At 67.4% G+C, this 224,503-nt stretch carries 206 protein-coding genes, 2 tRNA genes, 1 pseudogene and 2 riboswitches (1 of these 211 only partly in view); of the genes and pseudogenes, 100 read left to right on the top strand and 109 right to left on the bottom strand.

The features are described from left to right. Positions 1-351 precede the first annotated feature (351 nt). Positions 352-1,539: a GGDEF domain-containing protein gene (locus SBI20_RS10415; RefSeq protein WP_317974973.1), complete on the bottom strand. Its 1,188-nt coding sequence runs from the start codon at positions 1,537-1,539 to the stop codon at positions 352-354. A gap of 755 nt (positions 1,540-2,294) precedes the next feature. Here SBI20_RS10415 and rpoB point away from each other — a divergent pair. From rpoB to SBI20_RS10360, 11 genes are all read left to right on the top strand, one after another. Further along, on the top strand, positions 2,295-6,458 hold the full coding sequence (rpoB, locus tag SBI20_RS10410; protein WP_317974972.1) for a DNA-directed RNA polymerase subunit beta: 4,164 nt from the start codon (positions 2,295-2,297) through the stop codon (positions 6,456-6,458). 90 nt (positions 6,459-6,548) lie between these two features. Continuing rightward, positions 6,549-10,832 (top strand): DNA-directed RNA polymerase subunit beta', encoded by a 4,284-nt coding sequence (gene rpoC, locus SBI20_RS10405; protein ID WP_317974971.1) that lies wholly within the window; start codon positions 6,549-6,551, stop codon positions 10,830-10,832. 130 nt (positions 10,833-10,962) lie between these two features. After that, positions 10,963-12,255 (top strand): glutamate-5-semialdehyde dehydrogenase, encoded by a 1,293-nt coding sequence (locus SBI20_RS10400; RefSeq protein WP_317974970.1) that lies wholly within the window; start codon positions 10,963-10,965, stop codon positions 12,253-12,255. A 29-nt stretch (positions 12,256-12,284) separates the two neighbouring features. Beyond that, the gene (locus SBI20_RS10395) at positions 12,285-13,070 is read left to right on the top strand and encodes a nicotinate-nucleotide adenylyltransferase (RefSeq protein ID WP_317974969.1); all 786 of its coding nucleotides are present in this window, start codon (positions 12,285-12,287) and stop codon (positions 13,068-13,070) included. 157 nt (positions 13,071-13,227) lie between these two features. After that, positions 13,228-13,626 (top strand): ribosome silencing factor, encoded by a 399-nt coding sequence (gene rsfS, locus SBI20_RS10390; RefSeq protein WP_317974968.1) that lies wholly within the window; start codon positions 13,228-13,230, stop codon positions 13,624-13,626. Between the two features lie 70 nt (positions 13,627-13,696). Continuing rightward, positions 13,697-14,122 (top strand): 23S rRNA (pseudouridine(1915)-N(3))-methyltransferase RlmH, encoded by a 426-nt coding sequence (locus SBI20_RS10385; RefSeq protein ID WP_317974967.1) that lies wholly within the window; start codon positions 13,697-13,699, stop codon positions 14,120-14,122. Beyond that, complete coding sequence (locus SBI20_RS10380; RefSeq protein WP_317974966.1) at positions 14,119-15,366, top strand: murein hydrolase activator EnvC family protein; 1,248 nt, start codon at positions 14,119-14,121, stop codon at positions 15,364-15,366. The genes SBI20_RS10385 and SBI20_RS10380 overlap by 4 nt, the downstream gene beginning before the upstream one ends. Before the next feature lie 160 nt (positions 15,367-15,526). After that, a complete protein-coding gene (locus SBI20_RS10375) occupies positions 15,527-16,876 on the top strand; it encodes a S41 family peptidase (RefSeq protein WP_317974965.1) in 1,350 nt (449 codons plus the stop codon). Between the two features lie 11 nt (positions 16,877-16,887). Then, a complete protein-coding gene (locus tag SBI20_RS10370) occupies positions 16,888-17,388 on the top strand; it encodes a disulfide bond formation protein B (RefSeq protein WP_317974964.1) in 501 nt (166 codons plus the stop codon). Between the two features lie 16 nt (positions 17,389-17,404). Beyond that, the gene (locus tag SBI20_RS10365; protein WP_317974963.1) at positions 17,405-17,920 is read left to right on the top strand and encodes a demethoxyubiquinone hydroxylase family protein; all 516 of its coding nucleotides are present in this window, start codon (positions 17,405-17,407) and stop codon (positions 17,918-17,920) included. Between the two features lie 152 nt (positions 17,921-18,072). Beyond that, positions 18,073-18,699, top strand: a complete 627-nt coding sequence (locus tag SBI20_RS10360) for a hypothetical protein (protein ID WP_317974962.1) — start codon at positions 18,073-18,075, stop codon at positions 18,697-18,699. An 80-nt stretch (positions 18,700-18,779) separates the two neighbouring features. Here SBI20_RS10360 and SBI20_RS10355 read toward each other — a convergent pair whose 3' ends face one another. Beyond that, positions 18,780-19,367, bottom strand: a complete 588-nt coding sequence (locus SBI20_RS10355; RefSeq protein ID WP_317974961.1) for a TMEM165/GDT1 family protein — start codon at positions 19,365-19,367, stop codon at positions 18,780-18,782. A 20-nt stretch (positions 19,368-19,387) separates the two neighbouring features. Then, a riboswitch (yybP-ykoY riboswitch) is annotated at positions 19,388-19,593 on the bottom strand. Between the two features lie 352 nt (positions 19,594-19,945). On the opposite strand from SBI20_RS10355, the gene SBI20_RS10350 reads away from it, so the two are divergent. From SBI20_RS10350 to SBI20_RS10330, 5 genes are all read left to right on the top strand, one after another. After that, positions 19,946-21,475, top strand: a complete 1,530-nt coding sequence (locus tag SBI20_RS10350; RefSeq protein ID WP_317974960.1) for a DEAD/DEAH box helicase — start codon at positions 19,946-19,948, stop codon at positions 21,473-21,475. A 168-nt stretch (positions 21,476-21,643) separates the two neighbouring features. Continuing rightward, positions 21,644-23,167 carry a sensor histidine kinase gene (locus SBI20_RS10345; RefSeq protein ID WP_317974959.1) on the top strand — a complete coding sequence of 508 codons (1,524 nt, stop codon included), beginning with the start codon at positions 21,644-21,646 and terminating at the stop codon, positions 23,165-23,167. Further along, positions 23,160-23,606, top strand: a complete 447-nt coding sequence (locus SBI20_RS10340) for a response regulator (protein ID WP_317974958.1) — start codon at positions 23,160-23,162, stop codon at positions 23,604-23,606. The genes SBI20_RS10345 and SBI20_RS10340 overlap by 8 nt, the downstream gene beginning before the upstream one ends. After that, complete coding sequence (locus SBI20_RS10335; RefSeq protein WP_317974957.1) at positions 23,603-24,706, top strand: sensor histidine kinase; 1,104 nt, start codon at positions 23,603-23,605, stop codon at positions 24,704-24,706. Before SBI20_RS10340 ends, SBI20_RS10335 begins: the two co-directional genes overlap by 4 nt. Before the next feature lie 62 nt (positions 24,707-24,768). Then, a complete protein-coding gene (locus SBI20_RS10330; protein ID WP_317974956.1) occupies positions 24,769-25,143 on the top strand; it encodes a hypothetical protein in 375 nt (124 codons plus the stop codon). A gap of 7 nt (positions 25,144-25,150) precedes the next feature. Here SBI20_RS10330 and SBI20_RS10325 read toward each other — a convergent pair whose 3' ends face one another. From SBI20_RS10325 to SBI20_RS10305, 5 genes are all read right to left on the bottom strand, one after another. Continuing rightward, on the bottom strand, positions 25,151-26,365 hold the full coding sequence (locus tag SBI20_RS10325) for a DUF445 domain-containing protein (RefSeq protein ID WP_317974955.1): 1,215 nt from the start codon (positions 26,363-26,365) through the stop codon (positions 25,151-25,153). Positions 26,366-26,469: 104 nt separating this feature from the next. Continuing rightward, on the bottom strand, positions 26,470-29,661 hold the full coding sequence (locus tag SBI20_RS10320) for an efflux RND transporter permease subunit (protein ID WP_317974954.1): 3,192 nt from the start codon (positions 29,659-29,661) through the stop codon (positions 26,470-26,472). A gap of 55 nt (positions 29,662-29,716) precedes the next feature. Then, the gene (locus SBI20_RS10315) at positions 29,717-30,847 is read right to left on the bottom strand and encodes an efflux RND transporter periplasmic adaptor subunit (RefSeq protein WP_317976101.1); all 1,131 of its coding nucleotides are present in this window, start codon (positions 30,845-30,847) and stop codon (positions 29,717-29,719) included. 571 nt (positions 30,848-31,418) lie between these two features. Continuing rightward, complete coding sequence (sciP, locus tag SBI20_RS10310) at positions 31,419-31,718, bottom strand: CtrA inhibitor SciP (protein ID WP_317974953.1); 300 nt, start codon at positions 31,716-31,718, stop codon at positions 31,419-31,421. Next, the gene (locus SBI20_RS10305; protein WP_317974952.1) at positions 31,715-32,044 is read right to left on the bottom strand and encodes a hypothetical protein; all 330 of its coding nucleotides are present in this window, start codon (positions 32,042-32,044) and stop codon (positions 31,715-31,717) included. Before SBI20_RS10305 ends, sciP begins: the two co-directional genes overlap by 4 nt. A gap of 144 nt (positions 32,045-32,188) precedes the next feature. Here SBI20_RS10305 and mnmA point away from each other — a divergent pair, with 144 nt between their 5' ends. Next, entirely contained in the window at positions 32,189-33,415 is a 1,227-nt protein-coding gene (mnmA, locus tag SBI20_RS10300) for a tRNA 2-thiouridine(34) synthase MnmA (RefSeq protein WP_317974951.1), read from the top strand. A gap of 211 nt (positions 33,416-33,626) precedes the next feature. On the opposite strand, the gene SBI20_RS10295 is transcribed toward mnmA, so the two are convergent. Beyond that, complete coding sequence (locus SBI20_RS10295) at positions 33,627-33,968, bottom strand: hypothetical protein (RefSeq protein ID WP_317974950.1); 342 nt, start codon at positions 33,966-33,968, stop codon at positions 33,627-33,629. A 108-nt stretch (positions 33,969-34,076) separates the two neighbouring features. On the opposite strand from SBI20_RS10295, the gene SBI20_RS10290 reads away from it, so the two are divergent. Continuing rightward, positions 34,077-35,315, top strand: a complete 1,239-nt coding sequence (locus tag SBI20_RS10290) for a serine hydrolase domain-containing protein (protein ID WP_317974949.1) — start codon at positions 34,077-34,079, stop codon at positions 35,313-35,315. 116 nt (positions 35,316-35,431) lie between these two features. Next, the gene (locus SBI20_RS10285) at positions 35,432-37,696 is read left to right on the top strand and encodes an NADP-dependent malic enzyme (RefSeq protein WP_317974948.1); all 2,265 of its coding nucleotides are present in this window, start codon (positions 35,432-35,434) and stop codon (positions 37,694-37,696) included. 108 nt (positions 37,697-37,804) lie between these two features. Here SBI20_RS10285 and SBI20_RS10280 read toward each other — a convergent pair whose 3' ends face one another. From SBI20_RS10280 to SBI20_RS10260, 5 genes are all read right to left on the bottom strand, one after another. Continuing rightward, positions 37,805-39,055, bottom strand: a complete 1,251-nt coding sequence (locus tag SBI20_RS10280; RefSeq protein ID WP_317974947.1) for an NAD(P)/FAD-dependent oxidoreductase — start codon at positions 39,053-39,055, stop codon at positions 37,805-37,807. A 124-nt stretch (positions 39,056-39,179) separates the two neighbouring features. Beyond that, the gene (locus SBI20_RS10275; RefSeq protein WP_317974946.1) at positions 39,180-43,916 is read right to left on the bottom strand and encodes an NAD-glutamate dehydrogenase domain-containing protein; all 4,737 of its coding nucleotides are present in this window, start codon (positions 43,914-43,916) and stop codon (positions 39,180-39,182) included. A 253-nt stretch (positions 43,917-44,169) separates the two neighbouring features. Continuing rightward, positions 44,170-45,204, bottom strand: coding sequence for an LLM class flavin-dependent oxidoreductase (locus tag SBI20_RS10270; RefSeq protein ID WP_317974945.1), 1,035 nt, complete (start codon positions 45,202-45,204; stop codon positions 44,170-44,172). Then, positions 45,201-46,154 (bottom strand): tetratricopeptide repeat protein, encoded by a 954-nt coding sequence (locus tag SBI20_RS10265; protein WP_317974944.1) that lies wholly within the window; start codon positions 46,152-46,154, stop codon positions 45,201-45,203. The genes SBI20_RS10270 and SBI20_RS10265 overlap by 4 nt, the downstream gene beginning before the upstream one ends. Positions 46,155-46,186: 32 nt before the next feature. Next, positions 46,187-46,990 (bottom strand): alpha/beta hydrolase, encoded by an 804-nt coding sequence (locus SBI20_RS10260; RefSeq protein WP_317974943.1) that lies wholly within the window; start codon positions 46,988-46,990, stop codon positions 46,187-46,189. Positions 46,991-47,160: 170 nt separating this feature from the next. Here SBI20_RS10260 and erpA point away from each other — a divergent pair, with 170 nt between their 5' ends. The 4 genes from erpA (at position 47,161) to SBI20_RS10240 (ending at position 49,217) form a co-directional block, all read left to right on the top strand. After that, a complete protein-coding gene (erpA, locus tag SBI20_RS10255; RefSeq protein WP_317974942.1) occupies positions 47,161-47,496 on the top strand; it encodes an iron-sulfur cluster insertion protein ErpA in 336 nt (111 codons plus the stop codon). After that, on the top strand, positions 47,493-48,284 hold the full coding sequence (xth, locus tag SBI20_RS10250; RefSeq protein ID WP_317974941.1) for an exodeoxyribonuclease III: 792 nt from the start codon (positions 47,493-47,495) through the stop codon (positions 48,282-48,284). Before erpA ends, xth begins: the two co-directional genes overlap by 4 nt. A gap of 165 nt (positions 48,285-48,449) precedes the next feature. Then, positions 48,450-48,647 carry a hypothetical protein gene (locus SBI20_RS10245; RefSeq protein ID WP_317974940.1) on the top strand — a complete coding sequence of 66 codons (198 nt, stop codon included), beginning with the start codon at positions 48,450-48,452 and terminating at the stop codon, positions 48,645-48,647. 96 nt (positions 48,648-48,743) lie between these two features. Further along, the gene (locus SBI20_RS10240; RefSeq protein WP_317974939.1) at positions 48,744-49,217 is read left to right on the top strand and encodes a Fur family transcriptional regulator; all 474 of its coding nucleotides are present in this window, start codon (positions 48,744-48,746) and stop codon (positions 49,215-49,217) included. A 171-nt stretch (positions 49,218-49,388) separates the two neighbouring features. Here the strand turns inward: SBI20_RS10240 and SBI20_RS10235 are convergent, their stop codons facing one another. From SBI20_RS10235 to SBI20_RS10220, 4 genes are read right to left on the bottom strand one after another with little or no spacing between them, the layout of a single operon-like run. After that, the gene (locus tag SBI20_RS10235) at positions 49,389-50,795 is read right to left on the bottom strand and encodes an amidase (protein ID WP_317974938.1); all 1,407 of its coding nucleotides are present in this window, start codon (positions 50,793-50,795) and stop codon (positions 49,389-49,391) included. 42 nt (positions 50,796-50,837) lie between these two features. Then, positions 50,838-52,247, bottom strand: coding sequence for a sodium:solute symporter family protein (locus tag SBI20_RS10230; protein WP_317974937.1), 1,410 nt, complete (start codon positions 52,245-52,247; stop codon positions 50,838-50,840). Then, entirely contained in the window at positions 52,244-52,495 is a 252-nt protein-coding gene (locus SBI20_RS10225; RefSeq protein ID WP_317974936.1) for a hypothetical protein, read from the bottom strand. The genes SBI20_RS10230 and SBI20_RS10225 overlap by 4 nt, the downstream gene beginning before the upstream one ends. 40 nt (positions 52,496-52,535) lie before the next feature. Further along, entirely contained in the window at positions 52,536-53,669 is a 1,134-nt protein-coding gene (locus SBI20_RS10220; protein WP_317974935.1) for a P1 family peptidase, read from the bottom strand. A gap of 497 nt (positions 53,670-54,166) precedes the next feature. On the opposite strand from SBI20_RS10220, the gene SBI20_RS10215 reads away from it, so the two are divergent. Then, positions 54,167-56,392 carry a TonB-dependent receptor gene (locus tag SBI20_RS10215; RefSeq protein ID WP_317974934.1) on the top strand — a complete coding sequence of 742 codons (2,226 nt, stop codon included), beginning with the start codon at positions 54,167-54,169 and terminating at the stop codon, positions 56,390-56,392. Between the two features lie 194 nt (positions 56,393-56,586). After that, positions 56,587-57,018: a CBS domain-containing protein gene (locus tag SBI20_RS10210; RefSeq protein ID WP_317974933.1), complete on the top strand. Its 432-nt coding sequence runs from the start codon at positions 56,587-56,589 to the stop codon at positions 57,016-57,018. Positions 57,019-57,211: 193 nt separating this feature from the next. Here the strand turns inward: SBI20_RS10210 and SBI20_RS10205 are convergent, their stop codons facing one another. Together SBI20_RS10205 and SBI20_RS10200 are read right to left on the bottom strand one after the other, a co-directional pair. Beyond that, positions 57,212-57,922, bottom strand: a complete 711-nt coding sequence (locus SBI20_RS10205) for a DUF1013 domain-containing protein (protein ID WP_317974932.1) — start codon at positions 57,920-57,922, stop codon at positions 57,212-57,214. Between the two features lie 200 nt (positions 57,923-58,122). After that, the gene (locus SBI20_RS10200; RefSeq protein ID WP_317974931.1) at positions 58,123-59,124 is read right to left on the bottom strand and encodes an NAD(P)H-quinone oxidoreductase; all 1,002 of its coding nucleotides are present in this window, start codon (positions 59,122-59,124) and stop codon (positions 58,123-58,125) included. A gap of 100 nt (positions 59,125-59,224) precedes the next feature. Between SBI20_RS10200 and SBI20_RS10195 the strand changes: the two genes are divergently transcribed. Both SBI20_RS10195 and clpA read left to right on the top strand, forming a co-directional pair. Then, entirely contained in the window at positions 59,225-59,485 is a 261-nt protein-coding gene (locus SBI20_RS10195) for a DUF1192 domain-containing protein (RefSeq protein ID WP_317974930.1), read from the top strand. A 240-nt stretch (positions 59,486-59,725) separates the two neighbouring features. Next, on the top strand, positions 59,726-62,092 hold the full coding sequence (gene clpA, locus SBI20_RS10190; RefSeq protein WP_317974929.1) for an ATP-dependent Clp protease ATP-binding subunit ClpA: 2,367 nt from the start codon (positions 59,726-59,728) through the stop codon (positions 62,090-62,092). A gap of 90 nt (positions 62,093-62,182) precedes the next feature. On the opposite strand, the gene SBI20_RS10185 is transcribed toward clpA, so the two are convergent. Continuing rightward, on the bottom strand, positions 62,183-63,139 hold the full coding sequence (locus SBI20_RS10185) for a helix-turn-helix domain-containing protein (RefSeq protein ID WP_317974928.1): 957 nt from the start codon (positions 63,137-63,139) through the stop codon (positions 62,183-62,185). A 132-nt stretch (positions 63,140-63,271) separates the two neighbouring features. Here SBI20_RS10185 and SBI20_RS10180 point away from each other — a divergent pair, with 132 nt between their 5' ends. The 7 genes from SBI20_RS10180 to pheT all read left to right on the top strand — a co-directional run bounded on the left by SBI20_RS10180 (position 63,272) and on the right by pheT (position 70,807). Beyond that, positions 63,272-64,063, top strand: a complete 792-nt coding sequence (locus SBI20_RS10180; RefSeq protein WP_317974927.1) for an inositol monophosphatase family protein — start codon at positions 63,272-63,274, stop codon at positions 64,061-64,063. Positions 64,064-64,207: 144 nt separating this feature from the next. Then, positions 64,208-64,324: riboswitch (SAM-I-IV-variant riboswitch) on the top strand. 55 nt (positions 64,325-64,379) lie between these two features. Then, a complete protein-coding gene (locus tag SBI20_RS10175) occupies positions 64,380-65,291 on the top strand; it encodes a homoserine O-succinyltransferase (protein ID WP_317974926.1) in 912 nt (303 codons plus the stop codon). A gap of 322 nt (positions 65,292-65,613) precedes the next feature. After that, complete coding sequence (gene rpmI, locus SBI20_RS10170; protein ID WP_022676503.1) at positions 65,614-65,817, top strand: 50S ribosomal protein L35; 204 nt, start codon at positions 65,614-65,616, stop codon at positions 65,815-65,817. Between the two features lie 12 nt (positions 65,818-65,829). Then, positions 65,830-66,192 carry a 50S ribosomal protein L20 gene (rplT, locus tag SBI20_RS10165; RefSeq protein ID WP_022676504.1) on the top strand — a complete coding sequence of 121 codons (363 nt, stop codon included), beginning with the start codon at positions 65,830-65,832 and terminating at the stop codon, positions 66,190-66,192. A gap of 156 nt (positions 66,193-66,348) precedes the next feature. Beyond that, the gene (locus SBI20_RS10160) at positions 66,349-67,212 is read left to right on the top strand and encodes a helix-turn-helix domain-containing protein (protein ID WP_317974925.1); all 864 of its coding nucleotides are present in this window, start codon (positions 66,349-66,351) and stop codon (positions 67,210-67,212) included. Positions 67,213-67,313: 101 nt separating this feature from the next. Continuing rightward, entirely contained in the window at positions 67,314-68,414 is a 1,101-nt protein-coding gene (gene pheS, locus SBI20_RS10155) for a phenylalanine--tRNA ligase subunit alpha (RefSeq protein ID WP_317974924.1), read from the top strand. Further along, positions 68,411-70,807: a phenylalanine--tRNA ligase subunit beta gene (gene pheT / locus SBI20_RS10150; protein WP_317974923.1), complete on the top strand. Its 2,397-nt coding sequence runs from the start codon at positions 68,411-68,413 to the stop codon at positions 70,805-70,807. The genes pheS and pheT overlap by 4 nt, the downstream gene beginning before the upstream one ends. Positions 70,808-70,876: 69 nt before the next feature. On the opposite strand, the gene SBI20_RS10145 is transcribed toward pheT, so the two are convergent. Together SBI20_RS10145 and SBI20_RS10140 are read right to left on the bottom strand one after the other, a co-directional pair. Then, positions 70,877-71,725 carry a DODA-type extradiol aromatic ring-opening family dioxygenase gene (locus SBI20_RS10145; RefSeq protein ID WP_317974922.1) on the bottom strand — a complete coding sequence of 283 codons (849 nt, stop codon included), beginning with the start codon at positions 71,723-71,725 and terminating at the stop codon, positions 70,877-70,879. Positions 71,726-71,831: 106 nt separating this feature from the next. Then, positions 71,832-73,973: an EAL domain-containing protein gene (locus SBI20_RS10140; protein ID WP_317974921.1), complete on the bottom strand. Its 2,142-nt coding sequence runs from the start codon at positions 73,971-73,973 to the stop codon at positions 71,832-71,834. Positions 73,974-73,982: 9 nt separating this feature from the next. On the opposite strand from SBI20_RS10140, the gene SBI20_RS10135 reads away from it, so the two are divergent. Further along, the gene (locus tag SBI20_RS10135; RefSeq protein ID WP_317974920.1) at positions 73,983-74,156 is read left to right on the top strand and encodes a hypothetical protein; all 174 of its coding nucleotides are present in this window, start codon (positions 73,983-73,985) and stop codon (positions 74,154-74,156) included. Between the two features lie 178 nt (positions 74,157-74,334). On the opposite strand, the gene SBI20_RS10130 is transcribed toward SBI20_RS10135, so the two are convergent. The 20 genes from SBI20_RS10130 to SBI20_RS10035 all read right to left on the bottom strand — a co-directional run bounded on the left by SBI20_RS10130 (position 74,335) and on the right by SBI20_RS10035 (position 95,418). Next, complete coding sequence (locus SBI20_RS10130; protein ID WP_317974919.1) at positions 74,335-75,747, bottom strand: ammonium transporter; 1,413 nt, start codon at positions 75,745-75,747, stop codon at positions 74,335-74,337. 23 nt (positions 75,748-75,770) lie between these two features. After that, positions 75,771-76,109: a P-II family nitrogen regulator gene (locus SBI20_RS10125; protein WP_317974918.1), complete on the bottom strand. Its 339-nt coding sequence runs from the start codon at positions 76,107-76,109 to the stop codon at positions 75,771-75,773. 177 nt (positions 76,110-76,286) lie between these two features. Then, entirely contained in the window at positions 76,287-77,084 is a 798-nt protein-coding gene (locus tag SBI20_RS10120; RefSeq protein WP_317974917.1) for an endonuclease/exonuclease/phosphatase family protein, read from the bottom strand. Between the two features lie 17 nt (positions 77,085-77,101). After that, on the bottom strand, positions 77,102-77,971 hold the full coding sequence (locus SBI20_RS10115) for an alpha/beta fold hydrolase (RefSeq protein WP_317974916.1): 870 nt from the start codon (positions 77,969-77,971) through the stop codon (positions 77,102-77,104). 78 nt (positions 77,972-78,049) lie between these two features. Beyond that, a complete protein-coding gene (locus SBI20_RS10110; protein ID WP_317974915.1) occupies positions 78,050-79,573 on the bottom strand; it encodes a peptide chain release factor 3 in 1,524 nt (507 codons plus the stop codon). A gap of 11 nt (positions 79,574-79,584) precedes the next feature. Continuing rightward, a complete protein-coding gene (locus tag SBI20_RS10105) occupies positions 79,585-80,466 on the bottom strand; it encodes an aldose 1-epimerase family protein (protein WP_317974914.1) in 882 nt (293 codons plus the stop codon). 110 nt (positions 80,467-80,576) lie between these two features. Next, positions 80,577-81,017, bottom strand: coding sequence for a GNAT family acetyltransferase (locus SBI20_RS10100; protein WP_317974913.1), 441 nt, complete (start codon positions 81,015-81,017; stop codon positions 80,577-80,579). 18 nt (positions 81,018-81,035) lie between these two features. Further along, positions 81,036-81,830, bottom strand: coding sequence for a siderophore-interacting protein (locus SBI20_RS10095; protein WP_317974912.1), 795 nt, complete (start codon positions 81,828-81,830; stop codon positions 81,036-81,038). 78 nt (positions 81,831-81,908) lie between these two features. Then, the gene (locus tag SBI20_RS10090; protein WP_317974911.1) at positions 81,909-83,336 is read right to left on the bottom strand and encodes an alpha,alpha-trehalose-phosphate synthase (UDP-forming); all 1,428 of its coding nucleotides are present in this window, start codon (positions 83,334-83,336) and stop codon (positions 81,909-81,911) included. Then, positions 83,333-85,177, bottom strand: coding sequence for a glycoside hydrolase family 15 protein (locus tag SBI20_RS10085; RefSeq protein ID WP_317974910.1), 1,845 nt, complete (start codon positions 85,175-85,177; stop codon positions 83,333-83,335). Before SBI20_RS10085 ends, SBI20_RS10090 begins: the two co-directional genes overlap by 4 nt. Next, positions 85,174-85,965, bottom strand: coding sequence for a trehalose-phosphatase (otsB, locus tag SBI20_RS10080; protein WP_317974909.1), 792 nt, complete (start codon positions 85,963-85,965; stop codon positions 85,174-85,176). Before otsB ends, SBI20_RS10085 begins: the two co-directional genes overlap by 4 nt. 204 nt (positions 85,966-86,169) lie before the next feature. Further along, positions 86,170-87,495 carry a glutamate--tRNA ligase gene (gene gltX, locus SBI20_RS10075; RefSeq protein ID WP_317974908.1) on the bottom strand — a complete coding sequence of 442 codons (1,326 nt, stop codon included), beginning with the start codon at positions 87,493-87,495 and terminating at the stop codon, positions 86,170-86,172. A gap of 52 nt (positions 87,496-87,547) precedes the next feature. Next, positions 87,548-88,645 (bottom strand): alpha-hydroxy acid oxidase, encoded by a 1,098-nt coding sequence (locus tag SBI20_RS10070; RefSeq protein ID WP_317974907.1) that lies wholly within the window; start codon positions 88,643-88,645, stop codon positions 87,548-87,550. After that, the gene (locus SBI20_RS10065; protein ID WP_317974906.1) at positions 88,642-89,322 is read right to left on the bottom strand and encodes a Fe2+-dependent dioxygenase; all 681 of its coding nucleotides are present in this window, start codon (positions 89,320-89,322) and stop codon (positions 88,642-88,644) included. The genes SBI20_RS10070 and SBI20_RS10065 overlap by 4 nt, the downstream gene beginning before the upstream one ends. 9 nt (positions 89,323-89,331) lie before the next feature. Beyond that, positions 89,332-90,174: an energy transducer TonB gene (locus SBI20_RS10060; RefSeq protein ID WP_317974905.1), complete on the bottom strand. Its 843-nt coding sequence runs from the start codon at positions 90,172-90,174 to the stop codon at positions 89,332-89,334. 215 nt (positions 90,175-90,389) lie between these two features. Then, on the bottom strand, positions 90,390-92,237 hold the full coding sequence (locus SBI20_RS10055; protein WP_317974904.1) for a bifunctional metallophosphatase/5'-nucleotidase: 1,848 nt from the start codon (positions 92,235-92,237) through the stop codon (positions 90,390-90,392). Positions 92,238-92,357: 120 nt separating this feature from the next. Then, complete coding sequence (locus SBI20_RS10050; protein WP_317974903.1) at positions 92,358-92,495, bottom strand: hypothetical protein; 138 nt, start codon at positions 92,493-92,495, stop codon at positions 92,358-92,360. Between the two features lie 68 nt (positions 92,496-92,563). After that, entirely contained in the window at positions 92,564-93,727 is a 1,164-nt protein-coding gene (locus SBI20_RS10045) for a M14 family metallopeptidase (RefSeq protein ID WP_317974902.1), read from the bottom strand. Beyond that, positions 93,724-94,353 carry a DUF4136 domain-containing protein gene (locus tag SBI20_RS10040; RefSeq protein ID WP_317974901.1) on the bottom strand — a complete coding sequence of 210 codons (630 nt, stop codon included), beginning with the start codon at positions 94,351-94,353 and terminating at the stop codon, positions 93,724-93,726. Before SBI20_RS10040 ends, SBI20_RS10045 begins: the two co-directional genes overlap by 4 nt. Before the next feature lie 63 nt (positions 94,354-94,416). Next, positions 94,417-95,418: a DUF4136 domain-containing protein gene (locus tag SBI20_RS10035; protein WP_317974900.1), complete on the bottom strand. Its 1,002-nt coding sequence runs from the start codon at positions 95,416-95,418 to the stop codon at positions 94,417-94,419. 210 nt (positions 95,419-95,628) lie between these two features. Between SBI20_RS10035 and galE the strand changes: the two genes are divergently transcribed. The 3 genes from galE (at position 95,629) to SBI20_RS10020 (ending at position 97,661) form a co-directional block, all read left to right on the top strand. Next, complete coding sequence (gene galE / locus SBI20_RS10030; RefSeq protein ID WP_317974899.1) at positions 95,629-96,648, top strand: UDP-glucose 4-epimerase GalE; 1,020 nt, start codon at positions 95,629-95,631, stop codon at positions 96,646-96,648. Between the two features lie 74 nt (positions 96,649-96,722). Further along, positions 96,723-96,848, top strand: a complete 126-nt coding sequence (ykgO, locus tag SBI20_RS10025; RefSeq protein WP_008069451.1) for a type B 50S ribosomal protein L36 — start codon at positions 96,723-96,725, stop codon at positions 96,846-96,848. A gap of 168 nt (positions 96,849-97,016) precedes the next feature. Then, entirely contained in the window at positions 97,017-97,661 is a 645-nt protein-coding gene (locus SBI20_RS10020) for an HAD family hydrolase (RefSeq protein WP_317974898.1), read from the top strand. Between the two features lie 48 nt (positions 97,662-97,709). On the opposite strand, the gene pgeF is transcribed toward SBI20_RS10020, so the two are convergent. Together pgeF and pepN are read right to left on the bottom strand one after the other, a co-directional pair. Beyond that, positions 97,710-98,489 carry a peptidoglycan editing factor PgeF gene (gene pgeF, locus SBI20_RS10015; protein WP_317974897.1) on the bottom strand — a complete coding sequence of 260 codons (780 nt, stop codon included), beginning with the start codon at positions 98,487-98,489 and terminating at the stop codon, positions 97,710-97,712. Between the two features lie 8 nt (positions 98,490-98,497). Next, positions 98,498-101,125 carry an aminopeptidase N gene (pepN, locus tag SBI20_RS10010; protein WP_317974896.1) on the bottom strand — a complete coding sequence of 876 codons (2,628 nt, stop codon included), beginning with the start codon at positions 101,123-101,125 and terminating at the stop codon, positions 98,498-98,500. A gap of 92 nt (positions 101,126-101,217) precedes the next feature. On the opposite strand from pepN, the gene SBI20_RS10005 reads away from it, so the two are divergent. Further along, the gene (locus SBI20_RS10005) at positions 101,218-102,060 is read left to right on the top strand and encodes a Rossmann-fold NAD(P)-binding domain-containing protein (protein WP_317974895.1); all 843 of its coding nucleotides are present in this window, start codon (positions 101,218-101,220) and stop codon (positions 102,058-102,060) included. Here the strand turns inward: SBI20_RS10005 and SBI20_RS10000 are convergent. The 4 genes from SBI20_RS10000 to SBI20_RS09985 form a co-directional block, all read right to left on the bottom strand. Continuing rightward, the gene (locus SBI20_RS10000) at positions 102,055-103,071 is read right to left on the bottom strand and encodes a threonine aldolase family protein (RefSeq protein WP_317974894.1); all 1,017 of its coding nucleotides are present in this window, start codon (positions 103,069-103,071) and stop codon (positions 102,055-102,057) included. The two genes, SBI20_RS10005 and SBI20_RS10000, sit on opposite strands and share 6 nt — an antisense overlap. Before the next feature lie 40 nt (positions 103,072-103,111). Then, entirely contained in the window at positions 103,112-103,936 is an 825-nt protein-coding gene (locus SBI20_RS09995) for a metallophosphoesterase family protein (protein ID WP_317974893.1), read from the bottom strand. A gap of 56 nt (positions 103,937-103,992) precedes the next feature. Next, positions 103,993-104,937 carry a diacylglycerol kinase family protein gene (locus SBI20_RS09990; RefSeq protein WP_317974892.1) on the bottom strand — a complete coding sequence of 315 codons (945 nt, stop codon included), beginning with the start codon at positions 104,935-104,937 and terminating at the stop codon, positions 103,993-103,995. A gap of 89 nt (positions 104,938-105,026) precedes the next feature. Then, a complete protein-coding gene (locus SBI20_RS09985; RefSeq protein ID WP_317974891.1) occupies positions 105,027-105,293 on the bottom strand; it encodes a hypothetical protein in 267 nt (88 codons plus the stop codon). 355 nt (positions 105,294-105,648) lie between these two features. On the opposite strand from SBI20_RS09985, the gene SBI20_RS09980 reads away from it, so the two are divergent. After that, a complete protein-coding gene (locus tag SBI20_RS09980; protein ID WP_317974890.1) occupies positions 105,649-106,026 on the top strand; it encodes a UrcA family protein in 378 nt (125 codons plus the stop codon). Positions 106,027-106,298: 272 nt separating this feature from the next. Here the strand turns inward: SBI20_RS09980 and SBI20_RS09975 are convergent, their stop codons facing one another. Next, positions 106,299-106,838 carry a winged helix-turn-helix transcriptional regulator gene (locus SBI20_RS09975; RefSeq protein ID WP_317974889.1) on the bottom strand — a complete coding sequence of 180 codons (540 nt, stop codon included), beginning with the start codon at positions 106,836-106,838 and terminating at the stop codon, positions 106,299-106,301. Positions 106,839-107,029: 191 nt separating this feature from the next. On the opposite strand from SBI20_RS09975, the gene msrB reads away from it, so the two are divergent. Together msrB and SBI20_RS09965 are read left to right on the top strand one after the other, a co-directional pair. Continuing rightward, complete coding sequence (msrB, locus tag SBI20_RS09970; RefSeq protein WP_317974888.1) at positions 107,030-107,428, top strand: peptide-methionine (R)-S-oxide reductase MsrB; 399 nt, start codon at positions 107,030-107,032, stop codon at positions 107,426-107,428. Between the two features lie 187 nt (positions 107,429-107,615). Continuing rightward, positions 107,616-109,874: a transglycosylase domain-containing protein gene (locus SBI20_RS09965; protein ID WP_317974887.1), complete on the top strand. Its 2,259-nt coding sequence runs from the start codon at positions 107,616-107,618 to the stop codon at positions 109,872-109,874. A gap of 36 nt (positions 109,875-109,910) precedes the next feature. Here SBI20_RS09965 and SBI20_RS09960 read toward each other — a convergent pair whose 3' ends face one another. The 4 genes from SBI20_RS09960 to hflK all read right to left on the bottom strand — a co-directional run bounded on the left by SBI20_RS09960 (position 109,911) and on the right by hflK (position 114,269). After that, positions 109,911-110,303: a hypothetical protein gene (locus SBI20_RS09960; protein WP_317974886.1), complete on the bottom strand. Its 393-nt coding sequence runs from the start codon at positions 110,301-110,303 to the stop codon at positions 109,911-109,913. A 208-nt stretch (positions 110,304-110,511) separates the two neighbouring features. Then, entirely contained in the window at positions 110,512-112,065 is a 1,554-nt protein-coding gene (locus tag SBI20_RS09955) for a Do family serine endopeptidase (RefSeq protein ID WP_317974885.1), read from the bottom strand. A 162-nt stretch (positions 112,066-112,227) separates the two neighbouring features. Next, positions 112,228-113,070: a protease modulator HflC gene (hflC, locus tag SBI20_RS09950; protein ID WP_317974884.1), complete on the bottom strand. Its 843-nt coding sequence runs from the start codon at positions 113,068-113,070 to the stop codon at positions 112,228-112,230. Next, positions 113,070-114,269, bottom strand: a complete 1,200-nt coding sequence (hflK, locus tag SBI20_RS09945; RefSeq protein WP_317974883.1) for a protease modulator HflK — start codon at positions 114,267-114,269, stop codon at positions 113,070-113,072. Before hflK ends, hflC begins: the two co-directional genes overlap by 1 nt. A 341-nt stretch (positions 114,270-114,610) precedes the next feature. Between hflK and SBI20_RS09940 the strand changes: the two genes are divergently transcribed. The 5 genes from SBI20_RS09940 to dnaA all read left to right on the top strand — a co-directional run bounded on the left by SBI20_RS09940 (position 114,611) and on the right by dnaA (position 121,641). After that, positions 114,611-115,585: an Mrp/NBP35 family ATP-binding protein gene (locus SBI20_RS09940; RefSeq protein ID WP_411911514.1), complete on the top strand. Its 975-nt coding sequence runs from the start codon at positions 114,611-114,613 to the stop codon at positions 115,583-115,585. A 172-nt stretch (positions 115,586-115,757) separates the two neighbouring features. Beyond that, positions 115,758-118,052, top strand: coding sequence for a molybdopterin cofactor-binding domain-containing protein (locus SBI20_RS09935; protein ID WP_317974882.1), 2,295 nt, complete (start codon positions 115,758-115,760; stop codon positions 118,050-118,052). Then, positions 118,052-119,104, top strand: coding sequence for a ferrochelatase (gene hemH / locus SBI20_RS09930; RefSeq protein ID WP_317974881.1), 1,053 nt, complete (start codon positions 118,052-118,054; stop codon positions 119,102-119,104). Before SBI20_RS09935 ends, hemH begins: the two co-directional genes overlap by 1 nt. A gap of 175 nt (positions 119,105-119,279) precedes the next feature. After that, positions 119,280-119,540 (top strand): 30S ribosomal protein S20, encoded by a 261-nt coding sequence (rpsT, locus tag SBI20_RS09925; protein ID WP_317974880.1) that lies wholly within the window; start codon positions 119,280-119,282, stop codon positions 119,538-119,540. A gap of 640 nt (positions 119,541-120,180) precedes the next feature. Further along, the gene (gene dnaA, locus SBI20_RS09920) at positions 120,181-121,641 is read left to right on the top strand and encodes a chromosomal replication initiator protein DnaA (protein WP_317974879.1); all 1,461 of its coding nucleotides are present in this window, start codon (positions 120,181-120,183) and stop codon (positions 121,639-121,641) included. A 421-nt stretch (positions 121,642-122,062) separates the two neighbouring features. On the opposite strand, the gene SBI20_RS09915 is transcribed toward dnaA, so the two are convergent. Further along, positions 122,063-122,230, bottom strand: a complete 168-nt coding sequence (locus tag SBI20_RS09915) for a hypothetical protein (RefSeq protein ID WP_317974878.1) — start codon at positions 122,228-122,230, stop codon at positions 122,063-122,065. A gap of 47 nt (positions 122,231-122,277) precedes the next feature. Here SBI20_RS09915 and SBI20_RS09910 point away from each other — a divergent pair, with 47 nt between their 5' ends. Continuing rightward, the gene (locus SBI20_RS09910; protein ID WP_317974877.1) at positions 122,278-123,063 is read left to right on the top strand and encodes a HesA/MoeB/ThiF family protein; all 786 of its coding nucleotides are present in this window, start codon (positions 122,278-122,280) and stop codon (positions 123,061-123,063) included. A gap of 137 nt (positions 123,064-123,200) precedes the next feature. Here SBI20_RS09910 and SBI20_RS09905 read toward each other — a convergent pair whose 3' ends face one another. Beyond that, the gene (locus SBI20_RS09905; RefSeq protein ID WP_317974876.1) at positions 123,201-123,923 is read right to left on the bottom strand and encodes an NAD-dependent deacylase; all 723 of its coding nucleotides are present in this window, start codon (positions 123,921-123,923) and stop codon (positions 123,201-123,203) included. Between the two features lie 130 nt (positions 123,924-124,053). Between SBI20_RS09905 and dapB the strand changes: the two genes are divergently transcribed. Further along, complete coding sequence (gene dapB, locus SBI20_RS09900; RefSeq protein ID WP_317974875.1) at positions 124,054-124,788, top strand: 4-hydroxy-tetrahydrodipicolinate reductase; 735 nt, start codon at positions 124,054-124,056, stop codon at positions 124,786-124,788. 4 nt (positions 124,789-124,792) lie between these two features. Next, positions 124,793-125,449, top strand: coding sequence for an endonuclease III (gene nth / locus SBI20_RS09895; protein ID WP_317974874.1), 657 nt, complete (start codon positions 124,793-124,795; stop codon positions 125,447-125,449). Positions 125,450-125,570: 121 nt separating this feature from the next. On the opposite strand, the gene SBI20_RS09890 is transcribed toward nth, so the two are convergent. The 8 genes from SBI20_RS09890 to wecC form a co-directional block, all read right to left on the bottom strand. Continuing rightward, entirely contained in the window at positions 125,571-126,881 is a 1,311-nt protein-coding gene (locus SBI20_RS09890) for a dicarboxylate/amino acid:cation symporter (protein WP_317974873.1), read from the bottom strand. Positions 126,882-126,983: 102 nt separating this feature from the next. Then, complete coding sequence (locus SBI20_RS09885; RefSeq protein ID WP_317974872.1) at positions 126,984-128,027, bottom strand: CgeB family protein; 1,044 nt, start codon at positions 128,025-128,027, stop codon at positions 126,984-126,986. 33 nt (positions 128,028-128,060) lie between these two features. After that, positions 128,061-129,113 carry a right-handed parallel beta-helix repeat-containing protein gene (locus tag SBI20_RS09880; protein ID WP_317974871.1) on the bottom strand — a complete coding sequence of 351 codons (1,053 nt, stop codon included), beginning with the start codon at positions 129,111-129,113 and terminating at the stop codon, positions 128,061-128,063. Further along, complete coding sequence (locus tag SBI20_RS09875; protein ID WP_317974870.1) at positions 129,110-130,126, bottom strand: hypothetical protein; 1,017 nt, start codon at positions 130,124-130,126, stop codon at positions 129,110-129,112. The genes SBI20_RS09880 and SBI20_RS09875 overlap by 4 nt, the downstream gene beginning before the upstream one ends. Positions 130,127-130,145: 19 nt before the next feature. Further along, positions 130,146-131,201, bottom strand: coding sequence for a GSCFA domain-containing protein (locus SBI20_RS09870; protein WP_317974869.1), 1,056 nt, complete (start codon positions 131,199-131,201; stop codon positions 130,146-130,148). Next, entirely contained in the window at positions 131,201-132,208 is a 1,008-nt protein-coding gene (locus tag SBI20_RS09865) for a hypothetical protein (protein ID WP_317974868.1), read from the bottom strand. Before SBI20_RS09865 ends, SBI20_RS09870 begins: the two co-directional genes overlap by 1 nt. After that, complete coding sequence (locus SBI20_RS09860; RefSeq protein WP_317974867.1) at positions 132,205-136,644, bottom strand: glycosyltransferase; 4,440 nt, start codon at positions 136,642-136,644, stop codon at positions 132,205-132,207. The genes SBI20_RS09865 and SBI20_RS09860 overlap by 4 nt, the downstream gene beginning before the upstream one ends. Before the next feature lie 46 nt (positions 136,645-136,690). After that, positions 136,691-137,974, bottom strand: a complete 1,284-nt coding sequence (wecC, locus tag SBI20_RS09855; protein WP_317974866.1) for a UDP-N-acetyl-D-mannosamine dehydrogenase — start codon at positions 137,972-137,974, stop codon at positions 136,691-136,693. 637 nt (positions 137,975-138,611) lie between these two features. Here wecC and SBI20_RS09850 point away from each other — a divergent pair. Beyond that, the gene (locus SBI20_RS09850; RefSeq protein WP_317974865.1) at positions 138,612-139,103 is read left to right on the top strand and encodes a hypothetical protein; all 492 of its coding nucleotides are present in this window, start codon (positions 138,612-138,614) and stop codon (positions 139,101-139,103) included. Between the two features lie 107 nt (positions 139,104-139,210). On the opposite strand, the gene SBI20_RS09845 is transcribed toward SBI20_RS09850, so the two are convergent. The 6 genes from SBI20_RS09845 to SBI20_RS09820 all read right to left on the bottom strand — a co-directional run bounded on the left by SBI20_RS09845 (position 139,211) and on the right by SBI20_RS09820 (position 144,470). After that, on the bottom strand, positions 139,211-139,561 hold the full coding sequence (locus SBI20_RS09845; RefSeq protein WP_317974864.1) for a hypothetical protein: 351 nt from the start codon (positions 139,559-139,561) through the stop codon (positions 139,211-139,213). A 157-nt stretch (positions 139,562-139,718) separates the two neighbouring features. Beyond that, entirely contained in the window at positions 139,719-141,554 is a 1,836-nt protein-coding gene (locus SBI20_RS09840; protein ID WP_317974863.1) for a polysaccharide biosynthesis/export family protein, read from the bottom strand. Between the two features lie 45 nt (positions 141,555-141,599). Beyond that, positions 141,600-142,841 (bottom strand): hypothetical protein, encoded by a 1,242-nt coding sequence (locus SBI20_RS09835; protein WP_317974862.1) that lies wholly within the window; start codon positions 142,839-142,841, stop codon positions 141,600-141,602. Then, complete coding sequence (locus SBI20_RS09830; RefSeq protein ID WP_317974861.1) at positions 142,838-143,503, bottom strand: ABC transporter ATP-binding protein; 666 nt, start codon at positions 143,501-143,503, stop codon at positions 142,838-142,840. Before SBI20_RS09830 ends, SBI20_RS09835 begins: the two co-directional genes overlap by 4 nt. Then, the gene (locus SBI20_RS09825) at positions 143,500-144,309 is read right to left on the bottom strand and encodes an ABC transporter permease (RefSeq protein WP_317974860.1); all 810 of its coding nucleotides are present in this window, start codon (positions 144,307-144,309) and stop codon (positions 143,500-143,502) included. The genes SBI20_RS09830 and SBI20_RS09825 overlap by 4 nt, the downstream gene beginning before the upstream one ends. Continuing rightward, positions 144,309-144,470, bottom strand: coding sequence for a CBS domain-containing protein (locus tag SBI20_RS09820; RefSeq protein WP_317974859.1), 162 nt, complete (start codon positions 144,468-144,470; stop codon positions 144,309-144,311). Before SBI20_RS09820 ends, SBI20_RS09825 begins: the two co-directional genes overlap by 1 nt. Before the next feature lie 292 nt (positions 144,471-144,762). On the opposite strand from SBI20_RS09820, the gene SBI20_RS09815 reads away from it, so the two are divergent. The 3 genes from SBI20_RS09815 (at position 144,763) to fdhD (ending at position 147,139) form a co-directional block, all read left to right on the top strand. Further along, positions 144,763-145,656 (top strand): LysR family transcriptional regulator, encoded by an 894-nt coding sequence (locus tag SBI20_RS09815; protein WP_317974858.1) that lies wholly within the window; start codon positions 144,763-144,765, stop codon positions 145,654-145,656. Positions 145,657-145,760: 104 nt separating this feature from the next. Then, positions 145,761-146,333 (top strand): molybdenum cofactor guanylyltransferase, encoded by a 573-nt coding sequence (gene mobA, locus SBI20_RS09810; protein WP_317974857.1) that lies wholly within the window; start codon positions 145,761-145,763, stop codon positions 146,331-146,333. Positions 146,334-146,344: 11 nt separating this feature from the next. After that, positions 146,345-147,139: a formate dehydrogenase accessory sulfurtransferase FdhD gene (gene fdhD / locus SBI20_RS09805; RefSeq protein ID WP_317974856.1), complete on the top strand. Its 795-nt coding sequence runs from the start codon at positions 146,345-146,347 to the stop codon at positions 147,137-147,139. Positions 147,140-147,146: 7 nt separating this feature from the next. Here fdhD and SBI20_RS09800 read toward each other — a convergent pair whose 3' ends face one another. Continuing rightward, on the bottom strand, positions 147,147-147,494 hold the full coding sequence (locus SBI20_RS09800) for a response regulator (protein WP_317974855.1): 348 nt from the start codon (positions 147,492-147,494) through the stop codon (positions 147,147-147,149). A 237-nt stretch (positions 147,495-147,731) separates the two neighbouring features. On the opposite strand from SBI20_RS09800, the gene SBI20_RS09795 reads away from it, so the two are divergent. Then, on the top strand, positions 147,732-148,493 hold the full coding sequence (locus tag SBI20_RS09795) for an energy transducer TonB (RefSeq protein WP_317974854.1): 762 nt from the start codon (positions 147,732-147,734) through the stop codon (positions 148,491-148,493). Positions 148,494-148,596: 103 nt separating this feature from the next. Here SBI20_RS09795 and SBI20_RS09790 read toward each other — a convergent pair whose 3' ends face one another. Both SBI20_RS09790 and SBI20_RS09785 read right to left on the bottom strand, forming a co-directional pair. Beyond that, on the bottom strand, positions 148,597-149,160 hold the full coding sequence (locus SBI20_RS09790; RefSeq protein ID WP_317974853.1) for a superoxide dismutase family protein: 564 nt from the start codon (positions 149,158-149,160) through the stop codon (positions 148,597-148,599). 146 nt (positions 149,161-149,306) lie between these two features. Next, the gene (locus tag SBI20_RS09785) at positions 149,307-150,413 is read right to left on the bottom strand and encodes an OmpA family protein (RefSeq protein WP_317974852.1); all 1,107 of its coding nucleotides are present in this window, start codon (positions 150,411-150,413) and stop codon (positions 149,307-149,309) included. A gap of 459 nt (positions 150,414-150,872) precedes the next feature. Here SBI20_RS09785 and SBI20_RS09780 point away from each other — a divergent pair, with 459 nt between their 5' ends. Continuing rightward, positions 150,873-151,511: a YqaA family protein gene (locus SBI20_RS09780; protein WP_317974851.1), complete on the top strand. Its 639-nt coding sequence runs from the start codon at positions 150,873-150,875 to the stop codon at positions 151,509-151,511. A gap of 15 nt (positions 151,512-151,526) precedes the next feature. On the opposite strand, the gene SBI20_RS09775 is transcribed toward SBI20_RS09780, so the two are convergent. Both SBI20_RS09775 and SBI20_RS09770 read right to left on the bottom strand, forming a co-directional pair. Continuing rightward, the gene (locus SBI20_RS09775) at positions 151,527-152,507 is read right to left on the bottom strand and encodes a quinoprotein relay system zinc metallohydrolase 1 (protein WP_317974850.1); all 981 of its coding nucleotides are present in this window, start codon (positions 152,505-152,507) and stop codon (positions 151,527-151,529) included. Then, a complete protein-coding gene (locus SBI20_RS09770; protein WP_317976099.1) occupies positions 152,504-153,229 on the bottom strand; it encodes a quinoprotein dehydrogenase-associated SoxYZ-like carrier in 726 nt (241 codons plus the stop codon). The genes SBI20_RS09775 and SBI20_RS09770 overlap by 4 nt, the downstream gene beginning before the upstream one ends. A gap of 144 nt (positions 153,230-153,373) precedes the next feature. Here SBI20_RS09770 and SBI20_RS09765 point away from each other — a divergent pair, with 144 nt between their 5' ends. Both SBI20_RS09765 and SBI20_RS09760 read left to right on the top strand, forming a co-directional pair. Continuing rightward, on the top strand, positions 153,374-153,937 hold the full coding sequence (locus tag SBI20_RS09765) for a rhodanese-like domain-containing protein (protein WP_317974849.1): 564 nt from the start codon (positions 153,374-153,376) through the stop codon (positions 153,935-153,937). A 74-nt stretch (positions 153,938-154,011) separates the two neighbouring features. Then, positions 154,012-154,305, top strand: coding sequence for an EthD family reductase (locus SBI20_RS09760; RefSeq protein WP_317974848.1), 294 nt, complete (start codon positions 154,012-154,014; stop codon positions 154,303-154,305). Here the strand turns inward: SBI20_RS09760 and SBI20_RS09755 are convergent. The 4 genes from SBI20_RS09755 to SBI20_RS09740 all read right to left on the bottom strand — a co-directional run bounded on the left by SBI20_RS09755 (position 154,287) and on the right by SBI20_RS09740 (position 157,184). Further along, on the bottom strand, positions 154,287-155,123 hold the full coding sequence (locus SBI20_RS09755) for an SGNH/GDSL hydrolase family protein (protein WP_317974847.1): 837 nt from the start codon (positions 155,121-155,123) through the stop codon (positions 154,287-154,289). The two genes, SBI20_RS09760 and SBI20_RS09755, sit on opposite strands and share 19 nt — an antisense overlap. Continuing rightward, positions 155,123-156,322 carry a serine palmitoyltransferase gene (gene spt, locus SBI20_RS09750; protein ID WP_317974846.1) on the bottom strand — a complete coding sequence of 400 codons (1,200 nt, stop codon included), beginning with the start codon at positions 156,320-156,322 and terminating at the stop codon, positions 155,123-155,125. Before spt ends, SBI20_RS09755 begins: the two co-directional genes overlap by 1 nt. 7 nt (positions 156,323-156,329) lie before the next feature. Continuing rightward, positions 156,330-156,569: an acyl carrier protein gene (locus tag SBI20_RS09745; protein WP_317974845.1), complete on the bottom strand. Its 240-nt coding sequence runs from the start codon at positions 156,567-156,569 to the stop codon at positions 156,330-156,332. Positions 156,570-156,821: 252 nt separating this feature from the next. After that, the gene (locus SBI20_RS09740; RefSeq protein WP_317974844.1) at positions 156,822-157,184 is read right to left on the bottom strand and encodes a response regulator; all 363 of its coding nucleotides are present in this window, start codon (positions 157,182-157,184) and stop codon (positions 156,822-156,824) included. A 142-nt stretch (positions 157,185-157,326) separates the two neighbouring features. On the opposite strand from SBI20_RS09740, the gene SBI20_RS09735 reads away from it, so the two are divergent. The 5 genes from SBI20_RS09735 to SBI20_RS09715 all read left to right on the top strand — a co-directional run bounded on the left by SBI20_RS09735 (position 157,327) and on the right by SBI20_RS09715 (position 160,714). Beyond that, positions 157,327-157,590 carry a DUF3572 domain-containing protein gene (locus SBI20_RS09735; RefSeq protein ID WP_317974843.1) on the top strand — a complete coding sequence of 88 codons (264 nt, stop codon included), beginning with the start codon at positions 157,327-157,329 and terminating at the stop codon, positions 157,588-157,590. Next, positions 157,587-158,222: an HAD family hydrolase gene (locus SBI20_RS09730; RefSeq protein WP_317974842.1), complete on the top strand. Its 636-nt coding sequence runs from the start codon at positions 157,587-157,589 to the stop codon at positions 158,220-158,222. The genes SBI20_RS09735 and SBI20_RS09730 overlap by 4 nt, the downstream gene beginning before the upstream one ends. Positions 158,223-158,287: 65 nt before the next feature. Continuing rightward, positions 158,288-158,755, top strand: coding sequence for a RidA family protein (locus SBI20_RS09725; protein WP_317974841.1), 468 nt, complete (start codon positions 158,288-158,290; stop codon positions 158,753-158,755). Next, positions 158,727-159,581 carry a glycerophosphodiester phosphodiesterase family protein gene (locus SBI20_RS09720; protein ID WP_317974840.1) on the top strand — a complete coding sequence of 285 codons (855 nt, stop codon included), beginning with the start codon at positions 158,727-158,729 and terminating at the stop codon, positions 159,579-159,581. The genes SBI20_RS09725 and SBI20_RS09720 overlap by 29 nt, the downstream gene beginning before the upstream one ends. Beyond that, a complete protein-coding gene (locus SBI20_RS09715) occupies positions 159,578-160,714 on the top strand; it encodes a GNAT family N-acetyltransferase (RefSeq protein ID WP_317974839.1) in 1,137 nt (378 codons plus the stop codon). The genes SBI20_RS09720 and SBI20_RS09715 overlap by 4 nt, the downstream gene beginning before the upstream one ends. A 15-nt stretch (positions 160,715-160,729) precedes the next feature. Here the strand turns inward: SBI20_RS09715 and SBI20_RS09710 are convergent, their stop codons facing one another. Next, a complete protein-coding gene (locus SBI20_RS09710; RefSeq protein WP_317974838.1) occupies positions 160,730-161,086 on the bottom strand; it encodes a hypothetical protein in 357 nt (118 codons plus the stop codon). A gap of 368 nt (positions 161,087-161,454) precedes the next feature. On the opposite strand from SBI20_RS09710, the gene dksA reads away from it, so the two are divergent. The 4 genes from dksA to SBI20_RS09690 all read left to right on the top strand — a co-directional run bounded on the left by dksA (position 161,455) and on the right by SBI20_RS09690 (position 166,225). Next, positions 161,455-161,913 carry an RNA polymerase-binding protein DksA gene (dksA, locus tag SBI20_RS09705; RefSeq protein ID WP_317974837.1) on the top strand — a complete coding sequence of 153 codons (459 nt, stop codon included), beginning with the start codon at positions 161,455-161,457 and terminating at the stop codon, positions 161,911-161,913. Positions 161,914-162,168: 255 nt separating this feature from the next. Beyond that, the gene (locus SBI20_RS09700) at positions 162,169-162,555 is read left to right on the top strand and encodes a PilZ domain-containing protein (protein ID WP_317974836.1); all 387 of its coding nucleotides are present in this window, start codon (positions 162,169-162,171) and stop codon (positions 162,553-162,555) included. A 120-nt stretch (positions 162,556-162,675) separates the two neighbouring features. Further along, positions 162,676-164,241 (top strand): ABC transporter substrate-binding protein, encoded by a 1,566-nt coding sequence (locus tag SBI20_RS09695; protein ID WP_317974835.1) that lies wholly within the window; start codon positions 162,676-162,678, stop codon positions 164,239-164,241. Between the two features lie 217 nt (positions 164,242-164,458). Next, positions 164,459-166,225, top strand: a complete 1,767-nt coding sequence (locus tag SBI20_RS09690) for a DEAD/DEAH box helicase (RefSeq protein WP_317974834.1) — start codon at positions 164,459-164,461, stop codon at positions 166,223-166,225. Between the two features lie 74 nt (positions 166,226-166,299). On the opposite strand, the gene wecB is transcribed toward SBI20_RS09690, so the two are convergent. From wecB to SBI20_RS09675, 3 genes are all read right to left on the bottom strand, one after another. Further along, the gene (gene wecB, locus SBI20_RS09685) at positions 166,300-167,415 is read right to left on the bottom strand and encodes a non-hydrolyzing UDP-N-acetylglucosamine 2-epimerase (protein ID WP_317974833.1); all 1,116 of its coding nucleotides are present in this window, start codon (positions 167,413-167,415) and stop codon (positions 166,300-166,302) included. A gap of 151 nt (positions 167,416-167,566) precedes the next feature. After that, positions 167,567-168,577, bottom strand: a complete 1,011-nt coding sequence (locus SBI20_RS09680) for an agmatine deiminase family protein (protein WP_317974832.1) — start codon at positions 168,575-168,577, stop codon at positions 167,567-167,569. Positions 168,578-168,589: 12 nt separating this feature from the next. After that, positions 168,590-170,278 (bottom strand): M28 family peptidase, encoded by a 1,689-nt coding sequence (locus SBI20_RS09675; protein ID WP_317974831.1) that lies wholly within the window; start codon positions 170,276-170,278, stop codon positions 168,590-168,592. Between the two features lie 199 nt (positions 170,279-170,477). Between SBI20_RS09675 and SBI20_RS09670 the strand changes: the two genes are divergently transcribed. The 4 genes from SBI20_RS09670 to SBI20_RS09655 all read left to right on the top strand — a co-directional run bounded on the left by SBI20_RS09670 (position 170,478) and on the right by SBI20_RS09655 (position 175,469). Beyond that, the gene (locus tag SBI20_RS09670) at positions 170,478-173,231 is read left to right on the top strand and encodes a bifunctional [glutamine synthetase] adenylyltransferase/[glutamine synthetase]-adenylyl-L-tyrosine phosphorylase (protein WP_317974830.1); all 2,754 of its coding nucleotides are present in this window, start codon (positions 170,478-170,480) and stop codon (positions 173,229-173,231) included. Then, positions 173,228-173,701: a peroxiredoxin gene (locus tag SBI20_RS09665; protein ID WP_317974829.1), complete on the top strand. Its 474-nt coding sequence runs from the start codon at positions 173,228-173,230 to the stop codon at positions 173,699-173,701. The genes SBI20_RS09670 and SBI20_RS09665 overlap by 4 nt, the downstream gene beginning before the upstream one ends. A gap of 1 nt (position 173,702) precedes the next feature. After that, entirely contained in the window at positions 173,703-174,503 is an 801-nt protein-coding gene (locus SBI20_RS09660; RefSeq protein ID WP_317974828.1) for a ferritin-like domain-containing protein, read from the top strand. Positions 174,504-174,716: 213 nt separating this feature from the next. After that, on the top strand, positions 174,717-175,469 hold the full coding sequence (locus SBI20_RS09655) for a M23 family metallopeptidase (RefSeq protein ID WP_317974827.1): 753 nt from the start codon (positions 174,717-174,719) through the stop codon (positions 175,467-175,469). Positions 175,470-175,644: 175 nt separating this feature from the next. On the opposite strand, the gene galU is transcribed toward SBI20_RS09655, so the two are convergent. Continuing rightward, on the bottom strand, positions 175,645-176,535 hold the full coding sequence (gene galU / locus SBI20_RS09650; protein WP_317974826.1) for a UTP--glucose-1-phosphate uridylyltransferase GalU: 891 nt from the start codon (positions 176,533-176,535) through the stop codon (positions 175,645-175,647). 214 nt (positions 176,536-176,749) lie between these two features. Between galU and murA the strand changes: the two genes are divergently transcribed. Then, positions 176,750-178,033: a UDP-N-acetylglucosamine 1-carboxyvinyltransferase gene (gene murA, locus SBI20_RS09645; RefSeq protein ID WP_317974825.1), complete on the top strand. Its 1,284-nt coding sequence runs from the start codon at positions 176,750-176,752 to the stop codon at positions 178,031-178,033. Between the two features lie 78 nt (positions 178,034-178,111). Here murA and SBI20_RS09640 read toward each other — a convergent pair whose 3' ends face one another. Continuing rightward, positions 178,112-179,218, bottom strand: a complete 1,107-nt coding sequence (locus SBI20_RS09640) for a choice-of-anchor A family protein (protein ID WP_317974824.1) — start codon at positions 179,216-179,218, stop codon at positions 178,112-178,114. A gap of 212 nt (positions 179,219-179,430) precedes the next feature. Then, complete coding sequence (locus SBI20_RS09635; RefSeq protein WP_317974823.1) at positions 179,431-179,871, bottom strand: protein tyrosine phosphatase family protein; 441 nt, start codon at positions 179,869-179,871, stop codon at positions 179,431-179,433. Between the two features lie 587 nt (positions 179,872-180,458). Here SBI20_RS09635 and SBI20_RS09630 point away from each other — a divergent pair. The 6 genes from SBI20_RS09630 to queC all read left to right on the top strand — a co-directional run bounded on the left by SBI20_RS09630 (position 180,459) and on the right by queC (position 186,048). Beyond that, complete coding sequence (locus tag SBI20_RS09630) at positions 180,459-181,232, top strand: cold-shock protein (RefSeq protein WP_317974822.1); 774 nt, start codon at positions 180,459-180,461, stop codon at positions 181,230-181,232. Between the two features lie 168 nt (positions 181,233-181,400). Then, entirely contained in the window at positions 181,401-182,597 is a 1,197-nt protein-coding gene (locus tag SBI20_RS09625) for an aspartate aminotransferase family protein (RefSeq protein ID WP_317974821.1), read from the top strand. Between the two features lie 16 nt (positions 182,598-182,613). Then, on the top strand, positions 182,614-183,561 hold the full coding sequence (gene argF / locus SBI20_RS09620; RefSeq protein ID WP_317976098.1) for an ornithine carbamoyltransferase: 948 nt from the start codon (positions 182,614-182,616) through the stop codon (positions 183,559-183,561). A 216-nt stretch (positions 183,562-183,777) separates the two neighbouring features. Then, complete coding sequence (gene hslO / locus SBI20_RS09615) at positions 183,778-184,671, top strand: Hsp33 family molecular chaperone HslO (protein WP_317974820.1); 894 nt, start codon at positions 183,778-183,780, stop codon at positions 184,669-184,671. Positions 184,672-184,872: 201 nt separating this feature from the next. After that, entirely contained in the window at positions 184,873-185,295 is a 423-nt protein-coding gene (locus tag SBI20_RS09610) for a hypothetical protein (RefSeq protein ID WP_317974819.1), read from the top strand. A gap of 51 nt (positions 185,296-185,346) precedes the next feature. Beyond that, complete coding sequence (gene queC / locus SBI20_RS09605) at positions 185,347-186,048, top strand: 7-cyano-7-deazaguanine synthase QueC (protein ID WP_317974818.1); 702 nt, start codon at positions 185,347-185,349, stop codon at positions 186,046-186,048. A gap of 92 nt (positions 186,049-186,140) precedes the next feature. Here queC and SBI20_RS09600 read toward each other — a convergent pair whose 3' ends face one another. The 4 genes from SBI20_RS09600 to SBI20_RS09585 all read right to left on the bottom strand — a co-directional run bounded on the left by SBI20_RS09600 (position 186,141) and on the right by SBI20_RS09585 (position 190,432). Beyond that, positions 186,141-186,446 carry a polyhydroxyalkanoic acid system family protein gene (locus SBI20_RS09600; protein ID WP_317974817.1) on the bottom strand — a complete coding sequence of 102 codons (306 nt, stop codon included), beginning with the start codon at positions 186,444-186,446 and terminating at the stop codon, positions 186,141-186,143. 18 nt (positions 186,447-186,464) lie between these two features. After that, entirely contained in the window at positions 186,465-187,238 is a 774-nt protein-coding gene (locus SBI20_RS09595; RefSeq protein ID WP_317974816.1) for a hypothetical protein, read from the bottom strand. 7 nt (positions 187,239-187,245) lie between these two features. After that, on the bottom strand, positions 187,246-188,448 hold the full coding sequence (locus SBI20_RS09590) for a toxic anion resistance protein (RefSeq protein ID WP_317974815.1): 1,203 nt from the start codon (positions 188,446-188,448) through the stop codon (positions 187,246-187,248). A gap of 226 nt (positions 188,449-188,674) precedes the next feature. Beyond that, the gene (locus SBI20_RS09585) at positions 188,675-190,432 is read right to left on the bottom strand and encodes a fatty acyl-AMP ligase (RefSeq protein ID WP_317974814.1); all 1,758 of its coding nucleotides are present in this window, start codon (positions 190,430-190,432) and stop codon (positions 188,675-188,677) included. A 218-nt stretch (positions 190,433-190,650) separates the two neighbouring features. Between SBI20_RS09585 and SBI20_RS09580 the strand changes: the two genes are divergently transcribed. The 4 genes and pseudogenes from SBI20_RS09580 to SBI20_RS09565 all read left to right on the top strand — a co-directional run. Next, positions 190,651-191,259 (top strand): regulatory protein RecX, encoded by a 609-nt coding sequence (locus tag SBI20_RS09580; RefSeq protein WP_317974813.1) that lies wholly within the window; start codon positions 190,651-190,653, stop codon positions 191,257-191,259. Then, the gene (locus tag SBI20_RS09575) at positions 191,243-191,767 is read left to right on the top strand and encodes a DUF192 domain-containing protein (RefSeq protein WP_317974812.1); all 525 of its coding nucleotides are present in this window, start codon (positions 191,243-191,245) and stop codon (positions 191,765-191,767) included. Before SBI20_RS09580 ends, SBI20_RS09575 begins: the two co-directional genes overlap by 17 nt. A gap of 308 nt (positions 191,768-192,075) precedes the next feature. Further along, the gene (locus tag SBI20_RS09570) at positions 192,076-192,480 is read left to right on the top strand and encodes an NADH:ubiquinone oxidoreductase subunit NDUFA12 (RefSeq protein WP_317974811.1); all 405 of its coding nucleotides are present in this window, start codon (positions 192,076-192,078) and stop codon (positions 192,478-192,480) included. Then, a pseudogene (locus SBI20_RS09565) lies at positions 192,480-192,911 on the top strand (DUF2155 domain-containing protein); the annotation flags it as partial. The gene SBI20_RS09570 and the pseudogene SBI20_RS09565, both read left to right, overlap by 1 nt. A gap of 35 nt (positions 192,912-192,946) precedes the next feature. Here SBI20_RS09565 and aat read toward each other — a convergent pair. Beyond that, the gene (aat, locus tag SBI20_RS09560; RefSeq protein ID WP_317974810.1) at positions 192,947-193,762 is read right to left on the bottom strand and encodes a leucyl/phenylalanyl-tRNA--protein transferase; all 816 of its coding nucleotides are present in this window, start codon (positions 193,760-193,762) and stop codon (positions 192,947-192,949) included. 69 nt (positions 193,763-193,831) lie between these two features. On the opposite strand from aat, the gene SBI20_RS09555 reads away from it, so the two are divergent. From SBI20_RS09555 to SBI20_RS09525, 7 genes are all read left to right on the top strand, one after another. Then, positions 193,832-193,907: transfer RNA gene (locus tag SBI20_RS09555), tRNA-Trp, on the top strand. A gap of 220 nt (positions 193,908-194,127) precedes the next feature. Then, positions 194,128-194,322 (top strand): hypothetical protein, encoded by a 195-nt coding sequence (locus tag SBI20_RS09550; RefSeq protein ID WP_317974809.1) that lies wholly within the window; start codon positions 194,128-194,130, stop codon positions 194,320-194,322. Positions 194,323-194,553: 231 nt separating this feature from the next. Next, positions 194,554-194,748, top strand: coding sequence for a preprotein translocase subunit SecE (gene secE, locus SBI20_RS09545; RefSeq protein ID WP_317976097.1), 195 nt, complete (start codon positions 194,554-194,556; stop codon positions 194,746-194,748). Between the two features lie 28 nt (positions 194,749-194,776). Further along, on the top strand, positions 194,777-195,313 hold the full coding sequence (gene nusG / locus SBI20_RS09540; RefSeq protein WP_317974808.1) for a transcription termination/antitermination protein NusG: 537 nt from the start codon (positions 194,777-194,779) through the stop codon (positions 195,311-195,313). A 351-nt stretch (positions 195,314-195,664) separates the two neighbouring features. Next, positions 195,665-196,096, top strand: a complete 432-nt coding sequence (rplK, locus tag SBI20_RS09535; protein ID WP_317974807.1) for a 50S ribosomal protein L11 — start codon at positions 195,665-195,667, stop codon at positions 196,094-196,096. A gap of 5 nt (positions 196,097-196,101) precedes the next feature. Then, entirely contained in the window at positions 196,102-196,803 is a 702-nt protein-coding gene (gene rplA, locus SBI20_RS09530; RefSeq protein WP_317974806.1) for a 50S ribosomal protein L1, read from the top strand. Positions 196,804-196,906: 103 nt separating this feature from the next. Further along, the gene (locus tag SBI20_RS09525; protein ID WP_317974805.1) at positions 196,907-198,010 is read left to right on the top strand and encodes an FUSC family protein; all 1,104 of its coding nucleotides are present in this window, start codon (positions 196,907-196,909) and stop codon (positions 198,008-198,010) included. Here the strand turns inward: SBI20_RS09525 and SBI20_RS09520 are convergent. Genes SBI20_RS09520 through SBI20_RS09510 form a run of 3 tightly spaced genes read right to left on the bottom strand, consistent with a single transcriptional unit; the run spans position 198,007 to position 200,929 of the window. After that, entirely contained in the window at positions 198,007-198,582 is a 576-nt protein-coding gene (locus tag SBI20_RS09520) for a hypothetical protein (protein WP_317974804.1), read from the bottom strand. The genes SBI20_RS09525 and SBI20_RS09520 overlap by 4 nt on opposite strands. A gap of 5 nt (positions 198,583-198,587) precedes the next feature. Continuing rightward, on the bottom strand, positions 198,588-199,376 hold the full coding sequence (locus SBI20_RS09515; protein ID WP_317974803.1) for a competence/damage-inducible protein A: 789 nt from the start codon (positions 199,374-199,376) through the stop codon (positions 198,588-198,590). Between the two features lie 47 nt (positions 199,377-199,423). After that, entirely contained in the window at positions 199,424-200,929 is a 1,506-nt protein-coding gene (locus SBI20_RS09510; protein ID WP_317974802.1) for a flavin-containing monooxygenase, read from the bottom strand. Between the two features lie 80 nt (positions 200,930-201,009). Here SBI20_RS09510 and SBI20_RS09505 point away from each other — a divergent pair, with 80 nt between their 5' ends. From SBI20_RS09505 to SBI20_RS09495, 3 genes are all read left to right on the top strand, one after another. Next, complete coding sequence (locus SBI20_RS09505) at positions 201,010-202,014, top strand: magnesium and cobalt transport protein CorA (RefSeq protein ID WP_317974801.1); 1,005 nt, start codon at positions 201,010-201,012, stop codon at positions 202,012-202,014. 122 nt (positions 202,015-202,136) lie between these two features. Next, complete coding sequence (locus SBI20_RS09500; RefSeq protein WP_317974800.1) at positions 202,137-203,915, top strand: methyl-accepting chemotaxis protein; 1,779 nt, start codon at positions 202,137-202,139, stop codon at positions 203,913-203,915. 241 nt (positions 203,916-204,156) lie between these two features. Beyond that, on the top strand, positions 204,157-205,080 hold the full coding sequence (locus SBI20_RS09495; RefSeq protein ID WP_317974799.1) for a cation diffusion facilitator family transporter: 924 nt from the start codon (positions 204,157-204,159) through the stop codon (positions 205,078-205,080). A gap of 132 nt (positions 205,081-205,212) precedes the next feature. Here SBI20_RS09495 and rimO read toward each other — a convergent pair whose 3' ends face one another. Continuing rightward, complete coding sequence (gene rimO / locus SBI20_RS09490) at positions 205,213-206,625, bottom strand: 30S ribosomal protein S12 methylthiotransferase RimO (RefSeq protein ID WP_317974798.1); 1,413 nt, start codon at positions 206,623-206,625, stop codon at positions 205,213-205,215. A gap of 259 nt (positions 206,626-206,884) precedes the next feature. Between rimO and SBI20_RS09485 the strand changes: the two genes are divergently transcribed. Further along, positions 206,885-207,259 carry a DUF1761 domain-containing protein gene (locus SBI20_RS09485; RefSeq protein WP_411911557.1) on the top strand — a complete coding sequence of 125 codons (375 nt, stop codon included), beginning with the start codon at positions 206,885-206,887 and terminating at the stop codon, positions 207,257-207,259. A gap of 30 nt (positions 207,260-207,289) precedes the next feature. Here SBI20_RS09485 and SBI20_RS09480 read toward each other — a convergent pair whose 3' ends face one another. Both SBI20_RS09480 and serS read right to left on the bottom strand, forming a co-directional pair. Continuing rightward, positions 207,290-208,195 carry a M23 family metallopeptidase gene (locus SBI20_RS09480; protein WP_317974797.1) on the bottom strand — a complete coding sequence of 302 codons (906 nt, stop codon included), beginning with the start codon at positions 208,193-208,195 and terminating at the stop codon, positions 207,290-207,292. 18 nt (positions 208,196-208,213) lie between these two features. Further along, on the bottom strand, positions 208,214-209,494 hold the full coding sequence (gene serS / locus SBI20_RS09475; protein ID WP_317974796.1) for a serine--tRNA ligase: 1,281 nt from the start codon (positions 209,492-209,494) through the stop codon (positions 208,214-208,216). Between the two features lie 144 nt (positions 209,495-209,638). Between serS and SBI20_RS09470 the strand changes: the two genes are divergently transcribed. Beyond that, a tRNA-Val gene (locus SBI20_RS09470) sits at positions 209,639-209,714 on the top strand. A gap of 45 nt (positions 209,715-209,759) precedes the next feature. Here the strand turns inward: SBI20_RS09470 and SBI20_RS09465 are convergent. The 4 genes from SBI20_RS09465 to SBI20_RS09450 are packed head-to-tail and all read right to left on the bottom strand — an operon-like array spanning position 209,760 to position 211,197. Then, positions 209,760-209,996 carry a hypothetical protein gene (locus SBI20_RS09465; RefSeq protein ID WP_317974795.1) on the bottom strand — a complete coding sequence of 79 codons (237 nt, stop codon included), beginning with the start codon at positions 209,994-209,996 and terminating at the stop codon, positions 209,760-209,762. Between the two features lie 23 nt (positions 209,997-210,019). Further along, positions 210,020-210,379, bottom strand: a complete 360-nt coding sequence (locus tag SBI20_RS09460; RefSeq protein WP_317974794.1) for a hypothetical protein — start codon at positions 210,377-210,379, stop codon at positions 210,020-210,022. A gap of 25 nt (positions 210,380-210,404) precedes the next feature. Further along, a complete protein-coding gene (locus SBI20_RS09455; RefSeq protein WP_411911513.1) occupies positions 210,405-210,725 on the bottom strand; it encodes a hypothetical protein in 321 nt (106 codons plus the stop codon). Between the two features lie 46 nt (positions 210,726-210,771). Continuing rightward, positions 210,772-211,197, bottom strand: coding sequence for a TlpA family protein disulfide reductase (locus tag SBI20_RS09450; protein WP_317974792.1), 426 nt, complete (start codon positions 211,195-211,197; stop codon positions 210,772-210,774). A gap of 226 nt (positions 211,198-211,423) precedes the next feature. Here SBI20_RS09450 and argH point away from each other — a divergent pair, with 226 nt between their 5' ends. The 4 genes from argH to SBI20_RS09430 are packed head-to-tail and all read left to right on the top strand — an operon-like array spanning position 211,424 to position 215,174. Continuing rightward, positions 211,424-212,815, top strand: coding sequence for an argininosuccinate lyase (gene argH / locus SBI20_RS09445; RefSeq protein WP_317976095.1), 1,392 nt, complete (start codon positions 211,424-211,426; stop codon positions 212,813-212,815). Between the two features lie 4 nt (positions 212,816-212,819). Then, positions 212,820-213,071 carry a hypothetical protein gene (locus SBI20_RS09440; protein WP_411911512.1) on the top strand — a complete coding sequence of 84 codons (252 nt, stop codon included), beginning with the start codon at positions 212,820-212,822 and terminating at the stop codon, positions 213,069-213,071. Between the two features lie 31 nt (positions 213,072-213,102). Continuing rightward, positions 213,103-214,362 (top strand): diaminopimelate decarboxylase, encoded by a 1,260-nt coding sequence (lysA, locus tag SBI20_RS09435; protein ID WP_317974791.1) that lies wholly within the window; start codon positions 213,103-213,105, stop codon positions 214,360-214,362. Positions 214,363-214,385: 23 nt separating this feature from the next. Then, positions 214,386-215,174 (top strand): precorrin-2 dehydrogenase/sirohydrochlorin ferrochelatase family protein, encoded by a 789-nt coding sequence (locus SBI20_RS09430; RefSeq protein ID WP_317974790.1) that lies wholly within the window; start codon positions 214,386-214,388, stop codon positions 215,172-215,174. A gap of 6 nt (positions 215,175-215,180) precedes the next feature. Here SBI20_RS09430 and SBI20_RS09425 read toward each other — a convergent pair whose 3' ends face one another. The 9 genes from SBI20_RS09425 to pyrE are packed head-to-tail and all read right to left on the bottom strand — an operon-like array spanning position 215,181 to position 221,783. Then, entirely contained in the window at positions 215,181-215,618 is a 438-nt protein-coding gene (locus SBI20_RS09425; protein WP_317974789.1) for a PaaI family thioesterase, read from the bottom strand. Beyond that, positions 215,615-216,106, bottom strand: coding sequence for a PaaI family thioesterase (locus tag SBI20_RS09420; RefSeq protein WP_317974788.1), 492 nt, complete (start codon positions 216,104-216,106; stop codon positions 215,615-215,617). Before SBI20_RS09420 ends, SBI20_RS09425 begins: the two co-directional genes overlap by 4 nt. A 20-nt stretch (positions 216,107-216,126) precedes the next feature. Next, positions 216,127-216,594 (bottom strand): Holliday junction resolvase RuvX, encoded by a 468-nt coding sequence (ruvX, locus tag SBI20_RS09415; protein ID WP_317974787.1) that lies wholly within the window; start codon positions 216,592-216,594, stop codon positions 216,127-216,129. Between the two features lie 41 nt (positions 216,595-216,635). Continuing rightward, positions 216,636-217,808: a DUF3089 domain-containing protein gene (locus SBI20_RS09410; RefSeq protein ID WP_317974786.1), complete on the bottom strand. Its 1,173-nt coding sequence runs from the start codon at positions 217,806-217,808 to the stop codon at positions 216,636-216,638. A gap of 22 nt (positions 217,809-217,830) precedes the next feature. After that, positions 217,831-218,970, bottom strand: a complete 1,140-nt coding sequence (locus tag SBI20_RS09405; protein WP_317974785.1) for an AI-2E family transporter — start codon at positions 218,968-218,970, stop codon at positions 217,831-217,833. A 50-nt stretch (positions 218,971-219,020) separates the two neighbouring features. Continuing rightward, a complete protein-coding gene (lepB, locus tag SBI20_RS09400) occupies positions 219,021-219,890 on the bottom strand; it encodes a signal peptidase I (RefSeq protein ID WP_317974784.1) in 870 nt (289 codons plus the stop codon). Further along, entirely contained in the window at positions 219,887-220,363 is a 477-nt protein-coding gene (gene acpS / locus SBI20_RS09395; RefSeq protein ID WP_317974783.1) for a holo-ACP synthase, read from the bottom strand. The genes lepB and acpS overlap by 4 nt, the downstream gene beginning before the upstream one ends. A 38-nt stretch (positions 220,364-220,401) precedes the next feature. Beyond that, complete coding sequence (locus SBI20_RS09390; RefSeq protein WP_317974782.1) at positions 220,402-221,145, bottom strand: pyridoxine 5'-phosphate synthase; 744 nt, start codon at positions 221,143-221,145, stop codon at positions 220,402-220,404. A gap of 53 nt (positions 221,146-221,198) precedes the next feature. Then, positions 221,199-221,783, bottom strand: coding sequence for an orotate phosphoribosyltransferase (gene pyrE, locus SBI20_RS09385; protein WP_317974781.1), 585 nt, complete (start codon positions 221,781-221,783; stop codon positions 221,199-221,201). 301 nt (positions 221,784-222,084) lie between these two features. Between pyrE and coxB the strand changes: the two genes are divergently transcribed. Then, a complete protein-coding gene (coxB, locus tag SBI20_RS09380) occupies positions 222,085-223,023 on the top strand; it encodes a cytochrome c oxidase subunit II (protein WP_411911556.1) in 939 nt (312 codons plus the stop codon). Positions 223,024-223,053: 30 nt separating this feature from the next. Continuing rightward, positions 223,054-224,503, top strand: partial view of a cytochrome c oxidase subunit I gene (gene ctaD, locus SBI20_RS09375; RefSeq protein ID WP_317974779.1) — the 5' portion only. Its footprint extends 245 nt past the window's final position; 1,450 of the gene's 1,695 nt are visible here — the first part of the coding sequence; it begins with the start codon at positions 223,054-223,056; its stop codon lies beyond the right edge, outside the window.

Genomic DNA, 224,503 nt, shown 5'->3' with positions numbered 1-224,503 from the left:
TACTCCTTCACAATGGCTGCACGGGGGGTGAGCCCCTTGCAGCCGGCTACGTTTGTCCCGCAGCGCAAGCACCGCGGGGCGAGTCCGTTCGACAAGGGAAGGAGGAATGCCGCATCAGGGATGGTCCCGAGGGCGGCAAGGGCGCCACGATCCGAAAACGGAGCCGTGCGGCCATAAAATCTCTTTTCCCCGCCTAGGCCGGAAATTAAGTGCGGGGCAACCCCGCACACCGACTGTCTCGGACGGATGAGCGACTGGCACGAGGCCGTCGGTCGAGCGGGCCCCTGACAGATCCGCATGGGGGAGTCAAGGAAAATGGGCCGGGGAAATGGGGGGATGGGCCGGTACGTTTCAGGCCAGGGCCGCGCGAGGGGGCAGGCTTTCGGGTGGTACGGCCAGCGCGGGGGATGGCCCTTCGTCCATTGTCACCTGGATCACGCTGCGATTGCGGCCGGTGTGCTTGGCACGATAGAGGCCCTGGTCGGCGCGGCGGATGGCCGGGGCGAGCGTGGCCTCGCCGGTCAGCGCTGCGGCCACGCCGAAGCTGGCGGTGATCACGCCCGACGGGCTGCCCGTGCGCGCGGCAAATTCGTGCCGGACCATTTCGGCAAAGGCCGCGGCGTCGCTGGCCGTGACGTGGGGGAGGTAGATCAGGAATTCCTCCCCGCCATAGCGGGCGGCCAGTCCGTCGCGCGGCAGGAGATCCTCGATCGTGCTGGCCATCAGGGCGATGATCTCGTCGCCGCGATGGTGGCCGAAGCGGTCGTTGACGGTCTTGAAGTGGTCGATGTCGGCCAGGATCAGGGCTGAGCAGCATCGTTCGATCTGGTCGCGTGCGGCAAGGGCCTCGTCGAGGCCGCGGCGATTGAGCAGGCCGGTGAGCGGATCGCAGATGGCCCAGTCGCGATAACGCATAAGCACCGAGATCATGATCGAGGCAAGGGCCGCCATGGCAAAGCCGGTGCCGATCAGCGAGCCGGTGGTCTGGTAGAGGATGGCGTAAGGCGAAGCCGCGAAGTCGGCCAGGCCGCCCCATGCCAGCCAGCGGATGGTGGCAACCCGCATCATGCAGTCGGCCACGACTGCCCAGCCAACGAGGATCAGGGCCTGATCGCCTGTGCGCCGCGGGCGATGCCGGGTGGCGACGAGCGGGACGGCCATCAGCAGGGCGCAGCCCAGATCGCTCATCGCCAGATGAAGGCGCAGGTTGTCGAGCAGGACGCCCGCCGTGCTGCCGGTGACGGTGACCAGGGCAATGCTGATGCGCAAGGTCATCCATGTCCGCCGCCCGCCAAAATGGATGCGCATCGCCTCCCCGAAGCAGAGGAAGCCGGCCACGAACATGACCGTGGCCACCGCCGCGCGCCATTCGAGCGGGATGATCGCGGGCAGGGTGGGCATGGCAAAGGCGCTCGCGCAGCCCAGGAAGCCTCCGGCCCACCACCATGCGCTGGGCACCTGCCAGCGGCCCGCCATCACCGCGGTGACGCCGAAGGTGGCCTGCATGGCGGGCAGGATGAAGGTGAAGCGGTCGTCCATGGGGGGCTGGAGCGGTCCGTGCTGGGGTGAGGCCTGCTTCCGGCCCTAAGTCGCAAGGAATGAGGCAGGTTGCAGTGGTAATACGCCGTAAGGATCGGGTGGTAAATACAATGCAAATGTGTGCGGACGTTATTGGTTCGTTTTGGTGTTATCTTGGCGGTTGCTCGCAGGATTCTTTGCCGGATTCTGTCCGTTTAAGAGCCCGGCCCAAAAGTCGGGCGGCGGAGGTTTGGCGAGGGATTTTGGGTCACCACAAGGAGGCTGAGAGCCCAGCGATGCTGGAAGCATCGTGGCGAACAGCCGACGCCGTGGTGGCACAAAAGACCCGCCAAACCGACCCGAAGGACTTTTGGGTCGGGCTCTTACAGGTATCTGTTGCGTGAGGGTGTGTCTCGGGCCCGTGCGGCGGAGCGATTTGGCGGTGCGATGAAGCGCGTCCTGTCGCGGGCTGCCCGGTCGGCTGCCTGGCGCGTGGCGCCGTGTTTTCGGGGCGCCCCTTTGACTTTTCCGGGGGCGCGGCCTATATGGGGCCCATCACTGGTCGGATCGAGCAAGGCCTTCCCATGCGCGGGGGATGGCTTCGGGATGGATCCGGTCGGTCTCGGCAAGACGCGAAGGCTGCGGAGCATGGGCATCTGTGAAGGGTGTGCTGTGCAACGTGGCCTTGTTTGCGTGTTTGTCGTGCCACCCGCCGCGCATGGCAGATTTCCGCCGGTTTCGACCGGCCCGTTAGAGCAAAGAGGCACGCACCTCCTATGGCAACCAAGGCCCCTGCACGCCCCGGCGTGAAGAAGCGCATCCGCAAGATCTTCGGTGACATTCACGAAGTCGTGCAGATGCCGAACCTGATCGAGGTTCAGCGCGAATCGTATGAGCAGTTCCTCCGCTCCGATCCCGCGACGGGCTATGTTTCGGGCCTGGAAAAGACCCTGCGTTCGGTCTTCCCGATCCAGGATTTCGCCGGCACCGCCAGCCTCGATATCAAGGAGCGCGACGGCTACGTCCTTGAAGCGCCCAAGTACGACGTGAGCGAATGCCGTCAGCGCGGTATCACGTATGCGGCCCCGATGAAGGTGACGCTCAAGCTGGCCACGTTCGAAGTGGACGCCGAGACCGAGACCAAGAGCCTCATCGATATCAAGGAGCAGGACGTCTACATGGGCGATATCCCGCTCATGACCGACAACGGCACCTTCATCATCAACGGCACCGAGCGCGTGATCGTGTCGCAGATGCACCGTTCGCCCGGCGTGCTGTTCGACCACGACCGTGGCAAGACCCACTCCTCGGGCAAGTACCTGTTTGCTGCCCGCGTGATCCCCTACCGCGGTTCGTGGCTCGACTTCGAATTCGACGCCAAGGACATCGTGAACGTGCGTATCGACCGCAAGCGCAAGCTGCCGGTCACCGCGCTGCTCTATGCCCTGGGCCTCAATGGCGAGGAAATCCTCGACCACTTCTATTCCAAGGTCGTCTGGGTGCGTGCCGAGGGTGGCTGGAAGGTGCCCTTCGTGCTCGACCAGTGGCGCGGCGCGAAGCCGACGTTCGACATCGTCGACGCCGCCTCGGGTGAAGTCGTGTTCCCCGCCGGCCAGAAGATCAGCCCGCGTGCCGCCAACAAGGCAGCCAAGGACGGTCTGGAAAGCCTGCTGATCCCGACCGAGGAAATCTTCGGCCGCTATTCGGCGCTCGACCTGATCGATGAATCGACCGGCCGCATCTGGATCGAGGCGGGCGACGAAGTCACCCCTGAGAACCTCGACGCGCTCGACCGCGCGGGCGTGGACAGCCTGGCCCTGCTCGACATCGACCATGTCGGCATCGGCCCGTGGATCCGCAACACGATGAAGGCCGACAAGGCCGAAGACCGTGACCACGCGCTCGCCGACATCTACCGCGTGATGCGCCCCGGCGAACCGCCGACGCGCGAAACCGCCGAAGCCCTGTTCGACGGCCTGTTCTTCGACGCCGACCGCTACGACCTTTCGGCCGTGGGTCGCGTCAAGCTGAACATGCGCCTTGGCCTCGACTGCCCCGACACGATCACCACCCTGCGCACCGAGGACATCCTCGCCGTGGTCAAGGAACTGGTGAACCTCAAGGACGGCAAGGGCGAAGTCGACGACATCGACAACCTGGGCAACCGTCGCGTGCGTTCGGTGGGCGAGCTGCTGGAAAACCAGTATCGCGTCGGCCTGCTGCGCATGGAACGCGCCGTCAAGGAACGCATGAGCTCGGTCGACGTGTCGACCGTGATGCCCAACGACCTGATCAACGCCAAGCCGGCCGTGGCCGCCGTGCGCGAATTCTTCGGGTCGTCGCAGCTCTCGCAGTTCATGGACCAGACCAATCCGCTCTCGGAAGTCACCCACAAGCGCCGTGTTTCGGCGCTCGGGCCGGGCGGTCTGACCCGCGAGCGCGCAGGCTTCGAAGTCCGCGACGTTCATCCCACCCACTATGGCCGTATCTGCCCGATTGAAACGCCCGAAGGGCCCAACATCGGTCTGATCAACTCGCTCTCGACCTTCGCCCGCGTCAACAAGTACGGCTTCATCGAAACCCCGTACCGCAAGGTGATCGACGGCAAGGTGACCAAGGACGTGGTCTACCTGTCGGCGATGGAAGAGCAGAAGCACACGGTGGCGCAGGCTTCGGCGGCGACCAACGAAGACGGCTCGTTCGTGGAAGAACTCGTCTCGGCGCGTCAGAACGGCGAATTCGTGATGGCGCCGCGTGAAACCGTGACCCTCATGGACGTCAGCCCCAAGCAGCTGGTGTCGGTGGCTGCCTCGCTCATTCCGTTCCTGGAAAACGACGACGCCAACCGCGCGCTGATGGGCTCGAACATGCAGCGTCAGGCCGTGCCGCTGGTCAAGGCCGATGCGCCTTATGTCGGCACCGGCATGGAAGAAACCGTGGCGCGCGATTCGGGCGCCGCGATTGCCGCGCTGCGCGGCGGGATCGTCGACCAGGTCGACGCGACCCGTATCGTGATCCGCGTGACGGGCGACGTCGAACCCGGCAAGTCGGGCGTCGACATCTACACGCTTCAGAAGTTCGAGCGTTCGAACCAGTCGACCTGCATCAACCAGCGTCCGCTGGTGAGCGTGGGCGATGTCGTCGAAAAGGGCGACGTTCTGGCCGACGGCCCGTCGACCGAGCTGGGCGAACTGGCGCTGGGCCGCAACGTGCTCGTCGCGTTCATGCCCTGGAACGGCTACAACTACGAAGACTCGATCCTGATCAGCGAGCGGATCGTCAAGGAAGACGTCTTCACCTCGATCCACATCGAGGAATTCGAAGTCATGGCCCGCGACACCAAGCTCGGGCCTGAAGACATCACCCGCGACATCCCCAACGTCGGCGAGGAAGCCCTGCGCAACCTCGACGAAGCGGGCATCGTCTATGTCGGCGCCGAAGTGCATCCGGGCGACATCCTCGTCGGCAAGATCACGCCCAAGGGCGAATCGCCGATGACGCCGGAAGAAAAGCTCCTGCGCGCGATCTTCGGTGAAAAGGCTTCGGACGTTCGCGATACCTCGCTGCGCCTGCCTCCGGGCGTGAGCGGCACGATCGTCGACGTGCGCGTCTTCAACCGTCACGGCATCGAGATCGACGACCGTACCCGCGCCATCCAGAACGAGGAAATCGAACGCCTCGCCAAGGACCGCGAGGACGAACGCGCGATCCTCAACCGCGCCACCTTCAACCGCCTGAAGGACATGCTGCTCGGCCAGGTGGCCGCAGCCGCCCCCAAGGGCATCAAGAAGGGCGTCGAAATCGACGAGCAGCTGCTCGCCGACGTGGAACGCCACGAATGGTGGAAGTTCGCGGTTGCCGACGATGTGCGCCAGCAGCAGCTCGAAGCGACCAAGGGCCAGTACGACACCGCGATCAAGGCGATCCAGGAGAAGTTCGAGGACCGCAAGGAAAAGCTCGAACGCGGCGACGAACTCGCTCCGGGCGTGCTCAAGATGGTCAAGGTCTTCGTGGCCGTGAAGCGCAAGCTTCAGCCCGGCGACAAGATGGCCGGTCGTCACGGCAACAAGGGGATCATCAGCCGCATTCTTCCCCAGGAAGACATGCCGTTCCTCGAAGACGGTACTCCGGTCGACTTCGTGATGAACCCGCTGGGCGTGCCTTCGCGCATGAACGTCGGGCAGATCTTCGAAACCCATCTGGGCTGGGCCGCGCGCGGTCTGGGTCGCAAGATCGGTGCGGCGCTCGATGCCTGGCGCGAAGCCAACCCGAACCCCGAAGCGGGCCAGCCGCCCGAAGCGGTGCGCGAGGTGCTGCGCGACATCTATGGCGAGAACTACGCCGCCGAAATCGACGCCCGCAGCGATGCGAGCATCGTCGAGCTGGCCCAGAACGTGCGCAACGGCGTGCCGATGGGCTCGCCGGTGTTCGACGGCGCGGTGGAAGCCGACGTGACCGCCATGCTGCGCAAGGCCGGGCTCGATGAATCGGGTCAGGTCACGCTGTTCGACGGGCGCACCGGCGAGGCCTTCGACCGCAAGGTCACCGTGGGCTACAAGTACGTGCTCAAGCTGCACCACCTTGTCGACGACAAGATCCACGCCCGTTCGATCGGCCCCTACAGCCTCGTCACCCAGCAGCCGCTGGGCGGCAAGGCCCAGTTCGGTGGCCAGCGCTTCGGGGAAATGGAAGTCTGGGCGCTCCAGGCTTACGGTGCGGCCTACACGCTCCAGGAAATGCTCACGGTCAAGTCGGACGACGTGGTCGGCCGTACCAAGGTCTACGAAGCCATCGTCAAGGGCGACGACACCTTCGAGGCGGGCATTCCCGAAAGCTTCAACGTGCTGGTCAAGGAAATGCGCTCGCTCGGTCTCAACGTCGAACTCTCGTCGTTTGACGACAACGAGGACGACGACGGCCTGGCCGAGGCAGCCGAATAAGACGGTGGAGCGCGGCGGAGGCTTTGTCTCTCCGCCGCGCTGCCCGGCCCAAAGCGCGACACAGGTTTCCCTCCCAGTGAGGATCACGCAATGAACGATCTTACCAAATTCACCAACCAGCTCGCCAAGCCCGAGACCTTTGACCAGATCCAGATCGGTCTGGCCTCGCCCGAGCGCATCCGCAGCTGGTCCTTCGGCGAAATCAAGAAGCCGGAAACGATCAACTACCGCACGTTCAAGCCCGAACGCGACGGTCTCTTCTGCGCCCGCATCTTCGGTCCCGTGAAGGACTACGAATGCCTGTGCGGCAAGTACAAGCGCATGAAGTACAAGGGCGTCGTCTGCGAAAAGTGCGGCGTCGAAGTGACCGTGACCAAGGTGCGTCGCGAGCGCATGGGCCACATCGAACTGGCCGCGCCCGTCGCGCACATCTGGTTCCTCAAGTCGCTGCCCTCGCGCATCGGCCTGCTGCTCGACATGCAGCTCAAGCAGCTCGAACGCATCCTCTACTTCGAAAGCTACGTGGTCATCGAGCCGGGCATCACCCCGCTTGAGCGCTACCAGTTGCTGACCGAAGACGAACTGCTCGACGCGCAGGACGAATATGGCGAAGACGCCTTCTCGGCCGGGATCGGCGCCGAGGCGGTCAAGCAGATGCTCATGGACCTCGACATGGTCCAGGAGCGCGAGGACCTGCTCAAGGAACTCGCCGAGACCAAGTCGGAACTCAAGCCCAAGAAGATCATCAAGCGCCTCAAGGTCGTCGAATCGTTCATCGATTCGGGCAACCGTCCGGAGTGGATGATCCTCGACGTGGTGCCGGTCATTCCGCCCGAACTGCGCCCGCTGGTGCCGCTCGACGGTGGCCGCTTCGCGACCTCGGACCTGAACGACCTCTATCGCCGCGTCATCAACCGCAACAACCGCCTCAAGCGCCTGATCGAACTGCGCGCGCCCGACATCATCGTGCGCAACGAAAAGCGCATGCTTCAGGAAGCGGTTGACGCGCTGTTCGACAACGGCCGCCGTGGCCGCGTGATCACGGGTGCCAACAAGCGCCCGCTCAAGTCGCTGTCCGACATGCTCAAGGGCAAGCAGGGCCGCTTCCGTCAGAACCTGCTCGGCAAGCGCGTCGACTATTCGGGCCGTTCGGTCATCGTGACCGGCCCGGAACTCAAGCTGCACCAGTGCGGCCTGCCCAAGAAGATGGCGCTCGAACTGTTCAAGCCGTTCATTTACGCGCGTCTGGATGCCAAGGGTCTGTCGATGACCCTCAAGCAGGCCAAGAAGTGGGTCGAAAAGGAACGCAAGGAAGTCTGGGACATCCTGGACGAAGTGATCCGCGAACACCCGGTCATGCTCAACCGTGCGCCCACGCTGCACCGTCTGGGCATCCAGGCCTTCGAACCCGTGCTGATCGAAGGCAAGGCGATCCAGCTTCACCCGCTCGTCTGCTCGGCCTTCAACGCCGACTTCGACGGCGACCAGATGGCCGTCCACGTCCCGCTCAGCCTCGAAGCGCAGCTCGAAGCGCGCGTGCTGATGATGTCGACCAACAACATCCTCTCGCCCGCCAACGGCAAGCCGATCATCGTGCCTTCGCAGGACATGGTGCTGGGTCTGTACTATCTGTCGATGGACCGTCAGGGCGAGCCGGGCGAAGGCATGCTTCTGGCCGACATGGCCGAAGTGCACCAGGCGCTGTTCGCTGGCGCTGTCACCATGCACACCAAGATCGTGGCGCGCGTTCCCCAGACCGACGAGGACGGCAAGACCTACCTCAAGCGCTATGAGACGACGCCGGGCCGCATGCTCATCGGCGAGTGCCTCCCCAAGAGCCACACGGTTCCCTTCGAGCTGGTCAACCGCCTGCTCACCAAGAAGGAAATCGCCGACGTCATCGACCAGGTCTATCGCCACACCGGCCAGAAGGAGACCGTCCTTTTCGCCGACGCGATCATGAGCCTGGGCTTCCGCAACGCGTTCAAGGCGGGCATCTCGTTCGGCAAGGACGACATGATCATCCCGGCGGCCAAGGATGCCTTCGTGGCCGAGACCAAGGAACTGGTCGCCGACTACGAGCAGCAGTACCAGGACGGCCTGATCACCCAGCAGGAAAAGTACAACAAGGTGATCGACGCCTGGAGCCGCTGCGGCGACCAGGTGGCCAGCGCCATGATGGACGAGATCCGCGCGACCCCGGTGGACGAGCATGGCCGTGAAAAGCCGATCAACTCGATCTACATGATGAGCCACTCGGGCGCCCGTGGTTCGCCGACCCAGATGAAGCAGCTTGCCGGTATGCGCGGCCTCATGGCCAAGCCGTCGGGCGAAATCATCGAAACGCCGATCATCTCGAACTTCAAGGAAGGCCTGACCGTCCTTGAATACTTCAACTCGACCCACGGCGCCCGTAAGGGCCTGGCCGATACCGCGCTCAAGACGGCGAACTCGGGGTACCTGACCCGCCGTCTGGTCGACGTGTCGCAGGACTGCGTGGTGACGGTGAACGACTGCGGGACCGAGCGGGCGCTGGAAATGCGCGCGATCGTCCAGGGCGGTTCGACCATCGCCTCGCTGGGCGAGCGTATCCTGGGCCGCACCCTGGCCGAGGACCTGATCGAGGCCAAGACCGGCGCGGTGATCTGCGAGAAGGGCACCCTGCTCGACGAACCCGCCGTGGCGCGCATCGAAGCCGCCGGTGTCCAGTCGGCGCGCATCCGCTCGCCGCTGATCTGCGAAGCGCCCCAGGGCGTGTGCGGCACCTGCTATGGCCGCGACCTCGCACGGGGTACGCCGGTCAACATCGGTGAAGCGGTCGGCGTTATCGCTGCCCAGTCGATCGGTGAACCCGGTACCCAGCTGACCATGCGTACGTTCCACATCGGTGGCGCCGCGCAGGTCAACGAACAGTCGCACCTCGAATCGATCTGCGACGGTACCGTCCACTACCGCGACATCCCGACGATCACCGACAGCCGCGGTCGCCGCCTGTCGCTCGCCCGCAACGGCGAAATCGTGATCATGGACACCGATGGCCGCGAACGCGCGATGCACCGCGTGCCCTATGGTACCCACCTGCTGCACGAAAACGGGGCGACGGTTACCCAGGGCCAGCGTCTGGCCGAGTGGGACCCGTTCACCCTGCCGGTGATCACCGAAAAGCCCGGTATCGTCCGCTATCAGGACCTTATCGATGGCCGCACGCTGACCGAACAGGTCGACGAAGCCACGGGTATCGCCCAGCGCGTCGTGACCGAAAACCGCGCCGGTGGCCGCGCCAAGAAGGAAGACCTGCGTCCGCGCATGACCCTGCTTGACGATGCCTCGGGTGAAACCGCGCGCTACATGCTGGCGCCGGGCACCACCCTGTCGGTCGAGGACGGTCAGGAAGTCCAGGCCGGTGACGTTCTGGCCCGTGCCAGCCGCGAAGCCGCCAAGACCCGCGACATCACCGGTGGTCTGCCGCGCGTTGCCGAACTGTTCGAAGCGCGCAAGCCCAAGGACAATGCGGTCATCGCCAAGGTCTCGGGTCGCGTCGAATTCATTCGCGACTACAAGGCCAAGCGCAAGATCGCGATCATCCCGGAAGAGGGCGAACCGGTCGAGTACCTGATCCCCAAGTCGAAGGTGATCGACGTTCAGGAGGGCGACTACGTCAAGAAGGGCGACAACCTGATCTCGGGCTCGCCCGATCCGCACGACATTCTCGAAGTCCTCGGCGTCGAGGCTCTGGCAGAATACCTCGTGGCGGAAATCCAGGAAGTCTACCGCTTGCAGGGCGTGAAGATCAACGACAAGCACATCGAGGTGATCGTTCGCCAGATGCTGCAAAAGGTCGAGATCACCGACGGTGGCGACACCACCCTGCTGCCGGGCGAACAGGTCGATCTGGAAGAAATGAACGAAACCAACGCCAAGCTTGGCGCCGGTTTCCGCCATGCCGAAGGCAAGCCGGTCCTGCTCGGGATCACCAAGGCTTCGCTCCAGACGCGTTCGTTCATCTCGGCCGCTTCGTTCCAGGAAACCACCCGCGTGCTCACGCAGGCGGCCGTGGAAGGCAAGCGCGACAGCCTGATCGGCCTGAAGGAAAACGTCATCGTCGGCCGCCTCATCCCGGCCGGCACCGGCGCGGGCATGAACCGCATGCGCGTGGCGGCCAACAGCCGCGACGCGGCCCTGCGGGCTGCCAACCGTCGCCTTCAGGAAGCCCTGATCGCGCCGCGTTCGGCTGCTGAAGAGCATGCCGCCGAACTGGCACAGGGCCCGGAAGCGGCTGCCTATGGCAACGATCCGCTGGCTGCCGTTGAAGGCGAAACCCACGGCACCGATGCGGACGCCGCGGACTACCTGATCAAGGGCGACGAGGACTGAGGTTCTCTGACCTGACGACAAAGAGGCCCCGCCGGGAAACTGGCGGGGCTTTTTTGTGCCTGCGGACGGCGAGGGGCCTCAGACAGGCTGGCGTGACAGGGGAACGCGCCGATGGTATGGCCGCGTCATTATGTCGACGCAGCTTCAGGAAATCGCCCCCGAGTCCGCTCAGGAGACCCCCCAGGCGCTGGTGGAGCGGCTGGCCCGCGCCGGTCGCGCCGCGCAGACCAAGCTCGCGCGTCTCCCGTCGGAGGCCAGGGAAGCCGCGCTCAAGCTGGCCGCGCAGTCCCTGCGCCGGGCCGAGCCGGAGATTCTGCCGGCCAATGCCATCGACATGGCCAATGGCGAGGCACGCGGGCTGACCGGCGCGCTGCTCGACCGCTTGCGGCTCGACCCCGCGCGTCTGGCCGCGATGGCCGATGCCGTGGCGCAAGTTGCCAGCCTCGAAGACCCTGTCGGCCAGATCATCGACAGCCGCAGCCGCCCCAACGGGCTGGTGCTCGAACGCGTGCGCGTGCCCATCGGGCTGATCGGCATCATCTATGAAAGCCGCCCCAACGTGACGGCGGACGCTGCCGCGCTCTGCGTGCGCTCGGGCAATGCGGCGCTGCTGCGCGGCGGGAGCGAGGCGGTCCATTCCAACCGCGCGATCCATCAGGCGCTCGTGGCCGGGCTGGTCGAGGGTGGGGTGCCCGCCGATGTCGTGCAACTCGTGCCCACGCAGGACCGCGAAGTCGTTGGCGCGATGCTCACCGCCGCCGGGCTGGTCGACATGATCGTGCCGCGCGGGGGCAAGAGCCTCGTCGCGCGGGTTCAGGCCGATGCGCGGGTGCCCGTGCTCGCCCATCTCGATGGCATCTGCCACACGTTCGTTCATGCCGCCGCCGATCCGGCCATGGCGCAGGCCGTGGTGCTCAATGCCAAGATGCGCCGCACCGGCATTTGCGGGGCGATGGAAACCCTGCTGATCGATGCGACCTATCCTGCCGCTGCCGCGCTGGTGACGCCGCTGATCGAGGCGGGCTGCGAAGTGCGCGGCGACGCGCGCGCGCAGGCGATCGATCCGCGCATCCTGCCCGCCGGAGCCGAGGACTGGGACACCGAATATCTCGACGCCGTGCTCTCGGTGGCGGTGGTCGACGGGCTGGACGCGGCGATTGCCCATATCGCGCGCCATTCCTCGGGCCATACCGATGCGATCCTGACCGACGATGCACAGGCCGCCGCGCGGTTCCTCAATGAAGTGGACAGCGCCATCGTCATGCACAATGCCTCCAGCCAGTTTGCCGATGGCGGCGAATTCGGGCTGGGTGCGGAAATCGGCATTGCCACCGGGCGTCTCCACGCACGCGGGCCGGTCGCGCTTGAAGGGCTGACCACCTACAAGTGGCTGGTGCGGGGCACGGGGCAGGTTCGTCCCTGAATTTTCGTACAACGCCTTCCCAGATTTCCATGACTCGCGGCAGACCCGTGCTGACCGGCCTTCTGGGCGGCAGCTTCAACCCGGCCCATGGTGGGCATCGCCGGGTGAGCCTGTTTGCGCTTCGTGCGCTCGGGCTCGACGAAGTGTGGTGGATGGTGTCGCCCGGCAATGTGCTCAAGCCCCGTGCGGGCATGGCCAGCTTGCCCGCGCGCTATGCCTCGGCCAGCCGGGAGGCCCGCCGCGCACCGATTCGGGTGACCGCGATCGAGCGCGAGCTGGGCACGGTCTATACGGTCGACGCCTTGCGCGCGCTGGTCCGCCGTTATCCCCGGCGGCGCTTCATCTGGTTGATGGGGGCCGACAATCTTGCCCAGTTCCATCGCTGGAAAGACTGGCGCGGGATTGCCCGCGCGATGCCGATTGCGGTTATCGCCCGTCCGGGTTATGATGACGCAGCTATGGCGAGCCCCGCCATGGTGTGGCTGCGCCGATGGCGCCGGCGGTGCAGGCAGACGAGCGTTGGCGCCCTTGGGCCCGGATGCGGGTCCTCAGGCAGCGACGGGATGCGATCTGGTTCAGGACAATCTGGCAAGATCCGGTCTTCCGGTCGGGGAGGGTGCAAGCCCTTTGCCTGTGCGGCACCCGCGCTCATTGTCCTGCGTTTCGATCCCGATCCCCGCTCGGCAACGGCGGTGCGGCAGGCGAACCCGGATTGGGAAGCGGGCCTCGCGGGGCGGGCTTCGGTGCGGGCTTTACGCGACGGTGTGACCCATCACGCTGTCGCAAAGCAGGCTTTCGGAAGGGGCGGGCGCTGAAGCGCGCGGCCGCCTTCCTGTTTTCGGCCATGGCGGATGGCTCCGGGGTGGGGCGTGCGGGAACGCACGGCCAGGCTTGGTTTTGCCAGCCTGGTTTTGTCTGTTTTATGGATTGGTGTAATTCTTCGTGTTTTCAAATGGAGTCGATCTCAAAGCAATGACCAGTGCCCAACCCCAGCCGGCAGATGCCGGCGCCGCTTCTTCGGCCCCTTCTGCCGGCGCTCCCGCCAGCCTTCACGACCTCGTGCTTGCCTCGCTCGACGATGACCAGGCGCAGGAAGTCGTAACGATTCCGCTGGAAGGGAAAAGCTCGATTGCCGATTTCATGGTGATCGGCTCGGGCCGGTCGACCCGTCAGGTTGCGGCGATGGCCCAGAAGCTGGCCGAGCGTATCAAGCACGCCGGCTATGGCAATGCCCGTATCGAAGGCCTGCCGGCTGCCGACTGGGTGCTGATCGATGCGGGTGATATCGTCGTTCACCTGTTCCGTCCCGAAGTGCGCAGCTTCTACAACCTTGAACGCATGTGGGGCTTCGGCGACGCCGGAGCGGCCTGAATGCGCATCGGGGGATGCCGATGGCACAAATCCTCCTGCCAAAGCCGATCAATTCGCTTAAGGCAGGGGGATGTTGTTGCACATCATCGCCCGTGGAAAGATCGGCCGCTCGCCCGAGGCCGAGCTGGTCGAGCGCTATGGCAGGCGCGTGACCTGGGGTTTCAAGGTCACCGAACTGCCCGACAAGGGCGGGACGATCCCCCCGATTACGGCCACCCCCACGCGGATCGTCACCATGGACGAGCGCGGGAAGCAGCTGACTTCCAGCGAATTTGCCCGCATTCTGGGCCGTTGGCGCGACGATGGCGTGCGCGAGGCGCGCTTTCTGATCGGGGCCGCCGATGGCCATGACGAGGCCTTGCGCGACAAGGCGGACCTTTTGCTCGCCTTTGGCGCGGCGACCTGGCCCCACATGTTGGCCCGCGCGATGCTGGCCGAACAGCTCTGGCGGGCGACCAGCATCATCGCTGGCCACCCCTATCACCGCGAAGGATGATCGCGCGGCGCCTCTCTGGCGCGTCGGCGCGGGCGCAGCGGGCCGGGCTCGTGCTGGCTGGCGGCGCGCTGGCGGCGCTGGCCCTGTGGCAGGTTGCCGGGGCGCAAGCGGGCGCGGCCTATCAGAGCGCGGGGGAGGCGGGGCAAGCCTTGCGGCAGGCCCAGGCCGCACTGGTCGAGGCGCGCAAGCGGGGCGAAACGCTGGAGGCACAGGCCCGCGCCGCTACGGCCGCTGCCGACAAGACCGCGCGCGAGGCCGCCGCGATTGCCGCACGCATCCAGCAGTCCGAAGCCGAAATCCGCATGGGCGAGGCGCGCATTGCCCTGATCGACCGTGAACGCGCCGATCTGCGCGCGCGCATGGCCGCGCGACAGGAACCGGTCGTGCGGCTGACCGCCGCGCTCGAACTGATGGCGCGGCGCCCGCTGGCCTTCAGCCTGATGCGGGCGGATTCGCTGCGCGAGACGGTCTATTTGCGCGCCGTGCTCGAAACCATGTTGCCGCAGGTCCGCCGCAGCACGGCGCCCTTGCGCAGCGCCATCGTGCGCGGGCGGGCCTTGCAGGAGCAGGCCCGCAGCGAAGGCCAGCGCCTGCGCGCGAGCGCGGTGACCCTGGCCCAGCGCCGCACCGATCTGGCCGCGCTCGAAAGCCGCCAGCGCATCACCAGCCGCGCGGCCAATGGCAATGCCTCGCGCGAGAACGACCATGCCCTCGCGCTGGCCGAACAGACCCGCGATCTGGCGGCCCTGATGCAGCAACTGGGGCGCGAGGGACAGATGCGCGACCTGCTCGCCGCATTGCCCGGTCCGGTCCAGCGGCCCGACCATCCCGGTGCGGTGCTGATGGTCGAGGACGCCGATCCCTTGCAGCGCGAGGCGCAGCATCTGGCCTGGATCCTGCCGGTGGCGGGCCGGGTCACGACCGGCTTTGGCGAGCAGGGGGCGACCGGCGCGGCGCAGGGGCTGACCATCGCCCCGGTGCCTTCGGCCCAGATCGTTGCCCCGGCCGCGGGGCGGGTGGCCTTTGCCGGGCCCTATCGCGGCTATGGCCAGATCGTGATCGTCGAGCACGACGGGGGCTGGACCTCGCTGATAACGGGGATGGGGCGGATCGACGTGGGCGTGGGCGACAAGGTGGTGCAAGGTTCGCCACTGGGCATTGCCGCGCCCGCCCGTCCGCAAGTGACGGTCGAGCTGCGCAAGGATGGCGCGCCGATCAATCCGCTGGGAGTCCTGCATGGGTGAGGGAGTTGGGGTGATGGGGCGTGGGTGAGGGGGCAGGGGTGAGGGGCCAACTCCATCTGGCGTTCAGGCACCGGGCGCTATACAAGCCTTCGATTGGCACTCCTGCCGCCTGAAATCCGTAGGGGCTCAGCGCTCTACGCAAGGAAAGTCCGACTTGCCCATGGCCAAACCGCTTGCTTCCCTGCTGCGCGCAACGGCGCTGGTGACCGCAGTGGCGGTCTTGCCGGTGGCCACTGCGGGCCTTGCGGCCGTGGATTCACGCACCGGGCCCCAATTTGCCAAGCTTGCGACCATCTACGAGAAGATCAAGACCAACTATGTCGAGCCGGTCGACGACGACACCCTGATCAAGGGCGCCATCGACGGTATGCTGGCCACGCTCGATCCGCACAGCGCCTATCTTGAGGCGCGCGATTTCGAGAACCTGCGCACCCAGACCGAGGGGGCTTATGGTGGCCTGGGTCTGTCGGTCACGCTCGACGATGGCGCGGTCAAGGTCATCGCGCCGATGAAGGGCACGCCGGGTGATCTGGGCGGGATCAAGGCGGGGGACTACATCACGCATCTCGATGGCAAGCTGATCTATGGCGGCTCGCTCGACGAGGCGGTCGACCAGATGCGCGGCCCCCCCGGCAGCCAGATCAAGCTGACCGTCTATCGTCCCGGCCATGACGAGCCGCTCGAATTCACGCTGACGCGCCGGGTGATCGAGTTGAAGCCGGTCGAGTGGAAGGTGAAGGACAACGTGGGCGTGATCTCGGTCTCCTCGTTCAGCATGAACGTGGGGGCGCAAGTCGCGCAGGCCTTTCAGGCGATCAAGGCGCAGGCCGGCAAGACTCAGGCTGGCGGCCATCTGGCGGGCGTCGTGCTCGACTTGCGCGGCAATCCGGGGGGCTTGCTCGAAGAGGCGGTTTCCCTGTCCGACGATTTCCTCGACAGCGGCACCATCGTTTCGCAGCGCGGGCGCGAGGCCGACGACAATGCGATCTATTCGGCCCATCCCGGCGACATCGCGCGGGGCCTGCCGATGATCGTGCTGATCGACGAAGGCTCGGCCTCGGCTTCCGAAATCGTCTCGGGCGCGCTTCAGGACCAGCACCGCGCGCTGATCATGGGCCAGCGCAGCTTTGGCAAGGGCAGCGTGCAGACGCTGATCCCGCTGGGCAAGGATGCCGCGCTCAAGCTGACCACGGCGCGCTATTACACGCCCTCGGGCCGGTCGGTGCAGGAAGGCGGGATCGAGCCCGACATCGCCGTGCCGCAGATTTCCGACCCCGACTTGCGCAAGCGCGCGCTGCGCTCCTATCGCGAGAGCGACTTGCGCCGCCACCTGATCAACGAGATCAAGGATGACAAGGATCTCGAAAAGGACAAGATCGACGATCCGCGTTTCAAGATGACGCCCGAGCAACTCAAGGCCAAGGGCATCGACGATTTCCAGCTCTATTATGCCGTGCAGACCCTGGAGCGGACCACGCCCACGGCGCTTGCCGCGCTGCACAGGAAGTAAAGGCGGACCAGATGGTTCAACATGCTCCAGCCGCACCGCGTGCGGCATCCCTCGCGCTGGTGCTGGCGCTGGCGGTTCCCGCCGTGGCGATGGCCACCGCGCTGGTTGCCCAGTTCGGGTTCGGCCTGGCGCCGTGCGAGATGTGCTGGTGGCAGCGCTATGGCCATATCGCGGCCATTGCCCTGGCCATTCTGGCCCTGCTGCGCCGGGGACACCCGGAAAGCACGGTGCTGGTGATCCTGGCCGGGCTCGGCGTCTTGTCGAGCGGGCTGATCGGGGCTTTTCACGCGGGCGTCGAATATCACTGGTGGGAGGGCATCACGACCTGCTCGACCAACCATATCGAGGGCGATCCGCTCGCCGCCATTCTGGCCGCGCCGCTGGTGCGGTGCGACACCCCGGCCTGGACACTGATGGACATCAGCATGGCTGGTTACAACTTCCTGTTCTCGGTTCCTGCGGCGCTGGCGATCGTGGTGCTGGCAGTGCGGGGACGGGCCCAGCGAGCCTGAGGGAGAGCTTGAGGCAATGAGCCGTATCGATATCGCGCGGATCATCCGCGTGGACCAGGCGGGCGAATTTGGCGCCACGCGGATCTATGCCGGGCAACTGGCGGTCATGGGGGATCGCGGGCCGGATTCGGCCGAGATCGTGGAAATGGCGCGTCAGGAAGAGGATCATCGCGCCCGTTTCGATGAACTGATCGCCCGGCGCGGGGTGCGCCCCACGGCGCTCAGCCCGGTGTGGTCGGTGGCCGGTTTTGCGCTCGGCGCGGCCACGGCGCTGATGGGGCCGCGCGCGGCCATGGCCTGCACGGCGGCCATCGAGACCGAGATCGACCGCCACTATACCGAGCAGCTCGAAGAACTGGGCGATGCGGACCCTGAACTGTCCGACGCGATCCGCGAATTCCGCGACGACGAGCGCGCCCACCGCGACGCCGCACTGGCAGCGGGCGCGGAAAAGACCCCGGCCTATCCGTTGCTGTTCAATGCGATCCGTCTGGGGTGCCGCGCGGCGATCAAGCTGTCGGAGCGGATCTGAGGGAGGCGTGCCTGCGGGCGCGCCATTCTCATCTGCCTGCCTCATCTATCAATTTCGGGCCGTCCGGCGTATAGTCGGGCAAGCCCATGAAGGCCCGCCGGAAGCACCTTGCCTCTGGCGGTCCGGTTTGCGCGCTGGAGAGAAGACCGATCATGTCCTTTGCTGCCTCACGCTTCCGTTTTCTGGCCCTTGCGCCGGTTGTTCTGGCCGTGGCGGCGATCCCGTCGGGTGCTCTGGCAGCGGCACCGGGCAAGACCGCTAATCCAGTTGATGCCGGGCAGGTCGATGGCCCGGTCGATAACGGCGAGAAGGTCAACCAGCTGATCGTCTATGGCGACGATCCCTGCCCGGCTTCGACCGCTGGCCAGATCACGGTCTGCGCCCGCAAGGACGAAGCCGAACGCTATCGCATCCCCACCGCCCTGCGCGACAATCCCAACGATCCGCGCAACCAGACCTGGACCGATCGCGTGCGGGCTTATGAGACGGTCGGCGCTGCGGGCATCAATTCGTGCTCGCCGGTCGGCTCGGGCGGGGCTTCGGGCTGCACCACGCGCCTGATCCACGATGCCTATGCCGAAAAGAAGCAGAGCGGCGACGTGCAGTTCGGCAAGCTGATCGAGCAGGAGCGCGAACGTCGCCTCCAGACCATCGACAAGGATGCCGCCGACGAACAGGCCCGCGTCGAACAGCTCGAAAAGGAATACGACGCGCGTCTGGCCCGCGAACGCGATGCCGAACCCGCGCCTGCCAAGGGCGACAAGCCCGCAGGCCAGTAATAACGGGCCAGTAATAACGGGCGAGTAATAAGGGGGAGGCCCTGCTTCCGGGCTTTTCGGAAGCAGGGCAGGGGCTCCTGTCAGACCAGCCCGGCGGTCTGCGCGAGCAGCCAGACGCCGATGCCCAGGAACAGCGCCGCCGCGACCATGCGCACGGCCACCATCGGCACCCGCGCGATCAGCGCATTGCCGAGGAACACGGCGGGCACATTGGCGATCATCATGCCCAGCGTGGTGCCACAGGTGACCGCGACCGCATCGTGGAAGCGCGCGCCCAGCGCGATCGTGGCGACCTGTGTCTTGTCGCCCATCTCGACGAGGAAGAAGGCGACCACCGTGGTCAGGAACGCGCCGAAGCGGGCCGGGCTCTTGGTGTCGTCCTCGTCGTCGAGCGTGTCGGGAACGAGCGTCCACAGGCCCATCGCGATGAACCCGGCTGCCACGGCATAGTGGAACCATTGCCCGTCGAGCAGGTCGGCCGCGACCACGCCGACGAGGGCGGCGAGGAAATGGTTGACGATCGTGGCCACCAGAATGCCCGCCACGATCGGGAGGGGGCGCTTGAAGCGCGTGGCCAGCACGATGGCCAGCAATTGGGTCTTGTCGCCGATCTCGGCGAGGGCGACGACGGCGGTGGAGGTGGAAAAGGCTTCGAGAAGAGGCGCCATGGCTAAGCAATCCGGGGCCGGGCGAACCATCGAGACAAACGACAACTGCGCCATCCCGCCCGGCCGAGCGAATCGCGAAGCTGCCATTGGTCTCGCCCGTGGCGCCCGGTCTGGCCGTGTGAGGGCTTGTCCGGTGCGCCGCTTCCCGCGCCATGGCCTCTCGGCCAAGTATGTTGACGCTGGGCACCGCGCGATGCGCGGCGGCTACTCCCCAAGTGACGTGAAAGGGCCGATAAGCCTGAAAAACGGCGCTGGCAAGGCGCTTCGTGCGGGCCGGGTGGGGGGCGCAAGGAAGGCCGCGCGAGGGCTTTTCCCCAAGAACCTTGCGCAACAGGCGGTTTTGGCCTATATGCAGCGAAGCAGGTGCGATGTCCCGGCTGCCAAGTGCGGTCGGTGCCAGAGGCCCGGGCAAGCGTGAGATCGGCCGAGTTGCATGGCCTGATCCGCCCCGGCCAAGCGCATCGTGCCCCACCCGCCTCCCTATTCACGCAAGGGGTCGCACGTTCGACCCGCGCCCCGGTTTGCAGGCCCTGTTTGGCTGCAATGTTCCGGGAGGCACTTGAAAGCATTGGAATTTCATGTCCTATTTTTCCGACCTTGGCCTTGCCGAGCCCATTCTTCGTGCGCTCGAAACCAAGGGCTACAGCGATCCCACCCCGATCCAGCGCCAGTCGATTCCCGCGCTGCTCGAAGGGCGCGATCTCCTCGGCATCGCGCAGACCGGCACCGGCAAGACCGCTGCCTTCGCGCTGCCCTCGCTCCACCGCCTGGCGGCTGATCCGCAGCCCCGCAAGCCGGCCTCGTGCCGCATGCTGGTGCTCTCGCCCACCCGTGAACTCGCCGCGCAGATCGCCGAGAACATGAAGGGCTATGCCAAGAACCTGAAGCTTTCGGTCGATTGCGTGTTCGGCGGCATTCCCATCGGCAAGCAGGCCCGCCGTCTGGTGCCCGGCGTCGACGTGCTCGTCGCCACCCCCGGCCGCCTGCTCGACCTCATCGACAGCCGCGCGCTGACCATTGGTCGCACCGAGATCTTCGTGCTCGACGAAGCCGACCAGATGATGGACCTGGGCTTCATCCATGCGCTCAAGCGCGTGGCCAACCTGCTGCCCGCCAAGCGCCAGAGCCTGTTCTTTTCGGCCACCATGCCCAAGTCGATCGAGGATCTGGGCAAGCAGTTCATCAAGAACCCGGTCCGTGTCGAGGTTGCGCCGCAGTCGACCACGGCCGAGCGCGTCGAACAGTATGTGAGCTTCCTCAACCAGCCCGAAAAGCAGGCGCTGCTTTCGCTGACCGTGCGCCGCATGCTGGCGAGCAAGGAACTCGACCGCGGCATCGTCTTTACCCGCACCAAGCACGGCGCCGACCGCGTGGCCCGCAATCTGGGTGCGGCGGGCATCGACGCCCGCGCGATCCACGGCAACAAGAGCCAGGCCCAGCGCACCGCCGCGCTTGAAGCCTTCCGCCAGGGTTCGTGCCCGATTCTGGTCGCCACCGACATCGCCGCGCGCGGCATCGACGTTTCGGGGGTGAGCCATGTGTTCAACTTCGAACTGCCCAACGTGCCCGAACAGTACGTTCACCGCATCGGCCGCACCGCGCGCGCCGGGGCCGATGGCGTGGCGATCAGCTTCTGTGCGCCCGATGAAAAGCCTTACCTGCGCGACATCGAACGCCTGACCAAGGTCAAGCCCGAAGTCATGCCGCTGCCCGAGAACTTCCTGGCCGAAGCCGCGCGCCTGCCCGCGCCGGTCCGTCGCCCGGCGGGCGAGGAAAACGAGGGCCGCCGCGAACAGGGCCATGGTCGCCGTGATGGCGGTCGCCGCGACGGGGGCCGCAGCGATGCGGGCCGCCGTGATGGCGGTCGCGGTGAAGGTGGTGCGCGTCGCGATGGGGGCCGCAACGAAGGGCCCCGCAGCGAGGGCGTCCGTAACGGTGGAGGCCGCCGTGCGGATGGCCCCCGTCACGAAGGTGCCCGTCAGGAAGGCCCGCGTCATGACGGCGGCCGTCATGACGCGGGGGCCGAAGGCGCGGCCAAGCGTCGGTTCCGCCCGCGCGGCAACACCACGACCGGTCAGCACCGCAACAAGGTTCGTCGCGTCGTCTGACCGTCGATAAAGAGGCCGGAATCGGGGATCGTCCCCGGTCGCGGTTGCAAAAAGGCGCCTTTCCGCTCCCTTACGGGCTTGCGGGAGGCGCCTTTTTTGCGTCACTTGGGGACGCGTGACGGGAACTTTCGCGCCACCGCAGCATTGAGGCGGGCTGGAAGGGAAGCGATGCAATCGACGAATCTGGCCTCGCTGGGCCGCGACGCCCGGGTCAACCGTATCATTCTCTGGCTGCTGGGTGTCGGCTTTCTGGCGCTGCTTGTGGCGGTGGGCATGGCGCTGTGGATCCAGCGGAGCAATACCGACAACGAGCGCTGGGTGGCCCATACGCTCGAAGTGCAGGCCCGCATCGGCGCCTTCGCCAGCAAGGCGGAGCGCATGGAAACCGCCCGGCGCGGTGGCCTGATCAGTGGCGATCCCAAGTTCGATGGCATGGTCGACAAGGCCCGTGCCGGGGCCGAGGCCGATCTGGGCATGCTCGGCGCGTTGACGGTCGACAACCCCGATCAGGTGGCCAACGTGGCCCGGATGCGGACGTTGCTGGCAGACTATGCCGCCTCTCAGGCCGCTGAACGCCAGAGAGGCTTGCAGGCGGGGCCGCTTCGGGCACAGGATTTCTTCCACGATCCTTCGGTCTTGCGCATCCGCGAAATGCGCCGTCTGGCCGATACGATGCTCGACGAAGAGCATGGCCTCCTGCGCGACCGCGAGGGCCGCCAGAGCCGCAGCCTGCGCAGCTTCAACCTGGTCGTCACGATCACCGGCGTGCTGATCGCGCTGGTGGCGATCGTGACGATCGGGCTGGTTCGGCGCACGCTGCGCGACTTGCGCGCCTCGCGGATCGAACTGGGGGTGCTCAATGCCGATCTGGAGCGGCTGGTCGATTCGCGCACGGTCGAATTGCAGCGCGCCAATGCCGAGATCCAGCGCTTTGCCTATATCGTCAGCCACGACTTGCGCTCGCCGCTGGTCAACGTGATGGGCTTCACCGCCGAACTGGAAGCCGCCACGCAGGTTCTGGCCCGCGCGCTCCATGCCTCGAATCCGGGGGAGGGCGATCTGCCCGCGCCCATGCCAAGCCCCTCGCGCGAGGAAGTGCGCTGCGCGATCGACGAGGACCTGCCCGAGGCCATCGGTTTCATTCGCAGTTCGACCCAGAAGATGGACCGCCTGATCAATGCGATCCTGCGCCTCTCGCGCGAGGGGCGGCGCACTCTGGCGCCCGAGCGGATCGAACTGGGCGCGCTCGTGCGCGGGATTGGCGAGACGATGCAGCACCGCCTGACCGAGACCGGCACCACGCTGACCATCGAGAGCCTGCCGGTCATGGTGAGCGACCGCATGGCGCTCGAACAGATTCTCTCCAACCTCATGGAAAACGCGCTCAAGTACCTGATGCCCGGACGGCCCGGCCAGATCACCGTGCGCGGGGAGGCCCGGCGGGGCCGCGCGATCATCGAGGTGATCGACAACGGGCGCGGCATTGCTGCCAAGGATCATGAACGCATCTTCGACCTGTTTCGCCGCTCGGGCGTTCAGGACCAACCGGGTGAGGGCATCGGTCTTGCGCATGTCCGTGCGCTTGCCTATCGCCTTGGGGGATTGATCGAAGTGGTTTCGGAACTGGGGCAGGGGGCCACGTTCCGGGTCAATCTGCCTCTGGAATGGAAAGGCGTCGAAGCCAATGGATAAGCAGCGTCCCGTCAATATCGTGATGATCGAGGACGATGAAGGCCATGCCCGCCTGATCGAGAAGAACATCCGCCGGGCCGGTATTTCCAACCAGATCCATCACTTCGTCGATGGCACTTCGGCGCTCGCGTTCCTGCTCGACGGGGCCGAAGGGCCCACCCACAACGGCCCGGCGCTGGTCCTGCTCGATCTCAACCTGCCCGACATGAGCGGGATCGACATCCTCGCGCGGATCAAGGGGGCGCAAGGCGCGCTGCGGCGGACCCCGGTCGTCGTGCTCACCACCACCGACGACAAGGTGGAAATCCAGCGCTGCTACGATCTGGGCTGCAATGTCTACATCACCAAGCCGGTGAACTACGAAAGCTTTGCCGACGCGATCCGCCAGCTGGGGCTGTTTCTCTCGGTCATCCAGATCCCGGACGCGGAGGGGGCTTGAACCAGCACCAACCCCGCATTCTCTATATCGACGACGATGAGGGGCTCCGGCGCCTCGTCGCCCGCGTGCTGTCCCGCAAGGGCTATGCCGTCACCACTGCCGCCGATGGCGACGAGGGGCTGGCGCTGACGGCGGGGGGCGGCTTCGATCTGGTCGCGGTCGATCACTACATGCCGGGGCGCGACGGGCTTTCGACGCTTGAGGCGCTGCGCGGGCTGCCCGATTGTCCGCCGGTGGTCTATGTCACCGGCTCGGAGGAAAGCCGCATTGCGGTTGCCGCGCTCAAGTCCGGCGCGCAGGACTATGTGGTCAAGGCGGTGGGCGACGATTTCTGCGATCTCCTCGCGCAGAGTTTCGCGCAAGTGCTCGAAGCATCGGCCCTGCGCCGCGCGCGCGACAAGGCGCAGGATGATCTGCGCGCCAGCAATGCCCGGCTCGAAGCGCTGCTGCACGAGGTCAACCACCGCGTGGCGAACAACCTCCAGATGGTCATGGCCTTTGTTTCGATGCAGGCGCGCAGTGTCGAGAGCGATGCCGCGCGCGAGGCCTTGCAGCGGGCGCACCAGCGCATCGGCACGATCGCGCAGGTCAACCGGCGCCTCTATACCAGCAACGATGTCGAATTCGTCGCCATCGACGATTATCTGGCGGCCCTGGCACAGGACATGGGCGAGGCCTGGACCACGCAGCGCGCGCGCCGGGTCCATGTCGTGGCCGACCCGCTGCGCTTGCGGACCGATCTGGCGGTGACCATCGGGCTGGTTGCCAATGAACTGGTCGGCAATGCCTGCAAATATGCCTATCCCGCTGATGGCGAAGGTGATGTGTGGCTTTCGCTGCGGCTCATGCCGGGCGAGGATCCGTCGGCGGGCATGCGGCTGGAATTGACGGTCGAAGATACCGGGCAGGGGATGCCCGATGATGGCAGCGTGCGCGGCACGGGGCTGGGCACGCGGCTGATCGGCGCGCTCACCCGTTCGCGCGGGGCCGAACTGGGGTATGAGCCGATGCGACCGGGGGCGGCGCTGCCGGGCACGCGCGCGCGCCTGAGCATGGCCATCGCGCCGGGCGACTGGAGTGACGAAGAATTCGTGATATGATGAATATTTCATAATTCATCACTTGCGGATCGGCTGGCCGGATCGCGCAAAGGGGGGGCGCCATGGGCAAGAAGCGCAAGAATGCGGCGAAGGGCGAGGGCACCAGTCTCGAAGACGAGGTGCGCGGCCTGTGCGAGGCCATGCTGGCCGATCCGGCGATTGCCCGTTTTGAACTGGCCATCGACAAGGGGCTGGGTCTCGCCCGCCTGCGTGTGACGGCCCATGATGGCCGGGTTTCCACGCGCGAACTGATCGGCCCGGCCCTTGCCGCAGCCAGCAGCCTGAACGGGCCATTGTCCCCGCGCGAAAACCGCAATGCGATGATCCGCGAGTTGCGGGCCAAGGGGTTGACCCAGGTCGGGATCGCGCGGGTTCTGGGGGTGTCGCAGGCGCTGGTCTCGAAAGTATTGCGCCCGGCCCCACAAGAAGGCGCCTGAGGGCCGGTCAGAGAAGCTGGTCGAGCGTGTGGAGCATGAGGCCGACCAGCCCGCCCACCAGCGTGCCGTTGATGCGGATGAACTGAAGGTCGCGGCCCACCGCGCTTTCGATGCGGTTGGTGACGGTCCGGGCGTCCCAGCGGCGGATCGTTTCGGAGACCAGCCGGACGATCTGCCCGCCATAGCGGCTGGCGATGCCGACCATGGTGCGGCGGGAAAAGCGGTTGATCAGCAGGCGCAGGCGCGCGTCGTCCTGAAGGGCGCGGCCCAGATCGGTCATGGCTTCGGCCAGCCCCATGCCCAGTTGCCCGCCAAGCGTGCCGCCGGGGCTGCGCACCGCGCGCAGCAGGCCCGTGCGCAGGCGCTCCCACAGGGCTTCGAGCCAGTCGGCAAAGGCCGGATTGGCCAGCGCCTCGGCCTTCATCGCGTCGATCCGGGCGCGCATGGCCGGATTTTCGACCAGATCGTGGGCGAGCGTCTCCAGTCCCTCGGCGATCTTGACCCGCAGCGGGTGGGCCGGATCGACGACGGCTTCGGCCAGAAGCTTGTAGATCCCGTCGAGGATCGTGTTGGCGAGTCGCTCGTCGAGCTTGATCCACCGCACGAGGGCGTTGGCGCGCTCGTGGATCATCGTGCGCAGCAGGCCTTCATTGGCTTCGAGGGTCTGCGCGGTCTTGACCAGCAGGGCCTCGATCAGGGGCAGGTGGCGTCCGTCGGCGATCATCGCGTGGAGCATGCGGCCCAGCAGTGGGGCCAGGTCGATCCGCGTGATCTGCTGGCGCAGGGCCTGCTTGGCCATGCCGCCCAGCTTCTCGCGGTCGAGCGATTCGAGCACGTCGCCGATCAGGCTGGCTGCGCCTGCGGCGATGCGGCTCTGTCCGCCCCGTGGCCCCCCGCGCGGGGCGGTCAGGAAGCTGCCCGCCAGCCCCGCCACGTCGAGCCCGGCCATGCGCCGGGCGACCACTTGCGGGGTGAGGAAATTGGACTGGAGGAACCCGGCCAGCGCATCGGCGATGCGGTCCTTGTTCTCCGGTATGATCGCGGTGTGCGGGATCGGCAGGCCGAGCGGGCGGCGGAACAGCGCGGTGACGGCAAACCAGTCGGCCAGCCCGCCCACCATCGCGGCCTCGGCAAAGGCGCGCAGATAGCCCCAGCCCATCCATCCCCCGATCCCTCCCCCCGTCTGGATCATGGTCCGGGCGAGGAGGAACAGGCCGGCCATGGCCAGCAGCAATCCGGTTGCGATCAGGCGCGTTTCACGGGACGCATGGGCGGGGGAGGTTGGGGCGTGGGAGTTCGGGGCGGGGGAGGTTTGTCGGGGCAGGGTCACTCCGCCGGGAATGCCCCATCGTTCCTGTGGTTCCCAGCAGAAAGCGCGGCCCTGTCCGCTTCATCATGCCCCTCGTGGGTCAGGAACAGGCGGGCGAGCATGGGGCCGATCCGCTTTTCGAACCCGTCGGCGAGGCTGAAACCGGCTGGCACGATCACCAGCGTGAGCAGGGTCGAGAGCGTGAGGCCGCCGATCACCACGGTGCCCATCGGCGCGCGCCAGCCCGCATCGCCGCCCACCGAAATGGCGGTGGGGACCATGCCGGCAACCATGGCCACGGTGGTCATCACGATAGGCTGGGCGCGCTTGTGCCCGGCCTCGATGATGGCGGCCTGCTTGGGTTTGCCGGTGCCCATTTCCTCGATCGCGAAGTCGATCAGCAGGATCGAGTTCTTGGCCACGATGCCGAACAGCATCAGCACGCCGATGAAGACCGGCAGGCTGAGCGTCTGGCCGACCAGCGCGAGCAGCAGCAGCCCGCCCAGCGGGGCGAGGAACAGCGAGCCCATGTTGACCAGCGGCGAGATGAAGCGGTGGTAGAGCAGCACCAGCACCGAGAACACCAGCAACACGCCCGTGGCCAGCGCGATGAAGAAGTTGGTGAGCATCTCCTGCTGCCAGCGGTCGGCCCCGGCGGGCGCGTTGGAAACGCCGGTGGGCAGGGCGTTGAGGATCGGCAGCTTGGCGATCTGGGCCATCGCGGTGCCCTTGGCGACGCCCGGCGGCAGGTCGGCCCCGACGAAGACGCGGCGGCTCTGGTTGTAGCGCTGGATCGTGGTCGGGCCCGAGCCGAAGCCGATCGAGGCCACGCGCGCGAGCGGAACCGAGAACCCGGTGGCGGTCTGGACGGGGAGGTTTTCGAGCGTCGAGAGGTCGCGGCGCGAATCCTCGGGCAGCTTGACGCGGATCGGCACCTGACGGTCGGACAGCGAGAACTTGGCGCTGTTCATGTCGATCTCGCCCTGGGTGGCGATGCGGATCGTCTGGCTGAGCGCCTGGGTGGTGATCCCCAGCGAGGCGGCGAGGTCGAGGTGGGGGGTGATGACGATTTCGGGGCGGCGCAAGTCGGCGCTGATGCGCGGGGCGACGACGGTCTTGAGGGCGCTCATCTGCTGGACCAGCACTTGCGCGGTGCGCTGGAGCTGGTCCGGGTCCGAGCCCGAAAGCATCACGCTGATCGCCCGGCCCGATCCGGGGCCGCCATTGCTGTTGGGATCGGAGAAGGTGACGCGCGCGTCGGCCACCTGTTGCAGGCGCAAGGTCAGCGCGCGCTCGAATTCCATGCTGGTGCGCGCGCGGTCCTTGCGCAAGGTGATGATGACGCGGCCGCTGCCTTCCTTGATCCGTTCGAGGGCGACCGCGACTTCGGGTTGCTGTTTGACGATGGCATAGACTTCGTCGGTCTTGGCTGCGGTCTGCTCGATCGTGGTGCCCGGCACCATCTCGATGTTGATCGTGCTGAAGTCGCTGTCGGTATCGGGGAAGAACTGGCTGGGGATCAGCACGAACATCGCGCCCGTCATCACCAGGGCCAGCAGGCCCAGCCCCATCATCCACAGGCGGTGGTCGCGCAGGCGTGCGCGCAGCCAGCGGCGCGGATGGGCCGCGCGATAGGCCGCCGCGCGGCTGGTATCGAGCGACCAGCGCAGCACGCCCATGTAGCGGTCCATCATCGGCCCCTCGCCATGGGGGATGTCGCGCTGGTCGCGCTTGAGGAAATAGGCGGCGATCATCGGGGTGATCATGCGCGCCACGAGCAGCGAGAAGAGCACCGCGACGACCACGGTGATCCCGAAGTTCTTGAAGAACTGGCCCGAGATGCCCGGCATCAGGCCCACCGGCAGGAACACCGCGACGATCGAGAAGGTCGTGGCGACGACCGCCAGCCCGATTTCGTCGGCCGCGTCGATGGCGGCCTGGTACGGGGTCTTGCCCATGCGGATGTGCCGCACGATGTTCTCGATCTCGACGATGGCGTCGTCGACCAGCACGCCTGCCACGAGGCCGAGCGCGAGCAGCGACATCGTGTTGAGGGTGAAGCCGATCAGGTGCATGACCGCAAACGTCGGGATCGCCGAGAGCGGGATGGCGATGGCCGAGACGAACGTCGCGCGCCAGTCGCGCAGGAAGAAGAACACCACGATCACCGCCAGCACCGCGCCCTCGACCATCGAGGAAATCGAGGTGCGGTATTGCTGCTTGGTGTAGTCGACGCTGGTGAACAGCTGGGTGAAGCGGATCTTGTGGCCCTGTTCGGCCGAGATCTTCTCCAGTTCCTTGATGGTGGCATCGTAGACGCTCACATCGGATTCGCCGCGCGCGCGGGCGATGGAGAAGGTGACCACCGGCTTGCCGTCGAACTTGGCGATCGAGGTGATCTCGCTGTAGCTGTCGTGGACATTGGCCACGTCGGACAGGCGGATCACCCGGCCATTGGGCATCGCGATCTGGGTCTTGCCCAGCGCATAGGCCGAGGCGGCATTGCCCAGCACGCGCACCGACTGGCGGGCCCCGGCCACTTCGGCGCGGCCACCGGCGGCATTGAGGTTGACCGCACGCAGCGCGGCATTGACCTGGCTGGCGGTGACCCCGAACGACTTCATCCGCATCGGATCGAGCGTGACCGCGATCTCGCGGGTGACGCCGCCCGCACGGGTGACCTCGGCCATGCCGGGAATGGCCAGCAGGCGCTTGGCCAGTGTATCGTCGACGAACCACGAGAGCTGCTCGATGGTCATGTCGTCGGCCGAGACGGCCCAGTAGGCAATCGGATCGGACGAGGTTTCGGCCTTGGCGACCTGGGGTTCGAGAATGCCGTCGGGCAGGTCGCCGCGTACCTGGTCGACCGAGTTCTTCACTTCGGCGACGGCGCCGTTGATGTCGGTCCCGATCTTGAACTGGACCATCGTCTGGCTGGAGCCTTCCGATGCGGTCGAGGTGATCGTGTCGACCCCGGCGATCGTGCGCACCGCGCTTTCGATACGCTGGGTGATCTGGGTCTCGATTTCGGTCGGGGCGGCGCCGGGCTGGCTGATGGTGACGATCACCATCGGGAATTCGATGTCGGGCTGGTCCTGCACCTTCATCATCATGAAGGAGACCAGACCGGCCAGCGTGAGCCCGAGGAACAGCACGATGGGAACGACCGGGTTGCGGATCGACCAGGCCGACAGATTGCGAAAGTTCATGGCCGTTCCCCTTCAAGGGCGACGCGGTTTCAAAGGCCGCGCGTGCAGGGCTTGCTCAGTGGCTGATGACGGGGCGGACGAGGTCGCCGGGGTTGAGGAAGCCCCCGGCGCGCAGCACGACGCGTTCGTCTCCGGCTAGCCCCTCGCGCACGATGATGCCCTTGGCGGTGACCTGCCCGATCTTCACCGGGCGGCGCACGACCTTGTCGGCGGCGTCGACGATGTAGACATAGCTGCCCTTCTCGTCGCTCAGGATCGCGGATTCGGGCAGGATCGGCGCGCTCAGCGTGCCGCTGACGATCTCGGCGCTGGCAAAGCCGCCGGGGCGCAGCGCGGGGTCGAAGGGCAGGGCGATGCGGGCGATGCCCTCGCGCGTGTTGGGGTCGATGGTGGGGGCGACCTGCCAGACGGTGCCCTGGAAGGTCCGCGTGGTGCCCACCGGGGTGACCGTGGCGACGACGCCTTCGTGCATGCGGGCCAAATCCACTTCGGCGAGGCGCGCCTGCATTTCGAGCTGGCCGTCCTTGGCCATGCGGAACAGCGTGCCGCTGCCCGAGCTGACGATCTGGCCGGGCTCGACCCCGCGGGTGAGCACGAGGCCATCGGCAGGGGCCAGGATGTTGAGGCGGGCGGTGGTCGCGCGCATCTGGCCGAGCGAGGCGCGGGCCACGCGCACTTGCGCGACGGCAGCGTCGCGCGTGGCGGTCAGCTGGTCGATGTCGGCCTTGGAGATGAAGCCCTTGGCGACGAGCTGCCGCGCACGGTCGAGGTTGTTCTGGGCAAGGCGGGCATTGGCTTCCTGAACCTCGACCCCGGCGGCCTGGCTGGCCACCTGCTGGACCTGGACCGAGCGGTCGACCACGGCGAGAACCTGTCCGGCATGGACCCATGTGCCCGCGTCGACCAGCACGCTCGTCACGCGGCCGCCTTCGCCCGCGATGCCCACGGGCATCTCGCGCTTGGCGGCGATCACGCCACTGGCAACGACCGTCGCCTCGACCGATTGCTGGGTCGGGATGATCACGGTCACGGTCTGGGCCTGCGCCTTGGCCGAGGCTGCCGCATCGGTGGCCGGCTTGTGGTGCATCACGCCCCAGCCGAGCGCCAGCAACGCCACCACGGCGACGCCAGCGGCGATCAGGCGGCCCCGGCGGCGCGGGCCACGGGGCGCACCATCGATCTCCAGCCCCTCTGCGGTGGCAGGGGGCGTTCCGGTGATGGTCTCGGTCTGTCGCGTCTTGTCCAGCAGAAATGCCTCCCCGACCACTGGCCGGGACGGCGCCCGATGTGCGCGCCGGTCGGTCAGGGCCACGTCCCCCACAGTGCCGGAAGGAGGCCCTGAACGGCGCCCCGCCGGATAATGCATGCTACCCTGGATCGACGCCGCATGGGCGCTTTTTCCGGTTCATGGCACCTTGCCCGACCACAGCCCGCTGAGGGCCGTGTCCTGCCCGGAAACGGGCAAGGCGCGGCCTGATGGCGAGGCGACGGAAAAGGTTCCTTTCCCTGCCAGCGTTTAGCAGATCATTAGCGGTCGATACGACCAGTTGCAATCAGGCCTCGACAAACGACGTTCGGCGCAGCGCATGCCCAAAAGGGCAGGGGGGTATTCCTGAAACGAAGACCGGCTTAAGAAGAAATGGCTGAAGGGGGGGCTTCCACGGTTCAAAACGACAACGACCGCACGGAGGTCGGGCCCCGTGCGGTCGTTTGTCTGCGGGATGGCACCACCGGGAAGGCGGGGCGCCGGATAGGGATCAATACTTGAGCTGGCGCTCGTAAAGGTCGCGATAGTGCTGGATGCGGGTCACGCGCAGGCCCTGCATGCCCGAGCGATCGACCGCACGCTGCCACGAGGCGAACTCCTCGAGAGTCAGGCCATAGCGTTCGCAAGCCTCGTCGATCGTCAACAGTCCGCCATTGACGGCCGCGACGACTTCGGCCTTGCGCCGCACGACCCAGCGAGACGTGTTGGCGGGAGGCAGGTTTTCCAGCGTCAGGGGTTCGCCCAAGGGGCCAATGACCTGTGCCGGCCTGATTTTCTGGTTTTCGATCATGACAGCTCCCGTCGGGTCAGCCCGCCGTAGGGCGGTGGGGACGGCCTGCGTGGCTTCATCACCTTTGTGCTTTCCTCCACTTTGCCATTCGTTGAAGAGGTTGGGTTAACGGCGCCTTCATGCTTCGGTTCCAGCAGCATCCGGGCCGCTTCCGGGTGGAAACTGGCCCGGACAGGGCTGCCCGTCGGCGCGCGGGAAACGGCCTGTGCCAGTCGGCGCAGGTCCTGTGCGGCGCTCAGCCGGGCGCAGAATTCCCCCCAGTGCAGCTCGCGCAGCACGGGGACGATTTCAGTGCCGGTAAACCCGCGCAGATCGTCAAAGCCCATGTCCATGGGCCCTTCATAATCAGAATAGGGATAAAGGAATGTAAAGTCCGTCTTTACAAAAAATTAGCCATTCGGGTCCGGCGCGGGGGCGCTGTCCCCCATTTTTGCGCTGAAACCGGGGGCCAAAACGCCTATGGGCGGGGGATGAAGTCTATTCCGTCCTGCCCTGTGCCCACTTCCGAGCCCGCGTCCGGGGGCACTCCGTTCGTCCCGGATTTCGGTGATCTGGCCGATCCCTTTGCCTTGTTCGACCTTCCCGCCCCTGCGCGCGAGCGGCGAATCGTGGTGGCCATGTCGGGCGGGGTGGACAGCTCGGTGGTGGCCGGGCTGGCAGCCGCGAGCGGCGCGGAAGTGATCGGCGTCACTTTGCAATTGTACGATTATGGTGCGGCTACCGGGCGCAAGGGCGCCTGCTGTGCGGGCGACGACATCCGCGACGCGCGCGCCGTGGCCGACCGGCTGGGCATTGCCCACTATGTCTTTGATCATGAGTCGCGTTTTCGTGAGGACGTGGTCGAGCGCTTTGCCGACGACTATCTGGCCGGGCGCACGCCGATTCCCTGCATCCGTTGCAACATGGGGCCCAAGTTTACCGACCTGCTGGCCATGGCGCGCGAACTGGGGGCCGATTGTCTGGCGACCGGGCACTATGTCCGGCGGGTAGAACACGAAACCGGTGCGCGGCTCCACCGCGCCGCCGATCCGGCCCGCGACCAGAGCTATTTTCTCTATGGCACCACGCAGGAGCAACTCGAATTCCTGCGTTTCCCGCTCGGCGGCATGCCCAAGCCGCAAGTGCGCGCGCTGGCGCAGGCCATGGGGCTGGGCGTGGCGGCCAAGCCCGACAGCCAGGACATCTGCTTCGTGCCCGACGGCGACTATGCCAAGATCGTGCGCAGCGTGCGGCCCGAGGGCGTGCGGGCGGGGCCCATCGTCCATGCCCGCACCGGAGAGGTGCTCGGCGCCCATCAGGGGGTGATCCACTATACCGTCGGCCAGCGCCGGGGGCTGGAGATCGGCGGCCAGCCCGAGCCGCTCTATGTCGTGGGGATCGATGCCGAGGGGGCCCGCGTGCTGGTCGGCCCGCGCGCGCTGCTCGGCGTGGCCGCCGCGCGGATCACGCAGACCAACCGCATCGGCCCGTTGCCCACCGATGGCACGCCGCTGACGGCCAAGGTCCGCTCGCTGGCCAAGCCGGTGCCGGTCACGCTGGAAGGACCGCTGGGGGATGGCGCGGCCACGACCTTGCGCTTTGCCCAGAGCGAATATGGCGTCGCGCCCGGACAGGCGGCGGTGATCTATGCCGGAGAGCGCGTGGTCGGCGGCGGCTGGATCGAAAGCACCGAGCCCAGCGAACCGCTCGGGATGTGAGTGGGCGCGCGGATAGATCTGATTTTCAATAATTTTGCTCGTCATTCCCGCGCAGGCGGGAATCCAGATACCGGGCCTTGTTCCGGGCTTTGTTACCATGCGCAGGCGTCGGAACTGGATCCCCGCCTGCGCGGGGATGATGAAAATGGATCAAACGTCGCGCAGCGTTTGCATGGGCAAGCCAGGTGTGCGTTGCCCGTGTCGGTGACGCCTAGTCCTGCCAGGGTTGCAGCAGGCAGCCCCAGCCTTTGCGATAGGTGGCGGTCTGCGCGGCGGCCAGCGGCACGCTGGCGGTGACGGTATGGGCTGCCGGGTCCTGCGAGAGCGAGACGGGGAAGCGTCCGGGGGGCATGTCCTTCTCGCAATCGCCCAGCGTCCGCCCGCCGACATAGCGGCACGAACAGGCCACGCGCGCGGCACGGGCGGCTTCGAGCCGGGCGGTCGCCTGTGCCGGGCGCCAGACCAGCATCACGAAAGCCGCGCCGATTGCCAGCGCCAGCAGGGCCAGCAGGCCCAGCCCGCGCACCAGCCGCCCCCGCCCGCGAGAATGCACGGAGCCCCGCCCATCGGGGAGACCTCCGGAATGGAGGGGATCATTTGTGGGTGAAGAAGGCTTGGTGGTTGCCATGTGCATTCGTTCTGGTGGAAAGACCGGGCGATCATGCTGAGCCCCCCGCGATTCCGTCTTTTGCCTGCCTGTCGGTATCTGGCCCGCCGATACCTGGCCCATATCGTGGTGCCGGCTCTTGCGCCAGTTCTTCTCGCGGGCTGTTCGTCGTCGGCGCCGACCACGCCCGCGCTTTCGGACGAGGCGCTCAAGGCGGTGATCGACGATCCGGGGGTGAACCGCGAGCGGCTGGCCCGCGCGGTCGATGCGCTGTTCCGCGACAGCACGGACAGGCAGGGCGGCCAGCAGAACGGCCAGCCAAACAGGATTCCCGGCGAAACACGCGCGGTTCTGGTCATGCAGGGCGGGCGCATCGTGGCCGAACGCTATGCCGATGGCTATCACGAGAATACCCGGCTGGCCGGAGGGGGCATCGTGCGGGCGATCACGGCGGTGATGATCGGCATGCTGGTGTCCGACGGGCGGCTGCGCCTCAACGAGACGGCGCCGGTGCCCGCCTGGCAGCGTCCGGGCGATCCGCGCGGCGAGATCACGCTGCGCCATCTGTTGCAGATGCGGGCCGGGCTCCGGCAGGGACCGGACGATGATGCGCGCATGCTGTTCGGCTCGGGCCGCGACGACATGGCCCGCGCCGCCGAGGACCAGCCGCTGGCCGCCGAACCGGGCGCGCACTGGAGCGGCGACGATTCCGATCAGGTTGCCGGGGGCGACGCGGGCGGGGCGGCCAGCGGGGTGATCCTGGCCGATCTGGCCGCGCGGGTTCTGGCGCCCGATGGCGACCCGGACGCGCGGCGCCGGGCGGTGGCCGATTACTTGCGCACGCGCCTGTTCGAACCGGTCGCCATGCGCGGCATCGTGGCCTCCTACGATGCGGGGGGCACGATGAACGGCGGGGCGATGATCGATGGCACCGCGCGCGATTATGCCCGCTTTGGCGAGTTCCTGCGCAACCGGGGGGCGGTGCATGGCGCGCAACTGGTGCCCCGCCAGTGGATCGATTTCATGGCCTCTCCCTCGCCGCGCGAGAAGCAGTATGGCGCGGGGGTCTGGCTCAACCGCGAGCCCACCCACGGGCAGGCCAGACTCTTCCCCGATCAGGGCCCGCGCGACCTGATTGCCGCGCTGGGCGAAGGCGGGCAGGTGGTTTTGGCCAGTCCCTCGCGCAAGCTGGTGGTGGTGCGGCTGGGGCAGGACGGGCCGGGCGAAAACCCGGTGCTGATGGCGCGGCTGGCCACCCTTGTCGGCCTGTTCCGGCCCGGTGCTGCGGATTGAGGCATTCATCGGCTCATGCATTTTGTGCATGTGCTTGCACGCATTCGACTTCCCTAGAGCATACGAATGTGCAAGGGGGCAGGCGGTAATTTTTCCAGTTTGCCGGGAGAGTGCGAATGTCTGAGGAAAGCAACGTCCGTTTCACTGAACGCGAAGCGCTTTTCTACCACAACACGATCCGGCCGGGCAAAATCGAGATCATCGCCTCCAAGCCCATGGCCACCCAGCGCGACCTGAGCCTGGCCTATTCGCCGGGCGTGGCCGTGCCGGTTCTGGCCATCGCCGAGAATGCGGCGACGGCCTACGACTATACCGCCAAGGGCAACCTCGTTGCGGTGATCTCCAACGGGACCGCGATCCTGGGCCTGGGCAATCTGGGCGCACTGGCTTCCAAGCCGGTGATGGAAGGCAAGGCGGTGCTGTTCAAGCGCTTTGCCGACGTCGACTCGATCGACATCGAACTGGCCACCGAAGACCCCGATGCCTTCATCGAGGCCGTCGCGCTCATGGAACCCAGCTTTGGCGGGATCAACCTTGAAGACATCAAGGCCCCCGAATGCTTCATCATCGAACAGGCCCTGCGCGAGCGCCTGAAGATTCCGGTCATGCACGATGACCAGCACGGCACCGCGATCATCACCGCAGCCGGCCTGCTCAACGCCTGCCACCTGACCAACCGCGCGATGTCGGAAGTCAAGGTCGTGGTCAACGGCGCGGGCGCGGCGGCGATTGCCTGCACCGAGCTGATCAAGGCCATGGGCGTGCGTCACGACAACGTGATCATGTGCGACCGTTCGGGCACGATCTACCAGGGCCGCACCGACAGCATGGACCAGTGGAAGAGCGCGCATGCGATCGATACCCCTGCCCGCACGCTCGAAGAGGCACTGGTCGGCGCCGACATCTTCCTCGGCCTCTCGGCGGCGGATGCGCTCAAGCCCGAATGGGTCAAGAACATGGCGCCCCAGCCGATCATCTTCGCGATGGCCAACCCCGATCCCGAGATCAACCCCAACGCCGCCAAGGCCGTCCGCCCCGACTGCGTGATCGCCACGGGCCGTTCGGACTATCCCAACCAGGTCAACAACGTCCTGGGCTTCCCCTATATCTTCCGTGGCGCGCTCGACGTTCAGGCGACCGCGATCAATGAAGAAATGAAGATCGCGGCAGCCACCGCCATCGCCGAACTCGCGCGCGAGCCGGTCCCCGAGGAAGTCGCCGCGGCCTATGGCAAGAACCACCAGTTCGGCCTCGACTACATCATCCCGGCTCCCTTCGACCCGCGCCTGATGGAAGTGGTGTCTTCGGCGGTGGCCAAGGCGGCGATGGATTCGGGCGTGGCCCGCAAGAACATCGAGGATTTCGAGACCTATCGCGAAAGCCTCAAGGCCCGCCTCAACCCGACCACCTCGGTCCTCACCAACGTCTATGCCAGCGTCAAGCAGTCGCCCAAGCGGGTGATCTTTGCCGAGGCCGAACAGGAAGTGGTGCTGCGCGCCGCGATCCAGTATCGCGATTTCGGCTATGGCACGCCGGTTCTGGTGGGCCGCACGCAGGCCGTGCTCGACAAGCTGGCCGAGCTGGGCGTGTCCAACCCCTCCAGCTTCGAGATCCACAACTCGTCGGTTTCGCCGCTGCTCGAAGACATGGTGGACTATCTCTATCCGCGTCTCCAGCGCCGGGGTTACCTTGAGCGCGACGTGCGCCGCATGGTCAACAACGACCGCAACGTGTTCGCCTCGCTCCTGCTGGCGCTGGGCCATGGCGATGCCATGATCTCGGGCACGACGCGTCCGTTCGCCCAGACCATGAACGAGATCCGCCGCGTTCTCGAACCCAAGCCGGGCACGCTGCCTTTCGGCATCCACGTGATGGTCGGCAAGAACCGCACCGTGTTCCTTGCCGATACGACCGTGAACGAGCGCCCCAACGCGCAGGAACTGGCCGACATCGCGATGGAAACCGCGGCCGTTGCGCGCCGCATGGGCCACGAACCGCGCGTCGCGTTCATGTCCTATTCGACGTTCGGCAACCCCTACGGCAAGTGGCTCGACGCGCTGCGTGATGCGGTGGCGATTCTCGACCAGCGCAACCCCGGCTTCGAGTATGAAGGCGAAATGGCTCCCGATGCCGCGCTCAACCCGCGCATCATGGAAACCTATCCGTTCTGCCGTCTCTCGGGCCCGGCCAACGTGCTGATCATGCCCGGCCTGCAATCGGCCAATATCTCGGCCAAGCTGCTGCGCGAACTGGGCGGCAACGCGATGATCGGCCCGATGCTGCTGAACATGGAAAAGCCCGTGCAGATCGCCCCGATGACCTCGGCGGCGCCCGACCTGCTGACGCTGGCCGTGCTGGCGGCGGCGGGCATCACCGGCTGACGCGAACCCGCGCGATCCCGCATCGCGTGAACAAAAAAGGGGGCGAAGGAGAAACACTCCTTCGCCCCCCTTTTTTTGGTGCGTTTCGCCGGGCTCAGCCTGCGGTGTTTATGCGGTCGCCAGCATGTCCTTGAGGGGAACGCCGGCATCGGCCAGTTGCGCAGCCGACAGCGCGGCGCCGGTTTCGACCAGCTTCTTGCCCTGCACATAGTCCTTGACCATGTTCACGCAGTCGAGCGCGATGACTTTGCCGTTCTTGAGGTAGACCACCGAGAAGCTGCGCGTGGCCGGATCGCCGCGCAGGACGGCTTCGTCGTGGCCGGTCGAGAGGCCCACGGTCTGGAGGCGCAAGTCGTACTGGTTCGACCAGAACCACGGGGTGGCCTTGTAGGGCACGGGCGCGCCGCAGATCGCCTTGGCTGCCACGGTGGCCTGGTCGTTGGCGTTCTGGACCGATTCCAGACGGATCACCGCGCCTTGCGCAAAGGCATTGGCATGGGCCGCGCAATCGCCGATGGCATAGACATGGGGCAGTGAGGTGCGGCAGAATTCGTCGACATCGACGCCATTGCCGCCCGCCGCGCCCGCGGCCAGCAGCGGGCCGACCTGCGGGATGATGCCGATGCCCACGATCACCAGATCGGCGGGCAGGACGCTGCCATCGGCCAGACGCACGCCCGTCACCTTGCCGTCCGCGCCTTCGAGGCAATCGACCGCCACTTGCGTGCGCAAGTCGACGCCGTGGGCGCGGTGCTCGTCCTGATAGAAGGTCGAGAGCGCCTCGCCCGCCACGCGCGCGAGCACGCGGGGCAGGGCTTCGAGCAGGGTGACATGGGCGCCGAACTTGGTCAGCACGGCAGCCGCCTCAAGCCCGATATAGCCGCCACCGATGACCATGGCGCGTTTGGCCCCGGCATCCAGTTCGGCCATCAGGCGGTCGGCATCGGCACGGGTGCGTACACCGTGGACCCCGGCCAGATCGTGGCCGGCGCAGGACAGGCGGCGCGCGTCGCCGCCCGTGGCCCAGATCAGGTCGCCATAGCTGACCGTCGCGCCGTCGGCGGTGCGCAGGACGCGCGCATCGGGATCGACCGCGACGACTTCGTGGCCGAGCGCCATCTCGATGGCCTTGTCTTCCCAGAAGGCCGCCGGGCGGATCATGATCCGCTCGAAGGTCTTTTCGCGGGCGAGGTATTCCTTGGAGAGCGGCGGGCGTTCGTAGGGGAGTTCAGGTTCCCGACCGATCACCAGGATCGAACCGGCAAATCCGTTCTGGCGCAGCGCAATGGCGGCCTGGGCCCCGCCATGGCCCGCCCCCACGATCACCACATCTGCCCGGCCCGCCTCGAATGCACCCATCACGTCCTCCTTTGAACGGGGGGAGGGTTGTGGGCAAATGCCTCTGCACGTCAAGCGTGCAGAGGCATGATTAGCTGGCCTTATGGCAGATTCGCCGTTTTCCTGAGCGGCAAGGCGTTCCGGGTCAGCGCGTCAGCAGGCTGCGCGCCTGGCTGGCGATCTGGGCGAGCATGGCCGGGGTGACGGTGCCTGCCGCGCTGTTGCCCGCCTGGGCGCGGGCGATCAGGGCGCGCAGCTGGCGGACCGGCTGGGCCTTGGCGGCGAGCCAGGCATGGGTGCTGGCCTCGGGATCGGCGCTGCCCATGCGGCGCAGGAATTCGCTGCGCATCTGCTGGAAATCGCGCGCGAGGCCCGCAACCAGCAGGCGCTCCCACGGGTCGGACGGGTTCATCCGTGCGGCGGTCTGCTGCGCCCAGTCGATGCCCAGTTGTGCGCCCAGATCGGCAAAGGCCCCGGTGAGCACGACCGCATCGACATCGAGTTCATCGGCCAGATGGGCAAGGCCGATGGCCCCGTCGAGGTCGAATAGATGGACCACCCGCGCGGCCACTTCGGGCGGGGTGCCGCTCTCGGCCATGTCCTGCGCCATGGCGCGGGCGCGGGCCTGCGCCTCGCCGCGCAGCAGTTCGGTGGTCGTGTGCGAGAGGCGGCCCACCCCGCCGCACAGCGCCTCGATCAGCGCATCGGGCTTGAGCGTGCCGTGGCACGAGCGCAAGACATCGGCCATGTGGCCGCGCAGCGCGCGCGCGGTCGCCTCGAACAGCGAGAGGCGCACCTGCTCGCCCATCGGCGCTGCGTCGAGCATGGCCCATGTCGTGCCCAGGTCGAGCAGGCGCTCGGCGGCGACGAAGGCGGCGGCCACTTGCGCGAGGCTCATCCCTTCCTCTTCGGCCATCTCGAACGGGTGGACGGGGCCAAGGCGGTTGACGATGCGGTTGGCCAGCTTGGTCGCGATGATTTCGCGGCGCAGGCGGTGGTGGACGATCTCGGTCTCGAAGCGTTCGCGCATGGCCTGCGGGAAGGCGGCGAGGAGTTCTTCCTCCAGCACGGGATCATCGACCACCGGGCTCTCTTCGAGCGCGCGTTGCAGCACGAGCTTGGCCGAGGAGAGCAGCACGGCGAGTTCGGGGCGCGACAGGCCGGTTCCGGCCGCCGCCCGGCGGGCATAGTCGTCGGACGGGGCGAGCCCTTCGGTCTTGCGGTCGAGGTCGCCGTTTTCTTCGAGCACGTCGATCAGGCGCACCAGCGCGGGCACGGCCTGCGCCCCGCCGCGTTCGGCGATCGAGAGGGCGAGGGCCTGGAGCCGGTTGTCTTCGAGCACGAGGTGGGCGACCGCCTCGGTCATGCTCGAGAGCAGGGCGACGCGGCCATCCTCGTCGAGCCGTCCGGCGCGCTTGGCGCTGGCCAGCGCGATCTTGATGTTAACCTCGTTGTCCGAGCAATCGACCCCGGCGGAATTGTCGATGAAGTCGGTGTTTACGCGGCCTCCCTTCTGGGCGAACTCGATGCGCGCGGCCTGGGTCATGCCCAGATTGGCGCCTTCGCCGATCACGCGGGCGCGCACGTCGTTGGCCGCGATGCGGTAGGCGTCATTTGCCGGGTCGCCCACGGCAAGATTGGCCTCGCTCGAGGCGCGGATATAGGTGCCGATGCCGCCGAACCACAGCAGGTCGACCGGCGCCTGAAGGATAAGCGCGATCAGCGTGTCGGGGTCGAGTTCCTCCATGCCGATGCCCAGCGCGGCGCGCACTTGCGGGCTGAGCGGGATCGCCTTGAGGCTGCGCGGGAAGACCCCGCCCCCTGCCGAGATCGCGGCGCGGTCATAGTCGTCCCAGCTCGACCGGGGCAGCGCGAACAGGCGCGCGCGCTCGGCCCAGCTGGCTGCCGGATCGGGATCGGGATCGAGGAAGATATGGCGGTGGTCGAAGGCCGCGACGATCTTGAGCGCCTTGGACAGCAACATGCCATTGCCGAACACGTCGCCCGACATGTCGCCCACGCCCACCACGCGGACCGGCTCGGTCTGGACGTCGGTGCCCAGTTCGAGGAAGTGGCGCTGGACCGAGAGCCAGGCACCCTTGGCGGTGATGCCCATCGCCTTGTGGTCATAGCCCTTCGAGCCGCCGCTGGCGAAGGCATCGTCGAGCCAGAAGCCGCGTTCCGCCGCAATCGCATTGGCCACGTCGGAGAACGTGGCGGTGCCCTTGTCGGCGGCGACCACGAAATAGGGGTCTTCGCCGTCGCGGATCAGCACGCCTTGCGGGTGGACGACTTTGCCATCGACGATGTTGTCGGTGATCGAGAGCAGGGTGCGGATGAAGATCTGGTAGCTGGCCTTGCCTTCGGCGAGCCAGGCCTCGCGCTCGCGCACCGGGTCGGGCAGGTGCTTGGGATAGAACCCGCCCTTGGCGCCCGTGGGCACGATCACCGCGTTCTTGACGCGCTGGGCCTTCATGAGGCCGAGGATCTCGGTGCGGAAGTCGTCGCGCCGGTCAGACCAGCGCAGGCCCCCGCGCGCCACGGGCCCTGCGCGCAAGTGGATGCCTTCTACGCGCGGCGAATAGACGAAGATTTCGCGCCATGGCACCGGCTTGGGGAGGCCGGGGACGAGCGCGGAATCGATCTTGAAGGCCAGCGCCTCGGCGGCTGCCGGGGCAAAGGCATTGGTGCGCAAGATCGCCTCGACCACCGCGCGGAAGGCGCGCAGCAGGCGGTCGTCGTTGATCGCGGCGACGGCGGCCAGCCCGGCGCGGATGCGCTCGGCGGCCTTTTGCGCGGCGTCCTCGCGTTCACGCGTGAAATCGGGGTCGTGGCGGGCGCGGAACAGGTCGATCAGCCCGTGGGTCACTTCGGGCGCGGCCTTGAGCGCGTCGACCACGGTGATGATGCCAAAGGTCATCCCGGCCTGACGGAGATAGCGATACCACGCGCGCAGCCAGTTGGCTTGCGTTGCGGTCAGGCCCACGGCCACGATCAGGCGGTTGAACGGATCGTCCTCGGCCTGTCCGTTGAGGACGGCGCTGAGCGATTCCTCGATGGCGGCGCCGCGTGCGAGCAGGGCCTCGGGCGTGGTGTCGGCGGCCAGTGCGACGAGGAAATCGTGAATGAAGCCCAGCTTGCCGTGGTTGAGCGCGGTGGGCACTTCTTCGAGCGCGCGCAGGCCGAAGTTTTCGAGCACGGGCACTGCGTCGGAGAGCACGATGGCCCCCTCGCGCTGGTAGAGCTTGAGGCGCAGGCCTGTCTCGGCGGGCAGGCGGTGAAGGCGCACGGCGCGGCGGGGGGCATCCTCGGCGTTCAGCGCGCGCAGCACGCGGATGTCGTCGGCGGCCTCGGCCGGGCCATAGTCGGCGCGGTAGCCGACCGGAAACGCCGGGGCATAGCGCGCGGCGATGGCGGCGGCGCGGCTGGCATCCTCGACTTTGGCCAGTTCGGCCTCGACCGCGGCGTCCCAGCCGCGCACGAGGGTCTGGAAGGCGGCGTCGAGCGCGGCCTCGTCGATGCCGATGCCCCCGTCGGTCAGGGTGTCATCGTCGCCGCGCATGTCGATGGCAAAGCGGGTGAGGGCCAGCGCCCCGCCCTGGACCTGAAGGCTCCAGTCGATCACCGTGCCGCCGGTCGCCTGTTCGAGCATGCGGGTGACCTGCTCGCGCACTTGCGTCGACTGGCTGTCGCGCGGCTGCCAGACGAACGCATAGAGATGGCGTTCCAGCGCGGCGCGCACGAGGGCGAGGCGCGGGCGGGGGCGGTCGACCAGACCCATCATCGTGGTGGCGATGCGTTCGAGATCGGCATCGGAAAAGCCGATCAGCAGGTCGTGGGGCAGCGCGGTAAGCGCGTGGACGAGGGCCTTGCCCGCATGGCCCGAGGGATCGAAGTCGAGCCGGGTCATGAGCGTTTCGAGCTGGCTGCGCATGCGCGGCACGCGGTCGGGCGTGGCGGCCAGCGCCGAGCTGGTCCAGACCCCGGCATGGACCGAGAGCGCGACGACCTGTCCGTCGTCCATGACCGGCACGAGGAACAGGTCGAGCGGCACGCGGCGGTGGACGCGCGAAATGCGGTTGGCCTTGACGATCAGCGGCGCGCGCACGGCTTCCTGCCCACGCACTCCGGCGCGTTCGAACCAGGCGAAGGCGCGCGCGTAGGATGCGTCGGACAGCAGGGTTTCCTCGCTCGACCGGCACACGCCGAGCGTTTCGCTGCGGGTGCCGTCGCGGTGGCGGGTGACATGGCCGAGCTGGGTGAGCATGCCGTCGGCCAGCCAGCGCAGCAGCGCGGCGCCTTCGGGATCGGGCAGGCTGCGCGCTTCCTGCTGCATCAGGCTCTGCATCTGCGGCCAGTCGTCGACGGCGGCATGGACATCGGCGAGCGTGGCGGCGAGCGCGGCGGCCAGTTCGCGGCGGGCCTTGGCGTCGGCGCGCTCGGTTTCGAGGTAGATCATCGACTCGCGCAGCTCGCCGATGGCCTCGCCCTCGGGCAGGGCGGTGAGGGTGCCGGCACCATCACGGCGGACGGCCACGACCGGGTGGAGCAGGCGCTCGATGGCCAGACCCTGGGCGGTGATCGTCGCGGCGATCGAATCGACCAGGAACGGCATGTCGTCGTTGATCACCGCGATGCGCAGTGCGCGCTGCCCGCCCATGCTCTCGATGGCCAGAGCGGGTGCGCGGCCCTGCCGGGTGGCGGCGGTGGCGAGGGTGAAGCGGGCTGCTTCCGTCAGCCGGTCCTCGTCGAAATCGGCGGCTTCGCCGGGAAGCAGGGCATGGGCGAGCCGCCCGGCGAGCGCGGTGACCAGCGGATCGCGGTCGGTTCCCGCAGGGGTGCCGGTGGAGGGTGTGGTGGAATCGACGGTGGTGGATGCCATGACCTGTGCTTCCTGCATTCCCGGGGCCGGGTGGGGCGGGCGGAGCCGCCCCTTGTCTACCCTGTCCCTGTTATCGTTCTGGGTTGTCGTTCTGGTTGGGCCGTGATGCGCCCGAAAATCTTGTCATTGTCTTGCACGGCGGCTGGCGGGTTTGCGCAGCACGGCTGCAATATGGTATCATGTGAAACTGTATTGGCGAAAACGGGTTTGGCAAGGGTGCGCGGACAGGCACCAGTGGATCAAACAGGACGGATCAAATCGCGCGGAGCGGATCGCCGGTGAGGGCCGTGGCTTGGCCCTGCCCTGCCTCCCCTCCCAATGCTTCCATCGTGAGCGCGAGCGAGCGGCGGCGCAAGGCCGGATCGTAGGTGGCGCCCGCCACGATGATCTCGTCGGCGCCGGTGCGCTGCTGGAAGGCCTCCAGCCCGGCGCGCACGGTCTGCGGGCTGCCGATGGCGCTGACCTGCCGGAAATGGTCGAGCGTGGCGCGCTGGGACGGGGCGAGCGTGTCGCGATAGTGCAGGACTGGCGGCGGCAGGCGGCCCGGATCGCCGCTGCGCAGGCGCACGAACGACTGGTCCTGGCTGCTGGCCAGATAGAGGGCTTCCTCGTCGCTGGGGGCGCACAGCACGTTGATGGCGGCCATGACATGAGGCTTGTCGAGGGTTTCGGACGGGGTGAACCGCTCGCGATAGAGCTTGAGCGCGCCGTCGAGATGGTCGGGCGCGAAGTGCGAGGCAAAGGCATAGGGCAGGCCCATCATGGCCGCCAGTTGCGCGCCAAACAGGCTGGAGCCCAGAATCCACAGCGCCACCGCCGCGCCCGCGCCGGGGGTGGCCTGAAGCGGCAGGCGGCGGTCTGCGGCAAACAGCGCCTGCAATTCGGCCACGTCGGCGGGGAAATCCTCGGCGGCGCGGTTCACGTCCTTGCGCAGGGCGCGCACGATGCGCTGGTCGGCGCCCGGCGCGCGCCCCAGCCCGAGGTCGATCCGCCCCGGATAGAGCGCATCGAGCGCGCCGAACTGTTCGGCGATCACCAGCGGGTTGTGGTTGGGCAGCATGATCCCGCCTGCGCCCAGACGGATGGTCTGCGTGGCATGGCCCAGATGGGCCAGCACGACCGAGACCGCCGCCCCCGCGATGCCCGGCATGCCGTGATGCTCGGCGACCCAGTAGCGATGATACCCTGCCTCTTCGGCGGCCTTCGCGGTGAGCGCGGCCTCGCGCAGGGCCTGGCCGACAGTGCCGCCCTCGATGACCGGGACGAGATCGAGGACGGAAAGTTTCATCGTGTGATGGCCTCTGCTTGCGCCTTTTTGGGGGCGGACGAAGTCGATGTGGGGGCCGCGCCGATCTGTTCAAGGTATCCGCGCGCGACTTGGGCTTCGTCGCTGTCGGGCGCCATGGCGACGACCGATTGCCACGATTGCCGCGCGGCGTCCTCGCGCTGGCTCAGTTCGGCGATCACCCCGGCCTCCACGCCGATGGCCGGGTTGCGCGGGTCGAGCCGGGCGGCTGTTTCGATGTCGTGCTGGGCCTGCGTCAGGTTCTTGTCGCGGCGGGCGAGCGTGGCCGAGAGCAGCCAGCTTTCGGCATTGTCGGGGGCGAGGGTATGGGCCTGGCCCAGCGCGGCGGCCGCATCGGCGGTGCGCCCGAGCGCGACGAGCGCGCGGGCGCGGTCGTTGAGCATCGCGGCGCGGGCCGGATTGTCGGCAAAACCGGGCACGGCGAGCGCGCGGTCGAGCCAGGTGAGCGCGTCCTGCGGCTTGCCCGCGCCCAGCGCGGCATTGCCCGCCATGGCCATGAGCGGCACCGCGCCGACCGCCTGCGAGGCCGGAATCTGGCTGACCGCATCGGCAAAGGCGCCCATCGCGCCGGTGAAGTCGTTCTGCTGGGTCAGCATCATGCCCAGGCACTGGTCGGCGCGGACATGTTCGCTCGGCACTTTGGTTTCGGCCAGCCAGTGTTCGGCAAGGCTGACGGCCATGGCCGGATTGTCGCGCCCGATATTCAGGCAATCGGCCAGACGGTCATGACGGGCAGGGGCCGGGGCGCGATCAGGCCGGGCTCCATCGGGCTGAACCGGGGTGAGCGGATCGCTCGACCGGGGGCGGTGATGGCCCGGAATCGGCAGGTCCGAAAATTGCTGGGCCTTGGGATTGGGGCCGACCTGACGCCAGACCGTATCGAGGGGGCGGGGCGCGGGTGCGGTGGCAAGAAGGAGGGTGGCCAGAAGCATCAGGGTGAGGGCTCTAGGTTCGGGGGACCCGTTCAGGGATGGGCCAGAAGGCGGGCGAGCGTGTCGAGCAGAACGGCGATGTCCTGCGGGCGCGACAGGCGATGGTCTCCGTCCTTGATCAGGTGGACCTGCACCATGGCTGAACGCAGGGCCTCGGCCAGACGCAGGCTCAGGCCCCAGGGCACGACCTCGTCGGCCTGACCGTGGATCAGGATGGCCGGGCCGTCGAAGGGAATCGGGCCATGAACCTCGGTGTCGAGCTGGTGGAGCGCCTCGCCATCGGCCCAGAACGCGGCATGGGTGGGCGTGGGTTTCGGGCCATAGGGGCTTTCTTCATAGTGCGTCTGGCCGCTGGCGAGCGCGGCCTTTTCCTGTTCGGTGAAGCCCCAGTCGGTGAAATCGGGGGCGGCGGCCAGCCCGACGAGGCCCGCTGCCTGCCTGCCCAGCGCGCGGGCGACCAGCAGCATCAGCCAGCCTCCCATGCTCGATCCGACCAGCACGACTTTGCCCAGATTGTGGGCGCGGATCATCGCGACGACCTCGTCGCGCCAGCGCGAGAGCGTGCCGTCCGCAAAATCGCCTTCCGACTGGCCGCAGCCTGAATAGTCCATCAACAGGCAGGCATGGCCTTGCCGGGCGGCCCAGTCGAACAGGGCTTCGGCCTTGGTCCCGGTCATGTCCGACATGTAGCCGGGCAGGAAGACCAGCGCGGGCGCGCCTGAATGGACCAGTGTGTGGGCCAGTGCGTGGGCCGGATCGCGTGCGGGCAGGAAACGGGTCGCGAGGCGGAGCCCGTGGGGCCCCATGTGGAACGTGGGCGGGATCGGTGTGCTCATGGCGCATGGTGTTAGAAGCCAATGGCCCGGATTGCATCCCCTGTCGTTTGGCCCCCCGTAGTCGGCCCGGTTGCCGGCTTTACCATCTGCACAGCACTTTCCCGGGCTTGTCTCCCTGAGCTGGTCCCTGCCTCTTGAGCCGGGCCGCGCCTGCGCCTATCTCGCTGTGCATGAGCCAGCCCCCGATCATTCTCGCCCCTTCGGCCGCCGCGCGCGTGGCCACGATTGCCGCCAAGCAGGCCCGCCCTGCCATCCTGCGGCTCGCCGTCGAGGGTGGGGGGTGTTCGGGCTTCCAGTATCGCTTCGGCCTTGCCGAAGGCGAGCCGGACGCCGAGGATACCGTGGTCGAGACCGATGGCGTGCGGCTGGTGGTCGATGCGATGAGCCTCGACCTCGTGGCCGGGGCCACGGTCGATTACGTCGAGTCGCTGGGCGGCGCGGCCTTCCGGGTGACCAACCCCAACGCGGCCTCGGGCTGTGGCTGCGGCGCGAGTTTCTCGGTGTGAGCCAGGCCGGTACGCTTAAACTCGCCAGCTTCAACATCAACGGGATCAAGGCGCGCCTGCCGCGCCTGCTCGAATGGCTCGAAGAAACCCGGCCACAGGTCGCCTGTCTTCAGGAGATCAAGACCCAGGACGAGGGCTTTCCGGCCGAGGCATTCGAGAAGATCGGCTACAAGGCGATCTGGCACGGCCAGAAGGGCTTCAACGGCGTGGCCATCCTCGCCGACGGGGAGCAGCCGGTCGAAGTGCAGCGCGGGCTGGAGGGCGACCCCGACGATGCCCATTCGCGCTACCTTGAGGCCGATGTCTTCGGGGTGCGGGTCGTGTGCATCTACCTGCCCAACGGCAACCCGCAGCCCGGCCCCAAGTTCGACTACAAGTTGCGCTGGATGGAGCGGCTGCGCACGCGCATGGATGCGATCTGGGCGGAGGAAGTCCCCGCGCTGGTGCTGGGTGACTACAACGTGATCCCCCACGACCGCGACATCTGGGACAAGCGGGCGATGGCCGACGATGCGCTGATGCAGCCGGCCTCGCGCGATGCCTATGCGCGCCTGCTCGGCGATGGCTGGACCGATGCGATTGGCCTGCATCATCCGCGCGGCGGGATCTGGACGTTCTGGGACTATCAGGCCGGGGCCTGGCCGCGCGACCACGGGTTCCGCATCGATCATGCGCTGCTCTCGCCCGAACTGGCCGACCGGCTGGTCGAGTCGGGCGTCGACAAGGCCTATCGCGGGCGGGAAAAGGCCAGCGATCATGCGCCGGTCTGGGTCAGGCTTCGGGCCTGATGCATCCGTAAAATGACATAAGTACCATTCGAAAACTCTGTTCATCGATAAAAAAGAACGCTTCGTCGATAGATGGGGGCGATCGCGAGGCTTGCGAGGTAAGGGCGCGACCGCAGGCGGCTAAACCGTAGCTGTTTGCAACTGAATATTGGACAGGTTGTCGTCATGGGTCTGTTTCGCAAGGATTTTTTCCGCTCGCTCCTCGTCGGTTTCGTGATCGGAACCGTGGGTATGGGCGTGACCATGATGAGCGAGGCCCGCACTCTGGCGCTGGCCGCAACCTCGTCGCCCGCAGCGGCCCGCGCCGCTGCCCCGATGGCGCCCACGATGTCGTCGGTCGCGCTGGCTTCGGCTTCGCGCTGAACCGCTGTCCCGCGTGCCCGATGCGCGCGGGATTTGTGCCCGGATCGGCCCGAAACCGGTTTGCATAAGCAGGGGCTCGTCCCTATCTGACAGGCCATGGGCGGGCACCATCATCATCACGACTATGCCGGCGAAGGGCTGGTCAATGCAGCGCGCGAGGCGCTGACCGTTGCCGGCGAACAATGGACCGGGATGCGCGCCGATGTCTTCGCCGCGCTCGTCGCGCAGCCGCGCCCGGCCTCGGCCTACGACATCGCCGAACATGTCGGGCAGGCGCGCGGCAAGCGCGTGGCGCCCAACAGCGTCTATCGCATCCTCGACCTTTTCGTGCGCACCAATCTGGCGCGCCGGGTGGAAAGCGCGAATGCCTATGTGGCCAACCCCCATCCGGGCTGCCGCCACGACTGCATCTTCCTGATCTGCGACGCCTGCGGGCAGGCGACCCACCTCGACGACGACAGGCTGACCGGCCTCCTGCGCGAGGCGGCCCGCGACGCGGGCTTTGCCGACGTGCGCCCGGTCGTCGAGATTCGCGGGCGCTGCGGGGCCTGCGGGCCTGTGCCGGACTGAAACAGGCCTTTTACGATTCGATCTGAGAGTCTGATTCGAAATTCGCCGAAGGGGCGAATTTCGGTCCGGCACCAGCCCACTCCCCCACCCGACCTCCCAACAATAGTACCCTATGAGAGGTCGGGTGGGGGAGTGGGCCGGTGCCGGACGATCCGAAACTATAGTTTCGGATCAGCCCTGAACCCCCTGTTCGAGGCTGAGCGGCCAGGGCCGCTGGGGCCCGCGCGCCTGTTCGTACCAGCGCGAGGCGCGCAGCACGTCCATGTCGGCAAAGCGGCGGCCCACGATCTGGAGCCCGATCGGCAGCCCTTCGGCGCTATAGCCGCAGTTGATCGAACTGGCGGGCTGTTCGGTCATGTTGAAGGGCACGGTAAAGCCGATATGGTCGAACGGGCGCGCCGGGTCGTTGGTCGGCGAGGGCAGGTCGGCGGCAAAGGCGGGCATCGGCGCGACCGGCGAGAGCAGCAGGTCACAGGACTGATAGGCCCGCCCGCGTTCGCGCATCTGCATGATCTGGTCAAAGCCGGTGTAGACGTCCAGCCCGGTGTACCCCGCCGCCGGTTCGACCCAGGCGCGGATATAGGGCAGGATCTTTTCATAGCGTTCGGGGGGCAGGTCTTTCGTTTCGGCCCAGAAGCGCGTGCGCCAGAACCGGTCGAGCCCGTCGAGCATGGCCGGGGTCATGAACGGGGCGACCGGCTCGACATGGGCGCCGCCCGCCTCGAATAGGCGCGCGGCCTCCTCGATGGCGGCAACCACGTCGGGTTCGGGCGCCGCGCCGCAGCCCGCATCGAGCATGAGGCCGATGCGCAGGCCCTTCACGTCGGCATCGAGGTCCATCCACGGCAGCATTTCGGGCGGCAGGTCCATGAAATCGCGCGGGTCGGGGCCGCTGAGCGCGGTCATCATCATCGCTGCATCGCTGACCGTGCGGGTCATCGGCCCGGCAACGCGGCCGATATAGGGCGGGTCGATGGGGATGCGCCCGTTGCTCGGCTTGAGGGCAAAGATGCCGCACCACCCGGCGGGCAGGCGCACCGAGCCGCCGATATCGGTGCCAACGTGGAACGGGCCATAGCCTGCCGCCGCCGCCGCGCCCGCCCCGGCGCTCGATCCGCCCGGATTGCGCGTGATGTCCCACGGATTGCGAGCCAGCTTGTGGAAGCTCGACAGGCCCGAGGACAACATGCCGTAATCGGGCACGGTGGTCTTGGCAAAGGCGATGCAACCGGCCTCGTTCAGGCGCGCGGCGGGCGGGGCATCGGCGGTCTGAGGGACGAGTTCGGTGGCGGCGGTGCCGACCGGCTTGGGGCAGCCCTGGGTGGCGATCAGTTCCTTGAGGGTGACGGGAATGCCGTCGAGCGGGCTGCGCGCGGTGCCTGCGTGCCAGCGGCGTTCGCTGGCGCGCGCGCCTTCCATCGCGGCTTGCGCATCGAGCGCCCATGTCGCGCAGAGCACGGGCTCGAGCCGCTCCACCCGTGCCAGCACATCGGCCATCACCTCGACCGGAGACAGCGCCCGCGTCGCAAAGGCGCGGGACAGTTCCGCTCCACTCAGATCGGCCAGTTCTTCGCGCATGCGTGCTCCTATCCGGTTGCAGGGTGTCAGATAAAGAGGGCGTCAGTCCCGCCCGATGATCGCGCGGCCTCCCTCGCGCGGCCAGAGCGCCGTGCAGGCGGCGACTACCAGCGCATTGATCGCAAGGCCGATCAGGCCGGGGTTGATCCCGCCCGGCGAGATGCCCGCCAGACGGACCCAGACGATGAACACCCCCGCCGCCCCGATCCCGGCCAGAACCCCGCGCGCGGGCATCCGGGCGACCAGCAGCGCCCCGACAAAGCCCGGCAGGGTCTGGACGATGCCGAAGTAGAACACGTTGTTGAGCGTGGCGATCAGCGGTACTTTGGCCTGCGTGGCGAGGATCGAGAGCGCGAGGAACACCGCGATGACCACCTTCGACCAGCCCTGTTGCGCGCGATTGCCGAGGCCGGGCACGAGGTTGCGCGTGAACAGCGGCGCAATCGCGAGGCACACGCTCGACAGGATCATCAGCCCCGAAAGCACCACCGCCGCCATGACCAGCCCGACCACCCAGCCCGGCAGCAGCGCCATGGCGACGGCCAGAAACACGAAATCGGGCCGGGGCACGGCAATGCCATGGCGCTGCGCGAAATAGGCGACCACCATCAGCAGCGGGAACATGACCATGTAGAGTGGGGCGATCACTTGCGCGCGCTGGATCGCGCGGGGATCGCGGGCCGAGAAGATGAAGGCCCAGTTCTGCGGGATCATCGCAAAGCCCACCGCTTGCAACAGGATCGTGCTGATCGCGAAAGGCAGGCCCCCGCCCGCTGCCGGGGGGAGCGAGGGGGCTGCCGCTGCTGTCCCTGCGCCAGCCCCGTTCCAGTGGGTAATCGCCAGCGCGCCCACCAGCAGGATCGAGCCGAGCATCAGCACGTCCTTGAGCACGGCCACAAAGGCCGAGGCGCGCAGGCCCGCCAGCGCCACATAGGCAAACGTGAGCAGCCCCGCCGCGCCCAGCAGGGCCATGACCGGCGCCTGTGGCACGAGGGCGGCCAGCACCAGTTTCATGCCGAGGAACTGCATCGTCCCGATCGGCACGAGCAGCACGATGGCCCCCGCCGCGATCAGGATTTCGAGCGCCCGGCTGTCGAAATGGGCGCGGAAGAAATCGGGGATCGTCGCCGATCCATAGAGGCTGCCCGCCCGCCAGATCCACGGGCCCAGAAAATAGAGGCAGGGCCCGGCCAGCAGGATATAGCCGAAGAACCACAGCACGAAGCTGTCCCCCCCGGCATAGACTCCGCCGGGAAAACCCAGCATCGTGGCAATCGAATACGTCTCGCCCACCGAGAGGAAGAAGAACAGCAGCGCGCCGAACTGGCCGCCGGCCACGAAGAACGCGCGGGCGTCGTCGTGGCCCTGACCTTGCCCCCGCTTGTGCCCGCGCCGCGCCCACAGCGCAATCCCGAGCGAGAGCGCCATGATCAGGACAAAACTGGCGATCATGCCCGGTCGTCTTCCGCAGGGGGCCCGGCGGTGAAGCGATAGCACAGCGCCAGACAGACGCTGGTGACCGGGGCGCAGGCAAAAAGGCACCAGATGCGCAAGTCGATGCCCAGCCAGCGACCGGCATCGGCGGGCACGGCGAGCGCCGAGAGCAGCACCAGCGCGAGCGGCAGCAGCAGCCCCAGCGCAATGGCCCAGCGCGGCGGCGCGGCTGTCGTGGCGCCGCGCTGTCGATGGCGATGGGTCATGGGCGGTCCTTCACCTGAGAGGGCCTCACCAGAAAGGGCCTCACCGGGCAGGCAGCATCGACCAGGTCAGCACCTTCGATCCGGGCGGCGGGGTGGCGGCAAAGACGCCGCGGGCAATGGCGCGGGCCAGCGTGTCGGCGGCGATCGCCCCGGCCTTGAGCACGGCGATCGTGCGCGGTTCCCTGGGCTGGATGCGGCCCGTGCAGATGGCGAAGACGACATCGCCATCGAACGGGGTGTGAACCGGACGGATCGCGCGCGCGAGGCCATCCTGCGCCATGATCGCCACGCGCTTCATCTCGTCGGCGGTCAGGTCGAGGTCGGTGGCGATGCAGGCGATGGTGGTGTTCTCGCGCGCGGCGGCGCCCTTGGTATGCCCCCATTCCTCGGGCCCCACGCGCATGGGCAGCGGGGTGAGCCCACCGAATTCGTTGCCGATCTCGAACGGGGCGGCCCAGAACTGGCGCGTCCCGGGCAGCACGGTCGAGCCCATCGAATTGACCGCGACGATGGCGCCCACGGTGAACCCGTCGCTCGCCACGCACGAGGCCGAGCCCAGCCCACCCTTGAGCCCGCCCGCCATCGCGCCATAGCCCGCGCCCGAGGTGCCCAGCGCGAATGTCTCGCCGACGGCGGCCAGCGCCTGCGCGCCCAGCTCGCGATAGGGGGGCTCGGCTCCCCAGTTCTTGTTGCCGCCATTGGCAAGGTCATAGAGGATCGCGGCGGGCACGATGGGCGAGACCGGCACGCCCGCATGGGCCATGCCGCCATAACCGATCCCGCGCGCGCCCAGATGCGCCGCCACGCCATCGGCTGTGGCCAGCCCCCACGACGAGCCGCCCGAAAGCACGATGGCATTGGCCGCATGGACGAGGTTGTAGCCATCAAGCGCATCGCTTTCGCGCGTGCCGGGGCCGCCACCGCGCACGTCGATGGCCGCGGTCGAGAGCTTGTCGGCCAGGATCACGGTGGCGCCGGTGCGCACGTCGGCGTCCTGCGCGCAGCCCACGGTGATGCCGGCCACGTCGGTGATCAGGTTGCGCGGGCCGGTGCGGCCCAGCATGGCGGTTGCGGCGGGAGGTGTCTTGGTGGGCGCGGCCTGTGCCACGGCGCCCGGCGCCAGCGCGGCGGCGCCCAGCATGCCGCTTCCCTTGAGGAGATCGCGTCGGTTCATCGTGGGTTCCTTCGGGTCTGGGCCGTCGCAGGCCGCAAGGTTTGGAGACTGGCGGGCATGCTGCGAATAGAAATCGTGTCTCCCGCACTCGCAAGCCTGTTTTTTGTCCTGTTTTTCCGTTGCATCCGATAGCGGATATTGATCATCATGATTCCCTGTCGAGGCAGGAACTGCGGCCCTGAACCGTCCTCCGATTGCGCGGCCCGAAATGCCGGGCGGGAAATAACGGTCTTGCAGGACAGGGCGCTTGCCCACACTCTGTTGGGTATCGGGGCCGGTCCTGCAACAGGGGCAAAGAGACCGGTGCAAAAATCCCGAACTGCACTTTCATAATCGGAACAACTGCATAAGCGAACTGGCCCGGTTGTCGCAAGGTGGTGCGAGGCGCCATGCCGGCTATCCGGGCCAGAGGGAGAGCGCCCGAAGGGCATCCTCTGAACAGGGGGGGCACCCTGCCTGCATCATCGGGCAGGCGGGATAACAGGAGGGAGCCAGCCATGATGCGTTCGACGTACGGTACGGCCATGTGTGCCGCCATGAGTGCCATTGCGTGGGGTCTTGCCGCACCGGCCATGGCCGAAACGGCATCAGCCGATGCCGGGGCGGAGCCGGAAGCCCCGGCATCTTCCCCGATCGTCGTCACCGCCCAGCACCGCGAACAGTCGGCGCAGGATGTGGGCATCGCGCTGAGCGTGGTGGGGCAGGACATGCTCCGCGAACGCGGGATCACCAACGTCAACCAGTTGCAGGATGCTGTCCCTGCGCTTCAGGTCGAACCGGCCTTTGGCGGCGGCGCGCCCCAGTTCCGCCTGCGCGGCGTGGGCTTTCAGGACTATGCCTCGAACAATTCGCCCACGGTCGGCGTCTATGTGAACGAAGTGGCCTACCCGGTCCCGATCATGACCCAGGGGCTGATCTTCGACGTGGCGCGGGTGGAGGTGCTGCGCGGGCCGCAGGGCACGCTCTATGGCCGCAACACGACCGGCGGCGCGATCAATTTCGTGACCAACCGCCCGACCGATACGCTCCATGCGGGCGGCACCCTCGAATATGGCCGGTTCGGCGCCTTCAATGGCGAGGCCTATGTCTCGGGCCCCTTGGCCGACGGGGTCTCGCTGCGTCTGGCGGGCGCGACGCAGCAGGGCGGGGCCTTCCAGCATAACCGCGATACCGGCGCCTCGCTGGGCGATGCCAACCGCTGGGGCGGACGCGCGCTGTTGCAGGTGGCGCCGCGCGGCAGCGGGCTCACGATGCTGCTCGATTTCCACTATGGCCGCGACACGTCCGAGGCGACCGGGCTCTACCTGCTCAACCCGCTGCACACGCGGGGCGGGGCCGGGCCGACGATTCCGGCCGATACGGATCGCAACGCGACCGGCTGGGGTGTCTCGCCCCAGCTCATCGCCGATACCGACCTGACCGCCCGTTCCAAGCCGGGCGTCAACAACCGCACCTGGGGCGTCTCGGCCAATGTGGCCTACGATTTCGGGCCGGTCACGTTCACCAGCATCACCTCCTACGACTGGCTCAGCCGCGAACAGTTCGGCGACTGGGACGCCAGCGCCTCGATCGAGGCGGACACGTTCTTCGGTTCGAAGGTCAAGGTCTTCGCGCAGGAGGCGCGGCTGAGCAATTCGAAGCCCGGCCCGCTGACCTGGGTGGCCGGGGTCTATTATTCGCAGCAGCATCTGAACGAGCGCTATTTTTCCGACTTCCTCGATATTTACGGCACCTATGCGCGGGTCAATTATGCGCAGGCGGTCGAGTCGGTCAGCGTGTTCGGCCAGGCCGAATACCAGTTCACCCCCCGGCTGCGCGCGATCCTGGGCATGCGCTACGAACATGAAACGCGCGCGCTCGACGGCTTTGGCAGCGCCTTTGGCGGGGCCACCGCACTGCCGCCGACATCGGTGGACACCGCGATGGACCCGTTCACCGGCAAGGTCGCGCTGCAATATACGCCCGCGGCCCATGTCATGGTCTATGCCTCGGCCAGCCGGGGCACCAAGTCGGGCGGGTTCACCACCTACAACACCGGCAATTCCTCGGGCATTCAGCCGTTCAGGCCGGAAAAGATCAACGCCTACGAAGTGGGCTTCAAGGCCAACCCCTTGCCCATCGTCCAGATCAATGGATCGGCGTATTATTACGACTATCACGACCAGCAGGTGCTCTCGGCGGTCTGGGGCGCCAACGGGCCGGTGGGGCGCTTCACCAATGCCGACAAGTCGCGCGTGCTGGGTGGCGAGCTGGAACTCGTGCTGACCCCGGTCAAGGGGCTCTCGATCAACCAGTACCTGAGCTATAGCGAGGGCAAGTACCTCGATTTCCAGGATCTCGACGTGGCCGCCTCGCGCGCGGCGGGCGGGCCGGTCTATACCGACAAGTCGCATACCCCGATTCCCTTCCCCCAGTGGTCGTGGGGTGGCGGGCTCAGCTATGCCCGGCCCGTGGCCGGATTCGTGGTGACGCCTTCCACGACGTTCACCTATCGCTCGAAATACCCTTCGTGGCTGGGCACGACCTATGACATCGGCGCCTATGTGGTGATCAACGCCGAGCTGTCGCTGGCCCCGGCCAACGGCAAGTGGAATCTGGCGCTGTGGGGACGCAACATCTTCAACGAGAAGTACGATCTCACGCGCAACTTCTTCACCAGCGCCGATATTGCCCAGCCCGCCCGCCCTGCGAGCTATGGCGTGCGCTTCAGCGTGAACTATTGAAGGGGAGGGGGGCGCATGGCACCAAGGTCGCTCTTGCGGGCTTGACTGTGGTGGGGCCTGAAAGGCGCGTGAACGCAAGGGCTGCGCCAATACCTAGGTCTTCGGGATAGCTCTTGCCCTTCGCCCGGAACGTGTCATGATCCATGTGAACACGAGGAGGTCAAAACCACCCGTCGGGAAGAGGAGCCAGCATCATGACCATTGCTCGATTGATCGATGATCGTAACGGACAAGTATGGGCCATCCATGCCGCAGACACGGTGGCCGACGCTATTGAAGTCCTGACCGCACACAAGATCGGTGCATTGCCCGTTCTCGACGGGAATGGCCCGGTGGCCGGTGTTTTTTCCGAACGTGACGTGATCAGGGCGCTCAAGGACCATGGCGACGATGCGTTGCGTCTGCCGGTCAGCGCGGTGATGACCGCTTCGGTGGTGACGGTCACGCCCGACATCGCGGTCATGGACGCCCTTGCCCTGATGACTCACCGCCGGTTCCGCCACCTGCCGGTGATCGAGAACGGGAAGATGGTGGCCTTCATCTCGATCGGCGATCTGGTGAAGCATCGTCTCGACCGGATCGAGGCCGAGGCGGACGCCATGCGCAGCTATATCCAGTCGGCCTGATCGCGCTCTATTTCCCCTCCGTCAGCCCTTCGGGCTGCCACCTCCCCGCAAGCGGGGAGGACCGCAAGATCCTCCCCATGAAATGGGGAGGTGGCAGGCCGAAGGCCTGACGGAGGGGCGGGAATAAACAAAAAAGGCCGCCCGCATCGCTGCGGACGGCCTTTTTTGTGTTTTGCTACAGGGCCGAACGGGCTCAGCTGTCCGAGATGCCCTCGGCGCGGCGGGCTTCCAGCCAGGCCATGGCTTCGGCGTGCTGGGCCGCTTCGGACAGGGCCTTGGTGTGGGCCTCGCGCTCGGCGCGCAGTTCCTCGATCAGGGCGTCGCGGTCGGAGCCGAGGCGGTCGGTGCCCGGCAGTTCCTCGTCCGCCGGGGCGCCGGCGCGCTTGGACGCCTTGCTCACCAGCATGTCGAGTTCGCGCTGCGAGCACAGGCCCAGCGTCACCGGGTCCTTGGGGTTGATGTTGCCGATGTTCCAGTGGCTGCGGTCGCGAATCGCCGCGATCGTCGTGCGCGTGGTGCCGATCAGCTTGCCGATCTGCGCATCGGAGATTTCCGGGTGGTGGCGCAGGATCCAGGCGATGCCGTCGGGCTTGTCCTGGCGCTTGGACACCGGGGTGTAGCGCGGGCCCTTGGTGCGGCTCACGGCGAGCGGCGCGCGCTGCATCTTCAGGCGATATTCGGGGCTGGTCTGGCCGCGGTCGATTTCGGCCTGGGTCAGTTCGCCCGAGTGCAGCGGGTTGCGCCCGGTATACTTGGCGCCGGCCAGATCGTCGGCCATGGCCTGCACTTCGAGGATGTGCAGCCCGCAGAATTCGGCGATCTGCTCGAAAGTCAGCGCCGTATTGTCGACAAGCCACGAAGCGGTGGCATGCGGCATCAGCGGATACGTGGGCTGGTTGCTCACGGCGGTGGTCCTCTTGTTGTCCCGGTGCCCAGATTTGCACGAGACAAAGCGTGGGCGAAAGGGCCGAAATCAGCGCGGAAACAATAAGGGCCGCCCCATCGCGGAGCGGCCACTCTTGCGCGACGATGTAAGCCAGCAGGCGTCAAACGGCAAGGTCTTTTGCGCGAGGCGGGCGTGATTGCCCGCATTTCGGAGCCTTTTCAGGCCACCGCGAGCACGATCTTGCCGATATGAGTGCCTGCTTCCATTCGCGTGTGGGCGGCGGCGGCCTCTTCCAGGGCGAAGGCCTGGTCCATGATCGGGCGCAGCTTGCCCTGGGCGACCAGCGGCCAGACCGTCTGGAGGATTTCTGCCGTGAGCAGGGCCTTGAAGCTGTCGGAGCGCGCGCGCAGCGTCGATCCGGTGAGGGTGAGGCGCCGGGTCATGACCTGGGCCATGTTGATCTGGGCCTTGACCCCGCCCTGAACCGCGATGGTCACATGGCGGCCATCCATGGCCAGGCACTTCATGTTGCGCGCGACATAGTCGCCCGCCACCATGTCGAGCACGATCTCCACGCCCTTGCCGCCGGTGATCGCCTTGACTTCCTCGACGAAATCGCTGGCCTTGTAGTCGATGGCATGGTCCGCGCCGATGCGCAGGGCCGCCGCGCACTTGTCCGGCCCGCCGCAGGTGACGATGACGGTCAGCCCGAACAGCTTGCCCAGCATGATCGCCATCGAGCCGATGCCGCTGGTGCCGCCGTGGACCAGCAGGGTTTCCCCCTCGCAGGCCCAGCCGCGCTCGAACACGTTGTGCCAGACGGTGAACAGCGTTTCGGGCAGGGCGGCGGCCTGGTCGAGCGGAAGGCTCTCGGGCACGGGCAGGCAGTGATCGGCCCGGGCGAGGCAATATTGGGCATAGCCCCCGCCCGAGACCAGCGCGCAGACCTGCTGGCCGGGAACAAGGCTGGTTACCCCTTCGCCCAGCGCGGCAACGGTGCCTGCGATTTCCAGGCCGGGAATCGGCGAGGCGCCCGGCGGGGCCGGATAGAACCCCTGTCGCTGGACCACATCGGGACGGTTGACCCCGGCAAAGGCGACCCGGACCAGCACTTGTCCGGGGCCGGGCACGGGCACAGGCAATGTTTCGGGGCGCAGCACATCGGGTGCGCCCGGGGCTTCGAAGCCTACGGCAGTCATCGTGGCGGGCAGTTTCAGCATCGTGCCGTCCTCAGGTTCCACGTCATTTTCGCTTAACGCACAGCCCTACCCATGCACCCGGTTGACAGCAAGCGTTTGCCGTCCAACATTATGCATTGCAATGGACGCAGACGACCTTCCGCGCCGAAAGGGCGATTTGGTCAGCCAACTGGCGACCCAGCCGCTCGACTCGCTGTCAGTGGACGAGCTGTCCTTGCGCATCACCCTGCTTGAAGCCGAGATCGCCCGGACCCGCGCCCATCGCGAGAAGGCCGGGCGCACCCGTGCCGCTGCCGAGGCCCTGTTCGGGGCGCCGCCTCCTGCTCCCCCCTCTTCTGCCCCGCCACCTCCTGTCTGCCAGACCGGGGGAACCGGACGATGAGGATGGCCGCCCTTCACCTTGCGGGGCGGCGTCCCCATATAGGCTGTGTGGCTCTGGTGGCGCAGCCGGTTTCAGGCCGGGCGGCCATGAACCCTTTTTGCGCGATTCAATCCTGCGTGAATACCGACAGGTTCGGTTTGGCCAGGGTTAACCATCGCCATGCTTTTCTCCCGCAAGGGGAACCATCCCGTGGCGGAATTCTTCCGTCATGGTCCAAAGTGAGCCCAAGAAAGCGAGCCTATGCCCAGTTTCGCCCAGAGCCTCGAGAAAACGTTGCACAGCGCCCTCGCCAATGCGTCGGAGCGCAGCCATGAATACGCGACGCTCGAACATCTCCTGCTTGCCCTGATCGACGATCCGGACGCGGCGCAGGTGATGCAGGCCTGTGGCGTGGATCTTGGCGACCTGGGTGACGTGGTGCGCCAGTACCTCGACCAGGAATACCAGTCGCTCAAGACCGCCGAAAAGGCCGATCCGCAGCCCACCGCCGGATTCCAGCGCGTGATCCAGCGCGCGATCCTCCATGTCCAGTCCTCGGGCAAGGACACGGTCACGGGCGCCAATGTGCTGGTCGCGCTGTTCTCCGAACGCGATTCCTATGCGGTCTATTTCCTCCAGCAGCAGGACATGAGCCGCCTCGACGCGGTCAGCTATATCAGCCACGGGATCGGCAAGGGCGGCCGCCAGAGCGGTTCGGCCACCTCGTCCAAGCCCGAGGAAGAAGCCCCCAAGCCCGAGGAAAAGGCCGAGGCCAAGAGCGGCAGCAAGAAGGATTCGGCGCTCGACCAGTTCTGCGTCAACCTCAACGAGAAGGCGCTTTCGGGCAAGGTCGATCCGCTGATCGGGCGCGGGCCGGAGGTCGACCGCACGATCCAGATCCTGTGCCGCCGCTCGAAGAACAACCCGCTCTATGTCGGGGATCCGGGCGTGGGCAAGACGGCGATCGCCGAGGGCCTTGCGCGCAAGATCGTCGAGGGTGAAGTGCCCGAGGTGCTGACCAAGGCGGTGATCTATTCGCTCGACATGGGCAGCCTGCTGGCTGGCACGCGCTATCGCGGTGATTTCGAGGAGCGCCTCAAGCAGGTCGTTTCCGAACTCGAAAAGATGCCCCACGCGATCCTGTTCATCGACGAGATCCACACCGTGATCGGTGCGGGGGCGACCAGCGGCGGGGCGATGGACGCCTCGAACCTCCTGAAGCCCGCGCTCTCGGGCGGGACGATCCGCTGCATCGGTTCGACCACCTACAAGGAGTTCCGCAACCACTTCGAGAAGGACCGCGCCCTGCTGCGCCGGTTCCAGAAGATCGACGTGAACGAACCGAGCGTGGAAGACACGATCAAGATCCTGAAAGGTCTGCGCACGGCCTTCGAGGAACACCACAAGGTCAAGTACACGCCCGAGGCGATCAAGACCGCGGTCGAGCTTTCGGCGCGCTACATCAACGACCGCAAGCTGCCCGACAAGGCGATCGACGTGATCGACGAAGTGGGCGCGATGCAGATGCTGGTGCCGCCCTCGAAGCGCAAGAAGACGATCACCGCGCGCGAGATCGAGGCCGTGATCGCGACGATGGCACGCATCCCGCCCAAGTCGGTCAGTTCGGACGACAAGAAGGTGCTCGAACATCTCGAACGCGATTTGAAGCGTCTGGTGTTCGGTCAGGACAAGGCCATCGAGGTGCTCTCGAGCGCCATGAAGCTGAGCCGTGCGGGCCTGCGCGATCCCGACAAGCCGATCGGCTCGTTCCTGTTCTCGGGGCCCACCGGCGTCGGCAAGACCGAAGTGGCGCGCTCCCTTGCGCAGATCATGGGCATTCCGCTCCAGCGGTTCGACATGTCCGAATATATGGAGCGTCACTCGGTCAGCCGCCTGATCGGGGCTCCTCCGGGCTATGTCGGCTTTGACCAGGGCGGTCTGCTCACCGATGCCATCGACCAGCAGCCGCACTGCGTCCTGCTGCTCGACGAAATCGAGAAGGCGCACCCCGACCTGTTCAACATCCTGTTGCAGGTCATGGACAATGGCCGCCTGACCGACCACCACGGCAAGACCGTCGATTTCCGCAATGTGGTCCTGATCATGACCACCAATGCGGGCGCTTCGGACATGGCCAAGCAGGGGATCGGGTTTGGCGACGTGTCCAAGCAGGACGCTGGCGACGAAGCGGTCAAGAACCTGTTCACGCCCGAGTTCCGCAACCGTCTCGATGCGATCGTGCCGTTTGGCTATCTGCCGCCCGAAGTCGTCAGCCGCGTGGTCGACAAGTTCGTCCTCCAGCTCGAACTCCAGCTGGCCGAACAGAACGTCCACATCCAGTTCGATGGCGACGCACGCGCCTGGCTGGCCAAGAAGGGCTATGACCGCCTCTATGGTGCGCGGCCCATGGCCCGCCTCATCCAGGAGCGCGTCAAGAAGCCGCTGGCCGAAGAACTGCTGTTCGGCAAGCTGGCCAATGGCGGCGAGGTCCATGTCAGTCTCAAGGATGCCGGTTCGGGCGATGCGGGGCTCAGCTTCGAACTGACCCCGGCGGCGCCCAAGCTGGTCAAGAAGAAGGCCAGCAAGCGCAAGGCGAGCGATACCACGACCGAACCGAACGCCGAATAAGTCCGGCGCGCGATCGGCGCGGAAGGCCACATGAAACGGGCGGGGAAGCGCAAGCTTCTCCGCCCTTTCGCATGGCCCACTCTTGCAAGGTCATTGCCAGGGGCGCAGGCCGCCCGGCGCGATGCGTTCGGACATTTCGAGGCGGCGCGACTGGCGGTTTTCGAGGCTGAGCGTCATCAGCGGCTGGGGCGTGTTGATGAACTGGCGCGGCGACATGCCGAACATCGCGGTGAATTCGCGGATCAGGTGGCTCTGGTCGTAGTAGCGCAGGGCGAGCGTCTCGGCCTCGGCCTCGTCGGCGACGCCGCGCAAGTGGCTGGCCATGTCGAGCGCGCGGGCGCGGCGCAGCACGTGCTTGGGGGTGATTCCGAAATCGCGCCGGACGATCCGTTCGAGGCGGCGCTGCTCGATCCCCGATTGCTCGACGAAATCGGCTACGAGGATGGCCGGATCGGCGAGGGCTGCCGCCTCGAACCGGGCGGTGACCGGATCGGGCTCGTGCCCGCCCTGCCGGGCGATCATGGCGCGCAGGGCCTCCTCCATGGCCACGCACCAGTCCTCGGGCGAGGCATCGGGGGTGAACAGGCCGAGGCTTTTTTCCGAGGCCAGGCCGACCGTTTCGATCGGGGTGATCCGGTCGACCAGATCAGGCACGGCAATGCGGAACAGCGCATGGCAGGCGCCGGGGCGCAAGACCACGCCCACGCTTGAAAAAGGGCCCTTGACGCCAATGGGCATCCGTCTGGTGTTGGGGCCGAAAAACAGCGCCGACCGGCCCACGGCAATTCCGCCGTCGCGAGTCTGCGCGGTCCAGTCGCCGCGCAACTGGATGCGGATGCACGAGGTGTCGTTCAGCAGTCCGCATTGCAGGGCATAGTCGTCAGGGGCATCGACCACGGTCACGTAGAAACGACCGATCCACGGCGCCAGATCGGCCGCCGGGGCGCGGTTGAAGGACAAGGGCTGGCCCTTGCGCGTCACGCCATTGGCCGGTGCGATGGCCGGATCGACAGCCGGAGCGGCAACCGGCGTGCTCTTGCGATTCATATCCCGTGCGCCTCTCCAACCGGTTGGCCGATCCGTCGCGCGACCGGATCGCTCCGCCGCTGCCTATCCCCGCGCGCACGAAAAAGGGAGGGGCTTCTTGACCATATCGGCAGTATCGGCAAAGCACAGGGTATGAAGCTCGATGACGACATCGCCCTGGCCCTGCGTTTGGCCGATGCGGCTGGCGCTGCCATTCGCCCCTATTTTCGCAGTGTCAGTGCCGAGCGCAAGGGGGACGCGACCCCTGTGACTTTGGCCGACCGCGCCGCCGAAGAGGCCATGCGCGCAATTCTGGCCGCCGAAGTCCCGCGTGACGGGATCGTGGGCGAGGAATTCGGCACGCGCGAAGGCAGCACCGGGCGGACATGGGTGCTCGACCCCATCGACGGGACGGCGGGCTTTCTGGCCGGGCGCGCGATCTTCGGGACGCTGATCGCGCTGCTGGTCGACGGGTTCCCCGTTCTGGGTGTGATCGACCAGCCGATTGCGGGGGAACGCTGGGTCGGTGCCTCGGGCATGGCCACCACGCTCAACGGCCAGCCGGTCCGCACGCGTCCGTGCCGCGAACTGGCTGAGGCGACCATCGCCACCACTGGCCCGCACTATTTCAGCCAGCACGAGGGCGAGCACTTCATGGCGCTGGCCTCGCAGACCGACTATCGCCGCATGGTCATGGGCGGGGACTGCTACAACTATGCGATGCTGGCGACCGGCCAGCTCGACATCGTGTGCGAGGCGGGCCTCAAGCTTCACGACTGGGCCGCGCTGGTTCCGGTGGTCGAAGGGGCCGGGGGCACGATGGCCGACTGGAACGGCGACCCGCTCCATGCCGGGTCGGAAGGCCATGTCATCGCGCTGGGCGATCCGGCGCGACTCGACGACGTGATCGAGGCGCTGGCCGCCGGGCATTCGCATGGTCATTAACGGCGTGCATTCGCATTCGCACGGGCACTGATCGCCCCTTTTCACAGATCGGCGTTCCGCCGACATGCCATGGTTACCGTCCTGCCCGTCTCGGCTGCGGGAAGGGGCGGGCATTGCAATCGGTCCGGGCAACCGCTACATCGTCCCCAGCATCAAGAGTTGGGGATGACGCCCCGACGCCAACCTGCCGTTCCGGGCAAGGTGGCGCTCTCCTGCCTGGCGGGGGAGGATGTGGCCGATCCGGCAATCCAACGGAGCAAGCCCCAGGCGTCCTTTCCCCATCTGCTTTACGCCGATTTTGAGGAAAGAACTGCCCGTGCCGATCAGGATTGCCGACAACCTCCCCGCCCGCCGCACCCTTGAGGCCGAGGGCGTGATCGTCATGGGCGAGACCGAGGCCGCGCGTCAGGACATCCGTCCCTTGCGCATCGCGCTGCTCAACCTGATGCCCGACAAGATCACCACCGAGACCCAGATCGCGCGGCTGCTGGGTGCTACCCCGCTCCAGATCGAACTGACGCTGGTGCGTCTTTCGGGCCATGTCAGCAAGACCACGTCGGCCGGGCACATCGCCGAATTCTACCGTCCGTTCGACGAGATCCAGACCGAGCGTTTCGACGGGCTGATCATCACCGGCGCCCCGGTCGAGACGATGGCCTATGGCGAGGTGACCTACTGGGACGAACTGCGCCGGATCTTCGACTGGAGCCAGACCCACTGTCACCGCCTGCTCACGATCTGCTGGGGGGCGATGGCCGCGCTTCACTATTTCCACGGCGTGCCCAAGCATCCGCTGGCGGCCAAGGCCCATGGCGTGTTCGACCATGAGGTGCGCGCCTCGGGCAGTCCCTGGCTGCGTGGCATGTCCGATGTGGTGCCCGTGCCGGTCTCGCGCTGGAGCGAGGTGCGCAGCGCCGACCTTCCCGCCGGGCTGACCGTCCTGCTCGAAAGCGAGGAGAGCGGGCTGTGTCTGGTCGACGACCCGGCCCGCCGCGCGCTCCACATGCTCAACCATCTTGAGTATGACACGCTCACCCTCGACACCGAATATCGCCGCGACGGCTCGGGCCCGGTGCCGCGCCACTATTACCGCAACGACGACCCGGCCAACCTGCCGCGCAACACATGGCGCACCCATGGGCATCAGTTGTTCGGCAACTGGATCAACGAGGTCTACCAGACGACCCCGTTCGATCTGGACGATGTCGGGGCCGTTCTTCAGGTCTGATCCGAAACTTGTGTTTCGGATCGTTCGGCGCCGGTCCGCTCCCCCACCCGATCTCCCAACGATAGTACCCTATGGGAGGTCGGCCCCCTCAGCGAAAACGTCCCCCGGACGTTTTCGTGTTCTTCGGGACGGGAGCGGGCTGGTGCCGAACTGAAATTCGCATCTTCGGCGAATTTCAATCAAGCCTGACGGAGCCGAATCGAGTTGCCAAGCGGCCCCCGGAACGCTAAGGGCCGCCCCTTCAATCCACGCGGATCGACGACCTTGCCTGGCCACATAGGGCTGCCACGGCGGGGACGCCGCGTTGAACAAGGAGACGAAAATGCCCAAGCTCAAGACCAAGAGCGGCGTGAAGAAGCGCTTCAAGCTCACTGCCACCGGCAAGGTCAAGCACGGCGTGGCCGGCAAGCGCCACCGCCTGATCAGCCATAACGCCAAGTACATCCGCCAGAACCGCGGCACCGACGTGATCTCCGACGCTGACGCGAAGGTGATCAAGAAGTGGGCGCCCTACGGGCTGAACTGAGGAGGCTGATCCATGTCCCGTATCAAGCGCGGCACCACTACGCGTGCCAAGCACAAGCGCATTCTTGACCAGGCCAAGGGTTACCGCGGCCGCCGCAAGAATACGATCCGCGTTGCTCGTCAGGCCGTCGAAAAGGCCGGCCAGTACGCCTACCGCGACCGCAAGGTGAAGAAGCGGACCTTCCGCGCCCTCTGGATCCAGCGCATCAACGCTGCGGTCCGCGCTGAAGGCCTGACCTACTCGCAGTTCATCCACGGCACCAAGCTGGCTGGCATCGAACTCGATCGCAAGGCGATGGCCGATCTGGCCATGAACGAAGGCGGCGTGTTCGCGGCTGTCATCGCTCAGGCGAAGGCTGCCCTTCCGGCGGCCTGATCGCTTCTTTGCGATTTTGAACAAGAGGGCGCGTATCCACCCGGATGCGCGCCCTTTTGCGTGGACGGGGCCGTGGGGGCGGGCTAGCCTCCCTCGCGAATGCCACGAGAAGGCCGCCCCGAAAGCTGCGGCGAATGCACGGTCACGGCACGCTTCGTGCAGCCTGCGTCCCTGCTTCGGCCCGGTTATGTCACGCTTTACGTGATCGATATCGATGCGCCTGCCGATGGAGCGCAGGTGGTCGACTGGCACTATCCCGAATGGGCCGCCCTGCGCATCGCGCGCCATGCTTTTCGTGAAACCTGGACCGACGGGCGCGTGCCCGGGGTTTCGTCGCGGACGACGCTGGTCGGGCCGGCCAGCCGGGGGCTGCGGTTCGAGACCGGGGCGACGCGGATGTGGGTCGTCCGGTTCCAGCCATTGGGCTGGGCGCGCTATTTCGGGGTGCCATCGGGGCTGATGGCCAGCGATTTTGCCGACGGCATCTTCGATATCGGGCGCGAGTCCCGGCTGGCCCATTTTCGCGGGCTGGCGAGCGCGGTCGATGCGGCGGGAACGGCGGAAGCCGAACTGGCCGCGATCCTGCGCTGGTTTGCCGCCTGGGACGAGCGGTCCGTGCCCGATGCCGCGCGGATCGAGGCCTGCCATGCCGCGCTCCTGCGCGAGGATGTGCGCACGGTCGGCGATCTCTCGGCGGCCAGCGGGTTGCCGGCCCACACGCTCGAACGCCTGTGCCAGCGCCATTTCGGATTTCCGCCGCAAATGCTGGTGCGCCGCGAGCGGTTCCTGCGCAGCATGCGCCGCCACATGCGCGATCCGGCAGCCCGCTGGACGCGGGCGATGGACAGCCAATATTACGATCAGGCCCAGTTCGTGCGCGATTTCCGCCGCTTCATGGGCATGACGCCCAGCGACTATGCCAGCCACCCGCACCCGGTGATGGGCCCGGTGATGCAGGCGCAGGAGGAGGCATTGGCGCAGGCGCTGGCACAGGCGCCGCAGGCCCTGACGGGGCCCTGACGGGCGGCGCGGTCGCCCCGCACCAAAAAGGGAGCGGAAATGGGGCTCCTGACGCACTCGCGCTTTGATTTCTGGCGCGCGGCGCGCTAGCGGCAGGCGCGATGGAACAGCTTGATCACCAGCAGGCGCAGACGCTCGACGCCATTGCCGCCGCCACCACCGCTGAGGCGGTCGAGGCGATCCGTGTTGCTGCCCTTGGCAAGCAGGGCTGGGTCTCGGCCCTGCTCAAGACGCTGGGCGGCATGAGCCCCGAGGAACGCCAGGCCAAGGGCCCGCAGATCCACGCCGCGCGCGAGGCGGTCACCGCCGCGCTCGGCGCGCGCAAGGCCGAACTCGAAACCGCCGCGCTCGACGCGCGTCTGGCTGCCGAGGCGGTCGACCTGTCGCTGCCCGCGCCCGAGGCGCCGCGCGGTTCGGTTCACCCTGTCTCGCAGGTGATGGACGAACTGGCCGAGATCTTCGCCGACATGGGCTTTGCCGTCGCCAGCGGCCCGGAAATCGAGGACGACTGGCACAATTTCACCGCGCTCAACATGCCCGAGACGCACCCGGCGCGCGCGATGCACGACACCTTCTACTTCCCTGACAAGGACGCGCAAGGCCGTGACATGCTGCTGCGCACGCATACTTCGCCCGTGCAGATCCGCACGATGCTGAAGGAAGGCGCGCCCTTGCGGATCATCGCGCCGGGCCGTGTCTATCGCTCGGACAGCGACGCCACGCATACCCCGATGTTCCACCAGATCGAAGGTCTGGTGATCGACAAGGGCATTCATCTGGGCCACCTGAAGTGGACGCTGGAAACCTTCCTCAAGGCCTTCTTCGAGCGCGACGACATCGTCCTGCGCCTGCGCCCCAGCTATTTCCCGTTCACCGAGCCTTCGGTCGAGGTCGACGTGGGCTACACGCTGGTCCAAGGCAAGCGCGTGGTCGGCGGCAGCGGCGATGCGCCGGGCGGCGGCTGGATGGAAGTGCTCGGCTCGGGCATGGTCAATCGCAAGGTCATCGAATTCGGCGGGCTCGATCCCGATGAATGGCAGGGCTTTGCCTTTGGCACCGGGGTCGATCGCCTCGCCATGCTCAAGTACGGGCTCGACGATCTGCGCGCCTTCTTCGATGGCGATGCGCGCTGGCTCAATCATTACGGGTTCGCGGCGCTCGACGTGCCTACCCTTTCGGCAGGCGTGGGAGTGCGGCCGTGAAGTTTTCCCTTTCGTGGCTCAAGGCCCTGCTCGACACCCAGGCGAGCACCGTTGAAATTGCCGAGAAGCTGACCGCGCTGGGTCTGGAAATCGAAAGCGTGACCGATGCTTCGGTCGCGCTCCAGAAGTTCCGCGTTGCCCGCGTGCTGACGGCCGAAAAGCACCCTCAGGCCGACAAGCTTCAGGTGCTGTCGGTCGATCTGGGCGATGGCAGCCCGCTTCAGGTCGTCTGCGGCGCGCCCAATGCGCGTGCGGGGCTGGTCGGCGTGCTGGGCCTGCCCGGCGCGGTGGTTCCGGCCAATGGCATGGAACTGCGCAAGAGCGCGATTCGCGGCGTCGAATCGAACGGCATGATGTGTTCCACGCGCGAGCTGTGTCTGGGCGAGGACCACGACGGCATCATCGAACTGCCCGAAGACGCCCCGCTGGGGCAGTCCTATGCCGACTACATCGGCTCGGACCCGGTCTTCGACGTGTCGATCACGCCCAACCGTCCCGATTGCATGGGCGTTTATGGCATTGCCCGCGATCTGGCCGCCGCCGGGATCGGCACGCTGCGCCCGCTGGGCGTGGACAGCGTGGCTGGCACCGGCCCTTGCCCGGTCGAAATCCGCATCGAGGACGAGGCGGCATGCCCCGCCTTCTATGGCCGCGTGATCAAGGGCGTGACCAATGGCCCGTCGCCCGCATGGTTGCAGGATCGCCTGAAGGCCGCCGGGCAGCGCCCGATCTCGGCGCTGGTCGATGTGACCAACTATGTGATGCTCGGCTATGGCCGTCCGGCCCATGCCTATGACCTGGCGAAGCTGACCGGCGCCGTCACCGCGCGCCCCGCGCGCGAGGGCGAGACCGTCGTCGCGCTCAACGGCAAGGAATATACGCTCGCCCCGTTCATGACCGTGATCGCCGATGAAGCGGGCGTCCACGACATCGCCGGGATCATGGGCGGCGAGCATTCGGGCTGTTCGGACACGACGACCGACGTGCTTCTCGAAGTCGCCTATTTCGATCCGGCCCATATCGCCCGCACCGGGCAGGCACTGGCGCTGGCCAGCGACGCGCGCGGGCGCTTCGAGCGCGGGGTCGATCCGGCCTTCCTCGACACCGGCATGGACCTTCTGACCGCGCTGATCCTCGACATCTGCGGCGGCGAGGCGAGCGAAGTGGTCCGCGTGGGCGCCCCCCCGCTGGCGCAGCGCGTGCTGGCCTATGATCCGGCGCTCTGCGCGCGGCTGGGCGGCGTCGCCGTGGCCCAGAGCGAGCAGAAGCGCATCCTCGCCGCGCTCGGCTTTGCCGTCGAGGGTGATGGCGAATGGACCGTGACCGTCCCGACCTGGCGCCCGGACATCATCGGCGCGCCCGATCTGGTCGAGGAAGTGATCCGCGTTCACGGGCTCGATGCCGTGCCCTCGACCCCGCTGCCGCGTGTCGACGGCGTGGCCCGCCCGACGGCGACCCCGGTGCAGATGCTCGAACGCCGCCTGCGCCGCGCGGCGGCCGCGCGTGGCGCCCACGAGGCCGTCACCTGGTCGTTCCTGCCCGAGGCACAGGCCACCGCCTTTGCCGATGGACAGGCGCTGTGGACGCTGGCCAACCCGATCTCGGAAGACTTGAAGGTCATGCGGCCCTCGCTGCTGCCCGGCCTGCTGGCTGCGGTGCGCCGCAACCTCGATCGCGGCGCGACCAGCCTGCGCTTGTTCGAGATCGGCCGCCGCTATCTGCGCGCCGACAATGGCCAGAGCGACGAGCGCCTGAGCCTCGCGGTCGTTCTTGCGGGCGAAAAGACCCCGCGCGGCTGGGACAGCGGCAAGGCACAGCCCTTCACCGCGTTCGACGCCAAGGCCGAGGCGCTGGCCCTGCTGGCACAGGCTGGCGCACCGGTCGACAACCTCCAGGTCATGGGCGAGGCCGGGCCGCAGTTCCACCCCGGCCAGTCGGCCACGCTGCGCCTTGGCCCCAAGCAGGTTCTCGCCCGCTTCGGGATGCTCCACCCGCTCACCGCCAAGGCCTTCGGCCTCGAAGGCCCGGTGGCCGTGGTCGAGCTGTTCCTCGACCGGATTCCGGCGAAGAAGACCGCCAGCGGCTTTGCCCGTCCACACTTCGCGCCTCCGGCGCTGCAAGCCGTGACGCGCGACTTCGCCTTCCTCGTTGCGGACAAGGTGCCTGCGGGCGATCTGCTGCGCGCGGTCAAGGGCGCCGACAAGACCGCGATCGTCGCTGCGCGCGTGTTCGACGATTTCCGGGGGCAGGGCGTGCCCGAAGGCCACAAGAGCCTGGCCATCGAAGTGACGCTCCAGCCGGGCGACAAGAGCTTCGATGAAGCGGCCCTCAAGGCCATTGCCGACAAGATCGTGGCGGCGGCAGCCAAGCAGGGCGGCACCCTGCGCGCCTGACAGCCCGAGCATGCAAAAAAGGGAGGGAAGGGGCATGGCCGCTTCCCTCCCTTTTTGTTTGTTCGGCCCTCAGGCTCTGGCGTGGGCGCCGATGAGGTCGAACCGGCTGGGCGCGAGGTCGCCGCCGAAGCGATAGCTCGATGCGCTGATTCCGCCGCGCATCTGGTCTTCGGAATAGATGCACAGGCCCTGCTCGTTGCCGGCGGCGCCCACGGCGACCATCAGCGGGATCAGGTGATCCTCGCGCGGGTGGCAGATGCGTGCGGCGGGGGCCTGGTCCCAGTGCAGCAGGCGGGCTTCGCGCTGCGCAGGGGATACTTCGGTGAGCGTATGGCGCAGCCAGGCATCGAAGGCCGCCGAAGGGGCCGCTGCCCCTGCGTTGAAATGGCGCAGGTTGTGGAAGCTGAACCCCGAACCGATGATCAGCACGCCCTCGTCGCGCAAGGGGGCAAGCGCATGGCCGAGCGCCAGATGCGCCGCCGGGTCGTAGTCGGCGCGCAGCGACAGGCTGAGCACCGGCACATCGGCCTCGGGCCAGATCGGTTGCAGCATCGAGAACGTGCCATGGTCATAGCCCCGCACCGGATCGCGGCCCATGGCGATCCCGGCGCCTTGGGCCAGATCGACCACGCGTTCGGCCAGTTCGGGTGCGCCGGGGGCGGGGTAGCGGATGTGATAGGTGTGCTCGGGGAAGCCGTAATAGTCGTAGACCATCCCCGGCATGGCTGCCGTCGAGACGGTGAAGCGCGGTTCCTCCCAGTGCCCCGAGGCGACCAGCACCGCGCGCGGCTTTTCGGGCAATTGCGCGGGGATCGCCTTGAGCGAGGCTTCGAGCCAGTCGAACCCGCGCCGGAACGGCCCGTCGAGCCAGGGCCAGGGGCCGCCCCCGTGCGAGAGGAAGAGAACCGGTTGCTGCATTGTCGAACTGTCCTTTCGGCCCCTTATGTAGGGAGCCTGTCCGACACGGGCAGGGACAAAAAGCTGCCCATCTTGTTCCGGTTTGCCGAAAGGCCGGGGCTGCGCGTCAGGCCACTTCGGCCCAGTCGGTGGCCATGGCAAAGGCGGGCCTGCTCTGGCCCGCGTGCCCCGGCCCATCGGCTGCGCGGTGGATCAGGATCGGCCCGTCGTTGTCTGCTCCCTTGCTGCCCGCTCCATTGCCGCCCGAAGCGAACGAAAGGCCCGCCGCATCGAGTTGCCCGCGCGAGACGCGATAGCGCGTACACAGTCCGCCATTGCCGTCGCTGACCAGTTCCTGCTCGAATTCGAGCCCCTGCTGATAGCCCCTGCTGCGCCGCACTCTGGCCACCACCAGCTGCCCATCGCCCAGATCGAGCACGAAGGCCGTGCCCACGGGCACTTCGAGCAGCCCCTCGATCAGGGCGCCCGACATCGACAGGTTGCGCAGCATGACCGGGTAATAATGGTCCTCGTGGACGACACCCACGCGGCGGAACATGGTCTGGCGCTGGTGGCGCTGGCGCGAGGGGCCCGAAGGCTGGATGACCCATGGCTCACCGCCCAGCGCCTGCATGAAGGCAGCGTTGTCGAGCGGGACGCTGTAGATATAGCCCTGCACATGGCTGACATTCAGGGCCTTCATCAGGTCGAACTGGTCGAAGCTTTCGACCCCTTCGGCCGTGGTTTCCATGTCGAGCGCCTGGGCCAGCGCGACGATGGCGGCAATGATCGCCCGGTTGCGGCTGCCGGTCTGGGTGGCCCCGCGCACGAAGGACTGGTCGATCTTGATCTTGTCGAACGGCGCGGTCCGCAGATAGCCGAGCGAGGAATAGCCGGTGCCGAAATCGTCGAGCGACAGGCGCACGCCGAGCCCCTTGAGCGCCTTGAAGCGCGCGTCGGTGGCGCCGTTTTCCTGCATGAAGACGCCTTCGGTGATCTCCAGTTCGAGACGGGCCGGGTCCAGTCCCGAGCGGGCGAGGGCCGTGGCCACCAGCACGGGGAAATGTTCGTCGGCAAACTGCACGGGCGAGACATTGACCGCCACGCGCAAGGGCATCGGCCAGGCGGCGGCATCGGCGCAGGCCCTGAACAGCACCCATTCGCCGATGGCCCGGATCAGGTTCGATTCCTCGGCAATCGGGATGAACCGCGCGGGCGAGATCGCCCCGCAGCGCGGATGGGTCCAGCGCAGCAGCGCCTCGACCCCGATCACGCGATTGTCCTGCGCCATCACGATCGGCTGGTAATGCAAGGCCAGTTCACCGCGGGCGAGCGCATCGTGGAGGTCTTCTTCGAGCGTCTTGCGCTCCTCGGCCGCGCGCAGCAGGTCACCGGCAAAGAAGCGGTATCGCCCGCGTCCGCTGCCCTTGGCGGCATAGAGCGCCAGATCGGCGCTGCGCACCAGTTCTTCGGCCAGCGTGCCGTCGAACGGCGCGATGGCCAGCCCGATCGAGGCGCCGATCAGGCAGCGGCTGCCTTCGATCATGTAGGGTTGCGACAAGTCGGCGATGATCGACAGGGCCAGTTCGCCCAGGCGCCCGCGATCCTCGACATCGGGCAGGATGATCTGGAATTCGTCGCCCCCCAGGCGGCAGACCCGGCTCTCGTCGCCGATCAGCTTGACCAGCCGTTCGGCCACCTGCTTGAGCAGGAGATCCCCGGCGGCATGCCCCAGCGTGTCGTTGACCTGCTTGAAGCGGTCGAGATCGATCAGCAGCGTCGCACAAGGGCGCGAGGCGGCAGCCAGCATGGTCAGCGTGCGCGCCAGCATCTGGGTCATGTGGCGGCGATTGGCCAGCCCGGTGAGGGGATCGTGCGAGGCCAGGTGCGAGGTCTCCTCGGCCTTGCGGCGGGCCTGGCTGATGTCGGTGCAATGGCCGTGGAAGCCGGTGAACACCCCCCGGTCGTGGATTGCCTCGCCCGAAAGCGACCACCAGCGCCGCTCGCAGCCCGATCCGGTGTGGACGATCAGGTGCTCGAAGCGGGTACGGCGGGCCAGAGTGAAGCGCAGCGAACGCTCGCCATCGGCCTCGTCATGCGCAAACAGGTCGAGCAGGGCGCGTCCCACCGGAGGGGTGCCATCGTCGAGCATCGCGCGCAGGCCCGGCGAGGCATATGTCAGCCGTCCTTGCGCATCGCTGGACCAGAACGCGCCCAGGCCCATGGTCTCATAGGCCCGGCACAAGGCAGCCGCATGCGCCTCGGGCAATTCCCGTGCATGGTCCTGTCGGTCACGCGGCTGCTCTGCGCGGCTTTGCCCGCCGCGACCCTGAACTCCGCCGCGCACCAGCATGCTTCCGGCCAGGCTGCTCCTGGCAAAGCGCCGGAATACCATTTCTATCTCCGCGAGTGCGACCTGTCGTTTCAGGTGATTCTAGCCATGCACGCTTGAAGGAATGTTAACTTTTGGCGGTTGGTTCGGGTCTTCGGCCCCGGAAAATCACAAAAAAATGGCCGAAAGCGCGTTAACGCTTTCGGCCTAGGTCGTTCGCAGGAGGAACAAGGTTTGGCGGGAGAGGGGGAGAGAGGGAGAGGATCAGGTCCGCCCTCCCCGCCAAGCTGGGAAAAACTTACATGTTGTAGGCGCGTTCGCCGTGTTCGGTGATGTCGAGGCCTTCGCGCTCGGCTTCCTGCGTCGGACGCAGGCCGATGGTCTTGTCCAGCGCGATGAACAGGATCGCCGAGACACCGCCCGAGAGCACCACGGTCAGCAGGACCGCCTTGATCTGGGTGATCAGCTGGCCAACCATGTCGTAGGTGCCCGGTTGGGCGGGGAACACGGTGTAGTCGATCCAGCCCTGGCCACCCAGGCGCGGGTCGGCGACGATGGCCGTGCCGATGGCGCCCACGATCCCGCCCACGCAGTGCACGCCGAAGACGTCGAGCGTGTCGTCGTACTTGAGGGCGTTCTTGACGGTGGTGACGAAGAAGAAGCAGACCGGCGAGACGATGAAGCCGAGGATCACCGCGCCCATCGGAGCAGCGAAACCGGCCGCCGGGGTGATCGCGACGAGGCCCGCGACGGCACCCGAGGCGGCGCCCAGCATCGAAGGCTTGCCATGCTTGACCTGCTCGATGACCGACCACGAGACGGCGGCAGCGGCGGTGGCGACGAAGGTGTTGATGAAGGCGAGGCTGGTGGCGGCGTTGGCTTCAAGGCCCGAACCGGCGTTGAAACCGAACCAGCCCACCCACAGCAGCGAGGCGCCGATCATGGTCATGGTCAGCGAGTGGGGCGGGGTGGCTTCCTTGCCATAGCCAAGGCGCTTGCCGATCACGAGGCAGCCGACCAGACCGGCGATGCCCGCATTGATGTGGACGACGGTGCCGCCCGCGAAGTCGAGGCCGCCCCAGCCATAGATCAGGCCGGCGTCGCTCGGGTTGTCCGACAGGAAGTCGGGACCGGCGAAGTACCACACCATGTGGGCCATCGGGAAGTAGACCAGCGTCAGCCACAGGACGGTGAAGATCATCAGCGGGGTGAACTTCACGCGCTCGGCAAAGGCGCCCACGATCAGCGCCGGGGTGATGCACGCGAAGGTCATCTGGAAGATGACGTAGACATATTCGGGCAGGTAGACGTTGTTCGAGAACGTCGCCGCATAGGTCGAGATCGAGACGCCCTGGAGGAAGGCCTTCGAGAAGCCGCCGACATAGGGCGAGCCGCCGGTGAAGGCCATCGAGTAGCCCCAGCAGACCCAGCACAGCGCGGCGACCGAAACGATCATCAGCACCTGCATGAGGACCGAGAGCATGTTCTTGGTACGCACGAGGCCGCCGTAGAACAGCGCCAGCGCGGGAACGCTCATCATCAGGACCAGGGCGGCCGAGACCAGCATCCAGGCCACGTCGCCCTTGTTGACCATGGTGGCCATCTGTTCGGCGGTCGGGGCCTTGATCGGCCCGGTCTGCGCAAAAGCGGCGGAGGCTGCCCCCAGGCCAAGCCCGGCTGCCGTCACGCCACTGATCATCTTGCGGATCATATGGGTTTCCCTCTTCTCGAAAATCAAAGCGCCATGTCGCCGCTCTCGGCGGTGCGGATACGCACGGCCGAAGCGAGATCGAGCACGAAGATCTTGCCGTCGCCGATGGCCTCGGTGCTGGCGGTCTGCTGGATCGTCTCGACGATCTGCGGCGCCAGGTCGTCGCTGGCGGCGATTTCGAGCTTCACCTTGGGAAGCATGTTGGTGGAATATTCAGCGCCGCGATAGATCTCGGTCTGGCCCTTCTGACGGCCAAATCCCTTCACTTCGGACACCGTCATCCCGGCAACGCCCAGCCCCGAGAGTGCGTCGCGCACTTCGTCGAGCTTGAACGGCTTGATGATGGCGATGATGAATTTCATGCATGCCCCCTTTTTTGCACCCTGGGCCCCCGGTTTTGCCCCAACGGCCTGGCCGGTCCGGTATATGCAAGGGGTGTGCCAGATGCAAATACTTACGAAAACCGTGCTTTACGGAAACCATATCCATTCTCGTGCATCCACGAGTCGCCCGATTCTTGTGCAACAGTACATTGCTGCCTATTTTTTGGGCAGGTCCGACGCCCATCCGGCTTTCGGGCGCAGCCTTGCCCAGACCGGCAGATGATCGGACGCCATCACCGCCAGCGGGCTGTGGTGAACCCCCAGATCCTCGACGTGCCAGTCCTCGCTCACGACGATCCGGTCGAGCCCGCCCAGCGGCCTGCGGGCCGGGAAACTGCGCCCCGGCGCCAGCACGGTCAGTTCGTCCGAAAAGGCCGCCAGCGCCCCGCGCCGGGGGGCCCATTCGTTGAAATCCCCCATCAGCACGCGTGCGCCCGTGCCCGCCGCCCCGCAGGCCACGCGCACCTGCTGGCGGCGGCGCAGCCCCGAAAGATCGAGATGCATGCCGATGACCCGCACCGGCTGTCCCTCCCACGCCAGATCGACGGCCACCGCACCGCGCGGTTCGAGCGTGGGCAGGGCCACCGCTTCGCAGCCGGTGACCGCGATTTCGCGCCGCACGAGGATCACGTTGCCATGCCAGCCCAGGCTGCCCGCGCGGCGGGCGCGGTCGATCACGCCGGGGGCCACGGCCCGCCACGGGCTCGCCTCGCGCAGGAGATGGTGCGGGATCACGGCCTCGCGCGTGCCGAAGCGGCGGTCGGCCTCCTGAAGGGCGATCACGTCGGCGTCCAGCTCGCGCAGGACCGCCAGAATGCGCTCGGGATCGCAGATACGGTCGGCGCCCACGCCCTTGTGGATGTTGTAGCTGGCAAAGACCAGGCCGCGCGGCGCCTCCGGCCCGTGGCCGGATTTGTGGCCCGACTCCGGGCCGGGCTTGGAACCGCCGGGCATCGTTCCGTCGTCCGGTGTCAGAGGAAATCGTTCAGCGTGGCGACGAAGCGGTCGAACTGGTCGTGATGGAGCCAGTGGCCGGCATTCTCGAACTCGATCGCCTCGGCGTTGCGGAAATGCTTCATCCGCCCGTCGCGCACCGGGTTCCCGGCCCACGAATCCGCGCCGTTGAGCAGCAGCGTCGGGCAGGTGATCGCCTCCCACAGTTCCTGCTTGCGCTCCTGCGAGATGTCGTAGGGGTGCTCGATATGGAGGTGGGGGTCGAACTTCCAGGTGAAAGTGCCATCCTCGTTGCGGTTGATCCCGTGGATGGTCAGGTGCCGGGCCTGGGTGTCGGTGATGTAGGGGTTCTGGGCCTTCATGCGCGCGATGGCATCGTTGATCGTGGCATAGCGGCGCGGCAGGCGACCGGCGGCCTTGCGCTTTTCGGCGATGTAGTCGCGGATGCGGCGGGCAAAGGGCACCGTGCGCATGCGCGCTTCCCAGTCCGGGGTGGGGAAGATGCCCTCGATCGCCACGAGCCTGCGCACGTCCTCGGGGAACAGCCCGGCATAGCGCAGGGCGAGCGCCGCCCCCATCGAGTGGGCCACGATCGTGACCGGGGCCAGGTCGAGCTGGTGGATCAACTGGGCCACGTCATAGACCATGTCCATGACGCGGTAATTGCCATCGGAAACCCATTCGCTGTCGCCATGGCCGCGATGGTCGAGCGCGATCACGTGCCAGTCCTCGCGCAGGGCCTCCGCCGTCCAGTCCCAGCTGCGACAATGGTCGCGCCCGCCATGGATGAGCAGGAGCGGCGGCTTTCCGGCATTGCCCCAGTCCACATAGTGCAGCCGCAGGCGCTGCGAGGTGAACGTGTTCGAGGTTGGCCCCAGCAAACTCATTGTCCTACCCTATCCCCTCTTGTCTTGGCCCCTTTTGTTTTTGGCCGGTCTGTTTTTCGTTTGCTCCCCGCCGGTCTCCTAGCGCTCCTTGGTGGCGCTGAAGGTCAGATCGGGGTTGCGTTCCTGCTGATAGCTAACATCCCAGGCCGAACGCGCCATGAATACCGGATCGCCATCGCGGTCCCTGGCGAGATTCGACATGTTGAATTCGGCAAAGCCCTTGAGCGCCTCAGGCGTGCCCTTGACCCAGCGCGCGGTGTCGAACGGCGAGGGTTCGAGCACGGCCTCGACCTTGTATTCAGCCTCAAGGCGGCTGATCAGCACGTCGAGCTGGAGCTGGCCGACCACGCCCACGATCCACTGTGCGCCGATTTCCGGGTAGAACACCTGGATCACGCCTTCTTCCGACAGGTCGTCGAGTGCCTTGCGCAATTGCTTGGTCTTGGTCGGGTCCTTGAGGACCACGCGGCGCAGGATTTCCGGCGCGAAGTTGGGCAGGCCGGTGAAGCGCACGTCGTTGCGCTCGGACAGGGTATCGCCCACGCGCAAGGTGCCGTGGTTGGGAATGCCGATGATGTCGCCCGCCTCGGCGCTGTCGGCGATCTCGCGGTCCTGCGCGAAGAACAGGATCGGCGAGTGGACGGCAATCGGCTTGCCCAGCCCCGAAGGGATCAGCTTCATGCCGCGCTTGAACGTGCCCGAGACCATGCGCATGAACGCGATGCGGTCGCGGTGCTGCGGGTCCATGTTGGCCTGGACCTTGAACACGAATCCGGTCACGTCAGGGCGGCTCGGGTCGATGATGCCCTGGTCGCTGGCCTGCGGGCGCGGCGGGGGGGCATAGCGGTCGATCGCCGCGATCAGCTCGGAAATCCCGAAGTTCTTGAGCGCCGATCCGAAATAGACCGGGGTCAGGTCGCCATGGCGATAGGCTTCGAGGTCGAACGCGGGATAGCCTTCGCGGCCCAGTTCGATTTCTTCGAGGAACTCGTCGGGAATGGCGCCTGCTGCCGGGTCGCGCTTGCCCAGGAACTCGCGGCTGTCGCCCTCGGGGCGGGCGATGGTCTCGCTCGCGAAGTCGTAGACCCCCTGGAACACGCCGCCCATGCCGACCGGCCAGCTCATCGGCGAAACATCGAGCGCGAGCGCATCGGCCACTTCATCGAGCGTCTCGAACACGGCGCGGCCTTCGCGGTCGACCTTGTTGACGAAAGTGATGATCGGCACCGAGCGCATGCGGCACACTTCGAAGAGCTTGCGCGTCTGCGGCTCGATGCCCTTGGCCGCGTCGATCACCATGATCGCGGAATCGACGGCGGTCAGCGTGCGGTAGGTGTCTTCGGAAAAGTCCTCGTGGCCCGGCGTGTCGAGCAGGTTGAAGACGGTGCCGTCCTTCTGGAAGGTCATCACCGACGAGGTGACCGAGATCCCGCGCTGCTGTTCGATCTTCATCCAGTCCGAGCGGGCGCGGCGGGCGGCGCCGCGTGCCTTGACCTCGCCGGCCAGATGGATCGCCCCGCCTTGCAGCAGGAGCTTTTCGGTCAGCGTGGTCTTGCCCGCGTCGGGGTGGGAAATGATGGCAAAGGTGCGGCGATTGGACATGGCAAGCGCCCCTAGCCGCCCCTGACCGTCACGTCCATGCGGAAGCTGCGGCTCTCACCGCCCGAAAGCAGGACGATACCGGGCTTTTCGCGGATGTCCCCGGCAAAACCGTCCGGGTCGGCATGGCCCGCCCAGGGCTCGATGCACAGGTAGTGCGCGCCGGGCACCTGCCACAGGCCGAGCACCGGGGTATCGGGAAAGGCCAGGTCGAGCGCGGGCCCGTCCTTGACGCCATACGTCAGCGCGCGGCTGGCCAGATCGGTCCAGATCACCGCGTCGTCCTCGAACAGGTTTTCGTGCAAGGGCAGCACCCGGCCTTCGACCGGGCTGGCAAAGCTTGCGTCGCGCATCAGCCCGGTGTCGCGGCGCAGGCGGCGGATCGGGCCGGGCTCTTCGCAGGCGAACGTCAGCGTGTGGGCGTGCCTGTCCGTCGCGCCGGGGAGCGGCCAGGCAAAGGCCGGGTGATAGCCGAAACTGAACGGCAGCGGTTCAAGCCCCGGATTGCGCACCGTGGCCGTCATCCGCAAGGTCGGCCCGTCGAGCGCGAAGGCCATGTCGAGCACGAAGGCGAACGGATAGGCCGCCCGCGTCTCCGGGCTGTCGGTCAGGCGGAAGCGGACATGATCGGGGCCCTGCTCGACCGTTTCGAACCGCGAGCGCCGCGCAAAACCGTGGCGGGGGAGGGCATGGGCCTGCTCTCCATTGCGCAAGGTGCCTTCGGCCAGCGCCCCGACGATGGGGAACAGCAGCGGGGCATGGCCGGTCCAGAAGGCCGGGTCGGCGTCGGTCATCCATTCGCGCCCATCGGCATCGGTGAGCGAGCACAGTTCGGCCCCCAGCGGCGCGATACGGGCCGTGAGCCCTCCGGCAGAAATGGTGACGAGATCGGTCATGGCCCTGAAGGTATGACCACCCGCCGCCCTCTTCGCAAGTGCGGTATGAAAGCCCGACCCACAGGACTTTCGGGTCGGGCTCCGAGGGAAGGCCGGTGAGCCGTTTCCGCTTAGCGTCCGTCGAGACGGCGCCCGAGGGTTTCGACGGCCTGCGGCTCGTAGCCGAGCGCGGCGTAGAAGGCTTTTGTCGCCAGATTGTCGTGGCGGACCATGAGCATCAGCTTGGGACAGGCGCGCGCGGCAAGCCAGGCTTCGGCCTCGTGCATCAGCGCGCGGCCCAGCCCCCGGCGCTGGAACGCCGGGGACACGCCCAGATAATAGACCCAGCCGCGATGGCCATCATAGCCGACCATGATGGTGCCCGCCGGTTCGCCGTCCATTTGCGCGAGGAACACGCAGGCGGCCGGATTGTCCATCGCCAGGGTATAGTCGCTGGCCGGGTCGTTCCACGGGCGGGTCAGCCCGGCGGCGTGCCAGAGGCCGATCACCGCCGCAGCGTCGTCCGGCCCGGCTTCGCGCAGCATGATCTGGGGCAGGATGGAGATGCTCATCTTGCCGGGCTACCGGGTTCAGTCGGCTTCGTCGAGGTTCTTCACCGCGCTGTCGGCCTGTCCGGCGACCCAGTAGCCCGCAGCCTTGATCCAGCGTCGGTCGAGGCCGCGCCCGGTGATCAGGTGTTCGCGCAGCGCGCGCGCCACGCCCGCTTCGGCGGCGATCCACACGAATGTGTCCGGCGCGATGGGGACTGTGGCGAGGGCGTCGAGCAGGGGGGCGGGATCGCTGGCGCGGGCGGCGGGGCGGTGGACCCAGTGCGCGCTCTGGCCGGGGAAGGTCTGTTCATCGGCCGCACCGGGGACCGCGGCGATGACGGTTGCGCCGGTCCCTGCGGGGAGTTCCTCGATCCGCCGGCCGATGGCGGGCAGGGCGGTCTCGTCGCCGATCAGCAGCCAGTGGGCGATGGGCCCTTCGATCACCTGCGAGCCGCGCGGCCCGGCGATTTCGATGGGATCGCCCACTTTGGCCGCGCGGGCCCAGTCGGAGGCGGGGCCGCCTTCGTGGTCGAAGAAGTCGATGGTGAGGGTCTGCGCGGCGGCGTCGTGGTGGCGCGGGGTATAGTCGCGCATGGCCATCTGGCCGCCCGCTTCGGGCACGAAGACCTTGATGTGATCGTCCGGGGCGCCGCTGTGGAAGCCTTCGAGGTCGGCCCCCTGCGCGACGATGCGGATCATGCTGGGGGTCAGCCGTTCGTGGCTGACGATGGCGAGCGTGCGGCGGCGGGTTTCGTGGCGCAGGCGGCGGATGGTCGGGGCATTGATCTGGTCTGGGATCTGGCCGGGGATCTGGTCGGAAGCGGGAGAGGGCATGAGGGGGCGGTCCTTGGCTGGGAAAGCTCAAAGATATATCTTTGAGCGATCTTTTTCAAGGTGCCCGCAAGCCGCCCTTCACTCCGGGGCGACCGGGGCGGGCGATGGCGCCCCGGCGGGGCCGGCTGTTGCCGTTTCTGGATCGAGCGCGGTGATGAAGCGGTCGAGCCACCACATCACGTCCTCGTTCACCACCCCGTCCATCAGCTTGCGCCAGCGCGCCTTGCGCTCCTCGACCGGCATGGTGAGCGCGAGGGCGAGGGCATCGGCGATCTCCTCGGGGCTGTAGGGATTGACCAGCACCGCCGCATCCATCTGCGCGGCGGCCCCGGCAAAGTTGGAAAGCACCAGCACGCCGGGGTCTTCCGGGTCCTGCGCGGCGACGAATTCCTTGGCGACCAGGTTCATCCCGTCGCGCAAGGGGGTGACGAGGCCGACTTTGGCGGCGCGATAGATGCCCGCCAGCACGTCGCGGGCATAGCCCTTGTTGACATAGCGCAGCGGCACCCAGTCGACCGTGGCGAATTCGCCGTTGATCCGGCCCGAGTGGGAATCGAGCTGGGCGCGGATTTCCTGATAGGTCTGGACATTCGCGCGGCTGGGCGGGGCGATCTGGAGCAGGAAGATCTTTTCCTGAAGGTCTTCGCGGGTGGCGAGCAGGCGCTCGTAGCCCATGAAGCGTTCCTGAAGACCCTTGGAATAGTCGAGTCGGTCGACCCCCACGATCATCGCGCGGTCATTGGCGCTTTCGTGCATCTGGCGGCACATGGCGAGCGCGGTGGGGCTTTGCGCGGTCTGCGCATAGGCGGCGCCATCGATCCCGATCGGGCAGGCCAGTGCGCGCAGGGTGCGGCCCTGCCAGCGCACGGTGCCATCCTCGTCGACTTCGGCATCCATGTGGGTGCGCGCATAGTCGAGGAAGTTGTCGAGCCAGTCCTGTGTGTGAAAGCCCACGACATCATAGGCGAAGAGTTGCTCGACGAGTTCCTGATGATTGGGCAGCGAGACCAGCAGGCCCATCGGTGGCCAGGGAATGTGGAGGAAGAAGCCCATGCGGTTGGCCACGCCGCGCTCGCGCAGGCGCTGGCCGAGCGGGATCAGGTGATAGTCGTGGACCCAGACCAGATCGTCGTGGGTGATCAGCGGCAGCAGGGTTTCGGCAAAGCGGGTGTTGACCCGCTCGTAGCCATCGACGAATTCGCGTTCGAATTCGGCCAGGCTCACCCGGTAGTGGAACAGCGGCCAGAGCGTGCGATTGGCAAAGCCGTCGTAATATTCAAGGATGTCCTGCGGTTCGAGGTCGACCGTCGCGGTCGTCACCCCGGCTGATTTCTGGAAATTGATGAGGCCGGTGAAGCTTTCCGTCTCGCCGCCCGACCAGCCGAACCAGATGCCGTTGCTTTCGCGCAGGACTGCCGAGAGCGCCAGCGCCAGCCCGCCCTGATTGCCGGTGGCTTCCTCGCTGGGGGGCTGGACACGGTTGGATACGACGATCAGGCGCTTCACCTTATGGCACTCCATGGCTTGCTGAGCAGGACGGCACAGTTGATCAGGCCGACCAGCGAGTAGGTCTGGGGGTAATTGCCCCACAATTCCCCGGTGACGGGGTCGATGTCTTCGGACAGGAGCCCGGCGGCGGTGCGCCGTTCGAGCATTTCCTCCAGCAGGGCGCGGCCCTCGCTGGCGCGGCCCGTCGCGTGGAGGGCCTCGATCAGCCAGAACGTGCAGACGTTGAAGGCGGTTTCGGGCAGGCCGAAATCGTCCTCGCTGGCATAGCGCAGCATGTGGCTGCCCCGGCGAAGCCCCTCCTCGACCGCGCGCAAGGTGCCCTGGAAACGCGGATCGTCGGGCGGCAGGAAGCGCATGTCGAGCAACTGGATCAGGCTGGCGTCGAGGTCGTCGCCGCCGAACGTGGCCGAGAAACGCTGGGTTTCGGGCCGCCAGGCGGCTGCCTCGATGGTTTCGCGCACCTTGAGCGCGCGCGCCTGCCAGAATTCGGCGCGTTTGGGCAGGCCCAGCACCGTGGCGATATTGGCCAGCCGGTCGCAGGCCGCCCAGCACATCGCCGCCGAATAGGTATGGACATGGGCGCGCGTGCGCAGTTCCCAGAGCCCGGCGTCGGGCGTGTCGTGGACGAGGAACGCGCGCTCGCCCACGGCCTGAAGCGCCTCGAAATCGGCCACGTCGGCCATGCGGTAGAGCCGCCGGTCGAAGAAGGCCTGCGTGTTGCACAAGACGATCTGGCCATAGGCGTCGTGCTGGATCTGCTCGTAGGCCTGATTGCCCACGCGCACGGGCCCCATGCCGCGATAGCCGGCGAGCGCGGGGGCATGGCCCTCGGTCAGCACGGCCTCGCCGCCCAGCCCGTAGAGTGGCTGGATATGGCCGCCACGCGCGCCATCGACGATGTTGCGCAAGTAGCCCAGATAGCCTTCGAGCACGTCGAGCGCGCCCAGCCGGTTGAGCGCCTGAATCGTGTAATAGGCGTCGCGAATCCAGCAGTAGCGATAGTCCCAGTTGCGCTGCGATCCGGCATGTTCGGGGATCGAGGTGGTCAGCGCCGCGACAATCGCGCCGGTTTCCTCGAACTGGCAGAGCTTGAGGGTGATCGCCGCGCGGATGACCGCGTCCTGCCATTCGTGGGGTGTGGCCAGACCGCGCACCCAGTGGCGCCATTCGGCAATCGTGCGCGAGAGCATTTCTTCCAGCCCGTGGCCAAGGTCGGTTGAAAAGCTCTCGTCGGGGCCGAGGAAGAAATAGAGCGTGCGCTCGATGCGGAACGGATGCTCGCTCTCCACCCAGCCGACCGGGGCATTGGTGGTCAGCCGCAGGGTCAGGTCGCTCAGCAGATAGCGGATATGGTGCGAGCCGCTGGTGGTGACCGGCTTGTTCGCCCCCCAGTTGGCCGCCGGGCGCAGGGCCACGCGGATGCGCGGGCTGCCCGCCAGCCGCCGCACGATGCGCGCAAAGGCGACCGGGCGATACATGCGCCCGTGGTTCATGCCGCGCGGGCAGAAATCGACGACCTCGATCACCCCGCCATGGGCATCGGTGTGGCGGGTGACGAGGATCGGGGTGTTGCGGATGTACTGCTGGGTGATCCCGACGCTGTCTTCCAGACCGATGGCCCAGAAGCCATGGGCCTGCGGATCGGCGGGGGACTTGTCGTCGAGCAGGGCGCAGAAGGCCGGATCGCCATCGAGCCGGGGAACACAGCCCCAGACCAGGCTGCCCGAGCGGTCGATCAGCCCGGCCACCTGACAATTGCCGATGGGCCAAAGGTCGAGCGAGGGCTGATTCAGGGAGGCCTGTTCGGCCGGGCCCGGATCGTTGGCAACCCCGCTCATGCGGCTGCCTTTCGCAGCCACTCGCGCACGGCGGCGGGCGAGGGGAGGGTGTAGATGGCGGCGGTTTCGGCCCCGGCGAGCGCGCGGGCGCCGACCAGAACGCCGCGCCCGCCCAGATCGCGCGCGGCGACAAAGCCCGCCTCGTCGGTCAGGTCGTCGCCGAAGAACAGCGGGGTCGTGCCGCCCATGCCGCGCCGGGCCATCAGGCGGCGCACGGCCTGTCCCTTGTCACCCCCAGCCAGCCGCAGTTCGGCGACATCGCTGCCATTCTGGACGACGAGGCCATGGATCGTGGCCAGTTGCGCGGCGAGCGCCTGGGCTTGGTCCCGCGCCTGATTGCGGGCTGGATGGGCGCTCTCGGGCGCGACCATGCGCCAGTGGAGGGCGACGCCATAGGTCTTTTCCTCGACCAGCATGCCGGGAAACTGGCGCGCGAGCACCGAAAAGTGCTGGGCCACCTCGTCGAGCGAGGCCGGGCGTTCCGGGCGGGCCCAGATCCCGTTCCAGCGATATTCGAGGCCATGGCTGCCGGTGACGGGGATGGCCTGGGCGATGGGGCCGAGGATCGTGTCGATCTGATCGAGCGAGCGTCCGCTCACCACGGCCAGCCGCCCGTCGAGTTTCACCGCCAGATTGGCCAGAAGCGCGCGCAAGTCGCCATCGGCAACCACGTCTTCGGGCCGGTCGGTCAGGTCCAGCAAGGTGCCATCGATGTCGAGAAACATCGTGGTCTGCGCAAGCAGGCCGGAACGGGGGGCGGGCAGGAGGGCGGGCTTGGCGGCGAGCAACGGGATAGGGCGCTCCTTGGCTTAGAGCGTTTTCAAGCCGGGTGGAAACACCCGGCGGCTCCGAAAACGCGGTAAAACAAAACCTGAAGCGATTGATCCGATGCACTCGAATCAACGGCTCCAAGGCATGGTGACGCGCCCTGTTAATGTTTCAATTTGTGAATGGTTCCCGCCGGATGGGGCCTGCGGCCAGGCCCCGCAGGATCAGGCTTTCAGGCGGGCAATGGCCTCCTCGCGGGCGATCAGGGGGAGCAGGGCCTTCATGTCGGGGCCGTGGTCCATGGCGGTCAGGGCCTGCCGCAAGGGCAGGAACAGGGCCTTGCCCTTGCGGCCCGTGGCTTCCTTGAGGGCGCCGGTCAGCGCGGGCCAGGGATCGCTCCAGTCGAGCGTTTCGGCCACCTGTGCGGCCGCATCGAGGAACGCGCGGGTTTCCGCGTCGAAGGCGGGGGGCGTGACCGGGCCACGGATCACCTGCCACCAGTCCGCCGCCTCGCCGATATGGGCCAGGTTGGGGCGGATGGCCTCCCACGCGGCCTCGCCCATGCCATGGGGCAAAAGGTGCGCGACGCGGGCATAGGGCAGGCGGTGGACCACGGCGGCATTGACGCGGGCGAGTTCGGCCTCGTCGAAGCGGGCGGGCGCGCGGCCAAAGTGCGCGAGGTCGAAGCTGGCGGCAAGCTGCGCCGCGCCGAGCGCCGGATCGACCGGATCGGACGTGCCCAGTCGGGCGAGCAGGGCGACGAGGGCTTCGGGTTCGATCCCCGCCTCGCGCAAGTCGGCCACGCCCAGCGAACCGAGGCGCTTGGACAGCTTGCCCTCGGTTCCGGTCAGCAGCGCCTCGTGGGCAAAGCGCGGGGGGCTGGCGCCCAGCGCCTCGAACATCTGGACTTGCGTGGCGGTGTTGGAAACATGGTCCTCGCCGCGCAGCACGTCGGTGATCCCCATGGCCACGTCGTCGATGGCGCTGGGCAGCATGTAGAGCCACGAGCCATCGGCGCGGCGCACGACCGGGTCGGACATCTGGCGCGGGTCGAACTGCTGGGGCCCGCGAATGCCGTCGTCCCAGGTGATCGGGGTTTCGTGGTCGAGCTTGAAGCGCCAGTGCGGGCGATCGCCGGCTGCCGCGCGGGCTTCGTGGTCGGCGGCGGTCAGCGACAGCGCGGCGCGGTCGTAGATCGGGGGCAACCCGCGCCCGAGCAGGATCTTGCGCTTGAGGTCGAGTTCCTGCGCGGTTTCATAGCAGCGATAGAGCCGCCCGTCGGCAATCAGCCGCTCGAAGGCCTCTTCATAGATGGCAAAGCGCGCGGACTGGCGTTCCTCGCCCTCGGGGTGAAGGCCCAGCCACGCGAGGTCGGCACGGATCGCCTCGACATGCTCTTCGCGGCTGCGCTGGGCGTCGGTGTCGTCGATGCGCAGGAGGAAGCGCCCGCCGTGCTTTTGCGCCAGCAGCCAGTTGTGCAGGGCCGTGCGGATATTGCCGACATGAAGCTTGCCGGTGGGCGAGGGCGCGAAGCGGGTAACCACGGTCATGCGCGGCGCTATAGCGCGATTGGCGGGCGAGACCACCGGGGAAAAGACGGATTCAGAAGCCGGTTGGCACGACCAGATCGGGGCCGATGGCGCTGGTCTGCGTGCAGCCGCACTGGGCCATGGCCAGTTCGAATTCGGTGCGCAGGATGTGCAGCATGTGGGCGACCCCGGCCATGCCGCCCACGGCAAGGGCATGGAGTTGCGGCGCGCCCACCAGCACGGCTTGCGCGCCCAGCGCCATGGCCTTGAGCGCATCGGCGCCGCTGCGCACGCCGCTGTCGAACAGCAGCGGGAAATCGGGGCCCAGCGCGGCACGGATCGCGGGCAGCATGGCGAGCGCGGGCACCACGCCATCGAGCACGCGGCCCGCATGGTTCGAGACGATCACCCCATCGGCCCCGCACTCGCGCGCGCGGATCACATCGGCGGGGTGGAGCAGCCCCTTGACGACCATGGGCAGCGCGGTTTCGCGGCGCAGCCAGGCCAGTGTCTCCCATGTCGGGGCGGTCTGGGCCAGCGGACTGCCGAACACGACCTGACCGTTCAGCGTGCCGGTGCGGTGCTGCTGGGGAGCGAAACCGGCCAGATTGGCTGCGCCCACGCCGGGCGGCAGGGCAAAATCGGCGCGCTTGACGGCGGCGTCGACGGTAACGACCAGAACCGCGAACCCGGCCTCCTCGGCGCGGCGGACGAGGGCGAGGCTCTGCGCCGGATCGGGCTGGGTATAGAGCTGGAACCAGCCGGGCGGCGGGGCGGCATGGCCCAGTTCCCGCGCGGCGTCGCGGGTGGCGCGGGCGATGTCTTCGAGAGGGACGCTCGAGAGCGTGCTGACGACCATCGTGGTGTCGAGCGCGGCGGCGCCTTGCGCGCTGGCGATTTCGCCCGCCTCGTGGACGAGGCGGTGATAGGCGACCGGGGCCAGCAGGATCGGCGCGGCATGGCGCTGGCCGAAGAGGGTGGTGGCGGTGCTTCCTTGCCTCAGGTCGGCCAGCGGGCGGGGGAGCAGGCCCCGGCTGGCAAAGGCGGCGCGGTTGGCCGGGGTATTGCCTTGCGCGATATGGGCCCATGTCGCCGGGGCAATGCGCGCGGCGGCGTGGCGTTCATAGTCGGCAAGGGTGTGGATGTCGGCCGGGATCGGCGCGGCGCTCATGTCACCGACCAGCGGCGCAGCAGGTTGTGATAGACGCCGGTGAGCGCGGCGACCGAGGGGTGATCGGGCTGTTCGCCTGCCAGGGTCTGGATCGCCTGATCCATCTCGAACAGGCTGCGGCGGTCGGCCTCGGAAGGAACGAGGCTTTGCGTCCAGAAGAACGCGGCGAGGCGCGTGCCACGGGTGACCGGGGTCACATGGTGGTGGCTGGTTCCCGGATAGAGCACCATGTCGCCCGCCGCGAGCTTGACGCGGTGCGCGCCATAGCTGTCCTCCACCACGAGCTCTCCGCCTTCGTAGCTGTCCGGCTCGGACAGGAAGACCGTGCTCGACAGGTCGGTGCGGACATAGGTGTCGGTGCCGGGCATGCGGAACAGCGCGTTGTCGATATGGCTGCCATACGTCCCCCCGCCCTCATAGCGGTTGAAGCGCGGGGGCAGCACGCGCAAGGGCAGGGCGGCGGCGATGAACAGCGGGGTCTGGCCCAGACGTTCGAGAATGCGCTGGCCCAGCGCCACCGCCAGCGGGCTTTCGACCGGCAATTGCAGGTTGGCCTTGGTCCGCACCGCGAGGTGCCCGGCGGTCACCCGGCCATCTTCCCACTCGGCAGCTTCGAGCGCCTCGCGCATCTGCGCCACGTCGGCGGGCGACAGGACGCCCGGAATGTGCAGCATCATCGGTGCGGATCAGCCCTGAAGGACGAAGGGAATCGAGACGAGGCCCTGAACCATCATGGCCGCGCCGTTCTGGCGGGTCACGCTCCAGCGCCAGTGCCGGACCGCGCCCAGCGCAGCCCGGTCGAGGCGGTCGAACCCGCTCGACCGCGACACGTCGATCTGGGCGACACGCCCGTCGAGGCCGACCGTGACCTTGAGGACGACAGTGCCCTGTTCGCGCGCGCGGCGCGAATCGATCGGATAGCGCGGCGGGGTCGCTTCGAGGAGGTTGGACGCAAGATCCCGGCCCGTGGCCATCGCGGGGGCTGCCGGAGCGGCGGGCGCGGCAGGAGCCGCCGGCGCGGCGACGGGCGCAGCCGGGGCCGCTGCGGGAACGGGAATCGAGACCGGCGCTGCCACCGGGGCGGCGGCCACCGTCGGGGTGGTCGGCAGGGTGATCGCCGGGGTCGGCGCCACGACCGGGGCGGCGGCCTGCCTGGGCATGGCGGCGGGCTGGGGCGCGGCCTTCTGCCGGGGCGGCGGCGGGGCCAGTTCGGTCGAGAGGCGAACGGCGGTGAAGGTCTCGTGGCGGGGCTTGGCGCCGATCACGCCGACCGAGAGCAGCGCGGCGACCAGACCACCAACGGCCAGCGCCGAACCGATCAGGGCAAGGCCGCGCGGGCGGCTGCTCGCTTCGTAGCGCGAGGGTTGCCAGACGGGGGCCGGAGCGTGGTTGGGGGCAAAGGCGGGCTCGAAGGCAACAGGAACGGGGGTGGGAACGGGCATGAGCGGTGCGCGCGAAACCGGGGCGCTGGCGCGCTTGGGCATGCGTGCGACGAGGGGGGCGGAGAGAAGACTGGCCTGGCTGCTCACGACGACTGTTCCCGAAACGGCCCCGCCGCAAGATGCTTTGGCGGGTTATTGAGAGTCATTCGCATACCCTCGTTTCCCGGCGAAGTCGAGAGAATAGATCGCAATAGCAAAATAATTGTCGCGCTGGTGCGACAGTCCGGCGCAGGGAAAAATGCGCGCGCGAAAGTGGCCGGGCGCAGGCCCTCCGTGCCTGTGCCCGGCTTTTTCCTGCGTTTTCAGGGGTGGGCCGCGATCACCGTCACGCGCGATTCGGCGGGGATCTGCCGCTTGGGGGCGGCGGCGATCCAGGCTTGCAGGGCGTCGAGGTCGCTCTCGCCTTGCACCGGGTCGGCCTCGCCAGCCGCCTTGGCGGCCTTCGCGGCATCGGCCAGCGCGGTGAAGGTATCGCCCCCCATCGCGAGGAAGTTGTTGACGGTGACACGATAGCGCGCGCCCGGCACCATCGGCTTGCCCGCAATGGTGATCCTGACCACGCGCGCGCCGATCGGGCGGTTGAAATCGACCGTGTAATGCAGCGCCGAGGAAGGGCTGAGCGCCTGATGCAGGCCGTTATCGTCGAAACCCTGTTCGAGTACGGCCTTGAGCTGCGCGCCGGTGAGCGTCTGGGTGATCAGCACGCTGTTGAACGGCTGGATCTTGTAGAGTTCGCCATACGTCACCGCGCCGTCTGCCGCAGGCAAGAGCGCGGCGCGGATGCCGAAGGGGTTGGTCAGCGCGATCTGCGCGCCCGCGTTGCGCGTGGCCGCCACTTGCGAATCGGCGATCAGGTTGCCCAGCGATCCGCCCAGCGGAACCGGACCGTCGTCCACCCGCGCCGCCGGGCCCGAGACTTTGCCGATGGGCTTGTTGGCAAAGGCCTGGGCGGCGACGACATAGCGGCCGACATAGGCGGCGATGTCGGCGCGCGGGGCAAAGACCGGAAGCTGGGGGTCGGGCTCGATCATCCCTTTGGCCGACTGGTAGGGCTGCGACTGGACGATCACGTTGTGCGCGCTGCGCGAGACGAGGTGATGGGTGGCCGGATCGATCTGCAAGGTGATGTCGGTCACCATCTTGCCATAGAGCCCGGCGCTGGTCAGCAGCAGGGGGTGGCCCTTGTCCAGAGCGGCATTCTTGCCACCCAGATCGCAGATATAGGCTTCGTGGGTATGGCCCGAGACGATCAGGTCGACACCGGGATCGAGGCGGGGGATGATGTCGAGAATGGCACCCGACATCGCCGCGCAGCCCTGTGGATCGGGGCTCTGGCCTGCCTGACTGCCCTGTTTCCCGCCTTCATGGATCAGCACCATGATCACATCGGCCCCTTGCGCCTTGAGGGTGGGGATCGCCGCGTTGATGGCCTTGGCCTCGTCCTCGAAGGTCAGCCCGGCGATGCCCGAGGGGTTGACGAGCGTGGGCGTGGTGCGCGTGGTCAGGCCGATGACGCCGATGGTCACCTTGTCGGCACCCTGCCCGAACGTCTTGAGCCCGGTGGCCGGGAACAGGGTGTGGCCCTGACTGTCGAGGGTGCTGGCGGCCAGATAGCGATAGCTGGCGCCGGGGAAGGTTTCGAGCTGGCAGGGCTTGCGCGCGGTATACTGGGTGCAGCCGCCGTTCTGGAGGCGCAGCAGTTCCTGGCGGCCCCGGTCGAATTCGTGGTTGCCCACCGCGTTGAAGTCGATCCCGATGCGGTTCATCACGCCCACCGCAGGCTCGTCGAGATAGAGCGAGGAGGCGACCTGGCTGGCGCTGGTGAGGTCGCCGGCCGAGACGGTCAGGTGATTGGGATAGCGGGCCCGCACGGCATCGATGGCAGAGGCGAGCCAGGCCGCGCCGCCTGCCGGGACTTGCCGGGTTCCCCCTTTGCCGTCGGGCATTTCCACCGACTGGCGGGGCGGTTCGAGCTGGCCGTGGAAATCGTTGAAGGCGGCAATGCCCACGGTGACCAGATGGGGGGCTGCAGGAGCCGTCGCGACGGGCCGGGAAGCACTGGTATCGGCCAGAGGATGAGGCGCGCGCCCCGCACAGGCGGCCAAAGTCAGGCTGGTGGCCAGCACGAGCGAAAAGCGAACGGATTTCATCGGGTTGAAGGACCTCATGCCGGGGGGCTGCACGCAGCGGGTGACCGCGTCATAGCCGCTGGCGATGTCCTGTTGAAGACGGCTCGACGCTTCGGAGCCCGTCAGCCTGTAATCCTGCGCTCAGGAAAGCGGCAGCCAGCGCCCGGCGCAGATCAGCGCGAGCGCGCAGGCCACCACCGGCAGCGAAGCCAGCGCCAGCGAGGCCAGATCGGGAATGGCGGAAAGGGGAAGGCTGCGGGTCATGGTGGCCAGTTCCATGAACCCGCAGCCCTTAATGGCCGGTAAAGATCACGCCGCGTGATGTACCAATATGGCGGCGTGGCGGTTCAGCCCGCCTCGGGGAAGGCGATCCACTGCCAGAGCGCGGCAAGGCAGTCGCGTGCGAGCAGCTTGCTGCGTTCGGGGCTCCAGCCCTGAACCGGATCGGGCAGGTCGGCATTGTCCTTGAAGGGCATTTCCAGCGTCATCGCCACCGCGCCGAAGCGTTCTGCGACCTGGTTGGTCGACATCGACAGGTTGCCCTTGCCCGGCGCGCTCTCGGTATAGCCGCGCCGCACCTGGAAATCGGGGGTGCGCGCATCGAGCAGCGCGCGATAGCGGCGATAGCCTTCGAGCTGTTCGGGGGTCAGCGAGGGGATGCCCTCGAACCCGGCGATGAAGACCGCCGGAATCGCCTCGTCACCATGGATGTCCATGGCAAAATCGACCCCGGTTGCGTCCATGGCGTTGCGGATGGCGAGCACTTCGGGCGCGCGTTCGGCGCTTGGCGCGTCCCATTCGCGGTTGAGGTTCACGCCCACCGCATTGGTGCGCAAGTGGCCGCGGACCGAGCCGTCGGGGTTGCAGTTGGGCACGATGTGGAACGTGCAGGCCTGACGCAGCGCCCGGCCATGCGGGTCTGCCGGGTCGGTCAGCATGTCGAGCGCGCCTTCCATCCACCATTGCGCCATCGTCTCGCCCGGATGCTGGCGGGCATAGAGCCAGACCTGACGCGGGCCTTCGCCCAGATCGAGGCAGTCGATCGGCTGTCCGTCGAGGGTGAGGCCCAGCGTGCGATGGGTCACGCCCGGACTGGCGGCGGCCTGGCTCACCAGTTCGTGGTGACGCTCCATTGAATAGGGCGCGAAATAGGCGAACCAGACGACATCGCTGGCCGGCATGTGGCGGATGTGGAGCGTGCCGCCCTCGCGGTCGCGGTCGAAGGTCGAGGACGCGCGCGTCCATTCCTGCCGGTCTTCCGACACGCAGGCCGAATAGCCGGGCCAGCCATCGGGATAGGCCGAGCCATTGAGGCCGGTGATCGCCAGATCGAGTTCGCGCCCGGCAATCCCGCTCACGCGGAAGTGGAACCACTGGGCGAATTCGGATTGATTGTCGCGCACGATGGCCAGCCGCGCCTTGGCGCCATCGATCGAGAGAACCTCGATATTGCCCGAATCAAAGGCGGTGTTGATCAGGATCGGGGTGGAAGCAGGCGTGTTCTGGGTCATTTGACGCTCGTAGTCTGGCCCGAGGGGCCGGGGAAGCCGGTGAACAGCGCATGGGCCATGCGCGGGGCGAGAAGATCGGCCGAAGCCTCGCGGCTGCCGGATTTCTCGGTGTTGTCGGCGCGGCCCTCCCACAGGGCCTGGCCGCTGGCGCGATCGCGCAGGATCACCCGCAGGCGCGTGCCGTCGAGGTGGCGCACGCCGCCCCCGAAATTGAAGCCCAGCCCCAGGCCAAGGCTGCTGTGGCGCCCGCCGGTGGCCCCGCCCAGCCCGACACTGACCGGGCCGCGTCCGCCCCCTTGGGCAAGCCTGTCGTGTACGACATCCACTTCGGCCAGAATGTCCGCCGCGCCCGGCGTCGCCGCGCCAAAGCCGAGGGCGGCCACTTCACGGGCCACCGCGTCGAGCCAGGGCTGGTCGACCAGGCTCTGGGGATCGATCCCGGAATCGGGGGCGGGCACCACCGCGACCGCGCGCCCGGCCTGCTGCCAGCCCAGTTGGGCCAGGGTCTGCGGCGTCGAAAAACGCGTCACCTCCACCGGCTTTGCACAGGCAGGCTGGGTCAGGACCAGCAGGGTGGCAGAGGTCAGGGTGGCAGAGAGGCGTTTGAAAAGAGCCGGGCGGGCCATGGCGGGCATCCTTCGCACGAAAAGGGAGAGCGAGCCGATGGATAGGCCAGCCAGCCTGCCTGCTCAAGTCATGGGAGAAGAAGGGCCAGCGATGGTTTCGGGCGGCGGGGGCGGGCTGTCGGCGTCGCCGGACGGGCCGGGGTCCTCGGCCATGCTCGATGGCGGGGCATTGTCTCGCGGCATTTCGGCCTCGGGCCTCTGCGGGGGAGGACCGGAATCATGGGCATAGGCCCCCGGCGCATCGGCACCGGCGACGACCACCGCCCCTTCGGGGAAACGGGCGAACAGCGCGCGGGCCAGACGGGCCGCCATGCCGCCATCGTCGATCCCGTCCTCGCCGCCGCTGCCCCTTTCGCGGGCCATGCCCTCGGCATGGCCTTCCCACAGCACCTTGCCGCTCGCCCTGTCGCGGATGCGCACATCCATGCGTGTGGAGACGACCGCCCCGGCCGGCTTGCTCAGGTCTACCCCCAGCCCGAGCGCCACGCCCGAGCCGCGATTGCTGATCATCGTGCTCACTTCGCCGCTCACCGGGTTGTGGCGGACTTCGGCGGGGACGACGACCATGTGGCTGACGGCCACTTGCGCGATCTGCCCGGCGTCGGTCGCGGTCTGGGTGTCGTAGCCTTGCGCGATCAGGGCATCGACCACCGCGGCTTCATAGACGGGCAGCTTGTCGGACAGCTGGTTGTCGGTCAGGCGGCCATCGGGAAGGGTGTCGCCGCTGCTGCTCTCCCCGCCGTTATCACTGGCATCATCGCCCTCGTCCTGTCCCTGCGGCGGGGGCTCGACACCCGAAATCACGATCCGGCCCTTGCCCAGCAGGGGCAGGGCATCGGCGGCGCGCCAGGTGCTGACCTCGATATGGCTGGGAACCTGAACCGATCCGCCCCGGCGCGCGGCTCCCCCCCGGCCACCATAGCCGCCATAACCGCCCCAGCCGTCATAGCCTCCCCCCCAGCCATCATAGCCACCGCCCCACATGGGCTGGGCCAGCGCGGGCGAGGCGCAGGCGACCGCCAGCAGGAGAGAGGCGGGCAGGGAAAGGGCAGCGGGGCGGGGCATGATCGGGAATCCGGTCGAAAAGAGGAATCATGATCCTGCCGCCATCGGGCTGTCACGCGGCTGAACCACATGTCTAACGCAGGAGCGGCGCCTTTCCTGCGCGGGGCATGGAAATCAAAAATCCGGCTGGTGGAGCAATTAGCAAATTCCCCTCTGGCCTTGCACTGCTAGGACCGGCCTGTCCGTGGCAAATTGAGGTGATTCGCTGTGATGTCCGAGTTTTCCGGGGCCAAGGTTCCCGTGCTGGTCACCGGTGGGGCCGGTTATATCGGCAGCCACGCCGTTCTGGCGTTGCGCGATGCGGGCTGGCCGGTGGCGGTGATCGACAATCTGGTGACCGGGTTCCGGTTTGCCGTGCCCGATGACGTGCCGCTTTACGAAGGCGACATCGCCGACGAGGCGCTGGTGGCGCGGATCATCGCCGAACAGGGCATCGGCGCGATCATGCATTTTGCCGGGTCGATCATCGTGCCCGAGTCGGTGGAAAATCCGCTCAAGTACTATTCGAACAACACCGCCAAGAGCCGCGCCCTGATCGAGGCGGCGGTCAAGGGTGGGGTCAGGCACTTCATCTTCTCGTCGACGGCGGCCACGTACGGCATCCCCGAGGTTTCCCCGGTGACCGAGGACAGCCCGAAGCAGCCGATCAACCCCTATGGCATGTCCAAGCTGATGACCGAGATCATGCTGGCCGACACCGCACGGGCCCATCCGCTCAATTTTTGCGTGCTGCGCTATTTCAACGTGGCCGGGGCCGATCCGCAGGCGCGCACCGGGCAATCGACCGCCGGGGCGACCCACCTGATCAAGGTCGCGGTCGAGGCCGCACTGGGCAAGCGCGAAAGCGTGGGCGTGTTCGGCACCGATTTCGACACCCCCGATGGCACGGGCGTGCGCGACTATATCCACGTGTCCGATCTGGCCATGGCCCATGTTCAGGCGCTTGAGGCGCTGATCGACCAGCCCGAGCGGTCGCTCACGATGAACTGCGGCTATGGCCGGGGCTTTTCGGTGCTCGACGTGCTCAATGCGGTCGACCGCGTGACCAACCGCCCGGTCGTGCGCGTGATGCAGGGCCGCCGCGCGGGCGACCCCGATTCGCTGATCTCGGACAACAGCCGGATCAAGGCCACGCTGCCGTGGGTTCCGCGCCATGCCGATCTCGATACGATCATCGGCCATGCGCTGGCCTGGGAACGCAGACTCAGTGAAATCCGCCCGGAAGGTTGACTTTCCACAGGGCGCCGACTAACGGCGCACCTTCAGTTTCGCGCCCGGGTCGGATTCGGGCAAAGGGAAAAGCCATGAAGATTCGCAACAGCCTGAAGTCGCTCAAGGACCGTCACCGGGATAACCGCGTGATTCGCCGTCGTGGCCGGACCTATGTGATCAACAAGACCCAGCGTCGTTTCAAGGCACGTCAGGGCTGATTTCAGCCCTTTCGCGCTTGTGGCCGTGCCTTTCAGGTTCGGCCCGGACGCTGCATCCAGCCCGCTTCCCGGCCCGGTATTCCGCCTTTGCGCGGCGCCGGTCCGGGGAGCGGGCTGGTTTCGTTTGTGCCCCCTGAATTGTCCTTTCTATCAGGAACCATGCCGATCATGACCAGTCCTGCCCCTGTCACTGCCGCCTCTCCCACCATCGTCGTCTGGGACGTGGGCCGTGTGCTCGTGGAATGGGATCTGGGCCTGCTCTATCACGAGGCGATTCCCGACCCGCAAGAGCGCGCGCGCTTCGTGGCCGAGGTGGTGAGCGAGGAATGGCATGGCCAGCACGACGCCGGGGTGCCCTGGGCGCAGATGGTGCCCGCCCGCGCCGCGCAGTTTCCCGAATCGGCGGCGCTGATCGAACGCTATGCGACGCACTGGCTCGACAGCGTGCCCGGCCCGGTGGCCGGTACGCACGACCTGATCCGCCGTCTGGCCGCGCGCGACGTGCCGCAATATGCGATCACCAATTTCGGGGTCGATGCCTGGGCCCTGTTCCGCCCGACTTTCCCGATCCTCGACCATTGCCGCGACATCGTGGTCTCGGGGGCCGAACGGATGGTCAAGCCCGATCCGGCGATCTTCGAACTGGCCGCAGGGCGCTTTGGCCATGCGCCTGCCTCGATGCTGTTCATCGACGACAATGCCGCCAACATCGCCACGGCGCGTGAACTGGGCTGGCACACCCACCATTTCACCCGTGGCGCGGCGGCGCTGGAGGCTGACCTGATCGCGCACGGATTGCTGGATCAGGCCTGAAGAACAGCGCAAGGCCCCGGATACGCTCCGGGGCCTTGCGCGAGGGTTCTATCGCAGGCCGATCAGCGAAATTTCGCGGCCATAGCCCGGTTCCCCGGCATGGGTGGCGCGGCGGAACGAGAAGAAGCGGTCGGCCTGGGCATAGGTATCTTCGTCGAGCATGCCCACCACGCCCACGCCGAATGCATGGAGCCGGTGGGCGACGTATCCTGCCAGATCGAACCATGCATGGCCCGCGCGCCCGGCGCGGAAGAAGCGTTCGTTCTCGGCTGCCTCTTCGAGGAAGCGCCGCTCGAACCCCGCGTCGACTTCATAGCTTTTCTGGCCGATGCACGGGCCGACCACGGCGGCGATGGCCGCGCGCGAGGCGCCCAGAGCCTCCATCGCCTCGACCGTGCGGTCGGTCACCCCGTCGATGGCGCCGCGCCAGCCTGCATGGGCCGCGCCGATCACCCCGGCATGGGGATCGTGGAACAGCACCGGCGCGCAATCGGCGGTCAGCACGCCGAGCAGCAGGCCGGGCCGGTTGGTGACGAGGGCATCGGCCTTGGGGCGGTCGGCCTCGTCCCACGGCGTGGTGACGGTCACCACGTCGGGCGAGTGGACCTGATAGGCGCAGACCAGCCGCGCGCCGGGCAGCACGGCCTGGCCCGCGCGGCGGCGGTTTTCGGCGGTCGCTGCCGGGTCGTCCTCGCTCCCCCAGCCGACATTGAGCCCGGCGTGAAGCCCGGTCGAGACCCCGCCCTTGCGACCGAGGAAGCCGTGCGCGGTGCCTGCGAGGGCCGGGTGGGTGAGGACTTCGATCCCCATGGCGCTACTGTCCGTCATGCTGCCCGTCATGCTTCCAGGCTCTTGCTCACCTGCTCGCGCACATCACGCGAGAGGCGGGGGGCGGCGGCGATCCGTTCGAGTTCGGCGCGCATCAGCGCCGCACGGCCCGGTTCGACCCGGCGCCAGCGCCCGAGCGGGGCAACGAAGCGCGCGGCGACATTGCCGTTGATCGGATCGAGCGCGAGGATCAGGTCGGCAATCGTGCGATAGCCCGCCCCGTCGGCGGCGTGGAAGGCCGCCGGATTGGCTGCCATCGCCATGTAGAGCGCGCGCACGCGGTTGGGGTTGGTGAGCGTGAAATCGGGATGATGCGCCAGTGCCTGGACATGGGCGAGCGCATCGGGGTGGAGCGAGCCTGCCTGAAGCGAGAACCACTTGTCGATCACCAGCCGGTTGTCGGCAAAGCGGGCGTGGAAGTGATCGAGCGCTTCCTCGCGCTGCGGGCAGTCGAGGCCGCACAGGACCATGAGCGCACCCTGACGGTCGGTCATGTTGTCGGCGGCATCATATTGCGCCTTGGCGCGCAGGGCGGTGCCTTGCGGGTCGGCGGCGGCCAGATAGACGAGCGCCTGCGTCTTGAGCTTGCGCGCGCCGCGCGCGGCGGCGTCGAGGCTGAAGGGAACGGCGGCGCAGCGGTCGTGGAGCGCGGTCCACGCGGGCGCCAGTTCGCGGCCCAGCCAGGCCTTGAGCGCCTCACGCTCGGCATGGACGCGGGCCGGGTCAACCGGATTGAGCTGTTCGGCCAGATAGGCCTCGCCCGGCAGCATGACGAGTTCGCCGCGCATCAGATCGTCCAGCCCGGCATCGGCGAGGATCGCCGCGAGCGCGCCGCCGATGGCCTTGCGGCCAGCCTCGCGCGCGTCATCGTCGAGGCGCCCTTCGACGGCGGCGACGAGGTGCTGGACGACGAGCTGCTGCATCGCCTCGTAGCGGGCAAACGGATCATCGTCGTGGGCGGCGAGGAAGACCAGATCCTCGACTGTCTGCGGGGCGATAATGGCCACCGGCGCGGAAAACCCGCGATTGATCGAGAGCACCGGGGGCCGGGCATGGCCCTCGAACGTGAACTGCTGCTGCCCTTGCGTCAGCACGATCAGGTGTTCGCCGCCATGCGTGCCGCTCTGGCGGTCGAACAGGGCGGTGCGCAGCGGGATGACCATCGGCTGCTTGACGCTCTGGCCCGGCGTGGGCGGCACGGTCTGCTTGAGGGCGAGGGTGACGCGGCCCGAGACCGGATCATGGCTCAGCGCCACGTCCACGCGCGGGGTTCCGGCCTGCTCGTACCAGCGGCGGAACTGGGCAAGGTCGATCTGCGCGCCCTCCTCGATGGCGGTCACGAAATCCTCGCAGGTTGCCGCTTGCCCGTCGTGGCGCTCGAAATAGAGGTCGGTCCCGGCGCGGAAGCGTTCGGGGCCGGCCAGAACGGTCATCATGCGGATCACCTCGGCGCCCTTGTTATAGACCGTCGCGGTGTAGAAATTGCTGATTTCCTGATAGGAATCCGGGCGGATCGGGTGGGCCAGGGGCCCCGAATCCTCAGGAAACTGGGCCGCGCGCAAGATCCGCACGTCCTCGATCCGCTTGACCGGGGGCGAGCCGCGATCCGCCGAGAACTGCTGGTCGCGCAGCACGGTGAAGCCTTCCTTGAGGCTGAGCTGGAACCAGTCGCGGCAGGTCACGCGGTTGCCCGACCAGTTGTGGAAGTATTCGTGGGCGACCACGCCTTCGACCGCGTCATAGTCGCCATCGGTGGCGGTGTCCGGGTCGGCCAGGATGTAGCGGGTGTTGAAGATGTTGAGGCCCTTGTTCTCCATCGCCCCGGCGTTGAAATCGGACACGGCGACAATGTTGAACAGGTCGAGGTCGTATTCGCGGCCATAGACCTTCTCGTCCCACTGCATCGAGGCGATCAGCGAGCGCATGGCATGGCCCGTGCGCGTCTCGTCGCCCGCGCGGACCCAGATGGCAAGGTCCACCGCGCGGCCCGAGGCCGTGGTGAAACGGTCGCGCGTGGGCACCAGATCGCCCGCGACGAGCGCGAACAGGTACGAAGGCTTGGGCCAGGGATCATGCCAGATCGCCCAGTGCGAGCCATCGTCTTCCTCGCCACTGTCGACCGGGTTGCCGTTCGAGAGCAGCACCGGGAACTGCGCCTTGTCCGCCGTGAGCGTGACGGTGTAGCAGCTCAGGACATCGGGCCGGTCGGGGAAGAAGGTGATCCGGCGGAAGCCTTCGGCCTCGCACTGCGTGCACAGCAGCCCGCCCGAGGCATAGAGGCCCGAAAGCTGGGTATTGGCGGTCGGATTGATCGTGGTCTCGATGGTGACCTGATGGGCTGAACCGGGAAGGTCGATCACCAGATCGTCGCCTTCCATCGCCCAGGCATTGTGCGGTTCGCCATCGACCAGCACGGCGCCCGCCACGATGCCGTCGCCATTGAGGCGCAGCGGGGCGGTCGCGTCTTGCGCCGCCGGATTGCGCTCGACATCGAGCGTGGCGCTCACCCGTGTTTCGGTCAGGTCGAGCACGAAATCGAGCGCGATATCGGGCACCAGCCAGGCGGGCGGGCGATAATCGGCGCGATGAATGACGGCGGGTGTGAACTGGGCGGGCTGGCTGGCAAGATCGTTCATGCGCGTGAACTTAGGTAGACCGCTCGCCGGGGGCAATTGATGATGTGCAAATCGGGCACGAAAGGCGTAGACAGGGTAAACGGAGAGTGACCATGACCGGACACATGCTGATCTTCGGAATGGGCTACAGCGCGCAAGTGCTGGCCCGGAAGCTGCGCGCGCGCGGCTGGCAGGTCGAAGGCACCGGGCGGGCCGGAACCATCGCCTTCGACGACTATGCCGCCATCGATGCCGCGCTCGACCGGGCGAGCCATGTGCTCTCGTCCGTTCCCCCCGCGCGCGATGGCAGCGACCCCGTGCTCGACCATCACCGCGCCGCCCTGCGCGACTGGCCGGGGCGCTGGCTGGGCTATCTTTCCTCCACCGGGGTCTATGGCGATACCGGCGGGGCCTGGGTCGATGAAAGCGCGCCGCTGGGGGGCGGAAGGCGGACGGCGCGGGTCGTGGCCGATCTGGGCTGGCAGGCGCTGCGCGGCGATGTGCGGGTTTTCCGCCTGCCGGGCATCTATGGGCCGGGTCGCAACATGCTCGACCGGTTGCAGGCAGGCGCCGCCCACCGCATCGACCAGCCCGGACAAGTCTTCAGCCGCATCCATGTCGAGGATATTGCCGGAGGGGTGATCGCCGCGCTCGATGCGCCCGAGGGCGTCTACAACCTGGCCGATGACGAGCCCACCAGCCAGAACGCGGTGGTCGAGGAAGCCGCGCGGCTGCTGGGGATTGCGCCGCCGCCGCTGTTGCGGGCCGACGAGGCCGGGCTTTCGCCGATGGCGCGCGCCTTCTATGCCGAAAACCGCCGGGTGAGCGCGGGCAAGGCGCGCCGCGTGCTCGGCTGGCGCCCTGCCTATCCGACGTTTCGCGAGGGGCTGCGCGCGCTCGCCGCGCTCAGCCCCGAGGCAGAGGTGGAGGCGCCCCTGCTGGCCGCCGCCTCATAAGTTCGCAATCGCGCGGGCGAGCGCGGCGACATGGACCGGGTCGCTGTTCCATGCGGTGACCAGCCGGGCGGCGCCCGGCGCGCCTTGCGGGGCGGGCCAGTCGTAGAAATCGAAGCCCGCGCCGCGCAAGGCGGTTTTTTCCGGCTCGCTCAGGATCACGAACAGTTCGTTGGCCTCGACCGGCTCGATCAGGCGCCCGGCACAGGCCCCGGCCAGTTCCTGCGCGGCGGCATTGGCGGCGCGGGCATTGGCCCGCCACTGGTCGTGTTCGAGCAGGGCGAGGATTTGCGCGGCCAGATAGCGGCCCTTCGATTGCAGGTGCCCTGACTGCTTGCGGGCAAAGCGCACGCGCTCGGCCAGCGCGGGATCGAAGAAGACCATGGCTTCGGCGCTCAGGCCACCGTTCTTGATGAAGCCGAAGCTGAGCGCATCGACCCCGGCCTCGACCGTCACGGCGGCGGGCGTGCAATCGAGATGGGCGATGGCATTGGCCAGCCGCGCGCCGTCCATGTGGAGGCCAAGGCCCCGCGCGCGGGCCAGCGCGCCGATGGCGGCGACTTCTTGCGGACGATAGACGCGGCCCTGTTCGCTTGCCTGCGTGATCGAGATGGCGTGGGGCTGGACCTGATGGACGCCGGGGCGGATCGGGGCGATGCGCCGGAGAATCGTCTCGGGCGTGAGCAGGCCGCCTTCGCCTTCGGCCAGCAGCAGCTTGGCACCATGGAGGAACAGGCCCGGCGCGCCGCCTTCGTCCATCTCGATATGCGCCTCGTGGTGGCAGACCACGGCGCCATGGGGCGGCACCATGGCCGAAAGCGCGAGGCAATTGGCCGCTGTCCCGGTCGCCACCCACAGCGCGGTGCAGGGCGCGCCGAACAGGGCCGAGAAGGCCTCGTCGAGGCTGCGGCTCAGCGCGTCGGCGTCATAGGCGAAATCGGGGCTGTCGGCGGCCTGCATCGCGGCCCAGACGCTGGGGTGGACGCTGGCGGCGTTGTCGGAGAAGAAGTGCATGAAAAGGGATCCTTAGCCCAGTGCGATCAGCCCAGCGCGATCAGCCCAGTGCGACCGGGGCAATCGGCTCGCCCGGCTGGCTGGGGGGCAGGGCGTCTTCGGGGATGTCCTCGATCTGCATGGCCGGGGTCGGCACGGCTTCGAGGTTGCGCACGGTCACCGCGATATCGGCGCCCGACAGGGTCAGGTCGTTGAAGCTGGGCGGGGTCGAGCGCGTGCGCAGCGAAAGCGTGCCCGCGCCGATCATCCGCACCGGGCCTTCGGGCGTGGGGTGGATGAGGTCGAAGGCATCGTGGACATGGCCCGAGAGCACCGCCATGACCCCGCGCCGGGCCAGTTCGGTCAGCGCCTGCTCGCCATGGCGGGTGAGGGCCTGCCCATGGGTTCCGGCTTCGACCAGCGGGTGGTGGCAGGCCACGAGGACACGGGTGCCACGGGGCAGGGCGTCGATGTGCGCAAGGCAATGGGCCAGTTCGGCGGGGGCGACATGGCCCTTCGACCAGTTGAAGCGCCACTGCGCGCGCGCGGTGGTCTTGAGCGGCACGATGGCCAGGCCCGGCACGGTCAGCGGGTTGCCCACGGCCTGTTCGAGCCGGCGATAGCGGCGATAGGGATCGAACGCGCGTTCGAGCGGGTTGAAATAGGGCAGGTCGTGATTGCCCACGCCAATCGAGACCGGCACGCCCAGATCGCTGATCCAGCGCGTGGCGGCGGCAAATTCGCGGGCGCGGGCGCGCATCGTGAGGTCGCCGGTGACGATCACTCCGGCGGGCTTCTCGCGGGCCACGCAATCGACCAGCCAGGCCAGCGCAAGCGGATCTTCGAGCCCGAAGTGAAGGTCGCTGATGTGAAACAGGCGGGTCATGGCAAAAGGCGTCCGATTGGGAGGAACCGCTGCCTTTCCCCCTGATGCCGGTTCCGTCAAGGGGTGGGGCCTGAACACGGGGTGATGTCTGCACGCGGGGCGATGTCGGAACGCGTGGCGAGGAAATCGAGCGGGATGTCGATGCAGGTGAAGGTTTCCTCGCAGCAGCCCTCGCGGCGCTCGCCGTCGATCATCAGGGCGATGGGCTCGGCGCTGGTGCAGGTGACGGCAGGGGCCTGTCCCAGTTCCTCGTGCGGGCCCTGCCGGAAATCGCGCCGGATCAGGATCGAAACGCCATGGGCCACGATGTCGGCCCAGTCGTCGGCGTCGTAGCCGTCGAGGTCGAGCGCGCCCGCCTGCGCATCGATGCGGACGGCGCGGTAGCCCTCCCGCTTGCCCAGCGGCGGATCGGAGACGACGACCGGGGCGCCCTGTGTCGTGTGGTGGAGCGCTTCGCCCAGCGCGGTGGCGATCACGCCAAGGTCTCCCTCGCGCACGCCTTCGCGCACATCGGCCCATGTCGCGCCCGGCCCGGCCAGCACTTCGACCAGGGCATTGCCCGCCGAAGTGCGCACGCCCTGACGGCGGGTGCGGATCATGCCGGGCGTGCCCAGGCGCCGGACAATGGCGGGGGCATCGGCATGGCCATGGAGGGCCTTGGACAGGAGGTTCTGCGTGCCGCCCGGCAGGACCAGCACGGCGCCGGGCCAGCCATGGAGCTTCTCGATCTGGGCATTGGCGGTGCCATCGCCGGTGAAGATCGCCAGAATGCCGACCCCGGCTTCTTCGAGCATGGCGCGGGTGGGCAGCGGGTCTTCGGGCAGGCGCAGCACGCGGGCAGGGGCATGGCCGCTGTGGGCAAGGGCGGCCAGCAACTGGTCTTGCGAGTCTTCGGAATTGCTGCCGCTGGCGGGGTTGAGGAGCAGCCACAGGGGACCGGATACCGGATTCGTCACCGGGTTTTCGGGCGAATCGTCGAACTGCTGCGATCGGGATGACATGAATGCAAGACCTCCGCCCCGGCAATGCGCCGGATGGGCTGGAGGTTCCCGGTCATGGGCCGCCTGATGGGGCGTTCAAACCCGGCCCGTCAAACCCGTCCCGTCAGGATCAGCCAGGCCGAGGCGCCGTTTATCAGGCTGTAGAGACCATAGCCGATCGCGCCCCAGACCATCCCTTGCGCGGCCAGCATCATCCCGGCCACCAGCATCCCGAACTCGATCACGAGCGAAAAACGCTGGTTCACCGAACGGATCAGTGGCGGCATCTGGCGCATGACCGGATGGTCGCAAGCCATGACCGCGCGGTTGAGCGCGAAGTTCACGATGCCCAGCACGAAGATGATCGCTGTTGCCATGACATCGTCATAGTGCGCCCATTCTTGCCGCAGGGCAAAGGCCGGGTTGCGCATTGCTCCGCAGTGGCCGCAAATTGCCAGGCCTGTTGTTCGCCCCGTGGCGCCTGTTCATGCCGTTCGTCGGGGCAGAATCCGTCGCGGACATGTCGTTGGGCGGATCGCGGTGGGCTTTCGTCGGGGACGGGGGGCTCCTGTCGGGGCGGCAGGCGGGCTGGTCGAGCCCGACGCGCGGCGCGGCGGGCGGGGCGGTAAAAGGACGTCATACCGCAAGCCAGAAGCCACTTCAGTCTGGTGCAGGGCGGTTCACCACTCTCCGGTCGTGCTCTTTCGACCCGTCCCGAAAGGATACCGTGCCATGTTCGCTCCCTTTTCCGCTTCCTCGTTCCTGAGCCATTCGCGCCTGAACCCTCTAGCCGCGCTGACCACCGCAACTCTGGCCGCCGCCGCTCTGGCTGCAAGCGCGGGGACCGCCTTTGCCGGTGAAGTGCCCGATGCCCGTGCCGACATGCCCCATGTGGCGGTGAAGGTCGCCGATCTCGATCTCCATTCGGCGCAAGGGCGCGAGACGGCGGAGCGGCGCCTGCGCATGGCCGCGCGCAATGTCTGCGGCATGCGGGCCGACAAGACGACCCTGACCGAAGCCCAGCAGCGCCAGAGCTGTTTCGTGGCGGCGGTCCAGCAGGGCGAAGGCCAACTGGCCATGACGCATCAGCAGGTTCTCGCCAGCCGCTGAGCCGCTCGCCCGCGCAGGCTGGCGTTTCCCCGATGCGGCCTTGTCCGGTCTTTCATGCATCGGCGCGATGATGCCCGGTCTGAACAGGGATTGTCTGAAAAGATATTGTCTGAACGAACCTTAACAGCGCCGTTCCGCTGGCGTTCAGCCGTCTGCGTCCACAAGGAGCCTTGCCGCACGAACAGTCCCCCGTGCGGTCGGCGGGGCAGGGTCGCCGTTTCCACCGGCGATCCTGCCCCGAATGCCTTTTCAGGCCCTTCCTTCCTGATCCCTCAGCGGACCAGGGTTTCTCCCAGAACCTTCCGGTCGATCGTGTCCTGATTTGCAGGCGCCGCCCCGGCTTCAGCCTCGCTCCGGGCGATTTCTTCCTGCGTGCGCCAGATCAGGTCGGTCACGCCGAGCAGCCGGCCATCGTGGGCGCGCAGGAGCAGCGGGGCGATCGGGCGACCGTCGCGCTCGTCGCACAGGACCTGGTTGCGACAGACCGCCGCGCCCCATTTTTCGCCCCACTGGCGCAAGGCCAGCATGGCGGGCAGGAGGTCGAAGCCCTTGGCCGTCAACCGGTATTCGACGCGCCGACGGTCGTCCGAACAGGGCGCGCGGGCCAGAATGCCATGGTCGACCAGCCGCGAGAGGCGGTTCGACAGGATATTGCGGGCAATGCCCAACTGGGTAAGAAATTCCTCGAAATGGCAGATGCCATTGAAGGCGGCCCGCAGGATCAGGAACGACCAGCGTTCACCCATGACTTCCAGCGCGACGGGCAGGCCGCACTGGGCCAGATCCGCCAGTGATTCTTTGTTCTTCTGCATGACCAAGGGCCTGTAACACATTATACACGAAAATTTAAGCGACGAGCGCGGGCAAAAGGCCCGGAAGTTTGCCTGACGGTGCCAGTTTCCTGTTTCATTGAGGGAATGCCGGCGGCGGGCTCCTGTTTCATTGCCGTGACCCGGCCCTGTCCCCATATGGGCCCCCATATGGGCGGCAAAAGGAGATGGTGATGACCGACAAGATCGTGTTGACCGAGGCGGAGTGGCGTGAACGGTTGAGCCCCGAGCAGTACCACGTCCTGCGTCAGGCTGGCACCGAGCGGGCCTTTACCGGCAAGTATGATCGCAACAAGGCCAGCGGGGACTATGCCTGTGCCGGATGCGGGCAGCCGCTGTTCACCTCGACCGCCAAGTTCGACAGCGGCTGTGGCTGGCCCAGCTTCACCCGCCCGGTCGACGAAGGCGCGGTCGAGGAATTTCGCGATGTCAGCCATGGCATGATCCGCACCGAAGTGCGCTGCGCGCGGTGCGAGGGGCATCTGGGGCATGTTTTCCCCGATGGTCCGGCCCCCACCGGGCTGCGCTATTGCATGAACAGTGCCGCGCTCGACTTCACGCCGGAAGATTGATGCGTTAGAAAGCGGTTTCGTGCGCCCCCCGGCGGGCTTCCAGACTGCCTCCCAGTGGGCTTCCAGGCTGGTGGCGAAGCCGGGGGGCTGTCCATTAACCCTGCGTTACAGATCGCCCGTGCAAGGGCGGCGCATGGGGTGCAATTTTTGCGCATTCTTGCGCTTTCGAGGAAACCGGTAACCACTGATGGCCAGACGGGACGTGCCCCGCCGCTCGCAAGACGGCGCAACCCCCTCGCAGCGCAGCCGCGAATCTTCCCTGCTTGGCCGATGGCTTCGCCGCATCGTGGTGTGGGGCGTGGGCCTCGCGCTGCTGGGCGCGCTCGGGATCGCCGGGGCGGTCTTCGTGACCGCGCGCTCGCTGCCCGGCTACGACAAGCTGAAGTCCAGCCAGGCCGGGCAGATGATCGTCGTGCGCGCGAATGACGGCACCGAAATCGTCACGCTCGGGCCCAGCTACGGCAAGTGGATTCCCTATAACCGCATCCCGAACTCGATGAAGGATGCACTGGTTTCGGTGGAAGACCGTCGCTTCCGCGAGCACTGGGGCGTCGATCCGGTCGGCATCCTGCGCTCGCTGATGGTGCGCGCGGAAAGCGGGCACTGGCGTCAGGGTGGCTCGACCATCACCCAGCAGCTGGCCCGCAACATCTTCCTCAACAGCAGCCGCACGTTCGATCGCAAGATCCGCGAGGCGGTGCTGGCGCTGGCGCTGGAAAGCAAGTTTTCCAAGGACCAGATCCTCGAACTCTACCTCAACAAGGTCTACTTCGGCGGCGGCGCCTATGGCGTGGATTCGGCCGCGCGCAAGTTCTTCGGCCATTCGGGCGAACAGCTCTCGCTCGGCGAGGCGGCGATCATCGCCGGGCTCGTCAAGGCGCCCTCGCACTATTCGCCCACGGCGGATGCGCAGGCGGCGGTAGACCGCGCCAAAGTCGTGCTTTCCACGATGGTCGATGCCGGCGCGCTGACCCCGGCCCAGGCCGAGAACGTCAACTTCAAGACCATCCATCTGGCCGCCGAACAGGGCCAGAATTCGGCCCGCTATTTCACCGACTGGGTCCTGCCCCAGCTCGACGTGCTGCTGCCCGACAACGACCAGCCGATCGAGGTGTGGACGACGCTCGACCCTACCGCGCAGCGCGCCGCGACCGACGCGATTGCCGCACAGGTGCCCAAGGGCGCGCAAGGCGCGCTCGTCAGCGTCGACCGCGACGGCGCCGTGCTGGCCATGGTCGGGGGCACCGACTACGTGACCTCGAACTACAACCGCGCCACCAATGCCGTGCGCCAGCCCGGCTCGGCGTGGAAGCTCTTCGTCTATCTGGCCGCGCTCGAACGCGGCTATCGCCCCGAGGATCGGGTGATGGACGAGCCGGTGACCATCGACGGGTGGAGCCCGCGCAATTCGGGCGGCACATATGCCGGCCAGATCGACGTGCGCACCGCCTTTGCCTATTCGAAGAACACCGTGGCCGCGCAACTGGGCAACGAAGTGGGCTTTGGCGCGGTGGCCAACATGGCGCGGCGCTTTGGCATCACCACCCCGATCAACACCCTGCCCTCGATGGTGCTGGGCAGCAGTGACGTGCGCGTGATCGACATGGTGCGCGCCTTCGCCTCGGTCGAGGCCAAGGGGCGTCTGGTGACGCCTTATGGCATCCGCAAGGTGACCACGACCGACGGGGAAGTGCTCTACAGCCACCGCCCCGACGCCAGCCAGCAGCTCGTGCCCGACTATGTCGCCGCCGAGATCACCGACCTGCTCCAGACCGCCGTCAACATCGGTACGGGCCGCGCCGCGCAGATCGGGCGCCCGGTGGCGGGCAAGACCGGGACGACCAGCTCCAACAAGGACGGCTGGTTCCTCGGTTTCTCCAGCGGGGTGACGACCGGCGTGTGGATGGGCCGCGACGATGCCCGCCCCGTACCCGGCCTTCAGGGCGGCACCGCGCCCGCGCGCGCCTTTGCCAGCTACATGCGCGTGGCGACGGCCAAGCGCCCGGTCGAGCAGTTCCAGACCCAGCTCCAGCTTCCCGGCTGGAATCTGGAGCCGGACGACGAGGCCATGCTCAACAACCCCGCCGACTATTCCTATACCGACGAGAACGGCAACATCGTCAACGGCCAGCAGGGCGATGGTCTGGACGACCAGGGCATGCCGGGCCAGAACCGGATTCCGGGCCAGCCGCAGGGGCGCACGCCCGACGACGCCATTCCCGTCGATCAGGATGGTCTCGGGGATGGGCCGCCGCCGCGCGGCCAGGCTCCGGCGCGCACGCCTTCGGCCCCGCGCAATGCGCAACCGGCGGCGAGCGATGACCTGCTCGATCGCGCCACCGGGCGCACGCATCCGGCCACTGCGCCGCGTGCCCCGGCGCCCCGGCCTGCGACACCCCCCAAGCCGCCTGCCCGGTCGCAGGCGCAGGAGTGGCAGGGGTTCTAAGGAAGGCGCTGCCTTCCTCCGCAGCGTGGACAGGCCTTAATGGCGCAGGCGGGTGAGGACGGGCGCGCAGCAGGCGGCGATCGAGACGTGGCCATGGGCCAGATGGATGTGCGAGGTGCCCGCGCCGGGGGCCAGGTGCCAATAGGCGATCACGCCAGCCTCGGCATTGCAGCGCAGTTCGATGATGTCGGCATCGACCGTCACGGCTTCGACATCGCGGAACAGCAGTTCGAGCGGGATACGGCGCCCGGTGCGGGCATCGGGCCCGGCGAGCAGCTGGATGGAGACTATCTTGCCCAGCGTGTCGATCGAGATGTCCTGTACCAGAACGCTCGACCCGGCAGCAGATGGAGCCGCAGCAGACAGCGCGGCGGAAACCGGCGCGGCACCGGGCGCATGGGCAAGTTCTGCAAGAAGTTCGGCGTGCATGACAGCCTCCCGCTCCACGTCTGCGCAGCTTAACCCCCGCATGCCGGCAAGAGCAAGGGCTGCTGTGCCATAAGGGGACGGTCGGCGCCTGATCGTCACGAGACGATAAAAGGCCGGTGTCCCGTGGGAGGGACACCGGCCTTTCCAGGGAAACCCTGCGGGCCTGCGACGATCAGGGCGAGCCTGGGACGATCAGGCCCGCACCCGGTCAGCGCAGGCGGATCGGCACGTAGATCGGCGGCTGGCCACGGCGCTGGACGCGCAGCAGGACCGCCTCGCGATTTTCGGTCTTGGCCTGACGGACCACAGCGTCGAGATCGGCGACGGTCGCCAGCACGCGGTAGTTGGCCGAGAGCAGGATATCGCCGCGCTGGAGGCCCTTGGAGCCCGCGTCCGAGGCGCTGTCGACATTCGAGACGACCAGACCGCGCACGTCCTCGCTGGCGCCGAGCTGGCGGGCGATGGTCGGGGTGAGCGGGATGGCCGAGAGGCCGAGCGACTTCTGGATGGCGCTGCCGGCCTGGACCTGCTTCTGCTGCTGGTCGCTGTTCGGGCCGTCGCCCTGGCCGAAGCCGCCGTCGTCCTGCTGGTCGGGGTCGAAGCTCTGGTTGGCCAGTTCCTCGTCGGTCGGGCGCTTGCCGACCACGGCCTGCACGCTCATCGGCTTGCCATTGCGCAGCAGGTCGATGCTGATCTTCTTGCCCGGCGGGGTGTTGGCCACCAGGAACGAAAGCGTCTGTTCGGGGGTGACATCGCGGCCATCCACGCGGGTCACCACGTCGCCGGCCTGAATGCCCGCCTTGGCTGCGCCAGCGCCCGGCTCGACCGACTGGATGAACTCGCCCCGGTTCTTGGCAAGGCCCAGCGAGGCGGCGAGGTCTTCAGACAGGGCCTGGATGCGCACGCCCAGATAGCCACGGTCGATGGTCTGGCCGGTGCGCAGCTTTTCGACGATGGGTGCGGCGATTTCGGCGGGGATGGCAAAGCCGATGCCCACGCTGCCGCCGGTGGGCGAATAGATCGCGTTGTTGATGCCGATCACGTTGCCGGCCATGTCGAACATCGGGCCGCCCGAGTTGCCGCGGTTGATCGAGGCGTCGGTCTGGAGATAGCGGTCATAGGCGCCGCCCTGGCCGGTGTTGCGATAGACCGCCGAGATGATCCCCTGCGTGACCGTGCCACCCAGACCGAACGGGTTGCCGATGGCGATCACCCAGTCGCCCACGCGCGCCTTGCGCGAATCCCCGAACTTCACGAACGGGAAGGGCTTGGTGCCGGTGATCTTGAGCACGGCGAGGTCCGACTGGGCGTCCTTGCCGATGAGCTTGGCCGGATATTCGGTGCCGTCCGGGGTGGTGACCGAAATCGATTCCACTTCGCCCTGGCCTTCGGCGGTGATCACGTGATTGTTGGTCACGATATAGCCATCGGCCGAGATGATGAAGCCCGAGCCCAGCGACTGTGCCTCGCGGGTGGTGGTGCCGCCCTGACCGCCGCCGAACATGTCGCCAAAGGGCGTGCCCGCGAAGGGGTTGTTGGACTGGACCTTGACGCGCTGGCGGGTCGAGATGTTGACCACGGCGGGCTGGAGCTGGGCGGTGAGGTCGGCAAAGCTCGATGGCGCACCCACGCGCGGGGTGATCGCCTGGATCTGCGAACTGTCGTTCTGGGCCACCTGGGCACCGGCGGGGAAGCCCGTGGCCAGCGTGAACGCGCTGCCGGCCAGGAGCAGGGCAGTTGTCACACCATAAGCATATCGCACGAGGGTAGATCCTTTACTGGCAGTTTGCGAGACGCGAAAAATGAGGGAAATCCGCGCCCGGTCACGGGGTATGTTTCACGCTTCGTCGCATGAACGGACTTTGAATGGAACGGGTCCCGTTAATCTGTGCAACAAAACGCGGATTTGAAGGGGGGGAAGGCCTCATTGCCCGCGGAATTGCTTGAGATAGCGGTTGTCGGGGGACAGGATGATCGAGGTGCTGGAGCCCTTTTGCGCGAAAGTCGCGTCATAGCTCTGCATCGCGCGGTAGAAGTCGTAGAACTCCGGGTCCTTGCCGAAACTGGCGGCATAGGTCCGCGCGGCCTCGGCATCGGCCTGGGCGCGGATGATCTGGGCGTTCTTGTCGCCCTGGGCGCGGATCGTGGTGGCTTCCTGGTTGCGGGCGGTGGCCATGCGGGTGAAAGCCGATTCGAGCGGGGTGCCGTCGGGAAGGTCGGCGCGCTTGATCCGCACGTCGATCACTTGCGCGCCATATTCGCGTGCCTCGCGGTCGAGCCCTTCGCGGATATGGACCATGGCCGCGCCGCGCTCGGGCGTGAGCAGCGAGGCGAACGTGCGCTTGCCCAGTTCCTGGCGCAGTACCGAATTGAGGATCGGCTGGAGCTGCTCGGCCACTTTGTCGACGGTTCCGGCGGTCTGGTACATCTTGATCGGATCGATCACGCGGAAGCGGGCATAGGCATCGACTTCGAGGCGGCGCTGGTCGAGCGAGGTGACCTGCTGGCGCTCCATGTCGACATCGAGCACGCGCTTGTCGATCCGCACGACCTGTTCGAGCAGCGGGATGCGCCAGACCAGCCCCGCGCCGGTCTGTCCGAAATCGGCATTGGGGCGGAAGCGGTTGATCACGCGGACCGGATCGCCCAGCCGCACGACGACGGCTTGCTGGGTCTCGGGAACGGTGGTCAGGCACGAGAGCAGCGCGACCACCGCGATGGCCGCGCCCGCCAGCAGGCGGCGATTGTCTTGCAGGAAGCGTTCCATCAGGGATTGCTCCCTTTCTGCGAGGCCGGATCGGGGGTGGCGTCCGGTGCGGGGCGCTGCCTGAGCGCAGGCAGGGGCAGATAGGGCACCGTGCCGGGCGCCTCGACGATCACCTTGTCGGTCTGGCTCAGCACGCGCTCCATCGTTTCATAGTACATGCGCCGCTTGGTCACTTCGGGGGCCAGCTTGTACTGGCCATAGACCATGTCGAAGGCGGCGGCGGCGGCCTGTGCGGCGGCGGTCTTCTGCTGGGCCCAGGCCTGCGCGCGGTTGACCTCGCTCTGCGCGTCCTGCTGGGCGGCGAGCACTTCCTTGAAGGCATCGACGACCTTTGCGGGCGGGTCGATCTTGGTGATCTCGACCCCCTGGATCTTGACCCCGGAATGATAGGCGTCGAGCACGCGCTGCATCCGCTCGCGCACGTTCTGCTCGATCATCGCGCGGCCCGTGCCCATGGCATCGTTGAGGGTAACCTCGGCGATGGCGGCGCGCATCGAGGCTTCGGCCACCTCGCGCACGGTCTGGTCGGGCTCGGCCAGCTGGAACGTGTAGAGCTTGAGATCCTTGATGTTCCAGCGGACCAGATAGCTCAGGTTGACGAGGTTCTGGTCGCCGGTGAGCATCAGGCGCTCGCTATCGCCCTCGGGGAAGGTGAAACGCTGGATCGAGGTCACGTCGCGCGTCTCGACCGACTGGATCGGCCAGGGCAGCGTGAACGAGACGCCCGGATGGAGCGTGCCCGAATAGGACCCGAACGTGGTGACCACGCCCTGTTCCTGCGGGGCGAGGCGGTGGACGGTCGAGGCGCCGATCCACAGCAGGGCCAGCGCCGCCAGCCCGAGCGGCGCCCACGACTTGCCATCGGGGCGCGGGGGCAGGCGCAGCGTCGGCCCGCCGGGGCCCCAGAGCGGATTGCCGCCACCACCACCGCCTTTGCCCCCATTCCCGCCGCCGTTACCGGGCTTGCCGCCTGCGCGGGCGCGAAAGATGTCCTCGATGCTGGGTGGGCGGCGCGGTTCGCGGCTGGGCGGGAGCCAGGGATTGCGCGGGGCGCCCGGCTGGCCGGGTTCGTCCGCAGGGGCCTCTCCAGCGGGGGTTTCTTCGGGGGGCCTGGTGCTGTCCGTCCCGTTCTGTTCTGCCGGGGTATCGCTCTTTGGAGGCTCCCCGTCGCTGCCCCACGGGCTCTTGGGGCCGGTCATGGCCTGAATACCGAAAGGGGCGCCGGGGCGCGCGGAGGCAGTCCACCAAATGCAGTCATGAGAGGTGTTATAGGAAGGTCTGGCGTGAAAAACAGGGTCTCGTTCCCAAATTTCGTCTGCTAGGGGCGAACCGCAAGCGGGCGCCTCCCGCAAGGGCAGGAGTCTGATTCGAAATTCGCCGAAGAGGCGAATTTCGGTTCGGCACCGGCCCGCTCCCCCACCCGACCTCCCATAGGGTACTATCGTAGGGAGGCCGGGTGGGGGAGCGGGCCGGTGCCGAACGATCCGAAACGGCAGTTTCGGATCAGGCACCAAGGCCCAGAGCAAAGGACGAGATACCAGTGACAGTTGACGAAGCGACCGTGCGGCAGGCCATCGCGGCGGCAGTGGGGGGCGAGCGGCTTCAGGCCCTGCGGCTGACCGAAGACAGCGCGACGGGCGTGAGCGGGACGGCGGTGATCGAGGTCGGCGGCCTCGATGCCCCCGCGCGCGCCGCGCTCGAACAGGCCGCCAAGGACGCCGGGCTCGCCGCAGGCTTGCGCGAGTTGCGCGTGGCGCTCACCGCGCAAAAGGTCGCCCGCCGTATCCTCGCGGTCGGCTCGGGCAAGGGGGGGGTGGGCAAGTCGACGCTGTCGGCCAATCTCGCCGTCGCTCTCGCGCGGATGGGCCGCAAGGTCGGTCTCGTCGACGCCGACATCTATGGCCCCTCGCAGCCGCGCCTGCTCGGCACCGAAGGCATCAAGCCCGAGGCGCGCGACAAGACGATGATCCCCATTCCCAGCCCGTGGGGCGTGCCGATGCTCTCTATGGGGCACCTCGTCCAGCCCGGACAGGCGATCGCCTGGCGCGGGCCGATGGCGGCAGGCGCGCTGGGCCAGCTGATCGACGCGGATTGGGGCGACACCGAAATCCTCGTCGTCGACCTGCCGCCGGGCACCGGCGACGTGCAGCTCACCATGCTGCAAAAGTACAAGCCGGCCGGGGCGGTGATTGTCTCGACCCCGCAGGACCTCGCGCTGATCGACGCCACCCGCGCGATCAGCCTGTTCGATCAGGGCAAGGTGCCGGTGCTCGGTCTTGTCGAGAACATGGCGGGCTACCTGTGCCCCCATTGCGGGCAGGTCAGCGATCCGTTTGGCCACGGCGGCGCCGAAGCGACCGCGCGCGAGCTGGACATGCCGTTCCTGGGCCGCGTGCCGCTCGACATCGCGATCCGCCAGAAGAGCGATGCGGGCGAGCCGGTGGCCGCTGGCGAAGGCCCGCAGGCGCAGGCATTCCAGGCCATCGCCCGCGCGGTGCTGGAAAAGCTGGGGTAAGATATTTCGTCATCCCCGCGTAGGCGGGGATGACGAATGAAGTCTATAAAAATTCAAACTTCAGGATGTTCTCCAAAAATCCGAACGTGCCCACATCGCCCAAGATAATGGGGTGCAGGGGCGATGGCCCCTGCTATTCTCTTTTCTTCCTTTTTTCTTCCGGGAACGCGTGATGGCACTGCACAAGCCCACCCGGCGTGGCCTGTTGATCGGCCTGGGCGCAGGCGGTGCGCTGGTGGCCGGGTTTGCGCTCGTGCCGAGGCGCTATGGCTCGCCGCTGGTGGCTGCGCGTGGGCAGCATGTGGTCGACAGCTATCTCAAGCTGGCGCGCGATGGCACCTTGAGCGTGGCGGTTCCGGCCTGCGAGATGGGGCAGGGGGTGACGAGCCTGTTCGCCCAGATCGTCGCGGTGGAGCTGGGCGCGGACTGGCGGCGGGTGGCGGTCGAGCCGGCGCCGGTCAGCCCGGTCTATGCCGATGCGGTGCTGGGCGCGTGCTGGGCGCCGTTGACGCGACCGGCGTGGTTGCCGGTCCTTTCCGCCGATCCGGTGATGGCGACCGTGGCTGGCACGGGGCTGGCCGCGTTCGAGGCGCCGTTGCGGCGGGCGGCGGCGGGCTTGCGCATGATGCTGGTCGCGGCGGCGGCGGCGCGCTGGGGCGTGGAGGCGGGCACGCTCGACACCCGCGATCATGCGGTTGTCGGCAAAGGCCGCAAGCTGGCCTTCGCCGATCTGGTCGAGGCGGCGCTGGCGCAGGAGGCGCCCGAGGAGCCGGTCTTGCGCGAAAGCCCCGCGCGCGAGCGGCCTGATCAGGTGGCTTTGGGCGGACCGCTGGCCTTTCCCCGGCTCGACCTGCCTGCCAAAGTCGATGGCAGCTTCGTCTTTGCCGGGGACGTGCGCCTGCCGGGCATGGTCCATGCGGCGATTGCCCATGGGCCGCAGGGCGACACGGTTCTGGCAAGCTGGGATGCGCAGGCCGCCGCGCGGGTGCCGGGGTGTCTGGGCGTGGTCCATGCGCGCGGCTGGCTGGCCGCCATCGGCACGACATGGCATGCGGCAAATCGCGCGGTGCAGGCGATGGAGCCGCGCTTTCATTCCCGCCACGGAATCGTGGCCGATACCAATTCCATCGACGCCGCGCTCGATAAGGCCCTGCGCGAGGGCACGCGCCATCGCCTGTGGGCGCAGGGCGATCCTGACGCGCTGCTCGCCCAGCCGAGCCTGTCGGCGCGCTACGATATCGAACCGGCGCTTCATGCCCCGCTCGAAACCGCCACCTGCACTGCGCGGCTCGAACACGGGCGCCTCGAACTCTGGCTGGCGACGCAGGCACCCGAAGCCGCCCGCCGCGAGGGCGCGCGCGCGGCGCAGGTGCGTGAAAGCGCGGTGGTGGTCTATCCGATGGAGGCGGGGGGCAGCTTCGACGCGCGGCTCGACATGCGGATCGCGGCCGAGGCCGCCGCGCTCGCGCGGGCGACAGGCAAGCCCGTGCAACTCACCTGGTCGCGCTGGCAGGAGGCGCTGGCCGGCTTTCCGCGCATGCCGGTGGCCGCCCGGCTCGACGCGGGGATGGGGCCCGATCGCCAGCAACTGCTCGGCTGGCGCGCGCGGATCGCCTGCCCGGCGAGCCTGCGCGAGACGGCGGCGCGGGTGGTGAACGGCGAAGGCGCGGCCAGTGCCCGCGCGCGCTGGCAGGACAGTGCCGATCCGCTCGCGCTCGAAGGGGCGATGCCGCCTTATGCGATCCCCGAATGCGCGGTCGAGCATGTGCCGGTGCACGTGCCCTTGCCGACCGCGCGGATGCGCGGCGGGGGCCACGCGATCAGCGCGTTCCTGACCGAGAGCTTCATCGACGAATGCGCGCATTTTGGCGGGGCCGAGCCGCTGGCCTTCCGCATGGCGATGCTTGGTCACCAGCCGCGTCTGGCCGCCTGCCTGCAAGGGGTGGCGCGGGCCGCGATGTGGGGTGGCGGGGGGGATGCCTCGGGGCAGGGGATCGCCTGCCATACGATGCGGCTCGACACGCCCGAAGGCCTGCGCGAGGGGCATGTGGCCGTGGTCGCCACCGCGCAAAGGCAGGCCGATGCGATCCGGGTGGAGCGCCTTTGCGCCTGTGTCGACATCGGGCGGGTGATCAACGCCGATCTGGCGCGCCAGCAGATCGAGGGCGGGCTGATCTTCGGCCTCGGTCTGGCGGTGGGGGGCAGCACCGGCTATGCCGGGGGCAGGCCCCTGGCCGGGCGTCTGGGCCAGCTTGGCCTGCCCTTGCTGGCCGATTGCCCCAAGGTCGATATTGTCTTTATCGATGGGCCCCCTCAACTGCCGGGACAGCGTGACGCCGAGGCCTTCGCGCCCTTCGATCCGGGCGAGCTGGGCGTGGTGGCGGTGGCTCCGGCCATTGCCAATGCGCTGTTTTCGGCCACCGGGCTGCGATTGCGCCGCCTGCCCCTCCTTTCAGAAGGCCTGTGATGATCCCTCCTGCCGCTCCTCATGCCTGTCCCGCAGCCCTTCCTGCCGATCACCTGCGCGTGAAGACCGGGCGGGTGGGTGTCCTGCTGGTCAATCTGGGCACGCCCGATGCGCCCACGCCCGGCGCCGTGCGGCGCTACTTGCGCGAGTTCCTGTCGGACCGCCGCGTGGTCGAGATCCCGCGCCTGCTCTGGTTGCCGATCCTCCACGGCATCATCCTGCGCACGCGCCCGGCCAAATCCGCCCATGCCTATCAGCAGGTCTGGGGGCCGGATGGCTCGCCGCTGGCGGCGATCACGGCGGCGCAGGCCCGCGCACTTCAGGAGCGTCTGGGCGAGGCCGTGGTGGTGCGCCACGCCATGCGCTACCAGAACCCGGCGATGGCGCAGGAACTCGACGCCCTGCTGGAGGCCGGATGCGAGCGCATCCTCGTCGCCCCGCTCTACCCGCAATATTCGGGCGCGACGACCGCCAGCGCACTCGACGGGCTGGCCGCGTGGATCACGGCGCGCCGCCGCCTGCCCGCGCTGCGCACGCTGCCCCCCTATCACGACGATCCGGCGGCGATCGAGGCGCTCCATGCCGATCTGGCGCGCCAGATCGCCGATCTGGCCTTCGTGCCCGAAGTGCTGCTGCTCAGCTATCACGGCATGCCCGAGCGCACGCTCCATCTGGGCGATCCCTATCACTGCCATTGCCGCAAGACCTCGCGCCTGCTCGAAGCGGCCTTTGCGCGCAGCCATCCGGGCTTGCGGGTCATGACCAGCTTCCAGTCGCGCTTTGGCCGGGCCAAGTGGCTCGAACCGGCAACCGATGCCACGCTGGTCGAACTGGCGCGCAGCGGCACGCGCGCGGTGGCCATCGCCGCGCCGGGCTTTTCGGCGGACTGCCTCGAAACGCTGGAGGAACTGGCCCTGCGCGGGCGCGACGACTTCGTGGCGGCAGGGGGCACGCAATTTGCCGCGCTGGCCTGTCTTAATGCTTCGCAGGGGGGGATCGATCTGCTAGAGGCGCTCGTTCGGCGTGAACTGGCCGGATGGATCGCCCCCTGACTGGTCCCGAAAGGGCCGATGGAGGGCGTGGGGCCAGACATCGCCTTGACGATTCGCCACAAGCTCGGTAAGGGCGCCGCTTTCCGGCGGGCTTGCCCGCCTTGTACGTGCAAGCACCAGGACATTCCCGGCCCGCCCCTTGGGGTGGCCCGCCAGAGGACGAAACAGGACAAACATGGCCAATACGCCGCAAGCCCGCAAGCGCATCCGTCGCAACGAACGCCGCGCCGAAATCAACGGCAACCGCCTTTCGCGCATCCGCACCTTCGTGAAGAAGGTCGAGGCCGCTCTGGCCGGTGGCGACAAGACCGTGGCCGCCGAAGCCCTCAAGGCTGCGCAGCCCGAGCTGGCCCGTGGCGTGGCCCGCGGCGTCGTTCACAAGAACACCGCTGCCCGCAAGCTCTCGCGCCTGTCGAAGCGAGTCGCTGCTCTCTGATTCGGCCCGGCCCATCTTCCTAAGGAGGGTGGGCTACGCAGAATTACGGCTTTGGCCGGCGTGATGAACGCCGGCCATTTTCGTCTCGGCGGCGTGCGGTGTCATGTCGGCTGCGGGCAGATTCGCCTAGTCGCTTGGATTCATGGCGATTCGCATGGCTGACATTTGATTAATTTGTTTTGAATCAGAGACTTGTGTGTTTATGGCGCAGTTGTTGAGTCAAGGCTAATTATTTCAGAAATTTTGCGCCCGGTGGGCTTCACAGCCCCCGCAGAGCCTCATAGACAGGGCCTCACGCCGCTGGTCGGCCGGTTCGCTGCGATGCGTGCCGAACGGCCTTTCGGTGTCACGGAACATCGCTCGATACGACAACCGTCGTGCCTGCCCGGCACTGGCGGGCGGGCGGTCTCGTCTGCGTCAGGGGATCCTGTCGCGGGTTTGGTGCGCGGGTTTGGTGGTATGTGAGGCCGGGGCTGCCAGTTGGCTTGAGGTCTGGACATTCGTGGGACAGCTAAGCGTGAAGATTGATCAATTCGGCAACGGTGGCGGGGCGCGCGGCGCTTCGGCTGCAATGGCTTCTGTCGGTGCCGGGCGCGCTGCCGGGCAGACCGCGGCGGCCCGGAAAGGACGTGATGGGGGCATGAGCGAGGACCAGGAAGCTCTGGACCTGGCCGCGGACTGGGCCGACATCAGCCAGGGTCTCAAGAAGGACCTTGGCCCGCAGTTGCACACCCAGTGGATCAAGCCGATCCAGCTGGGCAGCTTCTGCAAGGAAACCGGCACCCTCGACCTGTTCCTGCCGACCGAATTTTCGGCCAACTGGGTGGCCGACCGCTTTGCCGACCGTCTCTCGCTGGCCTGGAAGATCGCGCGTGCCGAAGTGCGCCAGGTTCGCATCACCGTCCACCCGCGTCGCCGCGCCATGCCCGAACTGCGTGTCGGCGGGATGGGTGCTGGCGGGGCCGCGCCTGCGCTGACCGTTCCGGCGGCTGCCAACGAAACCGCGCTCAAGCTGGCCCCCGCAGCCCGCGCCGCGCCCGCCGCCGCTTCGTCGAGCGTGGCCGGTTTCGATGCGGCCTCCTCGGGCATCGATCCCACGCTGACCTTTACCGACTTCGTGCAGGGCTCGGCCAACATCCTCGCGATGAACGCCGCCCAGCGCATGGCCGCCGCAGAGCCGCCGCAGTTCTCGCCGCTCTATCTCAAGGGCTCGACCGGCCAGGGCAAGACCCACCTGCTCCACGCCATCGCCAATGGCTATGCCGCCGCCCATCCGGGCGCGCGCATCTTCTATTGCTCGGCCGAGCGGTTCATGATCGAATTCGTCCAGGCCATGCGCCAGAACGAGATGATCGAGTTCAAGTCGCGCCTGCGCGGCTTCGACATGCTGCTGGTCGACGACATCCAGTTCATCATCGGCAAGGCGAGCACGCAGGAGGAATTCCTCCACACGATCGACGCGCTGATGAGCGCGGGCAAGCGCCTCATCGTTGCCGCCGACCGTGCGCCCCAGGCGCTCGACGGGGTCGAGCAGCGCCTGCTCTCGCGCCTCTCGATGGGCCTTGTCGCCGACATCCAGCCCGCCGACATCGAACTGCGCCGCCAGATCCTCGATCACCGCCTCTCGCGCTTCACCAGTGCGCAAGTGCCCCAGGACGTGGTCGAGTTCCTCGCCCGCACGATCAACCGCAACGTGCGCGAACTGGTCGGCGGCCTCAACAAGCTGATCGCCTTTGCCCAGCTGACCGGCCAGCCGGTGAGCCTGCAACTGGCCGAAGAGCAGTTGACCGACATCCTCTCGGCCAACCGCCGCCGTATCACCATCGACGAGATCCAGCGCACGGTCTGCCAGTTCTACCGCGTCGACCGCACGGAAATGGCCTCCAAGCGCCGCGCGCGCGCCATCGTGCGCCCGCGTCAGGTGGCGATGTACCTCGCCAAGGTGCTGACCCCGCGCTCGTACCCGGAAATCGGGCGCAAGTTCGGTGGCCGCGATCACTCCACGGTGATCCACGCGGTGCGCCTGATCGAGGAACTGCGCAACCGCGACGCCGACATGGACGGCGACGTGCGCACCCTGCTGCGCCAGCTCGAAGACTGATTCGGCAGGCCCGTTTCCCCCGCTTCGGGCGGCGGAAACGGGCCTGTTTTCCCGCCTCACTCCACAAGTCCTGCGCAGGCTCTCCACCGGGCCTGCACAGCCTTTTGCCCCCCCGGTGCACGCGATAGTCACAGCCCTGTCCACCACTGTTGCACAAGGTTGTGCGCCCGTGTTGAACAGGGTCATGCACCGTTTTTCCGCAAGGCAGTGCACGCCCGGTCAACAGACTTGTGATCAGGATTTCCACAGGGCTGTGCGCCGTGTTTGCACCGGCTTGTCCGCTGCCGGTCCACCGCTTTTGCACCGGTAAGCCAGCGGTTTCCCCCCGTTTGTACCCCCGTTCTGCCGGGCTTTTGCAGGGCTTTTGCAGGGCCTTTGCCCAAGGGTATCCCCTGCCGGTACACAGGTTCCGCTCAGGGTTTCACGCTGGTTTGCGCACAGCCACCTGCGCACAGGCGCTCGCATGTTCGAACCACAGGCCACCGCGCTGCGCGCAGAGATGTTCGGCCCAGCGGCCCTTGCCCCACCATCCTGCCAGAAGCCCCGCGATCAGGGCCAGCACGAGTACGATCCAGAGACGATCTTTCATGCGCGTTTCTCTCGCATTTTGAGGCGCGGAGGCCTACCCCGCGCAACATGACACCCGCTCCCCTTTCGCATGCCCCCCTTTCGCGCGATCGCCTCGACCGCTTCGCCCGTCACATCGTTCTGCCCGAAGTGGGCGGGGCCGGGCAGGCGCGGCTGGTGGCCTCGCATGTCGTGCTGGTGGGGCTGGGCGGGATCGGCGCGCCCGCACTGCAATATCTGGCGGGGGCGGGAATCGGGCGCTTCACCCTGATCGACGACGATGGGATCGAGGCCTCCAACCTCCAGCGCCAGACGATCTTCACCACCGCCGATATCGGCCGGCCCAAGGCGCAGGCCGCCGCCGACTGGCTGGCCCGGTTCGACCCGGTGCTGGAAGCCAGCGTCCATTGCACCCGGATCGGACGCGACAATGCCCAAACCCTCGTCGCCGGGGCCGACCTCGTGCTCGATGGCTCGGACAATTTCGCCACGCGGTTGGCCGTCTCGGACGCTTGCGTCGCCGCCGGGGTGCCGCTTACCAGCGCGGCGCTGGGCCGCTTTCAGGGACAAGTCGCCAATTTCGCAGGCCACCGCCCCGGCCACGCCTGTTACCGCTGCTTCGTGGGCGATGCCTTCGACGCACAGGATTGCGATACTTGCGCGTCGCAAGGGGTGCTGGGCGCGATGGTGGGCATGGTGGGCACCTTCGGCGCGATGGCCGCGTTGCGCGTGCTGCTCGAAGGGGTGTCGAGCCTCGGCGATCCGCAATGGGGCCAGTTGCATGTGCTCGACGGGCTGAAGCCGGGCCTGCGGACGATGCGCATCGCCCGCGATCCGGGGTGCTCGGGGCATTAAGAACAAGAAGATGAAAGCAGGGGCCATCGCCCCTGCACCCCGTTAACTTGGCGTTGGCTGGCTTGCGCGACGTGGCGCCAGGCACAAGGCCAGCCAAAGCTAATGGGGTGAAGGGGCGATGGCCCCTTCGTTATTCTTTATTCTTTTCTTTTCAGCATCTCATCCACCCAGGCCGGAACCACTTCGGTCGCCCGTCCCAGCCGGGTTTCGTCGAACCAGGCCGAGCCTTGACTGCGTTCGAGGTTCAGTTCGAGCGTTTCCGCGCCGATTTCGCGGGCCAGACGCACCAGACCTGCTGCCGGGTAGACCGCGCCCGAGGTGCCGATGGAGACGAACAGGTCGGCCCGGTCCATCGCGGCCATGATCGCGTCCATCTCGTAGGGCACTTCGCCGAACCACACGATGTCGGGCCGCAGCGCGCGGGCCTCGCAACTGGGGCAGGGCGGGCGGTCGATCAGCGGGCCGGTCCAGCGGTGGCGGGCATCGCACGTGGTACACCACGCCGAGAGGTGCTGGCCGTGCATGGCGATGACCGCCTGAGACCCGGCGCGCAAGTGGAGGTCGTCGACATTCTGGGTCACCACGGTGACGCTGCCACCCGCGACATGGGCGGGCCATTCGCGTTCGAGGCGGGCGAGCCAGTGGTGGGCGGCGTTGGGGTGGCGCTCCTGAATCGCGGCGCGGCGCATGTCGTAGAATCGCAGGACCAGATCGGGTGCGCGCTCGAAGGCCTCGGGCGTGGCGACATCCTCGACCCGGTGCTGCTCCCACAGTCCGCCGCCATCGCGGAAGGTGTCGATGCCGCTTTCGGCGCTGATTCCCGCGCCGGTGAGGATCACGATATGTTGGGGCAGGGCCATGGCGCGCATCATGCCGGATCGGCGGGGTTGTGCCAATGGAAGGCCTTCGCCTGTTTGCATCATTGCCTGTTTGCCAACGCGCAAAGCGACTTTAAGGATGCGCGCGACATTCGGACAGGGAACGGCGACTATGGCACGGATCGGCATTATCGGCAGCGCGGGGCGCATGGGGCAGGCCTTGGGCGCGGCGGTGGTGGCGGCCGGGCACGAACTTTCGGGCGGGATCGACCGCGAGGGCGACGTGGCCGCGCTGGCGCAGGCAAGCGACGTGCTGGTCGATTTTTCCGCGCCGGGCGCGCTGGAATTCACGCTCGATGCGGCGATTGCGGCGGGCAAGCCGATCGTGGTCGGCACGACCGGGCTTGAGGAGCGTCACCACTGGCTGATCGACGCGGCGGCGGTTTCGATTCCGGTGCTTCAGACCGGCAATACCTCGCTCGGGGTCACGCTGCTGGCCCATCTCGTGCGCGAGGCGGCCGAGCGACTGGGCGAAGACTGGGACATCGAGATCGTCGAGACGCACCACCGCATGAAGGTCGACGCGCCTTCGGGCACGGCGCTGTTGCTGGGCGAGGCGGCGGCGCGCGGGCGCCATGTGGGCCTGAAGGACGTGGCCGTGCGCGGGCGCGACGGGATCACCGGCGCGCGCGAGGCGGGCACCATCGGCTTTGCCGCGCTGCGCGGGGGCAGCGTGGCGGGCGATCACACCATTCATTTTCTGACTGACAACGAGCGCCTGAGCCTGTCGCACATGGCCGAGAACCGGGGCATCTTCGCGCGCGGCGCGGTGCGCGCGGCGCAGTGGCTGCTGGGCCGCGCGCCGGGCCGCTACACGATGCCCGACGTGCTCGGCCTCGAAGGCTGATCCCTTGAAGAAGGACCAGATCTTCGAGTTCTTCCGCCGTCTGGCCGAGGCCAACCCGGCGCCGGAAACCGAACTGGCTTATGGCAATACCTATCAGTTGCTGGTGGCCGTGACGATCTCGGCCCAGGCGACCGACGTGGGGGTCAACAAGGCCACGAAGCGTCTGTTCGAGGAGGTCAAGACGCCTGCGCAGATGGTCGCGCTGGGCGAGGAGGGGCTGAAAGAGCACATCAAGTCGATCGGGCTGTTCAACACCAAGGCCAAGAACGTCATCGCGCTCTCGCAAATCCTCGTGCGCGATTATGGGGGCGAGGTTCCGGCGAGTCGCGAGGCGCTGACCGCGCTGCCCGGTGTCGGGCGCAAGACCGCCAATGTCGTGCTGAACACCGCCTTCGGGATGGAGACTTTCGCGGTCGACACCCACATTTTCCGCGTGGGCAACCGTACCGGCCTTGCCAAGGGCAAGACGCCCGAGGCGGTCGAGGCCGGGCTCGACAAGAAAGTGCCGGGCCCCTTCCGGCTAGGCGCGCATCACTGGCTGATCCTGCACGGGCGCTATATCTGCAAGGCGCGCACGCCCGAGTGCTGGCGCTGTCCGGTGGTGGATTTGTGTGCGTTCAAGGGCAAGGTGCTGGAGAAGCCGGGGAAGAAGGCGGGCTGATTGCCCCTCCACCACCCGCTGCGCGGGTGGTCCCCCTCCCCGCAAGCGGGGAGGATCGGGAAGGTCCTCCCCATGAAATGGGGAGGCAAGCCGCCCGAAGGGCTGACGGAGGGGCCCCTTTTTACTGCTCAGGATCGAGATTGAGCCCCCGCCGCCCATGCTCGGGCGTATCGTGCGGGGGCACGGGCTCGGGCGCATCGGGATCGAGCGGCACTTGCAACATGCCCTCCCAGCGGGTGACGACGCAGGTGGCGATGGCATTGCCCACGACATTGGTGGCCGTGCGCCCCATGTCGAGGAACGTGTCCACGCCCAGCAGCAGCGCGATCCCCTCGACAGGCAGGCCGAATTGGGTGAGCGTGGCGGCGATGACCACCAGGCTCGCGCGGGGAACCCCGGCGATGCCTTTGGACGTGACCATCAGCGTGAGCAGCATGGCGATCTGCTGTCCGATGGACAGCGGGATATTGTAGGCCTGCGCGATGAACATCGTCGCAAAGCTCGTGTACATCATCGAGCCGTCGAGGTTGAACGAATAGCCCAGCGGCAGCACGAAGCCCGAGATGCGGCGCGGCACGCCGAAGCGGTCGAGCTGCTCGAACAGCTTGGGCAGGGCGCTTTCCGAACTGGCGGTGGAAAAGGCCAGCAGCAGCGGCTCGCGGATATAGCGCGCAAGCAGCAGGATGCGCTTCCCCAGGAAGATCGCGCCCAGCCCGCCCAGCACGCACCACAGCAGCAGCAGCGAGAAGAAGAATTCCGAGACGAACACGCCATACGTGGCGATGATGCCCAGCCCCTTCGTCGCCACGACCGCGCCCAGCGCGCCGAACACCGCCAGCGGGGCGGCCTTCATCACATAGTCGGTCATCGTGAGCATGAGCGCGGCGAGGGCTTCGGCCCCGCGCAGCAGCGGCGCGCCCTTTTCGCCCAGTGCGGACAGCGCGAGCCCGGCAAAGACCGCAAAGATGAGGATTTGCAGCACGTTGTTCTGCGCCATCGCGTCGAACAGGCTGGTCGGCACGATTTCGAGCACGAAGTGGTGCACGGTGAAATCGGCCGTATCCAGCGTGCCGATTTTCTCGGTCGCGGCAAAACGCAGGCCGTCACCCGGCCGGAACAGGTTGACCAGCAGGAGCCCCAGGCTGATCGAGAGCAGGCTGGCGCCCATGAACCAGCCAAGCGCCCGCCCGCCGATGCGCCCCAGCGCGCTGCTGTCGCCCATGCCCGCGATGCCCGCGATCAGCGTGGAGAGGATCAGCGGCGCGATGATCATCTTGATCGCGCGCAGGAACACGTCGGGCAGAAGCTTGAGCGTCTGCGCCGCGCTGGCCAGGGTCGGACTGTCTGCCGGGAAAGACTGGTGCAGGGCATAGCCGGTGGCGATGCCCAGAATCATGGCGATGATGATATACAGCGTTAGGCGCCGGGCCAAAATGTCGTGCTCCCCTGTTCGATTGCAAATGACACTAGCGGGCCACGGCAGGGAGGCAAGGGCATGCGGTGCGTCTATACCCGCGCGCCTATATCTGCGCGCCTATACCCGCACGACCGCCGCGATTTCGGCCAGGCGCTGGTCCCAGGTGTGGTGGGCGGCGACATGGGCGGCGCCCGCCCTTGCGCGGTCGAGGTCATCGGGCGCCGGACCATGGCGCAGCCGCGCGAAGAGGTCGCGCGCTTCATCGGCATCGCGCACGACGTGGCAATAGGGCGCGAACAGCGCATCGACCGAGCGGGACGCCGAGGTGACGGCAATTCCCCCGCAGGCCAGGATCTCGACCAGACGGCGCGAGAACATCGTGGCGGAATCGGTGACGGTGTTGACGTTGAGCGAGGCGACGTGATCCTTGTAGATGCGCGCCGTCTCGCAATGGGCGACCGCAGGGTGCACGGCCAGCCCCTCCCACTGCGGATAGCGATAGATGCGCGAGGGGCGTGCCGAATTGCGATCATAGACCGTCAGGCCCAGCCCGCTGTCGAGCGCGGCGGAAAAGGCCATGTCCTGCCACGCACGGCGGGTCTGGTGGATATGGGTGCTGTAGCTGCCCACGAAGGCGGCCTGATGGTGGCGGAAGGCAAAGCCGGTGAACCGGTGATAGGCGGGCTGGACCGGAAAGGGCAGGACATGGACCGAGGCCTGCGCCCCCATGACCGTGCGATAACGGTCGAGGCAATTGGCATCAACCGTGAAGACATGCTCGAACAGGCGCGCGCTGGCGATGAAGCGGTCGAAGTGGACGCCGTCTTCCTTGTTCCAGAACACCGTGGGAATGCCCATGTCGCGCGCCACGCGCACGAGCAGGCGCAGCCGCCGGTTGCTGCGCAGCCAGGCATGGCGCGGAGAACTGGCCACGCGATAGCGCCAGCTTTGCGCGGGGCCCTGCCATGTGCTTTCCACCAGCAGCATGTCGGGCCGGGCGGCGCTCAGGAAGCGATGGAAGCCCCAGGTGGTGGTGAGCGGCGGCACATCGACGAGGCGGCATTCAGGGGTCAGGCAGGCGCGGGTCAGTTCGTCGGCGACCAGCGCGATTTTCAGCGTGGAAGCCGGTTCGATTGAGGGGGAAGGGGCCGCAAAGGCCATGGCACGGTTCCTTTGCAGGGGAGGCGGGGGGCGTCAGGGCAGGGTTTTGCCGCCCGGCAGGATGAAACGCGGCGCTCGGGCGCTGCCCGGCGGGCACCAGGGCCGCTGCGCGCGCGAGCCCCGCACGCGGATGCGCAGGCTGGCGGGCATCGCGCCAAAGTCGTTGGGGCCGATCACGATTCCGGTCGACGGGCATTCCCCGGCAGCCTTGGTGCATTCGTCGGTGCGGTCCATGTCGCAGAACCATTCCTCGATCGCGGGGGCGCCATCCGCGCCGGAAAAGCGGTTGCCGGTGATCGTCGCCCCGCCGGAATCGTCGCGCAGCTTGATCGCGCTGCCGCAGAAATCGGCGAACGTGTTGCCCTCGATCCGCGCGCCCGTGGCATGGCTGGCCAGATAGATCGCGTGGAGGCCGGGGCAGGTCTGCGGCGGGTTGTTGCGGATGGCCCGGAAGGTCACGCCCCGGATCGTGGTGTCGCGCGCGTTGACCAGGCGGATCGCGGCGGTTGACGGGCGGGAGGGCCCATCGGTGCCGTCGCCATTCAAGGTGTCGCTGCCGATCTGTTCGAGCACGAGATCGGCCAGCACGGTGCCGCGATTGAAGGCGGCGGGATCCTCGCGGTTGCCGTTCAGGGTGATCGCGGTGGCATAGTGGACGATGCGCAGGCCCTTGACGGTCAACCCGCTGTCCTGCCCTTCGGCGGCGCGCAGGCGCAGCCACGTCTCGCGCCCGGTGCCCACGAAGGTCGGGGGCGCAGCAGGGGCCGTCTGTTGGCCCATCAGCGTGAGGGGGCCGTGCAGGCGGCGCCCGTCGATGGCGATGGTCTGCCCGCGATAGACACCGGGCAGGATCAGCACGCGGGTTTCCTCGCCCGGCGCGGCCATCTGCGCGCGGGCGAGCGCGGCGCCCAGCGTGGCCAGAGCTGTTCCGGGGCTGGTGCCGGGGGCGGCATCGCTGCCCGTGGGGGCAAGATAGAGCGTGGCCGCACGGGCCGGTCCCCCGGCGCAAAGGAGCGCGAGCAGGGCCAGCAGGACACCGGCCCATGCTCCGGGCGGAAATCGGGCCGGGGAGAACCGGGGGCTCATGCCGCGTGCCTCGCGTCGGCCGGTTCCGCTTCGATCCGGGCCTCATGGAGCGGGGGCAGGCGCAGGGCCAGTTGCGTGCCCAGCCGCGCGTTGTAGGCGGCGATGGCCGCTTCGAGCCGGGGGGCATGGTGTTCGAACCGGGCGTGGTCGGCGGGATCGAGCATGCGGGACCGCGCGGCGCCCGTGGCGCGGGTGGTGGCATTGCGATTGTCGGTCGTCGCGGCGAAATGGGCCAGTTCGGCGGCGCTCGGGGCAAGGCCGAGCGGGGTGAACAGGTGCTGGCCGAGCCAGCCGGGTTTGTCGGCGCTGGCGATGAAGGCGTCGAGGTCGAGCGCGGCGATGGTCGTGCCCATGGCCAAGGTGGGGGCCGGCGCGCCTGCCGTCACGGGGGGCGCACCGGTTTCCGTCCCGCCCCGTTCTGCCCCACTTCGTTCTGCGATTGCGCGCGCGTAATCGAGGCTGCTGCAATAGCGCTCGACGAACTGGTCGGGATCGTCGGAAAACCATGGCATCGCCCGCAGCGACAGCCAGCAGTCGACCGGGTTGCGGATCGCGTGGAGCCAGACCAGCCGCTTGAACGCCGGGCGCACGATGGCGGTGATGTGGCCTTGCTGGCGCTCCATCTGCGGGCATTTGAAGCCGTGGATGTCGGCCCCCTGCTTGGTGATCCGGTTGCCCTTGGACAGCAGGCCGAACAGGTCGATCACCCCGCGCGCGCGTTTTTCGCGAAAGGCGCGCGCGGCATAGCCCCTGGGGTAGGCCTGTTGGGCCGCTTCGAGCGCGCCGCGGATCGTGCCCAGAAGGGTGCCGCGAATTTCGCCCTGAAGGCACAGGCGCGGGTGACGGTTGAGGAAATCGGCGAACTGGCGCGTCCCGCAGCGCGGCATGCCGCACAGCACGACGAAGGTTTCCAGCGGGCGCGGTGATCCGGAAGGCTCCGGCCCGGACGCGGCAGGCGGGGGAGGCAGCAGCAGGGGGGAAGTCGGGGTGTCGGACGGATGCAGCGGGTCCATGCCAGGGTCCTTTCGCGGATCAGAGCGTTTCGGTGATGCGGCCTTCCTCGCAGATGGCTTCCCCTTCGGGGGCCGGATCGGTGCCGGGGGCATGGGCGGCAAAGGCCTGTTCCAGCGGCCCGGAGAAGAAGTGCCGCATGACGAGATCGACCCCCATGGCGTTCACCGTGCGCAAGTCGGGGTTGAAGAACATCCCGCGCGCCGGATGGCCGGTGATGATCTCGTAGGACGGGAAATAGGCGATATCGGCATGGGCATCGGCCAGATCACCGGCCACCGCGCGCAGCACCGACTTGGAATAGATCGTGGCGGGCAGGACATGCCCCCCGGTATGGTCATGGGCGGTCGTCGCCGTGGCCATCAGCGGCACGGGCGAGACCGTCAGCAGCATGCGCGCGCCCGGATTGACCTGCCGCAGCAAGGCCCAGAACGCCTCCATGTCGGCCAGAACCTCGCCATGGCGCAAGTTGCGGAAGGCATGGGCCTGCGGATCGAAACTGCCCGCCAGTGTGCCGGGGGCGACCGGATAGACCGTGCCGTCGGCCAGATCTTCCCAGCATTCGGTCAGCCCGAGCGTGAAGACCATGACATCGAGCGTTTTGAGCATCGTGCGCACGGCGGCCAGATGGAGGCGGCGGGCATGGCGCACGGCCTGCACGCTGGCCTGCCCGACCGGATCGACGCCGGGGCGCAGCGCATCGTAAAAACGGCCCTCGCGCTCCCACACGGTCTCGCACGGGGGGCGCAGGTCCAGTGCTTCCTCGGCGAGCTGGCGCATCTGGCGCGCGGTATAGACATTGCCATAGCGGCACGAGAACACGCGATAGCCGAAGCGGCGCGCTTCCTCCGTATCGGCAAAGATCGGCGGGGGCGGCTCGCAATCGAGGAAATGCGCGCCGCGCCGGGCCAGCGCCTGCCCGATATGCTGGGCAAAGCAGCTTCCCGCCGTGGCGATGCGGTCGGCCGGGGTAAGCGCCATGGGCGCCCACAGTTCGTCGATATCGGCCAGATGGCGCTGGGCCACGGCGGCCTTCCAGAACGCGCGTGTCGGGCGCCCGCGATAGGGATTGATCATCAGGCAGCCTTCCGTGCGGGGGTGGGGGCGGATTGCCGCTCCAGCCAGGTTTCGAGCCGGGCGCTGGTCTGGATGTCGGCGGGGCGCGTGTCGTCGCTGCGGGGGAAGGAGGCGGGCGCGGGGTGCGGTTGGGGGCTTTGGGCTTGCGCGTTCCGGGTTCGTGCGGGGGCGTTCAACCCGTGCCAGGTGTCGAGCAGGTCGAGCGGGGCGGTCGAGGGGCTGAGCGCGGCGGCGCGCAGCCAGTCGGCATAGTCCTCGCGGCTCTGGCTGTGGCCGTGAACCCCGTTGTAGCGGGTGTGGAACAGCACGCGGTCGGCCTGCGCGCGGGCCGAAATGGCGGCGGCAAAGGGCAGCATGTGGGCGCGATAGTGATGCCGGTCGCCCAGTGACTGGATATAGATCACCGTGTTGCGGAACCCCTCGCCATAGAGGCGGGTGCAATCGGCCTCTATCGCCCCGGCCAGATCCTCGTTCCCGGCCAGCGCGGGCCAGCAGGCCTGCCGATAGGGTTCGACGAGCGTGGGATGATAGCGCAGGATCGAAGTCTGCGGGTTGACCACCACCGCGACCGATCCGGGCATGGCATGCGATTGCACCAGCGCGGCAAAGCCGCCGCCCGATGTCCCGAAGAACAGCGTGCGCTCCACGCCCAGTGTGCGCGCCATGTCGCGAAAGACGCGGGCGAACAGGGCGGGGGTGTCGAACCCTTCGTGCCCGGCAAACCACGCGATGCGGAAATCGCCGGGAAGCTGCATCGAGGGATCGCTCACGCTCACCTGATGCAGCGCGGTCAGATCGGGGTTGAAGGCGTTGAAGATCGGCGCCTCGCGCCGCGCCCGGCAGGTCGCCCCATGGAACGAGACGAGCATCCCCGTGGCGCCGGGCACGAAATGCACGCGGAAGTGGACAGGCACCGTGCCGGTCCTGATCGCAAAGCGGTTGGGACCGGGTGTCAGGGCGGCCATCCTGCGCCGCAACTGGCGGATGAAGGGGGTAAGCTCGATCATGCGGCATCCTCCTGCGGGCAAGGCGTGGTGGCGGGGGATTGGGGGAGGGACTGGGCGAGGAACGGGGCGAGCAGCGCGCAGGCGGTCGCGCCGGTTCGGGCCCAGGTGCGCTCGGCCACGACCCATTCGCGGCCCTGCCGCCCCAGTGTCTGGCGCAAGGCCTGATCGTCGAGCAGGCGGGCCAGCGCGGCAGCCAGACTCTCGATATCGCCCTTGGCATAGACAAGGCCGGTGGCCTCGTGCGTGATCATCTCGGCCAGTGCGCGCACATCGGGCACGACCACCGCCTTTTCCATCGCCAGCGCTTCGAGCGGCTTCATCGGCGAGACCATCTCGCACACCGGCCATGGCTTGCGCGGGAACGGGCAGATGTCGATCCGGGCGTACCAGTTCTCGACCTCTTCGTGAGGCACGCGGCCGGGCATGATCAGCCAGTCGGCAAAGCCGCCGTCCTGCGCGATGGCGGCAATCGCCTGGCTGATCGGGCCGAGGGGAACAGCCTCGTCAGGCGCGGTTTCGGCCAAGTCGTCGGGCCCGTTTTCCGGCGTGCCTTCCAGATTGTCTGTCTCATCGGCGGGGGGGATCGGCTGTGTGTCGGGCTGATCGGCCGGCTGGGCACCCGGTGTTGCGTCCGTCTTCGCCTCGGGCCGGGCATCCTGTCCGCTGGTGTTCTCGCTGCCGACCAGCAGCAGGCGGAATTCCCGCCCCTCGCGCCTCAACCGGGCGCAGGCCAGCGCCAGATCTTCCAGCCCCTCGTAGTCGACGAAAGTGCCGACATAGCCGATCACCGGAACCCCTTGGGGAAACAGCGGATGGGGCGGCATGGTGGAACCTGCCGGATCGAGGCGGGCCGGTTGAAAGCGCGCGGGATCGCACGAATTGGGCAGGAGCGCGATGCGTTCGGGCGGAACCCCGCGCCCGGCCAGTTCCTCGCGCATCGGCGCGGTCAGCGTGAAGACCTGATCGGCCTGCCGGGCAATCGCGGTTTCGAGCAGTTCCTGAACCTTGTAGGCCGCCGTCCGGGCATAGGCTGCGTTGCGTGACATGCGCGTCACTTCCCAGAAGCCGCGCACCTCGTAGGCGAACGGAATGCCCAGCCGTCGCGCCGCGATCAGCGCGGGCAGGGCAACGACATGGTTCGAGGCGGCCACGACCACGGCAGGGCGCAAGGCGCGAAAACGGGCCTCCAGCGCGGCCGCTGCCGCCGGAACATAGCGGGCATAGCGCATCTTGGCGCGCGAAGGCCTGGGCGTGCGCAGATAGCGGATGCCCTCGATCACATCCTCTTCGGGCAAAGATTCGGTCTCGGCTGCGGGAAGAACGTCGCAGGGGTAACCGGGCCGTGAGAGCACGATGACCTCGCACCCGGCGTCCTGAAGCCCGCGGGCCAGCCCGTGGCTGCGCGTGGCATAGCCGCCCGAAGTCCAGGGCAGGGAATTGTGCAGCACATAGCACAGCCGACCGGGCACCGGCGGCATCACCCGCGCTCGGCGCGGACCGATCAGGCGCAGCATGTCGAGCTGCCCGGCATAGCCCTGCCGCAACCGTTCGATCCGCGCGGGCAGGGCCTTGTCGGTATGGCGGGCCGGGTGGTGGTCCAGCTCGGCGAGAAGATCGTCGCAGCGGGCGAACTGCCCCGCCCGCTGAAAGGCGGCATAGGCGCGCAGCAGCGTGGCGGGCGAGCGGTCGCGGGTAAGCGCTTCCTCGGCCAGAACGGCCCCGGCTTCGTGCAGGTCAGCCTCGGCCAGCAGGGCGGCGAGGCGCAAGGCCCCATCGGCACGCCCGGCATCGTCGTCCCAGTCGACCGCGTCGAGCGCGGCCAGCGCGGGCGCGGCCCCCTGATCGGCCACGGCGGCGATCAGCGCGGGCTTGTCGGGCAGGCAATCGGGGAAGGGGACGACTTCGGGTTCCGGTTCTGGCGCGGCACCGTCCTCCGCAGCCGTGGTTTCGGGCAGTGGTTCGGGTGGAGCGGGCAGATGCGCGGCGATGGCGGCGGCCTGCTGCGCCCAGTCGCGGGTGCCCAGCGCATGGGCGCGCGCAGTTTCGCCCAGGCGGCGGGTGAGCGCGCCATCGTCGTGCAGGCGGGCAATGGCTTGCGCCAGACTGGCGGCATCGTCGGCCCGGAAGAACAGCGCGGTTTCCCCGTCGCGCGCCTCGGCGCGGAAGACCGGCAGGTCGGGCACGACCGGCACGACGCCCAGCGCCATGGCCTCGACCAGCTTGATCGGGGGCACCAGTTCGGTCACCGGGCTGGCCCGGCGGGGCAGGGCGGTGGCATGGCATGTGGCCAGACGCGCGCGGGCCTCGTCGGGCGCAAGGCGTCCGGCAAAGTGGACCTGTCCGGCCAGCCCGAGCCGCAGGGCCTGCTGTTCGAGGGCCTCGCGCAGCGGACCATCGCCGATGATCGTCAGCGCAATCGTTCGGTCTTGCGCGCGCAGCAGGGCCAGCGCGTCGAGCAGGAGGTCGAGCCCTTCATAGCCGACCAGCGCCCCGGCATAGCCCAGCGTGAAGGCGGCGGCGCGTGGCGGTGCGATGGCGGCAAAGCGGGCGGCGTCAATGCCGTTGGGCAGGATCGTCACCCGCGCCGGATCAATGCCCCAGCGCGCGATCACATGATCGGCCAGCGGGCGCGAGATGACATGGAGGTGGTCCGCCGCGTGGGCGACTTGCGCTTCGAGCGCCAGCCCCAGCGCGAACCGCTCGCTCTGGTCGAACCCGGCGACATTGGCCGCCCGGCTCAGCTCCCACAGCCCGCGCATCTCGTAATGAAACGGGATCCCCAGCCGCCGGGCGGCGACGAGCGCGGGCAACGCGTTGACATGGTTGGACGCGGCATGGATCACCGCCACTTGTGCGTTGCGGGCCACGCGCGCGATGCCGATGGCCGCCCGCGCGACATAGAGATCGAGCGGCATGGACTGCGAGGGATGGCGCACATGGTGCCAGTCGATCCCGTCGTGATGCGAGGTGATGTCTTCGGGCGTGCCCGTGCTGTCCGAACGGTCCCACGGGTAGCCGGCGCGGGTCAGCGCGGTCAGCGTGATGGCCTGCTGTGGATCCTCCCCGGCGCCATGGGCGGCAAGGGCCTGAAGCAGCGCCTGTGTGCGGGTGGTATAGCCGCTGGTATGCCAGGGCAGCGCGCTTGCCGCGCAATAGAGCAGGCTGCGCGGGCATGGCTCATAGGCCGGTTTGCGCGCGGGTTCTGGCAGCGAGAGGCCCTGGTCGAGCAGGCGGGCCTGCGCCTCGATCTGGCGAACGCGCAAGTCTTCCGACGGGCTGAGCGCGAGATCGGCGGGCAATCCGGCCAGCAAGGCGGCGGGCTGGCGCAACTGGCCGATGTCATAGAGCCGGAAGGCCAGCCACTTGGCCCGCCACGGGCGCGGATCGGCGGCATGGGCGGCCATGGCGGCCTGCGCCGCGCCCGCCGGATCGTCGGGCAACAGGGTCCGCGCCTGTTCTGTCAGGATTTTTGCGCGGGCCATCGCTTCCGCGCGCGCCTCCGCCTGCGCTTGGGCGCTTGCCCTGGCTTCGGCTTGTGCGGCGGCCTGGGCCGCAGCCCTGGCAACGGCCTGTGCGGCGGCTTCCACTTCGGCTTGCGCGCGGGCGAGGGCCTGGCTCTCGGCGAGGGCCTCGGCCTTCGCACGGGCTTCTTCCTCGGCGCGGGCCTGTTCGAGCGCGCGTTGCCGGGCGCGGGTGATCGGCGGAGCAGGCAGAAGCACCGCTTCCGGGGCCTTGCTCGCATGGCTCAGGTCCTTGGCAGGCCGTAGCATCGGGACGCTGGCCCTTGCCGGGGCCGCCTTGGCCCGCCGCGCCTTGCGCCGCAAGGCCAGCAGCCCGGAGGGCAGCCGCCAGAGCCCGACAGGCGAACGAAAACTGCGGATGAGCAGCGCGCCCAGTTGATAGGGCATGTCCTGAATGACGACCTGCTCGCGCAGTTCATAGGCCTCGATCAGCCGTTCCTGTTCGAGAGCCTGGGCCTTGGCCAGCGCAGCCAGGTGCTCGGCCTGCTCGGCGCGCTGGCGCCAGGCCAGCAGGTCGGCCAGCATGGTGTCGGCGAACACAGGGGCGGCGGGCATAGGGTCAGCCGGAGGCGGCGCCCCGGCGGCAAGAGGCCCGGCCATGACCGGAGATGCGGTGGGGCCCGCCGCGCTTGCCCGCACGAGGGTACAAGGATCGGGAGAGGGCGCGGGGAAAAACCGGAGGGGCGCGGCCTGAACGGGCGTGGGCGCAAAGGACACATCCGCGAGGGCGGTCCCATCGATCTCGACATCCCCGGTGCTGTCACGCCCGGCTTTGGTGCCTTCGGGGGCGTCTTCGCGGTGGCTCAGGCCTTCCGGCCCGAGCAGGCGAACATGGGAATGGAGAGGGGGGGCAGGCGGGCTGGAGGGAGAGGAGGGCTGCGGAGCGGCGGGGTCATGGGTACGGGCTTCGATCATCGGCTCCCCATGGGGCCCCGCGCCGGGCGGGGCTGTGCGAGGGTGGTCAGTCCGTCCAGATCCCGCGCGCATCGACGATCTCCACCCCGTCGCGCCGCTTGGGCGAGACGGTCTTGAACGGGCGGTGATCGACCAGCAGGGTCCAGACATCGGCCTGATCGAGAGCGGCAAAGCCGTCGATCAGTTCGACACCGCAGGCCGACAGGGCAGGCGGCAGGGCGGCGATATTGGGTTCCACGGCCAGAATCGGCCGGGTGAAGCGGGCGGCGAGGTCCTTGACGATTTCCACCGCCGGGCTTTCGCGCAAGTCGTCGATGTCGGGCTTGAAGGCGAGGCCGAAGGCGGCCACGCGGACCTCCTCGGGCGCGCAACCCTTGCGCGCGGCGACGGCGCGGGCGGCCTCCATCACTTTGTCGACCACCCAGTGCGGCTTGCTGTCGTTGACCAGCCGGGCGCTGTGGATCAGCTTTGCCTCATTCGGGTTGCGGTTGACGATGAACCACGGGTCGACCGCGATGCAATGGCCGCCCACGCCGGGGCCGGGCTGGAGAATGTTGACGCGCGGATGGCGGTTGGCCAGCCGGATCAGTTCCCACACGCTGATGCCCAGCTTGTCCGACAGGATCGACAGTTCGTTGGCAAAGGCGATGTTGACGTCGCGGAAGGCGTTTTCGGTCAGCTTGCACATCTCGGCGGTGCGCGCGGTGGTGACCACGCATTCCCCCTTCACGAACGTGCTGTAGAGCGAAACCGCCTCGGCCGAGCAGCGCGCGGTCAAGCCGCCGATCACGCGGTCGTTCTCCACCAGTTCGCGCAGGACATGGCCGGGCAGCACGCGCTCCGGGCAATAGGCGATGCGGATGTCGGCCTCGTCGCCCGCGTCCTGCGGGAAGGAAAGATCGGGCCGTTCGGCGGCGAGCCAGGCGGCGATCTGCTCGGTCGTCCCCACCGGGGATGTCGATTCGAGCACGACCAGATTGCCCTTGACCAGAACCGGGGCAATCGCCCTGGCGGCGGCCTCGATATAGGAAAGGTCGGGCTCGTGCCCTTCGCGGAACGGTGTGGGCACGGCGATCAGGAAGGCGTCTGCCGGTTCGGGCGTGAGCGTGGCGCGCAGGCGCCCCTCGCGCGCGGCGGCGTGGACCACCATGTCGAGGTCGGGCTCGACGATGTGGATGCGCCCCTTGTTGATGGTCTGGACCGCGATCTCGTTGACGTCCACGCCGATCACCTCGATCCCGCGGGACGCAAAGACGGCAGCAGTGGGCAGGCCGATATAGCCAAGGCCGATCACGGAGACCCGCTTGAAGCGGTGGGCAGGGGTCATCATCTCTTCGGTTTCATCCCTCAAAGGCGCCGCTGTGGCCATGGCGCTATCCCCCTTTCCTTACGTGTTTCCCCGTGGCGAAAGGCTTAATTTCGCCACGCTACGATGGACGTTGCCCAAAAAACGGTAGGGCGAGGGCCAGACAGGTGATGTCGGGCCTGAACAGGCGCCCTCGAACGGCGTCTTGGAATGCCATTTCCAGATGGCGCCCTCTGCATAGGAAGCCCTGAACAGGAGGCTCCCGAAACGGGCACCCCTGACAGGCCCGAACACATGCGGAAATCAGCCGGTGCGGGCGGCGGTTCGGCCAGTGGATGGATGGCCGGAGCCGCCGCCACGCTGGCGGCCAATCCTTGCGGTTATGCCTCGTGATCCGGATCTTGCGATGTCAGGCTCACGATTTCGCCCCTCCCACTTTCCTTCTGCTTGAACTGATGAACGGAGGATCACTTAGTTTTCCTCCCTTGGCGAGCATGGAAACATCCGGAAGCAATCAATCCCGGTGCAATCGCGAAGTACATTCGCGCCAATACTCAGTATTTAATTCTAAACTGGAGCAATTCGGATCGCCCTGTTCCGGTGGGGGGACGAGCCCGACGTTCCCGACGGGGCGCGGGCCTTTTCCTACCATCAGCAGATCATGCCGATGGGGGTGGCGCTGTTGTGCCTGTCGCTGGTGGAACTGACGGTGGTTCACCTGCTGGTGAGCCATTGGAGCCGGACGGCGGCTCTGATCATGTCGCTGATCAGCAGTGTGGCGCTGGTCACTCTGGTCGGCCTGATCAAGTCGTTCCGCTTGCGCCCGATCCTGCTCGAAGCCGATGGCCTGCGCTTGCGCGGTGGCGTGTTGTTCGACCGCCTGATTCCCTTTTCCGCACTGGCCCATGTCGAAACCGAGGTCGCCCCGGACAGCGTGCGCGCGCCTCCGACCTGGAACACGGCGTTCCTGTTCTGGCCCAATGTCATGCTGTCGCTGTGCGCCCCGCTCCCCCGCGAGGGCTTCAAACGACGCAGACCCGCCTTTCACGTGATCGCCTTGCGGGTCGACGACCCCGAACCGTTCATCCGCCAGTTGCGTGCGGAGTTAGCCGCATACCCGGCAGCGGAATTGTCTGCTGCGCATACACCCTGATCGGCCATGGGGTGGCCGCAGAGTGCCCGCTTTAACAGGAAGTGGAAAAACAAACGCCGCCGCAGTCCGGCAAGGAATGCGGCGGCTTGCGTGATTTACGGGTGTTTTCAGCAGCCGTTGCGTTCGCGGTTGCGGTTGCGGGTGTGCTGCTTGTCGAGGGTGCGGCCGACCAGGGCGCCGCCGACGCCGCCGGCGATCGTGCCCAGCGTGCCACCGCCCAGAGCATTGCCGAGCAGGGCACCGCCCGCGCCGCCCGCGATCGTGCCTACGGCGCCGTCGCCGCTGCCGCAGCGGTGGCGGTAGTCGCGGCGGTCGCGACCGTGGTTGTCATAGCGCGAGTCCTCATAGCGATCACGGCCATTGTCGCGGGCGAACGACGTGGTGGGGATGGCGGCGGTGGCGAAAGTGGCCAGTGCCGCAACAGCAGACACCACGCCGACCTTGGATGACTTGAACATGGAGATATCCCTTTTTGGTGATCCTTGCTGGGTCTGGATCTAGCCGTTGCAACCTGCAGGGGCTATGAACACAATTGGAAAAATGTGTTAACAGGGGATGGGGTCAGGTGCTTGATTTCATGTGGTGAAGGCGAGCTTCTGGCGCTTCGCCGGGAGGTTACAGGCCCAGCACGACACGGGCGCTGACGGCGAGCTGGTAGAGGATCTGGGTAATATCCTTCCACATCTGGCGCGACTTGGTGTCGAGCCGGGGGAGGACGAGCAGTTCGTCGCCGGTGCGCAGCGACTGGCTGGTGGGGGCAACGTCCTCGAAACTGCCGTCGGCATGGGCAACGACGATTCGCTTGTGGGCCCCGTTGGGGGTGAAGCCGCCCGCGCGGGCGACATAGGCTTGCGCATCGAGGCCCGGTTGCCACGCGACGGCATTGGGGAACAGCACTTCGCCGCTGACCAGCACGAGCCCGTCGCGCGTGGGGACGCGCAGCAGGTCGCCGTTTTCGAGCAGGAGATCGTCGCGCGTGGGGCCATGTCCGACGACGACCTGGCCGATGGGTTCGACCTTGCGCGCGCGGTCGATCCACGCGAGCACCTGATCGGCCTCGTTGCGGCGCAATTGCGATTCCTCGTTGGTGCCCGAGCGGGCGGTGAGCACCGATTGTTCGAGGCTGCGCAGGCTGGTCTCCAGCATGGTCTTCTGGCGGTCGTGGACGCTCTGGCGGAAAAGCTGGATGCTCGCCTCGTCCGAGCGGTCTGAAAAGTGGACCTGCCGCAGGAGATCGCCCAGCCGCGCGCCATAGGGCAGCACATATTCCTGCGCGCTGTCGTGCTCGCCCTCGATCCGCACGGTGATCGTGCCGGCTTTCTTGTCGGCGGTGAATTCGAGGGTGTCGCCATCGGCCACCGGCACCGCGCCTGCCTGTGCGATGGGGTGATATTCGACATTGCGGACAGGGCCGGTCATCCGGGTGATGCGGATGTGGGTGGCGGCCGGTTGGGGCGCGGCGAGCAGCATGACATCGGCGGTTGTCGGGTGGGACTGGCGCGGAAATTCGAAGATGTTGGGATTGTTGGCCAGCCCCGTCACCGTCACCGTCTGCTGGCGGGGGCCCACGAAGATCACGTCGCCATCGGCCAGCGCGACGGGCGCCATCAGGCCCCGGAACAGGAACTGGTAGAGGTTGACGCGGGCGCGCACCTGGCTGCCGCGCTTGACCTCGACATCGATGAACGTGCCGCGATCCGGGTCGATGCCGCCTGCCGCATCGAGATAGTGGAGCAGGCCGTCCATGCTGGTGCCATCATAGAGGCCGGGGCGGCGCACGAAGCCGCCGACATAGACGCGCACCGGCTGCGCCTCGGCCAGCGCGGCATAGACATAGACATTGCTGCGAAAGGTGCCCGCCGCGGCGCCCGCTACCACGCGTTGCAGATCGGCATTGCGCACGCCGCCCAGCGCGACCGGGCCGATATTGGGCAGGAAGACATTGCCTTGCGGATCGACCGTCTGGACTTGCGCGAACTGGAACGCGCCCCACAGTCGCAGCACCACCCTGTCGCCGGGGGTGACCATGTAATCGGGGTTGAATCGCGCGGACCCGGCGCGGGCGAAGGCCCCGGTGAACAGCCGCGCGCCGAAGACCGGGCTGGCCAGATTGGCCGCGCTGTCGAGCGGGGACATCGCGCCGGGCACGACCGGCGGGGCGCCCGCGTCGATGGCGGTCGCCAGCGGGGTGGCCAGCGTGGGGACGATCGAGGGCAGCGTCGGCGCGGCCATGCCATTCGGGACGGGGGCCGTGGTGGCGGCATTCCCGGTGGCCGAAGCGACCGCGCCCGGCCCCAGCGAGCCGACCAGCGCGGCCAGTGTGGCCGGGTCGGCCTGTTGCAGCGCCTGACCGGCAAGGCCGGGCGGCAGGCCCTGCGCCAGCGCGCAAGGGGAGCTGAGAGTCGGGCCGGCAATCAGGAGGCTGATCATCAGGAAGCGAGTGGGGCGCATGGGCGCAGTCCTTGGCAGGCCCCGCAAAAGGAGCCGGGAATGGGATCAATCGATGTGGTCGCGCACCACGGCCACCAGCAGCAGCGCGATGCCCGCCGTCAGGAAGGCGGCGAGGGTGAAGACCAGCGTGTTGACGAAGCGGCGGGGCCGGGCGGGATACTCGGGCAGGCTGGGCGACTGGATCACCGAGACCTGCTTCATCGCCTGCATCGCGGTGATCCGCCCCTTTTCGAGCGCGGCCAGCGTGGTCTGGTAGAGGCCCTGGCTGAACTGGGCTTCCTGTTCGAGCTGGCGGAAGGCGTCGGCGCTGCGGTTGAGGGCGCCGGGCGCGTTCGAGGCGGCGCGGTCCCGCTCGCGCGCGAGTTCGCCATCGACCGCCGCGATCTGCTGGCGCAAGGCGACGACATCGGGATGGCTGGGGACGAGATAGGCTTCGAGCGTGCCCAACTGGGTCTGCAAGGCGCTGCGCCGCGCCTCGAGCTGGGCGATGGTGCCTGCAACCGATTGCAGGGTGTCTTCGGGCGAGACCATCCCGGCCTTGTTCTGATAGGCGAGCAGGGCCTTGCGCGCAGCTTCGTTGCGGGCGCCCATGCGCTGGGCCTCGCCCGAGAGGAAATCGACCTGCACTTGCGCGAGGCGGTGGTCGTTGCGGTTCATGAACTGCGCGCCTTCGCGCAGCATCGTGGCGACGATGGCCTGCGCGGTCTGGGGATCGAAGGCCGCCGCCTCGACATGGAGGACGCCTTCGTTGTCGTCGTAATCGATTGCGATGCGCCGCTTCATGTAATCGGCAAAGCGGGCGAGCGGGGCATGGGCATCGCGAAGGCGGGCCAATGGATCGTGGGCATGATCGGCATAGCGCTGGCGCAAGTGCAGCTCTGCATCGAGGCGGGCGAGCATATCGAGCGAGAGCAGGTGGCTGCGCAGCAGCATCTGGTCGGCCCGGTTGCCCCCGCCCGGCAGGCCCGAGAGCAATCCGCCCAGCCCCCCCGGATCGACCCCGCCCATGTCCGCCCGCACGACCACGACTTGCGCCTCGCAGACATAGAGGTCCGAGGCGAGCAGCCCCCAGTAGAGCCCGGCCAGCAGCGAGCTTGCCGTAGCCAGACCGAGCACGATGTGGCGCACACGCAAGGCGCGGCGGGCAGGACGCAGGGCGGGCAGGGGGAAGGATGGGGCCATGGCTGGTATCTCGGCAGCGGGGGCGGGCTTTTGATCCGCGTGTTGCGGATGGGAAGTGGGCGGATGCGAAGAGGGCGGATCGGCCAGGATCGTGGGCGCGGTCATTTGGGGAGGGTGTCCTTATAGGCCTTCACGGCGTCGCCTAGATGGTCGAACCAGGTGAGCTTGCCTGCGTGGAGCAGCATGCCTGCCGTGCAGAAGCGCTTGAGCGTGCCCGGATCGTGGCTGACCATGATCACGCTGGCCTGGCTGGCGCGGCGGCGGAATTCGGCCGCCGCGCGGGCGCGGAAGGTGGCATCACCCGCTGCCGTCGCCTCGTCCGAGATGTAGACGTCGAAATCGAAGGCCAGCGAGATGGCAAAGCGCAGCCGCGCGGCCATGCCGGTCGAATAGGTGCGGATCGGCTGGTCGAAACGGTCACCCAGGGCGGCAAATTCGGCGATCCGGGCGAGGCGTTCGGGGATGTCGTCCTCGTGGCCGTGGATGCGGCAGACGAAGCGCGCGTTCTGCCGCCCGGTCAGCGTGCCCTGAAGCCCGCCGCCAAAGCCCAGCGGCCACGACACCCGGCAGTGCCGTTCCACTTGCCCGCGCGTGGGCTTGTCGACGCCCGCCAGAATGCGCAGCAGGGTGGACTTGCCCGCGCCGTTGGCCCCCAGGATGCCCACGCTCACGCGCGGGGGGATCACGAAGTTCACGTCGTCGAGCACCCATGGGCCCGCGCCATGGGCGGTCATGTAGCGTTTGGAGAGGCCGCGCGCGACGATCACCGCGCCGCGACCTTGTGCGCGAGGGTCAGTTGCAGCGACAGGCCCAGCCCGACCACGACCAGCACCCAGCCCCACAGATAGCCCGCGTCCGTCTCGGGCACGGCGTGATAGCCGCGCGAGAGCCCCATGCGCGCGAGTTCGACCCCGTGGGCGAGCGGATTGAGCATCAGCACCTGCCGCCAGGGCGCGGGCAGCGTGGCGAGCGGAAACATCACCCCCGAGATCAGGTAGAGCGGGCGCAGCACGATGTGCAGCATTTGCCGCGTCTCGCGCATGAGCGCGGTCGAGGCCGAGACGATCATCGCAAAGCCGGTGCCCAGCAGCCACATCGCCACCCAGGCGGCGATCATTGTGAGCGGCGTGTCCGGCGCGAAAGGATGGCCCCAGAGCGCGAGACCCCCGGCCAGCAGCGCGGTGACGACCAGCCAGGTTACCCCTTCGAGCAGGGCCCGCGCGATCAGCGTGTCGACCGGCTTGACCTGCCGATAGGCAAAGAGCGCGCTGTTGTCCGCCGGGGCCCCGGCGACGTGATCGGCGGTCTTGCGGAAGAGGAAGTAGGTCTGGATGCCGACCATGATCCACACCGGCGTGTCGAGGTTGCCCACCGCATGAATGCGCACGGCGGCATAGAGCGCGAGCAGGTAAGCGACATGGAACACCGGCTCGAACAGGACCCAGGCCCATGAAATGCGCGTTGCAAAGAGCCGGGCCAGCGCCTCGCGCAGCATGAGCGCACGCCAGACGCACAGCGTGACTACCAGTGGCGGGCGGGGCGGGCGCGTGAGGGGGGGGAAGGTCTGGTCCATCAGGCCGGGCGCATGACGTCGTGGGCGCAGGCCACGAGGAGGCCGTGGAGGTGGCGGCGCAATTCGCCATCGCCGATGGCCCCGACCACCCGCCCGAGCGGATCGACCACGCCCACCATCGGCAGGTCCCGCTCGGCCATGAGGCGCAGCACCGCGCGCATGGGCGTGCTGTGACCCACCAGGAAAAGCGGGGGAGATGGGGGTGTGGAAGGGCGTGCGGGGTCGGCTGGCATGGTTTGCGCCTCGTTCCTGTCCGTTCGGATCATGGCCTCATCGGGATGACCCTTAGTAATCGCTACTGAGGCGGCGCGGGCGTGTGGATCGCACGGGAATGAAGCGATTGGAGCCGTGATGGCTGCGGTTTCCCCTTGCGCGCAGGAGCGGGGGCGATGGAATTCCGGCCCTGCCGTGATAGAGCCGGTCTCTCAGTTCTGGAGGAGTCTGCGCCGGGCCATGCAGTTGCGCCATCTGCGGTATTTCGTGGCCCTTGCGCGCCACCGTCATTTTGCCCGTGCGGCGGCGGAATGCGGGGTTTCGCAGCCCACGCTTTCGGCGGGGCTGGTGGCGCTCGAACAGGAACTGGGCAAGCGGCTGGTCGAGCGCGACCGGCGCTTTGTCGGGCTGACCGAACAGGGCGAGGCGATGCTGCCCTGGGCCGAGCAGATTCTGGGGGCCATGGGCAGCATGACCCAGGCCGTGGCGGCCACCAGTGCGCCGCTCTCCGGGCCGTTCCGGCTGGCGGCGATTCCCTCGGCGCTGCCGCTCGTCGGACGCTTTGGCGCGGCGCTGTTGCAGCGCTATCCGGGGTTGTCGCTGGCGGTGCAGCAGGCGCCCTCGCGCCAGATCGAGCAGGATCTGGCCGCGCTTTCGTGCGATGCCGGGCTGACATACCTCGATCATGATCCCCCGGCCCATGTCGTGGCCGTGCCGCTGGCCGAGGAGGGGTTCCTGCATGTCGCGCCGTCCGGGGGTGACTGGGGAGAGGAGGGCGCGGTGGTCGAATGGGCAGCGGCGGCGGCGCGGCCTCTGGTGCTGCTCCACGGGGGGATGCAGTATCGCCGGATACTCGACGCGCAGTTCGCCGCGCGGGGGCTTTCGGCGACACCGCGCGCGGTGGCCGACAGCCTCGTGGCGCTGTTGTCGCTGGTCGGTTCGGGACAGTTCGCGACAATCGTGCCCGATGGTTATGCGCGGCTGGTCGAGGGGCTGGCCGGGTTCGATGTGCGCCCGATGGCGGCAGACATCCATCCGGCGCAGCGGCTGGGGCTGCTCGTGCTCGACCGCCAGCCGATGGGGCCGCTGGCCAAGGCGGCGCTGACCGTGGCGCGCACGCTGGGTGCTGTTTGATAGGACTGGTCTATCAGGTCTTCGGGAATTCGATTTGACCGGACGGGCGCGCGCGGCGCACACCGGAGGCCATGGATGACCCTGCCAGATCGGAGTTGAAACGCATGGGCGAGCCGAACCAGAAGCCGGGACGCGTTCTGGGCGCAGTGCTGGCGGGCGGTCTGTCGAGCCGTTTTGGCAGCGACAAGGCCTTGGCCCTGCTCGACGGGCGCAGCCTGCTCGACCGCGCCATCGCCATGCTGGGCGCGCATTGCGACGGGGTCGTGGTGGTCGGGCGCACGGTGCCGGGGCAGGTCTGTCTGGCGGATCGCCCGCGTGGCGGCATGGGGCCGCTGGGCGGGATCGCCGCCGCGCTTCACCATGGGGCGGCCCATGGCTATGCCAGCGTGCTGACCGTGGCGGTCGATAGCGTGGGGATCGACGCAGAGGGGCTGGCCCTGCTGGCGCCGCCTCCGGCCTGTTGCGAAAGCCAGCCGGTGATCGGCCACTGGCCCGCCGGGGCGGGCGCGGTGGTCGATGCCATTCTGGCCGGTGACGGGCGCCATTCGCTGCGGGCGCTGGCGCAGGCGCTGGGCGCGCGCATGGTCACGTTTCCGCACGCGCCGGGCAATATCAACACGCCTGCCGATCTGGCGGCGGCTCAGGGCCGTGACGGTGGCGAGGGGGGCCGCGCATGAAGGAGTTAGCCGTGACTGTCGATCAGGTGAAAGGCGCCAGTCCGCGCGCCTTTGCCGAGCATTTCGCCGATGGCGCCGCCAGCGTGCCGATCACCCGCGCGCTGGCCGAGGAAGCGCCCGTGGCCATCGAGATCAACGGCATGGGCTATGCCGTGATGATGGCCACGCCCGCCGATCTGGAAGACTATGCGCTGGGCTTCTGCCTGTCGGAGCAGTTGATCGCCGACCCTGCGGCTTTCGTGTCGGCGCAGGAGGCGGAGATTCCGGGGCGCGGCTGGATGCTGCGGATCAATCTGGCGCTCGATGCGGCGGCGCCCCTGCTCGAACGCGCGCGGTTGCGGCTGGCCGAGGGGAGTTGCGGGCTCTGCGGAATCGAGAGTCTCGAACAGGTCCTGCGGCCCTTGCCGCAGGTGCAGCCGCGCGAGGATATTGCGGATGCGGCGATTTTCCGGGCGACGGCGGCGCTGGGCGATCACCAGCGGCTGGGCCGGGCCACGCGGGCGGCCCATGCTGCGGCTTTTTGTGCGCCCGATGGCACGATCCTGACCGTGCGCGAGGACGTGGGCCGCCACAATGCCTTCGACAAGCTGATCGGCGCGCTGGCCCGCGCGGGGGCCGATCCGGCGAGCGGTTTCGTCGTGCTGACTGCGCGGTGCAGCTTCGAACTGGTGCAGAAGGCGGTGATTGCCGGGGTGGGCTTGCTGGTCACCGTTTCGGCGGCCTCGACCCTGGCGGCCGACCGTGCGCGCGATCATGGCCTGCGGCTGGTCAGCCTTGCGCGGGGGGACAGTTTTCTGGAAAGCTGAAGGGCGCTCAGGTGCTGGCGAGCGAGGACAGCGCATCGCGCAGCGCGTCGAGGCTGACCGGCTTGGCCAGCAGCGGCGCCTCGGGCGCGCCCGCATCGGGATCGAACGAGGCATGGCCCGAGAGATAGAAGAACGGCGTGCCCTCTTCGCGCAGGCGCAGGGCCACGGGAACCGAGGTGGTGTCGCTGCCCAGCGAGAAATCGAGCAGCGCGGCATCGACGGGCCCCTGATCGAGCGCGCAGAGCGCCTGATCGACCGTGGCGACCGCCGTCACCGCATCATGGCCGAGATCCGCAAGGTTCTCTTCCAGCAGCATTGCGAGCAAGGGCTCGTCCTCGACAACCAGAATTCGCATGATCCAATCTCGGCGGTCCTTCGGCCGCGCCGGACCATGTGTCCGGAACCCGATGTTTACAGGGCGCCAGCCTAGCCTATCCGGTCAGGCCGCGATACACCCGATCATGCGATTTGCCCGGATGGGGGCTGTTCTGTCTCCTGGCGGCCACGCCCTGGCTTGTCGACCCGATGAAGCCGATGGCCGGGAACCGGGCCCGGTTTCGGGTTTTACCGAAGGAATGTGTTGGTACGGGCCATGATTCGTCCCCCGATCTCCGGTCGATTTTTCTGGGGCCTTGCCCTCCCCGAGGGGCGAGGGCGCACGGTCGCGGTGGCTGTGCTGGTGGCCTTGCTGCATGTCGGCCTGATCTGGGCGCTGGTTCATGGGCTGGCGGGCGGGGTGGTGGCGCTCGTGCGGGAATCCCTGCCCGGCCTCGTGGCCGAGGCGATCCCGCTCGAACCGCCTGCAACGGCCCCGGCCCCCCATCCCCGCGCTGCTGCGCGCCAGAGCGCGGGCGCGACCGGTGCGATGGGGCGCAAGGCACGGCCCATCGCCGTTGCCGCCCCGCCGCCGCGTTTCGTGCTGGCCGCTCCTCCGGCGGCGCGGGTTGCTGCCGATGGCAACCAGACCCTGTCTGGCGCGGGGGCCAGCGGGGCGGGCACCGGGGGCGGCCTTGCCGGAAACGGCACCGGGGCGGGTGGCAGCGGAGACGGCATGGGCGGCGGGGGCGGGGCAAGCAAGCCGGTCAAGACCGCCGGAGACATTACCGCCGCGCGCGACTATCCGCCGCAAGGCCGCGCCGATCGCGCCGGAAAGCGGGTGATCATCGTCTTGCGCGTGGGAACCGATGGCCATCCGACCGGATGCCGCATCCACGCCCCGAGCGGCAACGACGAAGCCGATGCGATCACCTGCCGCCTCGCGCTCCAACGCTTCCGCTTTCGCCCGGCGCTGGATCGCGACGGGAACCCGGTGGCGGCGGATTACGGCTGGGAGCAGCGCTGGTGGGCGCCCTGACCAGAGGCACTGCCCCATCCAAAGATAATGGGGTGCAGGGGGCCCTGCCCCCTGCGTTATCCCTTGTTCTTCAATACCTTTGAAAATCAGAACACGCGCGTGCTTACTGCCGGACAAAGACGCCGCAGGCCAGCCGCGCGCCGCTGTTGCCGCTCGGGTCGGTCTTGTAGTCGTCGGGGGCGGCGTGGATGACGAGGGCGGTGCCATCGGCATCGAACAGGGCCGGGCCGGTGGTATCGGCGCCGCCATGGAGCGTGAAATCGAGCGCGCCGGTGCCGTCGGCTGCCACGGTCAGGTTGGTCAGGTCGCCCATGTGGGCGCCAGCCGGGTTGTCGGCGCCGTGCTGGCGGCCTTCGGGGTTGAGGTGGCCACCGGCGGTGGTGAAGCCGGGCGCGTCACACTTGCCGGTCGTGTGCAGGTGAATGCCGTGAACGCCCGGCGTCAGGCCACGGGCATCGACATGGACGCGATAGCCGCCGGGAAACTGGAGCAGTTCGGCGGTGCCCGCGCTGGCGCCATTGGCGAGCATCAGCGAGGCATTGGCAACGACCTGCGCCTTGGGGGCAGGCGTGCTCTTCGGGCCGTCGGTGGTGCAACCGGCCAGCGACAGGGCGGTGGCAAGGCCCGTGGCCAGCATGGCGACACGGGAGAAAGGGGCGGTGCGCATGGGAGGGGTGTCCTGAAGGAGGCCTGGGGAGGCGCGCGGGGGTGAAGGGCAGTGGCAAGACCAACAAAAAGGGGCCGGATTTCTCCGGCCCCTCTTCGTTTTGGCTAAGTCTGGTGTTCGGGCCGGTTGGGGCCCGAACACTGAACTCAGTTGCCCGAACCCGGACCGTAGGTGATTTCCACGCGACGGTTCTGGAGTTCGCGAACGCCGTCGGCGGTCGGAACGCGCGGGTTGGCTTCGCCGAAGGCCTGGCTGGTGATCGACGCAGCGGGGACACCGTGCGCGGTCAGGTAAGCCTGGACCGATTCGTTACGACGCTTCGAGAGGCCAAGGTTGTACTTGGGCGTGCCCGAACGGTCGGTGTAGCCGGCCAGCATGATCGGAACGGTCTCGCAGTTGCCATACTGGGTGATGGCGTTGTCGAGAATGGTCGCCGCTTCAGGCGTGATGTCCGACTTGTTCCAGTCGAAGAACACGATGTACGGGCCCTTGTTGCACACCGGAGCCGGGGGCGGCGGAGGCGGCGGGGGGGGCGGAGGCGGCGGGGGCGGCGGCGGGGGCGGCGGGGGCGGCGGGGGAGCCGCTTCTTCGCCACCGAAGTTGTAGGTCAGCGTGCCCAGGATCGAGTGCGAGCGGAAGCGGCCCGAGATATCGGCACCGGCCCAGCTGCCCGACGAACCCACGAGGTTCACGTTGCTGACGTTGAAGAAGCGATACTTCAGACCCACGTCGATGTGCTTGCTGACCGGAGCGCGAACGCCGGCCAGAACCTGCCACGCAAAGCGGGTGTCCGAATCGTCGAGGATGCCGGCCGCGGTGGTCACACCGTAGTCGACCTTGGCAACGCCGACGCCGCCGCCGATGAAGCCCTGGAGGCCGTCGTCGGGACCGAAGTCGATCAGGGCATTGCCCATGAAGCTGAGCGCGCTGGCGTGACCGGCGATTTCGCCATTGTCACGGTAGTAGGCGACGCCCGTGCTGTTGTTCAGCAGGTTGTCGGCCTTCGAGCGGCGATAGCTGCCTTCGGCTTCGAGGCGGAAGCCACCGAAGTCGTAACCGACGATGCCGCCGAAGTCGTAGCCGGTCTTGCTGTCGTAGGTTGCCGCGTTGCTGGTGCCGTTGACCTTCACGTCGGTGTTTTCTTGCAGCATTACGCCGCCATCGCCTTCAACGTACCAGCTCTTGCTGCGAGCAAGGGCAGGCGACGCCAGTGCGCTTGATGCCAAGGCAACGCCCAGGATCAGTTTCCGCATTACGTTTCCCCTTTTGTGCGAGATCATGCCACGTCGTGGCGGTTGTCTACCGGCTCCATTAAGTTCATGCAAGCGGACAGACACGCGAAGTGTTGCAGAAAAACAACTACATCAGTTGTCATCGCTTCCATTTCCCGGTTTAAACCACCCTCATGTGCCCCCTCAAATGCAGCAGCGCGGGAGGGGTTCCCGAGAGACGCGCAAAAAAATGGCGATGGAGCGGCGTAGGGCTGCGATGGGTTGCGCGCGAAGGGCCGGTTCTCCGCGTGCCGGGCGCGCCCGCATGGCCGGATGCGGCCTGTCGCCCGGCCACCTGACCGGATCGGGAAATGCCAGTGTCAAATGCCTGCGCCAAATGTTTGCACAGGGGCCTGTGACCGGAACAAAGGCTTCTGGTGGTTTCCGGTGTGCTCGACTAGGTAAGGGCGCGACGAGGCCAAGACGGGATACGAAAAGAGCATGTTGCGCCGCCTTTATGACTGGACCCTGGCCAAGGCCGCACATCCCCGGGCCGCCTGGTGGCTGTTCCTGTTCGCGTTCATGGAAGCCAGCTTCTTTCCCGTTCCGCCCCATCCGCTGCTGGGGCTGATGTGCCTGGCCGAGCCGAAGAAGGCGGTGCGCTATGCCGCGATGGCCACCGCCGGATCGGTGCTGGGCGGGCTTCTGGGCTATGCGATCGGGCACTTCCTCTACGACAGCGTGGGCACGCAACTGCTCGCGCTGCTCCACCTTTCGGAAAGTTTCCCCAAGGCGGCCTGCTATTTGCGCGAGTATGGGGTGGAGATCATCGTGATCAAGGGGGCGACCCCGATCCCCTTCAAGCTGCTGACGATCACGGCGGGTTTCATCGGCATGCCGCTGGTGCCGTTCATTCTGGCCAGCGTGGTTTCGCGCACGATCAGCTTCATGATCGTGGGCGTGCTGTTCCGCCTGTTCGGGGCGCCGATCAAGCGCTTCATCGACAAGTATCTGGGGCTGGTGACGGCCGGGTTCGTCGTTCTCGTCATCGCCGGGTTCGTGGCGGCCACGATGCTGGGCGGGGGCGGCAACAAGGCCGCCAAGGAACGCTGCGAAAAGAGTGCGCCACTGGCTGCCTGAGAATACCCCTGAAGCTTAACCCTGCGCCGGGCTGTCGATGCGCGGCAGGCGCATGGCTTCGATGGCGGGGTAGAAGTGCGAGACGCTGCGGGTCAGTTCGTAGCGGGCCATCTTCAGGGTGGAGAAACGCCCGGGGATCGGCATCTGGCCTGCCTCGGCCATGTCGAGGCCCTGGCTCACGGCTCCGTTGAGTGCCGGTTCGAGCCAGTCGAGCCAGTCGCGGGTCTGGCTGATCGCGCGGCCATCGGTGTCGAGCGGGCCATGGCCGGGAACGAGCTGGCGCCGGGGCAGGGCGGCCAACTGGTCGAGGCTGGCGCGCCAGAGCGCGAGATCGGCGTGGGGCGTGGCGGGCGCGCGGTCGTGGAACACCAGATCGCCTGCCAGCACGGTGCCGCTGGCTTCGTCGACCAGCACGAGATCGGCATGGGAATGGCCCGAAAGCGCGAGCGCGGTGAGCTTGCGCCCGCCCACGGTGAGCGGGCCGGGGCTGACGGCAAGGCCCGGCAGCGCCAGATTGGTGCCGCGCATCCAGTCGGCGAGGATGCGGTACATCGCATCGGAAAACCCCTCGCCATCGGCGGCCAGATCGGTGCGGGTGGCGGGCAGGGCGGCCAGGATCGCCGGGTCGAAGGCGCCCGCGCCCAGCGCATGATCGGGGTGCAGGTGGCTGATGAACACGCGGCGGACGGGGCCGCCGGTGAGCTTGCGGGCCAGCGCGGCCAGCCCTTGCGCATAGCGCAGCGAAGGGCCGCAATCGAACAGGATCGCCCCGCCTTCCGGGCAGGACAGGATCACGGCATTGGCGATGGCCCCGCCATTGGCAAAGGCAATGGCCTCGTCGGCGCCGCGCACGAGCCAGATGCCCTCGCCGATGGGGCTGGCGGTGATGTCGTAGGCCCCGGCGAAAGGTTCGGCGCGGGCCGGGGAGGCTCGCAGCGCAAAGGGGATCGGAAGGGCTGCGGTCAGGCAGAGCAGGGAGCGGCGCGAGAGCTTCATTGGGCGGGCTCCTGCGGGTGCAGCATGCCGTCGAACAGGCGGCCATTGCTGTCGGCCATGTGGATCGCGAAGGGCGGGCGGGCGTCTCCGGGCAGGATCAGGGTAAAGGCCGGGTCCTCGCTGACCGAGCCGTTGATCGTCATCTTGCCCAGCGCGGTGCCGCGCGCGTCGGTCACGGTCATGGTTTCGAGGTTGTAGGCCGGAATCGAATCCACGAAGCCGGTGTCCATCGGGTGGCGCACGCACACGCGCGCCCGCCAGTCTCCCGGTGCCGCCCCGGATTCACGCCAGAGGCCGCCCCGCATTTCGCCCAGATGCTGCGCCCAGTCGCCCTTGACGCGGCTGACCGGCGGGGCCGAGCAGCCCCCGCCCGCCGCATCGATCCAGCGCCCGGCAACATGCCAGAGGCCCTGGCCATCGAGCGCGGCGGCGCGCACGGGCGTGCGCTGGTCGAGCTTCACGCGCAGCGCGACATAGCCCCGCCCGCCTTGCGGGGCATGGTCGATGGCCAGCGGCAGCGGGTTGAGGTCCATCAGCACGACGATGCGCTGCACGCCGGGCACGGCGCGCGCATCGACGGTGATGGGGAAGACGTGCTGGTTTTCGGTGACCTCGGGCATGAGCAGGGTCACCATGTCGTCGAAGCGGACAGGCGCCGTGCCGAACAGCCAGGCCGCGTGGTTCTCCCACATCGGCGAGCGCAAGGGATCGGCGGGAAGCACTTGGGCCAAAATCTTACCCCTGTTCCATCATACCAAGGACTCCATTGCGCCCGTGGCGGCCCGGCCTACAATTGCACCATAGGCCAAGGGTGAGGGTGAAGCGTGAAGGAGCGCCTGCGACAGGCTGTGGGGATTGCGTGCCTCGTGTTGCTTGCGGCCAGCGGGCCTGCGGTGGCGCAGCAGGCGGAGCCTTTCGATGCGCAAGGCTATCGCAGCGCCCGCTTTCGCGCACCGGTGGACCGTGATCCGGCCCCGGCCTTGCCGATCACCACGGCGCAGGCGCGCGCGCTCCATCCGGGCCGCGATGCGCTGTTTCTCGATGTCCTGCCCGCCGCCGGGGCGCGGCGTGATCCCCGCACCGGGGCATGGACGCTGGCCGAGCCGCACGAGACGATTGCGGGCGCGCTGTGGTTTCCCGAGACCGGGTTCAGTCCGCCCGAGCCGGCGCTCTGGCGCGCGCTTGATGCGGCGGTTGCGCGTTTTGCCCGCCGCCATCCGGGGCGCCCGGTGGTGGTGTTCTGCCGTGCCGATTGCTGGATGAGCTGGAATGTTGCGCGGCGACTGGCCCGGGCTTTGGCGTCAGGCCGGGCCGGGCGAGAGGGGGCCGCTCCGCCCGTCCGCTGGTTCGATGAAGGGATCGAGGGGTGGGTCGAAGCGGGGGGAACGCTTGTTGCCGCCAGCCCTGTTCCCGTGCCAGATGCGCCGTGACCAGACACGCTGTGACCAGACACGCTGTGAACTGTCTGTTTTGTCTTTAGTTTCCCTCAAGTGAGAGCATGCCCATGGCTACCGTGATCGTCAGCTACCCCATCCACGAAGGTGCCCGTTTCGATGCGGCCTATTATACCGCGACGCATATTCCGCTCGCCGAGAAGGCCTGGGGGCCGCTGGGCCTGATCGGGGCCGAAGTGCTGTTTCCGGCAGGCCCGCAGCCCTGGGCGGCGACGGTGCTGTTGCGCTTTGCCGACCAGGCGGCGATCGACGCGGCGCTGGCCAGCCCGGAAGCCCCGGCGGTGATGGCCGATATCGCCAACTTTACCGACATCGTTCCCGTGCTTTACCGCGCGGCGGATTGAGCTTCGGCTTCGGCCAGCGCGGCGCGGGCTATCGGTTCCATGATCGCATAGCCTGCGGCATTGGGGTGGACCCCGTCGCCCGACAGGCCCGGCTTCATCGCGCCTTCGGGCGTGGCCATCGCGCTGTAGTAATCGGCGTAGACGAGGCCGCGCGTGCGGGCGAGGTCCTTCAGCCAGACGTTGAGCGCGGCGATCTGGGCGGCGGGCTTCATCCCCGCGCGCCAGTTGAAGCCGCCCGAGGGCAGCACGCTGCCCAGCACCACCGAAATCCCGTTGGCCCGCGCCAGATCGACCATGGCCAGAATATTGGCGGCATATTCGTCGGGGCTGGTCGGGCCGGTGTTGCCCGCCACGTCGTTGGTGCCGCACATGATGTGGACCACGCGCGGGTGAAGCCGCACCACGTCCTGATAGAAGCGCAGGAGGATCTGCGGGCTGGTCTGTCCGGCGATACCACGGTCGATCAGGCCGCCCCCGGCAAACAGCGCGGGCGCGGTCGTCAGCCACCATTCGGTGATGGAATCGCCCAGAAACACCGCGCGCACCGGCGGCGCGACCTGACGGTCGGCCTTCTGGTAGCGGCACAGGTTGCCCCAGTCATAGCCGCCCGTGCGGGTGGGCGTGCAGGGCTCGGGCACCATCGCGGTCGGCCCGGTGGGGACGGCCAGCAATTGCACGCTGGGGACCGGTGTGGCCGGAGCAGGGGCTGCCTGCGGTTCGGGCGATTGCTGCGCAGCAATCGCGGGGGAGGGCAGCCCCGCCAGCAGGGCAAGGGATGGGCCCAGCCACAGGCCCGGCAACAGAACTGCCCGCTTCATCAGATGATCCCCACGGCCTTGCCGGCGCGTTCGAACATGCCGATGATCGTCTGGACCTGATCGGCGCTGTGCGCGGCGCAGAGCGAGCAGCGCAGCAGGGTCATGCCCGCAGGCGTTGCCGGCGGACGCGCGAGGTTCACGTAGAGCCCTTCGTGAAGCAGGGCCTCCCACATCATCGCGCCGCGTTCGAGATCGGGCATGATCACCGAGATGATCGCGCTCTGGGGCGTTTCCGTTCCCAGCTTGAAGCCGCGCTGGGTCAGCCCGGCGTGGAGCACCTTGGAGTTTTCCCACAGATGCGCGCGCTTGTCGGCCGCGTGCATCAGCTTGCGGATCGAGGTGGCCGCCGTGTGGACCACGCTGGGGGGCAGCGAGGCGGTGAACACGTAAGGACGGCACACGAGGCGCAGGATCTCGAACTTGGGGTGGTTCGACACGCAGAAGCCGCCGACCGTGCCGACCGACTTGGAGAACGTGCCGATCACGAAATCCACCTGGTCGAGCACGCCCTGCTCTTCGGCCACGCCGCGCCCGTTGGGGCCGATGAAGCCCATCGAGTGCGCCTCGTCGACCAGCACCATCGCGCCATGCGCCTTGGCGATCGCGATCATCTCCTTGAGCGGGGCGATGTCGCCCAGCATCGAGTAGACGCCTTCGAGCACGACCAGCTTGCCCGCGCCTTCGGGAATGCGCTTGAGGCGCTTTTCCATGGCTTCGATGTCGTTGTGCTTGAAGGGGACGATCTCGGCGTCGCCCATCTTGCAGCCGTCCCAGATCGAGGCGTGGCTGTCGATGTCGAGCACGACATAGTCACCCTTGCCCGCCATCGTGCTGATGATGCCGAGGTTGGCCTGGTAGCCGGTCGAGAAGACCATGGCATGCTCCATGCCATAGAAATCCTTGAGCGCATCCTCGACCGCGCGGTGCCCGGCATAAGTGCCGTTGAGCACGCGGCTGCCGGTCGTGCCCGAGCCGAACTCGTCGAGCGCCTTCTTGCCCGCCGCGATCACGTCGGGGTCGAAGGTCATGCCCATGTAGTTGTAGGTGCCGAGCAAGATCGTCTCGCGCCCGTTGCACATCGCGACGGTGGGCGAGATCACCTTTTCCATCACCAGGTTGAACGGATCGGTGACCCCGGTGGAAAGCAGCGCGCGGCGCTGTTCGATCAGCGGATCGAACTTGGAGAACAGGTCGGTCATGCGTGGTTCAACCCTGAAGCTTGGTGACGGCGTCGATCAGCTGGCCATAGGTCTCGATCTCGGCCTGCTGGTTCATGCTGATGATGATGTCGAATTCGTCCTCGATGGCGGCGACGAAATCCATCACCGTCAGGCTGTCCCATTCCAGATCGCCGGCAAAGGTCGTGGCCTCGCTGATGGTGATGCCCTTCTTGTTGAAGGGGCCGACCAGTTCGGCGATCTTTTCGGCAGTGGCGGCGCGGTCCATGTACGTGTGTCTCCGTGGCGGCAAGGCTTGCGCCCTGCCAGAACAATGCGGCGGAAAAGCGGCCCGGAAGGCGATCTGTCAAGCCTTCCCGCGTGTTTAGTGTCGGATTGGAAATTCGCCTTTCAGGCGAATTTCGGCTCGGCACCAGCCCACTCCCCCACCCGGCCTCCCTACGATAGTACCCTATGGGAGGCCGGGTGGGGGAGTGGGCTGGTGCCGAGCAACCCGAAACGCCAGTTTCGGGCAAAGAGCTTACACCAGCTTCATCACCGCCTGCATGAACGGGCCGATGGAAACCGGCTTGGCCAGATAGCCTTCGGCGCCCGCCTCGCGGATGCGTTCCTCGTCGCCCTTGCCGGCATAGGCGGTGACCGCCAGAACCGGGATCGGGCGCAGCGTGGGGTCGGCCTTGAGCGCCTCGATCAGCTCCAGCCCCGAGACATTGGGGAGCTGGATGTCCATGATCACCAGCCCCGGCACGAACTGGCGCGCGCGCTCGATTGCTTCGCGGCCATCGGCCACGGGTTCGACCGTGAAGCCGTTGGCGACCAGCAGGTCGCAGAACAGTTTGCGGTTGAGGTCGTTGTCCTCGACAACCAGAATTCTTTTTGCCACTGACCACCTGTAAACGCGTCTGCATCGCATGGGGCGCGAGGTGCCTTCCCCGTGAAGGGAAGGCCTGCTGCCGTCATGCGCTTGCATCCTGCTCTATTGCCCCGGAAAGGCTCTGACAATCATTCGTGAACCCTCCTCTCCCGTGCCCGATCCGCAAGAGCTGGCACTGGCCGCGCTGGGCTGGGTGCTGGCCGAGGGCGGGCGGGCCGACCGGTTCCTCGCGCTCACGGGGTTGACCCCGGACAGCCTGCGCGCCGGCCTTGGCAGCGGGGAAGCCGGGCAGCGTGCGGTGCTGGCAGGCGTGCTCGATTTTCTCTGTGCCTATGAACCCGACCTGGTCGCTGCGGCCCAGGCTCTCGACGTTCCCCCGCAAGTTCTGGCCGCCGCACGGGAGAAACTGGGATGAGCCGTCCGCTGGTGATCAGCGATTGCGATGAAGTGCTGCTGCACATGGTCGCGCCGTTCAAGGCCTGGGTGGAGGCCAACCACGGCGTCCACTTCTCGCTCCAGACCAACAATTTCGCCGCCGCGATGCGCCATGCCGATGATGGCCGCGCGGTCGAGCCGGCGCGGATCTGGCAGTTGCTCGACGGTTTCTTCGACACCCAGATGCATGCCCAGCCCGCGATTGCCGGGGCGGTCGAGGCGGTGGGCGCAATATCCGACCGGGCCGACTTCGTGATCCTGACCAATCTCGGGCACAGCTACCGCGAGGCGCGCACCCGGCAACTGGCCGATCTGGGCATCCATGCGCGGGTCTTCACCAACCAGGGCCCCAAGGGCCCGGCGCTCAAGGCCATTCTCGAAGAGTACAAGCCCTCGCGCGCGCTGTTCATCGACGACCTGCCCGAGCATCATCATTCCGCCGCCAGCCTCACCCCCGAGGTGATGCGCCTGCACTTGTGCGGCGAGCCGCTGCTTGCCCCGCATATCGATTGTGCGCACAAGGCGGGCCATGCCCATGCCCGGATCGACAGCTGGGACCATGCCCTGCCCTGGGTCATGGCCCAGCTCGATGAAGATGTCCGGCCTGCGTGAACGGTCTTCCGGCGTGTCCTTCCAGCCTTTCCCCCCCCAGCCCTTTCCCCATGGAGTTTTGACGAATGACCGTTTCGATTGATGCCCGCCTTGCCGAACTGGGCCTCGAACTGCCGGTGGCTGCGGCCCCCGTGGCGGCCTATGTGCCCACCGTGCTGGCGGGCGGGCTGCTGCATGTCTCGGGCCAGCTCCCCTTCGTCGATGGCAAGCTGGTGACCGGCCGTCTGGGCGAGGATGTCAGCCTCGAAGACGGCACCGCCGCTGCCAAGGCTTGCGGCCTGATGCTGCTCGCGCAGGCCAAGGCCGCGCTCGGCTCGCTCGACCGCATCGAACAGGTCGTCAAGCTGGGCGTCTTCATCAATTCGGCGGGCACTTTCACCGACCAGCCCAAGGTCGCCAATGGCGCCTCGGAACTGATGGTGGCGGTGTTCGGTGATGCGGGCCGCCATGCCCGCAGCGCCGTGGGCGTGCCGGTGCTGCCGCTCGGCGCCGCGGTGGAAGTCGATGCTGTCTTTGCTGTTAGCGCTGCTTGAGCGCTTTGTGCTGCCGGTCCGGGCGAATGCACGGGCCGGTTGGCTGAGCGGATCGATCTATGCACACCGGGGTCTTCATGGCCCCGGTGTGCCCGAAAATTCGCTGCTGGCCGCGCGGGCAGCGGTTGCGCGGGGCTTTGGCATCGAATGCGATGTCCAGCGCAGCCACGACGGGCAGGCCGTGGTTTTCCACGACTGGACGATGGAGCGCCTGACCGGACGGACCGGCGCCGTGCGCGAGGTACCCTCGACCGAACTGGCCCACACCGCCCTGCTCGACGAGACCGGCGCGCCTGTCGCGGGTGAAACCGTGCCGAGCCTGCGGGCCCTGCTCGATGTGATCGACGCCCGCGTGCCGCTGCTGATCGAGGTGAAAAGCCGGGACTCGGCGCGGATCGTGCCGCTGTGCCTTGCGGTGAACCGCTGCCTTGAAGGCTATCTCGGGCCGGTTGCGGTGATGAGTTTCGACCCGCGCGTGACCGGCTGGTTCGCCCGCTATGCGCCCCATGTCGTGCGTGGTCTGGTGATCAGCGACGAGGGCAGGCGGACTTTGCTGGCGCGCGCCAGGCGTCATCTTGCACTCTGGCATGCCCGGCCCCAGTTTCTGGCTTATGATCTTGCCGACATTGACAATCCCGTCGTGCGTCTGGCGCGTCGGCGCGGGGTGCCCGTGCTGACCTGGACCGTGCGCACGCCCGACGATGCGCGCCGTGCCGCTGCCTATGCCGATGCGCCGATTGCCGAAGGGGCGGTCCTGCACTTGCCCGACCACACAGGGCCCGACCATGCGGGGCCCGATCACGCAGAACAGGCCACAGCATCATGACTCTGGTCGCGCGGGTCGAACAGTCGGTGGGGGGCATCGCGCCCGAAGACTGGGACCGGCTGGCAGGCCATGACAACCCGTTCACCACCCATGCCTTCCTGACCGCCCTTGAGGAATCGGGCAGCGTGGGTGGGGGCAGCGGCTGGATCCCGCTTCCCGTGCTGATCGACGATCCCGAAGGGCGCCCGGCGGCGGCGCTTCCGGCCTATCTCAAGCAGCACAGCCAGGGCGAATATGTGTTCGATCAGGGCTGGGCCGATGCCTGGGAGCGCGCCGGGGGCGATTATTATCCCAAGCTCCAGATCAGCGTGCCCTTCACCCCCGCGACCGGCCCGCGCCTGCTTTGCGGGGACCATCCCGAACTGGCCCTGCCACTGCTGCGCGCGGCCGAGGCGGTGGTCGACCAGAACGGCCTGTCCTCGGCCCATGCCACGTTCATCGCGCCCGGACAGGTGCCGGTGTTCGAGGAGGCGGGCTGGCTTTTGCGCAACGATTTGCAGTTCCACTGGACCAATCGCGGCTATGGCAGCTTCGACGATTTCCTCGCCGCGCTCTCGTCGGGGCGGCGCAAGAACTTGCGCAAGGAGCGCGCCGCCGCGCAGGCGGGCGTGCGGATCGAGCGGCTGACCGGCCGCGCGATCCGGCCCGAACACTGGGACGCGTTCTGGGATTTCTATCAGGACACCGGCGCGCGCAAATGGGGCCGCCCCTATCTCACGCGCGCGGCTTTCGACCTGATCGGCGCGCGGATGGCCGACAGGGTGTTGCTGGTCATGGCGTTTGATGAGGCGCAGCAGCCGGTGGCAGGCGCGCTCAACTTCATCGGCGCCGATACGCTCTATGGCCGCTATTGGGGCTGTCTGGTCGACAAGCCCTTCCTGCATTTCGAATTGTGCTATTATCAGGCCATCGATGCGGCGATCGAACTGGGCCTCGCCCGCGTGGAAGCGGGCGCGCAAGGGCAGCACAAGCTGGCACGCGGCTATGAGCCGGTGCGGACCTGGTCGGCCCACTACATTGCCGATCATGGTTTCCGGCGGGCCGTCGCCGAATTTCTCGACCGCGAAAGGGCGGGCATCGCGCAAGGCCAGATCGAACTGGCCGGACAGGCCCCCTATCGCAAGGGCGGGTAAGCCGCAGGCCGGTTTTCAGGCCGCGCGGCGGCTGGTCGTGCGCAGCCACTCGCGCGCGCGGCGTTGCGCTTCGGCGATCTCGCGGGCGGTCATGTCTTCGGCCACGTCGGCGCGGGCGCGGGCGGCGTCTGCGTGGCCGGCAAGCGCAGCCAGATTGAACCATTTGTGCGCCTCGACCAGATCGTAGCCGATCCCTTGCGCGTCGGTCGAGAAGGCCGTGCCCAGATCGAAATAGCCTTCGCAATCCCCCTGCGCGGCTGCGGCGAGGCAGGCGGAAGCAAGCGCATGGGCGGTGATGGCTGGCGCGGGCGCGCGATCAGGGGTGGATGGAACCGGTGTGAGGCGGGCGGCAGGGGAATGGGTCGGCGACATTGGCAGGAACTTTCGTTTTGTTGCGAAACGCGGGGCCGAAAGATCCATCCCTTCAGGTTCCTCCGGTTCGGACAGGTTCGTCCGTTACGGTAAACAAATCGTTAGGCATGATTGCCTGTGCGGAGACTCTCGTGCGCCGGGCAGGATTTGCCTCACACGAACATGCATTTCACAAGGGGATACGCCTCTCGGGAGGGTTTTTCCCGCACGACCGGGCGCAAATCGGCCGGTGCAATGTGGCACAGCCACGAGGAAGTGCTTGTGTGGCCTTCCTCGCCTGCCTATAGGCGCGGCAATCCGGGGCTGATCGCGCTGTCGCGGTGCGAACGGGGACCGGGGTCGTCGGAAGGCGCAACACGGAGGGCCGGATGGCTGGGGTCTTGGGTGACGAAATTGACGTGTTGGCAAAGGCCCGCCGGGCCATGCCGGGTGATTACGTTCCGAGTGACGACGAAGTCTACATGAGCGAGCAGCAGCTCGACTATTTCCGCCGTCTCCTGCTCGAATGGAAGAAGTCCATTCTGTCGGCATCGGCGGGCACGCTGTCCGCGCTTCAGGATGGTCCGCTGCGCGAGCCCGATCTCAACGATCGCGCTTCGAGCGAAACCGATTGGGGCATCGAACTGCGCACGCGCGACCGCCAGCGCAAGCTGATCGCCAAGATCGACTCGGCCATGCGCCGCATCGACGAAGGGGAATACGGTTTCTGCGAAGTGACCGGCGAACCCATCGGTCTGGGGCGTCTGATCGCCCGTCCGATCGCCACGATGACCGTCGAGGCGCAGGAAGCGCACGAGCGTCGCGAAAAGATCTCGCGCGATATGTGAAGGTTGAAGTCTCCCCCGCGCCGCGCCCGAAAGGGAGCTGGCGAGGGGGTGATCTGCTCCATATCGGGAGCATTACCGTCGATTGTCGGGTCGGGCCGGGAAATTTTAACGGTATTTTTGCTGTTTTTGTTGATACCGTGAGGTGGCGATCTGCGATTGCTGCTTGTCCTTGTGATGCCCGGTGCATGTCTCCCGGCATATGGTGGGCAGGGCAGGATGGGGCAGGTCGGCCAGGCTGAACAACGGGATCTGACGATGACAGACATCGATCATCGCCAATCGGAGGACCATCGCCAGGTCGGGAGAGACAGTCTCTTCCTGATGGCTGACGTGCGGCTGGACGGGCAGGACGGCGAGCATCGCGTGCGCGTGCGCAACCTGTCGGCAGGCGGCATGATGGCCGAAGGGGCTGTCCGCGTGGTTCAGGGCGCGCCGCTGGCCGCGCATCTGCGCCATGTTGGCTGGGTCGCGGGCGTGGTCGCCTGGGTTCAGGACAACCGCTTCGGCATCGCCTTTGCCGAGCCGATCGATCCCAAGCTCGTGCGCGAGCCTGTTGCCGTCCATCCGACCGACGAATTTGCCCCGCGCTTTGTGCGCCCCCCGATCGCCCAGTCCGAAGCGGGCCGCCTGCGCAAGCTCTGAGGGGTTTCGGGGAGGGGCTTCTGGCATCTTCCCGGTCTGGTCTTTTCGCAGGCTGATCTTTTTCGCAGGCGCGCGCATCGCGCGGCTGGCCTGCCGGTGTCGATCTGCTAGGCAGGGCACATGGCCAAGCTGTCCTGCCATCCGACCCGCCCTTCGGCCCGTCCTGTGCAGCCCTTTTCGGGGGGAGGGTGGGCCTCGCGTCTGGTGCTGGCCGTGGCCCTGGCCGGGGCGGGGGCCGGGCTGAGCGGATGCGAGAGCAAGCGCCATGGCCCCCTGCCGATTGCGCTGGCTGGCGACGAGACCGCCTTCCAGACCGCCGGGCGCCTGTCTCCTTCGGCGCAGGTTTTGCGCGCGGCCACGGTCGAGGGGCTGGTTGGCTTCGATGCCGAAGGCCGCGTCATTCCGGCCATTGCCGAGCGCTGGATCGTCACCGACGACGGGCTCAGCTATATTTTCCGCCTGCGCGAGGGGATCTGGCCCGACGGCACGCCGATCGATGCGGCCAGCGTCGTCACCGCGCTGCGCCGCGCGCGGGCGAGCCTTGCGGGGCGGGCGCTCGGGGTCGATCTGGCGCCCATCGACGACATCCGCGCGATGACCGACCGGGTGGTGGAGATCGACCTGACCGCGCCGATGCCCGATCTGCTCACCCTGCTCGCCCAGCCCGAACTGGGCCTGCCGCGCAAGCGGCTGGGCTCCGGGCCACTGGGCCTGCGCCGGGATGGCTCCACGTATCCGGTTTTGCGTGCGGCTCTTTCGCCGATCCCGCCCGAGCGGCGGGGCCTGCCCGCGCAGGATGGCTTTGCCCGCAGCGTGCGTGGGCTGGCGCTCGAAGTCGAACCGATGGCGCAGGCGGTCCAGCGTTTCAACGATGGCGCGGTCGACGTGGCGCTGGGCGGCACGGTCGATACCCTGCCGCTCACCACTTCGAACGGCCTTTCGCGGGGCAATGTCCAGTTCGATCCGGTCATCGGGCTCTATGGCCTGATCGTGGAAAATGCCGACGGGTTCCTGTCTGATCCGGCCCGGCGCGAGGCGCTGGCGCTGGCCATCGACCGCGACGGACTGGTCAATGCCATGGGGGTGGGCGGCTGGCGTGCGACCACGCGGCTGGTTGCGCCCGAGGTGGCCGACGACCAGGGCACGGTGGGCGAGCGCTGGGCCGGCACCACGCTCGACCAGCGCCGGGCCCTTGCGCGCCAGCGCGTTCAGGCCTGGCGCGCCGCCGGATCTTCGGGCGCGGCCAGCGCGCCGGTCCTGCGTCTGGCCGCGCCCGACGGGCCTGGTTCGCGTCTGGTGGTGGGGCGGCTCAAGGCCGATTTCGCCGCCATCGGGGTCACGCTCGAACGGGTGGGCGAGGGGGAGCGGGCCGACTTGCGGCTTTACGACAAGGTGGCCCGCTATGCCCGCGTGAGCTGGTTTCTCGACCAGTTCGCCTGCTCGGTGACACCCGCGACATGCAGCGTGGGCGGCGATGTTCTGGTGGCGCAGGCGCTGGGTATGCACGATCCCCGTGCGCGGGCCGACCTGCTGGCCCAGGCCGAGCGCGCGGTGACCCAGGCCAATGGTTTCATCCCCATCGCGCAGCCCGTGCGCTGGTCGCTCGTGCGCAGCGGTATGACCGGTTTTGCCCCCAACCCATGGGGGTGGCACAGCCTGGTCCCGTTCTCGCAAATCACGAAATAAGTGCGTCCCTTGCGCCATACTGCCTAAAAAACGGCACGATCAGGGCGATTTTTCACATTTGGTCATGGCGGGGAAAGGAACTAGACGCTAGAAGAGCCGGGCCGAACGATCATACAATCGGGCTTCGCGTGGAGAAGCCGCGGCACCCCAAAGCGCGCTTTTCCCCTTCGCCGGCCCTCCGCCCACGCTGCGGTCCGGCCCAGACCTGTTGAGTTTCATGCCTTTTTCCACGCTTCCTGCTGCTGTCGCCGAATCCCTTGCCGCACGTGGCTATGCCGACCCGACCCCGGTTCAGGCGGCCGTGCTCGAAGCGGAGGCGGCTGGGCGGGATCTCCTGGTTTCCGCGCAGACCGGCTCGGGCAAGACCGTGGCGTTCGGCGTGGCGATGGCCGCCGACTTGCTCGGTGACGGGCTGACCCCGGCAGGGGCGCCCCTTGCGCTGGCGATTGCCCCCACGCGCGAACTGGCCTTGCAGGTGAGCCGCGAGCTGGCCTGGCTCTATGAAAAGGCGGGCCTGCGCATCGCCACCTGCGTTGGCGGCATGGACCCCTCGCGCGAGCGCCGCACGCTCAACCACGGCGCGCACATCGTGGTCGGCACGCCGGGGCGTCTGCGCGATCACCTCGAACGCGGCGCGCTCGACCTTTCGGCCCTGCGCTTCGTCGTGCTCGACGAAGCCGACGAAATGCTCGACATGGGCTTCCGCGAGGATCTCGAAGAGCTGCTCGACGCCACCCCGGCCGAGCGCCGCACGCTGCTGTTTTCGGCCACGATGCCGCGCCCGATTGCCGCGCTCGCCAAGCAGTACCAGAACAACGCCCTGCGCATCTCGACCATCGACGAGCGTCAGGGCCATGGCGACATTTCCTACGAAGCGGTCGCCATTTCGCCCAACGACACCGAAAACGCGGTGATCAACCTCCTGCGCTTCCACGAAGCCGAGACGGCCATGCTGTTCTGCGCCACGCGCGACAATGTGCGCCACCTCCATGCGACGCTGGTCGAGCGCGGCTTTGCCGCCGTGGCGCTCTCGGGCGAGCACAGCCAGAACGAACGCAACCACGCCATCCAGGCGCTGCGCGATGGCCGCGCGCGCATCTGCGTGGCGACCGACGTGGCCGCGCGCGGGATCGACATCCCCTCGCTCAGCCTCGTGATCCACGTCGAGGTGCCGCGCGACGCGGAAACCCTCCAGCACCGCTCGGGCCGTACCGGCCGCGCCGGTCGCAAGGGAACCGCCGTGCTCGTGGTGCCCTATCCGCGCCGCCGCCGCCTTGAAGAAATGCTGCGCCGCGCGCGCATCGATGCCACCTGGACCCCGGTTCCGGGCGCGGAGCAGATCCGCGAGCGCGACCGCGTGCGCCTGCTCGAAGTGCTGCTCGCCCCGTCCGACCCGGAAGACACGAGCGAGGACGATATCGCGCTGGCCGATACCCTGCTCGAAAAGATGGAAGCGCGCGACATTGCCCTCGCGCTCGTGCGCAGCCACCGCAAGGCGCTGCCCCAGCCCGAAGACCTGATCGACCTGTCGAGCGAGGAAGGCCGTCGCCAGCCCCGCCGCACGGGCTTTGACGACGTGGCGTGGTTCCGCATGGACATCGGCCGCCGCCAGAACGCCGATCCGCGCTGGCTGCTGCCGCTGCTGTGCCGCCGTGGCCACATCACCCGCAACGAGATCGGCGCGATCCGCATCGGCATGCAGGAAACCTTCTTTCAGGTGCCCCGCGCGATGGAGGAACGCTTCCGCGCCGCCTTGCAGAAGACCGCCCGCGAAGGCGCCGAGGACGAAAGCGGCATCCGCATCGAACCCTCCGAGCCGCCGCGCGAAATGGCCCGTACCAACCGCCGTCAGGGCAATGGCCCGAACCGTCCGCGTGATGACGGTCCCCGTCATGGTGGACCCCGCCATGATGGCCCCCGTCACGATGGTCCCCGTTCCGGCGCGCCGCACCGCAAGGGCCCGCGCCACCACCGCGAAGGCTGATCGGGCTTTCTGAAAGCGGACAAGATCAGGGGGGCGGTTGATCCGATGGGATCAGCCGCCCTTTTTTGTTGTCTTCAGCCCGCCAGCAGATCGGCGATGCGGGCCGCCGATTTTCCGTCGCCGAACGGATTGTGCGCGCGGGCCATGGCCGCATAGGCCGCCGGATCGTCGAGCAGCAGGGTCGTTTCGGCGACGATCCGCGCGGCATCCGTGCCGACCAGCCGGGCGGTGCCTGCCTCCACCCCTTCGGGGCGCTCGGTCGTCTCGCGCATGACGAGGACCGGCTTGCCCAGCGCGGGCGCCTCTTCCTGAACGCCGCCGCTGTCGGTCAGCATGATCTCGCAGATGCTCAACAGGCGCGCGAAATGGGGATAGTCGAGCGGCTCGATCAGCGCGACATTGGGAAGACCGGCCAGCGCCGCGTTCATCACCGCGCGCACGTTCGGATTGGGGTGGACCGGGAAGATCAGCGCGACATCGGGCCGGGCCGCCAGTTCGCGGATGGCCTGCGCGATGGCTTCGAGGCCACCGCCGAAATTCTCGCGGCGATGGCTGGTCACTCCGATCAGCCGCTTGCCCGCAAAGCGCGCCTCCAGATCGGCCAGCCCCGTGGCCAGCGCCGGTTGCGCGGCGATTTTGGCCGTGACCCAGTGCAGCGCGTCGATCACGGTATTGCCCGTGACATGGATCGTGGCCGGATCGACATTTTCGGCGCGCAAAGCCGCCGCTGCGGTGGGGGTGGGGGCGAAATGGAGCGCGGCGATCGTGCCGATGATCTTGCGGTTCACCTCCTCGGGCCAGGGGTGATAGATATTGTGGCTGCGCAAGCCAGCCTCGACATGGGCGAGCGGGATCTTGCGGTAATAGGCCGCCAGCGCGCCGGCCATGGCCGTGGCGGTATCGCCCTGCACGACGACCCAGTCGGGCTTTTCCGCGTCGAGCACTTTGCCGATTCCCGTGAGCAGCGCGGCGGTGAGGCCATCGAGCGTCTGGTCGGGGCGCATGAGGTCGAGGTCGTGATCGGGGACGATCCCGGCGATGTCGAGCACCTGATCGAGCATCCCGCGATGCTGCGCGGTGACGCAGGTGACGACCCTGAAGCGGCCATCGCCCTTGAGGGCATGGACGACCGGAAACATCTTGATGGCTTCCGGGCGGGTTCCGAAGACGAGAAGGACGGTCTTGCTCATGGGCTTGTCTTATAGGCCGAAGGTTAAGTCCGGCATAAGGGCTTGCCCTGAGGTATCATCTCCGATTTCGACCTTTACCGGGAGGACAGGCAAGGCGCCTGTCCCCCCGGAAAGGGGCCGGGATCAGGTCTCCAGAATCAGGCTGCCAGAATCAGGCTGAAGGCATCTGCTGGCTGGCGCAGTGGAAGCCACCGCCGCCCACCAGCACCGCGTCGCCCATCAGCCCGATGGTCTGGCGGTCGGGGAACAGCGCACCGATCGCCTCGACACCGGCGGCATCGTGGACCGAGCCGAACGTGGGCACGACCACCAGATGGCTGGTGATCACGAAGTTCATGTAGCTGGCCGGCTGGATCATGCCGCCCCATTCGATGCGGCCGGGCGAGGGCACCTCGATCACCTCGACCCCGGCGGCGCGGGCGCGCGCGGCGGCGTCGGCATAGATCGCCGCGTTGGGATCATCAGGCCCGGTTGCGCGGGGCAGGGCCAGGCGGTTGGCGCCCACGAAGCGGGCGAGGTTGTCGACATGGCCGTCGGTGTGGTCGTTGATCAGGCCATCGCCCAGCCACAGCACGCGGGTAAAGCCCAGATCGCGCGCGAGGCGCATTTCCAGATCCGCGCGCGAAAGGTGCGGATTGCGGTTGGGGTTGAGCAGCACCTGCTCGGTGGTGACGACAAGCCCGGTGCCATCGCTGTCGAGCGCGCCGCCTTCGAGCACCCAGTCGGCCTTGCTGGCCGCAAGGCCCGCGTCAGCCGCCAGCGTCGCGCCGATTTCCTGATCGCCGGGCATCAGGTACTTGTTGCCCCAGCCGTTGAAGCCGAAAAGCTGCGCGCGGCGGGTGCCCCTGCTATCGGCGGCGCCGTCGGCGACCACCAGCGGGCCGGTGTCGCGCAGCCAGACATCGCCATAGACGCGCTCTTCGATGGTCACCGCTTCGCTGGCCAGCGTCTGCGCGCGCATCTTGTTGGCCGCGTCGCGCACGATCAGCTTTACCGCCTGCCCGCTTTCGGCAACCGCGCTGGCAAAGGCGGCGATCTGTTCCTGCGCGCGGTCGATCACGCCCGACCATTCCTCGGCCAGATGGGGGAAGCCGACCCAGAGCCAGTCCTGCGGGGCGAATTCGGGCGGCATCATGCCGCCCGTGAAAGTGTGCTGTGTCATGGATGAAAAGGCTTACTTGCTCTTGGTTGCAGTCTTGTTCGTGGTGACCGTGGCCCGCGAGGCATCGCGGATGGCGCGGAATTCATCGCCGGGGTGCCAGTTGGGCCAGCTCGTCCCCACGGCCAGTTCGCGGCCCAGACGGTAGTAGAGTTCCACTTCCTGCGCCATGCCGGTCATGTCCCAGCTGTCGGAATATTCGTCCGAGGGCTGGTGGTAGCGATGCTCGACATAGTCTTCGAGCTGCGCATTGCCCAGCGCGGTGCCGCCCTTGATCAGGTCGGAGCCACGGCCCACCGCGAACATCGGCACGCCCATCTTGGCGAGGCTGAAGTGGTCCGAACGGTAATAGTGGCCGCGCTCGGGATGGTCCTCGGGGGTTTCGACCAGATGCATCTGGCCTTCGACCTTCTTGAGGATGGCGGTCAGTTCCGACTTGTCGCCGCCGGTCACCTGCACGTCGCGCGTGGGCCCGATCACCGAGAGCGCGTCCATGTTGACCCCGCCGACCGTCTGCGCGAGCGGATAGATCGGGTGCTGCGCATAATATTCGGAGCCGAGCAGGCCCGATTCCTCAAGCGTCCAGGCCGCGAAGACTTGCGTGCGCGGGGCAGGGCCGGCGCGGCGGTTCATGTCGGCCAGCGCGACGAGGGCGCCAATGCCGCTCGCGTTGTCGACCGCGCCATTGCAGATGTCGTCGCCGGTCGCATCGGCCTTGCAGTGGCCCAGATGGTCCCAGTGGCCCGAATAGAGCACATAGTCATGGGGCCGCGTGGTGCCGGGGATCACGCCGATCACGTTGTGCGAAAGCGCGTGGGTGATCGTGTTGTCGAACGAAAGGTTGGCCGAAACGCCCAGCGGCACGGCCTTGAAGCCCTTCTGTTTGGCCTGGGCGGAAAGCGCGGCGAAATTCTTGCCCGCCGCGGCAAAGATCGCTTCGGCGACCGGGCGGCGCATCCAGCCGTTGGCTTGCGTCTGGTCCATGCCCTTGTTGGCGCTGGCGACGAAATTGCCGGTGCCGCCGCTCGATTCCAGCACGTTCCAGCCATAGGCGGCGGGGAAGGTGTCGTGGACGATCAGCGCGGCCTTGGCGCCGTGGCGTGCGGCTTCGGCATATTTGTAGGGCCAGCGGCCATACCAGGTCATCCGGCGGCCCTTGAACAGGCCGGTCTCGTCGGTGTTTTCATAGTCGGGATCGTTGACGAGGATGACCGCGACCTTCCCCTTCATGTCGATCCCGGCATAGTCGTCCCAGCCCAGTTCGGGGGCGGTGATGCCATAGCCGACGAAGACCAGTTCGCTGCCGTCGAGCACGGTGCGGTCGGCCTCGCGATAGGAACTGACGACGAAATCGGCGCCCGGCTTGAAGCTCAGGCTGCCGACCTTGAGCGGCGAGATGTCCTTGGCAACGATGGTCACCATCGGCACGTCCTGAAGCCACTGGCCCTTGTTGCCCGGCGCAAGGCCGGCAGCCTTGAAGCGCGCGATGATCGCGTCGAGCGTCTGTTGCTCCTTGGGGCCGCTGGGGCCACGGCCTTCCATGTCGTCGGCGCTGAGCGTCTTGATCGTCTCGCGCATCAGCGCGACCGGAACCGCCGGAACCTTTGCGGCAGGAGCGGGTGCGGCAAAGGCCAGTGGAGCATGAGCCAGCGGCGCCGAGGCGAGCAGCAGGGCCGCAAACGCGCGACCTAGGGACGAAGACATGGGGGGAGCCTTTCTCAATTGCGTCTCGATCCTGCGCCCGTCCTCTCGCCGCTTTGGGAAAGGGGCGAGGTGCTTTCAGGCGCAACCAGACGCGGACCTTGGCAGAGGAGGCCGCTTGCGGCAAGACGAGCCGCCCTGCCGACCGGCCCCGGCAAAAAGGCCAAGGTAAGAAGGCCAAGGTACATAAGGAGAGCTTCGCATGGCCAACGCCCCCGACTGGACCCGCACGCTCGACCTTGCGCGCACCCATGCCCCGTTCCTCGCCCGCGCGCTCGACCGCCTGCCCGACCTGGCCGCCTTGCTGGCGCAAGGGCAGATCGAGGAGGCGCTCGACCGGGCCCGCGCCGCCGGGAATGGAGAGGCCGATACGGGTGTCGCCCTGCGCCGCGAGCGGCTGACGCTGGCCCTTGCGCTGGCCATCGGCGATCTGGCCGGGGCGCTGCCACTGCTGCGCGTGGTGGGCGAGTTGTCGGACTTTGCCGACCGTGCGCTCGATGCCGGGATTGCCGCCGCGATCCGTCGCCGGGTTCCCGACGCGCAAGGCGACACGCGCGACTGGGGGTTTTCGGCCATCGCGCTGGGCAAGCACGGCGCGCGCGAACTCAACTATTCGTCCGACATCGACCCGATCCTGCTCTACGATCCCGATGTGCTCCCCCGCCGCGCGCGCGACGAACCGGGCGAGGCCGCGCAGCGCGTGGCGCGCACGCTGGTCGAACTGCTGTCGAGCGTCACCGCCGAAGGCTATGTCTTCCGCATCGACTTGCGCCTGCGCCCGGCCTCGGAAGTGAGCCCGCTGGCGCTGCCCTTTGCCGGGGCCATCACGCATTATGAATCGAGCGCGCTGGCCTGGGAGCGCGCGGCCTATATCCGCGCCCGCGCCGCCTCGGGCGACGTGGCGCGGGGGCAGGCCTTTCTCGACACGATCCGCCCGTTTGTCTGGCGCCGCAGCCTCGATTTCGGGGCGATTGCCGAGATCGGACGACTGACCGCGCGCATCCGCGACCACTATGCCGCCGGGCAGGTCGTGGGGCCGGGCTACGATCTCAAGCGCGGGCGCGGCGGCATCCGCGAGGTCGAATTCTTCGCCCAGACCCACCAGTTGATCCACGGCGGGCGCAACCCGGCGCTGCGCCTGCGCGGCACGCGCGCGGCGCTCGATGCCCTGGCCGAGGCCGGGATCATCACCGATGGCGACGCGGTGATCATGGGCGAGAGCTACGACCGGCTGCGCGTGCTCGAACACCGGTTGCAGATGGTCGCCGACCAGCAGACCCATGCCCTGCCTGTCCAGCGCGCCGCGCTCGACAGCGTGGCGCAGCTTTCGGGCCACTGCGACGGGGCGGCGCTGATGGCCGAAGTCCAGGGCATTTCCGAAACGGTCGCGGCGCGGTTCGACCGCCTGCTGGCGACGCTCGCCCCCACAGGCGCGGTGCCGGTCGATCATCGTCATGGCATCGGGCACACGCTGGCGACCGATCTGGCCGCCGATCTGGCGGACATGGGCTTTGCCGATCCCGAGGCCACCGCGCGAAGGGTGGAAAGCTGGAACAGCGGCACCTTCCGCGCGCTGCGCAGCGAGGAAGCGCGCGAGGCCTTTGACCGGGTCCGCCCCGATGTCCTGCGCGCGCTGGCGCAGGCGCCCGACCCTGTCCATGCGCTGGCCCGGTGGGAGCGCCTGCTCGCCGGGCTGCCCTCGGCCATCAACGTGTTCCGCCTGCTCGAAGCGCGGCCCGGCCTGATGGATCTGGTCATGCGCATTCTCGCCCATGCGCCCACGCTGGCCGAGGCGCTGGCCCGGCGGGCCGACCTGCTCGATACGCTGATCGATCATTCGGCTTTCGCGCTGCCCGGCTCGGTTGACGAGATCGCCGCCAGCCTCGCACGCCGGGAAGTGGGCGACGATTACCAGCGCCTGCTCGACGCCGTGCGCCGCAAGGTGGGCGAATGGCATTTCGTGCTGGGCGTGCAGCTGATCGAGGGGCACCATCCCCCGCTGGCCGTGGCCGCCGCGCTTGCCCGCGTGGCCGAGGCGACGATCCGCGTGCTGGGCCGCGCGAGCGAGGCCGAATTTGCCCGCGTCCATGGCCATGTGCCCGGCGCGCATCCGCTGGTGCTCGGGCTCGGGCGGCTGGGCGGAGCCTCGCTCACCCATGCCTCGGACCTCGACGTGGTGTTCCTGTTCGGCGGGCCGGACGATGCCTATGCCCGCGAATCGGATGGGGCGCGGCCTCTGGGCGGCACGCTCTATTTCAACCGGCTGGCCCAGCGGATGATCGCCGCGCTCTCGGTGCCCACGGCGGCGGGCGCGCTCTATGAAGTGGACACGCGGTTGCGGCCTTCGGGCGCGCAAGGGCCGATTGCCGTCAGCCTCGAAAGCTTTGCCCGCTATCAGGCGCACGATGCCTGGACATGGGAGCACATGGCACTGTGCCGGGCCCGCCCCCTCTATGGCACGCCCGAGGATTGCGCCGCGCTGGCAGACATCATCGCGCGCGTGCTGCGGCGCACGCGCGACGGCGCCGTACTCAGGGCCGATGTTCTGGCCATGCGCGCCGAAATGGCCCGCCACAAGCCCGCCAAAGGCCCGCTCGACGTGAAGCTCGCGCGCGGCGGACTGGTCGATCTCGAATTCCTCGCCCACTATCTGCAACTGCGCGATCATGTCGCGCTGGAACCCGATCTTGGGGCTGCCATTTCCGGGCTGGAGGCGGCGGGCCTGCTGCCTGCGGGGCTGCGCGCGGCGCACGATCTTATGGCCAGCCTGCTGGTGGTCGTCCGCCTCGTCGCGCCCGATGGCAAGTTCCCGCCCGAAGCCAGCCGGGCCATCGTCGTGCGGGCCTGTGGCCTGGCCGACTGGCAGAGCCTGCTTGACGCGGTGGCCCATGCACGACACCGCGTGGGCGAAGCCTGGGCCCGGATTCTGGGCGAAGAACTGGAGATCACCGCATGAGCACGCCTCCGCAGATCGGCGCGAGCCTTCCCGACATTGCCCTGACCGCGCCCGACGGCAGCGCGGTCGATCTGGCCGCCTTTGCCGGGCGCAAGCTGGTGCTGTTCTTCTATCCCAAGGACGATACCCCCGGCTGCACGACCGAAAACAAGGATTTTTCGGATCTTTCCGCGCAGTTCGAGGCCGCCGGAACCGCCCTGCTGGGGATCAGCAAGGACCCGCCTGCGCGCCACGAAAAGTTCATCGCCAAGCATGGGCTGCTCGCCCCGCTCGCCAGCGACGCGCAAGAAGGCGGCCTGTCCGATGCGCTGGGCATCTGGAAGGAAAAGTCCATGTATGGCCGCACCTACATGGGCATGGAGCGCACGACGATCCTGCTCGACGCGCAAGGCCACATCGCGCGCATCTGGCCCAAGGTGAAAGTGAAAGGCCACGCGCAGGAGGTTCTTGAAGCCGCCCAGGCCCTGTAAAATGCCCGAAACGTCCCCCTCGCTGTCCGCGGCCATCCGCGCCGTCATGCTCACGCCCGATCCGCAGGCCAAGGTCATGGGCACGCGCGCGCTCGTGCGGGCCTTCCGCGCCGGGCATCTGGCCTTCACCTTCGAGACGGCCATGCCCGACATGCCCGCCCGGCCCGAACAGCCGGTCCTCCTGCCGCCCAATGCCATGCCCAAGCGCGGGCGCGGCGGCTCGGAACGGGGGCGCCTCGCGCTGATCCATGCGCTGTGCCACATCGAGTTCGTGGCCATCGATCTCGCGCTCGATGCGGCGGGGCGGTTCGGGGCAGAGCGGGGGCAGGGGTTCGTGGCCGACTGGCTCTCGGTCGCCGCCGACGAGGCGATGCACTATGCGCTGCTCGCCCGGCGCCTGCGCACGCTGGGGAGCCATTATGGCGCGCTGCCTGCCCACGACGGGCTGTGGGATGCCGCGCGCGAGACGGCGCACGATGTCGCCGCGCGCCTTGCCGTGGTGCCCATGGTGCTCGAAGCGCGCGGCCTCGACGTGACCCCGCAGACCATCGAGCGCTTCCTTGCCGTGGGCGACGCGACGACCGCGCGCATCCTCCAGCGAATCGTTGACGACGAAGTGCGCCATGTCCGTTTCGGGACCAGCCATTTCGCGAAAATCTGCGAAGAACGTGGTAAACAGGCACCACAGTTCTGGAAGGAGCTGGTTACGCAGCACTTCAGGGGCAGTGTTAAGCCGCCGTTCAACGACTCAGCGCGTCGTTCTGCCGGTCTGTCGTGTGAAATGATGGCAGCCCTTGCCTAGGCGGGGCAGGCCCCGTTACCCCACCACCACGAGATCGGCGGGGGGAAACCAACCAATCTCGGGACAACGCATCGACCCATCCGGCGGTTCCGCGCAAGGTCTGGGTCGGGTGAAGTCCGCTGGGGGTCAGCAACGGATTTGCGGTGAGCGCGGATTTCGCCAGAAAGGCGATGGCGCGTTGCACCCTGCCACACAGAGGTTGAACGGGTCGCAATGCTTCTGAAGAAATCCATCGCTGTCGGTCTTGCTGCTCTGGGTATGGGCGTGGCCGGTCTGGGTCTGTCGGCACCTGCTTTTGCCAACAGCGCCGCTGCTGCCGATATCACCACGCCGCTGCGTGCCACCGACGGCGCCAAGGCCGGGGGCGTTGCTCCGGGCGGGGACGAGGAATTCTCCAAGCTTTTCGCCAGCTGGGAAGCGCTTGATGGCGGCTCGGCCGGCACGTCGTCGCAGGCCCCGCTGGTGCGCAGCGCGACCGTCTCGATCCCCACGCTGGTTCCGGTCCTTTCCAGCCGCGCGATGAGCAGCGGCTTTGGCCTGCGCACCCACCCGATCTATGGCGGCCTGCGCGCCCACAAGGGTGTCGACCTTCCCGCGCCGACGGGCACCCCGATCCGCGCTACCGCCGATGGCGTGGTCGGCAAGGCTGAACGCTTTGGCGGGTATGGCCTGTTCGTCGAGCTCGAACATGGCGGCAACCTCGAAACCCGCTATGGCCACATGAGCCGTATCGCGGTCGCCGAGGGCCAGCATGTCCACAAGGGCGACGTGATCGGTTATGTCGGCTCGACCGGCCACTCGACCGGCCCGCACCTCCACTATGAAGTCCGCGTTGCCGGGCAGGCCGTGAACCCGCTGGCCTACATGCAGCGCGACGACAGCCTGCGCCGCCTCGCCAGCGCCGCCGACGTGAACAAGATCCGCGGCTTCAACACCCCCGACGCCGAAAGCGACAGCGAGGAATAAGGCCTCGCTTCAGGGCGTACCTTGAGAACACCTCAAAAAAGGCGGTCCCTGGGGCCGCCTTTTTTGGTGTCTGCTTCGGAGCCCGCAAGCACACAAAAAGGGGGCCCGAGAGCCCCCTTTTTCCGGTTTTCGTGGCAAAAGCGCAGGCCGGATGCGGATCTTGGCGCGGCGCCGTTCAGACCAGCTTGGCGATCGCCGCGCGCACGTCGTCGGCCAGATCGGGGCGTTCGAGGGCGAGCGCAATGGTCGCCTCGACGAAACCGGCCTTGCTGCCGCAGTCGAAACGACGACCGGCAAACGTCACCGCGTGGAACGGCTGGGTGCCGATCATGCGGGCCATGGCATCAGTCAGCTGGATTTCACCGCCCGCGCCCTTTTCCTGGTTTTCGAGCGTGCGCATCACTTCAGGCTGAAGGATGTAGCGGCCCGAGATGATCAGGTTCGAGGGGGCGTCCTCGCGCTTGGGCTTCTCGACCAGCCCGGTCACTTGCGTCAGGCTGTCGGAAAGTTTGGCGCCCGGCGCGATCACGCCATAGCTGGATACTTCGTTTTCGGGCACTTCGAGCACCGAGATCAGGTTGCCGCCCACTTCGTTGTAGGCCTCGACCATCTGCTTCATGCAGCCGGGCTTTCCGACCATCAGTTCGTCGGGCAGGAAGATCGCGAAAGGCTCGTCGCCGACGACTTCGCGCGCGCACCATACCGCGTGGCCCAGGCCCATCGCCACCTGCTGGCGCACGGTGACGAGGTTGCCGGGCTTGATGCGCGTGTCGTCGAGCACGGACAGGCTCTTGCCGCGGCTGGTCATCGTCTCTTCGAGTTCGTAGGCGGTGTCGAAATGTTCGACGATGGCGGTCTTGCCACGACCAGTCACGAAGATGAGCTGCTCAATTCCTGCCTCGCGCGCTTCGTCCACGGCGTATTGGATCAGCGGACGATCGACGATCGGCAGCATTTCCTTGGGAACGGCCTTGGTCGCGGGAAGAAAACGGGTGCCCAGACCTGCCACGGGAAAGACTGCCTTGCGGATCGGCTTGGGGCGCGTGTTTGCTGCTTGTTCGCTCATGATACGTGTCTTTCCCATGGTCTTGTTGCAAACCGGTTAAGAATTGGCGCAATTAAGCATTCCGGTTTGGACAAGACAAGTTCCGCATTGCCGCAATTTCGCAAATCAATGCTGCGCCGCAAAATCGGTTCCGGGAAGGACGGTTGAAGCGGCTGGGCCCAGCCTTTTGGCGTCGGCCTCTTGCCCTGTTTCACAAACCGGCTAAATCGCTGCGATGGACAAGATCATCATTCGCGGCGGCAAGCGTCTTTCAGGTTCGGTTCCGGTTTCGGGGGCCAAGAATGCGGCGTTGACGCTGCTGCCTTGTGCCTTGCTCACCGACGAGGCTGTCACCTTGCGCAACCTGCCGCGTCTGGCCGACATCGACGGCTTCCAGCACCTGATGAATCAGTTCGGGGTCTCGACCGCCATCGCGGGCGCCCGGCCCGAGGATTTCGGCCGGGTGATGACGCTTCAGGCCACCCGCCTGACCTCGACCGTCGCGCCTTATGACCTCGTGCGCAAGATGCGTGCCTCGATTCTGGTGCTGGGCCCCCTGCTGGCCCGCGCGGGCGAGGCGACCGTCTCGCTGCCCGGTGGCTGCGCCATCGGCAACCGCCCGATCGACCTTCACCTCAAGGCGCTCGAAGCCTTTGGCGCGCATATCGAACTGGCCGCAGGCTATGTCCGCGCGATTGCGCCCGATGGCGGTCTTCCGGGCGGGCGCTACAGCTTCCCGGTGGTTTCGGTCGGGGCGACCGAGAATGCGCTGATGGCCGCCGTTCTGGCGCGCGGTACCTCGACGCTGCACAACGCCGCGCGCGAGCCCGAAATCGTCGACTTGTGCAACCTGCTGGTGGCCATGGGGGCCGAAATCGAGGGGATCGGCACGTCCGACCTCACGATCCACGGTGTCGAGCGCCTGCACGGGGCGACCTACATGGTCATGCCCGACCGTATCGAGGCTGGCTCCTATGCCTGCGCCGCCGCGATCACCGGGGGCGAGGTGACGCTTCAGGGCGCGCGGATCGAGGATATGGAAGCCACCGTTCAGGCCCTGCGCGATGCGGGCGTCGCGGTCGAGGAAGTGCGCGGCGGGCTCCATGTCGCCTCCGATGGCGATCTGCGTCCGATCACGCTGGCGACCGCACCCTATCCGGGCTTTGCCACCGACATGCAGGCCCAGCTCATGGCCATGCTGTGTCTGGCCAAGGGATCGAGCGTGCTGACCGAAACGATCTTCGAGAACCGCTACATGCATGTTCCCGAACTCAACCGCATGGGCGCCCGGATCGAGACCTCGGGCCGCACGGCGGTGGTTCACGGGGTGTCGGGCCTGTCGGGCGCCGAAGTCATGGCGACGGACTTGCGCGCCTCGATGAGCCTGGTGATCGCCGGGCTTGCCGCGCAGGGTGAAACGCAGGTTCACCGCCTCTATCACCTCGACCGCGGTTATGAACGGCTTGAGGAAAAGCTCGCCCTGCTCGGCGCCGATGTGGAGCGCGTGGGCAGCGACTGATCCGGTTTCCGGCTGACGCAAAAAAGGGGCGAAGCGGCGGGAAGCCGCTTCGCCCCTTTTTTTGGTCTGGCCGTGTGGTCAGGCGCGTTCGCTGCGGCGCTTGCGACCCAGCAGCAGGCCGCCAAGGCCCAGCGCGAACAGGACGAACATGCCCGGTTCGGGCACCTCGGTCCCGCCCGTGCCGCTGCCACCGGTGCTGCCGCCACTGGTCGAGGAGGACGAAGACGACGACGACGAGGGCACCTGCGGGTCGCTGGGCACGACATAGCTGCCCGCATACGTGCCGACATGCATTTCGCCATCCTGCACGAGGCTGCCGAACACCGCCGAGCCCTGGATGTAGTTGTAGGTATGCGCGGTGGCCTTGGGGGCCAGAACCGAGCCGCCCCAGGCGGTGGTCAGCGTGAGACCGGTCGCGTCGGTGAAGTTCCAGATCACATGCTCGCCCAGATTGGCGGTGCCACCCAGAAAATTGTCGTTGAGCGTGACATTGCTGCCCGAGACATTGACGATCACGGTGTCGGCGCCGTTCCTGTTGAACTGGATCTCGCCGATCGAATCGAGGTTGGCGGCGGTGATGTTGAACACGGCCACGCCATTGGCGCCGGGCTGGGCATTGAAAGTGCCGCGGTTGCCGCTGATCGACAGGGTGCTGTTCGCGGTCTGCTGGCCGAGTTGATACGACAGTTCGGTCATGCTCGTGGACATCAGGCTGCCATCCTGCCGGAGGTCGCTGACGAACGCGGGGTTGGTGGTGCCCAGGTTGGAGACCACCGTGTTGGAATTGACGTTGGTGTTGCTGATCGTGCCGCCCACCTGCACGGTCTGGGGGGAGCCGTTGAGGTTGAACCCGCTGCTCACATTGCCGCCGACGACGGCCCCTGCGCCATTGTTGATGTTCTTGATGCTGCCGGTCACATCGCCGACCACGACCAGCCCTGCGCCCGTGTAGCTGGAGGCGGGCAGCGTCGAGATCTGGTAGTTCGAGGAACTGCCGGTGAGATTGCCCCCGACGAACGTGCGCCCCTCGACTTCGGACGACGAGGTGAGATTGCCCAGCACGATCAGGTTGTAGACCTTGAGCGCGTCGATGCCGACGGGCGTGGTTGCCGCAATGGCATGGAAGGGGAGGGCCAGGGCCGCCACGGAGGCGGCCAGGCGCAGGACGCGATGGGAAGCGGGCATGGCTGTCATCCGGTGCATGGGCGAAAGGGATTTGGGGGTTGCGTGTTACGGGTGTTGCACGCCTCCTAGCCCGATGCGCCCGGTTTGTAATGTCATGCAATGTAAAATCCCGAGGCGTGCCCGGATGGGACAGTCGCGCGGCCCTTCCTTACGACCCGCGCGGCTGTGCCGGTTGCTCGGGTCCTGTCGCTCCGGGCTTTGGGGCGCGGCGCTCAGTTGGCGCGGGCGCTCAGGATGTCGACCTGGGCGCGGATCGGGCTGATGTCGTACCCGCCCGAGGCGGCCTTGGCGGCGATTTCGAACGGATTGGCGCCGTTGGCGGCCTGGGCAAGGGCCCAGAGCAGGGTCGAGCGCGTGCCCGAACGGCAATAGCCAAGGACCGGCGCCTCGCCCGCTTGCGCCAGCGCCTTCTGCATCGCCTCGACTTGCGGCATCGAGAAACCGGCGTGGGTCACGGGAATGGCGACATAGGCGATCCCTGCGGCATGGGCGGCGGCCTCGATGGCAGAGCCGGGCGTCTGGTCGTCGGATTCGCCTTCGGGGCGATTGTTGACGATCAGCTTCACCCCGAGCGCCTGCGCGGCGGCAACATCGTCGAGGGTGATCTGCGGGCTGGCCAGGAAGTGGCTGTCGATCTGGCGGAACTGGGACATGGCAATACCTTATGCGAGTGAACGGGCGGGCCGTGATGGAAGCCTGCCCTGCGAAGGCTGGAGCGCCGATGCTGTCATAGGTATCGCAGGCGGGAATGTGGACCCCCAATTCATCGCGCGGAGCGGCGAAGGCGGGCGGAGGGCGCGGCGGGAAGGGGGCGCGGGGAGGGAATCTGCGGTGGGGATGCCGATTCCCGGATCGATTCCCTTGCCTGCACCGAAGGTGGAGTGGGGCGTATATTGCATGTCGTTAGCGTTTCATGACCGTGCCAGAGGGGCTCTGGCAGCGTTGACGATACCGAAGGTGACGTGCTTTTTCCGGATCGTTCAGCCTCGCGAAAGGCTGCCTGCCCTAGGAAAATACGGCACATTTGTCATGAATGGTGCTTCAAGTCCGATGTTCCGAGCCAGAATCGAGCATGTTTCGTCGATTCCGTTCGCGCATCGGCTTTTTTTTCGCTATAGTCCTTGGTGCAATGGAGAGGGCCGGCCACAACCCGGCGTTATTCTTTGTCGTGTCCCTGGTCTCCGCGTCCGGCCAGGGGCGCCGGGAAAATTGGGGCGGAATGTAAGGTCTATTGGGTTTTATGGGTTTTGACAGAGGGCGGCGTGGTCGCGGACGCGACAAGCGCGACGGTTTCGGCGACGACGGTTTCGATCCCTACGGCGGTGGCGGTTTCGGTGGCGGCTATGATCGCGGCGGCTTCGGCGGCGGTGATCGTGGTGGCTTCGGTGGCGGTCGCAGCGGCGGCGGCTTCGGTGGCGGTGATCGCGGCGGCTTCGGCGGTGGTGATCGCGGTGGCTTTGGTGGCGGTCGCAGTGGCGGCGGCTTCGGCGGCGGCCCGCGTGGCGGCGGTGGTGGCGGCATGCCCGCACAGGTCGTCGGCACCGGCAAGGGCGTCGTAAAGTTCTTCAACGGCCAGAAGGGCTTCGGCTTCATCCAGCGTGAAGACGGCGGCGAAGACGTGTTCGTTCACATCAGCGCTGTCGAACGTGCGGGCCTCGAAGGCCTGGCCGAAGGCCAGACGCTCGAATTCAACCTCGTCGATCGCGGTGGCAAGATCTCGGCGGCTGACCTTCAGGTCGTCGGCGATGTGATCCCCGTCGCTGCCAAGCCCGCTGCCCCGCAGCGTCAGCTGACCGGCGAAAAGGCCACTGGCACCGTCAAGTTCTTCAACAGCATGAAGGGCTTCGGCTTCATCACCCGTGATGATGGCCAGCCCGACGCGTTCGTGCACATCAGCGCCGTGGAACGTTCCGGCCTGCGTGAGCTCAACGAAGGCGACAAGCTGGAGTTCGACCTCGAGGTCGATCGACGAGGCAAGTACTCGGCGGTCAACCTGGTGCCGCGCCAGGACTGATCCCGGCGGCATGATACACCGGGGGCGATAGCCGCCCGGTGTCATGCACCCACCACATACGCGTGCAAATGGCGGTCCGCTGGGCCGCCATTTGTCGTTTGTGTGCGTTTTTTCCAGAAAATCGTCTCATCTGATCCCATTTTTTTCCGAAAATACAGGAGTCGTTCCATGTCGATCACCCCGCTGATGCCCGTCTATCCCCGGTGCGGCGTGCGTCCGGTGCGAGGCGAGCATTGCCACCTGATTTCGGAAGACGGGACGCGCTATCTCGATTTCGCCAGCGGCATTGCCGTCAACATTCTGGGTCATTCGCATCCGCACCTGATCGGCGCGCTCCAGCGGCAGGTCGAGACGCTGATGCATGTCTCGAATCTCTATGGCAGCCCGCAGGGCGAGAAGCTGGCCCAGCGCCTGGTCGACATGACCTTTGCCGACACCGTGTTCTTCACCAATTCGGGGGCCGAGGCGGTGGAATGCGCGATCAAGACTGCGCGCGCCTATCACCAGTATCATGGCCAGAGCCCCGACCGCTTCGAGATCATCGCCTTCCGCAACGCCTTCCACGGGCGCACGATGGGCACGATCAGCGCGTCGGACCAGGACAAGATGCACAAGGGCTTCCTGCCCCTGCTGCCCGGCTTCCACTATGTCGATTTCAACGACCTTGAGGCGGCCAAGGCGCTGATCGGGCCGCACACGGCGGGCATTCTGGTCGAGCCGATCCAGGGCGAGGGCGGCATCCGCGAGGGGGACGAGGCCTTCATCAAGGGCCTGCGCGAACTGTGCGACGCGCACGACCTCATGCTGATCTTCGACGAAGTGCAGTGCGGCGTGGCCCGTACCGGCGCGATGTTCGCCTATGAACACTATGGCATCGAGCCCGACATCATGGCGATCGCCAAGGGCATCGGCGGCGGTTTCCCGCTCGGCGGGTGCCTGGCCAGCGAAAAGGCGGCGCGCGGCATGGTGATCGGCACCCACGGCAGCACCTATGGCGGCAACCCGCTGGCCATGGCGGCGGGCGAGGCCGTGCTCGACGTGGTCGCCAATGCCGAATTCCTCGGCCAGGTCCGTGCCACGGGCGATCGCCTCAAGGCGCGGCTCGAACAGTTCATCGGCAACTATCCCGACATGTTCGAACTCGTGCGCGGGCGCGGGCTGATGCTGGGCCTCAAGTGCAAGATGGAGCCGCGTCCTTTCGTGGCCCACATGCGCGACAATCATCAGGTTCTGGCGGTTTCGGCGGGCGACATGACGCTGCGCATCCTGCCCCCGCTGGTGATCGACGACAGCCACATCGACGAATTCATGGACAAGCTTTCGGCGGCCGCCGCCAGCTATGCTCCCCCTGCACCGACAGCGTGAGATTTCTGACATGACTATGATTGAGACGGGGACTGAAACGGGACGGCATTTCCTCAATCTGTCCGATGCGGGCCACGATGCGGTGGCGGCCATGCTGGCCGACGCCGTGGCCCGCAAGGCTGCGCGCGCGACGTTTGCCAAGGGGCGTGTCGACGACGATGCGCCGCTGGCCGGGCGTGTTCTGGCGCTGGTTTTCGAGAAGAATTCCACGCGCACGCGCGTTTCGTTCGACATGGCGATGCGCCAGCTCGGTGGCTCGGCGCTGATCCTCGATGCCGGGACGACCCAGCTTGGCCGGGGCGAGACGATTGCCGACACCGCGCGCGTGCTCAGCCGCATGGTCGATGCGATCATGCTGCGCACCGACGACCACGCCAAAGTCGAGGAACTGGCCCATTATGCCAGCGTGCCGGTCATCAATGGCCTGACCGACCTTTCGCACCCGTGCCAGATCATGGCCGACCTGTTGACCGTGATCGAGCAGGGCAAGCCGCTCGAAGGGCTGGAAGTGGCCTGGCTCGGCGATGGCAACAACGTGCTCAATTCGATTGTCGAGGCCGCCGGACTGATGAAGTTCAACGTGCGCATCGGCGTTCCCGAAGGCTATGACTGCGACGCGGGCTTCGTGGCGCGCGCGCAAGCCGCCGGGGCGAAGATCACGGTCCATCGCGATGCGGTGCAGGCCGTGGCGGGGGCCGATGTCGTCGTCACCGACACCTGGATCTCGATGGGGCAGGCCCATGCCGAGGCCAAGCTGGCGGCCATGGCGCCGTTTCAGGTGAACGAGGCGCTCATGGCCCATGCGAAGGGCGATGCGCTGTTCCTTCATTGCCTGCCGGCCCACCGCAACGAGGAAGTGACCGACGCGGTGATCGACGGGCCGCGCTCGGTGGTCTGGGACGAGGCGGAAAACCGCATCCATGCCCAGAAATCGGTGCTGCGCTGGGCCTTCGGGCAGATTTAAGAGGCTGATCCGAAACTATCGTTTCGGATAGTCCGGCACCAGCCCGCTCCCCCACCCGGCCTCCCAACGATAGTACCCTATGGGAGGTCGGGTGGGGGAGCGGGCTGGTGCCGGACCGAAATTCGCCCCTTTGGCGAATTTCGGATCGGACTCTGAGGTTCAAATCGGGCATCGGGCACCCAATATTGGGCGCAATACCGACAGACGAAAGATCCCATGACCGAACAGACCGAAACCGGATTTGATCAGGTTCTTCAGTTCACCGTTCCCGCGCGCGATGCGCGGGGGCGCGTGGTTCGCCTTGGGCCGGTGCTCGACACCGTGCTCTCGGCCCATTCCTATCCCGCCCCGATCCGCAAGGTGCTGGCCGAGGCCCTCGTGCTCACCGCCCTGCTGGGCGCGCTGCTCAAGGACGACGATGGCCAGCTGACGATGCAGGCCCAGACGCAGGATGGCGTCGTCGAACTGCTCGTGTGCGATTATCGCGGCGGCGAAGTGCGCGGCTATGTCCGCCACGACCGCGCGCGCCTCGACGAACTGGGGCCGAATCCCTCGCTTCATGCGCTGTTCGGCGATGGCTATCTGGCGATCACCTTCGATCTGGCCAGCAGCGACCAGCGCTATCAGGGCATCGTCCCGCTCGAAGGCGAAAGCCTGGCCCAGGCCTGCGAAGCCTATTTCTTCCAGTCCGAACAGGTGCCCACGCTGATCCGTGTCGGGGTGAGCCAGCAGGACGGCCACTGCGTGGCCGGTGGCATGCTGGTGCAGCATCTGCCCGATGGCGAGGAAGGGCGCGAGCGGCTCCATGCCCGGCTCGACCATCCCGAATGGGAGCACATCGCGGCGCTGGCCGGGACGCTGAGCGTCGAAGAACTGACCGATCCGGCGCTCGGCCTCGAAAGTCTGGTCTGGCGCCTGTTCCACGAGGAAAGCGAGGTGCGCGTTGCGCGTGGCACCGTGCTGAGCCGTGGCTGCCGCTGCACGAGCGAGTATTACCGCGAGATTCTGGCTCGTTTCGGCGAGGCAGAGCGCGCCGAGATGGCCGATGAAAACGGCGAGATCGTCGTCGATTGCGCGTTCTGTTCGCGCGCCTTCCCGATCCATTTCTGAATAGGCCACTTCTGAACAGGCCACTTCTGAACAGGTTTGCGTCGTCCGCTGTCTTCATCGGGCGACGCAGGCTTTACAAACAGAACAGAGCGGCGCTGTCTGGGCAGGCCCCCTTCAAGCATCGGGGCTGATGGCTTATATACAGGGCACGGGGTTTCGTGTGTTCGCGTGGGTTCGGACACATGTGCGGGAGTTTTGGCGATGACGTTCATGCGCGCTGTGCGCCATGGTTGTGCAGTTGGGATCGGCGTGTTGGGGTGCCTTGGCGGTAGCGCCTGGGCCCAGCCGGGGCATCCTGCGCTCGAAATGCTCGCCCATCTGGCCTCCGGTCAATGGCTCGTCCATGCGCGCGATGGCGGCATGGCCGATACGCGGATGTGCCTGGCCGATGGCCGCCCGCTGATCCAGCTTCGCCACACGGGCTTGCAGTGCCGCCAGTTCGTCGTTCAGGACGAGCCGAACGCTGTCACGGTCAGCTATACTTGCGGCACGGCGGGTTCGGGGATGACCCGGATGCGCATGGAAAACGATTCGCTGGTGCAGATCGAGACGCAGGGCATTGCCCATGGCCTGCCGTTTTCCTTCACGGCGGAGGCCCGGCGCGTGGGGGTCTGCCGGCGCTGAGAGCGCAAGGGAGGACTTGCCGCCCGGCGCGTGGGGGGCTAGCCCGGCAGCATGAATGATCTTGCTTCTTCGACGTCCTCGGCCCCGCTGGCGGTCGTACTGCTTTCCGGTGGCCTCGATTCCATGGTCTGTGCCGGGCTTGCGCAGGAACAGGGCTATCGCGTTCTGGCCCTGACCATCGACTACAACCAGCGCCACCGTGTCGAACTCGATGCCGCGCGCACGATTGCCGCGCGCCTGGGGGTCGAGCGCCATGTGATCCTGCCGCTCGACTTGCGCCAGTTCGGCGGTTCGGCGCTGACCGATGCGATCGACGTGCCCAAGGACGGGCTGGGCGACGACATTCCGGTGACTTATGTGCCCGCGCGCAACCTCGTGTTCCTCTCGCTCGCGCTCGCCTGGGCCGAGGCGGCGGGCTCGAAAGACCTGTTCATCGGGGTCAATGCGCTCGACTATTCGGGCTACCCGGATTGCCGCCCCGAATTCATCGGCGGCTTTCAGGATCTGGCCCGCGTGGCCACCAAGATCGGCAGCGAGGGAGGCACGGTGACGGTCCACGCCCCGCTCCAGCACCTCAAGAAATCGGAAATCGCGCAGGAAGCGGCGCGGCTTGGGCTTGAGGCCGGGGAAAGCTGGTCGTGCTACGATCCGCTGCCCGATGGCCGGGCCTGCGGGGAATGCGACAGCTGCCGCCTGCGCAAGGCGGGCTTTGCCGAAGCGGGCCTGATCGACGGGACACGCTACGGCGCCTGAATCTGGCGCTGCCCTGTCCAAAACTAATGGGCTGAAGGGGGCCCTGCCCCCTTCGTCATCCCTTTTCTTCTCTCTTCATCGCCAGAAGCGCCTCAGCCGAGCAGCTTCTGCCCCTTTTCGCGGACCATGGTTTCGATCATGCCGCGCGCAAAGCCCATGCCAGCCGGGATTTCCACGTCGAACAGGAGCTGGGTTTCCTCGATCGTCACCGCGGAGGGGACGGTGAAGCCCATCGAGGAGACGGTCATCGTCAGGTGATCGGCATCGCTCCACGCCGCTTCGACCTGGGCCATCCCGCCGATCAGGTTGCTGGCCTTTTCCGAGGCGCGGCCCAGACGGCTTTCCATGCGGCGGCGGACTTCATCCTTGCCGAGGGTGTGGGGCAGGGTCACGCGCATGCTTCGAGGTCTCCAGAATCACGAATTGTGTGGTGCGCTCAGAGATGGCGCCGCCGGGGTGTCTTCCAGCCCATCGCCATAGCGATAGTCAAGATAGCGTCCGCGCACGGCGAGGGCATCGAGGTCGCCCGAGGCCAGTTCGCGGGTGATCTGGTCGATTTCGGCGCTGATCTTGCCGAGGCCATCGGCCAGTTGTTCGTCGGCGGTGCGGCCTGCGCGTTCCTCGCTGCGCAAATGGGCGGGGATGCGGCGCCAGCTTTCGATCATGCCGGGCAGGTGTTCGCCCACGAGGCTGCGGACTTGCCCGACGGCGGGCTCGGCCGGGTCGATGCCCTGAAGCTGGGCGCCCAGAGCGTCGAGCTGGAGGCCGATCGTGTCGACCAGGCGCACGGCAGGGGCGGGCAGGCTGGGGCGCTGGGCTTCGAGCCAGAGTTCGGTGCGCCCGACCATCGTATGGGCGTCGCCCTTGTTGATCGAGGCAAGGTCGGGCGCCCTGAAGCGCGGGAACATGGCAAAGAAGCCGAGCGCGGCCAGAACGGCCAGAACCGTCAGCACGAAGCCGCCCAGCCCGATGCCGTCGAGCGCGAGGCCCGCAGCCATCGCCACGACGAGGATCACGCCCACGGCCATGGCCATGCGCGCGGCCTTGCGGGCGATGTGGCGGCGTTTCATTTCGGCCGAACGCGCGCCGATCGAGGGGCCGCGCACCGAGGCATTCCGTTCGGCCTGCTGGCGTGTCAGCGTGGTGCGCGCGGCGTCGAGAATGCGGTCGGAAGGGGTGGTGACGGGCATTGCCGGGTCAGCCCTCCAGGCTCAGCAGCGAGGGCGCGCCCGGTTCGGCGGCGGCCTTGTTGGCGCCCTCTGTCCGCGCGATGTAGCCGCGCGACTTTTCCACTTCGCCCGAGAGCGTTTCGACCGTCTGCTTCATCGAATCGAGCGCCTTGATCTTGAAGGTGTCGATGGTGTCCATCGTCTCGTAGATGTTCTGGAACGCGCGCTGGAGCGTTTCGAGGGGGACCGTGCTGGAGGCGGCCATCTCGTGGATCTTGCCGGTCTGCTCGCGCAGGAGCTTGCCGGTCGAATCGATGATGTTGGCGGTCGTGGTGTTGAGCGCGGTGATCTGTTCGAGGACGAGGCGCTGGTTGGTCAGGGCCTGGGCGACGGTGACGGCGGTGCGCAGCGCGGCAACGGTCGTCGTGCTGGCGCGGTCGACGCCCTTGACCAGTTCGACATTGTTTTTCTTGACCAGATCGAGCGCGAGATAGCCCTGCACGGTCACGGCCATCTGCGTGAGCAGGTCCTGCGCGCGCTGGCGGGTGTAGAACAGCGCGCTTTCGCGGATCGCCTTGGCCTTGGCCGGATCGGTGTGGTCGAGATCGGCGGCGGCGTCTTCCAGCTTGGTATCGAGCAGGCGGGCGATGGTGATCATCTGTTCGAGGTTGCCCATCGCCTCCCACAGCTTCTGCCGTTCGACATCGATGGCGGCGTTGTCCATCAGCAGCTCGTCCTTGCCCGAGGCGAGGCGGTCGAGGATCGCCTTGATGTGCCCCTGGGCCGAGACGTAGCCGTCGAAGTACTTCTTCATGCTGTTGCCCAGCGGGATGATCCCGAGGAGCTTGCGCCCCGACGAGAGCGTGCCCTTGCGGCCCGGATCGAGGTCTTCGACCGTGCGGCGCAACTGGGCGAGATCGGCGCCCACGCCTGAATCCTTGTCCATCGCCCGGATCGGACGGTCGAGGAAGCGATTCGACATGCCCGCCGCCGTGCTGATTTCCTTGCGGCCCATCGCGGTCAACTGGTCGACCCGCTTGCCGAATTCGGGGCTGGCGGCATCCTGTGCCAGAAGGTCGGCCACGAAGGCTTCGGCACGGGCTTCGAGTTTGTTGCGCGTGTCCTCGGCCACGGGAACGAGCCCGGCGGCCTGCTGGGGCGCAACCACGGGCACCGGCTCGGGCGGGGTCAGCTGGATTCCGGGGGCCGAGAGGGGCGGCGTGCTGGCCATGGGCGGGCTCCTGATACGGGCGGTGGGATGCGTTTGGCGACAAAGATGGCGTCGGGGGGCGGGTGGTGCAAGCTGTATTGGCTAAATAACACACCGGGCCAGACGACTGGGCCAGACGACCGGGCCAGACGACGGTCTGCCCCGGACAAGGCCCGGTCATCATGCAAAACGGGGCGCGATGCCATCTGCACCGCGCCCCGTTTTGTTTTGCAAGCTGACCGGTCGATCAGGCGGCGAGCTGATAGGGTTCGATCTCGCCCGAGAGATACAGCTTCTTGGCCTTGGCGCGGCTGAGCTTGCCCGAGCTGGTGCGCGGCAGGGTGCGCGGGGGCACCAGTTCGACCACGCAGTTCATGCCGGTGATCGCGCGGACCTTGTCGCGGATCTGGTCGCGCAGCTTCACGCGTTCCTCGGGGTCGGACACGCGGCAGTGGACCAGCACGGCGGGGGCTTCCTCGCCGTTTTCGGTCTCGACCGAGAAGGCGGCAATGTCGCCCTGGTGGAAACCGGGGAGCTGTTCGACAGCCCACTCGATGTCCTGCGGCCAGTGGTTCTTGCCGTTGATGATGATCATGTCCTTCGCGCGACCCACGATGAACAGATAGCCCTTCTCGTTGACGTAGCCCATGTCGCCGGTGTCGAGCCAGCCGTCGACCATGCAGGCGGCGGTCGATTCCGGGTCGCGGAAATAGGAATGCATTAGCGAGGTGCCACGGCACCAGACCTTGCCGATGTGGTGATGGTCGAGCGGCTGGCCGTCTTCACCGCGAATCGCCAGTTCCATGCCACGCACGGGCACGCCGCAGTTGACGATGGCGCGATAGCGCGCGGGGCGCGAGAGATCGCGCGGGCAGCCCGAAAGGCGTTCTTCCTCGACCAGCTCGACGCGGATGCCTTCATCGGGCGGCATCATGGTGACCGCCAGAGTCGCTTCGGCGAGGCCATAGCTGGGGAAGAAGGCCTGGGCCTTGAAGCCCGCGTCGGCAAAGGCGTTGACGAAGCCCTGCATGACATCGGGGCGGATCATGTCGGCCCCGTTGCCCGCCAGACGCCAGCGCGAGAGGTCGAAGCGCTCGGCCACGTTGGTCTGGCTCGAAATGCGGCGGGCGCAGATGTCGTAGCCGAACGTCGGCGAATAGGACAGCGTGGTGCCCTGGTTGCGGCTGATCACGTCGAGCCAGGCCAGCGGACGGCGGGCGAAATCTTCGGTCTTGAGATAGTCGACAGAGACCTGGTTGGCGATCGGCGAGAGGAAGCAGCCGACCAGACCCATGTCGTGGTACCACGGCAACCAGCTGATGCAGCGGTCGCCATCGGTGATCTGCATGCCGTGGGCATGGCCTGCCAGATTGGACAGCAGCGCCCGGTGGGTGACGGCCACGCCATGGGGGAAGCGGGTCGAGCCGCTCGAATACTGGAGGTAGCAGATCGCGTCGGGATCGGCCTGCGGCAGCGGATCGGGGCTGATCGCGCCGGCGTTGAACTGCGCCCAGTTGAGGCCCGCACAGCCCTGGCGCGCGGCGGCCTGGCTGCACATTGCGTCAAGCTCGCCCGGATAGACGAGCATGACCGGATCGGAGCTGGCCAGCTGCACGGCGAGCTGGTCGATATAGTTGTCCTTGCCGCCAAAGCTGGTGGGCAGGGGCAGGGGCACCGGCCAGGCCCCGGCATAGATCGCGCCGCAGAACAGCGCGGCGAAATCGGGGCCGGTTTCGGCGATCAGCGCCAGACGATCACCCGGCTTGATCCCGTGGGCGACCATGCGGCGGGCGGCGACCAGCGCATCCTCGCGCAGCTGCGCATAAGGATAGACACGGGCGAGCGTGCCGCGCGGATCGTGGAAATTGAACCCGCGTTCCCCCTGGGCGGCATAGTCCAGCGCGTCGCAGAACGTCGCAAAGTCGGCATAACGGCGCGGCTGTGCATCGTCATTGGGCGTGGGAACAAGGGCCGTCTTTTCTGCGACGGCGGCCGTTACGGTCATGCGGGTACCCCAGAAATGAAATAGAAGGTCAGGGAACGTTTTGATCTCTAACGCGTATTGCCGGAGTGCCCTGCGCGCCCTTCGGGGTCTCCCGTCGGGGCAGGCCGGGTCCGGCTGGCCGCGCTCCTTGCCTGTGGCTGCGCCCGGCGCAAGCCCCAATGGTCAAGAAACGGTAGCACGAGGTTCTCATTTAGCACTGAGTGTGGCACGAATATGGCGTGAACCCGCCCCATCGATCAGATCGTCGCAACCGTGCGACCGTTCGCCCCCATCCGCTCGATGCGGCCCGACTCGATGAACTGGCGCTGGCCTATGTCGCCCGTTTTGCCACCAGCACCGGCAAGCTGGCCGCCTATCTGGCCCGAAAGCTGCGTGAACGCGGCTGGGACGAGGACGCCGCCGCGCCGCCCGACGTGGAGGCCGTGGTCGAGCGCATGGCCCGCGCGGGCTATGTCAGCGACGAGGGCTATGCCCGCATGCGCAGCGCCAGTTTGCGCCGCCGGGGGCTTGGCGCAAGGCGGATCGCCCAGGATCTGGGGCAGGCGGGAATCGACGCAGACATGCGCGAGGAGGCGCTCGGTTCGCGGCAGGACGCGCGCGCTGCCGCGCTCACGCTGGCCCGCAAGCGGCGTCTGGGGCCCTTTGCGGGCGCAAGGGGTGATGAGGCGGATGGGGGCGATGCCGGGGCGCGGCTCGACCCGGCGCAGCGCGAAAAGCAGATTGCGGTTTTTCTCAGGGCCGGTCACCCCCTTGCCACGGCGCGCGCGCTCGTGAATGCAGCGAGTGTTTCCGAGGCGGAAGAGTGGGTTTATGAAGCAGACGATTAAGACAGCCGCGGCAGGTGTGATGCTGGCCCTTGCCGCTGGCGTGGTGGCTTGCGCCCCCGCGACGGCGGACGCGGGCGCGCACGACAAGAAGCACGAAAAGAGCGGGGCCGCAGCCCCGGCCAGCGTCCACCCGATCTCGGGCCTCAAGGTCGTGCCGCTGACGATCAGCACCAAAAACGGGCGCCACACGTTCCGCGTCGAAGTGGCGGTGAGCGAGGAAGAACAGGCCAAGGGCCTGATGTTCCGCACCCAGATGGGCGCCGACGAGGGCATGATCTTCCCGATGGACCCGCCGCGCATGGCCGCGTTCTGGATGAAGAACACGGTGATCCCGCTCGACATCGTGTTCATCGGCCCCGACCATCGCGTGCTCAACGTGGCGGCCAATGCCGTGCCTTACGACCTGACCCCACTTCCTTCGGTCGACCGGGCCGCGGGCGTGCTCGAACTCAATGGTGGCCGCGCGGCACAGATTGGGCTCAAGGCAGGCGACAAGGTCGTCTGGTAAGGCTCCGTTCGAAATTCGCCGAAAGAGGCGAATTTCGGTTCGGCACCGGCCCGCTCCCCCACCCGACCTCCCTACGATAGTACCCTATGGGAGGTCGGGTGGGGGAGCGGGCCGGTGCCGAACGATCCGAAACGATAGTTTCGGATCAGGCGCCAGGATGTTGATGGCTTCGCGAGCGCATTGATATCTTGCCGACTCCCCCCTTCCGGGGCTAGGGCGTGATCCGTCGGAACGGTGCGCTTCTTGCTGAAGGGCAGAGTCTGGCGCGGTGGCCTGCAATGGGGGCCTGCAATGGGAAACACAGCTTCATGAGCATTCTCGGCAAGATCTTCACCTGGTGGAACGGCGCCACGTTCACCACCATGCTCGACAGCGCACGCAATGGCGAACTCGTCGGCCATGACGCCCAGGGCAACAAGTACTATCGCGCCAAGAAGCCCTATCCCAAGGGCCACCCCTTCCAGGGCCGCGAACGCCGCTGGGTGATCTACAACGGTTCCAACGATGCCAGCCGCGTTCCGGCCGAATGGCACGGCTGGCTCCACGGCAGCCTCGCCGGCGTGCCCGAAAGCAACCTGCCGCCCCCGCGCATCTGGGAAGTCGAATATACCCCCAACGCGACCGGGACGGCCAAGGCCCACCACCCGCATCACGCCCATCTGCCCCATTCCAAGGGTGCGGGCGAATACGAAGCCTGGTCGCCCGAGGCCTGATGATCCCGAACACGCCGCGGGTTGCGGCGGCATGGATCGGTCTGGTGGCCGGGGCTGGTGCCCTGGCCCTGGCCGGATGCCACCGCGAACCTGCCGATACCCCGCCGCCCAGTGAGGCAACGGGTGCTGCTCCGGTGGCAGCGGCCAGCGGCGGCGTGGTGGAAAGCGGCTATGGCACGCCGGTCAAGGACCGCGTGGCCACGCTGGGCTTCCTCAACAAGCGCAACAATATCACGCAGGACATCGTGCTGCGTTCGGGCGAGGCGCGGCAGATCGGCAATGCCATCGTGCGCCTGTCCACGTGCGAGCGCACCGCGCCCTGGGAAGACCCCGCCGAGACGGGCGCCTTCGTCCAGCTTTTCGTGCAGGAACGCGCGACCACCGAGCAGAAGCTGACCTGGCACAAGGTCTTCTCGGGCTGGCTGTTCAAGAATTCGCCTTCGCTCAACGTCGTCGAGCACCCGGTCTATGATGTCTGGGTGAAGGACTGCGCGATGAAGTTTCCGGGCGAGGAAGACGATCCCGCTGCGGCAGCGGCTGCTGCGGCCAGAAGGGCGGCAAAGCCTGCGGGCAAGGTGCCCACCGCGCCAGCGGCGCCATCTGCCCCTGTCGCGCCCGCTCCGGCTGAAGACGATTCGGCGGGCGACACCGATTCGACCACCGGATAGCGCGAGGCCTTGCCCAGCAGGGCAAGATATTCTGCCTGGGGAATTTCCACCGCGCCCATCGAGGCAAGGTGGGGCGTGGAAAACTGGCAGTCGAGCAGTGTCACCCCGGCCATGCGCAGCGCCGCCACCAGCCAGGCCAGCGCCACTTTCGAGGCATCGCTGCGGCGGCTGAACATGCTCTCGCCGCAGAACACTTTGCCAAAGCCCACGCCATAGAGCCCGCCGACCAGTTCGCGCACCGGTTCGCCACCGGGGCCTTGCGTGGTGATCCATGTTTCGATCGAATGGGCATGGCCGAGCTGGTGGAGCGTGCGATAGCTTTCGCGGATGCGCTGCGAGATCCAGCTGTCTTCGGCGCCTTCGCGCGGCGCGGCGCAGGCATCGATCACCGCGTCGAAGGCTTCGTTGCAGGTCACGGTAAAGTGGCCGCGCCGCAACGTGCGCGCGAGCGAGCGCGAGCAATGGAACCCGTCGAGCGGGAGAATCGCGCGCAGGCGCGGCTCCACCCAATAGATTTCAGGGTCGTCGCGGCTGTCCGACATCGGGAAGATGCCGGCGCGATAGGCCCTGAGCAGGAGGTCGGGCGGGATCATGATCGAGGTTGATTGCAACATGACGGGTGAAAATCTTCATCCGCCGGTTGCACTGTCCGCGTCAACCCACTAAGGGCCCCTCACGAGCACAGGAGTGTAGCTCAGTTGGTAGAGCATCGGTCTCCAAAACCGAGGGCCGTGGGTTCGAGTCCCTCCACTCCTGCCACTCTTCCGGGAAAGTCCGGGAGTGGTCCTGTCCTGAAGGCCGGTTGAGCAAGTCCCGGCGTTTCTGCTCGGATACATGGAAATCGAAATCGATTGCGGGATGATCCTGCTTTTGTGCGCGGGGCTCCGGGGATCGCGGCGATTCCGGATCAGACCTGTCTGGACGGTCCTGCCAAATCGGATGTAAACAGGGCGCGGGGCCTATCAGGAGAGTATTTCCCATGCGCAAGTTTGCCACCGCCGTGACCACTGCCATGATTTCCGGCGCCATGGTTTTCGCCGCCACCCCGATGATCGCCCAGGCCGCGCCCTGCAAGGACGCCAAGGGCAAGTTCATCAAGTGTCCGCCCGCCAAGCCTGCGCCCAAGAAGGTGTGCAAGGATGCCAAGGGCAAGTTCATGAAGTGCGCGAAGTGATCTGACGCGCGCCCAGGACGTGTTTCTACAGACGGGGGCGACACAGGATGTCTGCCCCCGTGCCTGATGCCTGAACCGTGACGGGCCTTGCCAAGAGGCATGACTGGCCCTAGATACCCGCTACCTCCCGACATCGGAGTTTCTATCTGCCCCTCCCGGACTTGTCCGGGGCGGCGATGACCCCTAGGCGGAAGGCACGCGTTTCATTCAGGCAGCGAAGGCATGACCGCCATGGCCAAGACCAGCCCCAACGAATTCTTCAACCAGGTGAAAGCCGAGGCGCGCAAGGTCGTGTGGCCCACCCGCCAGGAAACCACCACGACCGCGATCTTCGTGGGCATCATGATGCTGATCCTCTCGGTGTTCTTCCTGGGCATCGACAGCGTGTTCGGCATGATCGTGCAGTGGCTGCTGAAGCTGGCCTGACCTCCACCACCGGAAAAGAGACTGAACAATGGCCCGTTGGTACATCATCCACGCCTATTCCGGCTTCGAGAACAAGGTCCGCGACGCGATCATCTCGGAAGCCGAGCGCATTGGCCTTTCGCAGCTGGTCGAAGCGGTCGAAGTGCCGACCGAGACCGTTACCGAAGTCAAGCGCGGCAAGAAGATCGCCGTCGAGCGCAAGTTCATGCCCGGCTACGTGCTGGCCAAGCTGGCGATGAACGACGACATCTACCACCTCGTCAAGAACACCCCCAAGGTGACCGGCTTCCTCGGCCACAATGGCAAGCCCCAGCCGATTTCCGAGAAGGAAGCCGCCCGCTACTTCGGCGCGCGCGAGCAGGCCGCGGCAGAACCGGCCCGTCAGGTCGCTGTCGATTACGAGATCGGCGATTCGGTCAAGGTCAACGCGGGGCCGTTTGCCTCGTTCAACGGCGTTGTCGAGGAACTCGATTTCGACAAGCATCGCGTCAAGGTTTCGGTCTCGATCTTTGGGCGCGCGACGCCGGTCGAACTGGGCTTCGACGAGGTCGAACTGGTCAAGTAAGGCTTTTTCCCCCTCCACCACCCGCTTCGCGGGCGGTCCCCCTCCCCATTGCATGGGGAGGATCGGGAAAGTCCTCCCCGCTTGCGGGGAGGTGGCAGCCCGAAGGGCTGACGGAGGGGCAGGCGCCTCACACCTCATTCAACGATTCGCCTTCCTCCCCCCGGCGGGGGAGGATTTTGGCGTTTCGTGTTTCCCGGCCGAGTTGCAATTGCGGTGCAACCTGCTATGGGCGCCCACTTCGCGAACGGGTTTCGGCCCGTCCGATTCCGTGCGGCAGGGACGCCTCCGGGCGCCCCGTTTTACCGCTTACTCTGCGGAGCATCCGCTCCAACAGGATGAAAGGAGGCCATCATGGCCAAGAAGATCGAAGGCTACATCAAGCTGCAGATCAATGCCGGCGAAGCCAAGCCTTCGCCGCCGATCGGCCCCGCGCTGGGTCAGCGCGGTGTGAACATCATGGGTTTCTGCAAGGAATTCAACGCAGCAACCCAGGAAGTTGAAAAGGGCACCCCGCTGCCCACCGTGATCACGGTTTATGCGGACCGCTCGTTCAGCTTCGTGACCAAGACTCCGCCTGCCACCTACTTCATCAAGAAGGCCGTGGGCATCAAGTCGGGCTCGAAGACCCCGGGCAAGGCTTCGGCCGGCACCATCAAGCGTTCGCAGCTGGAAGAAATCGCCCAGGCCAAGATGAAGGACCTGAACGCGAACGACATCCAACAGGCGGCCAAGATCATCGAGGGCTCGGCCCGTTCGATGGGTCTTCAGGTTGTGGAGGGCTGAGTATCATGGCCAAGCAGACCAAGAAGCAGAAGGCTCTCGTCGAGAAGCTGGGCGACAACCAGGCGCTGTACGGCGTCGATGAAGCCATCCAGCTGCTCAAGGACCTCAAGAGCGCCAAGTTCGACGAATCGCTCGAAGTGTCGCTGAACCTGGGCGTCGACCCGCGTCACGCCGACCAGATGGTCCGTGGCATGGTCACGCTGCCCTCGGGCACCGGCAAGGACGTCAAGGTCGCCGTGTTCGCCCGTGGCGACAAGGCTGAAGCGGCTCTGGCCGCCGGTGCCGACCGCGTTGGCGCCGAAGACCTGCTCGAAGACATGCAGAACGGCAACCTCGACTACGGTCGCGTGATCGCCACCCCCGACATGATGGGTGTGGTCGGCCGTCTCGGCAAGGTGCTGGGCCCCAAGGGCCTGATGCCGAACCCGAAGCTGGGCACCGTGACCCCGAACGTGGCCGACGCGGTGAAGGCCGCCAAGGCTGGCCAGATCGAATTCCGCGTCGAAAAGGCCGGGATCATCCATGGCGGCATCGGCAAGCTCTCGTTCTCGAACGAAGCCCTGCGTGCCAACTTCGACGCGTTCGTCGATGCGATCGTCAAGGCCAAGCCGTCGGGCGCCAAGGGCAAGTACGTCCGCAAGGTCGGTCTGTCCTCGTCGATGGGCCCGGGCATCAAGGTCGACCTGACCAACGTTCAGGGCGCCTGATCTGCCGGCTCGGGCCTGTTCAAAGGCCCGGACGACAAAGAGTTTACGGGGTCGGGAGGGTTTGCCTTCCCGGCCCCGTTCTTTTTGGGCTAGCTTGATTCCCGTGACGAATACTTCTTCTCCCGATCCCCTCGCGCCGCGTCTGGTCGACGAGGCCGAATGCGTCGCTTCCGTTCTTCTGGCGATTGCGCTGGCCCACCGGACCGGGGCCACCCATGTCTCGTGGGCGGCCTTCACCGGCTACATGGTCATGCGCGGGCAGGCGAGCGAGACGCTGCGCCGGGCGATCCTGCGCATCATCGGGACGGCGGTGGGCGCGCTCCTGTGTCTGGGCGTGCTCCAGACGGCGGGGCACTCGATGATCGTGCTGGGGCTGGCCATGGCGCTGGTCGGCACGGTCAGCCTCTATGGCGCGATTACCGCGCGCTATGCCTATGCCTGGCTGTTTCTGGGCCTGACGTTCGCGATGATGCTCTACGACCGCGTGGAGATGCCCGCCGCCGATCCGCGCACTTTTGCGGTCATGCGCATGATCGAGACGCTGGCGGGCACGGCGGCCTGTGTGAGCGTGAGCCTGCTCTCGGCCTGGACGCTGCGGCGCCACTGGCCCGCGATCCGCGCGCCCAAGCCCAAGGGCGTGGGCTGGCGGCCCGATGCGATGATCCATGGTGCGCGCGGCGGGGTGGCGCTGGCGCTGCTGCTGGGGCTGGCGACGATCTACGACTTGCCCGCGCTGGTTTCAGGCTCGATCACGATCATGGCGGTCATGCTGATCCCGGTGACGGCGGTGGACGGGCCCAACGGCTTGCGCCATGTCAGCCGCCGCTTGTGGCACCGGCTGCTCGGTTGTCTGGCCGGGGGGCTGCTGGCGGCCATGGTGCTGGCGCTGGCGGGGCTGCTGCATGGCCCGGCGCGGGCCGGGGCGCTGCTGCTGGGCACGGCGTTGGGGGTGGCGCTGGGGCGCCATCTGGAAAACGGCAATCACGGGCGCGGCTATGTCGGCACGCAGTTCACGCTGGCGGTGCTGGTCGTGCTGGTGCCCGACAGCTGGGACGGCGCGCATATCGCGCCCGGTTATGACCGCCTGCTCGGCGTGCTGGTGGGCATGGCCGTGCTCGAACCTGTGCTGTTGCTGGGCGCGGCTTTTTCCAAGGTTCGCGCGGCGCGCGTGCCGGTCGCCCAGAGCCTGGGCGCGGGCGAGATTTAGGATTTGGGCGCGCGCGCGAGCGTCGCGCGGGTATAGCATTCGATCACGAGGCTGATCGCCGCGCCATCGGGGCGGCGCAGCACGGCGCGATGCGACAGGACCGTTCCCTTCGGGCATCCGGGCAGGGCCCCGCGCCTTGCGGCCAGTCGCTCGCGGGTGAAATGGAGCGGGGCGACGACCGTGCCGAACGGGGTCTGGCTGGTGGCCAGTGCTTCGTTCATCGCCGGGGTCAGCCGCGCGGGCACGAACCAGTTCTGCGCATCGGACAGCACGACATCGCCACAGGCCAGCCGGACATGGCGATAGCCGAGCGCCTCCTGCCCCGACACGCCGAGCGCGCGGCGCACGTCAGCAGGCGCGGGACGGGCGGTGCGGTCGGCCAGCGCGTGGATCGTGGCCGGGCTGGCGAGGCGCCGCGCGGCGCACCATTGCGCCAGCGCGACCGTGGCGCTGGGCTGGGCCGCCAGCGTGGCCTCGAAGCGGGGCAGGGCGGGGTTCGTGCAGGCGGTCAGGGCCAGCACGCATGGCAACAGGGCGCCCCTGATGGCCCGAAGCGCACCCGGCCGCCGCATGTGTTTCAGATCCCGCCAGCCACGGCATCAAGGCCCAGTGCCTTCAGATCGGCGATGAGCGCGGCGGCGCATGTGTCGAGCGCGGCCCGGTCGGTCGAGCGGATCACGAAGTTGGCGCCCACGCGGCCTTCGCGGAAGAACGGGTAGGAGCCGATCTGGCAGCCCGCATGGGTCTTTTCCGTGGTGCGCAGGAGGTCGGCGATCTCGCTTTCGGCGACCCAGCAGCCGACCGTGACTGAGAGCACGGGCAGCCCGCCTTCGAGCGTGCCGGTGAGCGCGGCGAGCATTTCGGCGGCGATGTGGGGCACGCCTGCCAGCACGAAGATGTTTTCGACAGCGATGCCCGGCGCGCCCGAGAGCGCGTTTTCGATCAGCCGCGCGCCAGCGGGTACGCGGGCCATGCGCAGGCGGGCCGGCGTCAGCCCGCCGCGCGTGGCGTAATAGTTTTCGAGGATGGCGCGGGCATCGGGATGGATCACCACCTCGACCCCGAGCGCGGCGGCCACGGCCTCGACCGTGATGTCGTCGTGGGTCGGGCCGATGCCGCCGGTGGTGAACAGGTAGTCGTTGCGCGCGCGCAGGATGTTGACCGCCTCGACGATGGCCGCTTCCACGTCGGGCACCACGCGCACCTCGCGCAGGCGGATGCCCTGCACGTTGAGCCAGCTGGCGACTTGCGCGATGTTCTTGTCGTGGGTGCGGCCCGAGAGGATCTCGTCGCCGATCACCAGCAGGGCGGCGGTCCAGATGCGGTCGGAGGACGACGGGGCGAGGGGGCTGGGTGTGGCGCTCATCGGGGCGAACCGTTAGCGCAATCCGGGCCCCATGAAAACGGGGAGGATCAGGAAGAAGCGGGGGCCTGTTCGAAGTGCAGGACACCGTCTTCGAGGGCATCGTGCGCGAAGAAGGCGCGGTCGGCCAGATAGTCGTGGCTGAGCTGCCAGCGCCGCTGTGTGCTGCTGCGCGGCATCAGCCCCAGTCCGCGCCGCAGATAGCCCGAGGAGAACGCCGGGTCGGTGTCTTCGACCAGATCGTGGTTTGCGGGCAGGACCGGGGTGACGACCTGCGTTCCGGTGCGCGCCATGTGGGTGAGCACCTGCACCGTGAAGGCCGCCACCAGATCGACCCGCAATGTCCACGAGGCGTTGAGATAGCCGAAGACCTGCACGAAATTGGGCAGGTTGGAGACCATGCAGTCCTTGTAGTGGAAATGTTCGGACAGGACGACCGGCACGCCATCGCGCGACAGGCTGGCGCCCCCGGACACCGCCATTTTCAGCCCCGTCGCCTTGACGATCACGTCGGCGGGCAGGTGCGTGCCCGAGGCCAGCACGAGGCCCTGGGGTTCGCAAGCGGTGATCGTGTCGGTCACCACGCTGGCGCGGCCCTCGCGGATCGCGGTGAACAGGTCGCCGTCGGGCACCAGGCACAGCCGTTGCTGCCACGGGCCATAGGGGGGCGAGAAGGCGGTTTCGTCCCACGCCGGGCCGAGCGCGCGCATCGCGCGGGCCTTGAGCCAGGCGCCCACTTTGGCGGGCGCACGGCGGGCGCGGCGATAGAACCATGCGCTCACCCGCAAGTTGCGCGCCCGCACGAGCGCGGCGGCCCGGCGCGCGGGGAGCAGGGTGAACAGCATCCGGGCAACCCGGTCGCGGCGGGGGCTGGCGATGAACCATGTCGGCGTGCGCTGGAGCATGGTGACATGGGCCGCGCCCCCGGAGGAGAGCGCGGGGACCAGCGTGGCGGCGGTCGCGCCCGAGCCGACGACGACGATCCGCTTGCCCTGCCAGACCAGATCCTTTGGCCAGAACTGGGGGTGGACGATGGTTCCGGTGAAGCGGTCTTGGGCGGGAAGGGGGGGATTGTGGGCGTTGTCGGGGTCGTAATAGCCGGCGGCCATGATCAGGAAGCGGGCGCTGACTTGGGACTGCGCGCCGGTTTCATCGACGAAGGCGAGGCGCCAGAGCGCGGCCTTGCTGTCCCAGTCGGCATGGGTCAGGCGCTGGCCGAAGCGGATGTGGCGGACCAGATCGTGCTCGTGGGCGACGCGGTCGAGATAGGCGCGGATGGCGGGGCCTTCGGCCACGGCATCGGGGGTGAGCCAGGGCGCGAAATCGAAGCCGAGCGTGTGCATGTCGCTGTCGGAGCGCAGGCCGGGATAGGTGAACAGATCCCAGGTGCCCCCCACCCGTGCGCGCCGCTCGAACAGGGCGAGGCGCAAGCCCGGACAATCGCGGGCGATCCGTGCGGCCATGCCGATCCCGCTGATCCCCGCGCCGATGATGGCGATGTCGGGATCGGGGGCCTGATCGGGAAGGGCCTGATGAGGGGGGTGTGGATGAGCCATCACGGTAAACCGCCCTAGGCGTCCGGGCGCGGAATGTCAGCCCGATTGCACTTCGCCCCCGGCGCGGCCACATAGACGCCATGACGATCATTGCCGCGCGCCGCTATCTTGCCGATCCTGCCGATCCACAAGGGGGGCGCCGCGCGAGTGCGCTGGAGCTGACCGGGACACCCGATGCGCCCGGCAGCCGCGCGGGTGCGAGCGGCGCCTTCGACTGGATCGGCCTGTGCGAGCCCGACCACGACGAAATGGACCGGGTGGCGCATCAATATGGCCTGCATCCGCTCGCCGTCGAGGATGCGCTCAGCCCGCAGCAGATGCCCAAGCTCGACATCTACCAGAAGCACCTGTTCATCGTCGCGCGCACGGCCACGCTCGAACCCGATGAAACGCTGACTTATGGCCAGACGGCCTTTTTCCTCGGGCCCGATTTCATCATCTCGGTGCGCTTCGGGTCGGAGCGCGCCCATGTCGGCCTGCGCCGCACGCTCGAAGCCGACCCCGAGCGGCTGGCCGAGGGCGCCGACTACGTGCTCCATGCGATCCTCGATTTCATCGTCGATGGCTATCTGCCCACGATGGAGAGCCTTGAGGCCGTCGCCCACGACATGGAAGAGTCCGCGATCGATGCGTTTCCCGAGCAGCAGACGATCCGGCGCATCTTCCGCCTGCGCCGCCAGTTGCGCCGGTTCGAGCGGGTCATCGGGCCGATGGAGGAAGTCTGCGAGCGGCTCGCCGAGACCGAGGTACCGCTGATCGACCCGACCGCGCGGATCTGGTTTCGCGACGTGCTCGACCATGTGCGCCGCACGATGGCGCGCATGCGCGGGCTGAAGGAGACGCTCGCCGCCATCGTGGAAACCGCCAGCCTGCTCGAACAGCATCGGCAGGGCGAGATGACCCGCCAGCTGGCGGCCTGGGCGGGGCTGCTCGCGGTGCCCACGGCGATTGCGGGCATTTATGGCATGAACTTCGAATATATGCCCGAGCTCAGGTGGCACTATGGCTATTTCATCCTGCTGGGCTGCGTGGGCACGATCTGCACGACGCTCTACTGGCGGTTCCGCCGGATCGGCTGGCTCTGAGGCCTGAGGCAGGGGCATCCCTTATGGGATCTGCGAGGCAGCCTTAACGGGGCGGGAGTCATGCCAGTTTGCGTGAAGGTGCGCCAGGAAGGCGCAATCCACCGGCTCCAAGGGTCTCGTGCATGTCGATTTTGGGTAACTTGCGCATACGCACCGTGTCATTGCTGGGAACGCTGTTCCTGGCGGTAACTGCCATCGGCTCTGCCGGCATGGCGATCATGGCCACCGAGACGCTGGGCGGGCGGATCAACTATGTGGCCGATGAGACTGTGCCCACGCTGGGGGCGCTGGCGCGCTTGCGCGGGCAGATCGGCGACATGCGTCTGGTGCTGCTCCGCCATGTCCTGACGACCGATCCGGTCAAGCTGGTCGATATCGACCGCGATCTGGTCGCCAGTTTTGCAAGGACCCGCCAGAAAATCGACGATTATCGCAAATTCAGGCGCAATGCCCAGGGGGATGAGGCGCAGGCGATCGATGCTCTCGATGAGGCCTATCGCAATTGGCTGAAGCAGGCGCAAATCGTGCGCAGCCTGTCGCTGGAGAACCGCAACGAGGAAGCTTTTGCCGCATTCAACAACCAGGTCTATGGCCGGGGGCAGGAAATGGGCAGCCGGATCAATGATCTGCTCAATTCCAACACGAAGACTGCCGATGCCACGATGAACGCCGCCCGGCGGCAGGCCGATCACTTGCGGGTTCTGGCCATGCTGGTGGCGGGCGTGGCCGGGCTGGCCGGGCTGGCTGTGGTGCTGATGTTCCGGGCCCGCATGTCGCGCCCGCTCGCCACGCTGGTCGAGGCGATGGACGACATGGCCGGGGGGCAGCTCGACCGCGCCGTGCCGGGCCGTGACAAGGCCGATGAAATGGGCGAGATCGCCCGCGCGCTCGAAGCGATCAAGACGAGCGTGGCCGCCCGTGCCGAAGCGGCCGGGGCGCAGCGCATGGCCGTGCAGCAGCAGATCGTCGGCGCGCTGGGCGCAGGCCTTGCCGCCTTGCGCGAGGGGCGCCTGACCCATCGGCTCAATGATCCTTTCCCGGCCGATTACGAACAGCTCCGCATCGACTTCAACCAGTCGATGGAGAGCGTGGCCACCGCGCTCAGTCAGGTGACCCAGGCCGCGCAGGCCGTGCGCGTGGGGGCCAGCGAGATCGCTTCGGCCAGCGGCGACCTGTCGAACCGCACCGAGAACCAGGCCGCTGCGCTTGAGGAATCGGCCGCCGCCGTGCGCGAACTGGCCGCCGCCGTCGCCCAGACCGCGATGACCGCCAAGGAGGCGAGCGACAGCGCCCGCCAGACCTGCGACAGTGCCCGTCAGAGCGGCAGCACGATGACCCAGGCCGTCTCCGCGATGGAAGAGATCAGCAAGTCGAGCCTCAAGATGCAGGAAATCGTCGCGCTGATCGAGGGCATCGCGTTCCAGACCAACCTGCTCGCGCTCAATGCCGGGGTCGAGGCCGCGCGCGCCGGGGATGCGGGCCGGGGCTTTGCCGTCGTGGCGGGCGAAGTGCGCAGCCTTGCCCAGCGTTCGTCCGACGCGGCCAAGGAAATCACCGCGATCATCCATGCCAGCGGGCGCGATGTCGGCAATGGCGTGCAGATGATCGGCGAGACGCAAGGCGCGCTGGGCCAGATCGTCGAGCGGACCTCGCGCCTGTCGGACATGATCGAGGAAATCGCCCGTTCGGCGCAGGAACAGGCCGGGGCGATCCGTCAGGTCGATACCGTCGTTTCCGACATGGACCGGATCACCCAGGCCAATGCCGCGCTTGTCGAGGAAGCGACCGCCGCCTCGCGCTCGCTGTCGAACGAGGCCAATGCGCTGGGCACCCTGGTCGGTCGTTTCGAACTGGGTCGGGCCAACCATGGCTACGATCACGCGGGCCGTCTGGCCGCCTGATCGTCTGGGCGGCGCGATCCCCGCCTTGTCGCGCCGCCCAATGATTTCGCGCCGCCCAATGATTTCGCGCCGCCCAATGATTTCGCGCCGCCCAATGATTTCGCGCCGCCCAATGATTCCGCGCCGCCCAATGATTCCGCGCCGCCGGCTCCCGTGGCACTGCCCGCGAATTTCCATGGCTTTCCCTGCGCGTGCGCGCTAGCCCCACAGGCTTCGTACAACAGGGGAACCAAACCATACCATGGCCGGGGGATCGACACGGACCATCCTGATCGCGCTGGGCGCCAATGTCGGCATTGCCGTGGCCAAGTTCGGCGCGGCGGCGCTGACCGGCTCTTCGGCCATGCTGACCGAAGGCGTCCACAGCCTGGTCGATTCGACCAACCAGTTGCTGCTGCTGCACGGACGCACCCGCGCGTCCAAGCCCGCCGACGCGCTGCACCCGTTCGGCTATGGCCGCGAACTCTATTTCTGGAGCTTCATCGTCGCGATCCTGGTCTTCTCGCTGGGGGCCGGTGTCTCGCTTTATGAAGGCGTGCTGCACATGCTCGATCCCGAGCCCGCGACGAGCCCGCTGGTGGCCTTCGCGGTGCTGGGCATCGCCTTCCTGCTCGAAGGGATGTCGACCGTTGCGGCGCTGGGCGATTTCAACCGGGGCCGCAAGGGCACGATCTGGGCGGCGATCCGCGACACCAAGGATGCGCCCACGCTGGTGATCCTGCTTGAGGATTCGGGCGCGCTGGTCGGTCTCGTGGTGGCGGCAACGGGCCTCGGGCTCAGCCTGCTGACCGGCAATCCGATGTGGGACGGGCTGGCCTCGGTGGTGATCGGGCTGGTGCTGGGCGTGCTGGCGATCGTGCTGCTGCTCGAAGCCAAGGGGCTGCTGATCGGCGAGAGCGCCGATCCCCGGCTCGTGGCCGCGATCCGCGATTGCGCGGCGAGCCATGCCGGGGTGGTCCGTGTCAACGAAGTGCTCACCCTGCACAGCGCGCCCACGATGGTGACCGTCATCATCAGCGCCGATTTCGAGGATGCGATCACCGCGCGCGATGTCGAGCGGATCGTCCTCGACATCGAGACACAAGTGGCCGAGCTGTTTCCTGTCGTGGCCCGCGTCTATGTGCGCCCGCGCGACAGTTCGGTCGAGCTGCCGGTGGCGGGGTAAGGCCCCTCTGCCCCTCCACCACCCGCTGCGCGGGCGGTCCCCCTCCCCGCAGAGCGGGGAGGATCTTGATCCTCCCCATGGAATGGGGAGGTGTCAGGCCGCAGGCCTGACGGAGGGGCCTTCAGAGGAGCTTCAGGCGATCACGCCGAACAGGTCGTGGGCATCGGCCTCTTCCACCAGCACATCGACGAAATCGCCGGGGCGCAGGCTTTCGGGCACGTTGCGCAGATAGACCGCGCCGTCGATCTCGGGCGCGTCGGCCTGGCTGCGGCCGGTGGCGCCGATGTCGCCGTCTTCGTCGGGTTCGCCCACTTCGTCGATGATCACGCGGATCGTGCGACCGACCTTGGCGGCCTGACGGGCCGCGCTGATCGCTTCGGTCTTCGCCATGATCCGGGCGAAGCGTTCTTCCTTGACCGCTTCGGGCACCGGATCGGGCAGGTCGTTGGCCGCTGCCCCCTCGACCGGTTCGAAGCGGAAGGCGCCCACGCGGTCGAGCTGGGCTTCATCGAGCCAGTCGAGCAGGTACTGGAAATCTTCTTCGGTCTCGCCGGGGAAGCCGACCACGAAGCTGGAGCGGATGGCAAGGTCGGGGCAGATTTCGCGCCAGGCCTTGATGCGGTCGAGCACTTTGGCCTCGTTGGCCGGCCGCTTCATCGCGCGCAGCACCTTGGGGCTGGCATGCTGGAAGGGAATGTCGAGATAGGGCGTGATCAGCCCCTGCGCCATCAGCGGGATGACCTGGTCGACATGGGGATACGGGTAGACATAGTGCAGGCGCACCCAGGGCACCTGCCCGTCGGGCGTGCGCAGCTGGCCCAGCTCGCGGGCCAGATCGGTCATGTGGGTGCGGACCTTGCGGTCCTTCCACTCGCGTTCCTCGTGGCGCACGTCGACGCCATAGGCCGAAGTGTCCTGGCTGATCACCAGCAGTTCGCGGGTGCCCGCCGCCACCAGCTTTTCGGCCTCGCGCAGCACGGCATCAATGCGGCGGCTGGCAAGCTTGCCGCGCAGGTCGGGGATGATGCAGAACGAGCAGGCGTGGTTGCAGCCCTCGGAAATCTTGAGATAGCCATAGTGGCGCGGGGTCAGCTTGATCCCGCCGGCATCGTCGAGCGCCTGGGGGATCAGGTCGAAATAGGGGCCCATCGAAGGGGGTGCGGCCTCGTGGACGGCCTCGACCACGGCTTCGTACTGGTGCGCGCCGGTCACGGCCAGAACATCGGGGAAGCGGGCGCGGATCGTCTCGGCCTCGTTGCCCATGCACCCGGTCACGATCACGCGGCCATTTTCGGCAATCGCCTCGCCGATCGCGGCCAGGCTTTCCTCCTTGGCCGAATCGAGGAAGCCGCAGGTGTTGACCAGAACGACATCGGCCCCGGCATAGTCGGGGCTCATCGCATAGCCATCGGCGCGCAGGCGGGTGAGGATGCGTTCGGAATCGACGAGCGCCTTGGGACAGCCGAGGCTGACCAGCCCGACGCGCTTGGGCTCGGGGGCGGGGGTGGCGTCGATTTCGCGGGAATCAGGGGGAATGGTGGCCATTGTGGGCGGGCCCATACCCGTAAAAGCGCCTTGCGTCACTATGTGACATGAGAGGGGAGCATGCGAGGGAGGGGGGGCATCCGGGCGGTCATCATCGGGCCTGCGACAAATCGTGACGGGAAAGCGTCGGGTGCCCGTTGATTGTTTTGCGCTTTGCCCGGTGTGGGGCTAGCACGGCGCTAGGTGGATGGACGGGTGTGGCGCGAGGCAGGAAAGACATTCGATGGGTCCGGTGAACTGGTTGGCCGTGGTATTGGCAATGGTGGCAGCGATGGTCGTGCAGGCGGTCTGGTATGGTCCGGTGCTGGGCCGGGCGCGTCTGGCCGAAGTGGGGCCGGGCGGGCTGGGCCTGCGCATCGCGCCCACGCGCACCCTGCTGCTCACGGCGGCGCTCCTGCTGGTGAGCGCGACGATGATGGGCCACATGTTCGCCCGCGTCGGCGCGGCCACGCTGGCGGTCAAGCCCTGGCTCTATTTCATGATGTCGGGCGGGCTGGCCGGGGCCTTTGTCATTCCCGGCTTGTGGATCAGCTATACCCAGCAGCGCATCTCCACCCGTCTGGCGATGATCGACGGCAGCTGCGTGATGCTGTGCTATCTGGCGATGGGGCTGGTGTTCTTCCTGCTCGGCTGAGCCGGAGGGGAGGCTACAGTCTGACCGGCCTTAGAGTCTGACCGGCAGATAGGGCGCCGGATCGCGCGGGACATTGTCGCGGCGCAGCTCGAAATGGAGCGTGGGCTTGCGCGCCTCGCCGCTCTTGCCGATGCGGGCGATGGATTGCCGCGCGGCGACCTGCTGCCCCTGTTTCACATCGATCCGCCCGAGATAGGCATAGGCGGTAACCCAGCCTCGCCCATGGTCGATCACGATCAGCTGGCCAAAGCGCTCGGGCTCGTTGCCCGCGAAGATCACTTTGCCCGCCGCCGAGGCGTGGACGGTCATTCCGGCAAAGGCAGCAAGGTCGATGCCGTTGTTGGCGCGGCTGCTGCCGCGCGGATTGGTCCTGCCGTCCACGGGTGTTCCAAAGCGGGAAATCACGCTGCCCGAAGTCGGCCAGACCAGCCGTGGCGCGCCTGCTTCGCGGGCATGGGCGGGCGCGGGGGCCGGCTCGGGACGGGGCGGGGGGGCGGGGCGCGACGCGGGCCGGGGCAGCCTTTGCGGTGTCGTGCGCGGGCTGGCATGTGTGGGAGGAACCTGCGCGGGAGGAATCTGTGCGGGAGGAATCTGTGCGGACTGGCCCTGTGGAGCCTGGGCCTCCCCGTCACTCTTGTACGGGAGCGCGGGGCGGCGCAGGACTTGCCCGACCGTGATCAGATAGGGCAGCGGCACCTTGTTCTCGGCTGCCAGCGCCGCCATCGGCACGCCCATGCGCCGGGCAATGGACACAAAGGTGTCGCCGCTCTGGACGGTATAGGTCCACGCCACGATCGCGTTGTCGGGCGCGTCCTGCGCAGTTTTGGCGGGTCGCGCCTGAAGCAGGCCGGGCGCGGCGAGCATGAGGCCGACGGGCGAGCAGGCGGCCAGCGCCATGGTAGCGACACTGGCCAGCCTGCGCACCGTCTTGCCCATCGGATCAGTCCAGCCGGATCAGCTTTGCGGAACCAGCCGGGTGATGCCGCCCATGTAGGGGGCGAGCACGGCGGGAATTTCGACACTGCCGTCTTCCTGCTGGTAGTTTTCCAGCACGGCGACCAGCGTGCGCCCGACGGCAAGGCCCGAGCCGTTGAGCGTGTGGACGAACTCGGTGGCCTTCGCGCCTTCGGGGCGATAGCGCGCGTTCATCCGCCGTGCCTGGAAATCGCCGCAGTTCGAGCACGACGAGATCTCGCGATAGGCGCCCTGTCCGGGCAGCCAGACTTCGAGATCATAGGTGATCCGCGCGGTAAAGCCCATGTCGCCCGCGCACAGCAGCATCTTGCGATAGGGCAGGTCGAGCGCCTGAAGCACCGATTCTGCCGCCAGCGTCATCCGCTCGTGCTCGGCCGCCGAATCCTCGGGCGCGCAGATCGTGACCAGCTCGACTTTGTCGAACTGGTGCTGGCGGATGTAGCCGCGCGTGTCGCGCCCGGCAGAGCCCGCTTCCGAGCGGAAGCACGGGGTCAGCGCGGTCAGGCGCATCGGCAGGGCCGTGGCGGGCAGGATTTGCTCGCGCACGGCATTGGTCAGCGAGACTTCGGCGGTGGGGATCAGCCAGCGCCCGTCGGTCGTGCGGAACAGGTCTTCGGCAAACTTGGGAAGCTGGCCGGTGCCGAACACGGCCTCGTCTTTGACCATCAAGGGCGGCGCGCATTCGACATGGCCGTTCACCCCGGTCTGGTGATCGAGCATGAACTGGGCGAGCGCGCGCTGGAGCCGGGCCATCTGGCCGCGCAGGAACGTGAAACGGGCCCCCGCGATCAGCGCGCCGGTTTCGAAATCGAGGCCGAGCGCGGGGCCGATGTCGGCATGTTCACGCGGCGCGAAGGCGAAATTACGCGGGGTGCCCCAGCGCGAAACCTCGACATTGCCCGCTTCGTCCTCGCCCTCGGGCACGATGTCCAGCGGCAGGTTGGGCAGTGCGGCCAGCGCGGCGGCAGCCTGCGCGGAAAGGTCGCGTTCCTCGTCTTCGAGCGCGGGCAGCGTGGTCTTGAGCGTGGCGACTTCGGCCTTGAGCGCCTCGGCGGTGTCCTTGTCGCCCTTGGCCATGGCCGCGCCGATGGCCTTCGAAGCCTCGTTGCGGCGGCTCTGCGCCTCCTGCATGCGGGTGGCCACCTCGCGGCGGCGCGCATCGAGCGCCAGCAGGCTCTCTGAAACAGGAGCCACCCCACGGCGGGCGAGGGCGGCGTCGAAGCTTTCCGGATTGTCGCGGATCAGGCGGATGTCATGCATGGTGTGGCGGCTATGCCCGCAAGCCCGGCCCGATGCAATCAGGCAAGATCATCCACCACCTTTCGCCTCCCGCCCCCCGCCACGCTGCTGACAGGGAGTTGACGGCAGCCGCAAATGCCGCCAATGCGCCGTCTCCCCGCAAGGGGGCGGTTAGCTCAGTTGGTAGAGCATCTCGTTTACACCGAGAGGGTCGGCGGTTCGAGCCCGTCACCGCCCACCATATTCAGGCCACCATTGTTTTGGCCACGATGTCCGGGGCTCCCTCTTATTTCGACAGACGTGTGATCTCCGCTTCGGCGGCTGTTGCGTCGGTGATCAGGCGGCGCAGTTCCTGGGCGGTGTCTTCCAGAAGCGTGGCGCCCAGCGGGCGTTCGCCGCTGATGAAGCGGCGGATGGCGCGCTCGTCGATGCCGATGCGGCGGGCAAAGGCGGTGGGGCCGCCGAAGAGCTGGACGCAATAGGCGAAGTGTTCGCGCTGGGCGGTGGCGGTATCGGTCGTCATGGGGGTCCTCTGATCGTGGGGGCTTACTGGTAGCGCAGCCTGTTTTCGAAGCCTTCGTTCGCCTTGGCCATCTTGGCGATTTTGCGCAGATGGGCGCGGATGTGGCGCTCGGTGCGGCGGTCGTCGTGGATGCCGGTGATCCGGTATTCGTCCTGAGCCAGCAATTGCTTGATCTTCTGGGCCAGCGCGGCCTGATCGCCCTGGCGGGCGGTGGCCATCAGGGCGCGGCAGGCCCATTCTTCGGCGGCGGCAAGGTCGTAGTCGTCGCGGGATTCATAGCCTTTGCGGTCGGCGGCGACCTGATCGCGGGCTGCGGCTTCGATGCGGGCCTCCAGCCATTCGGCCACCTGCTGGCTGTCCCATGGGCGTGGTTCGGCGGTCACTGGCGTCTCCTGTACGGGGGCGGGGTCAGTTGCCGTCGGCATCGACGGCGAAATACATCGTCTTGCCGCGCGATTCCGGGTCCCATCCGGCTTGCAGCGCGGCGCGAATCCCGCGTGAGACGAGCGCGTCGTTGATCTGAAGGCGCCCGCGCGGGAGGCCTTTCATCAGGCGCCGGGGCGGCGGGAATTCCAGCACGGCTTCGCGCTGGGTGTCCTGACGATGCAAGGCAATGGTCATGCCCCGCCAGCCTTGCGCATCCCCCCATGAAGGTTCGCTGCGAAGCGCCCATTCGTAGGGCAGTCCGTCCACGTCGACGATACCGGCTGTCTTGTTGCTCATGGGCATGGCGCCTAGCAGGTCTTGGCGTTCAGGCCACCTGTCGATTGCAGGTTCAGGCCCCGGCGGCCTTGAGCAGGGCGAGAGCTTGCGGGCTGGTCCAGTCGAAGGCGCCGACCACGCGGGCCACTTCGCGGCCTTGCGCATCATAGACGATGGTCGTGGGCAGGACGCCGGTGTCGTAGTGGAACGAGAGGGTGTTCTCGGGATCGAGCAGGGTGGTCACATGGGCCATCGCGTGGCTGGCCCGGAATGCCCTGATCCTGTCGGCGCTCCCCGCGCTGTCCTGCGAAACGGCCAGCACGCGCAAGGCCGTGCCCTTTTGCGCGGCGAGCGCATCGAGCGTGGGCATTTCGGCGACGCAGGGCCCGCACCATGTCGCCCACAGGTTGAGCACGACGGGTTTGCCCTTGAGGCTTTGGTCTGAAACCTTCGCGCCATCCGGCCCGGATTCTGGCCCTGAGAGGGCGAACGAAGGCATGGCCGAGCCCTTGTGGCTGGTGTCGATGGTTCCGGTGGCGGCATTCGGGCCAGTTGCAGGGGTGATTGCGGGAGTCTCTGGCGCGCTCGACGGTTGCGTCGAGGGGCTTGCTTGCCTATCGCACGCAGCCAGCGCAGGGACCAGCAGTGGCAGGGCCAGCGCACCCAGGATCAACTTCAGACAGGGCGGACGAGCGGACATGAGCGGCAATTCGGGCTCCAACCAGATGTGGGGCGGGCGTTTCGCCGCCGGGCCTTCGGCCATCATGCGCGAGATTAACGCCTCGATTCCCTTCGACAAGGCGCTTTGGCGGCAGGACATCGCCGCGTCAAAGGCGCATGTGGCGATGCTGGGCCAGCAGGGCATCGTTTCGCACGAGGACGCGGCGCTGATCGCGCAGGGGCTCGATACCGTCGCGGGCGAATATGAAGCCCATGGCGTGCCCGAGGACTGGGACCTCGAAGACATCCACATGACCACCGAAAACCGTCTGGCCGAGCTGATCGGCCCGGCTGCCGGGCGCCTGCACACCGCGCGCAGCCGCAACGACCAGGTGGCCACCGATTTTCGCCTGTGGGTGCGCGATGCGATGGACCAGATGGATGCCGGGCTGCTGGCGCTCCAGATCGCGCTGGTCACCCGCGCGGGCGAACATGCCGCCAGCATCATGCCCGGCTTCACCCATCTCCAGACCGCCCAGCCCGTCACGCTCGGCCATCACCTGATGGCCTATTACGAGATGATCGCGCGCGACCGCTCGCGCTTTGCCGATGCCCGCGCGCGGATGAACCGCTCGCCGCTGGGCGCCGCCGCGCTGGCCGGAACCGGCTTCCCGATCGACCGCTTCCACACCGCCGCCGCGCTCGGCTTCGACGGGCCGACCGACAACAGCCTCGATTCGGTCTCGGACCGCGACTTCGCGCTCGATTACCTGATGGCCGCCGCGCAGTGCTCGCTCCACCTTTCGCGGCTGGCCGAGGAATTCATCATCTGGGCCAGCCAGCCCTTCGGCTTCGTGACCCTGCCCGACAGTCTTTCGACCGGCAGTTCGATCATGCCGCAGAAGAAGAACCCCGATGCCGCCGAACTGGTGCGCGGCCATTCGGGCCGGATCGTGGGCTGCCTGACCAGCCTGATGATCACCATGAAGGGCCTGCCGCTGGCCTATTCCAAGGACATGCAGGACGACAAGCCGCCGGTCTTCGAGGCGGCCAGCCTGCTCGCGCTCTCGGTCGCGGCGATGACCGGCATGGTCGCCGAAGCGCGCTTCCGCACCGAGCGCATGCGCGGGGCTGCCGAACTGGGCTATGCCACGGCGACGGACCTTGCCGACTGGCTGGTCCGTCAGGCCAATATCCCCTTCCGCGAGGCCCATCACATCACCGGCAGCGCGGTGAAGCTGGCCGAAAGCCGGGGCATCGCGCTCGACCAGCTTTCGCTCGAAGACCTCAAGGCGATCGATACCCGCATCGACGAGCGCGTCTATGCCGCGCTTTCGGTCGAGGCTTCGGTCGCCGCGCGTTGCAGCCATGGCGGAACCGCCCCGGCTGAGGTAAGGAAGCGCGTTGCCCAGGCCCGCGAGGCACTGGGTCTCCATGGTTTTGCTCTTGAGGAGTAATCGCTTGATCCGCCCCCCCGCCTTCATGATCGCCGGCCTGGCCGTGCTTGCTCTCGCCGGATGCGGGAACAAGCGCGAAGTCGTGCCGGGGCCGGGGCGTGGCCTGCCGCCCGCGCCTTATGGCCGCGCGCAGAGCCACGGGGCGGACGAGCTTCTCAAACCCCCGGTCCAGGCCAAACCCCAGCGCAACGTCGAGTTGCGCACCAGGTCCCAGGAGCGCGAGGACGATCCGTTCGATCTTCCGCCCGAGGAATGATGCTTTTTGCCAGTTTGCCCTGAGAGTACCGATGGATCATTTCGAAACCCGTGACGGCGTGCTCCACGCCGAAGATATTGCCCTTCCGGTTCTGGCCGAAGCGGTCGGCACCCCGCTTTATGTCTATTCGCGCGCCACGCTCACGCGCCATGCGCGGGTGTTCCGCGATGCGCTGAAGGTTCTGCCGCGCTTCAAGCTGGCCTTTGCGGTCAAGTCCAACCCCAATCTGGCCGTGCTCAAGGTTCTGGCGGCCGAGGGCTATGGCGCCGATGTCGTCTCGGCGGGCGAGATGGAGCGCGCGCTGGCCGCAGGCATGGCCGCGCAGGACGTGGTCTTTTCGGGCGTGGGCAAGACCCATGCCGAACTGACCCGCGCGCTCGAAGCCGGGATCGGCCAGTTCAACCTCGAAAGCGAGGAAGAAGGCCTCGAACTGGCGGAAATCGCGGTGGCGATGGGCAAGGTCGCTACCTGCGCCCTGCGCGTGAACCCCGATGTCGACGCGGGCACCCATGGCAAGATCTCGACCGGCAAGGCCGAGAACAAGTTCGGCGTGCCGTTCGACCGCGCGGGCGCGATCTATGCCCGCCTAGCACAAGTGCCGGGGCTGGCCATGCGCGGCCTTACGCTCCACATCGGCAGCCAGCTTTCCAGCCTCGATCCGCTCGAAGCGGCCTTCACCAAGATCGGCACGCTGCTGGCCGCGATCCGGGCCGAGGGGCACAGCGTCACCCACATCGATTTCGGCGGCGGCGTGGGCGTGCCCTACAAGGCCGGCGAGGTGTTCCCCCAGCCCGAAGCCTATGCCGCGATGGTCGCGCGCGTGTCGAAGGACTGGGACATTACCGCCATGTTCGAGCCGGGCCGCGTGATCACCGGCAATACCGGCGTGCTGATGACCCGCGTGGTCCGCGTCAAGGAAGGCGTGGGCGCGCCGTGGGTGGTCGTCGATGCGGCGATGAACGATCTGGCGCGTCCGGCGCTCTACGATGCCTGGCACGATTTTGCCGCGGTTTCCCCTTCGGGCGAAACGATGGTCGCCAATATCGTCGGCCCGATCTGCGAATCGAGCGATACCTTCGCGATGAACCGCACGATCGACACCGTCGCGCGCGGCGATCTGGCGGTGTTCCGCACGGCGGGCGCCTATGGCGCGACGATGGCCAATACCTACAACTCGCGCCCGCTGGTGCCCGAGGTCATGGTCGATGGCGACAAGTGGGCGATCGTGGCCGAGCGGATCGAACCGGCGACGATTCTGGCCGCCGAGCGCGTGCCGGAATGGCTGGCTTGAAGCAACTGGCCTGAACGCCTGATATGAAACTCCCCGCCTTGCCCCTGTTCCATCGCATCGCCGGTCATCCGGTGATCGTGCTGGGCGCGGGCGAGGCGGCCATGGCCAAGCGGCGGCTGGTCGAGCGGGCCGGGGGCATCGTCTACGATGATCTGGCGCAAGGGCTCGATGCCGGCGCGCGGCTGGCCTTTGTCGCCCACGATGATCCGCAGGCCTGCGCAGGCGATGCGGCGCGGGCGCGGGCAGGGGGCGCGCTGGTCAATGTCGTCGACCAGCCTGCCCAATGCGATTTCACCACGCCCTCGCTGATCGACCGCAATCCCGTGCTGATCGCGGTGGGGACGGGCGGGGCTTCGGCGGGGCTGGCCAAGCATGTCCGGCTGCGGCTCGAACGGGTTCTGCCGCAAGGGCTGGGCACGCTTGCACGGGCGCTGTTTGCCGCGCGCGGGGCCTTGCGCGCGCGCTGGCCCGATGCGGCCGAGCGCCGCCGTGCGCTCGACCATGCGCTGGGCGAGGGGGGCGCGCTCGATCCGATGGTCGCCCACGACGACGAGGCGGTGACCCGCTGGCTCGAAGGTGGCGCGCGCGACGGGGAATCGGGCTTCCACACGATCACCTTGCGCTCCGAGGATCCCGAAGACCTCACCTTGCGCGAGGCACGCCTGCTGGGCATGGCCGATGTGCTGGTCGCCGGGGCCGATGTGCCGCCCGCGATCCTTGCCCGCGCCCGCGCCGACGCGCGGCGCGTGCGCGAGAATGAGGGCGGTCTTGAAGGCCTTGTCGTCGCTCTGGTCCGCCCGGAAGGCGGATAAGCCCTTTCAGGACAGGCGGAAATTCATCCAGCAACTGGCCACGGGCGCCACGCGGTTGTCGTGCCAGGCCTCGACCCGGACATTGGCGACGCGCCGCCCGGCGCGCAGCACCTGCCCTTGCGCGAAGACGGGCCGGGGCATGCCATTGCGCAGGAACTCGACCGAGATGTTGATCGGCTTCATCGCCTGAACGGCGCCGCGCGCCTCCAGCTCGGCGGCGAGTGCGGCAAATCCGGCCATTTCGAGCAGGCCGCCGATGGCCCCGCCATGGAAATAGCCGGGCCGCCCTTCGGCGCGCGGGGAAAAGTCCATGGTCAGGACCGGCGCGCCTTGCGGGGTTTCGGCCAGTTCGGCCCGTTCGGAAAATTCGGAAGGCTCGATCAGGGCCATGCCCATCGCCAGGGCATAGGGCGGAAGGACAAAGGGGTGGTGCAGCGGGGTCATTCACCCTCTCCCGTGCTCATGAAGATGGCCGTGGCATGGGCCAGCGGATCGGCGATGTCGCCATCGTGGGCAAGCGCGCGCACGAAGCTGAGGTCGCCGCGCACCTGATAGCATTCGGCCCGCGCCACCACCGCGCGGCCCGGCACCGCCGCGCGCACATAGTCGATCCGCAAGTCGAGCGTGACTTGGGGGACGAAGCGCCCCCGCCGCGTCCAGATCGCCATGGCAGTGGCCGTGTCGAACAGCGAGATCACCGGCCCGGAGGCCAGCACGTCCATCTGGCCGAACCCGACGAGATCCTCGCGCCAGGGAAGCACGGCCTCGAACCAGTCGGGCCCGTGGCCGCCATAGGCAAGGTCGAGGAAGCCGGGATGGCCCAGCTTGCCCATCAGCTTTCCGGCGAGAACGGGATCGAAGGGGCCGTCGATCCGCCAGGTCTCGGGCGAGAGGGCAGATGTGATCGGTTCGGGTGAGGGCTGGTCGCTCATGGCCGCTCCTTGGCTTGGAATCAGAGGACACCCCCGGCCAGCGAATCGATCGCGGCCTGGAGGATCAGGGCGGCGGCGTGCGAATCGATGCGCTCGGCACGCTTGGCGCGGCTGAAATCCTGTTCGATCATCGCGCGTTCGGCGGCCTGCGTCGACCAGCGTTCGTCCCACATCAGGATCGGCAGGTCCAGGTCGGCCAGATTGCGGGCCATGGCGCGGGCCGACTGGCTGCGCGGGCTCGGGCTGCCGTCCATGTTGAGCGGCAGGCCGATGACCAGTGCCTTGACCGCGCGTTCGGCGATGATCTGGGCGATCTGGGCCTTGTCCTGCGCAAACTTGCGCCGGATGATGGTCTTGCCTGCCGTGGCAAAGCGCCAGCCCGCATCGCACAGCGCCACGCCGATGGTCTTGGTGCCGGGGTCGAGCCCCATCAGGACACCGCCCATCGGCAGGGCGGCACGCAGGTCGGCAGTACTTTGGGTAATCATGAGGTGGCAGTCATCCGCGTATGGGGTGTCTTGTCAGGTCATCAGCTGTTGTTCGGGGCGTGCAGGCGCAGCCAGGCGTGATGGCGGCGGGTTACGTCGGCACGCAGATTGGCCCAGAACAGCGGAATATCATAGACGTGATAGGCATTGCCGGGGAGCACGAACTGTCCGACCGTCGGCGGCGGGCCGACCAGCAGGAGCCCGCGCGCGGTGCAGCGGGCCGGGACGATGCCGGGCGCCAGCGGCCCGGCGCGTTCGGTATCGGGGTCGCGGCCATCGGGCAGGAGCGTTCCCAGATTGGCCGAGGCCGGCATCGGCGCGGTGCCGGGGCGCCCGCTGAGCGGGTTGGTGCAGAGCAGGGCCTCGCCGTCGAAAGATTCACCATTTTCGCCATGGCCGGGGCCTTCGAACGGCACCGTCGGCAAGGCGGAGAGCAGCAGGTCGGGCCGCGCCGGTTCGGCAAAGCTCATCCATCCGGCAAGGCAGCCGGTCGAATCGGGGGCGGCACAGGCGGGCAGGCCCAGCGCCGGGGGGCCGCGCCGCGCCGAGACCGGCCAGCCGATGACATAGGCGGCCACCAGACGCCGGGCGAGCGGGGTGGCCCGCACCCTGTCGCGCAGCAGCCGGGCGACATAGAGCGCGCCCTGGCTGTGTCCGGCCAGAATGATCGGCTGGTCTGCGGGCAGCGCGGCAAGGAAGGCGCTGAAGGCCGCGCGGATATCGGCATAGGCCAGATCGATCGCCTGATCGCGCGCGGGGCCATGGGTCAGGAAGGCGCCAAGCGCGGCCTGCCGGTAGTGCGGCACCCAGACCGGACCGGCATCGTTGAAGGCGCTGGCCGTGGCTGCGACCAGCAGGTCGGCGCGGCGGCGCGAATCGATGTCGTCGAGCGGCGCATTCCAGTGATCGCGCCCGAGGAACGTGGTGGAATGGACGAAGAACACCGCCGCTTCGCCCGGCGCGGTGTCCCGGTCGGCCCGTTGCGCGCCGGGGGGCTGCCATTGCGCGGGGTTGCCGGGCCGGTCGGGCCGGGCAATCCACAGCGCGGGATCGGCATAGCTGCGCGCGGTCAGCGCGGGGAGGGGCTCGAAGCCATGGGTGGGCGCAAAGGCCATGCGCGAGAGCTGCACGGGAAAGAGCGTGATCACGGCGAACCAGAGCCCTGCCAGAAACACGAAGAGCACGGCGGCCTGGATGACCCGTTTGGCGCTCATGGCGTGATCGCTCCGCTGCGGCTCATGCAGGGCCGGGAAATTCGCCGTCAGGCAATTCGTCGCCGGGGAAGGCTTCGTCCGCCTCGTCGCGGGGGGCCCTGCTGCCGTTGCGTTCGGCCTGGCGTTCGAGCGCGATCTTGATCATCGCCACGATCGGATCGGCCAGCGCCAGCCCGAGGATGCCGAACAGCACCCCGAAGATCAGCTGCGCGCCCAGCACCAGCGCCGGGGCGAGGTCGGCGGTCTTCTTGGCGACCATCGGCACGATCACATTGCCATCGACCGTCTGCACCACGAGATAGACGATGATGCAGTAGATCCCCATGTCGGTCCCGCCCGAAAAGCCGACCAGAACCATCATCAGCCCCGAGAGCGGCGCCCCGATATTGGGCAGGAACACCAGCAGCCCGGTCATGATGCCCAGCAGCGCCGACATCGGCACGCCGTAGACCGCCAGCAGAATCCAGGTCGCCACGCCCTCGGTCACCATGCCGATCATCCGCCCGAACAGCAGCATGCGCAACGCCTTGCCCATGCGCTGGAGCGTGACCTTGAGGTGCGGCCGGGTGTCGAGCGGGAACATCCAGGCCAGGCCCCGCCGGTAGATGTCGGGTTCGAGCGCGAAATAGATGCCCAGGATCACGATCAGGAAGAACGTGGTAACCCCGCCGAACAGCCCGCCCAGCGCATGGGTCACCGGCCCGACCCCGCCGATCACCTGCTCGGCGATCTTCGAATAGTCGGACGGGCCGACATGAACCCCATGCGCCTGGAACCAGGTCAGCGCGCGCTGGCCTTGCGCCGCGAGGATATGGGGGAACTGGGCGGCCTGACTGGTGATCTGGCTCCCCGCGAAGGCGGCCAGCCAGACCAGAAAACCGACCCCGCCCAGCAGCACGAGCGCGATCCGCACAACGCGCGGGCCGGGGATGACCCGGCCCAGCAGGCGCTGTCCGCCCTCGATCAGCGAGGCGAAGACCACCCCGCCGAAGATCACCAGCAGCGGCTGGGCGAGGAACACCGCCAGCACGATGAGCCCGGCAATGCCCAGCCAGATGAACGCCTTGCGCGCCTCAAGCCGGACGGCATTGTCGGCAATGTCGGTGGGGCCGGGGACGAAAGCCTTGGTGCGGGGCTTTTTGGGGGAGGCAGCATCGGACATGAACAGGCAGAACCCCCTGAAATGGTGCCGGAACGGCGCCAGAATGATGATCAGGAAACGGGCTGGATGGCGGCCTGTTCCGGGCGCAATGTCGTCCAACTGCGGCCCCCGCGCAAGGCATGCCACCAGGTCAGCGGATTCCACGTTTCGCTGCCATCGAGCGAGACGGTCACGAATTCGGCGCGCCCGCCCACGTCCGAGAGCGGCACCGGTCCGCCCAGCCCCTTGAGGGCCAGCGGTTCGCGGCTGTCGGCCGAATGGTCGCGGTTGTCGCCCATCAGGAAGACATGGCCCGCCGGAACGGTGACTTCGGGATAGTCGTCGAGCGGCTGCTGCTTGTGGTCGATCACGCGATAGGTCGCGCCATTGGGCAGGGTCTCGCGAAAGATCGGCAGTTCGCAGAAATCGTGGCCGGTCGCGTCGCGAAAGCGCAGGCCGGGAAAATCAGCCGGATCGCACGGCTCGTTGGCATCGACCCGCAAATCGAGCGGCGGCTCGACCACTTGCGGCACGGGCTTGCCATTGAGGATGATCTGCCCATGGACCACCGCGATGCGGTCGCCGGGCAGGGCCACCACGCGCTTGATATAGTCTTCGTTGCTGCCGCGCGGCACGACGATCACGATGTCGCCATAGCGCGGTGTCCCCGGCCAGACCCGCGCGGGCGAGCGGGGCAGGACATGGAACGAGGGCGAAACCCACGACCAGCCATAGGGATACTTGCTCACCACCAGCCGGTCGCCGACCAGCAGGTTGGGCATCATCGACATCGAGGGAATGTAGAACGGCTTGGCGATCAGGCTGTGGAAGACCAGCACGGCCAGCAGCATGGCCACCAGCCCGCGCAGTTCGGCCCACCAGTCCACCCCGCTCACTTCTTCGCGCATGTCCCCGCGCGAGGGGGCCGAGGCGGTGCTCATGCGTGGCCTCCCGCAGGCAGGCCTCCCGCAGGCAGGATCGTGTGCGCGGGTGCCGCGGGCAGGGGTGTCGGGAGCAGGGGGCGGGCCTCGATCACCACGAAGGCCTGCGCCCACGGGTGGTCGTCGGTCATCGACAGGTGGATCACGGCCTCGTGGCCCGGCGGGGTCATCGCGGCAAGGCGCGCGGCGGCGCCCCCGTCCAGCGCCAGTGTCGGCGCGCCCGACGGCGCGTTGACGACGCCGATGTCCTTCATGAACACGCCCTGGGCAAAGCCGGTGCCCAGCGCCTTGGAGCAGGCCTCCTTGGCGGCGAACCGCTTGGCCAGCGTGCCCGCGCGGGTGAACGGGCGGGCCTGTGCGCGGTCCTGTTCGGCCGGGGTGAACACGCGCTCCACAAAGCGTTCGCCATAGCGTTCGAGCGAGTTGGCGATGCGCTCGATATTGCACAAGTCGGAACCGAGGCCGATGATCACGGGACTGACATTTCCTTGATCGGGAAGCAAAAAATCGATTAGCGGACTTCGTCCATCAACGTGCGCATCCGCTGGACAGCGGATTCCAGACCCACGAAGATCGCCTCGCCGATCAGGTAATGCCCGATGTTGAGTTCGGCCAGTTGCGGAATGGCGGCCACCGGCTGGACATTGTCATACGTCAGCCCGTGCCCGGCATGGGGCTCGATCCCGTTCTTGGCGGCAAGCGCGGCCATGTCGGTCAGGCGCTTGAGTTCCACCGCGCGGGCATCGCCTTGCGCATGGGCATATTCGCCGGTGTGCAGTTCGACCACCGGCGCGCCCAGCTTCATCGCGGCCTCGATCTGCCGCGCCTCGGGGGCGATGAACAGGCTCACGCGGATGCCCGCATCGCTCAGGCGCGCCACGATCGGGGCAAGGCGGTTGTGCTGCCCGGCCGCATCGAGCCCGCCCTCGGTCGTGCGCTCCTCGCGCCGCTCGGGCACGATGCAGCAGGCATGCGGCTGGTGGCGCAGCGCGATGGCGAGCATTTCCTCGGTCGCGGCCATTTCGAGGTTCAGCGGCAGGTTGGTCGCCGCCTGGATGCGCGCCAGATCCTCGTCGCGGATATGGCGACGGTCTTCGCGCAAGTGGGCGGTGATGCCATCGCCCCCCACCGCGGCCACGATCTGCGCCGCGCGGACGGGATCGGGATGATCCCCCCCGCGCGCATTGCGGATCGTGGCGACGTGGTCGATATTGACTCCCAGCCTGAGCCGGGGCGGGGCAAACAGTTCGCTCACGGAAGCGCTTTCTGTAGTGTCGAAGGTTTCCCGAAAGACCGGGCCAGATGTGATCAAGGCTGGGCGCGGCTGCCCGGCTTGATCGCGGGCGTGGCGGCCAGCTCGGGCGGCAGCTCGTCGGCGGCATACGTGGGGAAGTTGAGCGAGACGAGCGGATAGAACGGCACGCCCAGATCGACGGCCCCCGCGCTGCGGTCGACCAGCGCGGCTTCGGCCACGACGACCCCGCCGGCTTCCTCGACAGCCTTGATCGCCTCGCGGCTCGACAGGCCGGTGGTCACCACGTCCTCGACCATCAGCACCTTTTCGCCCGGATTGAGCGAGAAGCCGCGACGCAGCTCGAACGTGCCGGTCGGGCGTTCGACGAACACGGCCTCGACACCCAGCGCGCGGCCCATTTCATGGCCGATGATCACCCCGCCCATGGCCGGGGCGACGACCTTGGAAATCTGCTGGCGCAAGTCGCGCGGAAGCTTGGCAGCCAGCGCCATGGCCAGTCGCGAGGCACGCATCGGGTCCATCAGCACGCGCGCGCACTGGAGGTAGTGGGCCGAATGGCGCCCCGACGAGAGCAGGAAATGCCCTTCAAGCAGCGCCTGGCTGGCGCGGAATTCGGAAAGGATGTCTTCTTCCTGCATGGTCTTGGTTCGCGGTCCTGCTTGTCTCGTCAAAGGGCGCGCCTGCCAGACGGCAGGGCACCCGGTTCCCGTTTGCCATGGGCGTTCGGGTCGCAGGGGGCAAGGATTTTTCGCCTTTTTCGTGTGCATCCGAACCGGTCTTTTCCCCGTCAAAGCTTCTCTCCATGCGCGTAGAGGTCCGACTTGTGAGGGGGGGCAGGGGGGCGTATACCCTGTGGGTAACGGGGAAAACGATAATCAGTGCGCGCGGACCCCGGCTCAACCGGCGTGCACGTGGGGAAGAGCGGAACACACGACGATGATGCCAATCGCACTCGTCCGCCATGCGGGCACGCTGTTTGGGGCCAATCGGTTTCGGGCCACCGGGTTAAGGGCCGCCGGGTTAAAAACCGGCGGCCATCTCCTGGCCAGTCTGGCCGGCGCCATCGGCGCCATGGCTCCCGCGCTGGCACAGGCTGCGGCAACATATGTGCCGATGAAGCCGATGCCGGGAAAAGGCCAGCCGGTTCCGGGCGGTTACACCTTTCAGGACCAGTATTCACCGATCGGGCAGGAAGCTCTCAGGATGCACGATTACGTGCTGCTGCCGGTGATCACGGCGATCGTGCTGCTGGTGCTGATCCTGCTCATCGTCGTCATGGCCCGGTTCAACCGCCGCGCCAATCCGGTTCCCTCGCGCACCAGCCACAACACCGTGATCGAGGTCGTGTGGACACTGGCCCCGGTGCTGATCCTCCTGGCGATCGTGGTGCCCTCGATTCGCCTGCTTGCCCACCAGTACCAACCGGCCCCCAAGGGCGCGCTGACCGTCAAGGTGACTGGCTATCAGTGGTATTGGGGCTATACGTACCCCGACAACGGCGGGTTCGAGGTGATCTCGAACATGCTCGAACCGGCCGAGGCGGTCAGGCGTGGCGAACAGCCGCAACTGGGCGCCGACAACCGGATGGTCGTGCCCGCCGGGGTTCCCATTCGCCTGCAAACCACCGGGGCCGATGTGATCCACTCGTTCGCGGTGCCCTCGCTGTGGTTCAAGCTCGATGCCGTACCCGGCCGTATCAATGAAAAGGTTCTGATGATCAACAAGCCTGGCGTCTATTACGGCCAATGCTCCGAACTGTGCGGCGCCCGCCACGGTTATATGCCCATCGCGGTCGAAGCCGTGCCCTTGCCCGTGTTCGAGGCCTGGGTGAAGAGCCAGGGCGGCACGCCTGCCTCCCTGCCGACGCCCGCCGTCTGAACGCGATACGGAAAAACAGGATAGACCGTCATGGCCACCTTTCCCGCCGATCATGAACACTTTGACGCCCACCACGAGGTGGCGTCTCACCACGGGCACGATCACAAGCCCGGCTTCTTCGCCCGCTGGTTCATGTCCACCAACCACAAGGACATCGGCACGCTCTACCTGATCTTCGCGATCTTCGCGGGGGTCGTGGGCGGCGGCATCTCGGGCGTGATGCGCGCCGAACTGGCCGAGCCGGGGATCCAGTACCTCGGCTGGTGGACGAGCCTCGTGGGCGGCGATGGCGCCGATCTCAACCAGGCGCTCCACATGTGGAACGTGCTGATCACCGCGCACGGGCTGATCATGGTGTTCTTCATGGTCATGCCCGCGATCATCGGAGGCTTTGGCAACTGGTTCGTGCCGATCATGATCGGCGCGCCCGACATGGCCTTCCCGCGCATGAACAACATCTCGTTCTGGCTGACCTTCTGCGGCTTCTGTTCGCTGATGATCTCGCCGTTCGTGCCGGGCGGCACTGGCCATGGCGCGGGAACGGGGTGGACGGTCTATGCCCCGCTCTCGACGACCGGTTCTCCCGGCCCAGCGGTCGATTTCGCGATCTTCGCGCTCCATCTGGCGGGCGCAGGCTCGATTCTGGGCGCGATCAACTTCATCACCACCATCTTCAACATGCGCGCACCGGGCATGACGCTGCACAAGATGCCGCTGTTCGTGTGGTCGGTGCTGGTCACCGCCTTCCTGCTGCTGCTCTCGCTGCCCGTGCTGGCGGCGGCGATCACCATGCTGCTGACCGACCGCAACTTCGGCACGACCTTCTTCGATCCGGCGGGCGGCGGCGACCCGATCCTCTACCAGCACCTGTTCTGGTTCTTCGGGCACCCGGAAGTCTATGTCATGATCCTGCCGGGCTTCGGCATCATCAGCCAGATCATCTCGACGTTCTCGAAAAAGCCGGTCTTCGGCTATCTGGGCATGGCCTATGCGATGGTGGCCATCGGCCTCGTCGGCTTCGTCGTCTGGGCCCACCACATGTACACCACCGGCCTCGACGTGAACACGAAGATGTACTTCACGCTGGCGACCATGATCATCGCGGTGCCCACCGGCATCAAGATCTTCTCGTGGATCGCCACGATGTGGGGCGGCTCGATCGAGTTCAAGTCGCCCATGGTCTGGGCCATCGGTTTCATCTTCCTGTTCACCGTGGGCGGGGTGACCGGGGTCGTGCTCGCCAATGGCGGCATCGACGACAATCTTCAGGATGGCTACTACGTCGTCGCGCACTTCCACTATGTGCTCTCGCTCGGCGCCGTCACCTCGCTGTTCGCCGGGTTTTTCTATTGGTTCCCCAAGATGAGCGGGCGCATGCACTCCGAGCTGCTCAGCCATATCCAGTTCTGGGTGTTCTTCGTGGGCGTGAACATGATCTTCTTCCCCATGCACTTTCTGGGCGTGCAGGGGATGCCGCGCC

Origin of the sequence: Novosphingobium sp. IK01 (assembly GCF_033242265.1) — a bacterium.
GTDB classification, from domain to species: domain Bacteria; phylum Pseudomonadota; class Alphaproteobacteria; order Sphingomonadales; family Sphingomonadaceae; genus Novosphingobium; species Novosphingobium pituita.
Note: the sequence above shows the minus strand (reverse complement) of the source record. Positions and strands in the feature narration are given on the sequence as shown.

What these genes read in the sequence shown, in the direction of transcription:
- SBI20_RS10220 (WP_317974935.1), bottom strand. Translation starts at nt 53,669, where the DNA reads ATGAACCGACGCGATCTCCTCAAGGGAAGCGGCATGCTGGGCGCCGCC.
- nusG (WP_317974808.1), top strand. Translation starts at nt 194,777, where the DNA reads ATGGCCCGTTGGTACATCATCCACGCCTATTCCGGCTTCGAGAACAAG.
- SBI20_RS09690 (WP_317974834.1), top strand. Translation starts at nt 164,459, where the DNA reads ATGCCTTTTTCCACGCTTCCTGCTGCTGTCGCCGAATCCCTTGCCGCA.
- SBI20_RS10305 (WP_317974952.1), bottom strand. Translation starts at nt 32,044, where the DNA reads ATGGGCTTTGACGATCTGCGCGGGTTTACCGGCACTGAAATCGTCCCC.
- SBI20_RS09595 (WP_317974816.1), bottom strand. Translation starts at nt 187,238, where the DNA reads ATGCCCGTCACCACCCCTTCCGACCGCATTCTCGACGCCGCGCGCACC.
- SBI20_RS10135 (WP_317974920.1), top strand. Translation starts at nt 73,983, where the DNA reads ATGGTCCTGTCGGTCACGCGGCTGCTCTGCGCGGCTTTGCCCGCCGCG.
- murA (WP_317974825.1), top strand. Translation starts at nt 176,750, where the DNA reads ATGGACAAGATCATCATTCGCGGCGGCAAGCGTCTTTCAGGTTCGGTT.
- clpA (WP_317974929.1), top strand. Translation starts at nt 59,726, where the DNA reads ATGCCCAGTTTCGCCCAGAGCCTCGAGAAAACGTTGCACAGCGCCCTC.
- SBI20_RS09785 (WP_317974852.1), bottom strand. Translation starts at nt 150,413, where the DNA reads ATGCGGAAACTGATCCTGGGCGTTGCCTTGGCATCAAGCGCACTGGCG.
- SBI20_RS10275 (WP_317974946.1), bottom strand. Translation starts at nt 43,916, where the DNA reads ATGGCATCCACCACCGTCGATTCCACCACACCCTCCACCGGCACCCCT.
- SBI20_RS10225 (WP_317974936.1), bottom strand. Translation starts at nt 52,495, where the DNA reads ATGACCCATCGCCATCGACAGCGCGGCGCCACGACAGCCGCGCCGCCG.
- SBI20_RS09960 (WP_317974886.1), bottom strand. Translation starts at nt 110,303, where the DNA reads ATGCACGCCGAACTTCTTGCAGAACTTGCCCATGCGCCCGGTGCCGCG.
- pyrE (WP_317974781.1), bottom strand. Translation starts at nt 221,783, where the DNA reads ATGCAGGAAGAAGACATCCTTTCCGAATTCCGCGCCAGCCAGGCGCTG.
- SBI20_RS10345 (WP_317974959.1), top strand. Translation starts at nt 21,644, where the DNA reads ATGCAATCGACGAATCTGGCCTCGCTGGGCCGCGACGCCCGGGTCAAC.
- SBI20_RS09985 (WP_317974891.1), bottom strand. Translation starts at nt 105,293, where the DNA reads ATGGCAACAGCGATCATCTTCGTGCTGGGCATCGTGAACTTCGCGCTC.
- serS (WP_317974796.1), bottom strand. Translation starts at nt 209,494, where the DNA reads ATGCATGACATCCGCCTGATCCGCGACAATCCGGAAAGCTTCGACGCC.
- SBI20_RS09815 (WP_317974858.1), top strand. Translation starts at nt 144,763, where the DNA reads ATGCAGTTGCGCCATCTGCGGTATTTCGTGGCCCTTGCGCGCCACCGT.
- mnmA (WP_317974951.1), top strand. Translation starts at nt 32,189, where the DNA reads ATGAAGTCTATTCCGTCCTGCCCTGTGCCCACTTCCGAGCCCGCGTCC.
- lysA (WP_317974791.1), top strand. Translation starts at nt 213,103, where the DNA reads ATGGATCATTTCGAAACCCGTGACGGCGTGCTCCACGCCGAAGATATT.
- galE (WP_317974899.1), top strand. Translation starts at nt 95,629, where the DNA reads ATGTCCGAGTTTTCCGGGGCCAAGGTTCCCGTGCTGGTCACCGGTGGG.
- SBI20_RS10290 (WP_317974949.1), top strand. Translation starts at nt 34,077, where the DNA reads ATGCTGAGCCCCCCGCGATTCCGTCTTTTGCCTGCCTGTCGGTATCTG.
- SBI20_RS10070 (WP_317974907.1), bottom strand. Translation starts at nt 88,645, where the DNA reads ATGAGCGCCGCGCCGATCCCGGCCGACATCCACACCCTTGCCGACTAT.
- rpoC (WP_317974971.1), top strand. Translation starts at nt 6,549, where the DNA reads ATGAACGATCTTACCAAATTCACCAACCAGCTCGCCAAGCCCGAGACC.
- SBI20_RS09845 (WP_317974864.1), bottom strand. Translation starts at nt 139,561, where the DNA reads ATGTTCAAGTCATCCAAGGTCGGCGTGGTGTCTGCTGTTGCGGCACTG.
- SBI20_RS09840 (WP_317974863.1), bottom strand. Translation starts at nt 141,554, where the DNA reads ATGCGCCCCACTCGCTTCCTGATGATCAGCCTCCTGATTGCCGGCCCG.
- SBI20_RS09635 (WP_317974823.1), bottom strand. Translation starts at nt 179,871, where the DNA reads ATGTCCCAGTTCCGCCAGATCGACAGCCACTTCCTGGCCAGCCCGCAG.
- SBI20_RS10270 (WP_317974945.1), bottom strand. Translation starts at nt 45,204, where the DNA reads ATGAAACTTTCCGTCCTCGATCTCGTCCCGGTCATCGAGGGCGGCACT.
- SBI20_RS09975 (WP_317974889.1), bottom strand. Translation starts at nt 106,838, where the DNA reads ATGCAGAAGAACAAAGAATCACTGGCGGATCTGGCCCAGTGCGGCCTG.
- SBI20_RS09610 (WP_317974819.1), top strand. Translation starts at nt 184,873, where the DNA reads ATGACGTTCATGCGCGCTGTGCGCCATGGTTGTGCAGTTGGGATCGGC.
- SBI20_RS09870 (WP_317974869.1), bottom strand. Translation starts at nt 131,201, where the DNA reads ATGATCAATCCCTATCGCGGGCGCCCGACACGCGCGTTCTGGAAGGCC.
- SBI20_RS09880 (WP_317974871.1), bottom strand. Translation starts at nt 129,113, where the DNA reads ATGAGCCCCCGGTTCTCCCCGGCCCGATTTCCGCCCGGAGCATGGGCC.
- SBI20_RS10095 (WP_317974912.1), bottom strand. Translation starts at nt 81,830, where the DNA reads ATGCCCTCTCCCGCTTCCGACCAGATCCCCGGCCAGATCCCAGACCAG.
- SBI20_RS09885 (WP_317974872.1), bottom strand. Translation starts at nt 128,027, where the DNA reads ATGGCCTTTGCGGCCCCTTCCCCCTCAATCGAACCGGCTTCCACGCTG.
- SBI20_RS10325 (WP_317974955.1), bottom strand. Translation starts at nt 26,365, where the DNA reads ATGGCCGGCCTGTTCCTCCTCGCCCGGACCATGATCCAGACGGGGGGA.
- SBI20_RS10045 (WP_317974902.1), bottom strand. Translation starts at nt 93,727, where the DNA reads ATGACCCAGAACACGCCTGCTTCCACCCCGATCCTGATCAACACCGCC.
- SBI20_RS09665 (WP_317974829.1), top strand. Translation starts at nt 173,228, where the DNA reads ATGAGCACGCCTCCGCAGATCGGCGCGAGCCTTCCCGACATTGCCCTG.
- SBI20_RS10035 (WP_317974900.1), bottom strand. Translation starts at nt 95,418, where the DNA reads ATGCCCCGCCCCGCTGCCCTTTCCCTGCCCGCCTCTCTCCTGCTGGCG.
- SBI20_RS09495 (WP_317974799.1), top strand. Translation starts at nt 204,157, where the DNA reads ATGGCCGGGGGATCGACACGGACCATCCTGATCGCGCTGGGCGCCAAT.
- SBI20_RS10200 (WP_317974931.1), bottom strand. Translation starts at nt 59,124, where the DNA reads ATGCTGAAACTGCCCGCCACGATGACTGCCGTAGGCTTCGAAGCCCCG.
- SBI20_RS09780 (WP_317974851.1), top strand. Translation starts at nt 150,873, where the DNA reads ATGTTGCGCCGCCTTTATGACTGGACCCTGGCCAAGGCCGCACATCCC.
- SBI20_RS10260 (WP_317974943.1), bottom strand. Translation starts at nt 46,990, where the DNA reads ATGAGCACACCGATCCCGCCCACGTTCCACATGGGGCCCCACGGGCTC.
- SBI20_RS09865 (WP_317974868.1), bottom strand. Translation starts at nt 132,208, where the DNA reads ATGATCGAGCTTACCCCCTTCATCCGCCAGTTGCGGCGCAGGATGGCC.
- SBI20_RS10110 (WP_317974915.1), bottom strand. Translation starts at nt 79,573, where the DNA reads ATGTCCAATCGCCGCACCTTTGCCATCATTTCCCACCCCGACGCGGGC.
- SBI20_RS10400 (WP_317974970.1), top strand. Translation starts at nt 10,963, where the DNA reads ATGTCGACGCAGCTTCAGGAAATCGCCCCCGAGTCCGCTCAGGAGACC.
- SBI20_RS10185 (WP_317974928.1), bottom strand. Translation starts at nt 63,139, where the DNA reads ATGAATCGCAAGAGCACGCCGGTTGCCGCTCCGGCTGTCGATCCGGCC.
- aat (WP_317974810.1), bottom strand. Translation starts at nt 193,762, where the DNA reads ATGTTGCAATCAACCTCGATCATGATCCCGCCCGACCTCCTGCTCAGG.
- SBI20_RS09755 (WP_317974847.1), bottom strand. Translation starts at nt 155,123, where the DNA reads ATGAAGCGGGCAGTTCTGTTGCCGGGCCTGTGGCTGGGCCCATCCCTT.
- SBI20_RS10195 (WP_317974930.1), top strand. Translation starts at nt 59,225, where the DNA reads ATGGACGCAGACGACCTTCCGCGCCGAAAGGGCGATTTGGTCAGCCAA.
- SBI20_RS10265 (WP_317974944.1), bottom strand. Translation starts at nt 46,154, where the DNA reads ATGCTTCTGGCCACCCTCCTTCTTGCCACCGCACCCGCGCCCCGCCCC.
- ykgO (WP_008069451.1), top strand. Translation starts at nt 96,723, where the DNA reads ATGAAGATTCGCAACAGCCTGAAGTCGCTCAAGGACCGTCACCGGGAT.
- SBI20_RS10085 (WP_317974910.1), bottom strand. Translation starts at nt 85,177, where the DNA reads ATGAGCGGGGTTGCCAACGATCCGGGCCCGGCCGAACAGGCCTCCCTG.
- SBI20_RS09935 (WP_317974882.1), top strand. Translation starts at nt 115,758, where the DNA reads ATGGCACTGCACAAGCCCACCCGGCGTGGCCTGTTGATCGGCCTGGGC.
- SBI20_RS10235 (WP_317974938.1), bottom strand. Translation starts at nt 50,795, where the DNA reads ATGCGCGAAGAACTGGCCGATCTGAGTGGAGCGGAACTGTCCCGCGCC.
- SBI20_RS09455 (WP_411911513.1), bottom strand. Translation starts at nt 210,725, where the DNA reads ATGCCCATGAGCAACAAGACAGCCGGTATCGTCGACGTGGACGGACTG.
- SBI20_RS10120 (WP_317974917.1), bottom strand. Translation starts at nt 77,084, where the DNA reads ATGCCCGGCGGTTCCAAGCCCGGCCCGGAGTCGGGCCACAAATCCGGC.
- SBI20_RS10230 (WP_317974937.1), bottom strand. Translation starts at nt 52,247, where the DNA reads ATGATCGCCAGTTTTGTCCTGATCATGGCGCTCTCGCTCGGGATTGCG.
- SBI20_RS09425 (WP_317974789.1), bottom strand. Translation starts at nt 215,618, where the DNA reads ATGACCCCGCTGCACCACCCCTTTGTCCTTCCGCCCTATGCCCTGGCG.
- SBI20_RS09965 (WP_317974887.1), top strand. Translation starts at nt 107,616, where the DNA reads ATGGCCAGACGGGACGTGCCCCGCCGCTCGCAAGACGGCGCAACCCCC.
- SBI20_RS09585 (WP_317974814.1), bottom strand. Translation starts at nt 190,432, where the DNA reads ATGACCGTAACGGCCGCCGTCGCAGAAAAGACGGCCCTTGTTCCCACG.
- SBI20_RS10050 (WP_317974903.1), bottom strand. Translation starts at nt 92,495, where the DNA reads ATGGAACTGGCCACCATGACCCGCAGCCTTCCCCTTTCCGCCATTCCC.
- SBI20_RS09675 (WP_317974831.1), bottom strand. Translation starts at nt 170,278, where the DNA reads ATGTCTTCGTCCCTAGGTCGCGCGTTTGCGGCCCTGCTGCTCGCCTCG.
- SBI20_RS09820 (WP_317974859.1), bottom strand. Translation starts at nt 144,470, where the DNA reads ATGCGCGCGGTGCTGCGCCTCATGGCCGAGCGGGACCTGCCGATGGTG.
- SBI20_RS09660 (WP_317974828.1), top strand. Translation starts at nt 173,703, where the DNA reads ATGCCCGAAACGTCCCCCTCGCTGTCCGCGGCCATCCGCGCCGTCATG.
- SBI20_RS10365 (WP_317974963.1), top strand. Translation starts at nt 17,405, where the DNA reads ATGAGCCGTATCGATATCGCGCGGATCATCCGCGTGGACCAGGCGGGC.
- SBI20_RS09655 (WP_317974827.1), top strand. Translation starts at nt 174,717, where the DNA reads ATGCTTCTGAAGAAATCCATCGCTGTCGGTCTTGCTGCTCTGGGTATG.
- SBI20_RS09575 (WP_317974812.1), top strand. Translation starts at nt 191,243, where the DNA reads ATGAAGCAGACGATTAAGACAGCCGCGGCAGGTGTGATGCTGGCCCTT.
- SBI20_RS09850 (WP_317974865.1), top strand. Translation starts at nt 138,612, where the DNA reads ATGCCGATGGGGGTGGCGCTGTTGTGCCTGTCGCTGGTGGAACTGACG.
- SBI20_RS09730 (WP_317974842.1), top strand. Translation starts at nt 157,587, where the DNA reads ATGAGCCGTCCGCTGGTGATCAGCGATTGCGATGAAGTGCTGCTGCAC.
- SBI20_RS10055 (WP_317974904.1), bottom strand. Translation starts at nt 92,237, where the DNA reads ATGAAATCCGTTCGCTTTTCGCTCGTGCTGGCCACCAGCCTGACTTTG.
- SBI20_RS10105 (WP_317974914.1), bottom strand. Translation starts at nt 80,466, where the DNA reads ATGACCGATCTCGTCACCATTTCTGCCGGAGGGCTCACGGCCCGTATC.
- hflK (WP_317974883.1), bottom strand. Translation starts at nt 114,269, where the DNA reads ATGACCGGCCCCAAGAGCCCGTGGGGCAGCGACGGGGAGCCTCCAAAG.
- wecB (WP_317974833.1), bottom strand. Translation starts at nt 167,415, where the DNA reads ATGAGCAAGACCGTCCTTCTCGTCTTCGGAACCCGCCCGGAAGCCATC.
- SBI20_RS09875 (WP_317974870.1), bottom strand. Translation starts at nt 130,126, where the DNA reads ATGGACCCGCTGCATCCGTCCGACACCCCGACTTCCCCCCTGCTGCTG.
- SBI20_RS09505 (WP_317974801.1), top strand. Translation starts at nt 201,010, where the DNA reads ATGACGATCATTGCCGCGCGCCGCTATCTTGCCGATCCTGCCGATCCA.
- SBI20_RS09775 (WP_317974850.1), bottom strand. Translation starts at nt 152,507, where the DNA reads ATGAAGCTCTCGCGCCGCTCCCTGCTCTGCCTGACCGCAGCCCTTCCG.
- galU (WP_317974826.1), bottom strand. Translation starts at nt 176,535, where the DNA reads ATGAGCGAACAAGCAGCAAACACGCGCCCCAAGCCGATCCGCAAGGCA.
- SBI20_RS09520 (WP_317974804.1), bottom strand. Translation starts at nt 198,582, where the DNA reads ATGCGGCGGCCGGGTGCGCTTCGGGCCATCAGGGGCGCCCTGTTGCCA.
- SBI20_RS09715 (WP_317974839.1), top strand. Translation starts at nt 159,578, where the DNA reads ATGACTCTGGTCGCGCGGGTCGAACAGTCGGTGGGGGGCATCGCGCCC.
- rpmI (WP_022676503.1), top strand. Translation starts at nt 65,614, where the DNA reads ATGCCCAAGCTCAAGACCAAGAGCGGCGTGAAGAAGCGCTTCAAGCTC.
- rplK (WP_317974807.1), top strand. Translation starts at nt 195,665, where the DNA reads ATGGCCAAGAAGATCGAAGGCTACATCAAGCTGCAGATCAATGCCGGC.
- SBI20_RS09980 (WP_317974890.1), top strand. Translation starts at nt 105,649, where the DNA reads ATGTTCGCTCCCTTTTCCGCTTCCTCGTTCCTGAGCCATTCGCGCCTG.
- SBI20_RS09600 (WP_317974817.1), bottom strand. Translation starts at nt 186,446, where the DNA reads ATGCGCGTGACCCTGCCCCACACCCTCGGCAAGGATGAAGTCCGCCGC.
- SBI20_RS09825 (WP_317974860.1), bottom strand. Translation starts at nt 144,309, where the DNA reads ATGGACCAGACCTTCCCCCCCCTCACGCGCCCGCCCCGCCCGCCACTG.
- SBI20_RS09630 (WP_317974822.1), top strand. Translation starts at nt 180,459, where the DNA reads ATGGGTTTTGACAGAGGGCGGCGTGGTCGCGGACGCGACAAGCGCGAC.
- SBI20_RS10350 (WP_317974960.1), top strand. Translation starts at nt 19,946, where the DNA reads ATGTCCTATTTTTCCGACCTTGGCCTTGCCGAGCCCATTCTTCGTGCG.
- rimO (WP_317974798.1), bottom strand. Translation starts at nt 206,625, where the DNA reads ATGGCCACCATTCCCCCTGATTCCCGCGAAATCGACGCCACCCCCGCC.
- gltX (WP_317974908.1), bottom strand. Translation starts at nt 87,495, where the DNA reads ATGACCGTGGTTACCCGCTTCGCGCCCTCGCCCACCGGCAAGCTTCAT.
- SBI20_RS09410 (WP_317974786.1), bottom strand. Translation starts at nt 217,808, where the DNA reads ATGAGCGCCAAACGGGTCATCCAGGCCGCCGTGCTCTTCGTGTTTCTG.
- rpoB (WP_317974972.1), top strand. Translation starts at nt 2,295, where the DNA reads ATGGCAACCAAGGCCCCTGCACGCCCCGGCGTGAAGAAGCGCATCCGC.
- SBI20_RS09590 (WP_317974815.1), bottom strand. Translation starts at nt 188,448, where the DNA reads ATGGCCAGCACGCCGCCCCTCTCGGCCCCCGGAATCCAGCTGACCCCG.
- SBI20_RS09640 (WP_317974824.1), bottom strand. Translation starts at nt 179,218, where the DNA reads ATGCCCGCTTCCCATCGCGTCCTGCGCCTGGCCGCCTCCGTGGCGGCC.
- coxB (WP_411911556.1), top strand. Translation starts at nt 222,085, where the DNA reads ATGCCAATCGCACTCGTCCGCCATGCGGGCACGCTGTTTGGGGCCAAT.
- dapB (WP_317974875.1), top strand. Translation starts at nt 124,054, where the DNA reads ATGGCACGGATCGGCATTATCGGCAGCGCGGGGCGCATGGGGCAGGCC.
- SBI20_RS10210 (WP_317974933.1), top strand. Translation starts at nt 56,587, where the DNA reads ATGACCATTGCTCGATTGATCGATGATCGTAACGGACAAGTATGGGCC.
- hemH (WP_317974881.1), top strand. Translation starts at nt 118,052, where the DNA reads ATGATCCCTCCTGCCGCTCCTCATGCCTGTCCCGCAGCCCTTCCTGCC.
- SBI20_RS09405 (WP_317974785.1), bottom strand. Translation starts at nt 218,970, where the DNA reads ATGTCCGATGCTGCCTCCCCCAAAAAGCCCCGCACCAAGGCTTTCGTC.
- SBI20_RS10020 (WP_317974898.1), top strand. Translation starts at nt 97,017, where the DNA reads ATGACCAGTCCTGCCCCTGTCACTGCCGCCTCTCCCACCATCGTCGTC.
- SBI20_RS10100 (WP_317974913.1), bottom strand. Translation starts at nt 81,017, where the DNA reads ATGAGCATCTCCATCCTGCCCCAGATCATGCTGCGCGAAGCCGGGCCG.
- pepN (WP_317974896.1), bottom strand. Translation starts at nt 101,125, where the DNA reads ATGAACGATCTTGCCAGCCAGCCCGCCCAGTTCACACCCGCCGTCATT.
- SBI20_RS10040 (WP_317974901.1), bottom strand. Translation starts at nt 94,353, where the DNA reads ATGGCCCGCCCGGCTCTTTTCAAACGCCTCTCTGCCACCCTGACCTCT.
- dnaA (WP_317974879.1), top strand. Translation starts at nt 120,181, where the DNA reads ATGAGCGAGGACCAGGAAGCTCTGGACCTGGCCGCGGACTGGGCCGAC.
- SBI20_RS09995 (WP_317974893.1), bottom strand. Translation starts at nt 103,936, where the DNA reads ATGACCCGCCTGTTTCACATCAGCGACCTTCACTTCGGGCTCGAAGAT.
- SBI20_RS09680 (WP_317974832.1), bottom strand. Translation starts at nt 168,577, where the DNA reads ATGACACAGCACACTTTCACGGGCGGCATGATGCCGCCCGAATTCGCC.
- SBI20_RS09725 (WP_317974841.1), top strand. Translation starts at nt 158,288, where the DNA reads ATGACCGTTTCGATTGATGCCCGCCTTGCCGAACTGGGCCTCGAACTG.
- SBI20_RS09800 (WP_317974855.1), bottom strand. Translation starts at nt 147,494, where the DNA reads ATGCGAATTCTGGTTGTCGAGGACGAGCCCTTGCTCGCAATGCTGCTG.
- SBI20_RS10330 (WP_317974956.1), top strand. Translation starts at nt 24,769, where the DNA reads ATGGGCAAGAAGCGCAAGAATGCGGCGAAGGGCGAGGGCACCAGTCTC.
- SBI20_RS09720 (WP_317974840.1), top strand. Translation starts at nt 158,727, where the DNA reads ATGCTGTCTTTGCTGTTAGCGCTGCTTGAGCGCTTTGTGCTGCCGGTC.
- SBI20_RS10065 (WP_317974906.1), bottom strand. Translation starts at nt 89,322, where the DNA reads ATGATGCTGCACATTCCGGGCGTCCTGTCGCCCGCCGACGTGGCGCAG.
- SBI20_RS09990 (WP_317974892.1), bottom strand. Translation starts at nt 104,937, where the DNA reads ATGTCATCCCGATCGCAGCAGTTCGACGATTCGCCCGAAAACCCGGTG.
- SBI20_RS09905 (WP_317974876.1), bottom strand. Translation starts at nt 123,923, where the DNA reads ATGGCCCTGCCCCAACATATCGTGATCCTCACCGGCGCGGGAATCAGC.
- SBI20_RS09670 (WP_317974830.1), top strand. Translation starts at nt 170,478, where the DNA reads ATGGCCAACGCCCCCGACTGGACCCGCACGCTCGACCTTGCGCGCACC.
- SBI20_RS10240 (WP_317974939.1), top strand. Translation starts at nt 48,744, where the DNA reads ATGGGCGGGCACCATCATCATCACGACTATGCCGGCGAAGGGCTGGTC.
- SBI20_RS09420 (WP_317974788.1), bottom strand. Translation starts at nt 216,106, where the DNA reads ATGAGCGACCAGCCCTCACCCGAACCGATCACATCTGCCCTCTCGCCC.
- queC (WP_317974818.1), top strand. Translation starts at nt 185,347, where the DNA reads ATGAATGATCTTGCTTCTTCGACGTCCTCGGCCCCGCTGGCGGTCGTA.
- SBI20_RS10005 (WP_317974895.1), top strand. Translation starts at nt 101,218, where the DNA reads ATGACCGGACACATGCTGATCTTCGGAATGGGCTACAGCGCGCAAGTG.
- SBI20_RS10145 (WP_317974922.1), bottom strand. Translation starts at nt 71,725, where the DNA reads ATGCAGCAACCGGTTCTCTTCCTCTCGCACGGGGGCGGCCCCTGGCCC.
- hslO (WP_317974820.1), top strand. Translation starts at nt 183,778, where the DNA reads ATGACCGAACAGACCGAAACCGGATTTGATCAGGTTCTTCAGTTCACC.
- SBI20_RS09915 (WP_317974878.1), bottom strand. Translation starts at nt 122,230, where the DNA reads ATGAAAGATCGTCTCTGGATCGTACTCGTGCTGGCCCTGATCGCGGGG.
- ruvX (WP_317974787.1), bottom strand. Translation starts at nt 216,594, where the DNA reads ATGATTACCCAAAGTACTGCCGACCTGCGTGCCGCCCTGCCGATGGGC.
- SBI20_RS10285 (WP_317974948.1), top strand. Translation starts at nt 35,432, where the DNA reads ATGTCTGAGGAAAGCAACGTCCGTTTCACTGAACGCGAAGCGCTTTTC.
- sciP (WP_317974953.1), bottom strand. Translation starts at nt 31,718, where the DNA reads ATGATCGAAAACCAGAAAATCAGGCCGGCACAGGTCATTGGCCCCTTG.
- SBI20_RS09500 (WP_317974800.1), top strand. Translation starts at nt 202,137, where the DNA reads ATGTCGATTTTGGGTAACTTGCGCATACGCACCGTGTCATTGCTGGGA.
- SBI20_RS09550 (WP_317974809.1), top strand. Translation starts at nt 194,128, where the DNA reads ATGCGCAAGTTTGCCACCGCCGTGACCACTGCCATGATTTCCGGCGCC.
- SBI20_RS09450 (WP_317974792.1), bottom strand. Translation starts at nt 211,197, where the DNA reads ATGCCTTCGTTCGCCCTCTCAGGGCCAGAATCCGGGCCGGATGGCGCG.
- dksA (WP_317974837.1), top strand. Translation starts at nt 161,455, where the DNA reads ATGGCTGGGGTCTTGGGTGACGAAATTGACGTGTTGGCAAAGGCCCGC.
- SBI20_RS10125 (WP_317974918.1), bottom strand. Translation starts at nt 76,109, where the DNA reads ATGAAATTCATCATCGCCATCATCAAGCCGTTCAAGCTCGACGAAGTG.
- SBI20_RS09510 (WP_317974802.1), bottom strand. Translation starts at nt 200,929, where the DNA reads ATGGCTCATCCACACCCCCCTCATCAGGCCCTTCCCGATCAGGCCCCC.
- spt (WP_317974846.1), bottom strand. Translation starts at nt 156,322, where the DNA reads ATGACCGACCTGTTCTCCAAGTTCGATCCGCTGATCGAACAGCGCCGC.
- SBI20_RS10180 (WP_317974927.1), top strand. Translation starts at nt 63,272, where the DNA reads ATGAAGCTCGATGACGACATCGCCCTGGCCCTGCGTTTGGCCGATGCG.
- SBI20_RS10385 (WP_317974967.1), top strand. Translation starts at nt 13,697, where the DNA reads ATGTTGTTGCACATCATCGCCCGTGGAAAGATCGGCCGCTCGCCCGAG.
- rsfS (WP_317974968.1), top strand. Translation starts at nt 13,228, where the DNA reads ATGACCAGTGCCCAACCCCAGCCGGCAGATGCCGGCGCCGCTTCTTCG.
- SBI20_RS10355 (WP_317974961.1), bottom strand. Translation starts at nt 19,367, where the DNA reads ATGGCGCCTCTTCTCGAAGCCTTTTCCACCTCCACCGCCGTCGTCGCC.
- SBI20_RS09710 (WP_317974838.1), bottom strand. Translation starts at nt 161,086, where the DNA reads ATGTCGCCGACCCATTCCCCTGCCGCCCGCCTCACACCGGTTCCATCC.
- SBI20_RS10245 (WP_317974940.1), top strand. Translation starts at nt 48,450, where the DNA reads ATGGGTCTGTTTCGCAAGGATTTTTTCCGCTCGCTCCTCGTCGGTTTC.
- SBI20_RS09700 (WP_317974836.1), top strand. Translation starts at nt 162,169, where the DNA reads ATGACAGACATCGATCATCGCCAATCGGAGGACCATCGCCAGGTCGGG.
- SBI20_RS09795 (WP_317974854.1), top strand. Translation starts at nt 147,732, where the DNA reads ATGATTCGTCCCCCGATCTCCGGTCGATTTTTCTGGGGCCTTGCCCTC.
- argH (WP_317976095.1), top strand. Translation starts at nt 211,424, where the DNA reads ATGTGGGGCGGGCGTTTCGCCGCCGGGCCTTCGGCCATCATGCGCGAG.
- wecC (WP_317974866.1), bottom strand. Translation starts at nt 137,974, where the DNA reads ATGATGACCCCTGCCCACCGCTTCAAGCGGGTCTCCGTGATCGGCCTT.
- mobA (WP_317974857.1), top strand. Translation starts at nt 145,761, where the DNA reads ATGGGCGAGCCGAACCAGAAGCCGGGACGCGTTCTGGGCGCAGTGCTG.
- rplT (WP_022676504.1), top strand. Translation starts at nt 65,830, where the DNA reads ATGTCCCGTATCAAGCGCGGCACCACTACGCGTGCCAAGCACAAGCGC.
- SBI20_RS09835 (WP_317974862.1), bottom strand. Translation starts at nt 142,841, where the DNA reads ATGACCGCGCCCACGATCCTGGCCGATCCGCCCTCTTCGCATCCGCCC.
- argF (WP_317976098.1), top strand. Translation starts at nt 182,614, where the DNA reads ATGATTGAGACGGGGACTGAAACGGGACGGCATTTCCTCAATCTGTCC.
- SBI20_RS10415 (WP_317974973.1), bottom strand. Translation starts at nt 1,539, where the DNA reads ATGGACGACCGCTTCACCTTCATCCTGCCCGCCATGCAGGCCACCTTC.
- SBI20_RS09695 (WP_317974835.1), top strand. Translation starts at nt 162,676, where the DNA reads ATGGCCAAGCTGTCCTGCCATCCGACCCGCCCTTCGGCCCGTCCTGTG.
- SBI20_RS10115 (WP_317974916.1), bottom strand. Translation starts at nt 77,971, where the DNA reads ATGAGTTTGCTGGGGCCAACCTCGAACACGTTCACCTCGCAGCGCCTG.
- SBI20_RS10370 (WP_317974964.1), top strand. Translation starts at nt 16,888, where the DNA reads ATGGTTCAACATGCTCCAGCCGCACCGCGTGCGGCATCCCTCGCGCTG.
- hflC (WP_317974884.1), bottom strand. Translation starts at nt 113,070, where the DNA reads ATGGAACGCTTCCTGCAAGACAATCGCCGCCTGCTGGCGGGCGCGGCC.
- SBI20_RS10130 (WP_317974919.1), bottom strand. Translation starts at nt 75,747, where the DNA reads ATGATCCGCAAGATGATCAGTGGCGTGACGGCAGCCGGGCTTGGCCTG.
- SBI20_RS09790 (WP_317974853.1), bottom strand. Translation starts at nt 149,160, where the DNA reads ATGCGCACCGCCCCTTTCTCCCGTGTCGCCATGCTGGCCACGGGCCTT.
- SBI20_RS09430 (WP_317974790.1), top strand. Translation starts at nt 214,386, where the DNA reads ATGAAACTCCCCGCCTTGCCCCTGTTCCATCGCATCGCCGGTCATCCG.
- rpsT (WP_317974880.1), top strand. Translation starts at nt 119,280, where the DNA reads ATGGCCAATACGCCGCAAGCCCGCAAGCGCATCCGTCGCAACGAACGC.
- SBI20_RS09465 (WP_317974795.1), bottom strand. Translation starts at nt 209,996, where the DNA reads ATGACGACCGATACCGCCACCGCCCAGCGCGAACACTTCGCCTATTGC.
- SBI20_RS09860 (WP_317974867.1), bottom strand. Translation starts at nt 136,644, where the DNA reads ATGATCGAAGCCCGTACCCATGACCCCGCCGCTCCGCAGCCCTCCTCT.
- SBI20_RS10395 (WP_317974969.1), top strand. Translation starts at nt 12,285, where the DNA reads ATGACTCGCGGCAGACCCGTGCTGACCGGCCTTCTGGGCGGCAGCTTC.
- SBI20_RS09910 (WP_317974877.1), top strand. Translation starts at nt 122,278, where the DNA reads ATGACACCCGCTCCCCTTTCGCATGCCCCCCTTTCGCGCGATCGCCTC.
- erpA (WP_317974942.1), top strand. Translation starts at nt 47,161, where the DNA reads ATGAGCCAGCCCCCGATCATTCTCGCCCCTTCGGCCGCCGCGCGCGTG.
- rplA (WP_317974806.1), top strand. Translation starts at nt 196,102, where the DNA reads ATGGCCAAGCAGACCAAGAAGCAGAAGGCTCTCGTCGAGAAGCTGGGC.
- SBI20_RS09515 (WP_317974803.1), bottom strand. Translation starts at nt 199,376, where the DNA reads ATGAGCGCCACACCCAGCCCCCTCGCCCCGTCGTCCTCCGACCGCATC.
- SBI20_RS09745 (WP_317974845.1), bottom strand. Translation starts at nt 156,569, where the DNA reads ATGGACCGCGCCGCCACTGCCGAAAAGATCGCCGAACTGGTCGGCCCC.
- SBI20_RS10340 (WP_317974958.1), top strand. Translation starts at nt 23,160, where the DNA reads ATGGATAAGCAGCGTCCCGTCAATATCGTGATGATCGAGGACGATGAA.
- pheS (WP_317974924.1), top strand. Translation starts at nt 67,314, where the DNA reads ATGGAACAGCTTGATCACCAGCAGGCGCAGACGCTCGACGCCATTGCC.
- SBI20_RS10360 (WP_317974962.1), top strand. Translation starts at nt 18,073, where the DNA reads ATGTCCTTTGCTGCCTCACGCTTCCGTTTTCTGGCCCTTGCGCCGGTT.
- SBI20_RS09485 (WP_411911557.1), top strand. Translation starts at nt 206,885, where the DNA reads ATGGTGGCAGCGATGGTCGTGCAGGCGGTCTGGTATGGTCCGGTGCTG.
- pgeF (WP_317974897.1), bottom strand. Translation starts at nt 98,489, where the DNA reads ATGACGGACAGTAGCGCCATGGGGATCGAAGTCCTCACCCACCCGGCC.
- SBI20_RS09570 (WP_317974811.1), top strand. Translation starts at nt 192,076, where the DNA reads ATGAGCATTCTCGGCAAGATCTTCACCTGGTGGAACGGCGCCACGTTC.
- secE (WP_317976097.1), top strand. Translation starts at nt 194,554, where the DNA reads ATGGCCAAGACCAGCCCCAACGAATTCTTCAACCAGGTGAAAGCCGAG.
- SBI20_RS10320 (WP_317974954.1), bottom strand. Translation starts at nt 29,661, where the DNA reads ATGAACTTTCGCAATCTGTCGGCCTGGTCGATCCGCAACCCGGTCGTT.
- SBI20_RS10215 (WP_317974934.1), top strand. Translation starts at nt 54,167, where the DNA reads ATGATGCGTTCGACGTACGGTACGGCCATGTGTGCCGCCATGAGTGCC.
- SBI20_RS09760 (WP_317974848.1), top strand. Translation starts at nt 154,012, where the DNA reads ATGGCTACCGTGATCGTCAGCTACCCCATCCACGAAGGTGCCCGTTTC.
- SBI20_RS10380 (WP_317974966.1), top strand. Translation starts at nt 14,119, where the DNA reads ATGATCGCGCGGCGCCTCTCTGGCGCGTCGGCGCGGGCGCAGCGGGCC.
- SBI20_RS09625 (WP_317974821.1), top strand. Translation starts at nt 181,401, where the DNA reads ATGTCGATCACCCCGCTGATGCCCGTCTATCCCCGGTGCGGCGTGCGT.
- SBI20_RS10000 (WP_317974894.1), bottom strand. Translation starts at nt 103,071, where the DNA reads ATGCACTTCTTCTCCGACAACGCCGCCAGCGTCCACCCCAGCGTCTGG.
- SBI20_RS09480 (WP_317974797.1), bottom strand. Translation starts at nt 208,195, where the DNA reads ATGGGCAAGACGGTGCGCAGGCTGGCCAGTGTCGCTACCATGGCGCTG.
- SBI20_RS10375 (WP_317974965.1), top strand. Translation starts at nt 15,527, where the DNA reads ATGGCCAAACCGCTTGCTTCCCTGCTGCGCGCAACGGCGCTGGTGACC.
- SBI20_RS10280 (WP_317974947.1), bottom strand. Translation starts at nt 39,055, where the DNA reads ATGGGTGCATTCGAGGCGGGCCGGGCAGATGTGGTGATCGTGGGGGCG.
- msrB (WP_317974888.1), top strand. Translation starts at nt 107,030, where the DNA reads ATGACCGACAAGATCGTGTTGACCGAGGCGGAGTGGCGTGAACGGTTG.
- lepB (WP_317974784.1), bottom strand. Translation starts at nt 219,890, where the DNA reads ATGAGCACCGCCTCGGCCCCCTCGCGCGGGGACATGCGCGAAGAAGTG.